Below are 230,686 nucleotides of genomic sequence, written 5' to 3'. Positions count from 1 at the left end.
GGTCAGGGGGTCCGATCCCGGTCCGTCTCCATCCTGCCAGAAGGCCAGATAGCGCGCGAACTGCCCGATCATGCCATTGCGATTCAGAATAGCCGGCAGGGCGCGGTCTTGCGCCACAAAGGCCGGCGACCACTCATACTCGGAGCCTTTGGACATGCCGCCGGCAAAAATGCGCTCGCCTTCTGAATTGTGCGCGCCCGCATAAATGCGTTCGACCGCGCCGACTTCCGCAGGCGTGAGGCAGTTGGTTGCGTCTGATCCCTCACATTGCAAATCAGTCGGTTTCCAGGTGCAGGTGCGCGGATCTTGCAACACGTTGTCGACCACACCATCGTTGGCATCGCAGGCGGCCATGACCGCATCGCGGATCAGCGGCAACTTATCGGGCGTGAGAATGGGCGTATTGTTTTGATCTAAGTTGGCGCGGCCCGACCACACCAGATGCAACATGCCATCGCCGATTTCATTGAGCACCGGGGCACCCGCGATGATGCCATCGAAGTCCCAGGGAAAGCGTTGCGCCTGCACCATGGCCTGGCGTCCGCCGGTAGAGCAGCCTTTGAAGTAGGAATACGCGGGCGCTTTGCCGTAATAAGCTTCGACCAGCACTTTGGCGGCCACCGCCGTGATGTGAGTGGAGCGAAAGCCAAAGTCGATCTCGCCGGGCAGGTTGTTGTAGGCCCAGGTGGCCACAAAGGGCTGACTGACATGGCCCATATTTTGATTGATGACCGCATAGTTGCGAGCCAGGGCATCGTCGGCGGCTACCATGTTGATGATGCCGCATAGGCCGCCGCAGCCTTGCATGAGAAATTTCTCGTTCCAGGTTTGCGTGGGCAGACGCAGTTCAAAATTGATCGACGGGGCAATGGTGCCCTGCACCTGACAGTATTCGGGCAAATCCGCAGCAGCGGGAATGATCGCGGTGCCCGTGATCGCGGTGGCGGCATCAGGGATGCTGGTAAAATCCTGTGCGCGCAAGGCAGCGCAGGAGTCAGAAGATTGGGCACTAGGTTGAGCAACAGCCGGTAGCGCGGTGACACCCAAGACCATCGCCAAAAAGATGCTGAAAAGCTGTCTCATTTGTTCTGACTCTCTTCCAGCGTTTCATTTTTGATTTCGGCGATGCTGACCCGCACACAATTGGGATCAAACACCGCGTAGACATCGGTGGGGCCGCGGCTTTGATCATAAGACGTGCCCGGTGTGACAGATGGAACACCTGCGGCATCTAATTTAGCGCGCAGGGTTTGCAGATCATCGGTGAGCAATAGAAGTGAAGTCGCGCCCGGCAAGGCCGGGGATTGGCATGCGGTTTGTTGTGGCAGACCCGGTGTCCAGAACAAGCCAATGGAGCCCCCCAGTTTAGGACCATAACGCAGCGCAATGACCCGGCCTTCCGTGGCCCCAGGGGCCAGCAACGAGAGCTGGCCGGAGTCTGAGGCCGCCACATCGTACTCAACCGTGAAGCCCAGAAGGTCACGATAGAAATGGAGGGAAGCCTCTGGATCGGCGGTGACAATGGTGGTGCGGCGCACCGGGGTGAGAGTCTGCGAAACCGCCAGACTGGGCAACACGGCAAGACTACAGGCTATTGCCGCGATAAATGTCCGAACCATAACCCGCTCCTCGTTGGTGCGCCTCAGCGTGGCGTATGCGCCCCAAAAAAGTCAATGCATTGGTGCAACCCGTTTCGACCTCAAAACGTTAATGCTTGGTATGAACAAAAAAATGTGTGGTTCTGCGGAGTCTAAGGATATGCGCCATCTCGATATGGATTTAGATGCGGTGACCAGCGCCAAGCCCAACGCCCGTGTTGGCGGCTTGCCCGCGCCGTTGATTGGTGTTGCCAAATATTGGAAGGCCCTGGCCACAGCGCATGCAGAGAAACGGCAAACCCCGCGGTGGGGGGAATTCAAAATGACCGCGCTGGGCGAAGCAGCCCCCTATGTGACCGTTTTGCACAAGTACGACGAGGAGAATTTTGCCTTTGAATTTTGCGGCTCTGCCGTATCCGCGCTGTTTGGCCAAGACCTGACCGGAGAGACCATGACCTTTCAGGACGGCACCCGTGCCGAAGTGAATTGGGCCGCGCGCGTTGCCCCGGTCATGACGGATGGCGGCTGTCACCTGCAGGAAGGGGTGGCCGATCCGCAGTACACTTCGCCCATTGATTTTGTCGCGTTGGACTTGCCGCTCCTGAATCCTGATAACGACGATATTGGGTACATCGTCGGGTGCACCGTCTCGGTGGTGAAACAGGATTCAAATACCGGCTAAGGAGCGGCTGTGAGCCGTCTGGTCTTCGCCTCCCGCAAAGAGCAGACACACAACCGGGCCCATCCCTTCAGGATTAACTCATGTTGAGTTGGGCTGAGGGGGATGGGCCCGGTTTTTCATGTCGGTTCTGATCAACGCCGCTTAGAAGCGGTAGTTCATCTGCACGCCATATTGTGCGCCGGGGGCCGGATAGCCCAAAGCGTTACCAATCGCTGACGTATCTGTCGCAGGGTCGGACGTCGACGTAAAGCGCACCCCGTTTTGGAAGTACTCTTTGTCGAAGATATTCTTACCGTAGACGCCAAGCTGCCAGCTGCCATCGGGGGTGGTGTAAGCAATGCGGGCATCCACCAATGTGATGTCATCCTGACCGACAGCGGCTTCGTTGAACTGAGTGAAGTACACTTGATCGCGGTAGGTGATCTGACCAAACACTTCAACCGTTCCGCCATTGCTGAGATCAACCGTGTAGTTGGCGTTGGCGTTGATAGACCATTCCGGTGCATTGATCAGGCTGTTGCCAGACAGATCCCGAATCCGGGGTGAGCCATCGGTGTTGATGCCCTGGGCCGACAAGAATGTATCGTACTCCGCATCCAACCAAGTGCCCGTGAGGTTGAACTCAAGCTCTTCGGTAACCAGGGTCTTCACTTCAAACTCGACCCCCTTGACCGTTGCTTCCGCCGCATTGGTGGTGAGCGTCAGGCCGTTGATGAAGGTCGATACCTGTAGGTCAGAGTAGTCGTAGTAAAACCCTGAGGCATTCAAACGCACACGATCGGTCAGGTCGGTCTTGGCACCAACTTCGTAGCTCCAGATGAACTCAGGATCGAAAGACGGTGTGCGGTCGAAGGCGTTAAAGCCCCCAGACTTAAACCCACGCGTTGCAGACGCATAGAACAGCATGTCGTCGTTGGGTGTAAACTCCAACACGAAACGCGGAGTCCATGCATTCCAGCTTTCACTGGCTTCACGGGGGGCGCCAAAGTTGCCAACCGGCAGGATCGAATCCAGACCGTCCAGGTCTTGTACGGCCCCAACGCTGGTGACGTCATCTTTGCTTTCGTCCGAGTAACGCACACCGGCGGTGGCCTTCAGGGTGTCAGAAATCTGATAAGACCCTTCCACATAGGCCGCGTAGGCTTCGCCTTCGTCATCATTGGGAATGATGAATGAGAGGCCCAACGGCGCACGCACCAGACCCAACGCACCGTACTTGTTTTCAGTGATGTAGTAGGCACCCGCGATCCACTGGAACGGGCCATCGTCGGTGGAGCTGAGTTGGATTTCCTGAGACAACTGATCGGTGTCGTACTGGAAGTTGGACCGGGTGACATCGATCTCGGTGCCATCGGTATTAAACAGGAAATCGCCCTTAAACTCTTTGTAGGCGCTGATGGACTTCAGTTGAATGCCATCGGTGACCTGCCAATCCAATGTGGCGGTGATGCCACCGGATTCCCAATCATAATAGGTTGGGAGGTCGTTGCGGGTTTGACCGAACTCTTGCGGCAACGCACCAAGGCTTTCGGCCAGACCGAGATTATCACGCGGCACAACGCTGCGGTTGTGGCTGGTAAAGTCGCTCCAATCGGCGACGACCGTGAACGTTACGTCATCATTGGGGTCAAATTCGACGGTGCCGCGCATGGCGAACAGGTTTTGATCGTCGATCTCATCCGCGCCACGGGGGTCAAGATCTTTGGTGAAGCCGTCATCTTCAATAAAACGCGCTGCGAGACGGGTTTTGATGGTGTCGCTGAGGGGCGCACTGACCGCGCCAGCAAATTCATACCGGCCAAAGTTGCCGACGTTGGCTTGGGCATAGCCTTCGACTTCATCAGACGGTTTGCGAGAAATCAGATTGATGGCTCCACCTGTGGCATTGCGACCATAGAGTGTGCCTTGTGGGCCGCGCAGAACTTCGACGCGCTCAACATCCAAAAACTGAGTGAGACCCATCTGGGTGCGAGCGAGGTAAACGCCATCTTGGTTGACGGCAACGCTGGGATCGACCGTGACGCCAAAGATGTTCGTGCCGATACCGCGAATGTAAAGTTGGGCTTCGCCACCCGCCCGGCTGAATTCAAGTGACGGGGTTTGAATGGCGATATCTTGGATTTCGTTGAGGTCAATCCGGTCCAACTCATCGCCGCTGATGGCGGTGATGGAAATGGGAATCTGCTGCAGATTTTGCGACCGCTTTTGCGCGGTGACGACAATTTCTTCAAGCGCCAGTTGCTGCGCCTGTGACGGTGTTGCCGCTGCGAGCGCGACCAGGGCCGTGCTGGCCAATAAATAAGATGTTCGTGTTGAACGAGTCATTGTCTCTCTCCATTTTTGTCATGAACTGTGAGGCGGACCACCCAGTTGCGCGGGACTATACGCAGAGAAGGATTAGATGCACGCTTACGTCTTTGTGTCCGTACAAATTTACGCCAGCTGTGGCATGATCGCCACAGACAGGTTGCGCAAATTGGAATACGGTTCTCTTTCGCGGATAAAAAAGAGAAGAAAGCACAACTGGTTTTCTTGCGCGTATTACGTGTTGTACGGCAGCGGGCCTGAGAATGGCTGTGACAACATAGCCCGGTGCTCTGGCGGCAAACCGCTGGCGACCACATCCGGCACCTGACCCGGCGTAACCCAACGGGCTTCAAAAATCTCAGGGCTGAGTTTTAACTCTTGCGCCGAGTCCGCGCGTCCATACACCACGGTTTCCAAATGGCGTGGTGCGACAAGCTGCGTCGGACCAACATGGTCAACCGTGGCCGTGAGACCGGTTTCTTCTTTTAACTCCCGCAGCGCTGCCGTACTGGCATCCTCGCCAACACCAACGAAGCCTGAGGGAAACCCCCACGGGTAGGATCGCCGGAACACATGGCGCAACACCAGCACCCGGCCTTGCGCGTCTTGATACACGCCGACAGCGCCATGGTTGAATTTGGCGTTGGCGAGAAACAAACCATAGCGCAACAGACCGCCCGGCAACCGGCGAAAGACTGTTGCGAAAAAAGACTTCATGCTCTCTGGTCCTTAACTGGCTTTAGACCCTACTGGAGACTTGTAAGGCCTGCGCCGCCGCCTTAGGTTAAATGACACTTCAACCTAACATGCGTAAACCAAGCACAGATACATCTCAGGGAGCCTCCTCATGCATCGCCATTGCGTTCTTTTTAATCTCAACGACGGATCCGACGAAGAAGCTGTTATTGAATCCATGAAAATCCTCGGCAGCCTGCCGACCGTTGAGGCCATGATGATCGAGCAGAATGCTCTGCCGGTGGGTGAAAAAAGCCCCTACAAATGGATTTTGATTGGCGATTTTAAGGATCAAGCCGCACGGGATGCCTATGAAAAGCACGACACCCATGTGGACGTGATTCGCAATACGTTTTTGCCCAACGTGAAAGACTTCTGCATCTCTGACATTAACGTCTGAGGCCGTAACGTCTGAGTTTGAGGATCCATAAGGCATTCGGGATATGGTGTGTATTCTTGATGGGCTATCTCAGAATGATATTGCCAACGCGCCTTTTCCGTATGTGAGCAAAGTGGGGTGCCTGCCGCCTGACGCCTATCAGCATTTGTATAACACTGCGCCGCAGATGAGATACGACGAGTCCTCCGCCAACAACACCTTAGAATTGTTGGCGATCCCGCAGGCGATGCAAGTCGTGGCACTGGATCAAGCCTGGCACGCGTTTTCTGCGACGCACCTGAGTGCTGAGTTTTATCGCCGCTTAATCGGTCTGTTCCGACCTCATATTGACCACTACTACCCAGGCCTGGAAGATAGAATTGGCTCACCCTTAGAGACCCTGCGTACGGGGTGGCGCATGAGCGGAACTGACTTTCAGGTCGGTTTGGATTGCCAGTTCGGTTTTAATACGCCGGTGCGAGAGCCATCGCGTGTTCGAGCGATTCATGCAGATAAGCCGATCAGACTGATCAGCGGACTTTTGTATATGCGTCATCCGGACGACCGCAGCAGTGGCGGTGATCTGCTGATTTATAAATTCAAAAAGACTCGCCAATACAATGATATTGAATATGTGGCGGTTGAGGATAGCGATGCTGAACATGTTACCACCGTGCCCTACGAGGCCAACCGGCTGATTCTTTTTCTCAACACACCGGACTCATTGCACGGCGTTTCTGTGCGAGGTGTAACGCCGATTGCCCGGCGCTACATTAATTTTGTCGTGGAGCTGAACGTGCCGCTGTTTGATGTGGAGCGTTGCATCGGAACGGAACACAATACAGCGATTGATCAAGTCCTGATGAAGAATTAGCGCGCTTTCAGCGAGAGCTTTTGACGGACACCCAGGCCCCGAACACCAGCTTGGAATGAAAGCGCACGACATCGTCGAAACCAACATCGTGCAGCATGTTGGTCTGTGCGGTATCGGATACGAAATGAAGCGTGTCCTGAACCGTTCCAAAAACAGTTTCCACGCGGTCTGGCATCACTTCGGCCAGATGATCCCGCCAGGCTTGCATGGCCAGCGCGTGCTCGTCTGTCTCCGGATCACCAATGGGATGGGCCATGAGGAACGGCGCGCCTGGGGCAAGACGTTGAGCCACCTCGGCAAACAGCGCGGCTTTTTCCTCCACCGGGACAAACTGCATCATCAGAATGGCGGTGGCGGCCTCAAACGGACCTTGGTCCGCGAGCGTATCCAGGGTGCCGACATGAAAGGCGACGCGATCCGTTAATCCCGCGTCTGCAATGCGCGCGCGGGCCACGTCGATCATCGGTGCGGAGGGTTCTACGGCGACAAAGGTCCAGGTGGGATCAAAGTCCGCCAGGGTCAGAATTTCGGTGCAGGTACCAGCCCCCACAATCAACAGACGCGCATGCTCGTCCAAAGCCAAACCCAATTGCGCCACAACAAGTTCATGAAGGTGGGCATAGTCGGGCACCAAGCGCGGCACAAAGGCATCGTAGCGCACAGACATCTCATCATCGAAGTGCACAGCAGGGTCAATTTTTCGGGGCATGCAAAAACCTTAACGTTTGAACGGAGCGGAATTAAACAGGCGGGAGCCGGTCGGAATAACCGGCCATGGTCATGCGATAGCGAAAATACGCGTCGGGATCGGCGGCGATGGCGCGCAGTGCCGGCACTTCCGCCTCAAGGCGCTCGGGACCAGCGGAGTCTGCATACAATCCGCTTTGGTGATTGTCTTCAAGCTGGGCGTCGGTCAGAGGTTTCACCGCCGCCTCATAGGCTTTGAGTTGCCGGGTCACCAGCGCCGCATCTGCCATGTCAGTGGGGTCGGGGAGATAGTCAAACAATTGCGCGGCGCAGCGAACGCCAAAGTTCATGCCCTGCCCTCGGGTGGGATGAATGGTGTGACAGGCATCGCCCACCAGCACGGTGGTGCCCTTGGCCCAGTCGGCGGTTTCGCGGCGCATGACCGGATAGAACCCGGCCACCTCGGTTTCCAGATCGCCCAGCACCGGGGCGCGCGCAGCCAGCAGGGCTTTGCGTTGGTCTGAGGTCGTCGTCTTCCAGCGCGCGACTTCGTCTTTGGTGATCGACAACCCGACCTTCCATTGTCCGTTCATGCGCGGGATGCGGCTGACCCCGCCGTTGCGGGACAGATAAGAATAGAGTTCATTGCGCGGGTCTTGCAATTCGCCGCGCGGGCCAAATAACACCACAAACATCTTTTCGTAATCGTAGGTTTTGGCGATGTCGAAACCACAGGCGGTGCGCACTTTCGAGGAGCGGCCATCGCAGGCGATGGTCATCTGCGGGCGGATGGTGACCGGCGTGCCACGGGGCGTACCATCGGGCGCTGTGATGTGAACCTCAGTGACGCCGCCGTGCGCGTCTGGCCCTGCTGTGATTTGTCGGGCCGCGACGGGGCGGAACAGGGTGTAGTCATAACGCGCATCATGGAGCGCCAGATCCAACGCCGTGGTGGCGATGAGATCGTGGTTGAGCACAATGTAATACGGGTGCGGCAGCGGCAGATCATCCATGCGGGAGTGCAGGACCAGATCGCCGTTGGGCAGCAACCATTTCGCACCCAGGCGCTTCTCCGCCCCGGCGGCAAAAAACGCCTCAAGAATGTTCCACTCGGCCAGGGTTTCCACCACGCGCGGGCCGAGATGATCGCCACGGGCGGTATCGAGCGGTTGGTTGGACGCTTCCAGCTGCACCACGGAATAGCCCCGCCCCCGCAGACCGGCGGCAATGGTCGCCCCGGCGATGCCCGCGCCGACAATCAGAATATGCGGTGTTAGAACTTTGGACGTACTCATAGGCGCTTCACATACACGCATCGGCGGAAATGGCCAACCACGTATGGGTCATTAAAAACTCCACCCTCACACCCCATCCCATTCTTTCGGGTGATTGCCCGCCAGCCCCTCATACAAATTCAGCATGCGGCTAAACCAGGGGACCAGCACATCATCATCGTCCAGCACTTTCACCGGTGTCATGGCGCGGGGCCAGAGCAGCGCCGCCGTGATGATGTAATCCGGATAATAGGGCGCAGACCCCGACAAAAACGGCTGGTCTTGCAGACAGGCGCGTAGTGGGCTGAGACCGCCGCGAAAGGCGTCCAGCGTGGCCTCGCGGTTTTCGACCATCTGTTCAAGGGTTTGACCAAAACGCTTTTCGCGGCTTTCGCGAAAATAGGGCTGATCGGCGGGATCAAGACGGTCATAAATGTCTTTGATGATCACATGCAGCAGCGGGAAGCTGATGGCGCGCAGGCTCCACTGCTGAAGAAACTGGCTGAAGGTGTAGCCGGAGCCGCTTCTGCCCTCCGGGCCAAACAGCGACGGTGAGTCCGGATAAGTCTCGTCCAGATAATTGGCGATGACCCAGCTGTCACACACCTCTGTGCCACCGTCCTCAATAACGGGTATGGTTTTGTGGCTGCCGTTGCCAACGTTTGAGATATCCGTGAATCGCGTGGGGACGGTTTCATAGCTCAGGCCCTTGTGGGCCAGGGCAAACTGGACGCGCCAGCAATTGGAAGAAAAGCGGCGGCCCTCGGCATCTGCCAAGTCATATAGTTTTATGGTCATATCTTACTCCGTCTAAGCTGACGTTTCTGCTAACACTGAGGGTGGAACATTGCCAGAGCGTCATCGTTCATAATGAATAGAGGAGTTTTGTGCTGTGCGTAGGGTTAATGACGGGTTGAGACAAAGCGCAGGGCGCTTCGTGAGCGCTGCTCTGGCGCTGCTTGTGGGTTTGTCCATATCGCTACTGGCAGACCAAATCTTGCTCACGGCCCCAGCACTGGCGCAAACGGCCTCCGACGAGAACGAAACCGCCATTGCGGTTGGTGATCAGAGCATCAGTGATGATTCGATCAAGGATCGGCTGAGCGCCATCTTCGCGGAAATTGACGGCACAGAAAACATTATCGTGACGGTGGACTCGGGCGTGGTCACCCTGTCTGGCGTTGTTGCTGACCCAGCTTTAGAGCAACAGGCTGTGCGTTTGGCCAATCGTGTGCAAGGAACCGTGACCCTGCGCAATAAGCTTGAGGTGGCCGACGATGTTGGCCAACGCCTGACCCCCGCCGTTGAGCGGCTCAAAACCAGGATCTACGATACAATTGCGTTGCTGCCGTTGTTGGGCGTCGGCCTGATTGTGTTTTTGGTGGTGGTCACCATCGGCGTGCTGGTCGCACGGATGGACCGGCTGTGGGCCAGGCTGACGCCCAACGCTTTTGTCGCCGATCTTGTGAAACAACTGATTACCCTGGTCTTTATCGCCGCAGGCCTGGTGCTGGCCCTGGACCTGATTGGCGCAACCACATTGCTGGGCACGTTGTTGGGGGCCGCCGGGATTATTGGTCTGGCGGTGGGTTTCGCCGTGCGCGATACCATCGAGAACTACATCGCCAGTATTATGCTGAGCGTGCGCCAACCGTTCCGGCCCAACGAACTCATTAAAATCGGTCCGCACACGGGGCATGTGGCGCGGCTGAGCTCCCGCGCGACCATTTTAATTACGCCCGAGGGCAACCACGTTCGTATTCCAAACGCTGTGGTGTTTAAGGCTGAAATCATCAACTATACGCGCAACCCAGAACGGCGCTTCGAGTTTATATTGGGCGTCAACGCCGACGCGGATTTAAAGGCCGCCTTGAGCACGGGCCTCACGGTACTGACGGACATTTCAGAAATTCTGAAGGATCCGGAACCTGATGGTTGGATTGAGTCCGTGGGGGATTCAAATGTGATCCTGTGGTTTGGGGCATGGGTAAATCAAGACACCCAGCATTTCGCACGGACCCGAAGCAAAGCCATCCGGTTAGTGAAAGAAGCCCTGGAAGCCGGTGGCTTTGAATTACCGGAACCCATTTACCGCGTTCGTTTAACGGAAGTTCCAGAGGGGGGCGGCCTCGCATTCGGCAGCACGCCCACTTCACCCGATGCGCAAAAGTCCGAACCCGTGCAGGACTCAAAAGCCGAAGTGGTGACGCCAACCGTTGATCCGGAAGCGGCGCTGGCAGACAACCCCATTATTGACGCCGTTGAAGCGGATCGCGCGGCTGGCGGCGAAGACCTGCTGAAAAACAACGCCCCCGAAGAATAAGGCACGCCTTGCCTTGGATCAGCACTGATCAGCAGTGATCAGCGGCGATCAGCACCAATTTATCCGTCTCCTGGGCTTCTCCTGGGCTTCTCCTGGGCTTCTCCCGCGCTTCCCTTGTACTCTCCCTCATGCCCCCTTATGCTGCCGCCGTTTTTCAAGCAAACCGTGCTGGCGTTTACTTTTGTTGGTTCGGCTTACAGACCCACCGCACGACACGAGAGGCACGGCATGACAACGGCAAAAACAGGCGACAGCGTTACCTTCCATTACACCGGCACCCTTTCGGATGGCACCGAGTTTGACTCCTCCATTGGTGGCGACCCCATGGGCGCCAACCTGGGCGAAGGTCAATTGATTCCCGGCTTTGAGTCGGCGTTGGTCGGCATGGCCGCTGGCGACAGCAAAACCGTGACCCTGCCCGCCGATGAAGCTTACGGCGAACGCAACGCAGACCTGGTGCAGACCTTGGACCGGGAGATGTTTCCGGAGAACGGTGCCCACGTTGATGTGGGACAGACGTACGAAATGATGACACAGTCTGGCCAACCCATGCCCGTGACTGTGACAGCGGTTGAGGACGCCGAAGTAACCATTGATGCCAACCACCCTTTGGCCGGCCAAGACCTGACCTTTGATCTCGAACTTGTAGGAATTGAATAGATATGCGCGTTCGCACCTTTGCTAAAACGGCGGCTTTCGCCCTCAGTCTCTGCATGACTGCAGGGGCGCACGCACCATTTTCTAATGTTGCGCTCGCGCAATCGCCTGAAACAGTTGTGGCTGAACTGAACGGCACGCCCATCACCTTTGCCGACATTGTCGCCTTTCAGCAGGGCATTCCAAATGCGGCTGAGATGGATACGGCCTCGATCCTGCCGCGCCTGATTGAATTTTATATTGATCAAAAACTGATGATGGCTGCGGCCAAGGGTCGTGGGCTGGAAAAAGACCCGCAAGTGCAAGAGCAATTGCAACGCCTTGAAGACGAACTGGTGCGTCAGGCGTACTTGCGCGATGAAATTTCAGACCGGGTGAACGACGCGCGCATTCGCGAAGCCTATGACAAGACCATGGAAACCTATGTGCAAGACGAAGAAGTTCGAGCCCGTCACATTCTGGTTGAAACCCAGGAAGAAGGCGAAGCCATTCTGCGCGATCTGTCAGACGGCGCAACCTTCGAAGACCTGGCCCGTGAACGCTCGACAGGTCCTTCTGGCCCCAATGGTGGCGATCTCGGCTATTTCACCCGGGGCATGATGGTGCCGCCGTTTTCTGAAGCGGCTTACGCCCTACAACCCGGCGAAGTCAGTTCAGCCCCGGTAAAAACTGATTTTGGCTGGCACGTCATTAAAGTGGAAGACCGCCGCATGAAACCACCACCGTCTTTTGAAGAGATGCGGGTAGAAATACGCAACGCATTATCGGACGAAGCCGTAGATGCCATCCTGACGGAACTACGTGGACGCGCCACGATTTCAATTGCACCCATCGCGGAAGCACCGGTCGCACCCGCTCAATAAAAATTTACGTGTGGCAATAAGGGGCCGCGACAATAAGGGGGCGGTTGAACCGCTCCCTTATTTTTTTGCGCTCGTTTCAGACGGGGCGTGGTCGGTTTTGGCTTTGTCGTAATCGAGCCCCAACAGATAGCGCCCGTAGGCCGTCATATTCTGATCCCAATTAACGCTGACCTGGCTGGCCATCACGGAGAGATCGCGCCAGTGGCGTTGCACCGGGTTGGTATCAAAAATCCCGGTCGCGCCCATCACCCGCACCAAACGATAAATCGCGTTGGTACACAACCGCGCCAGATACGCACGGTTACGATTGATCTGCACGTTTTCTTCTGGCGTTAGAGCCCGACGCTCTAGCCCGGCACTATGTAAGGTGTTGGTGATGGCATCAAACATCATGCGCGCGCAATCCAACTCCGCTGAAGATTCCGACAAGCGCTCTTGCACAGTGGGTTGATCGGCCACCGTGATCTTGCTCATCGCACCGACCTTTTTACGGGTTGCCGCCACATAGGCATCAAACGCCCCCTCCGCACAACCAAGCAAAGGCCCAATCATCCAGTTGGTGAAGTAGGGCATAAACGGCACATCAAACAGATAGGCTTCTGGATTTACGTCAGCCCCCGCAGGGTGCATGCCAAAGCATTCGGGCGAGGTAACCACCCATTCGTCAGCGACAAACACGTTCTCGAACCGCAAATCCTTGGAGCCTGTGCCCCGCATCCCCGCCACCTGCCAGGTGTCATCAACTTCGACCGCACTGCGCGGCACAGTGGCGCGAAACACATTGGGCTCCGGCGGGTTGGGGTGATTGTCGCAGCGCCCCGTAACCATCACATAATCAGCATGGTCAATGCCGGAGCCGAACCGCCAGACTCCATTGAGCCGATAGCCGTCTTTTTCTTTGGTGATGGTGCCTGTGGTTTGCGCCGAGGCGGTGGTGATGATTTTGCGCACGCCATCTTTAAACACTTCATCCTGGCAGGCTTTGGGCAAACGCGAGACAATGGCGATGTGTCCCCCCACCACACTGACCAGCCAGCCGGTGGAAGCACAGCCCCGCGCCGCAATGCGAGAGGCATGCACAATCGCTGGCCAATCCAAAGACAAACCGCCATAGCGCTTTGGCGCGAACAACTGCAGCAGCTCGGCGTCGTAAAGCTCGTCGACCGTTTCGCGCGGCAGAACCCGATGGGCTTCTGTGGCTGGCGCGCGTTCGCGAAATCCCTCCACCAACGCTTCGGTGCGCGCGCAAATGTCGTCCAAGCTGGGGGATAGGTCGTGGGCAGCACTATCCGGCATAAGTCCGGGGTCCTTCACTGTGTCTTGTCTATATCCGATATTACCAATGCTGCAGACATTTGCGCTGTGGCTCAAGGGCTTTCCAGGTCTCGAAAGCGTTTGATTCTGGTTAGTCCGTAGTTTGACCATCCGCTTTCTGGTCAGGTTGACCGTCCGTTTTCTGGTCAGGTTGACCGTCATCCGACGCTGCGACCAACGCCTCCTTCGCGGTCTTAAAAGCCGCAATGCCGGCAGGCACACCCAAATACGCCGTACAGTGCAACAACACTTCTTTGATTTCGCCTTCGGTGCAACCGGTGCGCAACGCGCCCTGGACGTGAAGCCCCAGTTCGCGTTGCCGGTCAAGCGCCGCAAGTAGCGCGATATTGAGAAGACTACGGGTTTTGCGTTCCAAACCAGGGCGAGTCCATACCGACCCCCAGGCCCACTCCGTCAGCATATCGTCAAACTCTTGATCGAAGGCCGTCAGGCCATCACGGGTACGCTCGACGTGATCATCGCCAAGCACGGCCCGACGAACGGCGAATCCCTCTTTGAACCGCTCTTCGTCTGTCATGACAGTCCTCCCTGTTGATTGTGTTCAGGCAGCAAAGCGCGTACAGACCTTCAGGTCAAACAGAACGGTCCAGCCCCCAGCCGGGGTCATATTTTAATACCCCGCAGGGGTCATGGGATCTCGCTTAACGAAGGGCGACAGCAGAACGCGGCCTAAGAGTTTTCCTGTTGTCATCCAGGCAATGCGTTTGCCGTGTTTGGTGTTGGCAAGAATGCGCGCCACCAAATCAGACGTGACATCTTCGACCGTATCGCCAATGAGCATCAGAAATTTTTTCTTGCGGCGCTCTTCCTTGGGAAGCGCTTTGGTATCACCCATACCGAGATCGGTCATGACAATACCCGGGTTCAGATAGCCCACCTTAACCGGTGTATCTTTCAGTTCTTTCACGGCACAGCCTGTAAAATAAGTGGTAGCGCGCTTGGTGGTGCCGTACAGGGTCAAACCCGGTCGGGTCATGCCGTCGGAGCCAAAGCCTTCCATATTGTAAATCCAACCGCCGCCGTCTTGGCCGCGCAGGCCAGCACTGGCCACCTGGGTGCCATGCATCACGCCGGTGAGATTGGTTTGCACAATACGGGCAAACTCTTCCGGCGGCAGCTCGGCAATATTTTTGTATTCGTGGATGAGGCCCGCATTATTAATCCAGTAATCTACCCGGCCAAACGCGGACACGCTTTGGTCCCACAGAGCCTGAACCTGACTGAGATCACCAACATCGCAGGGAACACCAATGGCCCGGGCCTCGCCAGACACCTGGGGGGCCAAGGACGCCACAGCTTCATCAACCGCCGCCTGACTGCGCCCGGACACCACAACGCTATGCCCATGCTTTAAGAACTCTCGGGCCAGACCTAAGCCGATGCCCCGTGTGGAACCTGTGATTACTGCAACAGCCATCAGCCTGTTAGTCCTCTCGTTTGGTTTCGCTGGCGTTGGTTTCGTCAGCGCTGGTGACAACCGGTTGCGCGGCGGCCAGGGCGGCGCTGGCAGACTCTTTGTCTGCAGCCAATGCCTCTAAACGTGCGGCCCGCATGGCTTTGATTTCATCGGGCATCATGCCAGGAGATTTCATGCGGACAACAAGGCCGAACGCAAAGATGATAAAGTTCAGAGCCCCAACAAAAATGAAGGGGCCAACCAACATCCACGTATCAAACAAAATCCCACCGACCGACGTCGCTACTAGAATTCCAATAGCCCCGGAGCCGCTGAAGAAGCCGATGATAGCCCCGCGTTCTTTGGCAGGGGCCTCCTGGCCAATCAACGCCTGTGAGGCAAAGAAGGCGCTGATCTGCCCGATGCCGAGCAATCCAAACAACGGATAGTAAATGGGGTTGGTTGGGTCATCGACAAAGAACATGGAGCCATATCCGATAGCGGCAAAGCCCATCCCAAACGTTACGGCTGACACTCGGTTCACGCGATCGATGATCACGCCCATGATCGGCGCCCACACCAAACCAAACACCTGCGCAATGATAAAGATAAGCGCCCCTGCCCGGGTTGCCTCAGCCGGCGACATGCCCTGGGATTGCCCGTAGACGGAGCCCCACAAGTTGGTAAATGCGCCGATAACCACAAGGTCGGACCGCGCCACAAAAGCGGACGCATAGGCCAACGCTATACGCGGATTTTTACCGTTGATGTAACCGCTTTTAAAGAGATCCTTGATGGGCTGCTTCTCTTCCGCTTCCGGTGGCACGCCACCCTTGAGACCCCATTTCAAAATCCACGCAGAGATCAGAAGAACAACGGCCACAGACCAAAACGTATAGAGTCCTTGTTGCTTGGCGGTCATACCCGCATCTTCCAATGCGCCGAACATGATGCGCCCAAACACCACGGCCGTAACAATCACGCCAAGGGCGTTCATCACACCGGTCCAGGCAATCAGTTTGCCACGGGAATACTCACGCGGATAATCCTGCCCAACAATACCAATCATACCCGCCGCGGCGGCGGTGCCAAAACTGTACATCGTCCGGGCGACAAACACATCCGCAACACTGTCGGCATAAGGATACAGGGCATAGCCAAAGGCCATTGCAATCATTCCAAAACAAAACACGGGGCGGCGTCCGACGCGATCGGCCAGCACACCAAAGGGCGCAGCCAGAGCAATGGTGATGGCTTCATTCCAGAAGGACAGCGCACCGGTGATACGGCCTTGCTCATCACTCGACATGCCAAGGTTGGCATTCAGAACAAACGTTTGCCCGGTGTTGATGAAGGTCAGGAAGCCAATGGTAGCGAAGGACGCATACATCAGCGTCCAACCATTTTTGGCGCTGATGCCATCGGCGAGATCAATGCGTACGCCCATGGGACGAATGTAAGCCTGGTGTAGCGTACCGCTCATAAGGTGTTCCCCATTCTCGTTCTCATGCCCGTCCCCGTTTTTACAGACGCTTAGGCGTCTGCCTCAACTGACTTACGCAACATCAGCCCTGGCGCTTTGAGCCGCACCGCAATTGCCCAGATCAACAGAATGACATTGGCAATACCCATCACCACGAACGGGGCCGACGGCGCGATAGAATCAAACAGCCGTCCGCCGACACCCGTTGCGAACAAAATGCCAATCGCGCCACAAAAGCCAAACACGCCGACAATGGACCCACGTTCCCCCTGTGGCGCTTCCTGACCAATCAAGCCTTGAGAGGAAAACAACGCGCTCAGTTGACCCGCACCCAACAACGCAAAGGCCGGCCACATGGCAATATCGAGCGGCGAACTGACCAACGCCATGGAGAGATAGCCAGCCCCGGCGAGAGTCATCGCCACCGCTTGAGCGGTCACGCGATTAAAGCGGTCGATGATCAAACCCATGAAGGGTGCCCATATCACGGCAGCGACCTGCGCGATGACAAACATCAGTGTGCCTTTGGCCAGGGCTTCATCGGTGCTCAGGCCAGCCACTTTGCCCGCCTGCACCGCCCACAGAGTGACAAAGGTCCCGACCACCACCAGATCAGCCCGGGCGGCAAACGCAGAGCCATACGCCAACGCGATGCGCGGGTTGCGGGCTTCTTTAAATCCGGCTGTCACAAGCTGCTTGAGGGGAGTCCGCTCTTCCACGCGGGCGGCAGCCCCACCCTTCAAGCCCAACTGCAAGATCACCGCAGACAACACGCAGATCCCCGCAATAATCCAAAAGGTGTATTGCCCCGCTTCAATAGCGGTGGTGCCAGCGTCGCGGAACATCTTAGGGACGCGGCCAAAGAGTCCTGCAAAAGCCACCAGTCCGAGGCCGTTCAGCACGCCGGAGGCGGCGATCAATTTGCCGCGCGACACTTCCTGGGGATAATCGGCAATGACCGTGCCAATCATGCCCGCCACACAGGCCGTCCCCACGGCATAGATGCAGCGATAGATGGTCAATTCAAAAGCCGATGTGGCGATGGGGTAAAGGGCAAATCCGGCGGCCAGCATCAACGCGCCAAACACAAACACAGGGCGGCGGCCAATGCGGTCTGACAAAATACCAGCGGGGACGACGAGGAGCAGCGCGATCAATTCCTGCGAGAACGCGAGATCGCCGGTGAGCGTGCCCTGCCCGGCTTCCGGAATGGCCAGATGCTCGGTCAGGATGTAAGCCTGCAACACATTGATCAGCGAGATGAACGCAATGCTGACAAAGGACGCATAGAGAAACGCCGCACAATTTAACCGGCTGATGCCCGGTGCAAGCCAGATCGGCCCCAGAGTCTGACAGGTTTTATCCGGCTGCATTGTGTATCCCCAAAAACAAAGAGCGCTCCCGCCCGCCGATAACAACGCTGGAAAGACTCCGGGCCAGAAACGCTAAACGCTACCTTAGCCATGGTGGTGATCGGACGAGGTCTGGATTACACCACCTGTCCACTATGTGGTTAGGCGTGGGCGGGGACCTGAGACCGTCCGCGTTTACCGTGCTTCACTTCATAGGGACAGGCGCATACAAACAGACACTGCGCTTTTCGGCGACCGACCGAGACTAAGGGAGACCAATCATGAGTGATGCAAACAAACACGTTGTTGTGACGGGTTCCACCCGTGGCATCGGCCATGGCCTGGCGCGTGACTTTTTAAAGCGCGGACATTCGGTGATGGTCTCGGGCCGCAGTCAAGCGTCTGTGGATACGGCGGTTGCCGCCTTAAAAGACTTTGCCACTGGCGCGGCTAAGGTTGTTGGGCAACCCTGCGACATTACCGACATCCGCCAGGTGCAAGCTCTATGGGACGCCGCCGTCAGCGCCTTTGGCACGGTGGATATTTGGATCAACAATGCGGGGGCCATCAACGTCAACCGCGACATCGGCGCATTGCAAGCGGACGACATGACCGGCGTGCCGCGCACCAATCTGGTGGGCATGATGTACGGCTGCCGGGTAGCGCTGAACGGTATGACGGCGCAAGGCCATGGCGCGCTGTATACCTTTGAAGGGTTCGGGTCTGACGGGGCCAAAAGCGCCGGCATGAGTGTGTACGGCGCGAGCAAGTTTGGCCTGCGCTACTTCACCAAAAGCCTAATCAAAGAAACCCAGGGCGGCCCTGTGCTGGTGGGCTCCATGAGCCCCGGCATTGTGCTGACCGACATGCTGTTAGAGGCCAAGAATGAAGTCTCGCCCGAGCGCTGGAAGCGAATGCAGTTTATCTACGGCATTCTGGCCGAACGGGTTGAAACGGTGACGCCGATGCTGGTGGAGGGCGTGCTGGCCAACACCAAACACGGTGCGACCATCGCCTTCCTCACACGCGGCAAAGCGCTACTGCGGTTCGCCAAACACTTTTTGATCAAGAAGCGCCCGATGCCGAAAGAACTGGAAGCGCCGGCCTAAAAGCTCTAATGCATTTCCTCGCCGCCGGAGACGTTCATGGCTTCGCCGGTGATGTAAGACGCCTCCTCTGAGGCCAAAAACACGCAAGCATTCGCCGTGTCCGACGTCAGGCCGACCCGGCCCAGGGGAATTTTGGCTTTGCGGAAATCCAACACGCCATCGGTATCGGTGCCCAGCACTTTGCCGCGCCGGTCATTTTGCGCCGCGCCCAGTCCGGTGGTGACGTGATTGGGGCATACGGCATTCACGGTGATGCCATGCTCACCCAACTCAGCGGCAGCGGTGCGGGTCAGACCGATCATGCCGTGCTTGGACGAAGTGTAATGCACCAGCAACGGCGCTGGGCTTTTGGCCGCCTGGCTGGCGATGTTGATGATGCGTCCGCCGTCGCCCTGATTCACAAACTGCAGCGCGGCGTGTTTGGTAAACAGAAATGGTCCGCGCAAATTGACGTCGAGCACGATGTCCCACTCGTCCATCGACATTTCCATCAACGGCTTCATGATGTACCCAATGCCGGCATTGTTGACGACGATGTCCAGCTTGCCAAACTGACTGACCGTGTCCGCAATAGTGCGTTTGATGTCGTCTTCCGAGCGCACATCACACACCATGGTATGAATGGCGCCACCGGTTTCCGCACGCAAGGCGGCGGCAACCTCCTCCATTTCCTCGGACGTGCCGATGTGATTGGCGGGCAGATGATCGCCAGAGGCTTTGCCGATATCTGTGATGACGACGGTTGCGCCTTCTTCAGCAAACCGCCGGGCGATGCCTTCGCCCAACCCTTTTTTGCGGCCTGCGCCGGTGATGATGGCGACTTTGCCTTGTAAACGTCCCACAGTGCTCTCCTGATGGTTTTTATTGGTTCGCGTCTTGCTGTTGACGGGCGTACGCCGCCTGCCCCTCGCGCACAAGGGCATAAATGTCTTCCGCCGTACCGCCAATAGAATCGAGAATTGCCGGGTAGGATCTCTGGGCGTCGACTCGCCACGCCGCCCGCTGTGCTGCGGTAAGACGGTGCAGATTCACACCCAACCCCGGCAGATCGGCCTCCACCTGCGTAATCCACTCACGTACCCGATTGCGGGCCCGCTGGGAGTCCGGATAGGCGGTGCTGACCAGGTTTTGTTGCGCCGGTGTCAGGCTGTTCCAGAAGCCGGCATTCAGCAGAATAGAGCCCGGCTCAATGGCGTGTTCGGTCAACGTAAAGTGCGGGGCCTCACGATATAAACCGGTCATCCAATAATACAGACTGACCGCCTCGCCGCCTTTGATCATACCGGTCTGTAACGCTTGCAGGGTGTCATTGGCCGTCATGTAAACCGCATCCGCCTCAAGGCCCTCGAAGTACACGGAGGACGCCTTGGTGGTTTGCACCCGCATGGGAAAAGATTTCACGTCGCCTGGCGTTAAGAACGGGCGATCGCCGAAGATGTGATTGGAGCCTGCTTCGGTCCAACGCAGCAACACGATGCCCTTTTCTGCGAACATCTCCCGGAAGCGCGGCAAGGCGTATTGGTCCAGCACGAAATCGGTTTCAGCCGTGGAGTTGAAGAGAAACGGCAGCTGCAACACCGCCAGTTCCGGAATCATCGCCGCGCCTGAGCCGATAGGGGAACTGACAAACTGCAGGCGATTACGGCGCAGGGAATTCAAGCGTTCTTCCGAGCTGCCGGTTTCGCCGCGCACCAGGAGTTCCAGATCCAAACCCAAATCGACGTTGGCATCAAAAGCGGCCTGCACCTCTTGCCAATTCAAATCCCACGGCGTGTCCGGAGAGGTAAACGCGCCGATGATCATGGTCTTGCGGTCCCGGTCTTGGGCTTGGGCATGCGCGGGCGCGGGCGCGTGCAGCTGAGTCATCACGCCGGCGCAAAACGCCACAGCAGCGATTAAGGCCACAGAAAAACGGGTGAAGGTCATTGGGGGGCATCCTCTAGGTCAAATCCGGCGGCCAGGTTACTCAGCACTGAAACCTCTTTTTCGTCGTGAAGCGCAAGCAGGCGCGTGTAGAGATGTTCGGCCATCTCCACGGTCAAAGGGTGTGAGGCTGCTGCCGCACAGGTCATAAATTTGGCGCGAAGTTGGTCGGCACTCATGTCGGCACTCATGGGCGTTTCCGAGGCGTGCGATACCCGCTCAGATGGGACCGGTCTGAAGGATATTTCCGTGGTGCGCCAGACCTTACCGAGCGTACCGAGATGCGGTGTGGGATCACCGTCTCTTTCGAACACTTCAAAGTACCCATGAGGCCCATCAAACACATCCACCGGCCCGGTGAGGTAATAGCGCGCCATATCCAGCGCCGTCAGAACATTACGCACGCTAAAACTGATTTGCAGGCTGACCGCCATGCTAGATTCTGTCTGCGCTTGCTGGGTGCCGGACAACTGGCTGTAAACGAGGCCAAAATATTCCGCGGTGGTGGGGCGATCAAAGCCTTCCAGTTTAGCCAAGGCCGCAGCAGCGCCGAGCGCGCCACAAACAGCAGTGCGAGAAAAATATGCGTCTTTGGTGGCGGCCAGCCCCAGTAGTACCGCAACGTCGGCCCCAATATTCACGGCGGTGATAAAATCGGCCCCGGTCACGCGGCCAAAGCGATCTGCGTAATCAAACACGGCGGGTAGGATCACTGACATGGTCGCCACACCCGCAGCCTCATGCAGGCAATCATTATCTAGGCAATGCACCTGATAACCATTGGCCACACCCGCCCCGATGGGAGCCAAAAGCTGATCGGTGCCCCACACTGGTCCGCCGCCGAGACCAAAGTGAGACATTTGCAGTTGCCGGACGATACTGGCCTTGGACTCTGCGCTGCCCGCCATGCCGCAGGCGAGAGTGTCGGCAATGGCCACGTTGGTCGCCGCCACCACCTCAGCAGGCAAACTGGAAAAGGTGGTGCGCGCGATATGATCGAGAATCGCATCACGAGTCGGTGACGGTAAAAGAGAATCAGAGGTCATAGTGTCGCGACCCTAATGGGGCGAAACGTCCTCAGCAAGGCTGAAGAACTCAGACTCTGTTCCAATCATAGCCCGGCACAGCACAGAGGTCTTGGGACAGCAGTTTAAAGTGATACAGTTGACCCAGAGCCAAGGAGGACCACGTGAGCGATCCAAATACAGATCCAACAAAAGGCGGCACTCAATTTGCCCCCTGGGTGCTCCCCGGACTGCAGAAATCCGCCTTCACCAAAGCCTTTGTGGATCGGATTCTGGCCCATCTGAAAGAGCTGGATGACTCGCGCGCCGAAGCGCCGGGCTTTGACACAGTCACGCGGCTGGACCACTGCCTACAAACTGCAACGCTGGCGCATCAGGCGGGCGAAGACGAAGAATATGTGGTGTGTTGTGTGCTGCACGATATCGGCGATTTATTGGCCCCATTTAACCATGGCGAGTTCGCCGCCACCCTGTTAGCGCCGTTCATCAGTGAAAAGAATCACTGGTTGATCGCCAATCATCATGCCTTTCAGGGCTACTATTATTTCGGCAACATCGGCCTGGATAAAAACCTGCGTGATCAATATCGCGACCACCCATGGTTTGAAGACGCGGTGCGCTTTTGCGATGCCTATGACATGCCTGCGTTTGATCCGGATACGGAATTTATGAGCTTGGACGACTTCGAGCCGATGATGCGACGCTTGCTGATGGCCCCCAAAAAATCAATCTGGGTACCGAACCCGCCAGCAGAGTGAAGCAGCAGAACGCGTTTAGGTGTTGATCCGCTCGAAACTGCGCAGGTCGCCGGTTTTGCTAACCGCAAGACCAATCCCGCGCAGTTCCGCCGCACCGGGCAAGGCCGGATCAGCAAAACCAAAGTAGGTCATCCATAACTCATCGCCGCGCACACAAATCTGCGGGTTGGCCACGTTGTAGTCATCCCACGCGCCAGACGCCGCTGCCGTAAACACGGGACCATCAAACTGACGCCGCCAGGACAGACCATCATCGGACACCGCCACCGCAATGGTGCGCTGTTGTTTCTTTTCAGGTCGGCCATCGACGGCCGTGTAAATCATCATCCAGGGCGCGCCCGCCCCTTCGATCCCGGGCAGCACATGACGGGTGATGACACCCATGGAATCGTAATAGCGGGGATCATCGCTCCAGGTCATGGGGCCAAGGTAATCCCAATTTTCTAAATCCTCGGACGCCCAAACACGGGTGATCCAGCCTTTGAACTCTTTATCTTTGATCGTGACCTGCAAAATCGTGCGCTTGCCGAGTTGGTACACATTGGGGAACGCGCCGTAAATTTCGCCGCCATTGCCCACCAGTGCGCCACCGAAGGCGTTGCCGGGACGGCGTTTCCAGGTGAGGCCATCTGCACTGACCGCCAAGCCCGCATGCAGGTTGTAGCCAGGAAATTTATAGGTCGGGTTATCGGTGTCCGGCGTGCCGTCATCGCCGCCATAATACCACATGTGCCACAGACCATCGCGCCACTCAATATCGCCGGTGCCGAGATGCACACTGTCGAACGCTTTAGGATCATCGTTGGGCACCATGACCGCGCCGCCCTTGAGCGGACCGTCAGTGCGCGTCCAATTCAGGCCATCGTCAGACGTGGTCAGTGCGACAGAGCCAGAGCCCAGCGCCGGGGCCATGCCTGCGGGAAAATCGGTGCTGCGACCGTAGTACCAGATGCAGAATTTCTCGAGCACCGGGTTCCAGCGCATCATCGCGCCGCCGACCTTGTAATCGTCGCACCGCCCGGCTGGCCCGGTGTTGAACAGAAATCCTGGTTGTCCGTCGCCGCTCATGACTTATCCTCGCTCAAAACACATTTATTGAGAGGCAACCTTAACCGCCCGGACCATTTCTTCCAATGCCGAGAGAAACCGCGAACGATCCGCCTTGGTAAACCCGGCGTGATGATCTTTGATTTCGCCGGTTTCCCGCAGTTGCGCCTTAAGATCGCGCATGGCCAGCGCCATACCAATACTGTCGGGCGTGAACGGCTTGCCGGAATGGCCGAGCACCGCCGCGCCCTTTTCCAGGCAACGGCTGGCCAGCGGGATATCTCCGGTGATGCAGATATCGTTGGTTTGGATGCGATCAGCGATCCAATCGTCGGCCACATCAGGTCCTTCGGGCACGACCACTTTATTAACCAAGGGACCTTCGGGGCGGCGCATCCAGGCATTGCCCACCACGTGTATGTTGAGCGTGTGCCGTTCCGCCACGCGCAGCACTTCCTCTTTCACCGGGCAGGCATCGGCATCGATGTAGATTTCAGGCACGGGCGATGAATCCGTTACCCCGGAAATTCCGCCACACCAGCCAAGGAGCGTTCCACATCCAACTTAAGCGTCAGTACCCCTTCGCCGCTGTCCTTATCCATCTTCATCAGCACGCCGCCGAAGAAGGACGACACCAGAATGTGTTTCTGATCGACGCTTTCTTTAACAGTGGCCCAGCCACGGCCTTCCAGCGGAAGGGTGCGGACGACTTTGCCGACGTCATCAATGACTTCGATCTTCGGCCCGCGCGTCACCAGCAATAGACCATCGGCGGTGTAGTTGAGGCAGAACACAAACTCGGGCTGATCAGCGGGCAGTTGCACCAAATCATCCATCTGTGTGTGATTGACGATATCGTAGCGCATGATGCGCTTGCAGGTTTCGGTGGTGTAGGTGATGTATTTTTCGCTGGGATGCAGGGTGCAACTGGTGACCCCGAGGTAGCCTGCAAAACTGGTGGACGTTTCCGTCTCGTAGGTGTCGAGCAATGTGCCATCGGGCGCGAACTTATAGACATTGCCATCGCCAATTTTCTCGGACTCGCCGGGCAATAATTTTTGCATCTGGCGGTACTTTTCCGGCACGTCCGACATGGTGCCGGTGATGTGCTCGTATAAAAACAGATTGCCCGCCTTATCAAAGAAGCCACTGGACCAGGGCCGCGCGGGGTAGGACGGGTTGGGCAGGCGTTTGCCGTCTGGCCCGACCTGCACAATCATGTGTTCGCTGGAGTCAAAAGCCCACAGCACGCCATCAGGACCGAACATCAGCCCCTTCACCAAATGAGTGGTATCCGGCACATGCAGAACGGCTTTTTGATGACCCTCTTTATCGAACTGGAAGATGCGGCCATCACCGGCGTGGTCATCATCCGGGTTGTTCAGCAGGGTTGCGCCAAGGAATAAGTCTCCGGCGGCAAAGGGCTGCAAGGAGTCGGACCCGACTTCGGGATTTATGACAAGATCGTTCGGCATAGCGTCCTCATTGATATTTTGCGATTTGTAATAACGGACCACGACCAGCCGTTAGGAGCAAGGGTCCGGTTCAGGAATATAGCGGGCCTCATCAAGGGGCGTGGTTCAACGCGGTGTCCAATACGATCGTGTCCGATGGTTGGTTAGAGTAGAGTTGGTTAGAGTAGAGTTGGTTAGAGTAAGGGTGTTTAGAGTGTGGCGATCTGGTTTTGCCAGCCATTGAGCAAGGGATGGCGCGGGGCTGGGCCGGGATCGCCATCATCCGGTAGATCCAGCGCCAAACGCATGGCCCAGGTCAGGCACAGGTTTGAGGACACGACGGGTTTTTTTGTGCGGTCCATCAACGCAATCACCGCCGATAAACTGGGCATACCGGTGCCGGTGAGCAGAATGGCATCGGCCCCGCTGTAGTCGATGGTTTGTAAAGTGGCCAAGGCATCCTGCGCACGCAGTTCATAAATGGCGCGGGTATCCTCCGACGTGATGGCAATGCGTGTGGTGTTGACCACATCAAACCCCCGGCCCCTCCAATACTCGCGGCTCATGTTGACCGACCATTCCGGATAGGGTGCGCCAATGGCCAGCTTCTTAGCGCCGATATGACGCAACGCCTGCTCAATGGCCAAGCCAGCCGAGATCACCGGGTAACCTTTCAGGTCGGACAAACGCTTCAGTTCCTCATCTTCCTCGTCGCGACCGACAAGATAGGTGGAGGCCGTGCAGGCAAAGCCGAGCACATCGAGCTTGAGGGTGTCGTAGGTGGCGATGGTCTGTTCCAGGCCCGTGAAATATTCGCGGTAACGCTCTTTCGGTTCAGCGCAGGTGCTGGTCAGACGTGACGTCAACAAGGTGGTGTTGGGCGGCAAAAGCAGCCCCACTTCAGGCTCGACAGTTGGGTTAGCCTGCGGCACGGCAATGCCGACCCGGCCCCGGGCACCGTAATCCCTTGCATGGTTCACCATGGCGTTACTCCTCAACCGCATTGAGCGCAACATCACTCGGCGCCATGCCGCTCAACAGGATGTTGATAATTTTGGCATCATCCCAGGCGAAGTCGATCCGCCCCGTGCGATAGACGACCAAATTTGCCGAGGGCACCACATACAGACGCTGACCACCCCGGCCTTCTGCGTACATCACGTCATCGGCCAGAAAGGGGGCCGACACCGGCGCACGGCGGCCGCTGATCTCGCTGACCAGGCGCGTGCCGGTGTAGGGGGAGCCGAGCCAGACGTGAAAGCCAAAATTTGGATTCTGGGCGCTGCCGGTCATCATCCGCGTGACCCACTCTTCCGAGATCACCTGGGCGTCGCCAACGCGGCCCCCGTTGGCGAGCATCACGCCCATGCGCATCCAGTCCATGGGGCGGGTTTGCACGCAGCAGAAAATGCGCGCGGAGCCTCCGTCGTGGTCTAATCGCACCTGAGCAAAGCCAGCGCCGATGGGCGTCCACAAATACGCGCGGACAAACTGAGCATAGGTCATGCCGGTCGCACCGGTGAGCACGGCATGCAGCGCCTGACTGTTGACGTGATTAAAATCGTAGGCTGTACCCGTTTCAAAGGCCAACGGCATCGCGTTGACGGGGCCGTCGAGGTCATCCCCAAAGAACAAGCGTTGACCAGGCGCAAAAGGTGAAGTGCCAAATTCGGCCTGGGCAAGCCCGCTGGTCATCTCCAGCAACTGACCCACCGTAATGTCACGACGCTCGTCTTCCGCCCAGGCGGGAATATAAGTGGACGCGGGCGTGTCTAAGGACGGAATAAAACCTTGGTCGAGGGCAATGGTCGCGACCACACCCAGCAAGCCTTTGTGCATGGATTGGGAATCAACAACGGTGCTGCGGTCATAGCCCTCGCCATAATGTTCCAGATGCAGTTTGCCGTTGTGGGCGACCAGAAAGGCAATGCTATCGAACGCTTCCGCATAGGCCAGGGCTTCGGCCAGCGCTTCTTCCGTAAACACAGGTTCGTCAGTGGTGGGCAGCGGCGGACTCGGCCCGTCCTGAATAATGTCAACGGGGGTATACCACGCGTAATCGGTCAGCACGTTCTCGCCCGGCGGCTGAGAAAACCAACGTATCCAAAACACCCGATCATTAAAGGCCCAGGCAGCCGCTATAATCAGCAGCGCAGCAGCACCAACGCCGAGGCGTCCAGCTAGCGACATATCCATTCTCCCGCATGGTCATTTCTTATTTAGAACAGTAGCATTGGTGCACGGTCTGTCTACAACAGCTGATTGGGAACAGTTCACCATGGCATCACGGCACGTCTTACGCGGTCTCTGTGCGGTATATCTAATGGCATCGGGAGCATTTGTCTCTGAGCCCGCCCTCGCCCAAAATCGCGCCATGCCGCCCGGCACGTTTAGTGAATTGGCACATCCAACCGTGCCAGATTATAGCGACAGGGACTCCTGGGCCGCGTTGCCTGATCGCGAAGATGCCGCAGATGTGTGGCCCAGAAATTCCAGCGTGCCCGAAGCCCAAGCCGATGCCCCGGTTGACGTGTTCTATATCCACCCAACCACCTACCAAGGTGTAGAAAACTGGAACCAAGACCTGAGCATGGACGAGGTTAACACCTGGACCGACATCACGGTCATGGCCCGTCAGGCCAGCGCCTTCAATGGCTGCTGCAAGATCTATGCGCCGCGCTATCGCCAGGCGACAATCATGGCCATGGCCGCACAGGATAACAGTGGAACTCAAGCCTATGACCTGGCTTATCAAGACGTTCTGAAAGCCTGGAAATACTATTTAGACAACTGGAATGACGGTCGCCCGTTTATGATTGTCAGCCACAGCCAGGGCACGTTGCACGCTATTAAGCTGTTGGAAGAAGAAATTGACGGCACGCCATTGGCAGATCGCATGGTCGCAGGATACATCGTCGGCATCGGCATCAATGAAGGCCTATTTGGCCGTAGTCTCAAAACCATTACCCGCTGTACCGGCGCGACGGATACGGGCTGCGTGGCCTCCTGGAATACGTTTGGCCGTGACGGCGACCCCTCGGCCGGTGTGGCCCGCTTAAAGCAGCGCTACCAGGACCGCTTTGGCACGCCTGAGGGCGAAGAGATTGCCTGCTGGAATCCGGTCGGCTGGACGGATTCCAGCACTGACGTTCCCGCCAGCGCCAACTTGGGGTCTTTGCCTGGCAGCCCAGCCGTTGGCGCCCGACCAGACCTGACCACCGGCTATGGCGCACAATGTAAAGACGGGTCGCTGTACACCGACATCCCAACCGGCGAAACCTTTGATCTGGTGATCTTCGATGGCGACAATTTACATATGCACGATTTTGATTTGTTTTATGAAAACATTCGAGTCAACGCTGTAGCCCGTATGATCGCGTATTTTGAAAAATAGCGCAGGAAAAATAAGCGCGTTCTAATCCGCGAAGAACGAGAGGATCGTATCCGCCATACCCTGCAATCCATCCGCACGTTTCACCAAATGCTTTTGCGCGCCGGGCACCCGCGTCGCCGCATCATCCAGATACTTATGCAGCGGATCGAATTCTGACGACATAAACAGACTTGGTGTTTTGACCAGGGGCAAACGCTCGGCAACCTCGTGACGAAACACGGCACGATAACCTTTGTGGTAGGTGGTCAGGGCCTTGAGCACATCAATGACGTGAATGTTTAACTCCGCTGGCGGTGGCATATCATTTTGCATGCGGTGTTCAGGATCGCGCATGAAGTAGGGAAAGTGAATCATCTGATCGCGCAGAAAATGCCACGCCCAGGTGAACTGGGTGCCAAACTCATCGGGCTGCTTTTGCGGGGCATACTGCTCCAATAGCGTCTTGCGAAAATCATCCTCAAATACGCCAAGGCCATCAAAGATGATCTTGCGCACGCGGTCTGGATGATGAAGGACCAACTCGCAGCCGATATGCGCCCCGGTATGACTGCCGAAGTAATCCACTTGATCAATACCCAACGCATCAAGCACGCGGCAAACGCTGTCGGCATAATACCGTACATCGGGTACATCGGGTGCTGCAGGGGCCGAGTCCCCATGGCCCAGCGTATCCGGGGCCACAACATAACGCTGCGCGGCCAGCGCCCCGATCAACGGGGCATAACCCGTGGAAGACCCAGGGCCAGCATGCACGATGTACAGAGGTAACACACCGGGTTGCGCCATCCCGGCATGGCGATAATGGACAAGCCCTTCGTCTATCCGGACAAAAGCGCGGTCAATGGTAACTGTCATAGATGAAATTCGATTCTTATTCAGCAGCCTGTTTGAGTTTCATCTCATTGTCGACTTTTGGGTCGCCGGTGGGAAGACCAAAGATGTATTTGCCGCTGCGTTGCATGCCTGATTCCCAATGCAAAGCGGAGTGTGTCGACATGGTGCGCACGTCACGATAGAGACGCTGCACGGCATTGCGCCCGGTTTGGGCGCTGACCCCCATCATCCGCGACAAACGATCGGCGGAGGAATGGGCCAGCTTTCCGGCCATCACCAGATCACGATAAGCCCGCAGTTTGAATGCTCCGGTGATGTCTTGACCATTCATCCCTCGCGCATGCAGGCGGTCACACAGACCGTCGATCAACATATCCGCCGTTTCGAGTTCCGTCAGGGATTCGGCCACATGCACCTGCACTGCCGGCTGATCAATAATGGACTCGCCCATCATCGCACCGCGCCGGGTCAGGGTTTGGGCAACATATTCATTATAGGCCCCACGGGCGGCCCCAAGAATAGGACCGGCCAGGAGCGTCAGGAAATAGCTGTGAAATTCGACGCCGTACAAATAGTAATCGTGCAATTTCGCACCGGGCGGCGTGTCTGACATTTCTGTCATGGTCAGCGTGCGGTGGGCAGGAATAAACGCGTTCTCGACCTTGATGTCTTTCGACCCTGTGCCTTTCAGACCTTCTGACTGCCAGGTGTCGAGGATTTCAAAATCATCTTTCTTCAGAACGATCCACAAATCATTAAAGCTCGCGGTCGAATTGGGCAGCTTCGCCCCGACTAACATGGCATCAGCGTGATCCACACCGCTGGCAAATTTCCAGCGGCCACTGACCGTAAACCCGCCCTCGGTCGGCGTCGCCTGCCCGCCGCCAGCAAACCCGGTGGAGATAATCGCGTCTGGATATTCGCCCCAAACGTCTTCCTGGGCTTCTTCTTTAAAGCGGCCAAACAGGAACGTATGCGTAAACACAACAGAAGAGACCCAACCGGTTGACCCACAGCCCTGACCGAGCGTGCGTGAGACATCAACATGCGTGCCCCAGGGCATTTCAAAACCACCATAGCGTTTGGGAGTGAACAGCTTGTGAAGGCCCGCAGCGCGCAAATCCGCAATGGTCTCATCAGGCAACCGGCGCAAGTCTTCAGTATCTTGCGCGCGTTCTCGAAGAACCGGTATCAAATCTGCTGCAGCTTTGATCACCTCTTGGCGTGTTGGCACGTCGTTGGACTGCGGACCCGGCATAATAAAACTCCCTCAGCATTTTACTGCGACGAATGATGGGGTTAGCTTAGAAAGTGAAAATGCATTGAGTCCTCACCAAATTGAATCGCATCCACGGGCCGGTCATGGAATACCGGTGTTAAAATAAAGGCCCGCGTTATGCCATGCGGGCTTAAGAAGAGAAAAAGGGAGACCACCACATTATGTCAGCTTCAGCACCAACGGTTCAGCGGGGATACGCGGCAGGGCCATTCGGACAAATCCATTACCGGCGCTGTGGCGAGTCCGCAGAGCAAACGCCGCTGATGTTGCTTCACCCCAGCCCTCTGTCGGGCCTGGTGTGGGATGGGTTCCTGCCCGCTATGGGAACCGACCGCATTGTGGTTGCGCCCGACACACCCGGGTTTGGGGAATCTGCCCCACCTGCAAGGCCGCCGGAAATCGCCGACTATGCCAAAGCCATGGAAGTTTTCGCCGGAGAGATCGGTCTGGGGTCCATCGATATTATGGGCTACCACACGGGCTCATTGACCGCGCTGGAAATGGCGCGGCTATATCCGAATTTGGTGCGCAAAGTCGTGATGATTTCAGCGACTGTGTTCACCGCGAAAGAACGTGACGGATTTCGTGCCAAATACACGCAGCAATCCGTTGATGAAAAAGGCAAAGGTCTTTCGGAACGATGGGAGTTCATCAAAGAATTCTGGCGCGATGAAGCAGACCCGGGCCGTCGCTGGCAAATCTTCCTGGAAGGACAGCGCCATCATGATGTGATGCACTGGGGCCATCGGGCCGCCTTTAACTTCGATATGGAAGCAGCGCTGGAAACCGCAAAAATACCGGTGCTTATTCTGAATCCTGAGGATGATCTGTGGGACTACACCCCACGGGCTGCGCCTTTGCTCAAAAACGGGCGTGTCCATGATCTGCCCGGTTGGACCCATGGCTTTCTGGATTCCCACACAGACGAGGTCGCAAAACTGGTGCGTGATTTTCTTGACTCTTAAAGGATCAACACACCGATGAAACATCGCAGTTATCAAGGCAAAGTTCTTTATCTCACTGATGGTCAAGGCGAGATGGGACGAGAAATGTTTTACGTTACCATTCAGCCCGACGGTTCACGCACCATGCGCGCCACCTGTGAAATGGATGACGACAGATTGCTGCGCGACGCGGTGTTAAGTATCGATGCCGACTGGCACCCAGTGGATGCCTTTGTGCGGCTGACCATCAACGAAAAATTAGTCGGCAGCACATGGTATAATTTCACTCCCCACACGGCTGAATGTGAAGGCGTGACGGCTGAAGACGGGCGCTTCCGGCAGAGCTTTGAGTCCGAGCATCCCATTCGCACCTTCGGGGCGCACCCGGTACATGGCGATGCCTGGGGTTTAGCACGCTGGAAACAGGATAAAGACACAGACCCAAGCAAACTGGGCATGGCCTTTTCATCCTCGCACATGCCCAACGGCGGAACAGGGCCGAAGCTGGAAGTGTCTGACACGGTTACCCGTCATGAATACATCGGCGTCGAAGAAATCACTGTTCCGGCGGGGACTTTTCAGACCGAGCATTTTCAGTTTCTGGTGGCCGATTATCCGCCCATCGACATCTGGGCCATCGGCGACGATTGTGTGCCGGCCAGGTTACGGTGGGACTTGCTCAGTCAGACCTATGAATTGGTCGAACTGAGTGGGAACATCGCGTAAACTGCACCAGAGCAATCAAGAACGTCTGGCAAGCGTACACGCGTATTGATAAGGATCGACTGACATGGCCAACCGGCAAACCCCTCACGATATGCTCCCGAACATTGAGCACGACGAAAACGCGCGGCAAGACTTCGTGTTTAGTTTTCGGCGTCACTTGGCCCGACAGGTCAATCCCGGAACCACCGTCGCCTATGAGAAACGCGTCGAGCCCGCCTTTGAAAAAGCACATGGCCGCAAACCAGTGGACCATGACGAAGTACGCAAAGTGATGGTGGAAGACCCTTACTATCAAATCTGGAGTTGCATGCAACGCAACAGCCAGACGATGATGTGGGATTCGGTGATCGACAGTTGTGAGCGCACTCTGCCGGAGATGATCGAAAAAGCCCGTGGCACCAATGGTCCCTCGACGTTGAAGCTGGCGGGCGATGATTTTGAATTGCCGCGCTACCACACCTCCTACGATATTCACCTTCAGCCAGGTGGCTATCATACCGACAGCGCGGAAGACGATATCGCCGCCGGCATGGTCTATGACACCGGCGTCCCCATTTACGCTATGGGCATGATGGGACCGGAAAACGATGCCACCGGGGAAACTTTGGTCAATTACTACAAAAACACTTACCCTGATCGAACGCCGGAACGGGTGCTTGATCTCGGCTGCGCCATTGGCAACTCAACGGTGCCTTGGGCGAAGGCGTACCCAGACACCGAAGTACACGGCATCGACGTCGCCGCGCCGTGCTTGCGCTACGGCCAGGCCCGGGCCAATGCCATGGGTTACGCGATTCATCTGAGTCAGCAAAACGCCGAGAAGACCGATTTCCCTGACAACCATTTTGACATCATCGTATCGGCGCTTCTATTCCATGAGACCGCACGCCAAGCCGTGACCAACATCATAACTGAGATGCACCGCATTTTAAAACCGGGTGGCGTGATGGTGCATATGGACGCGTTCAATCAAGGCCAGCCTAACGAACCCATTCAAGAGTTTCTCGCCACGTGGGAAGTGTTCAACAACAACGAATATTTCTTAAAGCAACTGCGCAGCATCGACATCATCGATGAATTAGAAGCCTGCGGGTTTGAGCGGGCCAAATGCAGCTTCCAAAAAACCCCTTACATCACCACGACTCATGCGACCGAGGACGGCACCAAGGGCTACATGGCTGGCGGCTTCCGGGACATCAACGTCCTCATCGCAGAGAAATAAGGCTCTCAACAAACCAGGAGCCGTGGAACAGCCAGACAGCATGCCGTGGGGAATGCACATATCCTTCTCAAGCATCACCGTTGCCCTCACCCCAGTTGCCCTCACCCCAGTTGCCCTACCATTGTAACCGACGCCATTTTGATGCTCTATGATCTAACAGCAAAGAAACTGAAGGCAGCGACGCTCACGGACGCTGCGCACTAAGGAAATTCCAACAAATGAACCACCGCCTGTTTATCATAAGTGTGATTTTGATACTGGCTATGAGCTTTCCAGGCGGAAACACGCAAACCGCCAAAGCCGCTGAGACCCTTAGCCTTAAGGTCACACTCGAGCGGCTGGTAAACGGACTAAACGGTGCCTTCGATAGTGGCGCTCAATTGCGGGCTGAACAACTCAGCAACACACCAGCAGAACTTCAGCACCAGCGCGTGCACCGCACCTTCACCCGCATTGACGCTCCGGACGTGGGACAGAATGTGTTTGTGGTGACCCTGCGCAACGGGGGCCCCAACGGACCGATCGATATGGTGGAATTCCAAGTCTGGACCTTGACTATTGATACGCCAAACAATGCCATCAAAATGGCACCCTACCGCTTCAAAGACCCAAAAACCTATGCCCCCATTGGGCGTGATCCAAAAAAGATGAAAGGGCTGAAAGCCTCAGACCTCATTGCGTCTGACGGTGCGGCGGGCTGTATCATCTACTGGCGTGCGGTTGATACGGTTGCGCGAGGACTCTCTGGTAAGCCTTGCCTTGGTGCCCTTTCTCCCACTCGCCCGGTGCTCTCGTGGGAGTGGACCTACATCCTGGGCGACACCACGTTGTGGATGTCATTCGCAGGACGCGACGATAACGACAACATCGTTTTCGGCCGTAAAGACCAACTGCCTTGGCGGCTCGACCGCGTAAGCCGCTGACCCCAAGGCAAATAAGATAGAGTTGAAAAGAGTGGTGGGCGCACGAGGGCTCGAACCTCGGACCCGCTGATTAAGCGACGGGTGGCATTTAAGGCTAGCTAACTGATATTTTTATTAAATCATTGAGCTGTTTTCCGCACAACTACGGCTTAGCTACAGTCAGGCTCATACAAATAGTCAGTGATTAAATCTAGCTTTAGTGTGATGTATGTATATAGAGAGCCTGAAAGAAATCTGGCTATAGGCTCAGATTGGGGAGACGCCGCCAACTTTACAGAACAATTCTTCTGATTTGAGCGTCCTTCCGAAACAACTCACAAAACAGCCAAAAAAGCGACGCTGTGGCACTCATAATCAAAACTTACGCGACAACACAATATTTAGAAAATTTGATTTAGGTAACTGATCCACCATCGCTAAACATTGTATTCTATGTTCCACATTTTTAGCCGCTGTTTCTTAGACCAGCCGCTATGCCGTTAATTGTCAGATGGATACCTTGTGCGACTTGAGAATCCGTATCGCCGGCACGATGTCGGCGTAGCAATTCAACCTGAATATGATGCAGCGGATCGATGTACGGGAATCGATTCCGCAATGAACGCAAGAGTAATGGGTTGCTTTCCAGCAATTCCGACTGCTGAGTAATATCAAGAATCACGGCGCGCGATTCCTCGAACTCCAAGCTGATACGTTCAAAAATGCGCGCGCTCAACTCGCGATCCGCGACAAGTCGCGCATACCGTGACGCGATACCGACATCCGCCTTTGCCATCACCATGTCGGCATTTGAGATCATCGTTTTGAAGAACGGCCATGAACGATACATGCGGCGCAATAGTTTCATACCGCCCTTCGGATTTGCCTGGAGCCATTTTCGGATACCCGTTCCTAGGCCGAACCAACCAGGCAACATTAGGCGGCATTGCGACCAACTAAATACCCACGGAATCGCTCGCAAATCTTCGATCCGGCGCGAACTCTTTCGAGACGCCGGCCGACTGCCAATATTTAGATTAGCGATCTCGCCGACGACCGTCGACTCATGAAAGAAAGCTTCAAAACCCTCGGTCTCGTAAACAAGATGTCGGTATGCGCGAAAGGCATGATTCGACAAATCATCCATCGCAGCGAGAAAATCCGAAGACACGCTTTTGACGCGTTTCGTTCCAACCGTCGCCTCGAACGTCGCCGCTGCGAGAATTTCAAGGTTGCGGCGGCCAACCTCCGGGTTAGAGTATTTTGCCGCGATGACTTCACCTTGCTCGGTGATGCGGATCGCGCCATCGACTGCGCCTTCTGGTTGGGCCAGAATGGCTTGATAACTCGGCCCGCCGCCGCGACCGACCGACCCTCCCCGACCGTGAAACAAACGCAAGCGTACACCGTATCGGCGAAACACTTCGATGAGTGCCAGTTCTGCATTGTAAAGTTCCCACGACGATGTGACGTAACCACCGTCCTTATTGCTGTCTGAGTACCCGAGCATGACTTCCTGGATGTCGCCACGCGATTTAAGCAATTCGCGATACTCGGGAATATCAAACAGCGCGTCCATTATCACTGGGCAACGACGCAGATCATCGATTGTCTCGAAAAGTGGGATAACGTTGAGCGCAAGTTTTTCCTGGCTCGGATCGTGAAGGCCAGCCTCTTTGAGAAGCAGTATGACCTCAAGCACGTCGGAAACGCTGTTAGCCTTCGAAATGATATAATTCGCGATTGCACCATCGCCATAAGCAAGGCGGCTCTCCCGCGCTGCTCGAAGAATACCGAGTTCCGATTTCGTTTCGTCACAATATTCAGCATATGCGGACACGATCGGTCGAGGATTCACGATTTCTTTGCGAAGCACTGCAATCCGTCGTAACTCGTCACAGGCGAGATAGTCGCCTTCGATACGTGCAGCAGCACACAGATCGGCGACAACACGCTCATGCACGTCTGAATTCTGACGCAAATCTATCGAGGCCAAATGAAATCCGAAAACATCAAGCGCGCGACGCAAATCACGAATACGGCCGGAGGCAAGTTCGGGCGCTCCATTTGTTTTCAAAGACGAAACAATGACGTCGAGATCGGCAATCGCCTCGCGTGCAGAATCGTACGGGCGTGCGGAACCTATTTCGTGCCGTTGCGGTTCCAGGTGATCGAGAATTCTCATAGTGGCCGCTAACCGTGCGAACATTCCGCTGATCGCACGTCGATATGGCTCATGGGCACGTTGCGGCGCATGGTCGGGCGAGGATTCTGATAGCTCGAGCAACGAAGACGAGACGCCAACCAAGCGATCATCCAAGGGGAGTTCGCCGCCCAACTGATGAAGTTCGTCCAGATAGTATTTAAGGGCGCAACCGCTCTGTAATTTGAGTGCCGAAAGGAGCGCCTCCGCCGCGACATACGGGTTTCCGTCCCTGTCACCGCCGATCCAACTTCCGATCTTGAGAAACGACGGAAGGACGATACCGCTCCAGTCCTGCTCAGTCTCGAGCAGGTCCTCTAATGCTCCATAAAAGCGCGGCAACTCTCGTAGAAAGGTTTGGTCGAAATACGACAAGCCGTTGATTACTTCGTCGATGACCTTTAGCCGCGTATCACGGAGAATGTGGGTTTGCCACAACGTTGCGATCACACGGCGCAAACCACATCGGTTGGCAGAAAGTTCGTCGGGCGTCAGCCTCGCCCTATCGCGTTCATCCAGCAAACGAGCCAACTCGATTTCTTGGTTGATCGAGCTTCGCCGACGCACCTCTGTCGGGTGGGCGGTCAACACCGGAACGCATAACGCAGAACTGAAGAACCGCGCAATTTGTTTGCGCGACACGCCTGCTGCTTTGGAGCGTGCCAGGGTATAAGCCATCGATCCTTCACGCGGTAGCGCGCCCGCTATAGCATGCGCGCGCGTGCGGCGAATATGGTGCTGATCTTCGGCAATATTCGCCAAGTGCGAGAAGTAGCTAAACGCCCTGATGATTCGATCGGTGGTTTGTAGATCGAGCGAGCGAGTGAGCTTTTCCAACTGGTTTTCGGCAGCGATGTCAGCATCGCGTCGAAATCGAACCGACGTTCGGCGAATACGCTCGATGGTATTGAAAACGGCATCACCTTCATGATCACGAACGACGTCTCCTAGAATACGGCCGAGAAGCCGGATGTCGTATTTCAGGGGCGCATCTTTTCTGTCAGTCATTCGCCTGTCCCTATAAAAAGCCTAGCTTGACTTGTATGCCTGCAGAACGGGTAAGCCTGATTGAGATGAGAGAATATTATAAAGTTCTGCTTTATACTCTGGCTTCGGTATTCAAGACACAACCACTTCAGCCAAGAAAGTTAATATGCAGTCGCCACGTTTTAAAGCTTAATCATGAGCAGGCATTAGCTGAATGGCGCGACTTGAAGCGATAGGGGAGTATTTCTATTGCCGACACGTTAATTGCGATCAAGATTCTAGAGGAGTGAAAATTCAAACCCGAAAGCAAAACATGAAGCATTTTCATCATCGAATAATTGTTCCCTTTAGCCCCTCCACCACATCTAACGCTGAGGTCAGGTTTCCAATGGCAGCGTACTGCCCACCCTGCTGGACAAAGCCAGACACAGCATTAACTTTAGGCCGCATGGACCCTTCTGAAAAATCCTCAGCCTTCATTGCAGATGGCGTAGCATCGCGAATGAGCTGCTGACTTTGTGTGCCCCACTTTTCATAAACACCGTCAACGTCCGTAAGAATGACAAGACCATCGGCACCTACCAGACGCGCTAGGAGGGCCGCTGTTAAATCTTTGTCGATAACCGCCTCCACGCCTACTAGACGACCACGCTCTTCTTCTAGTACTGGCACGCCCCCTCATAGTCAGCGAGTGTTCGGCATACTGCGCGGGCTATATCGTAATGACGCTGCCCAACACCTCCCGGATTCAGCATGACCGAGGATGAGGTCAGCGGGTCGATTGCCGGATAAAGACCTGCGCTCACTCGCTTTCGAGACAAAACGACAGATCCAGATAGGTGTGAAAAGATATGCGCCGCTGCGGGGTCGGTAACGTCATCTGCAGGAACATATACCGCCTGGATCGAGGTAATCGCACCGGATTTGGTAGACGTGATCCGCTCTTCCAGTTCGGCCAACTCAGTGGCTAACGTTGGCTGATATCCAACCCGCGATGGCACTCGGCCAAGCAGTCCGTCTCCGACTGGCGTTTTATCGCTGCGCCAGTGGCATTGGCTGACATTCCAAGGGCCAATCCCTTAACGGAACCAAGGGCCATACCCCGCACTACGCCATCCCCAACAAGCGCCTCGACCTCAATGGAAACGTCACCTACTCGTATCAGTTCATGAACACGGGGCACCCTTCCCTCAAAGCGCATATCTAGGACACCGCCATGTATCGCGACAATTTCGCCAAGTGGGTTAGGGGTCAAGTGACATCTCCCTATGCAGCTAAGCCTCCACCGCTGCTGGCGTTGGCATCTCAGTTAATTCAGACTAAACAATTATAAGTTTATCAGGGCTGCCTCTGATTATATTGACCACGGTCAAATACGACTTTGACAGCCACAGAAGCGCTTACTTAGTGGGTTGAGGATTTGGAGCCGCGCGTTAACTTGGACAACACAGTTAAGATTACCTGACTGTTGTCGATGGACGACTAGGGACGGCTGCAATGACTAAATATGAATGCAACCTAACCCAGGCAAATTGAAATCTTTTTCTGCGGCAGACTCAGATGACTTCACGTGCATCCATTATGCTCGGCTGCGACAAGGCCGTTGACCAGGATATACGCAACATGCGAACTCTCGTTATACTCAAGCTGTATGGCGTTCGTTGGCTGTTTGATCTCTTGCTCCACTATGGCAATGAGTTCTTGAGCACTCGGTGGTATGGGTGTTGCGCAAATGACAGCACCTTCAACAACATGCCGCGTGTAGAAATTTGTTTCGTACATAGCGCTCAGGATAAGGTAAAGCGCCTCTTCATCCTTAGCTTTGAGCTCATAGTATTCATCGAGATCAAACCACTCAGACTCAGACGCTGAGGCCAGTGGCAGACTGGTCAACACAGCCAAAATAATTATAATTAGATTCTTCATAATGCGTCCCTCAATGAATGAATGCGAGACGTACTTTTTACTCGATTGGGCCATTGCGTTATTGACGACAGTCAAAGTGCGCTTGACGCGCAAAGCCTTAACGAAGTTCTTCGGCTCAAACACCGAACGGATAAGTGTCTGGCATTCCTTGTATTTGACCTGCTGGCAACGGAGATATCGCACTCGTCCGGTCAATCCAGATGTATTGGTCAAACTGCCGGGTTAGATTGGCTTCAAAGTAATGGCGCGCCAATTCCGTCTCTGGGCGATAGATCACGTAGATCGCCCGTTCTAGTCGAGGCTTGCTGAGCTCAGCCAATAGCTTCGGGGCGTCACCCCATCTAAGCGTTAGAAGAAGGCCCGGGTCGCTCGCCTTAAGCTTGATATGCTTTCCAAGCAGAACAGGGGAAATCCGTGGCTTGCCAAATTTTCGGGCAAAAGTCTCCTTCAACCCTTTGATGAGGCTTACCACGGACCCCACAACGGTAGATCATCGCGTCCCCGTATGACTGCCATTCCATTATTCCGAAGAACTTCTAGTCTGGTTCGTCTTGCGGTTAGTGCTCCTTACCGCGCGTTTTCAAGATGCCATAACCACCGAATATTATTTTGACTCCGATCAAGAAAATGTCAGTATTTAATTTTTAGAAGCCCTACCTATGGCGCAAACGCGGTCGTATCGGAGACCGGTTTAAGGTCGCCTTCATTCGTTGTTTGATTGTATGAAGTTTTCTACCTATCAGTCCTGAGCAGGGGGAAACACACCTGAACGAGGAGCGTATTCTCACCTGCCGAGGCGCCTTACACATCTCTGAAACGCGGGTAAATGGTTGTCACGTGAAGCAGCTTTTAGGTTCTGCAATACTTCCTTGACCGTCGGATGACGAACTTGTTTCAGGAGCCGGTCATACATCTCCATGTTCTCCATTTCTCCGTCGAGGGCATCCTGGCAAGCCTGTAATTCCGAAGACGGTGCGGAAACACGTTCTGGCCACCCATCCAACGGCGGTTCCACTCCGAATCTATCAAACAGCCGCAACAGCGCATTAACATGGCGGTTTTCAGCTTCAACGATATTGATGAATGGCCTGATGGGTCCGAATTTTTCAATCACTTTCCGATACGTAGCACGCGCTTTATATTCGTCGATAATCGCCTCGCTCATAGCAAGAATAGTTAGTTCATCAGTTTTTTCTGTGGTCGTCACCCTCAACTCCTCATTAGGCTACGCTTCATCGATGAACTACTGGGTCAAGTAGATACGCTTACCGATGCGCTCAATCACAATGTCCTGTGCGCCTTTCCTTGGCTCCTATTTTTGATGAACATAGATTCCAGGAGCATCCGCAATAGGTTTTAATCCAGCACTCGGGTTGCCCAAATTTGGTAGACTTCCCTTTCCAGATGACTGCTGCGCGAGCCACTCATGCCATGATGGCCACCAAGACCCATCTTGTTCTATTGTTTCTTCCTGCCAAGATTCTGGGGCGACGTACTGCGCGTCTTTTTCCTTGTGACTGATGCGAAAATGGCGCCGCGGATGACCGGGCTCACTGACGATTCCAGCGTTGTGCCCACCCTTGGTTAGAACGAATGTGATGTCTGTATCCGCCATCATGTGAATCTTATAGACTGATCGCCATGGCGCGATATGGTCTGTCTCTGTTCCGACTGCAAAAATCGGAACGCGGATGTCAGAGAAGGCGACTGGGCGACCGCTCACTTTGTAACGCTCTTCCGCAAAATCGTTTTCCAAGAACAGTCTACGCAGGTATTCGCTGTGCATCTTATAGGGCATTCGGGTTGCATCCGCGTTCCAGGCCATAAGATCAGAAAGTTCAGCCCGCTGCCCTAACAGGTAATTGTGAAGTATGTGCGACCAAATAAGATCGTTGGAACGGAGCATTTGGAACGCACCGGCCATTTGCTTCGTGTCCAAGTACCCTTGGTCCCACATCATGGCTTCTAGGAATGTCAGCTGACTGGGATCTATAAAAAGGGTCAATTCACCAGCTTCCGTAAAATCGATTTGCGTCGCCAGAAAAGAGAGCGTATTCAGACGATCCTTCTTATCTCGCGCGAATGCGGCAGCGGCAATTGCGAGCAGCGTACCTCCGAGACAGTACCCAACAGCGTTGATCTTTTGCTTAGGGACAACACTCTCGACGGCAGTCATTGCCTCGCCGATGCCAAGCCGAAGATAATCCTCCATCGACAGACTTCGATCCTCAGCACCAGGATTACGCCACGAAATCATGAAAACCGTGTGCCCTTGTCCTACTAGGTAACGAACCAGTGAGTTACCAGGCGACAAGTCTAATATATAATATTTCATGATCCACGCTGGTACGATCAGGATCGGCTCCGCATATACTTTGTCGGTTTCGGGAGCATACTGAATTAGTTCGATAAGATGATTGCGGTATACAACGTGACCAGGAGTCACAGCCACATCTCGACCAACACGAATCTTCTCACTGCCTACCGGCGGGCGACCTGCGATGAGGCGTTCCCAGTCTTCGACGAAGTTTACTGAACCACGGACAAGGTTCTGACCGCCCTCCCTTGTAGTCGCCTCAATGAGTTCTGGATTCGTCAGCAGAAAGTTAGACGGTGCCATCACATCCAAAATCTGACGGGCAGTAAATGTGACTTCGTTTTCATGGTGTTCATAAACGCCTGGCACCCCAGTGGTCGCGTTATGCCACCATTGCTGCGACATGAGAAACGATTGATAGAGAAGATTATACGGCCACCGTTGCCAACTCTCGCCGGAGAAACGGCGGTCCTGCGGCAATGGCGCTATGCAGGGTGGTGTCTCTTTACTTGCTGCTGCTCGCAACGCATAGGCGCCAAATCGCGCACTTTTACGTAGTGCTTTCTGATAAAGCTGCTGCTGTTTTCCAGGTGCCATTGCCAAATGAATTGCCCAGTCAGCATAGGCGAGAAAAAGGGACGGCGGTGATAGACCTAAAGTTGTCTTAGCGATGGATGCCTGAAGAAGCCGGTCTATACTCGCAGAACCATCCACGTAAGTGCTGTCCGGCTCCTCAGGACACGTCGGCGCAGAAGATGTGGTTTGCTCGTCGGCCTGAAACATATTCGGCAGCCAAGACATATACTGTCCTGGCCAGGATGCCTTTTGAATCTGGCCCAACCAACTAGTATAGATTGATGGCCAAAGCATTGCGGCGTCGCCGTCTTGACCTGAGTTAGATACGGGGGAATTACGTACCCCCGCGGCATCATGATGCTCTGGCTTAGGTTTGCTATTTTTTGACTCAAACTTGAGGACGCTCAAATTGCCACGGCTGCCTGATTTAACCATTTTGCTAGCCTTTATAGCGTTGGCGGGCCATCACTCCTCACCACATCATGCTGCCATTGGTATGGTAAATACGGTCAAGCCCTAGCCTCGCGGTGTCTTGGGATAAACGGCAGGCACGCCGCTGATGAATCTCGCGGCGTGCCTCCGACCTACTTAGCTGATTTGGCAGACGCGAAATCAGCGCCGTTTGGCAGCATTGAAGACCCATTTGCAAAGAACTTCATACCAATGTCGGCCGCTTTTTGCGCTTCAGTGGCGTATTCCTGACCCGCTTCTTGCAACCATTCCTGCTGGGCTTCTGAAATTTCACTCCAATCTTTACACTTTGCAATTTTCTCACCTAATGCAGCATCGCGCTCTAACCTTTCGCACAAAAAGTTCGAGTACTCTTGGGTCAACTTACTTATACTTTCAGCATAATTTTGTGCACCTTTGGCAAGCATACCGAGGAATGCGCCGTTCGCTGATGCAAGCATCGACATCTGTTGGTTCCCTGACTGACTCCAATCAAATGCACCATTCTGTTTCTTTGCCATAATTACCTCCAATGGCTCGGGTTGAATTTATATTTACTGGCTCAACCTAAGCTGACGGGACCGCACCCATATTGACTGGAATCAAACTTATAGCCTTTTGAGAAGACGAATATTTGATAAGCATCTGATTAGCCCAGCGTCACGAAACATTCGCATCAAAACAAGAAACGTCTTGATCGCAATCAAGAGTGCGTCTTTTCCAAACTGCTAAAAAGAGAGGGTTGGTATCGCAGGGTGAAGCTGCGGACTGTTCATGAACCTGGAGTGGCAAATAATGGCAGAAAAATATGGGATCGAAGTCATCAGCCCGCTAGAACTTTTGATCGAGAATGCATTCCAAACCCGAGCAGAATACCATCGAATGATGGAGTATTTTGGACCTGTCGCGCCGCTGGCGAAGCTCACTGAATCACAGCAACGACATGTCTTTAAGTTACTTCAATTGTTTTGGGGACAGGGATATTCCCCTCCACACGATACATTCCTCCACTTCACAAAACCGATCGTGACTCTCAGGCGAGGCATAACAGTCTGCTTAGATCTCGAGCAAAAAAATATTCGTCTCTGTGAAACAGCCCTAAACCAAACCAAAAACGCCTCAGTACAACGCGTTGTATCAAGTATCCTGAGAACGACCAAGGTCCTTCATGAACCATTGCTCTCAGGGCAGTTGCGCCTAAACAGAGACCATACAGATCGCCATCGCCTTCCGGCCACGGGCACCAGTCGTGCGGGTACCGCCACACTTAGGCGCCGGGAATTCTCGGTCTCTCCAGAATCTCTAATCCGTCAAGTCGCCAACTTCTGAAATTTTGGGCGACTCAACTTTGAACAAGTTGGGTTTAACCACGAACCACTATGACAATTAGAAATTTCGACGCCCTTTTTCGCCCACAGTGTGTTGCCGTTCATGGCTCGATCTCATCTGGAAAGGTAGCGTTCGTTTCTTAGTCTGGAGCACTAGCGACAAGCATTCTGGATTGGTCTAGAACAAGATACCGCGATACGATGGGCGGGTATGTTCCGAGTTTATAAGATTCATGAACTATTCTATGCGGTTGAAACATTGGCGCGGGCAGAACCACCAAGCGGCAGGACTCTAGCGTCGTTATCAAAAGACACGATTAGCGCAATAGATTGTGTTGCCGAGCAACTGATCCGAGGACAATCCGATCGACTTCTTTTAAAATTTGCCCGAGCAGTAAAGGCACTACACTAGCGACAAGAGTGACGACCCAACCAACATAACCTGGAGGACTGAGTTGCAATGGCACAGCGAAAACAGGGATGTAAACCGCACCCATGATTAATAGAATACACAAACTGATCGCGCCCCAAACATATGGGTTGCAGGTAACTGGATTAATGATCGGATTGCTGATGCGCCCTCTCATATTAAAGACGTGCCAGAGTTGTGCGTAAGCCAGGGTTAAGAAGGCGATCGTCCTGGCCTGGCCCTCACTCACCTCAGGTTGGCGCAAAGCCCACAAAAAAGCCGCTAGAACTGACGCGGTGATTATCAAGCCGTAAACCGCAATGACAACCCAATGCCCTTTGGTTAACATTTCTTTTTTGGGATCTCTCGGCGGACGTTCCAAAACACGAGAATCTCCCTCACCCGCTCCTAAAGCTAAAGCTGGAAACACATCAGTCACTAGATTTAGAAAGAGTATCTGGAGGGGGAGAAGTGGCAGCGGCATCCCAAACGCAATACCGATCGCAACAATGAGCACTTCACTCAGATTACAAGACAACAGATAAATCACAAATTTTCTAATGTTCGAGTAAATAACGCGACCTTCTCGAATCGCTGCAACGATGGTCGCAAAAGCATCGTCAAGCAAGACAATGTCTGCAGCCTCCTTTGCCACTTGTGTTCCCCTTAAACCCATGGCGACACCAACATCTGCTTTCTTCAGGGCAGGCGCATCATTCACACCATCACCCGTCATGGCTACAATTTCGCCAGCAGCTTGATGCAAACTGATAAGCTCAAGCTTTTGTTTGGGGTCGACTCGCGCAAAAACGCGAGCGCATAGAAGATTTTCCCGTTGATTTTCTGTCAGTGTTTCCTGTGGCGCAATGCCTGTTCCCAGAATCGCGTTCTCACGCGTGTCAGTAAGACCAACAGCTTGAGCAATGGCTGAGCCTGTGACCGGGTTGTCACCCGTTAACATGATCACTTTGATTCCAGCTTTGCGCGCGGCCCTGATAGCTTTTTGAACATCAGGGCGGGGAGGATCTCTCATCGCAACAAGCCCTAAGAAAGTGAGATCTTGATACGGTGCCTCATCCTCACCAGAAACCATACGGTCTGCCAAAGCCAGAACGCGCAAACCTTGCAAGGCAGCGGCATCTATCGCATCGTAAATCACCTTCTCCGCCGTTTTGGACAATAATGTAGCCCCGTCTTTGCCGCACACAGATGTGCAGTGAGACAGGACAGATTCCGGGGCCCCCTTAACGGCTACAAGAACGCCTTCATCCGAACGATGATAAGTCGCCATCATCCTTCGTTCGGGATCAAACGCATCCTCTTTGAGTCTAGGATATTGAGATCGAAAGGCATTTACCGAGAAGCCAGCCTGATTAACAGAGTCAAACAACGCAATTTCCGTCGGATCTCCAATCGCCGGAGTCCGTCCAGTTTTTGCCAGCTCAATGCTTGAACACAATGAACAGGCCCGCATCACACGCTGAACAGCGTCACTATGAACGCCGAATTTGGGCACACCTCCACCTTCCAACGAAAAACGGTTCTCGCCGATGAACAGATCACTGGCTGTCATGTTATTCATAGTGAGGGTGCCTGTTTTATCAGTGAACAGGACTGTTACCGCCCCCAATCCTTCAACAGCAGAGAGCCTTTCCACCAACGCATTGCGTTTGGCCATGCGCAACATTCCTCGCGCCAAAGCCAATGTCGCCACAATGGGAAGTCCTTCAGGGACCGCTGCGACCGCCAAAGCAATGCCCGTCTTTATCATGAGCACCATATCTCGGCCGTCCATCCAGCCAATTGCTGCTACTGCGATGGCGATGACAAGAACGATCCAAACCAATTGTAAGGAAAGACGGTGCAGACGTTTTTCTAGAGGGGTAAGCTCGTCATGCGCCTCATGCGTCAACGTCGCTATGGCCCCAAGCTGGCTCGCCATCCCAGTTGCAACGACAACTGCCGTCGCGTTCCCCCGTGTGACGGATGAGCCCTTAAACACCATGTTTGGTCTTTCGTGCAAAGGTGTATCAGGGGCCAAGCACGCGCACTGTTTCGACACAGGTTCTGACTCACCGGTCAACAGAGATTCATTGCACTCAAGTTGAGAAGACACAATCAGCCGCATGTCCGCTGTCACTACATCTCCGGCCTCCAGAAAAATGATATCGCCCGGAACCAACTCTTCTGCTGGCACGAAGTCTACGCGCGCATTGCGTCTCACTCGGGACAGCGTGACCCCAAGCTTTCTAAGTGCATTGATAGAATTGATTGCATTGAGTTCCGAGAAAAACCCAATCGCTGTATTTACAATGATAACAACGGCGATCGCCGAACCCTCTATGAAATCACCATATAAAAACGACAACAGAGCCGCGGCAGCGAGGAGCGCTGTAAGCAAGCTTTTCAGTTGCCCGACCAAAATAAGCCATGAGCTCTTGCGCTTCACATTGGCGAGCGCATTAGCCCCGTATAATTCATAGCGCTCGGAGGCTTCTGCTGACGATAATCCCGTGTCCGCCTCGGTGCCCAGACGATCCAGAAGATCGTTTAAATCTAGTGCATGAGGGTTATTGGGAATCATTGATCACAGATGCGCTTCGCTCGTAAGAGCGTCCTTCAAATAACTCATAAGTCGCTGACCGAAAACGAGGCGACACAGTCAACTTCAGGTCATACCCGTTATAACCCACAGCTATGACCTGAAGGAAAAAGAAACGGTCGCGCGAGGGGCTGGCGCGACCGTTCCAAACTGAGACAGGCCAAATGTTTGGCGTGCTCAGGGGGGAGCTGCTAGGTCGCCTTTTTGACGGGCACCTTAATGGTCTTTTTTTGAGCCTCTTTGGAAATTGGAATCGCAACTGTCAGAACGCCATTCTCAAACGTTGCTTTGACCTTTGACTGATCGACCCCCTCAGGAAGATTGAAAGACCTTTGAAACGCGCCAAAGGACCGCTCAGTAACGTGATATTTGCCCGTCTCACCCTTCTTCTCTTTTGATGTCTCTTGCCGTTTTTCGCCCGACAGGCAGAGGCAGCCATTCTTGATCTCCAGATCAAAATCGTCCTCTTTTAGTCCCGGCAGCTCAGCCTTCATCTGATAACCATCGTCTGTTTCGATGATGTCAACAGATGGAATAGAAGCTTGTAAGGGCCTATTGTGGAAAAACCATTCATCCTCCCACTGCCCCACCCCAAATCGATTCATCAGGTCGTTCATTTCACTGCGCATCGCCGCAAACGGATGCCGCCAAGGTGAAGGAACAGTGGGCTCAATTTTTTGTATATCTGTCATCATTTCCTCCTAGCCAACCGCGGGTTAGTCCGCGTTTTATAGTTTTATAAATGACCAGCTCTACCAAACTGGATGATACACTTTATCGCTGGCCAATCAGCGCCACGTTGATTCCCGTCAAGAAAATGTCGAATTGGATATGGCAAAAGATTGCTGCAGTCCGCGCCACAACGGCGCTCAAAACATTGTGGAAGCGAAGCTGATGAAGGCCCGTGATAGTCAAAGACTGGACCAAGTAGTAGAGAACGCTCTCGTAGTCAGAGATGCATACCACCGGCTCGTGGAAGACTTCGGTTTCATATACCCGCTGGGGAAGCTCTCAAACTCTCAGCACCTACAAACCAAAGAGCTTCTACAGATGCTTTGGCACCGAGGGCTAAGTGGTGCGCGTGACGTATATAATTGCAGCTTCAAGCTTAGCCGGTCATGGCGGTCAGCAGTGCTGCAATGCATCGACCTTGAAAAGCAGAAGTTAGAGTATTGCAATGAATTTATACTTGCCTCTCAAGACAATGAGCTGAATCGGGCCATAGAAGAGGTGCGTATGGTTGGCAAGCACGTTCACCTGACCATCCTCTACAAAACCCTGCACGCTGAGATCAACGCACCTCAAGTGCAATACTTACTCCCGTGCAGCACGACCCAAACTGGCCACATTGACTTGGATAAACGCGAATTTTCAGCTGTACCAAACAGGTTTTCTGTCGAGGGTACTGGCACCTGATCCATTGGACCTCGGCAAGCGCTCGGCATAAAGTACGCAGAGAGCATTATTGAAAGCCCAATCATGGCAGAAATCGAAACGCATCCACACCATTCCAACACATTCCTTCAGGAGTCCTTAGCGCGCGCGCAGGCGGCTATCGAAGCGACAACGGATGCCATCATCTCGATTGATAAAAACGGATTAATTGAAGCCGCCAACAGGGCAACGGAGCAGCTGTTCGGTTATGCGACGGACGAACTTGTCGGTGAGAATGTCAGCATCCTTATGCCAGAGCCACATCGCAGCCAGCATGATTCTTACATAAAACATTACCTTAAATCTGGGACGCCTAGGGTTATTGGCATTGGCCGTGAGTTATCCGGACAGAAAAAAGACGGGACCATCTTTCCTATGCGGTTGTCGGTGGGGGAATCTGAGGCAAATGGCCGGCCAATTTTCAGTGGCATTATTCACGACATAACCAAGCGCAAGGAGGCTGAAACACGCAGAGACCTGCTCGGCCGCATCGTCGAGCAATCCCTAAACGAAATTTATGTATTCGACGCAAATACGCTGCTCTTCGTCGACGTCAATAAGGGGGCCAGAGAGAACCTCGGGTATTCCATTAAAGAGCTGATCTCAATGAGTCCTCTTCACATTAAGCCCGAGTATACAGAACACGCTTTCCGGCAATTGATTAAACCGATTACGCAAGGCACAGAAAAATCTATCGTCTTTGAAACCATCCATAAACGCAAGGACGGCTCCACGTATGATGTCGAAGTCCATATGCAAGATGTTAATGGATCAAGACCAAAATTGATTGCGGCAATCCTGATTGATATCACAGAACGTAACGCCTTACACGCACAACTCCGTCAGGTTAAAAAGATGGAAACGCTTGGCCAATTAACCGGCGGCGTTGCGCATGACTTCAATAATATTCTGGCCGCCATTATGGGTAGCCTTGAAATTATAGAGGATGAGACCCCAGAAAACAGCACGGCGCGAGAATTCTTAAAGGAAGCTTTAGATGCAACCCAGATGGGCGCGGACCTTACTCGACGGCTGCTCGCGTTTGCCAGGCACCAGCCCCTGGAACCAACAACGCTTAGCCTCAATGCTTTGCTACGGGACATACAGACCATTATACGCCGCACGTTGGGCGGGAACATCGGCGTCGAGTTTCGTCTCAAGCCGGACATCGGTTTGGTGACGATTGATGCTGTTGAATTCGAGAATGCTGTTCTCAACCTGGCCGTTAATGCGCGGGACGCCATGCCGGATGGCGGCCAATTGATGATCGAAACCGATGATGCCGACCTGGATTCTAACTACATCGCAACCCTTGGGGATGTCTCACCTGGAAAATATGTTAGAGTGAGAGTCTCAGATACGGGTCATGGCATGACCCCAGAAATAGTCGACCGGGCATTTGAACCATTCTTCACAACAAAGTTAAAAGAAGACGGCACGGGCCTCGGATTGAGCACGGTCTATGGTTTCGTCAAGCAATCTGGCGGGCATATTGTAATCTACAGCGAGCCTGACTTCGGCACGGTCGTCACTCTGTATTTGCCCGTTACGGAAAGGCACCAGGAAGACACCTCGCCACCAGCGCAGACTGTTCCTATGAATTCTGGCACGGGAACCGTTCTTGTGGTTGATGATAACGCCCGCGTCCGGCGCATTGCCGCACACCAAATAGAGTCGCTGGGCTATAGCGTTATTGAAGCGTCCTCTGGTGAAAACGCGCTTGAGGTTTTCAACTCGGGTCAGGCTATCGACCTGGTCTTTACCGACGTGCTTATGCCAAAGGGAAAATCCGGGCCAGAACTGGCCAACCAGCTGCTGGAACTTGGATATACGGGCAAAATTCTGTTCACGTCTGGGTTCACTGAAGACGCAATCAAATCGGCAGAGCTTGCGACTGGGGAAATACCGCTCCTACAGAAACCATATTCAAAACGCGATCTGGCTGACGCCTTGCACACGGCTTTAGAAAGCTAGTCATTCAAAAACCAACTACTGAGCTCGCCAGCAATCCAAATTGTGTAACCGCACTACCATCACCTACTTTCCATCAGAGACCGACAGAACATATCCCACGCCTCGGACAGACTTGATGTAAGTCGTCTTACCCTTGGTTGGCTCTATCTTACTGCGCAGTCGTCCAACCAACGTATCTATGCTGCGATCATAAGGTGTCCATTTCCGACCTGTGGTGTGATCAAGCAGCTGGTCTCGCGTCATAACGCGATTTGGCTTCTGTGCAAGCGCATGTAGCAGGGAGAACTCCGCGCTTGTTAAATCAACCTCTGAACCATCAGTCTTCATAAGTTGCCGCGATTCCGGGTCCAGTATCCAATCACCGAACCTTATGGAAACAACTTTAGGAAGCTCCGTATCTTTTTTTCCGGCATCAGCTGCGGGGTTCTGTGTTCTACGCAGAACACTTTTTACGCGCGCCAAGAGTTCTCTCAGATTAAAGGGCTTTGGCAGGTAATCGTCAGCGCCCATCTCTAGGCCCACAACACGGTCGACCACGTCGCCTTTTCCAGTGATGATGATCACACCCAAATTGTCACGTTGCGACAGTTCTTTGGATATCATCAGGCCATCTTCGTCGCCAAGGTCAAGGTCGAGCAGCACCAGATCGACCTCTCGTTCGGTCATTACGGTCCTGAGATCTTTGCCGCTGTTGGCTTGAATGACGGTAAACCCTTCTTTGGACAGGTAATGGTCCAAGACTTTGCGAATCCTGGCGTCGTCGTCCGCAACAACAATACTTCCGCCAACGCGCCCCATCACGGACCCCACAACCTTAAGGTTTCGACTAAGAAATACCACACTACCAGAAGTAGAGCTGGGTTAACGACTCCTTTTAGTCGTTTTCATTTTGTCACAAAACATCACGCCTCAGCCATCTTGGTGTTGCAAATGAGGTCTAGTGTTTTTGGTTCAAGATGGCGCAGTGCCATAACTCTCTAGGAACTATAAAAATAAGGGGCGCACTCATGAAAACGCAGACAGGGGCTTACGCCCAATCCAAGACAGACACGTCATCAAAGAAGTACGGCCCAAAGCAGCAAGTTTTTGCGCAAGGCGATGCCGCAACTGGGATTTATGAAGTGATGACCGGTTGTGTAAAACTGATGCGGTGTCTAAGCGACGGGCGCCAGCAAATTATTGGGTTCTTTTTTACAGGTGACGTCATCGGCCTCACGGCTGGTAAAACGTATTCCTACTCTGCTGTCACTGTAACTCCGACAAAAATACGCTTTAACAAGAAGACCGACGTCCTGCGGCGCATGATGCAGGAGGATGCCCTTGGTGAAAACTTGGTTCAGCTTGCTTCAGATGAACTCGCTGCCGCCCATGACCAAATGACATTGTTGGGGTGCAAGCGGCCTTTGGAAAAGGTTGCATCTTTTATTGTTGCGATGTCACGCAAAGCTCCTAATCGCGAGCAAGTCAATCGAGAAGTGTATTTGCCGATGCCTCAGACCGATATGGGCGGATACCTGGGCCTCGCATTAGAAACCGTCAGCAGATCATTTTCCGCACTTAAGCGCCAAGGCGTGATCTCTAGCGTTGATCGGCATTTTTTCCGTATCGACGACTTGGAAGCGCTTCTGGATTACGCAGACACTTCGGCGACCGATTGGGAGAGCGCAAGCACAGCGGTTACAACGCACCAAACCTCAGAACCGCATAGCTTTTGATAACAAATTACCGAGTGTATCAGATTTACCGATAGAGGTGTCAGACGATGAAACACGGTTTCCGTTCTCGAAAGTCGGGTGTGTTCGGGTGGAAGAAACGGTATGGCCTAAAGTCAGATCAGTCTGGGCCGTCGCCATGGATGGTGTGTTTGTGGGTCGCCGTCATATTGATGTTGGGACTCGCTATATATTTCTCCGGGTATATCGGTCCGGCGAACTAATTCAGTTAATAGCCGTATCACTCCTAAGAGAGCGGCGGCACGATAGGAACCGACTTATGACTGCTTTCGCACTTCCAACAGCCATCGCAACCCCAACGGTCTCGGGTCAGATTAGATGCTTGGTCGCCGTTTTTTTTCTTGTTTTCACGGCCATCTCGTTGGCTGGGTGCGCGTCTCAGATAACAGCATGGAGCGACTACGACCCTTCGCGGGATTTCTCGAGCATTAGAACCTATGCCTGGGCCTCTGATGAGCCGTTCTTGCACCCGACATCAGATGAACCACATGCCACACCCCTTAATGACCGAAGAATACGTCGGGCGGTTGAACATGAAATGGCACAGAAAGGCATAACAAAAACATCAACAGAAACCGCTGACATCGTAATTTCCTTTACCGTCGGCACACGAGAAAAAATAAGAACCTCCACTGAGGGAACAGTATGGTATCGAAGCCGCTACTGGCGGCACGACTATATTGTTTTGGATGAGCCTTTGCTTGAAACCTACACGGAAGGCACGCTCGCCATCGATATCTTTGATCGACTATCAAGAGAGCAGGTTTGGCATGGCTGGGCATCCGAGCGGATTCGTGCTGAAGACGATGTTGAGGCCCTTATCAATAAAGCGGTCGCTGAAATCCTTAAGGCCTTCCCTCCATTGACCACCAAAGCCGACACTTGAACGCGTCACACCCTATCCGAAAATCATAAAATAATGCAGCCAGCCTCGGGTACTTGACCACGGTCAAAGTACTCAATCGATCCAGCGGTTAAGTTTTTCATCGTCATGCTGCTAGATTAGGAGGCTCAGAATGGCGCTGTTGAAGACGATTTTAGTTCCGTTAACAGGAGACACGTTAGCGACCCACGTTGTTGACGCCGCATTTCATGTTGCAGCTTTGAATGATGGCCACATCATTGGAACTCACACGGTTGGCGATCCTTTAGTGTATGGTGGGTATCTTGGGCTCGGAATGAGTGGCGCGTACCACGAAGAACTCTACAAGGCTGCCCATAAGGTTACGACCCACTTGCGCGAACAAGCTCAAGCAGCGTTTAACCAAGTCTGTGAAAAACAATCGATTAAAACGGTAGAACGGCCAACATCGGAACCGGGCGTGTCCGGGTTTTGGTTGCCGCTCGCACACACCTATAACGACCCGGTATCAACGGTTGGACGCGTTGTGGACCTCGTCGTTGTCGATCAACCACGGGAGGTTTCTTCTTTCAACGAAACGCAGGCGCTAGAGGCAGCTCTGTTTCATACTGGGAATCCCGTTCTCATGGTTCCAAAAGAGACAGCTCATTTTGAGCCGAAGCATGCGGCTATCGCCTGGAATGGTAGCATCCCAGCATCCAGAGCATTAAGCGCTTCGCTTGATCTCATCAAACATGCAGAAATCGTCTCAATCATCCAAATCGGCGACGTGCCGGAGGGTAAACCAGATGCAAATCTGGCGAGTGCACGTTTGGGCTGGCATGACATTAAATCTGTGATTCACCGCATCGAAGATGACGATAAAGCTGACGGTGTCACATTGCTTAATACATGCAAAGACTTGAGCGCCGATCTTATTGTGATGGGCGCTTATGCCCGCAGCCCACTGCGCGAAGTCGTGTTTGGCGGAATGACCCGTCACGTTATCTCCCACTCGGACATTCCGGTCCTGTTTGCACATTGATGAGCGTTTTCACCCTCAGTCTGAGCTTTACGGTGCATAGATCAGAGCATGGATAAAAAAGCCCAGTTCAATACTTGGTACTTTTTAGCCGTATTGGGAATCATGCTGGTTTTCCAGTACTGGATGGCTTTGCAGACCATTGAGACCGTCCCCTACAGCGAGTTCAGAACACTGCTTCGTAATGGAAACGTCGCTGAAATCGTCATCACCGAAACCTATATCCAAGGAGAATTGAAGTCCCCGCTTGCCGATGGCAGCACTCGCATTCGGACCGTCCGCGTCGATCCCGACTTTGCCGATGACCTCGCTCAATACGACGTCATTTTTACGGGTGCGACTGAGGATACGTGGCTCAGACGCCTAATGTCTTGGGTCTTGCCGACCGCGCTCTTTATTGGCCTATGGGTCTTTCTCATAAGGGGTATGGCTATGCGTTCAGGCATGGGCGGAATGATGGCCGTCGGTCAAAGCAAGGCTAAAGTCTATGTTGAGAAGGATACCAAAGTTACTTTTGAAGACGTCGCAGGCGTCGATGAAGCGAAACAGGAATTAAAGGAAATCGTCGATTTTCTCAAAAACCCAAAAACCTATGGTCGCCTCGGTGCCCGAATGCCAAAGGGTACGATGCTGGTTGGTCCACCGGGGACGGGCAAAACTCTTCTGGCCCGTGCTGTCGCGGGCGAGGCTGGTGTGCCCTTTTTTTCTATAAACGGGTCCGAGTTTGTCGAGATGTTTGTCGGCGTTGGTGCCGCAAGAGTACGAGATTTATTCAACCAAGCTGCGGAAAGCGCACCTTGCATCATCTTTATCGATGAGTTGGATGCGCTCGGTCGGGCCAGAGGCGTCGGCCCAATGTCGGGTGGTCACGATGAGAAAGAGCAAACGCTGAACCAGCTTCTCGTCGAACTGGATGGTTTCGATCCCCGGCAAGGCGTGGTTCTCATCGCCGCGACTAACCGGCCTGAGATATTAGATCCTGCGCTGTTGCGCGCGGGACGGTTTGACAGACAGGTTCTGGTCGACAGACCCGACAAAGAAGGGCGCCTTGCAATCTTAGCCGTTCACACCAAGAAAATATCCTTAGCCTCCAGCGTTGACCTGGAAGCCATTGCCTCTCTCACGGTCGGATTTACCGGTGCCGACCTCGCCAATCTTGCGAACGAAGCTGCTCTGGTTGCAACCCGGCGGGGTGCAGATGACATCATTGAAGAAGACTTTACAGTCGCATTCGAACGCATCGTGGCTGGCCTAGAGAAAAAGAACCGCGTCTTGAACAAGCGAGAGCGCGAGGTCGTCGCACACCACGAAATGGGGCATGCCCTGCTGGCCTTAGCGCTCCAAGGGGGCGAGACCGTTCACAAAGTCTCTATCATTCCGCGTGGCATTGGTGCGCTGGGCTATACACTGCAGCGGCCGACTGAAGAGCGTTACTTGATGGATAAGGCAGAGCTCGAAGCAAAAATGTCGGTGCTTCTCGGAGGCCGGGCAGCCGAGGTTCTTGTATTTGACACCATATCAACTGGTGCCGGAGACGATCTGGTTAAAGCAACAGATATCGCCCGAAGTATGATTATGCAGTATGGCATGGACGCAACCCTTGGGCAGGTCGTCTACGAGCCCAAGCGCATGACATACCTGGACATACCCATAGAGGCTGGCCCCCGCCAATTTAGTGAAGAAACAGCGCGCGAGATTGATTGCGCCGTCAGGCAACTCGTTGAGGAGGCTTATAGAAAAGCAAAAAAATTTCTCTCCGAACACAAAGACATTCTTGAAACGGGGGCAGACCTCCTGCTGGAGCGAGAAACCATTAGTGGTGAAGAGTTGGCGGAAATAGCTAAGGGCCATTTTCTGGTCGAAAATGTGACGGGGCCCTCGTCTGCAAAGACCCGTAGAGCGAATAGAGCATAGGTCGAACCCGAATTTGACGCTGATCAATAAGCGCGATCTGAGTTGTGATCTACTGGTGCATGAAGATGTTGTTCAGCATGGCTAGAACATACAATGTGATTGGCATTTCGGTTCTTCCGCAAGCTGTAAATGTTCAGGAGTATCCAATATGAGCCTTCCTTTCCACGCCACCGCTCTCGCACGCTTAATCCTTACTGTCTTACTTTTCAGCGTTACGCTTACTTGCGTTGCAATCGCGGATGATGGCGAAGAGACACGTGCGCTGCACTTTGCAACTGGTTCAGGGCTCAACTTCTATGCTGGAGACGTTGTTACGGTAACGAACTCTTCAGTCGATGATCTGTTCGCAGCGGGCGGAATCGTTAATCTCTTTGGCGTTTCTGCTCCATCATTAATCGTTGCCGGCGGCTCAGTGTCGCTAAGTGATATATTAGTCGAAGACGTTATTGCCGCTGGCGGCGACGTCGATATTTCTGGGATGGTTACAGACGATCTCATCGTTGCCGGTGGACGCGTTACGTTGCGAAACGGCTCAGAAATTGGCGAAGATGCCATCGTATCCGGTGGCCAGCTTATATTGAATGGCACGATAAGCGGCGATCTTGTAGCCAACGGTGGTGCTGCCGTGATCGGCTCACGCATTGGCGGCGATGTCACAGTGAACGCTGCGTCCATAACAATTCTATCGGGAACTCGGATTGATGGCGACTTTACCTACAGCAGCCGCGAGGAACTTGATCTGCCCGCCGATGTGGTGATCACGGGCACCCTATCTCGGAAGGTATGGCAAGACCACGGCTTCGGATTAGACGAGTCTGTTGGTATAGGGCGGATGATCGCAATGGGACTTGCTCTATGGTTTGCAATCGTCGTGGCCCTGGCGATTTTTGCCAGTGTCGTCGCTACCGTGTTCCCCCAGAGCATGGATAAGTTTTCAGCCCGCGTCAGAGCGAACGTGTTCCAGAACCTTGGTATTGGTTTCGCTGCAATGATCAGCTTTCCAGCCATAAGCGCCATTCTGATGGCCACCTTAATCGGAATCCCGCTCGGCTTGTTTGTTCTCGGTTGCTACGCTCTCATGGTGGCATCCTCATTTGTCATCGCGTGCATGGGGCTGGGCCTCGAAATACGCCGTCTTACAAAACAAAGCGGGACCCCCATCACGACACGGGGGCGCTTAGGATGGGCCTTCGCGGGAGTGTTTACATTCGCACTCATAGGTTTGGTGCCCTTCCTCGGCAACGTCGCTCAAGCCTTAGCCGTAATGGTCGCACTCGGTGCAATACTTAAAACAGCATGGGCAGACCGAAACGCTGAGAGTGTGTGAGGAACGTTAAGGAATTAAACTGTAACGTATGATGACTCGTTGCAATTCATTCCCTGATTAACACAACCAGGCACCTTCTCCGGTTCATAAATTCTTGTTTAGGCGGCGAGGTTTCGGGCCTCAATTTTTACGGTTTAATTTCGCCAGAAAGAGCCAGTAAATATATTGGAGAGTTTTGTGTTTTGATGCCTGGACAAGAGAACGTGGTATTGACCAAAGAAGTCGTAATTGTCCGAGTCAACAATACTTCGATTATCGATCAGTTTTCACTTGATGTGGGCAATTGAGTGAATGAGGTATTAATACCGTTTCCTAAAGACCGAGCCACTGCTGAAAGAGTCTCAAAATCATTCAGTAGTTATTATCTCGGGCTCGAAACCTTGAGATCTAATTTTGAGACTGATCTAGCTTCGATTGGCGCCTCTCACCATATCTTTGGCAAGTAGAATTTACCATTCTCAATGGCCAAACTAATGGTATCGGGGAAGCTATTTCCAGTGCCGAATACTTCCGAAGCGCTCCCGAAATTCCTTTTAGAAACATTTCACATTCGGGATTCTATAGCTAAGACACTCATTTAATTTTAAAAATTGGTGGGCGCACGAGGGCTCGAACCTCGGACCCGCTGATTAAGAGTCAGCTGCTCTGCCAACTGAGCTATGCGCCCCACCTGAGCTATCGGGTCGCGGAGCTAAAACAACACTCCGCCGGAAGTCGCGGTTTATACGGGGTCACTGGCCTTGTGGCAAGCGCTGCAGCCGTGGCGCAGTGTCGTATCTTTCAGCGCCGCCGCCTAACGGCCCGCCTCAACCATCATCATAGCCACCGCGCACACCAATCTGCACATCACGGTGCACATACACGCTCATCAACAGGCCCATACACATCATAATGGTGAGTAACGCCGTCCCCCCGTAGGAAATCAACGGCAGCGGCACACCCACCACAGGGATCAGGCCCATCACCATGGCCACATTAATAAACACGTACAGGAAGAAGGTGGTGATCACGCCAATGGCAACCAAACGGCCAAATTGGTGACGACACCTCAGCGCAATGGCAAAGCCATAAATAAGCACAATGACATAAAGCCCGATTAGGCCAACACCGCCCACCAGGCCAAATTCCTCCGCCAGCATGGTGAAAATAAAATCGGTCTGCTGCTCAGGCAAAAAATTGAGATGGCTTTGCGTACCTTGCAAGAACCCCTTGCCGAATAATCCGCCAGACCCCAAGGCAATTTTAGACTGCAGAATGTGATAGCCCGCACCAAGGGGATCCCGCTCAGGGTTAATAAATGTCAGAATGCGATTTTGTTGGTACTCCGCCAACATGGGCCACGCAATGGGAATGGCCGCCAAGGTTGCAACAATCAGAGTAATGAACTTCCACAGCCGCACCCCCGCCATAAAAAACAAAACCCCAGCGCCCATCACCACCATCAAGGCTGTGCCGAGGTCAGGCTGCCGTAAGATCAACACAACCGGCAGCGCCACAATCACCAACGGCAGCACCAGAAACCTAACCTGTCCCGTATCTTCCAAACTGAGAGAATGGAAGTAACGCGCCAGCGCCAAAACCACGGCAACCTTCATCAATTCTGAAGGCTGCAGATTAATCACCCCCAAATCGATCCAACGCTGCGCCCCACCGCCGATGACACCCCGCACCTCAACAAAAAACAGCAGCACCAAAACAAGCGCATAGAACACGTAGGCATAGCGCATGACCAGGCGGATATCGATCATCGCGATGGTTAGCATCATCACCAAGCCTAGGCCAAAACGCGCCGCCTGCCGGGTTGTCCACGGATCCAGACTGGCGTTGGCGGCGGAATACAGCATGAAAAAGCCAATCGCCGCGATGGCGCAAATCCAAAACACCAGCGACCAACTCATCTGCCACAGCTTCTCGGTCAGGGTCATGTCGCCCCGCCGCAAGCGCGCTGCCAGGAACCCGGTATTGGTCATGGTGTTGCTCCGGGATCCGTCATGCTATCGCTCCGCGATCAATCATGCAGGTGCTCCGGGATCGGTTGTTGCGATCTGCTCTTCATCCCGTCGGGGTCTGCGGGAGGGGTCGAGGCGCAACACTTCGGTCATGATATCGCGCGCAATTGGAGCTGCAACGGCAGAACCACCGCCGCCATGCTCAACAATAACCGACAGAGCATAGCGCGGACTGTCCTCCGGCGCGTAGGCCACAAACAACGCGTGCGTACGCTCGTTCCAGGGAATCTCATCTTTATCGGGCAGGCCGGCATCGCGCTGGGCCATGGTAATGCGCTTGACCTGGGTTGTGCCGGTTTTGCCGCTCATCTGAACACCGTCCACTTTAAGCTTCGAGGCCCGCGCCGTGCCGCGCGGCCCGTTCAGCACTTCAAACATACCGCGCCGGGCCACAGCCAAGTGGGCCGGGTTGATGTTTAAAGACGCAAACTCTGTTGTCGGGCGCTTCATCATGGTTTTACCCGCCATAATTTGGCGCGTCAGCACAGGCTCTACAGCAAGCCCCGTCGCCAGGCGGGCGCTCATAACGGCCAGTTGCATCGGCGTGGTCAAAACCGCGCCTTGCCCAATACCGACGTTGAAGGTTTCGCCCTGATGCCAGGGCTCGCCACGTGTGGCACGCTTCCAAGCTTCGGTGGGAATTAGACCAGGGCGTTCGCCGGGCAGACCGACGTTGGTGGCCTCGCCCAAGCCAAGTCGTCGTGCCATTTCAGCAATGCGATCGACCCCGATCCGCCGCGCGACTTCATAAAAATAGACATCGCAGGATTGGGCAATGGCCTGCACCATATCCATGTTGCCGTGTCCGCGTTTTTCCCAGCAGTGGAAGCGGCGCGACCCTAAATTTGTATGCCCCCTACAATAAACGGTTTGCTCCGGCGTGATCGCCCCTTGCTCCAGGGCGGCCAGCGCCACAATCATCTTAAACGTTGATCCGGGCGAATACTGGCCTGAAATCGCCTTGTTGGTCATTGGTGCACGTGGATCACCAGACAGCGCGTTCCACTCGCGCTGGGTGAGTCCGCGGTTAAACGCATTGGGGTCGAAGCTGGGTGTTGAGGCCATCAGCAGCACTTCGCCGGTATGAATATCCATCACCACGCTGGCAGCACTTTCCGCCCCCAGGCGTTCTGCGGCAAACCGTTGCAGACGCTCATCAAGAGTGAGCACCAAATCTTCTCCGGCCTCACCTTCTTTGCGCTCTAATTCGCGGATGACCCGGCCCAGGGCGTTCACTTCAACCTGGCTGTTCCCGCCGGCGCCACGCAGCGCCAGATCAAATTTTTGTTCCATGCCGGCTTTGCCGATGCGGAACCCAGGCAACTGCAGCAGCGGATCGCCCGTTAAGTCATCTTCATCAACACTGGACACATAGCCCAGCACATGGGCGGCGGTTTGAACTTGCGGGTAATGGCGCGCCAGACCTTCATCGACGATCACCCCAGGCAAGTCTGGTGCATTCACTTGAATACGCGCCATGTCTTCCCAGTTGAGATTTTCACGCACGGTGACGGGTACGAAACTGCGACGACGGCGCACCTCGCGCTGCACCCGATCACGGTCATATTCAGAGAGTTCAATAACATCGGCCAGCGCATCAAGGGTCGCCGCCAAATCTCTAGTTTGCTCAGACACCACCAGCACCCGGAAATTCTGACGGTTCAGCGCCAGTGGCACACCAAACCGATCAACCACCCGGCCACGCGGCGGCGGCAGCAGGCGCAAGTTGATCCGGTTCTCTTCCGCCAGCATCCGGTAACGGTCGGCTTCCACAACTTGCAAGTAATACATGCGCCCGACCAGCGCTGAGATCAGCAGAGCCTGTCCACCACCCAACACCACAGCGCGGCGGTTGAACAAACGAATGCGATCATTATCACGGTTGATAATCATACTTCAGACATCAATCCGGTTTGGGCTTTGGAAAACAACCAGGCAATGAGCGGGTACACGGCGACCGTAACAAGATAGGCCGCAAACATGTCCCCAAAGGGCGTTAATCCGCCAGAGGTGATGAGTCCAATGCAAAGCCACTTAATCAAAAACGCCCCGAAGGCAACAATACCAAAGGCCACCCACGTAATCGCAAAGGGTTTCGCATGGAAGAACTTTTGCTGATTAAACACAATCCACTGGGTTAACAGAAGCGTCAGAGCGCCAACGCCGAGCGGTGCCCCGGTCAACAAATCTTCCAACACGCCGACCGCAAAGCCCAATCCATAGCCAAGCAAATCCGGACGATAGACAGCCCAATAGTAAACCGCGACCAAAGAATACAAAGGCGTTATCTGCGCCAGTCCCGGCACATAGGTTGGCGTAAGACCGAACAGCAAAACGATGACGGTTAAAGCAAATGGCAGAATTGTGCGCGCCCGTGCATCGAGCTTTTGCAGTGGAGTCCGGCGCTGTGAAATCCCGCTCATCTCGAGAGACCCGTCTCCGCGAGAATACCTGTCAAACCAAAATCGAGTATCTCGACATATTGCAGGCGGTCTCGCGAGACAAACGGCTCCACTACGGCGGTTGACTCCTCTACCGCCACCACGCGGCCCACCGGTAAGCCGGGTGGAAATGCCCCAGCATCACCAGAGGTCACAATGCGATCACCAGGCGCAACGCTTGACGTGACCCCAAGGTAAATCAATTTCGGACGAGAACTGTTGTCCCCGGTCAGGATTGCACGGTCGCCAGCTTCTCCAACCCGCACAGGAATGCGAGAGTTAATATCTGTGATCAAAAGAATTCGCGCCGAGCGAAAACCGGCCTGGGTCACGCGACCGACCAGCCCAGCGCCGGTGACGACAGCCTGGCCTTTTGCAACGCCATCGCGGCTCCCTGCTGTGATCAGTATACTTTGCGCAAACGCACCACCCGCATCCGCAATAACCCGGGCAGAGACTGCCCTGGCTTGGGGCTCAGCAACGGTACCCAACAGAGCACGCAATTGTTTATTTTCGTTTTCTAAGCGTTGCGCCACCGCTTGCCATTGCAGCAAATCCTCATTCGCTTCACGCAGTTCCGCATTTTGTGTCCGAATAGCGCCAAGCTCTTGGATGTTGCTGACGACCTGAGAGATGGCCGCCGCCGGCTCTGCCATCACCTTTAGAATAGGGGTCACAGCATCTGACACCGCTGTCCTGGCCCGTTCGACCAGAATGGTATCCGCTTTACCGATGAGCATAAGGGCGAACGTCAGCCCAATCAGGCTGAGAAAGGCGAACCGCTGCGCTAGGTGTTTTAGATTACCTAGCCGGGAAATTTGTCCCGTCGGTTGCTTCACGTCATCCCCTCCGTCGCGCTAGCTTCAACAGCCAGCGATGAATTACACAGCATAACTATGACTAAAAATGTTTAGTACATAGATGTCAAAACACCACGCATCAGCTTCATTTGCTCAAGCGCCATCCCGGTGCCCAGCGCCACACAGTTCAAAGGCTCGTCTGCAATCGATACCGGCAGGCCCGTCGCATGACGCAACACAAAATCAAGATTGGTCAACATGGCCCCGCCGCCCGTGAGCACGATTCCCTTGTCCACAATATCTGCGGCCAATTCAGGAGCTGTGTGTTCCAAAGCGACCTTAACCGCATCGATAATAGCCGTGACGGGCTCGGCCAAAGCTTCAGCGATCTGGCGCTGGCTGATTACGATTTCCTTAGGCACGCCATTCATTAAATCGCGGCCTTTGATTTCGATGGTTTCGCCATCACCAGTTTCCGGCGGACACGCACAGCCAATTTCTTTCTTGATCCGCTCGGCAGAGCTTTCCCCAACCAACAGATTATGGTGACGCCGGATGTAGTTAATGATGGCTTCGTCCATCATATCACCACCGACGCGGACAGAACGTGCATACACGATGCCACCAAGCGACAGCACGGCGACTTCGGTGGTGCCACCACCAATATCAACCACCATCGAGCCCGTTGGCTCCGTCACCGGCAACCCGGCACCGATGGCCGCGGCCATCGGTTCTTCAATAAGGAATACTTTGCGTGCGCCAGCAGCTTCTGCAGATTCCTGAATGGCGCGTCGCTCCACCGCTGTGGAGCCGGACGGCACACAAATCACCACCAGAGGACTGGCCCAACCTTTGCGATTGTGCACTTTGCGGATGAAGTGCTTGATCATTTCCTCGGCGACTTCAAAGTCCGCAATCACGCCATCCCGCAGCGGGCGGATGGCTTGGATTGAGCCCGGTGTGCGGCCCAGCATTTGCTTGGCCTCGTTGCCGACGGCGCGCACAATCTTGCGGCCTTTCTCCTCCTGCAACGCCACGACTGACGGTTCGTTCAGGACGATGCCACGTCCTTTGACGTAGACCAGCGTGTTAGCGGTCCCAAGATCAATCGCCATATCGGCGGACAGCCATCCGAACAAACTCGCGAACATAAACTTTGTCTCTCTATTCCTTGTGGTCAGGTCTCAAAGAGCACCTGACAGTCTTGTTTCTAACGCTTGAAACGCCCAGGCGGCTGCCCTAAAGGCAAACCGCCGGACGCTCCGTGTATCCTCTTAATTCAGACTCGCGTCAACGTGGAGTATACGCCTCATACCGCCACAGCCTCGGGAGCCGTTCTCTCTCGTTTCACCAACAACTTATTGAGTGCGTTCACATAAGCCCGCGCGGAGGCAACCAAAGTGTCCGTATCCGCGCCCTGACCCATCACTGTCTTACCGTCTTCTTCAAGTCTGACCGTGACTTCGGCCTGAGCATCCGTGCCTTCGGTCACCGCATGCACCTGATACAACTGCAGATGCTGCGTATCGAAGGTCAGCGCTTTAATGGCGTTAAACGTGGCATCCACCGGGCCATCGCCTTCGGCTGTCGTCGAGACAATCTCGCCGTCCACTTCCAGCTCCAATTCGGCCGTCTGATGTTTGACCTTAGACCCACAGATTACCTGTAAGGAGATAAACTTAATGCGGTCATTGTCCCGCACCTCATCATCAACGATGGCAATCAGATCCTCGTCGTAGACTTCCTTTTTCTTGTCCGCCAAGTCCTTGAACCGTTTGAACGCCTCGTTCATGGCGTTATCGCCCAGTTCAAAGCCCAGCTCTTTCAACTTCTCACGAAACGCATGACGGCCAGAGTGCTTGCCCATCACCAGATTGGATTTCACCAACCCGACAGACTCAGGCGTCATGATCTCATAGGTTTCGGCGTGCTTCAGAACGCCGTCCTGGTGAATGCCCGACTCATGGGCAAAGGCGTTGGCCCCAACGATGGCTTTGTTGGGCTGCACCGGAAAGCCGGTGATCTGCGAGACCATATGCGAGGCTTTGGTAATTAAGGTCGCATCAATGTTGGTTTCAAACGGCATGTGATCCTTGCGGGTCCGCAAGGCCATGACCACTTCTTCCAAGGCCGCATTGCCAGCGCGCTCACCCAGGCCATTGATGGTGCACTCGACCTGACGCGCTCCGGCTTGCACCGCCGCCAAGGAATTAGCCACCGCCAATCCCAAATCGTTATGACAGTGCACCGAAATCACGGCCTTATCGATGTTGGGCACTCGGTTGAACAACATCGTGATCAGTTTGTTGTATTCGTCGGGCACCGTATAGCCCACGGTATCAGGAATATTAACGGTGGATGCCCCGGCGTCGATGGCCGCTTCCACACAGCGGCACAAAAAATCATGCTCGGTGCGGGAGCCATCTTCCGCCGACCATTCCACATCATCGGTAAACTGGCGGGCAAAGCTGACGCTATCAATCACGGCTTGATAGACCGCCTCGGGCTCCATCTGCAGCTTGTATTTCATATGCAGCGGCGAGGTCGAGATAAAGGTGTGGATGCGCCCACTGTTAGCCGACTTGATGGCGTCGGCGGCCCGTTGGATATCGCCTTTAGCGGCGCGGGCCAGGCTGGCCACCGTTGAGTCTTTGACAACTTCAGCCACGGCTTTGATGGCCTCGAAGTCACCTTGCGAGGCAATGGCAAAGCCAGCCTCAATCACATCGACGCGCATCGCTTCCAGCAGTTTGGCGATGCGCACCTTTTCTTCACGATTCATAGACGCGCCGGGCGATTGCTCGCCGTCACGCAACGTGGTGTCAAAAATAATAACGCGGTCGGTATTCATGTTCATTCTCACGACTTGGGTTTAGGTACGAAGGCTCGTTCGAGCGACAACAGTGCTGCGCTTGATCCCCTGAACATCCCGTCGCTCTGACAGGAATGACGCTCAGGGGCTGTTAAGTCGCAGACCCAGGTCTGTGAGGAGCGGGCCACCAAGAAGAGCCCAAACCCGCGCACGCGCCGACACATCCACCGAAATATCGGCAGAAATGCTTACGTTTTGCGTGTTTGTGACCGTGTTGATCACCTGTTCATCCTTATTCGAAACCGCGCTCACTCTCCATTGAGAACGGTATTACCGGTCCTAAAAAGTACGTTCCACCCACGAAGTCAATAACTTAGCACGAAAAATGGTTAAATTGAGGTGAAGTCCAAAGATTTTGGATAAAAAAAGGGGCCGATCAAACCGGCCCCTTTTTCTTAAACGGTTTTTGCTCGGTCTAATTGCGGTTTTTATCGACAAGCGCCTTGTCGCCACCAATCCAGGGCATCATCGCACGCAGGCGTTGGCCGACCTCTTCGATGCCATGCTCGGCCCAGATGCGACGGGTGGCTTTAAAGCTTGGCTGACCGGCCTGACATTCGCTCATCCAGTCGCGCACAAAACGGCCTTCCTGAATGTCGGTCAGAATCTTTTTCATCTCAGCTTTGGTCTCATCGGTAATCACTCGCGGACCGGAGACATAATCGCCATATTCCGCTGTGTTAGAGACCGAATAGCGCATATCGGCCATGCCGCCTTCATACATCAGGTCAACGATCAACTTGACCTCGTGCAGGCACTCGAAATAGGCCATTTCCGGGGCATACCCGGCTTCCACCAGGGTTTCGTAACCGGCGCGAATGAGATGCGATAATCCGCCGCACAATACTGCCTGCTCGCCGAACAGATCGGTTTCACATTCTTCGCGGAAGCTGGTTTCGATGATCCCGGCCCGGCCGCCGCCGATGGCAGAAGCGTAAGACAACGCGATGTCCATGGCATTGCCCGAGGCATCCTGGGCCACGGCAACCAGACACGGCACACCTGCACCACGATCGTACTCAGCGCGCACCGTGTGGCCTGGACCTTTCGGTGCCACCATAAACACGTCCAGATCCTTGCGCGCTTCGATCAGGCTGAAGTGAATGTTCAAGCCATGGGCAAACGCCAGCGCGCCGCCTTGTTTGAGATTTGGCGCGATATCGCTGCGGTAGATATCACCCTGCAACTCATCAGGCGTCAGCATCATCACCACATCAGCCCACTTAGAGGCTTCAGTTGGCGTGAGAACCTTAAGGCCCGCGCCTTCGGCTTTCTTGCGGCTGCTGGAATCTTCCCGCAACCCAACGGCAATGTCGGCAACACCGGAATCGCGCAGGTTGAGAATGTGGGCATGGCCCTGTGAACCGTAACCAATAACGGCCACTTTCTTGCCTTTGATGATGTTTACATCGGCATCGCGGTCATAATACACGCGCATGATTTTCGTCCTTTCGGGGTCTTGGCGTTTTGCTTAACGCTTTCTTTTGGAAGATGTTGGCGCCTTCTTAACGACGGATTTGCGTTTAGGCGAGGGTTTCTTGGCAACTTTTTTGACCTTTGAGCTGGACGCCACTGTATTGGCAACCAGTCCAGTAGCCCCACGGGCAATGGCCGCAACGCCCGTGCGCGACACTTCGATCAATCCGAGTGGCTTCATCAACGCGATAAAGGCATCCACCTTCTCGGAGCTCCCCACCACTTCAAAGACAAAGGAATCTGGCGCGGAATCGACCACATTACAGCGGAAAATATCGCCGATTCTCAGGGCTTCGACACGATCCTCACCGACGCCGCTCACCTTGACCAAAGCCAGGTCGCGGCCGACCGAGGGGCCTTCATCCGTCAAATCTTTAACCGTATGCACCGGCACCAAACGTCCCAACTGGGCTTTGATCTGCTCCACGATCTGTCGTGTGCCAGATGTCACCAGATTGATGCGCGACAACTGTGCTTCAGGGTCCACCTCTGAAACCGTTAAACTTTCAATGTTATAGCCCCGGCCAGAAAACAAACCGACCACGCGGGCCAACACACCAGCTTCGTTGTCCACCAGCACAGCGATGGTGTGGCGATAAACGACCGTATCTTTCAGCACCGAGACGGGCACTGAGCCTTCATATAAATTGCTGCTCACGGCAGTCACTCCAGTTTTAATTAAGGTCTGGCCAGTTTTAATTAAGGTCTGGGTTAAACCAGCGCCAAACCTGCGCCTGAAATTGCCTTTTCCGGCTCATCCTCAGGCCCGAGAATCATCTGATTATGTGCCGCCCCTGATGGAATCATCGGGAAACAGTTTTCCTTCTGATCCACCGCGACGTCCACAATCACCGGACCATCAATAGCCATCATCTCTTTAATCGTGTCATCCACCTTGGCCGGATCGGTCACCCGCAGCCCCGACAAGCCATAGGCTTCGGCGAGTTTGACGAAGTCCGGCAAGGAGTCTGAATAACTCTCGGAATAGCGGCCCCCATGCAGCAGTTCCTGCCACTGGCGCACCATCCCCATGTATTGGTTGTTGATGATGAACACCTTGACCGGCAAACGATACTGAACAGCAGTCGATAATTCCTGAATATTCATCAGGATCGACGCTTCCCCGGCAATATCAATCACCAGGCCATCCGGATTGCCCAATTGCGCACCAATCGCCGCGGGCAGGCCATAGCCCATGGTGCCAAGCCCGCCTGACGTCAGCCAGCGGTTGGGCTGGTCGAAGCGGTAGAACTGCGCCGCCCACATTTGATGCTGGCCCACTTCTGTGGAGATGAACGTTTTCTTGTGCTTGGTCAGCTCAAAAAGACGTTCAATGGCGTACTGAGGCTTGATGACCTTTCCGGCCTGGGTGTAGTTCAAACAATCCACCGCTTTCCAGCGCTTGATCTCAGCCCACCAGGCTTTCAATGCTTTGGGCTTCGGGCGTTCCTTGCGCGCCTTCCAGGCTTTCAAGATCGCCTTTAGGGCTTCCCCCGCATCGCCGATCACCGGCACGTCCACAATCACACTCTTGTTGATGGAGGATTGGTCGACATCCACATGGATTTTCTTGGACCCCGGCGAGAAGTGCTCAAGGTTGCCCGTCACCCGATCATCAAACCGTGCGCCAATATTGATCATGACATCGCAGTCGTGCATCGCCAGATTGGCTTCGTAGGTGCCATGCATGCCGACCATGCCCAACCAATTGGGGCCAGACGCGGCATAGGACCCAAGGCCCATCAGCGTCGACGTGATCGGAAAACCGGTTTCATTGACCAGCTCCGTCAGCGTCTTGGACGCCGCAGGACCAGCATTGATCACGCCACCGCCCGTATAAAGCAGCGGGCGCTCGGCCTTAACCATCAGATCAACAGCCGCCTCGATGGACGCAGGATCAGGCTTAAAGGCTGGACGATAGGTTTTATGCTTTTCGCGATGAACGCCGCGTGGTGCGGTGCTGTACGCACCGTCCGCCATGACCACGTCTTTTGGCAAATCAACCACCACCGGACCAGGCCGGCCCGAGCGTGCCACATGAAAGGCTTCGTGAATCACCTTGGCCAGGTTGTTCGGATCTTTCACCAGATAGTTATGCTTGGTGCAGGGCCGCGTGATGCCAACCGTATCGGCTTCCTGAAACGCATCGTTGCCAATCAGGTGCGTCGGTACTTGGCCGGTCAAACACACAACGGGAATAGAATCCATCAACGCATCGGTCAGGCCGGTGACGGCGTTGGTCGCCCCCGGACCAGAGGTCACCAGCACCACGCCCACTTTACCGGTCGAGCGGGCATAGCCTTCCGCCGCATGTACGGCACCCTGCTCGTGACGCACCAGAATATGTCTGATTCTGTTCTGCTTAAAAATCTCATCATAGATGGGCAGCACAGCGCCGCCGGGGTAGCCGAACACGACTTCCACACCCTGCTCTTCGAGGGCTTTAAGAATGATGGCCGCGCCCTTCATCTGGCGTCCGTCGAGTGAATCCCGTGGCATCGTAATTCGTTCCCTAGCTTTCGAGGCGCTTAGCCTCACTTTTGAGTCGCGTCGCCTGAAGTGCGAACCACGCCAACATCCCAAAAAAACACAAACCGCCCCGGTGAGGAGGCGGCACTGAGAGGGTTCCTATCAAGGTGTTTTAGCTAGGTCAACACTAAGGAGCGAATTTTTGGAAAGATTTCTTCAAATAATCTTTCTGAATATTGCGTGTTAAGTGTTTCTGACGCACTAAACTGAGTACGAAACCAGGTTGTCTGACGTTTGGCGTAGTTTCGGGTGTGCTGCTGGGCACGGGTCACAGCCTCTTCCCGACTGATCTCACCGTTCAAAAACGCCGCCAGTTCCGGCACACCCAGGGCTTTCATGGCCGGAAGCGACGGATCAAGGCCCCGCCGCTGCAAAGCCTGAACCTCCTCTAGCGCGTCGCGCTCCAGCATGGCCTCAAATCGGCCATCGCAGGCGGCATACAGGTCTTCCCGCGGCGGGCGAAAAAGAACCTTATAAAACTGTGTCTCGCCTAACGGCGGGGCAATGGGTTTGCTCTGCCACACATGCAACGGCGTACCGGTGGCCTCGACCACTTCCCAGGCCCGCAGAATGCGCTGGCGGTCGTTTGGTTTCAGCTGCGCTGCACCTTCCGGGTCTTTCTCTTTCAGGCTGGCGTACAGCGCCTCATTGCCGTCTTCGAGGCGCATCCGCCGCGATGTGTCTTTGACCGCACTTGGAATATCAGGAATGTCCGACAGACCTTCCATGAGGGCTTTCAGATAAAGCCCCGTCCCACCGGCCACGATGGGCAACCGCCCTTCGCCTTGAACCTGTCTGATGATCTCGACCGCCCGCGACAGCCACACGGCCACTGTGCAGGCCACGGCACTATCGAGATACCCATAGAGGTGATGCGGCGCCCGCGCTTCATCATCCGCACTGGGCCGCGCCGTTAAAACATGCAGGTCTTGATAGACCTGCATACTGTCCGCGTTGATAACCGCGCCGTTGAGCTCTTCGGCCACGCGCAGCGCCAAACCCGACTTGCCGCTGGCCGTCGGCCCGGCGAGAACGAGAACTGGCAAAGATGCACTATAGTTTAAATCAGTATTCATAACTGGGCGGTATGCCTGCACGGCTAGACAAGGACAGTCAATGGAACAGAACTCAATTCACGGAAGTTGCTTATGTGGCGCGGTCACCTTTGAAGTTGAACCCGTATTTTCAGGATTCAAATACTGCTTCTGTTCGCGCTGTCGCAAACGGAGCGGCAGTCTTCACGCCGCCAATCTTTTTACCGACATCAAACACTTTCGCTGGCTCTCTGGCGGAGATGCCGTGCAATCTTATTGCCTGCCCGGCAATCAATATCCGGCCAATTGTTTCTGCCAAATCTGTGGCTCACGTGTGCCGCGTGTTTCATCAAAGGGCGTAACCGTGCCAGCAGGTTCCTTAGACGACGACCCTCACACAACACCAGAGCACTGCATTTACTGGGAGTCCCGTGCGGCATGGCTCCCCCTACCCAACACACTTCCTAAACTGCCCGGGTCTTCTAAAAGCGATTCGTCGAATATATAGTTAGTCTAAGACATGGCTCAGCAAACCATCCGCCAGCTTGGGCTCAAACCATGTGGATTTGGGCGGCATGATCTCGCCGGCATCCGCGACCGACATCAAGTCCGCCATGCTGGTGGCGAACAACGCAAACGCCACCGCCATCTCGCCGGAGTCCACGCGCTTTTCCAGCCCCTCCATACCACGAATGCCGCCGACAAAATCTATCCGCTCATCGGTACGCGGGTCGGACACGCCCAACAGCGGCTCGATCAAATTGCCATGCAGCAGGCTGACATCTAACCGGCCCACCGGGTCATTCTCCGGCACATACTCGGGATGCAGATCAAGCTGGTACCACGCCCCATCCAGATACATGCCGAACTGCGTCGGCTTGGTGGGCTTGGCTTGTGCGTCGGCACGGGTGACATCAAAACGCTCGCCAATTTTAGCCAGCAGGCCGTCCACCGAATGGCCGTTGAGGTCTTTGATCACGCGATTGTAGTCGAAGATCCGCATTTCATCATCAGAGTACGCAACGGTCAAAAAGTACTGGGCGCTCTCGGTCTCCGGCTTCAGCTTGGCGACCCGTGAGCCTGCCGCAGAGCGATGGTGCCCATCGGCGATGTACAAGGCGGGCATATTGTTAAAGGCGTCCGTCAGCGCGGCAATGTCGGCGTCATCGTTGATCACCCAAATGGCATGACCGACACCGTCATCCGCCGTCACGTCATAAACCGGCGGCTGTGACGTGACCGCATCCAACACCGCCTTCACCACCGCAGACGATTTATAGGCCAGCAACACCGGGCCGGTTTGGGCGTTCAGCGTCTTAACCTGGTTGACGCGATCATCCTCTTTCTTGGGGCGAGTGTATTCGTGCTTGCGGATATCGTTTGCATCATACGCCGCCGCCGAGGCCACCATGGCCACACCGGTTTGGCTGTGCGCGCCCATGGTCAGGCGATAGGCGTAATAACACGGCTTGTCTTCGCGAATCAGCACCCCCTCGGCGATCAGGCGCTGCAGGTTTTCAGCCCCTTTATCGTAAACCTCCTGGGCATACACATCCGTGCCTGCGGGCAGATCGATCTCGGGCTTTGAAATATGCAGGAAACTGTTGGGGCGGCCTTTTGCTCGCACCCGCGCTTCTTCGGTGTTCAGCACATCATAGGGTGGAGCGGCGACGGCATCGGCCTGCGCAGGAGTCGGACGAAGGGCGGCAAACGGGCGGACAAGTTCAGGCATGAAATCAGGACTCTCTTCAAAATTAAGACCGGCGGGCGCGACTCGCCTTCATTGATAACTCGCCTGGGTTTACCTGCTGGCGTAGCGCCTGCGCAACCGTGAGCGCATGAAATCGTAATTTTTTTACACCCTATCTTTGAGGTCAGGCAGTGGCTCTGGTGAGCGTTTTAGGGTCAGCCACAAACTCAGGGTTGAACCAAAGATTATTTTAGGTGGAAACCGGCAGTAATCCTTGATTTTTGAGCATTCACCGCGCGGCGCACGACCAGATTTTGTTGCATCAAATAACCCTGGCCCCTATTAATTATTAGCGAGTCAAAAATATCATAGAGTTGCAGTGGGGTTTCTTCCCACTCGTTTAAGGTTCATCACCTAAAGGCTGACTGATGGCAAAATCTAAATCTGACATTCTTGATGACTTCCAGGCTTTCATGGGAAAGCACGGCGCAAATTATAAGGAATGGTACGTTTCGACGTCGACCAATCCCAAGATGGAGCTGTTCAAGTACCACAAGTTCAAAACCGGCGATAAAGGCTTGTTCCGCACCGCTGAGTCAGAGATTCGCTCAGCGGAGATCGCAGAGTTCTTCACCGACCTCGGAGCCAAAGGCGATCCCGGCATCAAAGATGACGCGATCTATGTTTATGCCTTCAAGATGGCCAAGCACACCCGGCCTTCAGCGCGCTAACAAAAGCTCAGTTTTCGTAAACGTCAGCGTTCGTAAACATCAGCCACAAACTGGTTGAGCAATCTCACGCCATAACCGGTTCCGCCTTTCGGGGCCAACTTGGTTGGCGCTTCTGCCCAGGTCACACCGGCAATATCGATATGCGCCCACGACGTGCCCTTGCGAATGAACCGCTGCAGGAACTGTGCCGCCGTGGTGGCCCCGGCATACTTGCCGCCGAGGTTTTTCATATCCGCAATCGGGGAGTTGATCTCCTTGTCATACTCAGGCCCGACCGGCATCCGCCACAGGCGTTCTTTGACCGTGTCACCGGACTCGGTCAATTGCGCCGCCAACTCCTCATCATTCGAGAACAACCCCGCATAATGTGGGCCAAGCGCGGCAATAATCGCGCCCGTCAGCGTGGCCAGATCGACGATCGTGTCCGGCTTGTGGTTCTCCTGCACATACCAAAGGGCATCGGCCAGAACCAGACGACCTTCTGCATCGGTATTGAGCACTTCAATGGTTTGACCATCGGCAGAGGTCACCACATCTCCAGGGCGCTGCGCCTTGGCATCCGGCATATTTTCAACCAGTCCCAGAATACCCACCGCATTCACTTTGGCTTTGCGTCCGGCCAGGGCTTTGAATAAGCCGGTGACCACGCCGGCGCCGCCCATATCCCATTTCATGTCCCACATGCCCGCGCCGGGTTTGAGGCTGATGCCGCCGGAATCAAAGCACACTCCTTTGCCGACAAAGGCCACGGTCGGATCGTCCTTGCCCGCGCCGTTCCACTCAAACACGACCATTTGTGGCTCATGGATCGAGCCCTGGGCGACACCAAGCAGCGCGCCCATGCCCATCTTTTCCATTTCTTTGCGACCGATCACTTTGACCTTCAAGCCATCGCCAGCCATATCTTTGGCGCGGGCGGCGAAGGTCACCGGGGTCAAAACATTGGGGGGTTCGCTGACCAGATCACGGGTCATCAGAACCCCTGCGTTGACCGCCTCTTTAATTTTGTAAGCCTCACGCGCTTCTGAAAAATCAGTCAGCGACAGGGACACAGATTTCAGCTTCGGTTTTGAAGAAGCTTTCATTGTGGTGCGGTATTTATCAAAACGGTAGGATTTCAGAACCACACCGGATGCAATCGCAGCAGCCATGTCTACGCTCGAAACCGCAGCCTCTTTCAAATCATCCAAAACGATGGTCGCCCGTGGCTCCCCAGACAGTTCCCCAAACAGACTTGCGCCTGCTTCTTCAAGGGTTTGCGCTGTCATGTCTTTTACCTTGCCGAGACCAATGGCGATCACTTGGGTCAATTTTGAGCGCGGGGGCGCATAGACGGTCACAGTTTTTCCAGACTGGCCTGTGAACTTGGCCGCTTTCATCGCTGCCGATAACGCCCCTCCCGTGGCGCGGTCCACAATCTGCCCTGTCGTGCCGAGTTTCCCACCATCAGCCACGCCAACGGCCACAGCCCCTGAGGCCGGGCGAACCAGTTTTGAGAATGATACTTTCATAGGAGGTCCCTCTTATATTTTATGTTCCCCATACCCTAGGGTCCGGCCTGACCGGGAACAAGGGGGGAGCGTCAGATCGTAAATTTTGTTCCACTAGACAGGCGAAATCCTGCGGGTATGGTGTGCCATAATGGCTTTTTGAGGCCTCAAAATTTACGTTCAGGAGACGGATTTCATGGGTAAGTTCGGAATGGGTCAATCGATCCGCCGTATTGAAGACCATCGCTTTGTCACAGGCACCGGGCAGTACACGGACGACGTCAACCGAGAGAACCAAGCCTGGCTCGCTGTTCTAAGATCGCCCTATGCCCATGCGAAAGTTGGCACCATCGACACCTCTGCCGCGAAAGCCGCCGACGGCGTGCTGGGTGTTTATACCAACGCTGATCTGGACGCCGCCGGGTTTACAGGCATACCCGCAGACACCATTCCTCCTGGCCCCGACGGCAAAGCCCCTGATGCCCCGCACCGTCCCATCCTGGCCAAAGACCGGGTGCGTTATGTGGGTGAGCCCGTCGCCATTGTAGTGGCCGAGACCTTAGCCCTGGCCCGCGATGCCTCTGAACTGATTGAAGTTGAGTACAACGAATTGCCGGTCGCGGCCGACATGACGTCCGCCCTCGCCGACGGGGCGCACCCCCTGTTCGACAGTGTAAAGGGCAACCTTCTGGTCCATTGGTCCATGGGCAACAAAGACGCCACCGAAGCCGCCTTTGCCAAAGCAGACAAAATCATCTCCATAGATTTGGTCAATAATCGCATTGCGCCAACCGCCATCGAACCCCGTGGCGCGCTGGCCGAATACGACAGCACAACAGACCGTTACACCCTCACCACAGGCTCACAGGGCTCGCATAAGCTGCGTCAGTGGATCACGGGTAAGAACGGCAAAGCGGCCACGGGCATTCCAGCTGGAAAACTGCGCGTCATCTGCCCCGATGTGGGCGGTGGCTTCGGCATGAAAAACTTCCTGTTCAATGAACCCTTAGCTGCGTTGTTTGCCACCAAGGCCGTGGGCCGCCCGGTGAAATGGACCGGCGACCGCACCGAGAGCTTCCTCAACGACACCCATGGCCGCGATCAACTCAACCATGCGGATCTTGCCCTCACCAAAGAGGGTAAGTTCCTTGCCATCCGCGTGTCTTCCTTGGGCAATATCGGCGCGTATGTGTCGCAGTTTGGCGCGATGATCCCGACCATGGCCGGATGCGGCATGCTCTGTGGCTGCTACGACCTGGAAGCCGCTCATGTCGACGTGAAGGTCACCATGACCAACACCACCCCCGTAGATGCCTACCGTGGGGCTGGCCGCCCGGAAGCGGCCTATGTCGTGGAACGTTTGGTCGACAAAGCGGCCCGTGAGTTGGGCATTGCCAGCGATGAACTGCGTCGCCGCAACTTCATCAAACCTGAATCCTTTCCGTACAAGACACCACTGGGCATGAACTATGACTCCGGTGAGTATGCGAAGCTGATGGAACTCGCCCAGAAACGCGTTGATTGGGCCGGCTTTGAAACTCGTCGCGCCGAAGCTGCCAACCGCGGCAAGCTGCGTGGCCTTGGCATGAGCTACTACATCGAAGCCTGTGGCGGGGGCCCAACCGAATACGCCCGCTTGTCCGTCGATCAAAATGGCAAGGTGCTGGTGCAAAGCGGCAGCCAGAACAATGGCCAGGGTCAGGAGACGACGTTCTCTCAGCTAGCGGCTGACACCCTTGGCATCGAAATGGATGACGTCGAAATCCGCATGGGCGACACCGATGATGTGCCCCAAGGCATGGGCACGGGCGGCAGCCGCGCGCTGGCCGCAGGCGGCAGCGGCCTGGTGACCACCATCGAAGCGATGATTGAAAACGGCAAAAAAGTTGCTGCCAATCTTTTGGAAGCGGCTGAGGTGGACCTTGAGTTTGCTGATGGGGCGTTCACCATTGCCGGCACCGACCGCTCTGCGTCTTTGGCTGACGTTGCGAAAGCCTCCTTCGACGACTCACTGCGCCCCGACGGTGTTGAACCCGGGCTGGTGACAACGGTGGAAGCCTCGGCCAACGGCGCAACCTTCCCCAACGGTTGCCATCTGTGCGAAATCGAGATCGACCGTGACACCGGTGAGATCGAATTCATCAATTACGTCATCGAGGACGATATTGGTCTGATCCTCAATCCGATGATGTTAGAAGGTCAAATTCTCGGCGGTGCCGGCCAAGGTCTGGGTCAGGCCCTGTATGAAGAGACCGTCTACGACGAGAGCGGGCAATTGGTGAACGGCTCATTCATGGACTACATCATGCCGCGCGCGGATAACGTGCCACCGTTTGACTTTCATTACACCGAGGTGCGCTCCCCCAGCAATCGACTTGGCGTTAAAGGCGCTGGCGAAGCGGGCACCATCGGTGCAACACCGGCTGTCGCTAATGCGGTCATTGATGCGCTCGCCCCGCTGGGCGCGACCGACATCGACATGCCGATGACGCCGCTCAAAATCTGGCAGGCCATTCAGCGCGCCACCGCGAAGGCGGCTTAACAGGTTAGAACACGCACTGTGACTTCTCTTACGCTTAAAGATTTAGAATCCTACGCCGACCAGCTTGAGCCCACCGTTCTTGAAGCCGGTCGTGCCATCATGGCGGTTTACGAAACCGACTTCGACGTCGACACTAAAGAGGATAACTCGCCGGTGACCGCTGCCGATGAAGCGTCGGAAGCCATCATACTGCGTGACCTCGCCCGCATCGCACCCGAGATCCCTGTGGTCGCCGAAGAGCAATGTGCCGCAGAGGGGTTTCCAGAGTTTGAAGGCACCACGTTTTGGTGTGTCGATGCGATGGACGGCACCAAGGAATTCATCAAACGCCGCGGCGACTTTACGGTTAATATTGGCCTTCTTGTTGAGGGTGTTCCCGCGTTGGGCTTGGTTTATGCCCCGGTGCACAAAACCCTGTATCGTGGCGCAATCTGTCCGCATACAGGAAAACGAAGTGCCTTCGTTGTGCGGGACGGTCAACGCTCTGTTCTGGCCGTTCGTGACATTCCAAGCGATGGTCTGACGGTTGTCGGCAGCGCCTCTCATCAAGTTAAAGATGCCATGGACGACTATCTCGCCGGGCAGGATGTGAAAGAAATGATCGCGGTCGGCTCCTCCTTGAAATTCTGTTTGGTCGCAGAGGGCAAGGCCGATGTGTACCCGCGCTTTGGCCCCACCTGCGAGTGGGACATTGCCGCCGGCCACGCGGTTTTGCGGGCCGCCGGAGGCAGCGTGAAAACATTTGACGGTGACGACCTCCCATACAAAAAAGAAGCGGCGAATTATCTCAACGGGACGTTTCTCGCCGCCAGCACACCATGACAATGCATGCGGCAAATGCCGACAGCATCGCCGCCGCCGCACAGCACCTCCGTGCTGGCAAGCTCGTCGCCTTCCCAACGGAAACCGTTTACGGCCTTGGGGCAGATGCGACCAACGACGCCGCCATCGCAAAAATTTACGCGCTGAAGAAACGCCCGGTCTTTAATCCCCTGATCGTTCACATCGCGGCATTTGATTGGCTGGGCACGCTCGCCACAACCGATGACCGCGCCGTTATTTTGGCGAAAGCCTTTTGGCCCGGCCCGCTGACTCTGGTGTTGCCGCGCTCAAAGACCTGCGCAGCCTCAAAACTCGTCAGCCCCAACCTCAAGACCATCGCCGTGCGGCAACCCAACCATCCCATCGCGACGCACTTGCTGAACGCCGTTGAACGACCATTGGCCGCACCAAGTGCAAATCTCTCCGGCCATGTCAGCCCGACGCTCGCCGCACATGTAGAGGCCGATTTCGGCGCAGCCTTAGACATCATCCTCGATGGCGGCCCGTGCCAAACGGGCCTGGAATCAACCGTACTTGATCTCTCCACAGCCACAGCGCGTCTGCTCAGACCGGGGGCCATCAGCGCCGCAGAGATCACCGCGCACATCGGCCCCATCGGCCCCTCCGCTCAAATGACCACAGCTGAGGATCTAAAATCGCCTGGCCAGTTGGAAAAACATTACGCCCCAAGCGTTCCGGTGCGTCTTGAGGCAGACGCCGCCGAGGCCGGTGAAGCGCTCATCGGATTTGGCAGCACCGCCAACGCTGACATCAACCTCAGCGCCGCGGGCGATTTGACCGAAGCCGCCGCAAACCTCTTTCACGCCCTGCGCAACCTGGATGACCCTACGCGCTTTTCCGGCATTGCCGTTGCCCCTATCCCAAAGGCAGGCATTGGTATTGCGATCAACGATCGCTTGCGGCGAGCCGCCCTTGGCCGCTAAAACAGGGGCCGTTAAAACTGCTGTAGACTCTAGAATACGTTCTCCATTCCCGCTTCAACGAAGGCCAACCCCGTGCCCCTTGATCAAACCTTTCTCGACCAAATCGCCGCCATCGTCGGCCCCAGTGGTTGCCTCACTTCTGACTCCGACATCGCACCGTATCTAGAAGAAGAGCGGGGTCTGTTTCAGGGCGCAACCAGCTTGGTCGTGCGCCCCGGCTCAACGGACGAAGTTGCCGCCGTGGTGAAAGTGTGTGCCGAGGCCGGCATCGGCATCGTCCCGCAGGGTGGCAACACAGGATTGTGCGGCGGCGGTGTGCCTGCCGAAAGCGGCGCAGAAATTGTCCTCGCACTGGGCCGCATGAATAAGATCCGCGACATCGACCCCACCAACTTCACCATGACCGTCGAAGCGGGCTGTATTCTGGCCGAGATACAAAACCAGGCCGACGACGTCGACTGTCTGTTCCCCCTCAGCCTGGGCGCGGAAGGCAGCTGTCAGATCGGCGGCAATCTGGCGACCAACGCTGGCGGTATTAACGTGCTGCGCTACGGCAATACCCGCGATTTGGTCCTGGGTTTGGAAGTGGTGCTGCCCGACGGTCGCATCTGGCATGGCCTGCGCGCGCTGGGCAAAGACAACACCGGTTACGCCCTGAAGCATCTGTTTGTCGGCTCTGAGGGGTCATTGGGTATTATCACCGCCGCCGTTCTAAAGCTTTTTCCGAAGCCAAAAGAAACCGAAACTGCCCTCTGTGCCCTCAGCACTTTGGACGACGTGACCAGCTTGCTCAATCGCGCCCGCGCCTTGTCGGGCGATGCCGTGACCGCCTTTGAACTGGTGCCACGTATCGGCCTGGAATTTTGCGCCAAGCATATCGACGGCATTTCCGATCCTCTGAGCGAACCCCATGACTGGTATACCTTGATCGAGTTCTCCACCTCGCGGCCCAATTCTAATGTGCGCGCGGCCTTTGAAGGGTTTTTGGAAGCCGCCTTTGAAGATGGCATTATTGTCGATGCGGTCATTGCTGAAAGTCAGGCCCAGGCCGAAAATCTCTGGCGCATGCGAGAATCCTTACCCGAAGCGCAAAAGCACGAAGGCGGCAGCATCAAGCACGATGTCTCCGTGCCCGTATCGCGCGTGCCGGAGTTCATTTCACGGGGCATGGCTGCGGTGCTAAAAACTTATCCTGGGGCGCGGCCTTGCCCGTTTGGTCATGTCGGCGACGGCAATGTGCATTTTAACGTCTCGCAACCCCTGGACATGGACAAAGACGCCTATCTGGCAGAATGGGAGGCCATGAACCGCATTGTTCACGACCTGGTGGTTGAGATGAATGGCTCGATTTCAGCCGAACACGGCATCGGTCGCCTCAAGGTCGGTGAGATGGAGCACTATAAGGACCCGGTTGAGCTGGATTTAATGAAAACCCTTAAAGCGGCGCTGGACCCCAAACGCACCATGAACCCGGGCAAGGTGGTCAACTAAGCCATTTCCAATCTAGCGGAGTCCGTGACCGCATCTGGCGCCAGCATTTTCCTCTGCGGCACCCTCTCATGCATCGTCGCTGGTGATGCAATAATGATACTGAGATATAAAATCAGCCCATAAACTGGGAACCTTTTGCCAATCATATCGTTCCCTATTGGCAAAGTGCTATATGATTGAAATCATGTACTTAAGGTACACCCCCGTGTACACAAGTTTGAATAGTCACAGCCCTTCCTATAAACTAAGGGTCGCATGCTAATTTCTCGCGTTTCAGGAGCTTAACAATATGTCTTCTACCCGTACGTTGATGGCCACCACAGCCATGATCGCCAGTCTCGCCTTTGGCGGCGCTTTGTTTGGCGGCCAGGCCATGGCAATTGAAGAAGGACCATACGTCGCAGGCGGTATTGGGCTCCACAAGCCACGCACCAACGACGTAACCATCGGTGGAACAGCAACCGAAGTTGATATCAAAAACGGTATCGTCGGTCTTGGTGCCGTCGGCTGGAAATGGGCCGAAGGCTTCAGAACAGAATTTGAGCTGGGTTATCGCGACGCCAATGTCGATACCGTTGGTCCGTTTGCCGCAAGTGGCAGCCAGGATACGATCACCACAATGGGCAATCTGTTGTTTGATATCGATACTGGCACAGATCTCACGGTTTCCATCGGCGCAGGCGTTGGCCTTGCCTGGACCGGGTGGGAAACAGTTTCAACATCAGCAACAGCCCCTGCCTTTTTCGATGGCAATGAGCGCGACTTTGCTTACCAGGGCATCGTCGGTGCATCTTTCCCGATCACAGAGCGTCTCGACTTCACTCTCGATTATCGCTACCTGAACTCGACCGGCCTGGACTACAGCGCAGTCCCCGCTGGCCTCACCGCTCTGGATCATGACAACCGCAGCCATAACATTGTTGTTGGTCTGCGTTTTGCGTTATGGGAACCAAAGCCTGAGCCGACACCGGTTGCACAACCCGCTCCGCCACCACCGGCCCCAGCGCCAGCGCCAGCCCCGATGCCTGAGCCCAAGGGTCCAGAAAAGTTCATCGTGTTCTTTGACTTTGATAAATCCAACCTGACCGGCATTGCCGCGAACATCGTCAACGATGCCGCAGCCTATGCCTCACGTGAGGGCTCTGCCCGCATCACCGCAACCGGCCACGCGGACCGTGCAGGTTCAACCGCCTACAACTTAGGATTGTCAGAACGTCGCGCTCAGGCTGTGAAAGCAGAACTGGTGCGCCGGGGTATTCCGGAAAATGAAATCGTCATCCTGTGGAAAGGTGAATCAGAAAACCTGGTCCCCACCAACGATGGTGTGCGCGAACCGCAAAACCGCCGCGTTGAAATCATCATCGACTAAACACCACACCCCACACGTGCTGGATTTTCCAGCACGTGTTGCGGGCCAGAAACCGTCACTGACTAAAACATGTTACTGGGCGGAATAATTCACTAAAGAAGCTTCAGGGTCGTCAGCAGGTGTTGACGCCTCTGCTGTACAGACCACAGGCTTTTGAACCAAAGGCAACATTGCCGTCCGCGCCACCTGCATCAACGAGCGCTTCGACTCACTCAACAGATCACGAAACAACCGTGCTGACTCCGCACAAAAAGCATCTGAGTCTTTGCTATGCCAGAGTGATGCCGCATTTGCCGCGTGCGTCACATGACTATCAAGCGCCCGTGCACCATTCCCGCCAGCCCGAAAATGCGCCACGAGATTTCGTCCCGAGCGACCGAGGTCGGACTCATACGCCTTCACAAAAGCATTGTAAGAAGTCCGCTGCCCGCAGGCCAAACCTGCAACCGTTAAGCGGCTTTGCAAGTCCCGCACGGTAAACGCGTCCACCGTGGCCGGATTTGCGCAGTTCATATCTGCGGCAAGCGTAGGCGGCGTGACCAGACTGCTGGCCAAAGCAACCGCGCCCAAGAGGCTCATTTTTTGTGCTCGTCTCATGGAATAGGTTCGCCTTCTTCAATCAGATGACCGCGTAACACTTCAGAACATATCTACCTTAGGCGGCGCGGCGAGGGAAGACTAAGGCATATTGCCCTAAAAATGCCACCCTGAAGACACAAAAATCGTCATAAGCTATTGAGCTTTCAAACAAATAACCGCGTCTCCAGTGTTTGCCGGATTGGCCATGCACCCTATACTTCGCGCATCATGACCGGCTTAACCCGCTATATCCTGCGTCACCTCGTTATTGGCACCCTGATCGTCACTGGCGTGCTGGTTTATATTTTGTGGCTGACCCAGTCGCTCGGCTTTATTGAATTGATCATCAACAAAGGACTCTCGATCGGCACGTGGCTGGAGATGACCCTGTTGCTGCTGCCCAATGTCGTCGTCATCATCCTGCCCATCGCGTTATTTCTCGTGGTGCTGTTTATCTACAATAAGATGACCCTGGACCGCGAATTGGTCGTCGCTCAAGCGGCCGGGATCAGCCAATGGGGATTGGCCAAACCTGCTGCCATTATGGCCGTTCTTGCCACGATTGTTGGATACGCCCTCACCTTGCACTATGGCCCCATGTCGATGCGCGCCTTCAAAGAGATTCAATGGACAGCGCGCAGCGATATGTCTCAAGTCATGTTGCGCGAAGGCACGTTCAATCAGGTGGGCAAAGGATTGACGGTGTATGTGCGCGAGCGCGGCCCCACCGGAGAACTACTGGGCATCCTGGTTCACGATCAACGGGACAACGACACCAGCATCACCCTCATGGCCGAAGATGGTGCCGTCATCTCAGGACCGAACGGCCCTCGTGTCAAACTGACCAAGGGCAGTCGCCAGGAAGTCACACCCGGTCGCGGCGATATTTCTCTCCTGTACTTTGACAATTACACGGTCGACTTGGGCCTGATTGAAACCACAGGCGATTCACGCTTTACCGACAACCGCGAACGCACAATCACAGAGCTGTTCACGCTTAGCGAAGAGGATGGCATCAAGCCACGTAATGTCCGGCGTCTCAGGGTCGAAGGCCACCAGCGCCTGACCAATCCGCTGTTCAATCTGTCCCTGACCGCGATTGCCCTGGCGTTCATCTTAACCGGCACCTTTAATCGCCAGGGCCAGGTTAAGCGAATCAGTGTTGCGATTATCTGCGTGGTGCTCGTTGAAGCTGCAAACCTCAGCGCCGCGAGCCTGGCCGCAAAAAACCTTTTGTTCGTACCTTTATTGTATATCGTGGCTTTGGTGCCCCTGATGATTGGCGTTCTTGTTCTCGCACCACATCGTTTACGCGCTTTGTTGCCCTTTTCATTGCGTCCACACCCTGGTTCCGTCTAAAGCCTTCTGCATGATTTTGTTTTCCACCCTTAGGCACCGAATTTCGCAGCCCCCGGCTTTCTGCTCGCGGCTGAGGCAAGCCCTGCTGATTTCGGTCTTTTCTGTTCCGGGACTATCTGTCTCAGTGCTGTCTGCCACCGCAACGTTCATAGCATCCCCGGCGCAAGCGCAGACCCCGGCGCCAGCCCAAAACCAAGACGACGAAACGTTGCTCCTGGCCAATGAAATGCGGTTTGACGAAAACACCAACATCGTGACCGCCATTGGCAACGTTGAAATTGAACGGGATGGCCGCATCCTGCTGGCAGATCAAGTAACCTATGATCAAGATGCCGATCTGGTCACCGCCAAAGGCAACGTCTCCATTGTTGATACCAATGGCACGGTGATGTTCCTCGATGAAGCCCAGATCAGCGGCGATTTAAAAGAAGGCTTCGCCCGGGAAGTCCAGGTGCTTCTGGCCGATAACTCGCGTATGGCCGCACGCCTCATACGGCGCCAGGATGGCAACGTCAATGAATTACGCAATGCGGTGTACACCGCCTGCGACTTGAATTGCGACGGCGAGCCAGTCTGGCAAATCAAGGCCCGCAAAGTCATCCACGATCAGGATGATCAGATGATGACCTACAACGACGCCTGGATCGAACTGTTGGGTGTTCCTGTTTTTTACAGTCCTTACCTCGCCCACCCCGATCCAACCGCTGACCGGAAGTCCGGTCTCCTGGCCCCATCCATTGGCGGCGGCAGCAACTTAGGCTTCTCTTACGCGCAACCCTATTACTGGAGCATTGCACCGGACAAAGACGCAACCCTGACGCCGCTCTACACGTCTTCGGCAGGGCGCGGGGCAACAGGCGAATACCGGCAGCTGTTTTCTGAAGGAGAATTCAGAGTCTTCGGCAGCGTCGTGGCCGATGATGACGACAACCCGAAAGACTTCCGTGGACATCTGAGGGCCCGCGCGCGCTGGGATATTGATGAACGCTGGCGCACCGGGGCTGACGTCCACCTTGCCTCAGACGACACCTATTTAAGGCGCTACGACTTTGACGCTCCAACCTGGCTGACCACCAATGCATTCGCCGAACGCTTCGGCACGCAGTCTTACTTTGCAGTCAATGCCTACCACTTCCAGAGACAACGCCGCACCACCGCTGCCGGCTCAACACCGCTGGTGGCCCCGTTGATCGACTACAGCTTTGTTGGCAAGCCGGTACGCGGTGGCGGCTACTTCACCGCAGATGCCAGCGCCTTAGCCATTTACCGCGACAACGGCAGCGACCAAACCAGACTCTCAACCACCCTGGGCTGGAACGTGCCGTACATCGGCGAGATGGGCGACATGTACACGCTGCGGGCCACCGTGCGCGGCGATGGGTATTACGTCAGAGATGTCACCGACCCGATCACCGGCGGCACATTTACCGGGTTTGAAGGACGGGCGATTCCACAACTGTCAGTGGAGTGGCGTTATCCGCTGGTTAAATCCGGCTCCTTCCTTACGCAAACCCTGGAACCCATTGTCCAGGGCGTGGTCAGCCCCATTGGACAAAATCCCGACACCATTCCCAACGAAGACAGCCGTGACTTCGAGTTTGATGACACCAACCTGTTCTCAGAGCAGCGGTTCTCCGGTTATGATAGGGTCGAAGGCGGCGCGCGAATCAACTATGGTCTGCGATGGTCCGCCTTTGGCGCGACCGGCAAATCATTAGATGTCATGCTGGGCCAAAGCTATCGCTTCCACGAAGATGAAACCTTTGCTTTGGAATCAGGTTTGCGCGACCGGTTCTCAGATTATGTGGGGCGGATCACCTTCCGCCCGGCAAACTATCTCAATCTGTCTTACCGCTTCCGTCTTGATCAAGATGACTTCAGCACGGAACGCAGCGAGGTCAGCGCTGTGGCCGGCAATGATCTGTTCCGGCTTGGCACCAACTATATTTATATCAAGCAAAGCGATCCTTTGACGCCTGAGTTTGGCGATCGCGAAGAACTCTATGCCTTCTTCGACACCCGCCTGTCTAAATTCTGGTCGTTGAGAGGAACCCACCGCGAAGACCTTGGCCCAGGCGGCGGCTCGATCCGCTCCTCCATTGGCATTGAGTACGAAGATGACTGCTTTGTGTTTGGCCTCGACATTGCCGATGACAATACTGAAGACCGCGATTTCCAGAGCGGCTTCTCGGTCATCTTACGCTTCACTCTGAAGACCATCGGCGAGGTCCGGTTGTCTTCCAGCGTGGGTGTCGATCAGTAAGCGTTGTTATGCGGCAGCGGCAAGCTCACCCCGCGCCTGGCGGATGATTTTCACCGACGACTGCAAAAACAACGCGGCCATCGCTGCGGCAACAATCAGATCCGGCCATGGGGAAGCCGTCCAGATCACCAAGCCAGCCGCACAAATCACCGCCACGTTGCCAATGGCGTCGTTGCGCGTACACAGCCAAACGGATTGAACATTGGCATCACCGTTGCGGAACTTCAGAAGAATAAGCGCGCTGATAAGATTGGCTGCCAACGCCAGGCCGCCAATAAGCCCCATCGCTTCGCCATCTGGGCTGCCTTGAATAATCACGCGATACGCAGTTATTGCCAGCACTATCAGGCCCATTGCGCCGAGGCTTACACCTTTGATAAACGCCGTGCGCGCCCGCACGGTCAGGGATTTTCCGACGGCCCACAAACTGATCGCATAGGTGAGTGTATCCCCCAGAAAATCCAGAGCATCAGCCTTAAGGGCCTGCGACATGGCGGCAAAACCGACTGTGGCCTCAATCCCGAACATCGCTCCGTTGATGAGAATAACCGCGATCAGCGCATTGCGGTACGGCACCGAGCTGCCGTCAAATCCAACGTCATCATCGTCACAGCAGCCGCTCATACTCAGCCTCTCATTCTCCTGGCTCTCACAGTAAATACTTAAGCTCTTTAACTTTCTGCGCTGGCCATCAGCAACTGCACCATGCCGTTGAGTTGTGGCACCAGGCGCTGGGCGGCGACCAAGTCATTGCGCTCATACGCCTGATGCAGGCGGTCACTCAAGCTCAGAATTTGGTTAAGGCTTGAGGTGTAGCGCATCTGATTGGGCTTGGGCACATCCTTGTTAAACCGTTTCAGCCCCTCCGCAACCGCGTGCAGTTGATCCGACAAGTCGTGCAGCGCCTCCAAATTTTCTGCCTTCACAGCCGCCTTGATTTCAGCCGCAACCATTTCCAGCTGAGACCAGCCTTCATCCAGGGACATAAAATCAACCTTGTGGTTATGGTTGTGACTGTGCGTGGGTTGCGCCACAGCAGGAGCGGTAAACATCAAAGCCACGAGAAGTGTGATTGCATATTTCATTTTTGTTTTCCTTCTATTCAGCGGGAACGGCGGCCATATGACCGGGTAATCTTTTTGCAACAGCTTTGCGGCCAAAGGTCCAAAACACCAGAGGCCGCAGGGTGAGATCCAAGAGGGTAGACGACAGAAGACCAGAAAAAATAACCACGGCGACCGGATGCAAAATCTCGCGACCTGGTTCGTCCGGCGTCAGCAATATAGGCACCAGCGCCAAAATGGCGGTCAATGCCGTCATCAGCACCGGAATGATTCTTTCCTGGGTGCCACGGGTGATCATCGCCGTGTCAAACGCGGCGCCTTCCTCGCGCATTAAATACAAATAGTGATTGATCATCAAAATACCGTTACGGGCGGCGATGCCGGTCAACGTAATGAAGCCGATCACCGTGGCGATGGACAACACACCGCCGGTCGCCCACACCCCAATCACCGCCCCCACAAACGCCAGTGGCACCGACAACATAACCTGGATGGCAAAGTTGATGCTGCCGAGATGCGCGTAGAGCACCAGGAACATGCCGAGAAACGCCAACCCCGCCAACAGCACGATGGCGTTCAAGGCCGCTGACTGACTCTCATATTCGCCGCCGTACACCACAAAGTACCCGGAGGGAATTTCCACATCCGCGTTGATACGGCCTTGAATGTCTTGCACCACACTCACCAGATCCCGGCCCGCCACATTGGCCTGCACGATGATGCGTCGCTGGCTGTTCTCGCGATTGATGACGTTCGCGCCCAGCGCTTCGTCTATTGAAGCTAACAACTCCAGAGGCACATACCCACCCTCGGCCACTTCAATTGGCAACGCCCGAATAGAGTCTTCCGAAGCGCGCGTTTCATCATCAAAGCGGGCGATCAGATCATAGGTCCGGATGCCGTCAATCACCTGACCCATGGTTCTGCCGTTCAGCGCCAACTCGGTGTAGTCGGCCACATCGGCCACCGTCAGACCCCGGTTGAGAATTTGCTCACGATCGACGCGAATATGCAGTTGCCCCGTCAGCACCTGCTGCTCGACACTGAGATCCACGATGCCTTCTACGGTTTCCACCTCGGCTTCGACCAACCGCGCCAACCGTCGCAACTCGGCCATATCATCGCCAAAAATTTTCAGGGCAATTTGCGCCCGCACCCCTGAGAGGGCGTGATCAATACGATGCGACAGAGGCTGACCAATATTGGTCAGCACACCGGGGATTTGCTCCATCCGGGTACGAATGTCTTCAATGATCTCCTCGCGGGCGCGGTCCGAGGGCTGCAAAAAGAACTCCAGCTCAGACACATTGATGCTCTCCGCGTGCTCATCATTTTCGGCACGGCCAGACCGGCGGCCCACCTTAATGACTTCCGGCACCTCCAACACCAGACGTTCCGCCGTCGCCGCGATGCGATTGGACTCCGCCAATGCGGTTCCCGGCGCCATCACCACCGACACATTCAGCGCACCTTCGTTGAACTCGGGCAGAAAGGCTTGACCAAATTCACTGGTCAACCACACACCAAAGCCCAGCAACACGGCAAACACCGCGAACACCCCATAGCGCAGTGGCAGCAATACTCTCAAAATTTGCGCCTGCACCCACTTGATGCCCCGCACCACCAGGCCGTCTTTTTCCGCGTCCATCTGTTTCATCCGCGGCAGCAGGTAGGCACACAACGCCGGGGTTGCGGTCAGAAAGACGATCAGCGACGCGCCAATAGAGGTCACATACGCGATCCCCAGTGGCGTAAAGATGCGTCCTTCAACGCCCGACAAGGCAAACAGCGGCAGGAACACGAGGATCACAATAAAGGTCGCAAAGATAATCGGATCGCGCACCTCCTGGGTGGCCTCACGCACCACAACCAGCGGATCTTTCGGTTCCCCCTTCTGCCGGTTTTGCCGTAAACGCCGATAGGTGTTTTCCACGCCGACAATGGCATCATCGACCAATTGCCCGATGGCAATGGCGATGCCACCGAGAGTCATGGTGTTGATGGACAGGCCCAGGGCCTGAAATACCATCAGTGTGAGCACCAGCGACAGCGGGATGGCCGTCAAGGTAATCAACGTTGTGCGCACATTCAGCAGAAACAGAAACAGCACGATGGCCACCAAAATCGCGCCATCGCGCAACGCCTCTTCAACGTTTGCCACCGCTGTTTCAATAAACTTACTTTGGCTGAAAATGTCGTCATGCAACGTCACATCCTGAGGCAATGTCTCCTGTATGGCCACCAACTCGGCCTTAATGGCAGACACCAGAGTCACCGTATCTGCGTCGGGCTGTTTCTGGATCGACAAAATCACGCCCGGTGACGCATTAATGGACGCATCCCCGCGCGGCGCCATTGGCCCGCCCAGTTTTACTTCGGCGATTTGACCTATGGTCACCCGCCGCGCGGCGCTGCCGGGAATTGGCACTAGGGTGTTGGCAATTTCATCAACCGTTTGCGCCCGGCCCAGCACTCTGATCAGACCTTCCGTGTAGTCCGTCAGCAAAAAGCCCCCGGTGGCATTGAGATTGGTTTCGTCCAACGCTTCTAAAACCGAAGAGAGTGGCACGCGATGAAACACCAGACGCTCTGGATCAATCAGCACCTGGAACTGCTGTAACTGCCCGCCCACCACAGTGATCTGCGCAATCCCGGGAATGGCCAGCAGCCGTTGGCGAATGTCCCACTCCGCCAGCGTGCGCAGCTCCATGGGACCGGTAACAGTTTCGCCGGTGACAGTTTCGCCGGTGACAGTTTCACTGGTCACCCCAATCGCCATGATGTTGCCCATGATCGAGGTGATCGGCCCCAGCGTTGGATTCACCCGCCCGTAAATTGCCTCGCGGGCCTGGCTGAGTTTTTCCGACACAATTTGCCGCGCCACATAGATGTCCATGTCCCAGTCAAACTCGACCCAGACAATCGACAGGCCAATGGACGAGGCCGAGCGCACCCGCACCACACCATTGGCCCCATACACAGACGCCTCAATGGGCCGGGTCACCAACGTTTCCACCTCTTCCGGGGACAACCCTTGGGACTCCGTAAAGATTGTCACCGTGGGACGATTGAGATCAGGCAACACATCAATCGGCAGGCTTTGCATCGCCAAGCCGCCGTAGACAAAACTGAGGGCGATCACCGCCACCACCAGCAGGCGATGGCGGATCGACAGCGAGATAATAGAATTCAACATCCCCCCGGCCTCAGTGACTGTGGCCGGCGTGGGGATCGGTCGGCAACCCGGCAGAGCCTTCGCCCATGTATTGCAGTTGGTAATGCCCCTGCACCACAACCTCTTCGCCGGGGAACACCCCTTCCAGGATTTCCGTATCCGCGCCGCTGACCAGGCCCTCAATGACTGCGCGGCGTTCAAAGTCATCGCCAATGCGAACAAACACGAAGCGATCTCCCAATCCGCCCAACACCGCCCGGCGGGGAATCACAATACCGGGCGTCGCCTCACCCACCGCCACAGACATCCGGCCCATCATGCCGGGGTAGAGCCTGCCGTCCAGATTATCGATCTCCGCATGCACCGTGAACAAGCCGGTGCCGTCTTCGCGCGCCATATACACCCGCGCCACTTCCGCCACCAAAGGTGTGCCGGGTAACGCATCAAGATACACGGTGGCGGTCTGCCCTGCTTTGATGCGCGTGATATCCGGACTTTCCATCATCGTGCCGTGTAACAGCATGCGTGACAGATCGGAGATTTCAAACAACACAGATGTCGCCTCAACGGTCTGGCCGATCCGCGCCGATTGCGCCGACACCACACCGGAAATAGGCGCAGACAACGTCAACGTGCTCGCCCCGGCAATGATCGGCTCAACCACGACCAAACGCTGGTTTACGGTTACTTGGTCGCCCAGAGTTGCGCGCACGTCGCGAATTTGACCCTCAAAGCGAGGACTCACATTTGCCTGCCGCTCGGGCAGCGCCTCCACAGAACTGATCAGTGTGACCGTTTCTTGCAAGGGGCGAATGTCTGCCGTCGCCGTGGCAATGCCCAGATTAGCCATTTGCACGGCGGTCAGAGTCAGCGGCCCACCAGCCTCGTCTGCATGATCGTGGTCATCGTGATCGTCATGATCGTCATGATCGTCATGATCGTCGTGATCGTCGTGATCGTCGTGATCATGCTGCTCTTGCGCGAACGCCGAGGTCATCACTGGCAGTGTGGCCATAACCAGCACGGCTAACATCAGACTCATCGTTTTGAAGAAAAATTTGGTCATTTAATTCACCTGTTCAATCTTGCCGCCGATGGCCCGCTCCAGGGCGACGCGGGCGTTCAAAGCGTCGATGACGGTTGCAATGGCATCGTCTTCCGCATCCAGCAGCGAGGCCTGAACTTGCCACAATCCCAGCAGGTTCGTTTGCCCCTGGTCGTACATGGCGCGGACGTCTTGATAGGTTTTGCGATAGGCCGGAACAATGCGGGTGTTGTAGGCCGTTGCCCGCGCGTCCAGCAATTCAAGCTGCCGGTACAAGCCCGTCACCAGGGCTTCCCGCGCCCCACCATTCAATCTCGCTAAATCTTGCCGGGCGTCCTGCACAGCAGATTTTGCGCGGGCCACATTGGCCGCGTTGGTGTTCCATAAGGGAATCTCCACGGCGACACCAACACCCCACACCCGGTCGGCGCCGCCGGGATCTATTTCATAATTAGCCCGCGGCGTGATCAATGGCAGGCGGTCTTTCTCGGCGACCGACAACCGCGCTTCGTTGACGGTAATCCGCGCCCGTGCCAAGCGGGCGCCAAAGTCGTTCTGTGCGGCAAACGCAAGAACCTGAGTGAGCGGCGGCAAAGGAGACGGCGCAGCAGCAGACGTCACCAGCGCACGTCCGTCGCCGCCCGTCTCAAAGGCCAGTTGCGCTTCCAACACCGCCCGTTCCGCTGCATGCAGCGTCGCGTCTTCGGCCCGGCGCAGGGCCTCCGGCAAAAACACGTTGAGTTGAACCGTTGGCACATTTTGCTGCTGAGCAATGCGCTCAATCTGATCGGTGATGTCTTTGGCTTCATCCGCCGCCTGACGGGCCATGGCTTCGCGTGACTGGGCCGCCCAATGGGCGAGATACAATTCCGTCACACGGTTGACCAGATCAAACAGTCCGGCTTCTTGTTCAACCGTGGCCGTTTGTCGGATGGCCGCCGCATACAACGGGCGCAGTTTAAAATCAGAGAACCGCAGTGGCTGGCTGATTTCAAACTCAATGCCAGCGCCAGCGCCCTTATCAGAATACCGGGCCAACACGCCAACTTCCGGGTTGGCTTTGGTTTCCACCTCAATCGCATCGGCCAGCCGCAGGGCCAGATCACGATCCAATTGTGCCACCTGCCCACTGTTGTGCAGCGCCTGGGCAATCACATCCGACAACGTCACGGGTGTTTGCGCCAATGCCGGCAGTGCAGCCGTCCCTAAAACACAGGCCACCCCGGTCGCGAGACTCAATCGCCGGACGGTCTGCGCTAAAATATTTTTCCTGGTCATGAACATGACCCCTCTATCTCTCATTCTCATCACACGCGCGGCTCGACGCCACACGCACCAGACCGACATGCACACGCAGGTCAGCTGTTATTAGAATGTCAGGACGAACTGACTGTGATTAGGCGATGGGGGGCTTAAAGGCCGGTGACACGCGCACAGCCGACAGAGCCGTAACGCGATCAGGCAGAGGCAGAGACATCCCCTTCGGGACAGAGAATGCGGCATCAATCATCAGAGCCGCAAAAGCAACATGACAATGATCACAGGTGTAGGGGTCGGCTTCAGCCGCATCATGAGAGATTGATTGCCCACTCTCATCTGCGACACTGGCCATAATACTGTGATCATCGGCGTCACAATGGTGATGGGTTAAATCAATGCCCAAGCCATCCGCCACCGCACTGGTAAGCGGCGGAGAAATCAGCAGGGCTGCCAAAAGACAGAACCACACTGCCCGGATATGCCGTCGAGTTGCCATATTTTGGACCCTACCATCATCTCAAACGTTGATCTAGTGAGTTAGGAAATAGAGCGTTACCGAATCAGACCTCACTAAGACCGGAACACAAAAGCTAAAATAAAAAGGACGACAGATTGCTGACACGCCTCAAAAGACTATTCACAAGAACACCTCCACCCGTCGCGCTTGGCGCGTATCACTCAAATTTTGGCGGTCTTTGGATAGACCGTAAAAACGCATCCCTGGAACTAACACGCCGCGCGCTCATTGAAGAGGTTTTGCCAATTACCCGACAGGCCGTCGCCCATTTTATGTCCAAGGGCTACGCCATCCTCCCTCGCGCGGTCCCCGAGGCCGTTGCCAATGACCTGACAGAGGTGATCACCGCTGCCTATGCCGAAGGGGATTCGCGCCTGCGCTATCACACCGACGGGGCAGAACACCATTTGCTAGAAGCCGGCACGGACCCGAAAGGCAAGAGCCTTGTTGAAGCCCATGCGGTTCTGCCCGAGGTACGCCGGGCGCTCAGCGCCCCAGCAATTTTGGAATTTCTGTCCACGATTTTTGATGAAACGCCTGTCCTCACCCAATCCCTGATCTTTCAAACCGGCTCTGAACAAGGTTTTCATCAGGATCCCGCTTTTGTTGTGTATGACAAACCTTTGTCCATGGCCGCCTGCTGGGTCGCGTTGGAAGACATTAAAGTGGGCTCCGGCGAACTCCGCTATCTGGTGAACAGTCACCGCCTGCCGGATTACGTCTTTTCCAATGGACGGCGGGACTCTCACGGCACATCCCCGGCGGAAGTGGAGTCTTTCCTGGCGTGGTTGATCACCCAGGCGCAACAGCGCGGCTTTAAACAAGAGACTTTTTTGGCCAAAAAAGGCGATGTCCTGATCTGGCACGCAGATCTGGTGCATGGCGACTGTCAGGTCACTGATCACGAGGCCACACGTCGTAGTCTGGTCGGGCATTTTTGCCCCGCGTCCGTTTATCCGCAATACGAGGGCGCCAAAAACCGCCGCCAAGACGGAGACCTGACCTACTCGAATTATATATACAACTTTAACAATCCAGCCGATCCGTCCAATAGAGCGCGCTAAACCGCTGATGCTGAACGCCGAATCCTGGACTCATGTGTCAACCAAGGATGCCCAAACACAGGTTTTCCAGGACAGATATTGCGGACTGGAATGGCTTGGCAGAGGTGAGTATGGTACGCAGCGCAGTGTAAAGCATGGGAACGCCTTTTCCTTAAGGTTTCCCGTAAGACTAAACCTCCAACCCATCTACAGGAGCCCGGGTGCGGAACATGAACCGCCTTCTTGTCAATTCAATCCGTAAAGCGGCAGCCCTAACAGTTGCCAGAGCCGCAGCGCTTAAAGTCGCGCTGCTGGCCGGCCTTTTGGCGTTCGGTGGCCCAACGCCTGTGGCCGCCCAACAAGAAGCCATGAGAATTGCGGCCGTGGTCAACGAAGACGTCATCTCCCTGTTTGACGTTCAGTCCCGCATTCAACTGTTTCTGATCACCTCTGGTATTGAAGACACCATTGAGATCCGCCAACGCCTGCTGCCTCAGGTGATGAATGCCCTGATCGAAGAGAAACTGAAACTTCAGGAAGCCCGGCGCGAGGAAATAGAGGCAACTGAACAGGACGTTCTGGCCGCGGTTCAATTGATTGAACAGAACAATGGCATGCAGCCCGGTGCCTTTAGCGCCATGCTCAACGAGCAGGGCATCGACCCCGGCACATTTTATGCCCAGGTGGAAGCCGATGTGGTGTGGCTGCGCGTGGTGCGTGAAGTCCTGGCCCGCGACATCTCCGTCTCCGAGGAAGAAGTGCAGGCCGTGATCGACCGCCTCATCGCCAATCAGGGCAAACCGGAATATCTGCTGGGCGAAATCTTTCTACCCATCGGGCTTGGTTCCCGGGAAGCCGACGTGCTCGATCTGGCGCAACGCCTTTCTGAACAAGCCCGCACGGGCACCCCGTTTCCGGCCTTAGCCCAACAGTTCTCCCAGAGCCCGACCGCAGCGGTCGGGGGCGACCTCGGCTGGATCACAACCGGTGAACTAGAGCCGGAATTGGACCGGGCCCTGGTGCGGATGAACCCGGGCGAGTTTTCCGATCCTATTCGCACGGTCTCGGGCTTTACCATTCTGGCCCTGCGTGACGAACGCGCCACGGCGGAAGCGTCTCCGCTGATGGCGGCTGTCACCCTCAGCCAAGTGTATCTGCCGACGGTCGGGCGGACGGCGCTCTCAGAACAACGCATCGATCAACTCTCCACAGCCCTGCAAACCCAAGTCTCCAGTTGCGACCAGATGAACAATTGGGCGACCGAAATTGGCGGCCCGGGCTCTGGCCCGGTTGATCTCATCCGCATCGGCGGCTTGCCGGAAGCCGTGCGCGATACGGTCTTAGACTTGCCCACCGGCAGGGTCAGTCCGCCGGTTGACGTCGCCGGGGCAAAGCTGTTCGTCATGATCTGTGAGCGGGAGGAAGATTCAGGATTGCCCTCACCAAACCAAGTCTACAGCCGTTTGGAAAACGAAAAGCTGGACACAATCTCACGTCAGCGATTGCGTGATCTCCGCCGCCAGGCGCTGATCGACGTTCGACTGTAATGTCCGCACCGGCCTCACCGGTTGCGCCCATACAGAGTGCGGCCCTCCCGCCGGCTCTCCCGGCCCCCCTCCCAATCGTAATAACCATGGGGGATCCCGCAGGGATTGGCGGCGACATCGTTCTCAAAGCCTGGGCAGAGCATCGTGAAGCGCTGCCGCCGTTTTTTGTCATTGATGATCCCGGTCGCCTCAGCGCCATTGCCCTTCAGCTCAAACTGGACTGCGCCATCCAAACCATTGCACGCCCGGTAGACGCTCTGGAGCATTTTGCTCGCGCTCTGCCCGTGCTGGCTGTTGACCCACCCCTTGCGACCCCGGCCACGCCCGGTACACCTGACCCTGGCAATACCGCCGCGATCATCGGCGCCATCGATCAAGCCGTGCAGTTGGTGCAAACCGGTCAAGCCTTGGCCATAGTCACCAACCCCATTCACAAAGCCAGTCTTCAAAATGCCGGATTCACCCACCCGGGTCATACGGAATATCTGGGGCATCTGGCCGGACCGGGCTATGACCCGGTGATGATGCTGGCCAGCGCAACGGTTGTGGGTGGACTGCGCGTTGTGCCCGTCACCATTCACATAGCCCATAAAGAGGCTGCGCACGCGCTGACCTCTGAAGCAATCATCAGCAATGGGCTGATCACAGCGCAGGCTTTACGCACGGATTTTGGGATAGAAACCCCACGCTTGGCTGTTGCAGCCCTCAACCCACACGCTGGGGAAGACGGCAAGTTTGGTGATGAAGAACAACGGATTATCGCACCTGCGGTCACAGCTTTGATTGAGCAGGGCCTCAACGCCATTGGCCCATTGCCGGCCGACACCTTATTTCATCGCGATGCCCGGGAGTCCTTCGATGCGGTCCTGTGCATGTATCACGATCAGGCCCTGATCCCCCTCAAGACCCTGGATTTCTATGGCGGCGTCAACGTCACACTGGGTTTGCCGTTTGTCCGCACCTCGCCCGACCACGGCACGGCTTTCGACTTGGCGGGCACCGGCAAAGCGCGCTGCGATAGTTTGGTGGCCGCTATACGTATGGCACAGAAAATTGCAGCACACCGCAGCACCGCAGACAGCAAAGCATAACCAGTGCCGCCACCCTTGCACCCACTCCCACCGTTGCGTGATGTCATCCGGGATCACGATCTGTCGGCCCGCAAAGGGCTCGGCCAGCACTTTCTGTTCGATCTCAACTTAACCGCGCGCATTGCCCGCGTGGCAGGGGATATCACCGAAGGCACCACCATCGAAATTGGCCCCGGTCCCGGCGGCCTGACCCGCGCCCTGCTGGAACAAGGCGCACAGGTGATCGCCATTGAGAAAGACCGCCGCTGCCTGGCCGCGCTGGCAGACGTCGCGGCGGCTTGGCCTGGGAAGTTGGATATTCAGGAACACGACGCACTTAAAGTTCAGGTTGAAACATTGGGGTCTGCTCCCCGGCGCATTGTCGCCAATCTGCCCTACAATATCGGCACCGAACTCCTGGTGCGCTGGCTGACAAAGCCCGAAGCCTTCACCTCGATCACGGTTATGGTTCAAAAAGAAGTGGCTGAGCGCATTGCCGCAGGCCCGGGCTCAAAGACCTATGGGCGATTGTCTATTCTGGCAGGCTGGCGCTGGGCCTCGAAACTGATGTTGGACATACCCCCGCAAGCCTTTGTGCCGCCGCCGCGGGTGGACTCGACCGTGATTCACATCACCCCGTTGTCGCAGCCGGTCGCCGACGCCAACCCGGATACGCTCTCGCGGGTCACCGCCGCCACCTTTGGCCAGCGCCGCAAGATGCTACGCTCCAGCCTTAAAACCCTCGGCAATGCAGAAGCTCTATGTGACGCCGTCGGTCTCGACCCGACGCTGAGGCCCGAGCAAGTGTCTGTGAAAGATTTTTGCGCCCTGGCCCGGGCCGTGGAGGCCACTGAGGCAAAAGCGGAAACGTGATCGCGTCAGGCAGATCCGGTCTTAAGTGCCCTGAGTGAGTGTGTTGAACACCCGACGGATGTAAGCTTGGCTGTCGAAGGTGCGCGCCACCGCGGCCTCTTCGTCTGGCACCCAAGCGTCGACCCCGCCTTCGGGAATCGCCTGACGCTCCACCAAAACCCGTTCCAGGGCATCCAACCGGGCGCGCGTGGCCCCGAGTTCATTGGTGAGAGCAATAATCATATCCCACTGCGCATCTGTCACCGGGTCCCCCATAAAGACAGGGCGGGGGGTGCGAGAGGCGGTACTCTCATCAACGGCGCTTTGCTCAACTTTGGTTTGCTCAACGGTGGTTTGCGAGTTGATGTGCGAAGATGTTGGGTGATGGTTCATTTTACGCCTCCGATGACAGTCCAGTTGCCGGTTCGGCCATAGTCTTCAAACTTGCCAGGAGTCTGAGCGTCTGTGGTCCATGGCACGGCAGAGATAGACCCCGTGAAGACGTCATCAGACGCAAAACCCGCATCGGTCATTTCTTTATGCAAGTTGAGTTGATGTAACTCGCTCCAGAAGGATTCGTTATTGTGGCGTCCGTCCCAGTCGCGCAACACTTGCTCAAACAGAGGCTTACCATCATAGCCGGGTTGTTCGGCGTGAAGGGTCAAGCCACCCGGAGCGGTGTGCGCCCGCGCGGTGCGGAAGATCGCCCGTAGGCCATCCAAGCTGGTTTCATGCAAAACAATGCAGGTATAAACGACGTCCGCTGTGCCGAGATCGTCCGGGAGCTGTTCGATATTGGCCTGAATAAATTTCACGTTGGACACACCCATCGCGGCAGCGCGTGCCGCTGCATAGCGCAACATTGGAGCGCCGGCGTCGAAGGCAATGACTTCAGCCTCTGGAAACGCTTGAGCGACAGCAACCGTGTTCAGTCCAGCGCCACAGCCCAGATCAAAGATGCGTGTGGGTTTCACATCAGGATAGTGGTCTTTCAACCAGGCGCTTAACGCGCGGCCAGCACCGTCAGAGTTGGGACCCGAGCGTCCGGGCACCGTCGAGTACAGACCAGCCTCATACGAGGCCCCCGCGCTTGCATCACCGGGAACACGATCAGTAACGTAACCGCCTGGCATCAAATGGGCATGCACCTCTGTCAGGTACGCAGGCATTTTCAAATCTGGGTCCAATTCAAGATTACCCGCAGACTCTGAGAGCGAAGAACAAACCGCCGCGTGTTCCGTGCGTTGCGGCACGAGGGCGTCGGTCAGCAGTTTTTGCCGTTGCTCCATGGCCCCGCGGCGTAGACGGCTCCACGCGGGATACAGCAATCCCTCTTCCAGCACCTCACGCGCCTCGTCACGGGTTTCCGGAGCACGGCCATGCTTAGCCACAAAATCTTCAACGCCTTTTTTTTCATAGTCGGCCTGCATGCGCGGCACCAGGGCTTGCGACAGGAAATGGTTGAGATGTGCAATACCATCGAGACGGGCGCGATCATCGTGCTGCAAACTGGGCAGAGCGCCATGGCGGCCAATGGTATCCCATGGCTGCGGTAACGTCCCGACATCCACTTGAGCAAGCGGAGGGTTATTATGGCCTGACACGGCCCGAGTTGGGGAAGGGTTAGGGACTGTGGACATGAAATGACTCCCGTAAGAAAAGGACTGAAGTCAACTTAGGGGGTTTCATAATTCAGAAAAATCAGGATTATACTGTTCTATCATCCTTTAATTCCTGATGAAATAATGAGCACCAATCCATGGGCACCAATCTCAGACGCCTCGACCTGACCCAGCTGGACTATCTCCGCCATGTCGAGCGCGCTGGCGGCGTAACTGCCGCCGCCACGGCCTTGAATGTCGCCCCGCAAACCATCAGTGGACAGATTCAGGTGTTAGAACAGCGCCTCGGCCAACCGTTGTTGGAGCGCGTTGGACGCGGCGTACAACTGACCGACGCTGGCCGCATGGTGTTGGAATACGGCGCGGACATGCTGAAGTGTGGCGAAGATCTCCTGCAGGCCCTTGAAGCAACAGACGGCCACGGCCCCGCGCGGTTTGCCGTGGGCGTGGGAGAATTGGTTCCCAAGCTGGTCGTGCGCCGCCTGCTGCGTCCCGTGACTGAGATGACACCCATGCCGCAACTGGTCTGCCGCGAGGGGTCAGAGGATAGTCTGATAAAAGAGTTGGTGGCACGCCGCCTGGATGCCTTGATCTTAAGTAGCGCCACTCCGCCCGACCTCGGGCTAGAGAACATGTTACTGGCTAAATCCGATGTCAGCGCCTATGGCGTGCCAGTCCTGGCCAAACGCTACCGGCAGACGTTTCCAAAATCCTTGCAGGGCGCGCCAATGCTATTACCCACCCAAGGCGTCGATGCGCGCCGATTGGTCGATACCTGGTTTGCCTCCCGCGACATTGTGCCGCATGTCGTAGGCGAGTTCGACGACGCAGCGTTGCGTGAAGTGTTCGGAGCCGCCGGAACCGGGTTGTTCCTCGCGCCGTCACTGGTTGCAGAGGAGTTGAAGGCTTTATATGGCGTCGAACACGTCGGCCTGTTTAAGGATCTGGTCGCACGCTACTTCCTGGTTTCACCGCCCCGTAAACGGCGACTGCCTGCGGAGACAGCTATCCGTTCTGCCTCACACGCGGACGCAAACAATGAGTAACGTCTAAATACAGAGCTGCTGAACGAGGTTCAAAAATTTTCGTTCACCAGTGACGAGTCAGAGGATTCTGATGGAGAGTCAACCGGTTACACGGACTCTCTCAGCCGTACTCGTTTCAAAAATGCGTAACCCTCTGACTCACAAGGAAAAGTACCTTCAAAAACCAACGTGCATGGGCTTGTTCGGTAGGATCAAGCCAACACAAAAAATATCGCGTTGCGAAGATGCGCTCCCTATTGAGGCTCGTCTGCTAAGAAGTCCGCAATCGGCGGCACAATCAAATCCGGCGCTTCCAGGCTTGGGAAATGCCCGGTGAGCGGCAACTCATGAATGGTTTTCGGCGCCTGAGTCATGCGGCTCGTCAGTTCCTCAAGTTGCTGCGGCGGCAGCACCGGATCATTCATCGCCCAGATCACTAGGGTCGGTGTTGTCACGGCCCCCAGATTTCGGTTGGCCTGATCAGGCGAGAAATTGGCGGGGATGAGAGGCCGCGCCAGAGGCTCACGCACCCGCCGGTTTTGGTCATACATCATCGTAATGAGATCATCGCCCAAACGTTCAGGCTGGCCCCACAGGTACGTGTAGTAAGTCTCCCAAAAGCCCCAGGTGCGGAATCTCAACAGGTCATCGCTGATCATCATGGCCCGACGCACGTCAGGGGGGCGCGCACTGCGTGGCACACTCACCGGCGCTGACGGCATATTCATCACCACCAGTTTGCTCACCCGCTCCGGATAATTTGCCGCCACCCGGGTGGCAACGGTGCCGCCACTGGACTGACCAATAAGGTGAAAAGTTCCCTCGACCCCAACATGATCCAGGAGGTCCATCACCATGCCATGCAGCGTGACATCTTCGCCAACCTCATTGGGACCTGCTGCCGCTGTTAGACCCCGACCGGGAAGTTCCATGCGGATCATGCGGTAGCGGTCTTTAAGACCGGCGACGACTCCGTCCCACGTGTGCAACGTACCTTCGGAGCCATGAATGAGCACAATGGGATAGCCCTCACCCTCATCCACATAATGCATGGATAGACCCGCAATATCGACGAACTGAGACTGGGACGTAGCATACATATCCCGCAGTTCTGCAAGGCTGAGGCGCATTTGATCGGAGCGAAACACCGCAAGTGTTGTCAGCGCGGCAACCACAATTGCGCCCAGAATCGCAATCGCTGTCATGAGTCGTAGTCCCATGCTTAATCCCCTCTTACTGCGTCGAATACAGATCTAATACATATGCTGGCCGCCGTTAATCGACATCGTCGACCCGGTTACGAAGTCTGCGTCATCGGCCACCAAAAACAGAACGCCCCGTGCGATATCGTGCGCCTTTCCTAAACGCCCCGCAGGGATACCAGCGATAATTTTCTCAAGAACCGGCTCCGGCACAGACCGCACCATATCTGTATCCACATATCCAGGCGCAATCGCGTTGACTGTAATACCAGCTTTGGCACCCTCTTGCGCTAAGGCTTTGGTAAACCCGTGAATGCCCGATTTAGCCGCAGCGTAGTTGACTTGGCCATACTGCCCGGCCTGTCCGTTGATGGAACCAATGTTAACAATGCGGCCAAATTTACGTTCGCGCATACCCTCAATCACCGAGCGCGACATATTGAAGCAAGATCCGAGGTTGGTGTCGATCACCTGCTGCCACTGGGTGTGATCCATTTTATGCATCGTGCCGTCCCGAGTGATGCCCGCGTTGTTCACCAGGATATCAATCGGCCCAAGATCAGCCGTGATCTTGGCTGCACCTGTTTGGCAGGCCCCAAAATCTGACACGTCCCATTTATAGCAGCGTATGCCCGTTTCTTCCTGGCACAGCTTCGCCGCTTCATCGTTGCCACCATAAGACGCTGCAACTTTATATCCAGCACCCAGAAGCGCCTCTGCGATGGCCCGTCCGATACCCCGTGTTCCGCCCGTCACCAATGCAACGCGTTGTGCCGACATATCCCACTCCTAATATTTCATTTCTATATACGAGGTTATGATAGGACTCATTTGACCCTGTGGTCATAAAATTTTGGCCTTCAGCGTGTTGACTTTCGAGTTTCAGGCTCTTAACACCCGGTTCATTCAATAAAACGCGCAACTGGTCACGTCACGATGCATATGTCTCCTTTCACATCTGTTCGAAAGAACCTCCTGCCCTAAAGTGCCGCGGTCCTTTTTTGGAGCCAGCGTGCACTGCACAACCGCTCCTGACGAAAGACCGACCCGTGACCCACCCTCCTCAGCTTCATTCGCCACCCACCCCGCAGCAAGAACTGCGCGCGACATTGCATCTCGCTCTGCCTTTGGCTGGGGCGCAGCTGGCCCAGATGGGGATGGGCCTGACCGATACCATTATGCTCGGGGCTGTCGGGCGCGACGCCTTAGCTGCCGGCGGACTCGGTGGTTCGGTATTTTTTATGGTCGCAGGCATGTTCCAGAATGTGGTGGCCAGCGTGGCCATCCTGATTTCGCACGCGCGCGGCTCTGGCGACACCAGTCAGATCGATGATATTTTCCGGGCTGGGCTTTTGCTGGCGCTGCTCGGCACGTTGCCGCTCGTCCTCCTGTTGTGGAATATCGAACCCGCGTTGTTGTGGATTGGGGAGCCGCCCAGGCTGGCGGCAGACGTCACCGCGTATCTTCAGATCATCGTGCTCGGCACACCTGCGGCCATGATCATGGCAGCCATGCGCTTTTATTTATCTGCGATGAATCATCCGCGTTTGATCCTCATCGCAGCAGTGATCGGTCTTATCGCCAACGGCTTTTTAAATTACGCCCTGATCTTCGGCACCTGGGGCTTTCCGGAGATGGGCTATCTAGGTGCCAGCACGGCCTCGGTCGTTGTGATGTGGGTTGTTGCCATCGCCACCGCCATCGCTATTCGCCTCACGCCGGCCCTCAAAACCGGGCGCGTGTTTGCTGCGATCAACTGGAACATCTTTGCCGAGTTAAACCGCCTGGGGTGGCCAATTGCCGTCATTTTCAGCACCGAGACCATGTTGTTCATGGTCGCGGCTTTGCTCATGGGCACCTTGGGCACCACGGCCTTGGCCGCCCACCAAGTCACCATCATGATTGCGGCAACCGTATTTATGCTGCCCCTGGCTGTCGGGCAGGCGGCCAACGTCCGTGTTGGGTATCACATGGGCGCGGGGCTGCCTCATGCGGCCTTTCGCGCCGGCAAAACAGCGCTCGGTATTGGGTTAGCGATTACGATCATTTCAGCGACTCTGATCATCCTCTTTCCCCTGGAACTGACCCTGTTGTTCCAATTGGACCCCAATAACGCAGAGGATGCCGTGGTCATCGCGCTCGTGGTCGAACTGCTTGCGATCTGCGCCATCTTTCAGATTTTCGATGGGGCGCAAGCCATCGGAGCAGGTGTGCTGCGCGGCTACAAAGATACCCGCGTGCCTGTTGTCCTGGCGACGATTGGTTACTGGGGGGTTGGTTTTACCACTGGCTGGACGCTCGCCTTCCCTCTGGGTCTCGGTCCTTATGGGCTCTGGTGGGGCCTTGCGACGGGACTCGCCGCCGCTGCCATTCTGCTGTGCGGACGATTCCTGATCATCAGCAAAAGAGCGATCACGGCTCTGCCGTAAAACTATAATGCTTTACCGTAATGCTGCGTTTTATCGCCCAAGGTGACGATCAAAAAAGTCCCAAATGACCTGATGAGCAGTGGCCGCTTCTTCTGTGCCAGGGAACAAAAAGAAGTGGCCATGCCCCAGACCTTCCTGAATAAAGAGCTCTGCACGGGCGCCCGATTTCAGCAGATTGGTGTGGGTTATGACCGCGTTGCTCATGGCAATATCGCGGGTGCCACTCAACATCAAAGTCGGCGGATACTGGCCTAGCACATCGGGATATTCGCCAGGCGTAATGAACAGGGTGTTTTGATCAACACCTTCAAAGTAGTTGCGCGGGCGGGCGTCTAAATCAGCTGCCGAGACCGGGGCAGAAGCGTTCATCAAAGCACTGGTTGTGGCAGAATCACCGCCAAACCAGAATGTACTCATAGCGCCGGAACAAAACACACCAATGGCACCCGGCAATGGCAAGCCTTTATCCAGCAACCAGGGGATCATCTGCGCTGTCAGCGTTCCCCCAGCAGAACACCCATACAGACCAATGTTTTCCGGCTTGGTGGTTTTGAGGACATGGCGATACACCGCTTCCATATCTTCGCTGGCCGCCGGATATCCGTACTCGGGCGCCAGACGATAATCGACAGCAATCACTTTGACTCCGCCATGCCCCGCCAACGGTACAGCTTCCAATTGTCCGCCATAGGCGCTGCCAAACATGAAGCCGCCCATATGGGCATTGATCAGGACGCGGTTCTCATTCTCTGGTGCAATGCCTGAGTCCGGTGTCACGACATACGTGCGCACACCGTCAATCATGGTTTCCTCAACGCTGGACGGAAAGATCTTCAGCCAGGCATCGAGCTGCGCTTTCGACATCTTGTCAGACCGCGCGCGGACCGCATCCAATCCATCGGTCATTGAGGTCGGATCAGACTCGCGCAGGCGACGTGTAAACTCAGTCTTGATATCCTCGCCAAGAAAGCTCGACATGGGCACGCCCGCGATTTCGCCACGGATTGTGCCGTCCTCATCGACCACAGGTCTCATACCCTGCTGAGCTAAAGCAGGTATGCTGACCATCGCGAACAGGGCTGCGACTGACAGTGTCTTAAAAGTGGGCATATCTTGATCTCCGGATGCTGTTTGATGTCAGCTTAACCGTGACCATGACCGAGTACTAGGGACAGAATGCAAGAGGAAGTGGAACGCCGCTTAGGCTCGCTCAACGCACATGGCAATGCCCATGCCGCCGCCAATGCACAGCGTTGTTAGGCCCTTCTTGGCATCACGGCGCTGCATTTCATGCAACAACGTGACCAGGACACGACACCCTGAAGCACCGATGGGATGGCCCAGGGCAATCGCACCACCATTGACGTTGACCTTGTCTGGATCAAAACCAAGATCCCCACATACAGCAAGAGATTGCGCTGCAAACGCCTCGTTGGCTTCAATAAGATCAAGATCATCGACCGTCCAGCCCGCTTTTTCGAGCGCCGCACGAGAGGCCGGAATGGGGCCTGTGCCCATGATCGCCGGATCAACGCCAGCCTGGGCCCACGAGGCGATGCGTGCCAGTGGCTTGAGACCACGCTTTTTCGCTTCATCTGCGGTCATCAACACAACCGCGGCAGCGCCATCGTTAATGCCAGAGGCGTTACCAGCTGTGACGGTGCCATCTTTGGAAAATGCAGGACGCAATTTGCCGAGCGACTCAGCGGTCGCACCAGCGCGCGGATATTCGTCTTTATCGAAAATCTTTTCTTCGCGTTTCACTTTGATGGTGACCGGCACGATTTCGTCTTTGAAACGATTTTCGGCCAGCGCCTTCTCAGCTTTCTGTTGTGAGTGAGCCGCGAATTCATCCTGCGCGTCACGGGTCAGTTGCCATTTCTCGGCAATGTTCTCTGCCGTGGTGCCCATGTGATACCCGTTAAAGGCATCCCAGAGACCATCTTTGATCATGGTATCCGTCAACTGCGTGTCACCCATCTTGGTGCCACTGCGCAAGTACGTGCAATGCACGGAGTTGGACATGCTTTCCTGGCCGCCGGCCACCACGATGGAATTGTCGCCCGCAATAATAGCGCTCGCCCCCAAGGCAACGGCTTTCAGACCCGACCCACAGACTTGGTTGATGGTCATGGCCGGCACTTCTTTCGGCACACCCGCACCAATAGACGCTTGGCGTGCGGGGTTTTGTCCGACACCTGCCGCCAGGACCTGCCCCATGATGACCTCAGACACATCAGCGGCCTCGACTTGAGAGCGAGACAACGCCTCTTTGATCACGATCTCGCCCAGGTCAGAGGCTTGAAGACCTGAAAGACTGCCTGAGAAAGCTCCGATGGGTGTGCGTACAGCCGAAGTGATGACGATGTCTGTCATGATAATCTCCTGTCCAGAATCACGGCGGCAGGAACATGACATTTTGCCGCAGCGCGATATTTTTATTTTTGCGTTGCAGCATTAATAATCCAGTCTGACACCGGATCATAGACCTCTTGTACCGCACGGCGCCCTGTCATCATGCCAATATGCCCCAAGGCCACAGACCGAACAGTGGCCCCCGGAACCAGTGAAGCCAGGGATTCTGCCGATTTTGGCGGCACAATCCGGTCTCTCGCCGGAATCACAGCGAGGGTAGGACACGTTATTTTTTCAGGCGCAACAACGATGCCATCAACCAGCCAACGGCCGAATTTAGGGGCATTTTCGAGATACCAGTCCAATAAACAGGCTTTAGCTACAGGTCCAGCCAGGGGCACGCCATCGTTCAGCCAATCTTCCAGAACCACGAAGCGTTTGGCCTGATCGCTCGCTTGATCCATCTCAGCAAAAGAGCGGAATTTGCGCCCGGTCAGTGTTGGGTCGAGCCCCGCAAACAACGCCTGCAACAGATCAACTGGAGCTTGGCCAAGAGACTGCAATGTCGCCTCTAGCGATGGCTTTGCAAGACTCAGCCAACGCCGGAGACCGTCGCTGTCCTGATGGAAATCCCAAGGGGCCGCCAACAGCACCAAGGCAGAAACCAGGTCAGGGCGCAGAACCGGAGGGGCCGTCGCCAACGTGCCCCCCATACAATAGCCGACCATTGCCGGTGGCTGGCCGTGCGCGCGCTTGAGGTCCTCTAGTACGGGCACGAGCACGTCGGAGATGTAATCGTCTAAGGTTGCATCGGCGCGAAAAACAGAATCGTCAGTCCAATCCAACAGGTAGGGCGTCAAACCCCGTGCTGCCAGATGCCGCATGAAACTGCGGTCTTCAAACAGATCAAGGACATAAGACTTATTGATCAGCGAGGGTACGACAAGCACAGGCGGGCCATCGGTTTGAGTGCCATACCGGAGAACTGGCGCAACTGTGCTCTCTGTCCATTTATGAGGGGGACTCACAACGCGTCGATGCGCATGACTTTGATATGAGGTCACACCAGCGGCAAACTTTGCCATCTGGTCCTGACCAACACGGGTGAGGGCGTCAAGAAAGGCTTTAGGGTCAACCCGCTCTGTCCACGGTTTACTTTGAGCGTTTTGTTGATCCTTTTTTGGGCTCTTTTTTTGCCCCCGGTTTTGAAGTTCGCTTTGATCCTGACTTCCCAGGATTTCGTCCAACGCTTGATTTATCGGGTTCGAGAGCGGCGACTCTTTGCTCCAGGGCGTCAAGCCGGCGAAGCACATCTGCATAACCAGCGCTTCCGCCGTCAGATGAAGAGGCAGAGGTCTTGGCCCCAGCCGCTGCGCCAGTTGCTGAGGCGGCAGCGTTTTGAACAGCCCCTCTAAGGGCGGCGGCATAAGTGTCGACTGCGTCAGGGGTCCATCCTAAGCTTTTGGCTGCGCCTTCAAAAACGGGACGCCACGCTTCCATTACCGACGGATCACCGGAAACCTGAGCAAGTTGGTCCTGCCACAACGAAATATACCGCTTTGCCAGGGCATCCATATCTTCCGTATCCGCCATATACTTACTATATCGCTGACATTCCCCAAGAGCCAGACTTGAGACGTCTGGATTTCTGGAGCCAGACTTGATTTTTGATGAACGCTCTGAAGACCAATAGCAAGTGAGAGAATCGTTAATCGTGCAAAGCACGCTTTGACTCCTAAAGTTGTGCAAAGCACAATAGACTTCAGCAGAGCTGCGCTGAGACGCAGTCTGGTAGACCTATGGAAAGGCACAGTTAATGGCCGACAAGTCCAAAGATGGTGACGTGATCAAGATCAAGAAGTACGCCAATAGGCGGCTCTACAACACCAAGACGTCTAGCTATGTCACACTTGATCACTTGGCCGAGATGATCAAACAAGACGAAGACTTCATAGTGGTCGATGCCAAGACTGGCGAAGATCTGACGCGCTCAGTCTTAACTCAGATTATTGTTGAGCAAGAAGGCAAAGGGCAAAATTTGCTCCCGATTAAATTCCTGCGGCATATCATAGGTTTTTATGGCGACTCTCTTGGTGGCGTTTTACCGCGCTACCTAGAAGAAAGCATGGAGACGTTTTCTCAGAATGAGCAACGCATGCGCGACACCATGCAGCATGCTTTCAAAGGGTTTTTTCCGGTCGAACAATTCGAGGACATGGCCAAACAAAATATGGCGATGTTTGAGAATGCCATGAAGATGATGACTCCTTTTGCGTCACAGGAAACCGGCCAATCCACAGATCAAAAATCGCCCGAAGCAGAGTCACAGAGTGCGGGCAAGCAGGACCGAGACGCCAAATCAGGTGGCAATGTCGATGACCTTAAGGCCCAGCTTGATGCGATGCAGAGCCAAATAGAAGGCCTGATGAGAGACCGAAAATCTTGAGCGAGAGCGCAACCCTCCCTAAACCATGGGTTTAACAGGTCGCAGTTCACTTAACATTTATTTACAAAATGGTTGCAGTAATCAGGCTGCCACCCTCGTAGACTGCGTCAACATCATTACAGGTTTTACATCTTAAAGTTGATGGTAATCTGAAATGGCGTGGTCCCTGAGTTCATCGAGTGGAGTATCTCATGACTGATTCCAACGCAGCCTCAAACGCAACAGTTGTCTCGTTTACGCGCGACCCGGACGAACCCGCAAACAAGGCCAGCGATATCGACAAACACGTGGGCAATCGCATCAGAGAGCGACGTATCATGCTGGGCCTCAGTCAGCAGCAGATGGCAGACATGATTGGCGTGACGTATCAGCAAGCCCATAAATATGAGCGGGGGATCAACCGGATTTCCGCTGGACGCCTGTATGAGATCACACAGGTTTTAGATGTTCCCATTTCCTATTTCTTCGAAGGCATCGAGCAGATGGAAACGCATTCGCCCGCGCCGCGTCAGCGGATGTGCCTTGAACTCGCGCGCAACTTTTCAAGCATTGAAAATGAAAAGCATCAGGAAGCATTGAGCCAACTGGCACGCGCGTTGGCTCCCGTAGCCTAGCACGCACGCCTAAGACCCTAGATCACGCACCACGCGAAACCCAATGGTGTAGCTCCAAAGGGTTTGCGCGTTGGGTTTTCGGGCCGCCGATGTTGCAAGAATAGGCACGTAATACCAATCGCCCCCACGCGTGACGCGGGAGGTGCATTGAGGGCTTTCGACATCAAGCTGTTCTAAAGCTCCGTGATTTTGCGTCCAGCAATCCTCCACCCATTCGGATACATTGCCGCTCATATCGAATAAGCCAAAACCATTTGGCGCGAATTGTGCGACGGGCGCCGACCCTATGCCGCTCCACTTGGTGCCACATTTACGACAATTCGCGTGCCCGGATCCCACCTCGTCTCCCCATGGGAATCGCGTCACCGAGCCACCGCGCGCGGCATATTCCCACTCTTGCTCTGAGGGCAACCGATAAGACTCCCCGGTCTTTTCACTGAGCCATGCGGCATAATCCACCGCGTCCTGCCAGGCGACATTGATGATAGGTCGAGTCCCACGCCCCCAACCATGATCGCTTTTATTGCCCGTGCAGCCCCCTGCCTGCACACAGACCTCGTATTGATCAAACGTAATTTCCGTGGCCGCGATGGCAAACCGATAAGGGATCGCTACATCCTGTTCCGGGCCGTAGGTGTCGCGCTGATCATTGGCCCCAAACACAAATCGACCAGACGGCAGTACCACCATTTCAGGGCAGTCTGCACAATCCTGAATGACTTCGGGAGGCACAGTGGCGCGCGCGTCCGTACTCAGCGCAGACGCATAAAGCAGAAGCGCACTCAAATTGATGATTAAACGGCTGACCATTCCGCCCTCACATCTGCATCAGATTCCTTAGAAAGTGCAGAGCCTTTTTTCTGTCGCGCACATTCAGGCGCAATACGCGACAAAGCCCAAACGGCCATAGCACGCACCAACGGAGACTCGTCGTCACACAGAGGTTCCACACACTTAGTCAGCGAAGCCAAACCACTGTTTCCAATCGCAATCAACACGTTACGAACAAACCTGTGCCGCCCAATGCGTTTGATCGGAGAGCCGGCGAAAACCTGTCGAAAGGCCGCATCATCCAACTGCACCAACTCCGCCAGCCGTGGCGCTTCCAATTCGATCCGAGGGTTAAAAACAGCCGGATCAGCAACTTGGGCAAACTTATTCCACGGACACACAGCGAGACAATCATCACAGCCATAGATACGGTTGCCCATTAAGGATCTTAATTCCAGATCTATGTGGCCTTTGTGTTCAATGGTCAGATAAGAGATGCAGCGGCGCGCATCCAGACGACGCGCATCGATAAAGGCATGCGTTGGGCACACATCCAGACATTTTTGACATGAGCCGCAATGATCTTGCTCTGCATCATCAACAGGAAGCGCCAGCGTGGTGAACAACTCACCCAGAAAAATCCAAGACCCATATGTGCGGGACACAACGTTGGTGTGTTTTCCCTGCCAACCCAACCCTGCAGACTCAGCCAGCGGTTTTTCAAGCACTGGTGCCGTATCCACAAACACCTTCAATTCAGACTCTTGTCTTTGCTCGATCAACCAGCGTGCAAGGGCCTTCAACCGTTTCTTCAATACATCATGATAATCACGACCACGTGCATACACACTGATCGCGCCCCGGTCTGCGCGGTTCAGCAGCTCCAAGGGGTCAGTCTTTGGGCCATAGTTGACAGCGACGGAGATCACGGAGCGCACCTCTGACCACAAAGACTGAGGTGACTGACGGCGTTGCAATGTCTCTGCCATCCACGCCATATCGCCGTGATAACCCGCTGCCACAAAGTCCGACACGGAGGCCGCAATGTCATCTGATAAGTCAGGAGAGCTGACGCGCACATCATCAAAACCGAGCCGCTTGGCCTCAGTCACCAAAGCGGCTTTGAGCGCTGTATTTTGGTTAGAGGGGTTCGATGTCGCCTCTCGCCCAGTCGGCTTTGAAGGCGTCTGCAAATCCGTCGAGGGTGGTGGTGCGGATTGCGTCACGAAGACCTGCCATCAGTTGTTGGTAGAACGCCACATTATGCCAAGTCAGAAGCATCATGCCGAGAATTTCATCGGACTTTATCAGATGATGCAGATAAGCGCGGCTGTATTCTTGGCTGGCCGGGCATGCAACGCTCTCATCCAACGGCCTGGGATCATCTGCATGTCTGGCATTGCGAAGATTAACCGTCCCATAGCGCGTAAAGGCCTGCGCCGTGCGACCTGATCGCGTCGGCAAAACACAATCAAACATATCAATGCCGCGTTGAACGGCCCCAATAATATCCAGCGGTTTGCCAACCCCCATTAGATAGCGGGGCTTATCGGCTGGAAGGTGCGGGGTTGTTGCAGCCGTGACATCGAACATGAGGTCTTGGCCTTCACCCACGGCCAAACCGCCAACCGCATAGCCATCGAAACCGATCCTGCCCAGCGCGGCTGCAGACTCTGCACGCAGATCTGGATAAACACCGCCTTGAACAATGCCGAACAATGCATAACCGGGCCGCTCTTGATAGGCCGCCTTACACCGTTCGGCCCAGCGCATCGACAACGCCATGCTATCTGCGGCCTGTTTTTCTGTCGCCGGAAAAGGCGTGCATTCATCAAGCACCATGGTCACGGTCGAGCCCAATTGATGTTGAATTTCCGTAGCCCGCTCAGGCGTTAGCATATGACGGCTGCCGTCGATATGGGACTGAAAGGCGACGCCGTCTTCGGTCAGCTTGCGCAATTGAGACAGCGACATCACCTGGTAGCCGCCAGAGTCCGTCAAAACAGGACCTTTCCAGCGCATAAAATCGCGCAGACCGCCAAGTCGTTCAATGCGCTCAGCACCGGGTCGCAACATCAAATGATAGGTATTACCCAGAATCATCTGCGCGCCGGTTGATGCCACAGTTTCAACCGTCATCGCCTTAACCGTCGCCGCGGTTCCAACAGGCATAAAAGCCGGTGTCGCAACCAGCCCATGGGCTGTGGTCACATGGCCAGCGCGCGCCTGTCCATCTATCGCTTCAACAGTGAGACCAAAAGTCGGAGTGCTCATGGCGTCCTCGCACGTTCAAGCAGGCAGGCATCGCCATAGGAGTAAAAACGATAGTTAGACTCAACCGCGTGGGCATAGGCTGTGCGCATCCGCTCCAACCCGGAAAAGGCGGACACCAGCATAAATAAGGTAGATTTCGGCAAATGGAAATTGGTCAGCAGCGCATCAACCGCCTTGAACCGATAGCCAGGCACGATGAATATATCCGTATCGCCCATAAAAGGATGGATTACGCCGCGCTCATCGCCTGCGGATTCTAACGTGCGTAAACTTGTGGTTCCGACAGCGACAATGCGACGGCCATCAGTTTTTGCAGCCGTTAATCGGGCCGCAACATCGTCTTTGAGACGCGCCCATTCGTTGTGCATAACGTGATCATCTGTGTTCTCAACCTTAACCGGCTGGAAGGTGCCGATGCCGACATGTAAAGTGAGCAACTCCATTTGCACACCCTTGGCAGCTAAGCGCTCCATCAAGCGCGGCGTAAAATGGAGCCCTGCTGTTGGCGCGGCAACGGCACCTTCTTCGTCAGCAAACATGGTCTGATAATCCGTTGCATCTTGGGCGTCATCATCCCGACCCATATAGGGGGGCAGCGGCAGATGGCCATGCGCCTCTAAAGCCGCGCTTAACGCCTGGCCTGAAAGATTAAAGTTAAGTCTCACAGAACCATCATCGGTACGCCCCAAAACAGAGGCCGAGAATGATTTGGCAAAATTGAGGCGATCTCCCACCTTCAGCTTTTTTGCGGGCCGGGCCAAGGCCAGCCATTCATTGGCAGAGACAGCACGATGCAGGAGCACCTCAATTGGGGTCGTGCCGCGTGTGCCGTAAAGCCGCGCCGGAATTACGCGCGTATCGTTAAAAACGAGGACATCACCCTCATTCAGAATATCTGGCAGATCAAGTACGCTGAGGTCACACAAACGATCCGGCTTGACATGCAGCAAGCGGGCCGCGTCCCGCGGAACTACAGGTCGCGCTGCGATTCTGTCCGTCGGCAGTGTAAAATCAAAATCATCGACGCGCATAGAACCCTGTTGATCAGTAAGCGACATAGGATCGCCATAGTTAGGCTTTAACGGGCGGGTTATAGACTGGACACATGTTGTTTGGAAAGAACGGCTCATAACCGTTAAGATAGATAAGTTTCTCGGAGAGGTGTTGCCTTGGGTTGGCTCTTACAAAAAATCGATATGCTGATTGGCGCAAGTTTAGCGGCTATTGCCGGGATGGGTGCGTCGCAAATCCAAGCATTTATCGATCAATATCTGCAACGACTCGGCGGTCACCTTGACGAAGCTAAATTAAACCTGGATCGCATCGAGACCGGCGTCCGCTATCAAACCATGAGCGACACCGTCCGCCGGGAACTAGAAACAGATGCCAGGTTGCGCGTTTCAGAGCTTCAGTCTGGCTATGACGCCATCACCACTTCTGACGTGATCACCCGTCCATTTACATTTTTCCAACATGCCGATGAGGCCATTATGACGGGAACGTGGACAGATTTTGTTCCGGCCGTTCCCCTAGATATCAATGCCTTTGTGTATATCGGGTTAGGTATCGTCTGCGCCCTGATCATTTATGAGATCGTGAAATTACCACTGGTTCTCATCTTTGGCCAACCTCGGAAACGAAAGTTTAGGAAACGTGGCGCTGCGGTCTAGCCAGGCGCAACTCTTTTTGACCACACGTCCCCTTCAGCTTTCCGTTCTGACAGTGTATTGCAGGGCCCTCATTTCATAACCTGGGATATATACACTTCATGATCGAGCTCCTCACATCGCGCACGCCCAACGGATACAAAGTCTCTGTCGCTCTGGAGGAGCTCGGCCTACCCTATACGGTAACACCGATCGCCTTGAAAGAGTCGGCACAGAAAGAACCGTGGTTCTTAGCCCTCAATCCAAATGGCCGCATTCCTGTCATCATTGACCATGATGAAGAGGACTTCGTCGTGTTTGAGTCGGGCGCGATTCTCATTTACTTGGCCGAGAAAACGGGCCGACTGATGCCGACCGATCAAAAGGGGCGATCCTTAGTGATGCAATGGCTGATGTTTCAGATGGGCGGCATTGGCCCGATGATGGGTCAAGCGAATGTGTTCTTCCGCTATTTTCCGGAAAAAATTCAACCCGCCATAGACCGCTATCAGAAAGAAGGCCGTCGACTCATCGGAGTCTTAAACACTCGCCTCGCTGACAATGAGTGGCTTGCGGGCGACTATTCCATTGCCGATATCGCCAATTGGACCTGGGTGCGCACCCACGAGTGGTCGGGGATCTCAATCGATGGATTAGATCATGTGAAGCGTTGGCACGAAGCAATGGCTGCGCGCCCCGCCTGTCAGCGCGGTGTGGATGTTCCTGAGCAGCTAGAAGTGCTTGCTGAAGCTGACCTTATCAAGACGGGTCAGGGTATGGTGACAACCTGATCACGCTCATGAGGTGATGAACACCCAAAGGATTTAACGGCTGCGGCCCAAAGCGCACTTTGCAGACATATCCGTCAGAACATCAGCAGACATGTTGCGGATGGTGTGTTGCAAGTAGCCGTTAAAACCTTCAGCCAGCTCGACATTAAGATGGACTGGTATAACCCCGAGCGCTTGCTCTGAGTCCAAGCCAGCTAAGATTTCGCCCATCGCGGCCTCGTGTGCCGCCCCGGCGTCGATTTGGGGCGCTGCCCAGCGGCCCAACAATTCGCCTGTTGTCGCATTATAAATATCAAGGTCTGGCCGCGCATTAAGCGCCCCTGAATTATAGATCCGCACAGATGATTGATACTGAACAATACTTGGGCTGTGCACGTTCAGAAGCGTCCGTTCTCCGCCTTGCACGCCGTCAGTGCAGCTTGTCATGTTCGATAAAACACCAGCGGCCTGTTGCCACAAAATGTGTTGCATAGATCCTGCAAAACCAGACTCGACAACAAGATTGTAGTACGTGCGGTCATCTCGAGCGATGAGCACTTCTGACTCTGCCTCAGACTCAAGGCGGCTGACATTGAACTGAAAAGACGCATGCGCCGGAATATCAGGGCTGGTCCAACGGCCAAGCTGGTCACCTGTTTCCGCATCGCGCAATGTGACGCGTGCACGTCCGGGCGTTGCGCTTGCGTTGTGTAACCGAACATAAGACTCGCCGACTGCCGTCGTCCGCGATCCAATGACGTTGTTGAACACTCTTATATTGATCCCCTGCATATCCAGAATTGCTTGGTTGACCTGAATGCGCGGCAGGCTGAAGTTTTGTCCTGACCTACTCACGGCTGTGCCCGTCGCCTTTAAGGCGTCATCAATCGCGTCGACAGAGACATTAGAAACCGCAGAGTTGATAAGCGCATAGGCACCAGCAACATGCGGTGCGGCCATAGATGTCCCGCTCAACGACACAAGGCCACCGGAGGCACGAGCGGCCCGAATAGCAACACCAGGCGCCATTAAATCAACGGAGGGTGTAAAATTAGAGAAAGACGCCACCACTATATTATCATTTGTTGCACCGACGGCGACTGCCGCAGAAATACACGAGGGCGCACTGATCGTAGAGTTTGAGCTTTGATTGCCAGCCGATGAGACCGTGGCCACACCTTTTTCGCGCAACATATCAATGACGACTTTACGCGGGTCTGAATCACACGCACCTGCAAAAGCGCCACCGCCGAGACTCAAATTAACGGCGACAATATTATAGGTATCGACATTCTCGTTGACATAATTGAGCGCATCCAGCACAGCCAGTGAGTCCGTCAATTCGCACGGCGCGGTATCAGGTGCACATTCACTGCTGCTCGTGACCTCTGAAAAAACATCAATTGGCATCAGTTGCGCGCCACGGGCCACGCCAAAGGTTGTACCGTCGTTGCCCACAGCTATTGAGGCGACATGGGTTCCATGGTCACACCGGGACGACCCGAGCGGACAGTTTGACGCCGCGCCTGTGCCAATTTCTGGTGTGTTACCGGAGGGGCATTGCGTAAACGTGTCGTTGCCAAAGGTTGCAGAGAAGCAGGCATCCCCGACCGACTTTCCGGCCAGCATGGGATGACTTGTTGCGATCCCTCCGTCGATCACTGCGACAGTAAATCCTTCGCCTTCGTACCCTCGTGCCCAGGCCCCTTGCACATCAATGGAACTGACTGAAGAGGCCAATGACTGAGATTCTATGGTGCGTTGCGCTTCCGCCTTACGCTCCACCACCACCGGATACACATCCGCGACCTCTTCCATGGCCAGCAGCGCCCCTAGGCCATCACGATCAACTTGAACGCCAACGAATGGTAGGGATGAAAACCCGCGCTGCACAACAAGTTCACGCTTTGCCAAGGCGGGATCAAAGCGCTGACGCATTTGCCTCACGCTGCTGCGTTGCTGCACCACACTTTTGGCCTGATCCCAGTCCGGCTGCTGACCAGCGGCCTTCATGCGCACAATGACGCGCGCCTGACCCTCGGCTTCCAGCTGTTGAATAATCTGATCCAGCTGGGCCTGAGCAGGCTGGGCGATCAAGGCCAGGGCCAGCACAAAACCGACAAGGGCTCTAGAACTCCAAGCTCCCGAACGCATTGCTGCACGGTTAAAAAAGCCGCTGGCCACACAGCCAAGAAAGCCAATGAGCGGGCTTGTAAATTTTCCAGACTTAAGATTCATCAGTCGTACACGCCATTTCAATAAAGCGGTAGCGTCCAACGCAAAATAGCGCGATACGAACTTACGTCGCGCGCCAACCTCAGAACTAACGTGGCCCGGCTCAGTCAACCGGTCCATATGTGATCTTTGTGAATATGACCCAATTACAGGCCCGATGTCCAGCGCTGACCACTTAGCAATACAGATAAATCCTTATAAAACATAAGCTTAAGGCTATTCCTTGTATAATGCTTTTGAGCTTCATGTGGTGATATCGGCTGGTTTGGAGTGGCTATTGAGACTCGACCCCTCATTTACAGAATGTTTGGCGTTGGCCACCGGCTTAAGGCTTTGAGCGCGAACCGATTTGATCGTAGGGAAAAGCGCTTAAATCAATCGGTCCCAAAACAACCCAGAAACAGCTGTACATAACCACCGGTAATAGAATCCAAATCCATATCGACTTGACCTGAGGCATTACAAATCTGATCCACAACACCATGGGCAACGTGAGCATAACCCCTAGAGGAAGAATAGCATTGAACGCGAGTGCTAGAGATAGATCAGTCCCGCCATCTCTATCGCCAATTATCATACTCAGCATTGCCAGACAAAACACAATGGCGATCACTGCCAATCGCCTGACCAACACAGAAGATAAACACTGTCTCAAAGATTTTGATCCGAGCGCGCTGCAAAAACTAAAGGCCAACCCGAGCCATAACATGGCGTAGGGCCGCACGACCCCATCCAACAGGACCGGCATCGACACAAAACCCCAAGCCTTAGGAACGATGTTCTCTATTCCTGGCAAAGAAAAACTCAGCGCAACTCCAAAAAGAACCACCGCGCCAGCAGCAATCATCAGAAATCGTTTTGGCGGTCGCTCAATAGCGACCAAACACAACAGAGCGGCACTCAGATAAAATCCACCGATCGCCAAGAACGGTAACGCAGCGGCAATGCCTCCAATCAGGAGCGGCACGAGAATGTGCGCACCACAGTCAATAACCGTCGCAAGCCAAACACCCAGCAAAAACAATAAAACCAGCATCGCGATAGGAACAAAGAGCCCATACACAAAGGCTGTTGCTGGAAACAGAAGGAAACCCAATGCGGCTGAAGCTCCGACAACCCCATCGCCTGTCCAGGCAGACAACACTTTGTTGATTAGAAAAAGACTAAGAATTGCAGATGCACATGCAATCGTGCGGCTAAAAAATATCGTCTCGCTTTCGAGAGACGGCACGTTGATCGCAAAATAAGACAGATGCGCCAAAAAAATAACAGAGGCCGCAGCACCAATCACAGCGCCCACCCTTGCAGCGGGCGGTGTTAATAAATTGCTCTCCATAGATTGACCTTAGACAGTCATGACGCGTTATAGAAGTTCAAAGATCAGTCAGAGAAAGCCCTGATCAGGACACAGACAATCGTACAAGCCTCTCATCAAGCGCAATTCTAGGATTCAGCAATTTCTAAACTGAAATAGTATAAACGCTCCTAACACCAATCCAAATTGGGCGTTATAGTCTAGGCATTCAATCGCAAACGTGGCCACTATTTTATACTTGCTTACGGGATTCCGACAAAATATGAGCGCTCCAATATTTGCTCCGTGGCCCTTTTATGCGGAAGACGAAATCGCCGCTGTTGCCGCAGTCCTGCGCTCTGGGAAGGTCAATTACAGAACAGGCCCAGAAGGCAAACTGTTTGAAGAGGAATACGCTGCAGCCACCGGCGCCAAACACGCGCTCACCGTGGCCAATGGAACAGCCGCGCTTGAACTTGCCTTAGAAGCACTTGGGATTGGACCCGGAGACGAGGTTGTCGTCCCTGCCAGAACATTCATCGCCACCGCATCCGCTGTTGTGCGCTGCGGTGCAATTCCGGTCGTCGCAGACGTTGATTTACGTTCTCAAACTCTCAATGAAAACTCTATTGCAGCCGTGTTATCAGAGAAATCCAAAGCCATCATTCCGGTCCATTTGGCGGGCTGGCCCGCGGATATGGACTCGATCATCTCGATTGCCAAATCCTCTGGGCTGTATGTTATTGAAGACTGTGCGCAGGCCCACGGCGCGCTCTACAAGGGCCAGGCGGTTGGCACCTTGGGAGACGTTGGTTGTTTTTCATTCTGCCAGGATAAAATTATTACGACTGGCGGCGAAGGCGGCCTCATTCTGACGAATGATAAAAACCTTTATCAACGCATGTGGTCTCTCAGAGACCATGGCTGGAACTACAAGCAAGCGCATACCAAAAGTGCAAACACTGGATTTAGATGGCTTGTAGATTCCTTTGCCACAAATTGGCGCATGACAGAAATGCAGTCCGCCATTGGTCGTATACAGCTGCAGAAACTCGACAAGTGGATTGATGCGCGGCGTAAAAACGCACAGGTCCTAACGGCTGCAATTGCCGACTCTCCGCTGATTGCAGACCTCACGCCGCCAGAGGATGTGCATCATAGTTATTACAAGTACTACGTATTACTAAACAACAGAGCTCTCAAAACCGGCTGGACACGGAATCGCATTCTTAACGATCTGAATGCACAGGGAATCTCAGCAGGCGTAGGGGCCTGCCCTGATATCTCTAACGAACGGGCTTTCTTCAATGACCGCATAAACACCTCTAACGCGCGACCAAACGTGTTAGCGCTTGCAGACCGAACCCTTATACTCCCGGTCCACCCCACACTCACGGAAGACAATATTCACCTTATTGGACAGACTTTAGCGTCAACACTCAACGCGGCGACACGTTAGAACAGAGTCTCAAAAATAGGTTTAATTTGAGGCCGACCCAACGACATCTTCAGGCAAGATAACATCCGCATACCCTGATCCAGCCTTAAGAACACGCTTGCGCGCAAACGCCCTCTCCAACGCAGAAATAAGACCTTTTTGCGAAATAGGCTTAATGACGTACCCATCTACATCAAGAATCATAGCCGTTTTAACAACTTCGGCTTCACCATGACCGGTAAGCATGACGAACCGTATGTTGCGGGAGACACCAGGACTAGTCCCAACACGAATTTTTTGTAAGAGTTCTAAACCTGAAACAGGCTCCATTCCATAATCAGAAATAATGCAATCAATCTTAACGTTATGATCAGAAATAATCTGTTGCGCTTCAATCGCCGATTTGCATTTGTGAACCTTCTTCGCACCAGAACTGACAAGCAGTGCGGATATGAGATTGATGATTGAAACCTCATCGTCCACAACAACAAACGTTAACTCTGAGAGATCTAGTTTTGGTATGGCCAAACTAAAAACTCCTATTCACTTTACAAAAAGTGTAAAAATAATTGTGCAAATAGACATCACCCTATTCGCGGCGATCAAACTCAATGAGTGTCTCGTTAATTGATTGGCGTAGTAAAGGTAATAAATCGCTAATCTGCTGTATATCGTCAGCTGACTCTTCAATTGTTTTTGCTATAGCGCTCACCCGGGCGGCACCGAACTGAGCTGACAACCCTTTTAACGCATGGCCTATTCTCTTATTTTGCTCCAAATTTTTTTCATCAACAAACTGCTCGAGCTCGTACATATATTTTTTCATGCCTTGTTGGAAATTCACTACCATTGGAGCCAAAGTTTGTGGGTCGAGAACTTCAAGTAGAGCATCGAGCATCGTCGAATCAACTAAGGGGTACCTTTGGTACTCGACTCCTATGCCGTTGGCGATATCGGCGGCGTTCTCTTGGGCTACAGCAACAACCTCACCTGCCTGGACTTTATAATTTTGCCCAGTCAACTGAGCCATCTGTGCAAAAAGAAACGGCCAGGTGATGGGCTTCGTTACGATAACATTCGCTCCAGATTTCAGATAACCTTGGCGATGCCCCCGGATGGCATCAGCGGTCAAAGCGATGATCGGACAGGTCGCAATTTTACCCGGCAAAGCCCTGATTTTCTCCATGGCCTCTGGGCCATCCATCACCGGCATCTGCATATCCATCAGGATAATATCGAAATCATTTTCTTGAGCCATGTCTAAGGCTATCGCGCCATTATCAGCCGTCGATACGATGTGCCCTTCGCGCTCTAACATGGTGCGGACCAACATCTGCGTGGTCGGGTTATCCTCCGCAACCAAAATGCTGAGTGGCGCGAGCTTGATATCATCAGAAAGGGAAACTCCAGGTCGATTGGCATCCGCCACAACGTCATCGCCTGCAGTGAACGGGCAGATGAATGTAAACGTGGAACCTTTACCTAACTCTGAGTCGACCCAGATCACCCCGCCCATAGCCTCAACGAGTTGCTTACAGATTGCCAATCCTAAGCCAGTCCCTCCGAATTTTCGTGTTGTATTTGATTCCGCTTGAACAAAAGCATTAAACAAATTGTCTTGATTCTCAGAGGAAATCCCAATCCCAGTGTCAATCACTTGGAAACGCAGATTAAGAGCGCCAGACAAGTTATCGTCTTGATTGACATTAACCGTGACTCCGCCCGCCTCAGTAAATTTATTGGCATTCCCAATCAAATTAAGCAGAACCTGCCGCACACGAGTTGGGTCTCCACGCACGACATCGTCTATACTTTCATCAATGTTTATGTTCAAGGATAGACCTTTGAGAGAGAGCACCGGATCAAACAACTCTCCAACATCTCTCATGAGATCAGACAAACGAAAATCGATTATTTCCAGCTCTAGCTCACCGGCTTCAATTTTTGAAAAATCAAGAATGTCGTTGAGCAATTCCAGCAACGCCGATGCCGAGCGATGCAACGTCTTGAGCATGTCGCGTTGACTGTCATCGACTTGTGTTCTGTTGAGCAAATCGACCATACCCAGAACACCCGTCATCGGCGTTCGCAACTCATGGCTCATCATGGCCAAAAATTGTGACTTAGCGATATTTGCCTCTTCGGCACGCTCCCGCTCTTCTTCCAAACGAATAGCAAGCTCAGACAGTTCCTGCGCTTGGCGCGTTAGGCGGTCTTGCGCGGCTTCCATCTCACGTTCGCGTTCAACACGATCCGTCACATCGCGCGACATGGAAAGCACGCGGGGCCGATTCTCACCTTCCTTTAGAGGTAAGCTCGATGAAGAGGTCTCAAGCCAAATCACTTGCCCGTCTTTACGCCGCAACCGCCACAGCAACGAGCTGCCAGCCTTTTCTTTGCCGCTGTACCGCGCCATCCTGCGCTGATCTATTTTTTCTTTATCATCCTCATAGGTCAACGAACCCGTTGGGCTATTGATCAATTCCTCAGGTGAATAACCGGTAATCGCAAATGCAGAAGGCGAGGCAAACATCAGCGTACCATCTGAATTCCGTATGGTGATGAGATCTTTTGCGTTCTCAGCAACAACACGAAAACGCTCTTCACTCTCGAGTAATGCATTTTCAGCATCTTGCTGATCTGTCACGTCAATAACAGTGATCTGAAATGCCGGCTCTCCGTCCCAATCCACAACGCGGCCAATGGCGTCCGTCCATATCGTGCGACCATGCTTGTCCAGAACAGCTCCACGAATAATCTGTCCATCCAGTGCGCCCGACATGCTCTGTATCCAGAATTCATCTGACTTCACTGAAAACTCAGGAGGCAATATTTCTAGCATTGAGCTGACACGGTCCAGCATCTGAGCACCAGTGTCATACCCAATCATTCGGGCATAAGAATCATTTATGAACAAAGGCTTATAGCGTCGATGAACAACCAGTCCTTGAATCGACCCCTCTATAAGATCTCGAAATTTCTTTTCGCTGCGGGCCACAGCGAGCTCAGCATTCTTTTGTGCCGTAATATCGCGTGAGACACCCCGGTAACCATGCATTTCGCCAGCACTATCCAATACCGGCGTCCCACTGAGCTGCTGCCAAACAGTTGTACCGTCTCGCTTCAGACCTGGCACTTCAAAACCCTTAAACGACTCTTTACCTCGTGTTATTCGGGCGAACTCAACCAGAGCCCGTTTTGCTTGTTTGGGATCCATAAAATCGATTGGTCTACGGCCAAGAACGTCCTTCGCTTCATAGCCAAGCACCAGCGCGACCCGGTCAGAAACAAAGGTAAACACACCGTTCTGATCAAATTCCCAGATGTATTCTCCAGCCGCCGTCGCCACATCTTCAAACATCTTTTTACGCGCTTCGAGTTCAAGCTCAATTCGCTTCCGGTCGGATATATCAATGACGAACCCGATACTGCGAAGGGGGTGGCCCAACTCATCGCGTTGAATCATCGCCTTGAGTTGCACCCAAATGTAATGTCCGTTTGCATGAAGTACTTTGCATTCTGTATCTAAAGTCACGTGTGACTCTTGAAAGGCGCGGACATCCTTTAACAACTGAGGTCGGTCATCCGGGTGTAGAATCTCATCAAAGCTGTTTGTAGTCGGCTTAAAATCTGGATCGGTAATTCCTAGTATTTCCAATAACCGCGGAGACCAGTAAATCTCCTCATAATCCCACCGGCGGTCAAAGTAGCCTGCCCGTGAAGCCTGAATGGCCAGTTCAAGTGTTTCTTCGTTCCGCCTTAACTTCTCTTGTTCTTCGCGCCTTTTGGTTATGTCGGTGACAGTACCAACCATGCGCTCAGCCATACCCTCATCGTTAAATACGGCCCGGCCGCGACTGTGTACCCAGGCGTAGGTTCCGTCGGGCCGGCGCATACGGTATTCAATATCATATGGACTGCCCGTATTAAGATGCGCCTCAAAAGCAGATTTAACAGCGGCTAAATCATTTGGATGGCAAAGCTTGTGATGTAACGATATCGAAGGGTGCCATTGGTCCGGAGGCATACCCAATATTTCTGCAAACCTTGGCGACGTGGTTAGTGCATCTTTATTGAGATCCCAGTCCCAAATGGCCGCATTCGCGGCTTCGATTGCCCGGTCGAGTTGTTCCTCGTTGTATTTAAGTTTCTGCTCCGTCTCAGCGTGATCTTCCCGGTCCTTGGCAGCATGACGCTGTGCTATAAAACCACGCAGCGCCCACCAAACAAGAATGACGAGCAGAACGCACACCCCAACAAAAATATCAAAAATCAGAACGTTCAGTTCAGGATCATCAGCGGCAGTTGCCATGGGCACAATGACGCGATCATGAACAGCCTTAATGCCAACCGCTGATGCGACAAAAACCGCCGCTGCCAAAGCAAGCGCAACTATCACATTTTTGCCGGACCGTTTGCCCGTTGTATTCATGCGCCGCCTTCAACCTCAGAGAGCCGATTCGTGTAACTTTAACAGAGTACGAGGGGAAGTAACGCGTCAGTATAGCCTTAGCGAATCAACCCTGGGTGTAAAAACCTGCGCAGGCATTGGATGACTTAACCTGAAACAACAGCGCGTCTGATTAAATCGCAACCCACAAGAAACAGTAAGAGAAGAACGAGTTTGCGATACCGGTCTTCATCAAGCCGGTCCCTAAGTTTCTGGCCAAGGAAAATCATGAAGGCAATGATGATCGCACCGACCGCACTTATGGCGGCAACCTCTAACGTTAGAACCTCAGCAAAGGCCAAACTTCCATAGAGCGCAAATGAGCCTAAGAAATACATAAGCGCCAAGGCGGAAACAAATTCATCTTTTGGGATGCGCAAAGCCAGGAGATAAACAATCAGTACCGGTCCATAGAGCCCAGAGAGCCCACACAAAACACCGGCCGCGACACCAACAACAGGATTCCACACCTTTTCAGCTCTCGCCTGAAGTGTCAGCTTGATGGGCTGAACCTGGCTAAAAACAAAAATTAACGAGATGAGTCCAAGAATGAGCAGCCCGGTCTGTTGATTAATGCGCACCAACACCTGAACAGCGAACGGTACAATGATCAGCATCGGAATGATGAGCCATAGAAACCGCTTTAGATTTGCGCGCCATACTCCCTTGCGAACAGCTTGCTGAAAATTTGCTGTAAAATTTGGAACTAGAAAAAGCGCAACCGCGACCTGATACGGCAATACAATGACGAAAATGGGCAATGCCATAAAGGGCATACCAAGGCCAAACACACCTTTTGCCAAACCACCAACGGCAAAACCAGCCACCAGAATTAACACCGTGAAGAGGTCGAGATCAGGCATCCTATAGGTGCAAGACCGTGGTCAAGCGCGACCAACTAAAGCGTTTGTTCAAAAAAGGCTAATACACGCTGGAGCGCCAGTTTCGTTGCCTCAGGGTTATATTGCGACCGCCCGGTACAACTGAAGCCGTGATCGGCCTCAGAATAAACAAAGTGCTCCCCTTCCGGCTGTTCGGCCATGACCTTCTCAACGGCGTCCATGGGAAAGGATTGGTCTGTCTCGCCATAATGATACTGCATTGGTACGCGCGGTTTCATCTCAGGGCTATAGTGAATCAACCGCGTTCCGTAGTAGGACACACCGCAATCAACGTCAGCCTTGCAGGCACCAAGAAAGGCCATAGCTCCGCCCCAGCAATACCCAATAACGCCAACCTTACCCGCCGACCTCACGTGATGAGCGGCCGCATTAATGTCTGCAAGCACGGCTTCATCAGAGATCTGTCCGACGATATCGCGCCCCCGACCAAAATCGCTATAAGACAAAATCAAGTTCGGCTCGACGCGATCAAAAAAGGCCGGGCAAATTGCCAAATAGCCCTGCTCTGCGAACGCATCCGTAACTTCCATCATATGGTCATTTACGCCAAAGATTTCTTGAATGATGACCAGGCCGCCCTTTGCCTCACCCTTTGGCTTGGCCACATAAGCATTAAAAGTATGACCATCTTTTGCCGTTAACGTGATCATGGATCCCATCAATGAATTCCCTTAAATCTTGGCTTGTTTTTGTGTGGAGAAAACGACTAGAGCAAACCCGCTGACTCGAGCGCATCGTCCATCGCTTCGACGTCCTCACGCCGTGGCGGCATCAACGGCAAACGACATTCCCCAGACGTAATTAGCCCCATCTTCCACGCCATATACTTGACGCCGATGGGGCTGGTATCAAGGAAAGCCGCCGCATTGAGGTCTGAGAGTTCATCACGCAAGGCCATAGCTTCTGAGAGTTCCCCCTCTTCCGCATGAGTACACAACTGCGAAATTTTCCCAGGCACGACATTTCCAAGCGCCACGATCAAACCACTGGCCACTTTGGGAATACGTTCAAATGCCATCTTGGGGAGCCCCATGAACAGCCGGAATTCATCACCCAAACGGGACGATAACGCACTATCGAAGGCTTCATCCTCAGACGACTGCTTCAACCCGACAATAGATGGTACGTCTTCACACAGGTCTTCCAGCGTATCCAGTTCAAGGGTGGCGCACGTCCGGCTGGGAATTTGATATAACAATATGGGCTTAGACGTGGCGCGCGCAACATAAGACACATACGCCTTCAAGCCACGTTGCGGCGGCTTGGAGAACGGCGGCATCATTATCATCACCGCATCAGCGCCAACCTGCTCGGCGTGTTCCGTAAGCGCCCAGGTGTCGGCCAATGACACACCACCGGTTTGAGCAACAACAGGAACGCGACGGCGCGCAGAGCTGACCGCAATCCGCAGCAGGTTCTGCCGTTCGGTCAATGAGAGCGCCATAGGCTCGCCAGAGGTCCCGCCAACAAGGAGCCCATCAGCGCCGTTACGAATTTGCCAATCTATAAAGCGCGCAAAAGCATCGTAATCCACCGACCACCCATTAAAGGGCGTGATGAGCGGTGTGTACGCGCCGCGTAGGAAATTTCGGCCCAACTTAATCATGACGTTATTATATCAACACTTGAGCCATTCAAAACGTAGGTTTGAGCAGCGCACGCACGATCACTGGCCAGCACCAGCCCCGTGACAATTTGCTCAGACGTGGCAGTTTTAGCCATGGCCAAATGGTTCCCCCTCAAACGTATTCTTTCAGCCTTCTAGCACATTTTGGGAAAAAATAAGGCCCTTTAGCGTCGTCTAACGACCATAGAATCCCAGGAAATGAGATCAAATCACTCCATTTAGGACGAGAATCGAGCCTACAAACTGGGTTGGAACCGCTGGGAACAGGTCGTATCTGACCTTCGTGGTGCGCTTTATTTCAAAGAGCGTACATCCGCCAAATGACCCATGACCGCAGCCGCTGCGGCCATTGCCGGACTGACCAAATGGGTGCGACCGCCCCGGCCTTGCCGACCTTCGAAGTTGCGATTCGATGTTGAGGCGCAGCGCTGGCCTGCTTCAATACGATCAGGATTGATGCCGACGCACATGGAACACCCAGGCTCCCGCCACTCAAATCCAGCGTCCAGCAAAATTTTGTCCAGCCCTTCTTCTTCGGCTTGCTTTTTTACCAAGCCCGATCCAGGCACCACCATGGCGCCAACGCCCGCAGCAACTTTGCGGCCCTTGGCGACAGCAGCCGCGGCCCGCATATCTTCGATGCGGCCATTGGTACACGAACCAATGAACACCCGGTCTACCTTGAGGTCTTGCAGCGCCACCCCAGGCTTCAGTCCCATGTACGCCAGAGAGCGCTCAACCGCCTTACGCTTATCGGGGTCCGCAAAATCGGATGGATCAGGAACATTCGCCGTGATCGGCGCAGAATCTTCAGGGCTCGTGCCCCAGGTCACACGCGGGGCGATATCGGCACCGCGCAGCGTCACTTCATAGTCAAAGATTGCATCAGCATCCGTCACCAACAACCGCCAGTAGGCAACCGCTTTTTCCCAATCGTCACCCTTCGGCGCATAGGGGCGACCCTTAATATAGGCAAAGGTTGTATCGTCCGGGGCCACCATGCCGCTACGCGCGCCAGCTTCAATGGTCAGATTGCACAACGTCATGCGCCCTTCCATCGACAACGCCCGGATGGCTTCACCAGCATATTCAATAGCGCAACCCGTGCCACCCGCCGTGCCAAGCTCGGCAATAATCGCCAACGCCAAATCTTTCGCGGTCACACCAAGAGGCAATGTGCCATCGACCGTCACCCGCATGGTCTTAGCCTTGCGCATAATATGACACTGCGTCGCCAGCACATGCTCAATCTCTGACGTACCAATGCCAAAAGCCAAGGCCCCTAAAGCGCCATGGGTCGATGTATGAGAGTCGCCACAGACCAACGTTGTACCGGGGAGCGTAAAACCCTGCTCTGGCCCCACGATATGCACAATCCCCTGTCGTTGATCTGCCAGCTGGATGTAAGGCACTTCGAACTCGTTGGTGTATTCAATCAACGCCGCCAACTGCGCTCGCGCCTCTGGATCATCTATTTTTTGCAAACGGTCCGGAGTGGTCGGCATGGCATGGTCGGGCATAGCCAAGGACGCCGTGGGCCGATGGACCGATCGCCCCGCATCGCGCAAACCCTGAAAAGCCTGAGGGCTTGAGACCTCTTGGACCAAATGACGGTCAATGTAGATCAGACACTCGCCAGTCTCAGATTGTTCAACAAGATGGGAGTCCCAAATCTTTTCATAAAGCGTTTTAGCCATGTGCGTCCTCTTGATCCGTTCAGGTCTTTTTCTGAGACCTTTTTATTGTGCCGCCGTCGGAATGTCTTGCCTTAGCTTCGGAACGGGGAAAATTTCATCAAAACCGCGGGAACGGCCCGTTTCTGTAACGATGCGCGCATGATGCCGCTTGAGCAACCGTGGCTCTGGCACGCCGCAAGAATGCGCAATGGTGCCAACATCATACAAAACAGATTCGACATAACGGCGCACACGCTCAGCTTTGTCTTTGGGGTCGAGACCCCTCTGCAAGCGTTTGTCATGGGTGGTAATGCCGGTGGGGCAGGTGTTTTTATTGCATTGTAAGGCTTGAATACACCCCAACGCGAACATGAAGCCACGCGCAGATGAGATAAAGTCAGCCCCAGCACAGAGCGCCCAGGCGATCTCTCCTGGATTGATCAACTTCCCACTGGCAATCACTTTGATTCTGTCTCTCAGGCCATATTCGATGAGATGATCCACGAGCGTTGGCAGGCTTTCAGAAATTGGCAAACCCACATAATCCATCAACGCTGGCGGTGCAGCCCCTGTCCCACCATCAGAACTGTCTACGGTGATAAAGTCTGGGGCGGATTCAATTCCACGCGCAAGAATACCCCGGCACAGTTCTTCTAGCCACGCGTACCCACCGATGACGAGTTTAAAACCAACCGGCTTTCCAGTGACGTCGCGGATACGCCCAATCATGTCCAACAGGTCGTCCACGCTATCAATCTCAGGGTGGCGGTTTGGGCTTATAGACGCCTCTCCGATTTTGATGCCACGGATTTCAGCAATCTCTGCAGTGACCTTTGCCCCCGGAAGAATACCCCCCTTCCCTGGCTTGGCCCCCTGGCTCAACTTAAGTTCAAACATCTTCACCTGTTCATGAGCCGCCACAGCTTTCAAACGTTCATCGCTTAAGGCTCCATTTTCATCCTGCACACCATATTTAGCGGTGCCGATTTGGAAGACGATGTCGGCACCCCCTTCAAGATGGTAAGGCGACAAACCACCCTCGCCGGTGTTCATCCAGCATCCGGCCATGCGGGCTCCGTTCGACAGAGCGCGCACAGCTGGCTTAGAAATCGCGCCGTAGCTCATGGCCGAAATATTAAATAAAGAGTTGGTTGCATACGGTTGTTTGCAATAGGGGCCCAAGGTCACGGTTGACGACGCCACAGCATCGGTTTCAAGCGTTGGGTAGGGTGTGTTCACGAAAAAAATATTCCCCGTGGCCCGCGCATCTCTGGTCGATCCAAACGCTTGTGTTGTATCGACGCCTTTTGCGGCCCGGTACACCCAAGACCGCTGCGAGCGGTTAAACGGCATCTCTTCACGGTCCATAGCGAAAAAGTACTGGCGGAAATATTCGCCCAACTCTTCAAACAGGTAACGGAAGCGGCCAATAACAGGATAGTTGCGCCGAATGGCATGTTTGGTCTGCGTCTTGTCAATCACGTACAGGACCAGGATCGACACAAGTCCAAGACCAAACACCAGAACAAAGGTCAGTGCGAAAAGCTCAATGAAAGCAAATGTCGTTGAGGTTGCTATATCTTGCAGCAGTGAATTCATTTTAAATCCCCCTAACCAACTTCGCTCCGCCATTGTCTGGCTGAAGACATTTTTCTAGATTGGTAGCCCCCATGCTACATCTGTATATAAGGAATACCATGCCCCGCACCAGCGTAACAGTCGAGCGTGATGGCCCGTTGGCCCACGTTATCTATGACCGACGTGGCAGCCTCAATGCCTTTGATCAAGACAGCATTTTAGCTCTTACTGAAATCGCGCTTTCGTTTCACACCAACCTTGAAACCCAGGCTGTCGTTTTATCCGGGGCTCCAACCGTTTTTTCCGCAGGGATTGACCTGAAAGATCCAGGCATGTGGGATATCGACTCCAAGACCGATCTGGAAAAGCGGGAGATTTTCTATCGCGGTGTTCGTCTGTGCCAAGCCTGGGAAGATATACCGCAGGTGACGGTAGCCGCCATGGAGGGGTTTGCCATCGGCGCGGGCTGTGCGTTGGCGCTGGCGTGCGACTTTCGCATTTTAGATAAAAATGGATTTCTACACGTGCCCGAAGTCAAGATTGGTCTCAATCTGCAGTGGGGTGCCTTGCCCCGCCTCATCACCCTGGTTGGACCCGCCAAAGCTAAACGTATCTGTTTGTTATGCGAGCAACTGCCGGCTGATCAAGCGTTAGAGTGGGGTCTCGTCGATGACCTAGCTACAACAAGCAAAACGACTGAGCGTGCAAAACAGTGGGCACAAAAAACACTTGCGATGCCTGCGCCAACGGTGCGGATGGTAAAAGAAGCGATTAACGCAACGGCCAACGCCCTGCACAAAACCTCAGCGTATGCAGATGCAGACCAAAGCCAGTTGTCTGGAGCCTTTGCAGAGGCCCGCGCTGCACGCGCCGCTTTTAAGGCCAAATCAAAATCCTGAGTGGCGTGAACAGTCACATCAAAAGGCTGTCGCAGCGCGGAGATACAAAACACGTCCGCGTGGATCATGGACTTTAGAATCAAATCCAACATTGGTGTCCACCGCTGGCGGGTCTTTATCAAAGGCATTGATAACCCCGAGGGTTAACGTTGTCGGGCCAGCTGATAGCTGCCCGGACGAAACCAGTGTGTAGCGCACTTGTCCATCAACCGTGATATGCGAATTAACATCTACGTTGTTCTGGTCGTCAAAGTACCCAGAGATGGTTTTCACATAGGCTGACGCGCCGAGCGACTTACCGGCCCAGTTCAGACCGAGCGTTGTGCGCCAGCGCGGCAAAGACCTTGCAAAGCTTCTAAAGTTTCGGCTGCCCGCGACATCACGCTTGGGGCCGCCCTTAACCTCTTGAATCACGTATTTATTGATGTATGTGAGATCAGCCGTAAGGCTCCATAACTGGTTGCTCTTGCGCTCAACCTGATAGGACAACGACAGGTCCACGCCATCTGTCTCGACGGCCGGAGCATTGATATAGTTGGTATCCACCCGCAAGATCTGACCCGCTTCCCGAATGATTTTTAGATCGAACGGATTAGCATCAATGATGGACTGGGCATTTTCTTTAACGATGATGCTGTCATAGTCGAAGTTCCAATAATCGACGTTTAACGTCAGGCTGGTTAGGGGCGTGAGCGTTGCCCCAAAATTCAGAGTTGTTGCCTGCTCAGGCTCAAGGTTTGCCGAGCCAACGGTCCGCACACCGCGGAACACTTGCGAGTCTGTCACCGGGTCAAAAATATTTTGCAGGACCGTTTGCGATGAGAATTGCTGAAATACACTGGGCGCGCGAAAAGATGTTCCATACGAAAATCTAAACGCCGCTTGCTCAAGCGGTCGCCACGATAGCGCGACCTTAGGGTCCGTCGAGCTCGCACCGCCCTCATACGACTCATGACGCAGCGCCAACTGCATATCCAGATGAGCGGCTAGAGGCACATTCAACTCACCAAACCCGGCAAGAACCGTCCGCTTACCTGAGAAATCTGGTCCGCCGACAAAGAACAAATAATTCTCAGCATTAAACTGATCATCAAGGTCTCCGCTCAACTTTTCACGTCGTATCTGCCCACCCAACGCGACACTAAGAGGACCATGTTCAAGCTCTATCAGGTCACCGCTCACGTGACCATCTAGCGTAAACAGTGAAGTCTGATAGTCGTAAGTGGCAAGCGACAGAAAATCAGTGATGACCGCAGGGTCGTTGTAAGTGGCGTCTCCCGGCTGCGATAAAGCCGCAGATCCGAAAGGATTGAAATACAAGTCGTTGTTGGGTCCACCGCGTCCGTTCAGCGCTTCCTCAAACCGGTCAGCCAGTGCATTTTGAATTTTTACCACATGCTGGTTGGCGCTATAGGTTGCGGCAACGTCCCAATTCCATCCGAAACCAAAAGCCCCGCGTGCGCCGGTCACAGCGCGCCAGGTTTCAGACCGATGCGTCGCCAGGTTCACCGGCGCGTCAGCCCCCAAAGGCCGCCCTAGAAACAGAGTCGGCGTTTGAAAAATATTGCCTGGATTCTCAGCTGGAACCGTTGCCAGATTGAGTATCGGAAAGGAGGGCGAGGTACCGCGCAACACATCCGTATGAGCATAGGCCGCTTCAGCAAAAACTTTCGCGTTTCCCAAATCTAAGGACGCGCTGGCAAAACTGTTCCAGCGGCGCTCACGCGGCACCAGATGGTAATACGGCGCGAAGTCAAAGGTGCAACTGCCTAACCCACTGCCCGGACTCGTTTCTCTTAACGCTCCGCCGCCCTCAACGCACTGTGGATCAATGACGCTTTGCGGATCACTTTGTCCAAAGGGCAGACCAGGAAATGTTGGCGAGGGCTCAAGCAACACGTAAGCGCCTGGTTGACCAAATGAGGAAAAGCCTTTGCCCTGGGTGTACGCCCGTTCAGACGACGGCAGCCAGGAGCGGCGCAGATGACTGACCGCCGCGGACAGTTTTACATCGCCCGACTGCCACCCATAGAGACCCTGCAACGTCAGGTCGGTCTGAGATGACCTGGTTGTTGTCGCAGCGTCACCATCGATCTGCCAGCCCTCGACATCACTACGCGTGATAATATTTACCACACCGGCAACGGCATCGGTGCCATACAAGGCCGTCGCGCCATCTTTGAGAATTTCAATGCGCTCAATAGAGTTCAATGGGGCAATGGTATTGAGGTCAACAAAGACCGACCCATCGTCAGCGATGCCGCCCGAAACGGTTTGACGGCGACCATTGATCAAAACGAGAGTCGAGTTCAAACCAAGACCGCGCAGATTAAAGTTCGACGTGCCCGTCGATAGATTTTGGGTAAACACATCGGCGTTAAACTCAGAGCCACTGTTAAAGGGCAGATACGAGATAACGTCAGCAAGACCTGTCAAACCATAATTTTGCAGATCGTCCGCAGAAACAACCGTCAGAGGCGACCCGGTGTTCAGGGCGTCGCGCTTCACGTAAGAGCCGGTAACCACCACTTCTTCGATCGCAACATCTTGAGCAGCAAGATCTGCTGCTTCACCTGTTGCCGATACAACCAAGATGAAAACACTTAATCCAAACACATGTGAGTTTAAGGTCATAGCTCAACCAGGAATAAATGAGTGGCGTGCAGCACCACGATACACTGGGGGCCTAAACCATCACGCGGCTAAAAACCAGCACGCAATCATGGCACATGTGGGCTACAATTTTCAGCGGTGCGGGTTTGACTGTTTTACAGTGCAGGTTAGAGTTACAGCATGCAAAATGCAGTTTATCAGACCATGCGACACACGGCTGCCAAACTATGGCTGGCCTGTTGTATTGGCTTGTCTGCAACCACCGCACAGGCAGACACTATACGCATTGGAGTTCAGAATCTTCCTGTCGGCCTGGGCTCGCCTTTTGGGTCGTTCAACATTCCCACGGCCTTGCCCTTAAACGCGGTGTTTGATGCCCTGACAACCATTGATGAAAACGGCGACACGCAACCGGCCCTGGCGGTCTCCTGGGGACAAGAGTCAGCAACCACTTGGGTGTTTCAACTGCGCGAGAATGTGACCTTCTCAAACGGCGAACCCTTCAATGCCGATGCGGTCGTCGCGGTTATCGACACCCTCCTGTCCGGACCCGCCGCCAGTTCCTCGTTGGGCACCACGCTCCAACGCATGACCGTGACAGGAGCGATCGCGCGCGACCCGCTCACGATTGCCATCACCACAGAACACGCAGACGTCCTGTTTGCCCAGTACATGCGAGCGCTGCGCATACCCGCGCCGCGCGCGATGGCGGAGATGGGCCTGGACGCCTTCGCCTTGACCCCGGTTGGCACCGGACCTTTTAAGGCCACATCCTGGGGCGAAGGACGCGTGCAGTTTGAAGCCTTTACCGACTCCTGGCGCGCTCCAAAAGAAACAGGTTTGGAAATTATACAGCTCTCGGACGGCGCTGCGCGACGGCAGGGCGTGATTTCTGGCTCTATCGACATCGCCCTCGCGCTTTCGCCCGATGATGCCTATCCGCTAGAGGCCGCCGGTGGACGTCTCTGGATGCGCAAAGAACCCGGCGTCAATTTTCTGGCCTTCGTAACCGTGAAAGAGAGTCCGCTACAGGATGTGCGTGTGCGGCGCGCCCTCAACCACGCCGTCAACAAACAGCGCATGATTGACGTCTTTATGAATGGAACTGTCGCGCCTGCCAGCCAAATCGCGCACACCATGTCCTTCGGATATAACGATGACCTTGAGGCTTACGCCTATGATGTGCCACTGGCCAGACAACTCCTTATTGAAGCGGGCTATCCTGACGGTTTTGACCTGCCAATTCTTTTGGTGCCCGGTGGATCAGCCAATTCACAAGACTGGTATCAGCAAATCGCGTCTGACTTGTCACACATAGGCGTGCGCGTTGAGATCAGGCCCACACGCCTGCCAAATTATCTTGAATACATTTATCAGGGCGGATGGCCGAGTCTGGGGTTCGCCATGTCGACCTATACCTTTGATCCACTCGCCGCCTATCGCATCCGATCCTGTTCGTGGACACACCCTTACCATTGTGACCCTTCCATCATGCCGTTGATTAAAGACGCACAAGACGCGACGACATTGGAAGACCGGCGGCGCTTGACCCAAAACGTCCTAGCGCACGAGCACGCTCATCCGCCAGGTATTTTTCTGTGGCAAAATGTGTCCTTTGAAGGATTAGGTCCGCGTGTCCAAACCTACTGGTCCGGCGCTGATACACTGCCAGTCGAAAATATTATTTTAAGTGACTGAAATGCCGTTTACGGATTCACGACTCGCGGCGCAGGCGACGGTGTTCCAAATCCGATATCGACCCAAGACATCGAGCGCTTTCCTTTGAACCTCGGCTCTTCCTTGTCGCGCTCTTTCACGTGATCCAGCATCTGGCTAAAGGAACAAATTCTGGGGGGCTTGCCTGCATCCACCCCAAGAGGCAACATCACCGTCTCCATGCGAAACGGTAATCCTACTCGGGTGGAAAAGGCCGCGACTTCAACCACACCGCACGGCTGACCAACCAACGCCCGGCAGTTTTCCAGCATCGCTTCCACAACATCTTCTGGGAAGCCTGCGCTGCCAAACAGCGTGTTGGTCTGGTCCCGTCCCCAGCGCTCGACGACGGACGTGCCCATAAAACGAATCAGCAAGCCAGCCTCGGTTACCTCAAGGATCAAAACACCGGGAATGGATTTGGGCTCGGGGTTATTCAAAAACGCGCGCGTATGTGGAATGGCGTCACCCTCACGAAGCTCACGCCACTGGGTATAGAACTCTCGGCAGCTATCAGTAGAAATACCGTGCCTATCGTCCAATCACGCCCTCCTGCCTCATCGTAAAAATATGCCCATGATCATTCCATAATCATCTGACACAAAGGTTTATACTGTAACGAACAGAATCATGTTTCAATATGAGCACGTTCCGGCAGTACTGTCGCCGATGCTTAAAAGGTTTTTTGTGGATATAGATCGTTCTTTTGTACGCCTTGAAGAAGGACTCGTCCACATTCGGAGTTGCGGCGAATCTTCAGATACCCATCTGCCTGTATATGTGGTTCATCCCTCTCCAGCCTCCGCACGCGGTATGGAACCCATCATTAAACTGCTTGCAGAGACGCGCGCCGTCATTGCGCCAGATACGTTAGGCAACGGCGATTCGGCGCCTCCCGCAGAAGATCAGCCCGACATCACCTATTTCGCCGACAGTATTGTGCGCATACTGGACAAACTCGGCCTGGATCAGGTGGATTTTTATGGCAGTCATACGGGTGGACGGACCGGATGCGAAATGGCCGTGCGTCACCCAGATCGTGTGCGACGGGTCGTGATTGATGGCCTGGTAGATTATGATCCGGACTTAAAGCAAAAGATTCTCGAAAACTATGCACCCGCGATCGCCCCAGACGATCATGGCGGCCATCTGCCCTGGGCGTTTCAGTTTGTGCGCGACCAAGCCTATTACTTTCCGTACTTCATGCGTGATGCGAACCACGCCTTGCAAAACCCGGCCCGCACACCGGAACATCTGCACGCACATACCGTGGATGTTTTGAAGGGTCTGGCCACCTATCACAAAGCCTATCTTGCCGCGTTCCGTTATCCAGCGCGTGAACGTGTGCCGCAAATTAAAGTGCCCGCCCTGATCATGGCTGGTGAAGGCGATCCGCCGCATTTAATCTCGGGCACCAAAGAAATGGCCGTACTCTCTGATCTTGCTGAAATGTCTGTTGTTGGCCGCGGCCCAGAGGCTAAAGTTGCCGCCGCGACAGCATTTTTTGACCGCATCTAAACCGCTGCCTTAAAGGAACACGCCCCATGACCACAGCAAAAGAACGCCCCAGCGGCCCAGGATTGATTTTTGGACCCGGCCCCCAAGGATGGTGGGATTCTGAACGCGTCTCTTGCCCAAAGGTCATCCGCGGCGAGGATGGTACCTGGCGCATGTGGTACTACGGACGCGACGAGACCTTTGATCGTAAAATCGGTCTGCCGACGGGTCGTGTTGGCTTAGCCACCTCCACGGATGGCCTTAACTGGGAGCGGATCAAAGGCCCTGGTGTTATGGGCTCCGTGCTCGATCCACACCCTGATCCAAGCCGATTTGATTCAGCCCATGTCGGCGTCAACGATGTCTACAAAGAAGGCGATCTGTATTGGATGTGGTACTTTGGTGGGGATCAGACCGTCAACAATGTACGCGGCTTCGAAATGAAAGGCTTCCCGATGCGCTCGGGCGCAGCCATTTCCCGCGACGGTGTTCACTGGACACGCATCGAAGGTCCTTACAACGGCGCCCTTCTCGACGCCGGCAAGCCCGGCGAGTTCGATGTTTTTATGGCATCCTGGCCACAAATCGTAAAATGGGACGATGGCAGCTGGCGGCTTTACTATCACACTCTTGATCCCAGCCAGGGCTATGTGATGGCCTGGGCAGAGTCTGAAGATGGCCTGCGATTTGAAAAACGCGGACCTTTGTTGGGCGCTGGTCCAAAGGGGCGCTTTGATGATTACGGCCTCGCCACCCGCCACGTCATTAAACTCAAAGATCAATGGTGCCTGTTTTACGAAGGCTGCCAGGATGTCGGCACCGCACCTGAAGTCGATCGCCAGATTGGTGTGGCCGTCTCTGATGATGGATTAAACTGGGAACGTGTCGACGGGCCTCATGAGAACAAGTCGATCATACCTCAGTCACCAAAAGGATCGGGGCTCTGGGATCACCGTCTGGGCTGTCCTTGGGTGGTGCCCATGGACGATGGCAGTCTGCGTATGTACTACATCGGATCCAACGAACGCGATGGCGAAGGTGGTGAGCTCGGCAGCGTGCATCAGATTGGCATGGCCGTCAGCGATGGCGATATCACCAAGTGGGAGCGGTGGACCGCCTAGACCAAGAGCGGTGGACCGCCTGAACCAAACGAGAGCGGTGGACCGCCTAGAGCTTTCTGAGGTCTAAATCTGCGGCCTCGCCAGCCCAGGCATTGAGCAGTAAATCCTCGGTGGCACTGGCAGCCACATCATCCCCCAAAGTTTTGTAGGTCTCTAAAAGACCATACAAGACGAGGCCATTGTTCGGGGCATTGATGAGGCTGGCTTTAAAGACCTTTACAGCATCATCAGTGCGGCCAGCCGCCATGTAGGCTGCGCCGAGAGACTGCCGCACCGGGTAATACCAGTAGGGTGGTTCCATATAATTTACCGTGTCCTGTAAGGAGACACCCGCTTCAAAGTGTTGGATCGCGGCGTTCAAATTCCCATCTGTTTGGGCGATACGGCCTAGGGCAACCTGTTGGGCTATGGAAAGCAACGTCGGCGCTGGCACACCGCCCCGAACGAGGGCTCTAAAATCAGCCTGTTCGTTAAGAGCCGCAATTTCATCCACCTCGTTCAGCGCGAGAGTTGAGTCGCCCGCACGCGCCAAAGACACAGCCCGCGCATAGTGCCACATGGCTTTAACGTAGGGTGATAATTCGCCAGGGTCCGGCAACGCCATAACTTGCTCATGACTGCCATACTGCGCATACGCAAATAGTGAAGACGCCTTAACCGGCTGAACCCAAGGAGCTGTGTTCACCATTTCAATCGGCAGTAACGCATCAAGTTTATCTGCAAATGCCAGAGTCCGAGCGCGATCTCCGGCCATCTGCGCTGAAACCAGCACAAAGTGAATGTTGTGTGGGTAATACCCAAACTCATACATGCCGCCCTTTATCGCCTCAGGACGCTGAAAATACGCTTCATCCACAGCGACGGCTTCTATGTTTGTCTCCAGCGAATCAAGATAGCGCCCAATGCGATAATAAATATGCGACGGCATATGCACGATATGCCCAGCGCCGGGCATTAGACCGTGCATCTGGTCTGCATAGGGTTCCGCCCGTTCTGGTGTCGTAGACGCTTCAACCAGGTGAATATACTGATGAATCGCGCCCGGGTGTTTCGGGTTATAAGACAAAACACCCTCAACCAGTTCGATAGCTGTGCCAACACGACCCGCCGGCGTCCGCCCATCGGCTTCCCAGTACTGCCAGGGTGATTCTGTCATAATGGCATCCGCCGTCAGCAGCGCAATTTCGTGATCTTCAGGGTACGCAGCCTGAACCTCAATCATGGCATCGGCAAACGCCGTATTAAAAGGGCCCGGGCGTTGCGCAGCCCGTTCTCCATATCGCTGTTGCAGCGCGGCGACCAGCGCCTGCTCTCGCGGCGCGGTCGCGCTGACTTTCTTCTGTGCACGCTGAGCCGCCTTTGAGGCTTGTGCGCCAGCTTCCGGCGACATGGCTGCGTTGATGTTGGGACCTAAGGCATAAGCCTCACCCCAATCACACATGGCACACTCTGGGTCTAAGCTCTGCGCGGCCTGAAAAGAGCGCACAGCTTCTGCATGATTGAAGCCGGTGATAAACCGAAGTCCCTGATTGAAATAGGCTTGGGCTTTCTGAGACTCCGTTGTGATCGTAAAGGCAATCGTGCCCAGATCAGAGTACAACGGCGGCAGCACCTCTTCATCCGCGGTCTCGTCTGCAGCGTATGCGTTACTCATAGCGGCAGCTTCAAAAGCTTGCTGTAGCAGTGAAGGGTGCTGCCCCCTTTGAGCGACCGGACCACAAATCGACTGGGCGACTCCAGCCGGGCTGAACAACTCCGCCATTTTATCCGCATCGATGGGGAGCGCTGTCTCTTTGCTCGACTTAAAAGCAAGGCCAGCAGTGATCACACCAGCAAGAGTGATGACACATACGAAGCTCAACATTATGAATTCAGTTTTCAGCACAGAAGCTCTCTTTTTCGAAATTTAGTGCGGTGGTGTTGCAATGCTAGGCACCTAAAGCTGCACAAACATAGGCATTCCAAAACGTTTCACAATACGAAATGCCTTAAGCTTCACGTTTAGTAATAAAGATGGCGGGCTATCCTATAAGCTTCAAAGTTTTGCCTTAATTGCAGCGCATGTTAGGGAAGGTCGAAACGTAGTCACTGCGTTAAGCCATCATTCTGAGGAGATAAAGATGAAATCCCGCAATGCACTTACACTCTCTGCTTTCGCCTTGTCAGTCGGATTGTCAGTCGGATTAGCAACTGCACCAGCACTTGCCGAGTCAGACGGTAAAACGCAACAATGCATCCAACTGCAGGCCATTGATCAAACCCCCGTCATCGACAACAAAACCATTTTGGTCGAAATGAAGGGCAACAAATACAAGCGGATTGATCTGGTTAACCGCTGTAGCGGCTTGAAAATTGAGGGCGGATTCAGCCACTCTACCTCAATCAATCAACTCTGCGTTCAAGATACGCTACGTGTTTTACGTTCTGGTGGAATTTGCATGATCGACCAAATCGTCGACATTACGGAAGAAGAGGCAATCGCCTTGAAGGCGAGAGACTAAGAACCTTGAAGGCGAGAGACTCAAAACAACTAAAGCTGTATTTGGCTATTATCCCTCGCGTGGACCGACTGTAAAGTAAAGCAACGCTGAGGCTTTGCACGTCAGTTCACGCCGGGGAATTCCAGGGGGGTCAAAGCAGTAGCACCCTTCGCTGAAAATATTTCCATCTGAGCCGTCTACTTCTCCCTCGAGAATATAAAATTCTTCAAAACGGGAAAGCGCCTCGCCTTTTTGGCCAGACGACCACCCCGGCTTAGTCCGCAATAGCACTGAGCCTTCATCCGTTGCCGGGTCAAGACTGAGCACAAACCGGTCAAAGGCGCCTTGGGTTTCCCAATCTTCATCGGGCAGTTCAGCGTGATACGCAACAACGCGGCGCGGGGGCGCTTCACTCACGTAATACGGCGACAGGCGCTCTGGCGCTTCAACAAAGTTAAAGTCTAACTCCCGCCCGACACGCGACAGAAACCAGGACTCCTCTGGCACTACGCTTTTAAAGCCATGCACGGTTTCCGGTGGGTGGAAGCAATAAGACTGAGGTGTCAACCAAACCTGACTATCAAAAGACATACGCCCCTTAACAATCAGCAGCTCCTCGGTGGTGTGATGGTAGTGAGCGGCACCCGGCGGATTCATGCCTTCTTCCGGCTCCAGGCGATTCAGCGCCGTTCGCTCTCCTGTTAACGGGTCACGACTCAGAAGTTTAGAATAAATACCCGGCGGACCAGGCTTCATCCACGGCATCGCATAGGTATCAAGAAATGGAACGGGGTCACGCATGGCTCTAGGACTCTCTCATATGTTATTTAGGTCAGTGTGCCCAACCCTGGGCACATCTCAAAGCAACATCGACAGTCTGGTCACAACGTGAAATAGGCACACCATGCTACTCCAAGATAATCATGCCGCTATGAGCGTCGGATTGCAGTAAACGGTTGCGACCTATTTATGACGCGGCCAACGACCGCAACAAATCAAGGGCTTCGTCTACACCGGGGGCATTGATTTCAGTTGGATAGATAAGGTGTACCGGACGCAGAAAAATTGGCGCAGACTTGATGCGATAAAGCTTTTTGTTTGTTAAATGCGTTTGGACAGACGTTTTGGTAAAATACCCCGCACCGCCGAATTGCAGGATGTGCGTTAAGCCCACCGACCCCAAACTCACACGTAATTCCCGTGCCGAAGGCGCTGGATGCATGACCCCGTGCCAGACTTCGAAATCAGGGCCCCAGTCAACAGCCACATAATCTTTCGCTGCTGTACCTTTGTGTCGCGCATGCGTTGCGACAAGAATTAATTCTTCCTCAAGCAGCAATTCGAGATCAAATCCCGGACGTGCCTCTGGGCTATATAGAACAGCAAAATCCAAAAGTCCTTCGGACAACTGGCGCATCAAAGCGTCGGGGCTACCGACTTCTGCCCGTATGGCCACGTCAGGCAGTTTTAAACGAACCTCGCCCATCCATTGTTGCAGGATGCGTTCCCACAAACCATACTGACCACCCACAGAAATAACCGCGCGCGTTTCTGGCGACAGCGCAACATCGTGGCGGGCCTGTTGCAAAACATGCAACAGCTTGGCGGCATGGGGTTGGAACCTGCGCCCCGCAGTGGTCAGCACAACACCAGATTTGCGGCGGATGAACAGTTCCTGGCCAAGGCGATACTCAAGCTCTTTTATACGAGCACTTACCGTAGACTGGGTTACGTTTAGAACATCGGCGGCACGCACGAAACTTCGGGTTTCGATAACCTCAACAAACGTCCTGATCTGCTCAAAGTCCATAAGTCTGACGCCGCCTGAATGCTATGCATTTATATCGAATTTATCGATAATATCTATTCATTAAATTTGTTTGTTAGATGTTTCACGCACTCTTATTGTTCAATGGCTCGATGAATGGTTCATCGGGATTTTTCGGAGATAACCCTCATGGGTGCCATCAAGAAACCAGCTTCAAAGCCATCAGCTCCTGCCGGCAAGGGTGCCAGCACAAGCAAGTCCTCTGCAAAACCTGCATCAGGCAAGAAGTAACATTAACAGATCACGCGATTGATTGCCTCCCCGGCTTTCGGATCGCTTAAAGTCCTACAGTAAATTCGACACCCCTCGTTTTACCAAGGACAGATCTGTGACGCTACCAATAGACCGGTCCGACAGGCCCAAGCCTTCGGGCCGGTTTTTTTGAGACCTCTTTTTTAGATACACTGTTTTTCAGACACACTGCGAATTTGACAAGGCTCACAGCCCTTGGGTGACTATCTCCAACTCGGTTGTCTCAAACTCTAGGCCAATGCCCGGGCCAAAATTCAGTTTCATTTTAAGAAGACCGCAATCCGGATCTGTCACCCAAATCTCCGTGCCACTTAACATGCGGAAGTGATTGGCGGTGACCGTCATGCCATTGGCTAGAGTTAAGTCCTCCGTGCCCATAAATGTATACTCAGAGGTCACAAAGCCCCCAATCATGGTGCCTTGCCGGGTGCCACCCGCCCAGTACACAGAATGCGGCTGCTCCCCCGGCGCATCATAATCATAATCGAGAAAATTCAGGCCATCGCCGGAGTTGGGTCCGGTACCAATAGAGTCCGCGGCATCGAACGCCTCAACATATTCTGTTTTTGGCGCACCGGTTGCACCTTCAAATCCAATATCCGTTGCCGTGACATGTGCCCCAAGGCCCTGCAAGACAACATAGGTAGACCCCAACACCCCAGCGCTCGCGACAGTGCTCATGAAAGCCTCTTTCACGTGATGATCTGCGCCGACGCGAATCATGGCATGCCGCGCTTCATCAAACGTATTGCTGGCCGCGACGACGTGGAGATAACGCTCCCCATTGTTATGCACATACATGGTCCAGCGCTCAACACCGCATGACGTATTGTTTTTATTGGTGTCCACACATTCTGTTTTGCCGCGAATGATTTTCGCGAGACCTGAACCAACATTCTCAGCAGCGCGCGGCGCAGCAACAGCTATTAAACCCAGCCCCGCGAACAGTAGCACTGTCATTATGCTTACAGACTTCAACTCGGAAGAAAACTTCATCACCACACTCCTTTAATCACTACAATGAAGTGTAGCGCAGCTATGAAAAAGCCCGGCAAGAAAAAGCCCGGCACATGGCCGGGCTGTTCCTAAAATAAATTTCGATGGGTCTGTAATTTACGGCCAATGGCTACCATCAGGATTAATCACCTGCGCCGTGTCCGCCGTCATCGGATCAACGTGATCATGTGGATGCTCGAAGTCGTGTGGCACGTGGTTATGGTCCTGGGTCAAAATCCATTTGTACATGGCCGGTTTTTGACGCGCCAAACGGGCGGCGGCGCGCTCGGCATTTTCCTGCGGAGAGGAATACGGATCATGGTGGAAATGGTTGTGTAAATCCCCGTCCGTACGGCCAATCGCCAGAATGCCATGCTCGGACGCAAAGCAGCCGTGATTGATATAGGCCGGACGCCAGAAGTACCCCCCCGTGGGCAGATTACCGAACTGCATCATCCAGGATGTTCCCCAGATATGGTAAGCCTCTTCAGCGCAGTCGTGGTAGCTGATGTTGTCCTGCCAAAAGCCCGGCACCATGCAGTATAAGAAGGTCATGCCATGAGTCTTCTCGTCATAGTGCAGCATCTTCAGCAAACAGCCCGGGGCTGTGGCCGGAAACAACGCATTCCCCGACCAGTCTAAGCCGTCATAAGAATTGACACTGGCGAAGTGTGTTTCATCGCAGTCATCATGATTGGCGTCAGACTCTTGAAAGCTCGGCTGACCATAGTTGTAAAAGATCAAGCACAGCGCGCCCTGCTCAGACGACATTGCGGGCATCGCTTTGCCAGCCGGAACAAAAAGGTAATGCCCTTTCACACAAAGTTGGTCGCCATACTTCAGCGAGCCTTCCTGAATGAAAATTTCCATTTCGTTGTAACAGAAACCGGGCGGTTGCTTGAAACCAGCATCGTACTGCACGGTCATGGTCACAGCGCCGTTATCAGTATCCATACTCAGGGTTTTGTATTGCATCCCATTCGGCATGCCAGACATCGTCATCTTCTTGAAGCCGACGTCACGATCTACAAAGGGTTCAATATGTGGGCGAGCCATAGTGCGTCTCCTAAAATGTAGCGCCGGTTCCGAAAATCGTTTTCAGGCGGCAGCGTATCAAACTATTACCAAACGAATGTACAGTCGTTTCTAGTAAACGACCTGAAGCGGGCGACCGTCGCGGGGGCGAATTTCCTCTTTGGGAATCACGCGGCGATTTTCCGCGTGCCAGTGGAAGCCGCGTGTTTGAACACGGTGCAGAAAATCAGCGACCCATTTTTCGCGCTCAGCGGTCAAATCTTCCATCTCTTTGACGATGGTTTCGTAACGCGCAATTTGCTCTTGCAGTTCTTCTGCGAACCACGCTTTTTCATCAGCCGTCATCTCTGGCCGAAGATTGCCTTTACCTGTCAGGCTTCCAAGTGTCACAGCGTTCCTCCTTCTTTAACTCTCTCTATTCATAGCAAGATTATCTGCACGAATTCCATGGCTTGGAAATATTTTTTCCGGTTTCCACAAAATTTCACGCAAACCCTCTACAAACCCAAAAACACAATCGCCCCACCAGATGCTGCAACTGCACCCCCGGCCAGCGCGTGGCTAAATCGTGCCACGGGGGCAAAGGAAAGCTGTTTCAAACCAAACAGGGCAATGGCGACCACAGTGGTCATGGTGATTAATGTTGCAGTGCCAAAAATAGCAGCAACACCGATCACACCCATCCAACTTTGCTGCGCTGCGGGATACATCAAAATGGGAATCAAGGGCTCGCACGGGCCAAGCACAAAAATAATAAACAGCGCCCAAGGCGTAAGACTGACCTTCGCCGTCGCAGTATGTACGTGCGCATGACTGCCGTGATGATTGTGCTTATGCTTGTGAACATCGCCGTCGCCATGGGTATGGACATGGACATGAGGGCGGTCTTTAAACGCTTTCTTTAGACCCCAAGCTAGATACGTCATGCCAAACGCAATCAGCGCCCAAGCCGCCCAATCGCCGCGCACCGCTTCAATCGTTTCCAGGCTTCCAACCGTCAGTCCGAAGATAATACCAACAGCCCCAAGCGCCATTGATCCCGCCACATGGCCCAATCCGCATAAGCTTGTGATGGTGAGTGCTTTCGCCTTGGACCAGCCGCGGGCCTTGGCCATAACAATGAAAGGAAGATAATGATCCGGGCCCAGCAACGTATGCAAAAAGCCAATCGACGCAGCCGTTGCAATCAGCACAATTAATTCAGGCGTCACCCAGACCATCCCCATAACTTATAATTTTGCTGCTTTCAGCCGTAGCGGCATTTTTGGCATGGCGCAAGAACAACCCTCATTGATTTGGGTCAATTGCAATCGCGCCTCGTAACGTCTTTACCTCAAGCGAGCTTGTCGTAACCGATCAAGCCGAAGCCTGTGACGTGCGTCCGTTAAATAAAACAATCCGCCGAACACCGTAATCAAAACGCCGAGTCCCGTTGCCCCGACTATGAGAAACATAATCAGGATTTGATAGCGCACCGCTTCCGTTGGCGGCACACCCGCTAAGATTTGACCGGTCATCATACCAGGTAATGACACAACCCCCGCCGCGGCCATCGCATTGATCATCGGCATCAAACCCGTGCGAATCGCAGATCGCGCCAGCGGACCACAGGCGACCCAGCGAGTCGCGCCTAAACACAGCTGCGCTTCTATGGCGGCGCGATCACGCGCAACTCCCGTGGTCAGCGTACTGAGACTCAGCGCAATACCCGTCATGGAGTTACCGAGAATCATACCCAACAAGGGAATGGCATACTGCGGATCATACCAAGGGTCGGGGCCGATTTGCGTGGTCAGCGCCAGCACCGTGACCAACGCAGACGAAAAGCTCATGGCGGCGGCACCGAGTCCGTAAGACCAAAATCCCGTCAGACGGCGGTCTTGCCGCGCCGCCACTTCGTAGCCAGCAAAGACGATCATCACCACCGCAATGAGCCCGGTCCACACTGGCGATGACAGATCAAACACGACTGTTAAAATATAACCAACGAGCGTCAACTGAACGATCATACGCAGCGTCGCAACCAGCAGCGTGCGCTCGATCTTCAAGCCAAGCATCAAGGACAACGCACCGTTTGCGACGATCAACAGAGATCCAACCGCAAGGTCGGCTACTGACAGACTAATATAGGTCACGACAAGCCCGCGTCGGACATGCGTTCAACGCGGCCTTGATCAACAACAGCGTGCTGCGCATTCAAGCGTACAATCTGCGCCGGATCATGGGTCACCAGCACCACTGTTGTTCCGGACGATAAGCGATGCTTGATCACGCGCTCGACCAATTCTGTCGCCTCGTCATCCAACGCTGAAGTCGGTTCATCCAGCAGCAAAACCTCTGGGTCTGTTAGCAACGCCCGCACCAGCGCCAAACGTTGTTTTTCGCCGGTCGACAACCGCGCCACCTCCCACGCCAGGCAAGAGGGGTCCAATCCAATATCAGCGAGCAAGGTCGTAACGTCACCGTCGGGCATGTGCGGACCAACAACATCACCCCACCACCCCGACTCCGCTGGGACATAAGCAACCGCGCGACGCCATTCCGGCGCGGTGGCTTGTGACCGCAACACCGTTTCTGTGGCCGCGTCACCTTCATTTAAATCCAGATCAGCGATGGCCCGCAGCAGGATGGATTTTCCCGATCCTGATGGCCCGGTAATGCACAAGCACGCCCCATCCTCCAGTTCCAATTCCACCGGGGCCAATCCAAAAGCTTCGAGGTTATGAAGGCGCAGCACAATATGATCCCTAAGCCACATCGCCCTCAGACAGATCGCCGCCAACGCGGATCACCGCACGCCCGCGGATCTGTCGCGCCTCCAAACGCCGGTGCAAGTCAGCCACGTCTGCCAAGTCTACCTCGTCCGTGATCGGGACGCGCCACGCCCCGGTCGCCACATTTTCGATAATGGTCTTATCGGTCTCACTCCCCGGTGGATCTTCTATGGGCGCAAGATTCATGCCTGTCACACTGATGTTCTTGAAAATCAGCGTTGAAACATCAACCGGCGCGGGCATATCCCCCGCCGTCGCACCGATGTAAACCAACCGTCCCATGGGGGCGAGCACGCCAATGTTATGCGCCGCGTTGGGTCCGCCATTGCCATCGACAATCACATCAACGCCGCGACCGCCTGTGGCCGCCCTCACCTGATCAGCCCAATCGTCTTGGGTATAGTCAAAAACATGATCCGCACCGAAGGTTTGCGCAAATGAAACTTTGTCTGCCCCGCCGGCCAAACCAATCACTGTGCAGCCCGCACCCTTGGCGATTTGCGTCGCCAGAATCCCGATAGGCCCCGCCGCCGAATGCAGCAAACAGGTTTCCCCAGGCTGCAAGCGACCGGCCTTGTACAATGCATGCCAGGCGGTAAACGAACAGCCGCGATACACACAACCGGTTTTAAGATCAATTCGTGCATCCAGCGGCAGCAGCATCGCTGCCTTGGCGATGGAGTATTCCGCATAAGCCCCGAAGTTGGCGCGCGAGATCACACGCTGACCGATCAGACTTTCCTTCACCCCGTCACCAACCGCATCCACAATGCCGGTATGTTCCAGCCCCGGCGTAAACGGAAAGGTGATGGGCATAAACCCAATCTTGCCTGCTCGAGCCATGGCATCGAAAGGGTTCATCCCAACATAGGCGACTTTGAGCCTGGCCTCACCCGCAGCAGGTGTCGGCACCGCGATCTCGCGCAGCTGCATCGCCTCTGGTCCACCAAAGGCATCCAGTTGTATCGCGCGCATGGTTTGTGTCATTTCGCCTTACTCACAATGGTTTCCCTTCAACAAGTTCCATCAACGCCCCCGACCCCGGATTGCGCACCACCGCAGCACGGCATCTGCTGTCGCCTGGAATGTCAATGTCCACGGGATCAGAAAACACTGAGGCCCCCACACCCTCACACGCCTGGAGGGCCTGGCTTAGATCGGACACCAGGAAACTTTGCGCCAGATACCCAATATTCGGTGGCACCTGGGTTTCATCTTTTGTCGGGGCGGTATAATTCAGCGGATGTGAGAGGGCGATTTTACCAAAGGGGTGATCCGCCGATACAAACGTCGCCCGTGTTTTTGCCGCCTCCGGACGGCCCAGAAAATGGTTGGTCTCGGGCTTGTCCAAAACATCATCAATAATAACATGCAGCCCTAGAACGCTCTGATAAAACGCCAGGGCTTTCTCGTGATCAATGATCGAATGAGACGTGGTTGAAACGGGCGTGAATCCCGTTGGCGTTTTTCCTTCAGCTTCGACCTCGCGGCGCAGTTTGCCAATGGAGGTGGAGTCATCACCGGTGAGTTCCACCAGATTGATCGCCAAACCATCCGGGCCATCAAACAACACTTCTACCGGCTGCCCGGCTTGCGCACTGACCTCATAACCCACAGGCTCAGACCAAAACGTATAGCCGTCCGCCTGCAAGGTTTTCGTGGTTGTGCGAATATCGTCCACATAGAAGTTGAGATTCCACAAACCGCGATAGGTCCGATCCCCGGGCTCAGGAATCGTAACACGCTGGTCCGCATCAAACGCGATGGCCAGAACACGACCCACTTTTGACGTGCCCGCCGCAAACATCACAGCTTGCGCTGTTGATCCGGCAGGCAACCCCCAATGGGCTTCAAATCCAGGGCCGGCAAGTTTCGCGACCGCGCTCGCGTCAAGACCAATGCGATCGCCATAGAATGACCGCGCCAGATCAAGAGACGACACGCCGAGCACCGCGACCGACAGCGGACTGCTCATTACTCGGCAACCTCATCAATATCCAAGCCCGATGCTTTGTTCTCCATGGCCAAGGCCGCGACGCCAGCAATAAACAGAGGCGGCACGGTGGCCAGCGCAAAGGCCCATTCCCACCCCAACGGCTCGACCGCAAACGCAACGCCGATGGGGAACAACACATGCCCCAGGTTCATCGCAAAGGTACCGGCAATGGCCGACCCCGTTGCTCGCATATGCGTGGGGAACTGCTCGGTGAGAAACGTGCCCATGACCGCATTTGCACCATAGAAAAATGCCGCCATCAAACTGAACCACAACACATCGCCGGCAAAGGTCGTTGGAATCCAGATCAGGCCGCACATGGCCAGCGCCCCCAGCCACAACCAAATCACGATGGTATTGCGCCGTGTGGTGATAAACTCACCCACCAACGACGATCCGATATAGCCAAGGATGCCAATACCGTAGGCAATCCCAACAATCAGCGTCGCGGTTTCTGCGTCGTATCCGCGCACCTCGTTAAAGAACGACGGGAAGTAAAACGCCGTGCCCGCGTAGGCCCCACCAACCATGAAATAGATGACGGCGCACAGCAACGTACGACGGCGGATCTCAGGCGCGAAGACGGCCTTGATGCGCGCCGACCACGGCTCTGCCACTTGACCGGCATCCGCCCTACGCTTTTCTTGAAAGCGCTGACTCTCAGGCAGAAAACGCGCCAGCAGAATCGCAATTGGCACAACCAGAAGTGCGGGTAGAAAAATCGCCCGCCAGCCGTAATTGGCCATGATGGGTGCCGCAACCATGGCGGCGATGAACCACCCAATGGGATAACCACATTGTAAAAAGCCCGTCATCAGCCCGCGATACCGGGCCGGAGCCGCCTCTGACGTGTACGTCACGACGATTGGGGCGAGGCCGATCGAAACAGCAAAGCCAAGAACACGCAAAATTTCCAAGGTCAGAAAATTCGGCACCCAAAAATGCAACCCCACCAGCAGGGCCGACGTCCCAAGGGTGCCAACGAACACGATCTTGCGGCCATAGCGGTCGGCCAAGACTCCCATAAAAACAGCGAACACTGCGGCAAGCAGAAACGACAGTGATAAAATCCGGCCGATATCTGTCAGGTCTTTATCGAATTCTTCCCGGATACCGGGAATGGCGTAACCAAATAAAGATTGATCGAAGTTGGTCAGGGTCCAGCCGAACAGGCAGACAACAAAAATCACCAAGGGATAACCGCGCACCTGGGCAAAAAACCCATCTTGGCGATCAGCCGTCGCGCTGAGGGCCGCGCCGGTGCCCGCGTGTTCGCTTTCAATTGTCATAGATATCCCCTGCATAAAACAGAGGAGAGTGTGGCTGCGACGTTGTTTGAACGCAAGGCCGTTAGCCTTCGGCTCTGGTGTTCCATCTTCACATGCGACGTCACAGTCTGCTTTGAGCTTTGCGGTGCGCTCATAGCCTACAGTTCACACGATGAGAACCGGGGGGCCTTTACCTAAACAAGAAGGTTGTTATCCAAACAAAAAGCGCCATCCCTTCACTGGTCGACAGGACCAAATGAAAGGAATGGCACCTAATGTCTAATATTCAAAAGCGGCGTTAGCGCTGCGCCTGTTGGGCTTCAATGTCCCGCACCACCGATAAACCACGGCGGTTTTGTGACCAGCACGATTCTCCGGAGGCAACACACACTTGGCGTTCTTTGCCGTAGGAAATGGTTTCAACGCGACCGGCATCAATACCTGAGGAGAGCAGGTATTCTTTGACCGCTTGCGCACGACGCTCACCCAAACCAAGGTTGTATTCGCGTGTGCCACGCTCGTCGGCATGCCCCTCAACCACCAGCAAGGCGCTGGGGTATTGGTTTAGCCAATCTGCCTGACGTTTCAAAGCCGCGACGGCTTTATCGTTTAAGGTTGCTTCGTCATAACCAAAAAGCACAGTGTTGCCGATTACTTCGATAAATTCTTGTGCACTGCCCGGAGCAAAGGGTGCAGCGACCGGAACCATGTCGCGATCTGCGTACGATAACGCACTCTCTGTTACTTCGGGTTTGCTAGCACACGCAGCGAGAGTCATCGCCGCGAGCACAGCATATGAGCCGCGTAGCCAATACTTCATTTCAAAAATATCCGTCCAAGGTCATCCGATGGACTATTCACATCGGCGGGCGGGACTTTCGGTGTTTCACCGGCCATACTCAAACGAATAATTTGATTTTTATCTATCGGCTTTCTCGATTGATCGGTTCTGAAACATCGTCCAGATTGATTGACCCAAGAGCCTATGATTCGGGTTTGAGCCTGCGTGCTCTGCCCCTGCGAGGAGACCATAAGACGTGATATCAATACGCGGCCTGACAGCACAATACCGCATGGGCAAAAATACGGTGACGGCTTTAGATGGCATTGATCTTGAGATCGGCCACGGTCAGGTGTTTGTGCTCTTGGGGCCATCGGGCTGTGGCAAAACCACGCTGCTGCGCTGCCTCGCGGGACTGGAAACGCCGACCGCCGGACACATCGAGATCGACGGCGAGATCTTATCAGACGCAGACTCTGGCACCTTTGTCCCACCAGAAGAACGGCCGCTGGCCATGGTCTTTCAGTCTTATGCTATGTGGCCGCATATGAGCGTATTCGATAATGTGGCCTTCCCCCTCAAAGCCGGACGCCGCCGCCCGCCCGTCAATGAGGTCCCGAAACGGGTGAACGATGTCCTTGGCCTGCTAGGGATTGATCACTTGGCAGACCGTTCGGTCACCACCCTCAGCGGTGGGCAGCAACAGCGGGTGGGTCTGGCCCGCGCCTTAGCCTTACAGCCCCGCGTGCTGCTGATGGACGAACCACTGAGCAACTTGGATTTCCGGCTCCAGGTTGAGCTTCGCGGCCAACTGCGCGCGCTGATGCACGAGCTCAAACTGACTACAGTTCACGTCACCCACAACCAGGCTGAAGCGCTGGAGATGGGCGACCGTATTGCCGTGATGGATGCAGGCCATATTGTACAGATTGGCGATCCGGAAACCATTTACCACCGCCCAGTCGATGAGCACGTCGCCCGGTTTGTCGGCGATATGAATATGATTCCCGGCTCCGTCGTGCGCTGGTCCGACGGCACCGCCCAGGTCAAAACCGAGGCCGGAACCTTTCTCGGGATGACGGCTGAGGGCGTTGTGCTGCCAGACGGGGCACATTGCCTGCTGGGAATCCGCCCAGGCGATGTGGTCGTGCCAGCCCCAGCGGGCGCAGATCCAACCACCTGCCTCTACGTCACGGTGACGGATCGCCGGTTTCAGGGCGACCGCATGGTTTATGGCCTTCAAGCAAGCGGTCTTAAAACAAGCACCATCACGCTCGATGTGTCCACCCATCATTCCGTGCGGTTGGGAATCGGATCAGAGGTCCAGATCCAGTTGCCGCCGGACAGCACCATCGCGGTCAAACCCGCCCCAGATAATCGGACGCACCAAACATGAGTCGCCTCAATCCTCTTTGGTTGGTCTACGGCGGCGCGCTCATCGGCCTCAGTTTTGTTTTGGTGTCTCTGGCCGGCAATGTGGTCGGCAGCTTTACCAGTAACGCACAGTTTAATGACTTCACGACAGACGCTTATGTGCGGCTACTAACCGACCCGGGTTTGCCCGCGACGCTAATGCGCACCCTTGGCCTTGGGTTTGGCTCGATCGCCGTCACCCTCACCTTTGCTTTGCCGTTTGCCTGGTTGCTGGCGCGTACAGATTTCCGCTGGAAAACAGGACTGTTCACTCTGCTCGCCGCAAAGCTGGCCATTCCCGGCTTCATCACGGCGATGGCCTATGTCTGGCTGTTCAACCCCTCCGCTGGGCTAGTCAACGCCATGCTCGGCCAGACCAATTACACCGGCGAAGCCGCCTTTGATGTCTATCAGATTAAATGGTTGTGCATGTTGCAGGGTCTGGTGTTGGTGCCCGGTGCAGCATTTATGTTGATTCCCGCCCTGCGCAATCTGGATGGCAGTTTAGAGGAAGCCGCCCGCACGGCCGGCGTACCGGCCTGGAAAACCTTCCAACATATTGTGTTGCCGCTGTTGGCCCCCGGCGTACTGGCTGTTGCTGTGTTTTACTTCGTTGTCGCCGTTGAGATGTTCGACTTCGTCGCCATCATCGCACCGCCCGGCGACGTGCTGGTGCTGACCATTTACGAGGCCCTCAACGCCGTCGATGGACTCCCTGACTATGGTCTGGCTGGGTCTGCAGGCGTTCTGCTGTTCGTTCTCAGCGCAGGCGCAATTTTGTTTTATGTCCGCTTTCTACGTCAGGCCAAAAAGTATGCCGTCCTCAGCGGCAAGCGGCGTGACCCCGGATTGGTCCGCCTTGGCAAATGGCATGGCGCGGCCTCGGCCTTTGTGTGGCTCTGGGTGTTCCTGACGGTTGGTTTACCTGTGATCACGCTGGTATGGGTCTCACTCGTGCCGTTTATCCAGCCGCCCTCGGCAGGCGCTTTGGAGAACGTGTCCCTCTTCGGGTTTCTCGATGGCTTGTCTTACCTGCGCGAGCCGTTGATCAACACCGGCTTCGTCATGGCGGGCACCATCTTCATGGCCATGACCTTTGCCATCTGCCTGACCTGGGTGGTCACGCGCAGTCGCTCGCGTATCTCACCCTGGGCCGACGCGTTGGTGTTTCTCGCACCCGCCGTCCCGGCCATCGTCACAGCCACCGCCTTTCAGGTGATGGGCATTGCCGTTTATCAGTGGCTGCCCTTGTATGGCACCCTGTGGCTGATCATGGCCGCCATGGGCACACGCATGCTGGCCTACTGCACCCGCACGATGAATTCCGCCGCGCTGCAAATTCACCCCGAGTTGGAAGAAGCCGCCTGGGTGTCCGGTCTCAGCCGCTGGCGCACCTTCCGCGGGTTGTTTCTGCCCCTCATGGCCCCGGCGATTTTCTATGCCGCTCTGATGGTCGGCATGCTTGCCGCCCGCGATCTCACTCTGCCGTTAATCATGAACAGCGCGGGCACGCCCTTGGTCTCGGTCTTGATCTTTGACCTGCAAACCAATGGGGAAACCGCCAGTGCCGCCGCCGTCGCCTTGTATATGATTGTGGTACTGGTCGCCCTGGCCCTGACCGCGCGCAAACTCACCGGCATGGCTGAACCAGGGGCTGAACCGGGCTTAGAACGAACGCGCTGATCAATTATTCGGTTGTAAGTCTGGCCCTGCTGGTGACCCTTGCGTAAACTGCCGAGATGAAAATTTTTATCGTACTCTTTTGGGTGCTTGTCCCGAGCTATGTGTGGGCACAAACCAAAACGTTTCCCCCGGCTGTTCAGGCCCTGATTCCGCAAGCGGAAGCGGAAGGCGACCTCCAGGTCTTCGGAGCCACGCTCAACCCACGACAAGTGCGGGCGTTTTCCCAATCCTTCAATGACTATTACGGCATTGATATCGACCTCACCATGTCCGGCGGTCTGCACTCGGCCAAAGCGTCTGAAGTGGCGCTGGCCCATCGCGCTGGGGTGCCCACCGGCATTGATGTGTTCTGGACCGGCCTGATTGCGGCCATGGCCAAGACCGGCGCATTGATGGAGATTGATTGGATCAACACCTATGGCGCTGATCCGTCCCTGGCCATGGGGCCCTGGGGTCTGCGCACCCACGACGGTCATCAGAGCATGGTCACCGTCAACACCGGGCGCGTCACCGCCGCTGACGCCCCCAGAACCTACTTTGATCTACTCGACCCCAAATGGCGCGGACGCATTACCATGCCACGCTCGCCCTATCCCTGGATGGCCATGAGCTATGCCCTTGGCGAAGACGAAACCGCAAACTTGCTGCAACAGATAATCGCCCAGCAAGAGCCGAAACTCCTCGCCCGCTATGCAGATATCCGCGCCCGCGTGCTCAGTGGTGAATTTCCGGTGGCCATCGGCACCGACATTTTCTCGCTGCAGAAACGCGGCGCACCCGTCGCACATCCAGATATTGATCTGTTGGTGCTGTCGTCTTCGGGTGCGTTTGTATTAGAGGACGCCGAACATCCCGCCGCCGCGAAATTATGGGCGCTGTGGGCTGTCTCAGCTGAAGGCCAGGCCACCTTGGAAGAAGCGCGGAGTTATTCGCTCGCGGAAACACCGGGCACGGCGCTAAACACCTATGCTAAAGGCCGCCGCGTGGTCCATGTGCCGTTTGATTGGCGTTTGGAAAACCATGATCGCTTGTCTGAAAAGTTTTTGGCGATTCTCGAAGGCAATGGTGCGCCCGACGAAGAGTAACGCACCGCTTGCTTCTTAGCTCATACCGGCGACATCACCCTTGATCGACGCCCGCTGTGCGCCGGTGTCATCGCCCAAGGCTTTCAGCACCAGAGTCAGTTGCCGCCAGGACCGCATATTTTTGGGCTTTAAGGCCGTGCGCTCCGACAACAAACCCCGCGCCGTGGTCCACTGTTCCGCCCGGATCGCCGCATCAATGAGAATCTCTGTGAACAGGTCGCGCTGGGCGTTGGAACCGCCGATGAGATGAACATGATCGCGCACGGGCTCCAACTGCGCGACACATCCCGCAAAGTCTTTCGCCTTATAGGCCGCTAAGGCTGCACAGAGGTCGTAGCCAACCGCATTGGCCACATGCGCATAAGTATCATCCTGCGCGTCGCGATAGGCATCAATCGAGCTCACATAGTCCGCTGCCGCGTCTGCCTCCGTTGCCCCTAAAGCCAACGCAAAGTGGGCATCGACAAACGCCAACAGCTTGTCATCAACCCGCCCTTTGGCTTTCTCGCCAAGCACAGCCCAACGATTGCCGACATCCACACCCTCAATATCAAGCCGGGCCAGAATGGAAATATCATTGGTCAGGTCCAGATATTCATCGGACGCCGGATCAAAAATCTCATCATCATAAAGCGCCAACAGTTCCTCGTGTCGCCCCGACTCAAACAGCAGCAAGCCTTTGTGCCAGGCCAGATGATACCGAAAGTTATTCCAGTTCTCGTAACCGCCCTTGGACTCGAGCCAGGCAATGCCGTCCTGCCGACGGCCTTCCATCTCACACACATGGGCGACCGTGTGCACCGCCCAGGCATCGGCTTCGTTGAGGCTGGCCGCCGCACGGCCAAGCGACTCTGCCCGCGCGTAGTCGCCGGTTTCTTCCAACCCGAACGCCCGCATCGACAACATGTAGCCGTAGGTGGGCAGGTCTTCGCGGCCTTCCCAGGCATACCACACCCGTCCGACCGAATTTCTAACGTTCGCCGCATCGCCCATATAAAAGTGGGTGTAATGCAGCATCTTCACGGCCAGCACATCCGTAGGATAATCGCGGATGACCTCTTCCCAGGCCGCCGTCGCCCCCACCAGATCCAAGCCGCACCACGCCTCCAGCGCTTTAACGTGGAGCTGCTCACGGGGCGTTGCCATCGCCGCGCCCCGTTGCGCCGCCTCCAGGGCCTGCTGCGCTTTGGGCACCAACTTGCGCACCCCCATCATGTGCATGAAGTAGCCGCGCAGCACATTGGCCAGCACCATTTCGCTGTCTTGCGCATAGGTGGTTTTCAGCAGATCACCAATGTCTTTGCCAAACCGGAGATATGCCACAAGGGTGCGATCAAAAGCGTCCGCCGCCTCTTGACTGGCGGCGGTGACTTCAAGCCCATTATGATCTCTGATCATAACAACCTAACCTGATCTGTGATCATAAAAAAACCCGATCAATCATCCATCATCGCCTGACCCCATGCGGGTTCCAGCGGCACGTAGGACTCAGGTCCGATATTCAGCGATGAGATATCCATGATGTGCGTCCGCATGCCACGCATGAACCCGGCGGTGGACCGCGCCCAGGCCAGCTTGGTGCCATCGGGCGATAAAGACGGCAGGCCATCAAAGCCCTCGTAGGTGGTGAGGCGGAACGGCTTGCCCCCCGCAAGATCGCCCAGATACACATCCCAGTTGTTCTCGCCACGGATTTTGACAAACACATAATGGCGTCCGTCCGGAGCCGGATACGGTGCCCAATTCATATCTTGGTCAAAGGTATAACGCCGCCAGTCAGAGCCATCATGCTTGATGGTAAACACCGTCATCGGCGTGGGACTGACTTTGCCGTACTCGGATTTGCGCCACGCCCGGAACAGGATGGTTTCATTGTCCGGCATGAAGAACGGCGCGCCCTCTTGCCAGTCTTCCGTAAACGTCACTTGCTGCTCACCTGAACCATCGGGCCGCATTTTCCACAGGTCCATCTGACCGTCAATCATACGACCAAAGACAATCCATTGACCGTTGGGCGACACGGAGACTTCCGCTTCGTAATATTTGTTGTTGGTCAACCGCACCCGGTCAGATCCATCGATGTTGGAACTGTAAAGCTCCGCGCCTTGCGGATATTCATCTTGATCCGACCAGTTGCCCGCGGGCATATCCAAGTTATCGCGGGTGGACGTCCAGACGATGCGTTGTTGATCCGGGAAGAAATACGAGCAGGCATCCTGTCCGCGATCGTTTGCCGCCTGCAAATTCTTACCGTCAATAGAATAGGTGTAGGTCAGATTGCCAGTGGTGCCGAACGGGGATTTTACGGCGCGCGAGTCATTGGTCTGGGCAATCATGTGATAACTGTCCGGCGCAAAGTAGGCTTCCGCCGATACGGGAATATCCGGAATGTCGTAATAGGGGAACGCTTCGTCGTACTTGATTTCAATATCCGGATTGCCCGAGCCAAATGCACCGCTGGCATTTGAACTCATCTGCGATGTGGTGTTGGCCGCACAGCCTGCGAGCACCGCCGCTGCCAGCACTGATCCCATTATCTGAGTTTGCATCTCACACCCCTCCCCAGGGTCCATTGTGGTTCGATACGCTTATGACACCCGAGTAGACTTCCTCTGGCAAGCCCTTTGGGCGTAACATCGTGTAACGCTGCGATAATCAAATGCCTTTATCCACAGGAGCACCCCCCATGGCGCGACTCCAACTCTTAATTGCCCTCCTTGTACTGGCCCCTGTTATCTCAGACATCCCAGTCGCTGCGGCTGAAACCGGCGAAACCTTCTCCGATTGTGAAAACTGCCCCGAGATGGTCACGGTGCCGTCGGGCACGGCGACTCTGGGCTCAGAGCCCTGGAGCGCCAATCGCAAGGGCGGGGACGGACCCATCCGTGAGGTCTCCATCACGTACACGTTGGCCGTCGCCAAAACGGAAACCACCCGGGCGCAATATCGCGCCTTTGTCGACGCCACCGGATATGAAACCACCTATGAAGACGGTCGCGTCGGCTGCAACACCTGGACGCACGACCGCATTCTGGGGTTCGTGCGCGACCACACCTGGGACGCGCCGGGTTACGATCAACGCGAAGATCATCCCGTGGTGTGCGTCAACTGGGCCGACGCCACCGCCTATGCTGCCTGGCTGGCCGAGACCACCGGCAAGCCCTATCGCCTCTTGTCCTCCACCGAGTTTGAATACGCCACACGCGCGGGCACACGCGGACCCTGGTTTTGGGGCACCGCCAACGCCGACGCCTGCACCTATGCCAATGTGGCCGACTCAACCTTCCGCCGGCTGTACGATTACGCGCCCGTGTTTGCCTGTGACGATCAGTTCGAGCGCACCTCACCCGTGGGCACGTTCGAGCCCAACCCCTGGGGCTTGCATGACATGCTCGGCAACGCCTGGGAATGGACCGACGACTGCGTCCATGAGGACATGAGCAAAGCGCCAACCGATGGCCGCGCCTGGCGTGGCGAAGACAACGGCTCCTGCGAACGCCGCGTGCCGCGCGGCGGCTCCTGGGTGTCCGGCACGGATTGGGTGCGCGCTGCCGCACAAGCCGGAGATTGGGCGCTCTATCACAGCCAATTGCTCGGGTTTCGTGTGGCGCTAACGATCAAAGACTAAGCGCTCACAAACCAGTCGCTTTAGACGGGGCGTTTTTTCAGCGGCTTTGTCAGCTCACTGGCCGAGACCATGGTGCCGGCGGCAAACAGACAAGCCAGGATGATGATGGGGACGGGATCATGCAAACTGGCCAGCAGCACCGCCCCACACAAAAACACACCGCCGACGCAGCAGATGCAGACCACCAACAACGTCAGATTTTCCAGCGTCTTGAACAGCAGCGAACTCGCGCGCGCCGGTTTTGCTTTGTAAGCCATGCGTCTCGTCTTCCAGTTCGCTCGAGGCTCGAGCCTTCAATATACGGCTGACGTCTGAAGTCGGACATCAACGCCAGAGCGTTTCTTTGGGTTGCGATAAGTCTGCCGCAAAAAGGTTAAGGGGGTGTTGCGGTCGCAGAAAGCTTGAAAGGTATAGTTTTAACCAGCCTTCACCCCACAACATCCAGCACATAAACGCCGCGCGCGCCGGACTCCACAGCCCCTGCCAGCCTGCTGCGTCCGTTGTCGATGGCGGCCGCCTACATGCGGTGATACTATTTTGAGGGCCGTGCTAAACATAGTGCTGTAGAATCCCCGCACACTGTTTTGAGGACTGAACTTTGGAGAAAGTGAGATTCGTCGTCGCCTCGCGCGCCAGCGAGGCCGACTTCTATGAAAAAACCGCCACCGGGCGATCGCTGCGGCTCTATAACTTTCCCTTTTTGGACGTTCGGCTGTTTCCGGCGAACAGCACGGGTCTTCCGAAGCTCTACAACTCCGTCATTAAAGACTGCGTAAACGATCCCTGCACGCTGATTTTCGCCCACGACGATTTGCACATCCTCGATTTCTATTGGGTCAATCAGATCGCGACCGCCCTGAAGCGCTTTCAAATCGTCGGTGTTGCCGGCAACACGCGCCGCCTGCCGCGCCAACCGAGTTGGGCCTTCATCGACACCACAGGCACGTGGGACTCCCAGGAGCATCTCAGCGGTATCGTCGGCCACGGCACGAGCTTTCCACCGGAGAATCTGAGTATCTTTGGCCCCGTCGGCCAGCCCGTAAAATTGCTGGACGGCCTGCTCCTGGCCGCCGAGAGTAGCACCTTTACCGCCAATGGATTACGCTTTGACGAACGCTTCGATTTCCATTTCTACGACATAGACCTCTGCCGCCAGGCTGAACAGAAAAACATCACCTGCGGCACCTGGCCCCTGTCCTTGATCCATGAAAGCGCGGGAAACTATGCATCGCAAGCCTGGAAAGACGCCTACGCCACCTATCTCGCCAAGTGGGGCGAATGATGGAGCAAACGCCGGTTCACGAGCAACACAACCCCGACCTGCTCAAAATAATTCCTGCAAACGCCAAGCGATTGATTGAGGTCGGCTGCAGTTCCGGTGCCCTGGCGCGTGAATTCAAAAAAACATCACCTGCGTGCGATTATCTGGGCCTAGAAATAGAGCCCGCCTACGCCGCCCTTGCGCGCCGGTCTTGTGACCGCTGCCTTAACCTGAATCTGGAAGAGTCCGGCGATGATTTCTGGTCTACCGTCGCGGACCGTGACTGCTGGATTTTCGGCGATGTTCTCGAACACTTCAAAGACCCCTGGGCCGTCTTAAGTAAAATACGCGCCGTCATCCCGCCAAACGGCGTTGTCGTCGCCTGTGTTCCTAACACCCAACATTGGTCCGTCCAGGTAAAACTCAGCGTCGGTGCTTTTGAGTATGAAAATGCCGGACTGATGGACAAAACCCACTTGCGTTGGTTCACGCGACAGACGTTGCTGAAACTTTTTACCGAGACGGGGTTCGCCGTTACCGAAGGCTTCCCGCGCACCTTCGATGAACCCCAGCGCGACAAATTCCTCCCCCTCATCGCGCAAATGGCCGAAGCCGCGGGCGGCGATGCAAAGATAGCGGTCGCCGACGCTCTACCTCTACAATATGTCGTAAAGGCTGTCCCTAAGTAGCTGCGAAATCATCGTCTTGCGGGCACTGTTGTTTGATAATCCTGCGACGCCTTGGGTGAGCAGCCGCAAATTGATCACACCTATAAACCCCAGGTGTTTCACGCCTCTTAGCTTTAGGTGTTTCACACCTCTTAGCTTTAGGTGTTTCACACCTCTAAACCACCGGTCATCACACCTCATGAACTCTAGGTGTTTCACACCTCAAAATTCAGAAATTTTTGCCCGAGCAGACGGCCAAAGGTGATCGCCGGCGTCACCAAGCTGCCGTTGGTAAAAGCCTTACCCGAGGTCACGCCAGCGCCGAGCACTTCCCCTGCGGCATAAAGATTGGGCACAGGTGTTCCATTGGGCCGCATCACGCGGAGCCGCCCATCAACGGTCAGTCCGGCCGACGACACAACCGTCCATCCGGTCATGATCACAGCATAGAACGGCCCCTTGGAAATTTTTGACGGGCGGTGCACACGGCCAAACGGATCAGGCGCACCGCTGTCAATGGCGTCATTAAACTGATCAACCGACTTGCGCAGACCTTGTGGGTTGACCCCTGCCTTCACCCCCAGAGCATCAATGCTGTCGGCCTTAAAGAACATGGAGTGGGTTTCAAACCCGTCCATCATTTGATCAAGAGTCCAGCGGCCCACAAACGGTGTGCTGGTTGTCATCATTTCGTGATCGGCAATGACCCACATGCGCAGTCCGGGCTGCTTGCCCAGGGCTTGCTCGCGATAATCCAATCCCGGGTAATCCTCGCGCACAAAACGATCACCATGAACGTTGACGTAAATTTCGCGCGGCGGTCGCCGTGCAGGGTTGCCACTAAAGTAGGCTTCAAACTGGGTTGGATAAATATTGTCTGCCATCAGGCCGCCAAAAATACTGGCGAACTTATCTTGTCCGCGCACATAGCCGCCCGCGCCTTGTCCCAGCAGAATGCCTTGCCCCTGACTATAGGGATAGGCAATGTCACGGGTGAGCGGCACGCCGTGCATGTCTTGGAACATACGCGGGTTGGCGGCAAAGCCACCGGAGGAAATCAGCACATGCTGGCCATAATGGTCTTGCAGGTTGCCCGTATCATCTTCAGTCACCACGCCAAGCACAGCCCCCGTGGCATCTTGGATCAGATCGACAGCCCCGGTGCTCATCATTAAATCAATGCGCCCCGACTCAACCCCCTTGAGCAAGGCAGGCTCCATGGCCTTGAAGATCGACACACCTTCTTCCGCGCCCCACATGTAACGGGCTTTGGAAAAGGGCTCATGGCCGCCGCCCGTGGTGGGGTGATCCTCCATCACGCGATAGCCATTCTGCGCCAGCCAGTTCACCGACTCTCCAGCATTGTCGACAAACAGCCGCGTCAGCACCGGGTCTGCGGTGTTGCGGTTGATGCGCATGTTGTCGGCATAATGTTCGTCTGGGGAGTCCTGGATGCCCTTGGCCTCCTGAAAAACGGTGCCCGCTGCAGCGATCTGACCGTTGGAGCGATCAAGCGTGCCGCCCAGAATAGGCGCTTTGTCGATGACCAGCACCCGCGTCCCACGTTCCGCCGCAAAAATCGCCGCCGGCATGCCAGCCGTGCCGCCGCCAATGACAATCAATCCATATTTGTCTGCCGCCTCGGCCCGTCGCCACGCAGGCAGCACGCTGGCCGCGAGACCCGCTGTCGCGCCCAGCAACAAATGACGCTTACTGATCGGTTTGATCTTGAATCGCTGGCTCATGGTCCGGTCCTTCCTGAAGAGGTGCGTGTGTCTGCCATCGATGAGTTAGGAGCACTTTGATAATGAATACAATACACGCAACACACCCAAAATGCCGATAGAGGTCAAGAGCCGGTCCAACCCCGTGTTTTATCCCGATACATCCAGCACTTAATAGCCGCGATTTTATGCTGGAAGCGCCGCCTTCGAAATCCTGGGACAAACCAAATCTGTCGAGCATCGAATGCTATGCCCGGACTGAAGAGCCCGCGCCGATGACGGCAGGGACCTGAGCGGCAGCCATGGCCTAGCGGCAGTGACCTATGGTCACACCGCACAGTCTGACCTAAATCAGATATCCGCTGGTGGCTATTTGCAGACATAAAGAGGTATCTTTGACTCACCATCTTTGTGAACCAACGCGTTTGTCCCTAATTGATCCCTAAAGGAGTGACACTTATGCGCACTGCAAATTTCGTCCGATACACATTGATCGCCTGCACCGCAGGCTCCGCCCTTCTGCTCGCCGGAGCCGCCCTTGCTCAACCCGCGAACCCGACCCCCTTTCAGCAACGTGTCATCGAAGCCATGGAAGGCGACATCCGGACGGAAAAAGATCGCGCCCGGGATGCCAATCGCCAGCCAGCCGAGGTGCTCGAATTTTTCCGCATGCGTGAGGACATGAGAGTCCTTGAGGTCTTACCTGGGGGCGGTTGGTACACGAAAATTCTTGGCCCGGTGCTGAAAGACAAAGGCAAACTTTACGTCACGCATCCGCCAGGGCTTTATCAAGACATATTCCAGCCGACGCGTGAGCTTGCCGGACTCGAGGGCGTCGAAGAAATCGACTGGAACGGATACCCAAGTCCGACGGGCGGATTCTTCGACCCGTCAGGGGAATGGGATGTTGAGCCTGTCGATCTTGTCCTGACATTTCGCAACTATCACAATTTTTCACCTGACGATCGTATGGCTGTGAATAAATCCTCCTACGATGCGCTGAAGCCTGGCGGCTACTACGGCATCGTCGACCACACGCGCCGGCATATGGAGCCAGGCAATGAGGAGAACGGCAGACGGATCGACCCGGTGCTGAATATCAAGGAAGTCTTGGACGCTGGGTTCATCTTCGTCGATTTCTCCGACGTGCTTGCCCGACCGCAAGACGCGCTCACACTTGAAGTCGCAAATCCAGCCGTAACTGGGCAGTCGGACCGCTACACGCTGCTCTTTCAGAAGCCGGAGTAAAACGCCTGACGTAAGGGAAACACAGGCTGCCAGGGGCAGTGGTTTTGCACTGCCACGCCCTGGCAAAAGCCCCGTTTCCGATCATTCTAAATGCACTTTACGAAGGCAGCGCGTTCGCCGGACTCCATCGCGCCTTCTAAACCACGGGTGGATTGCGAGGTGTGCTCCCCGGCGAAGTGAATGCCGCCCGTGGGCTGGATCACATTCTCTTTTTATTTAGTAATCATACCGGGCCGTAAATACTTGGTAGTAAGGCAGGCTCCTTCATACCGCTTCCTCGATAGACACCAGCTTTCCGCGCTCTTCTTGAAGCTCATGCCAGTGCTCGCGGGCAGAGCCAATGGGTTTGATACCCGGGGTGGGGCGCCCATCCTTTCCGTCATCCATCTTCTTCCAGTGCCCCCGGAACCCATCGACTGTTAGTTCGATGACTGTTCCAGATGGCATAACAAGAAGCTTTTCTTTCAAGGACTCATTGCCATGAATGTGTTTGGGCCAAAGCGAGTGATCGCGTACTTCAACGAGGCTCATAGATTATCTCCTAAGGCACCCCATTATACGGGGCATGACCCCCATATACCCATATACACCCCCATGAAGAAAAGCCTAGGCGCTGTGCTAGGCAACTCCATTCTGGCGTTATTAAGACAGCACCTGCAAACCGTGCTTCTGCACGATGGTGAGTAACTTGAGCGCCATACCACTGGGACGCTTCGCGCCCGTCTCCCACTTCTCGACCGTGCTTTCGCTGGTGTTGAGATAACGGGCAAATACGGGCTGACTCACATGGTTGGCTTCGCGAAGCTGCTTGATCTGCTCAGGTTTGATTTCGGAAGGTACTGTCAGGCAGCTTTCATCAAAGTTGCGCATCGTCGCCTTGTCGATGGCACCGGCTTTGCGGAGCGCGGAGGCCGATGTGTGAATCGCCTCAAAGGCATCACTTTTATATTTAGCTTTGGTCGCCATTACAAATCTCCACCCTTACAAATCTCTATGATGTCACCGTCCGCAAGCAACAGCGCGATCTGGTTCTCGCTCAGCCTTGCGTAACTTTTGGCCAGCGACCGAAACGCGGTAAGTTCATTATCTTCAATATTTGCCCGGTCTTTCTTGGCGAACAAATATTCATACATCCAATGCCGTCCAGCTTTGGCGAGAATGAGGGCGCGATGCCGGTTCTTGTTGAGACGTTTTTTGAACACGCCGCCGCCAAGGGTATCGCACTGGCCTTTCATCACCTGCGCGATGGCCTTGCAGAGTTCATCATCCTTGATGCGCGCTTTTGAGGCCGCCTTGGCAAACCAAGCCGTTTTGAACACACGTGTTATCTTAACAGAGGCTGCGCTCATAGAATAATTATCTAGCACTCAGTGCTATATTTGTCAAGCTTGAGAGTCACTGAATCCGCGAGTTCTGCGCCTCAGCCAGCCCTACCCCAGCACATCGAGCACTTCGAACGCCGCGCGTTCGCCGGACTCCATCGCGCCTTCCAAGCCACGGGTAGATTGCGAGGTGTGTTCGCCCGCAAAGTGAATGCTGCCGGTGGGCTGGATCATCTTCTCTTTGTATTTGGCAATCATGCCGGGTCGCCAATAGGCGTACATGCCCCCGGCATAGGGGTCGTTGCTCCACGACCACGAGCGGCGCACCCGCACCTTGCCCTTGGCGGCGGGCCGGGCGGCCACCAGATCGGCAATCAGCCGCGCCTCGGCTTGGTCTTGCGGCAGCCGGTTGAGGAACGACGCCAGACGCCCGGTGGCGAACACATATTGGCCGACCACGTTTTGACTGCCCGCTTCGCCGTTTTCGGTTTGCGGGCCCATGCGCCCCGGGGTGGTGTCCATCCACATGCCAGCCGGCAGGCCATCGTCTTCCCAATAGGGGGCGTCGACCTCCAGGAAGGCATGGAAGCACGCGCCATAGGGCATGGTTTGAATGGCCTCCGCCTGCACCCCGGTGATCACCGGATCAAACGCCACAAATTTCAGGGCCGAGAACGGCAGCGTGACAACAGCGCGTTTGCCGGTGAACACGCGGCCATCGTCCGCCACCACTTCAACCCCGGCCCCACCCGTGCGGATCCCGGCCACCGGCGTGTTGCGGTGAATCGCCCCGGTTAGGGCCGCCGCCATGGCGTTGACCAAACTGGAATTGCCGCCCTCGATGTTCCAGAAGTTGGGGGCCTCGGCCTCAAACTGCGAGCGGGCGAAATTCCACACATGCATCATGTGCACCGCCGACAGATCATCGATGCTGTGGCCATAGCCTGGGTTGGTGTCCATGCCCAAACGAATTTCCGCCTCGCTGTGGCCGTTGGCCAGCATCAGATCACGCAACGAGCGGTCTTGCGCAGCGATCTCTGGCTCCCACCAGGACTCCAAATCGCCAAACAGTTTGTACTTATCAATCATGCGAAACCGATAGGCCGCCGGGGTGAGCGCGCGGGCCTCGCCCTGAAACGGATTCAGCGGATGATCGGCCCAGTCTTCGTTGAGGATGTTGATGCCCTTAATATGAATATGCGTGCCGAAGCCGCTGCTGGTTGCGGGCGTGCGCTTGACGCCCAGGCGATCACAAAAATCGAGGAAACGGGCATACATCGCCCCCACCGACGAGCCGCCGGCTTCCGGATTGCCGGGCAGGTCGGTCATGGTGTAGCAGCGCCCGCCGATGCGGTCTTTCGCCTCGACGATGGTGGTGGAATAGCCTTCGCTTTCCAACCAGCTCGCCGCCGTGAGACCCGCCAACCCAGCGCCGACGATCACCACATCGGCCGTATCTGCGGCCAACGCGCGGCGTGATCCGAGACCCGCCGCCCCCGTTGCCATACCCGTTGTCAGGGTTCCCGCAAGGGCCGTGCCCGCCAGCAGGCCCAGGCTGGAGCGTCTTGAAAGTGTGGGATGTGCCGTCATGGTGTTCGTCTCCGCAGGGGTCAAAAGCGTCGATTTAAGCCGGAAGTAACACTCTATCGCATCTGACTCATAATGTTATGCATGGGCTCGTTCCAAGGGGGTGCGCCGAAGCGGTTCCATGGGCTCGTTCCACCGATCATACGTGCATAGGCTCGTTTGAACGGAACCAGTCGTGCATGGGCTCGTTTCGAGCATGAGGCTGAGCCTCGTTTCGAGCATGAGGGGCAATGACAAAAAATGTCAGCCTCCAGACTCGATTTCCTGCACATTGATGCGGGTTCCATCCGGCGTATACACCGTGCCCTCATAGCCCACCACGCTGGTCATCTGACCCGATAAGCGAGACGGCTTTGAGGCGATTTGCGCGCCCATCTGTTCCAGCTTTTCGAAGGTCGCAAAAATGTCGGGCACCTTGACCACCAGCAGAGACTCGCCGGCCCGGGGACGTTGCGCGCCCTCGCGTTCCAGGGGCACAAATTCATTACCGCTTGAGCCCAGCAGGCCGATCATCGGGCCTTCCCCGCCAACCGGGTCCATCATCACAAAGTGCGCACGATTGCCCTCGTCCAGGTTGAGCGATCCAGCGGTTTCTGCGCCGCCGAATTCTGTGTCTTCAAAGCTCACTTGATAGCCCATGGCTTCGGACCAAAAGGCCTTCGACAGTTCAACGTCAGACGTGAATAAGGTCATGCGACGAATCGAACCTCCTTCGCTGACCTCACTTTTGGGGCCTAAATCGCGGGCGACACGAAAGCCAAATTGCGTGTTGCGCTTATCAATCGGGTCTCGGCCCGGCCAGGCAATGCGATTGCGTTCTGGCGCTGACAACCAACCGCCACCGCGCGTAGTGTGCATGTCGCAGCCCGGTGACCAGGTCCAGGCTGAGCCGTCGCGCGGACGCCCAATGTGTGTTGCCGCCCAGCAGTCTTCCGTCCACTCCCAGACGTTGCCGATCATATCGTACAGACCAAACGCATTGGGCTTGAACTGCCCCACCGGGGCCAAGTCCGCATAGCCGTCGCGGCAGGTCGCCGGGAACCAGGGAAACGGATACTCCTCGGCCCCATCCAGATCAAAGGTGTTGGCCCAGGCGCAGGCTTCACCGGAACTCTCACCCCAGAACCGCGAGGTTGTTGTGCCGGCCCGCGCCGCATATTCCCACTCGGCCTCCGTCAGCAGCCGGTAGCGTTTGCCTGTGGTTTTGGTCAGCCACTCTGTGTAGGCCTTGGCATCGTTCCACGACACACACCCCACCGGATGTTCGTCTTTGACCCGCTTCGGCTGACGCCGGTCTTTCCAACTGGCGGTGTCATCGTCATTAAACCCAATGGTATCGCTCCACACCCGGCATTCTTCCGTGACCTGATGCCCGGTCGCCTCGACAAAGGTTTTGAACTGGCCATGGGTGACTTCATAGCGTCCGGCTGCGAACTGGTAATCAATCGTGATTTTGACCTGCGGCCCTTCCCCTCTGGTCAGGTCGACCTCGCGATCACTGATCGGGGTGCCCATCATGAATGAGCCACTGGGAATCACCACCAACTCCGGGCAATCCTCACAGTCTTGAATGACCGTTCCCGGCGCTTGTGCCTGAACCGCAGCTGAAAGCAGCCCCGCTGCCAGAACGTAAAACATGCGCATCATAATGTGACCCCTCCGTTTAATTTTTTGAGCTTAATTCTATGAGCCCAACTCTCTGACCACTCTAAACCCTAAATCATTGCCGCGGCCATCAACACTGCCGCTGGCGCGCCGCGCCGGGCGTACATTTGTCGGGCGACTGTACCAACCGCCCCCACGCACCACACGACGCTCGCAGCCACCGTCCCAGACCCAGGCGCTGCTGTCACGCGGGCGGCCCCAGTAGCTGGCGGTGTAGCAATCCTGCACCCGCTCCCACAGATTGCCCATCATATCGTACAGGCCATAGGCGCTTTTCTCAAAAGAGGCGACAGGCGACACATCGGTATAGCCATCGCTACAGCGGGCATAGGGCCAAGCGAAGGTGTAGTGCTTTTGAGACTCCACATCGTAGGCGTTGGCGTGCTCACAGGTCAGGGAAATCGACACCCCCTCAAAAGAGTTGTTTGCCCCCCAGGGCCGGGGCGCGGTGCTGCCCGCCCGGGCGGCGTATTCCCATTCGGCTTCGGTCGGCAGGCGATAGACCTGTCCCGTCATCTGTGACAGCCAGTCGGCATAGGCCACACTGGCCGCGTAATCGATACACGACACCGGATGCGTGTCTTTGGCCCGTATCGGCTGGACCGGTTTGCGCCAACTGGCCTCCGGATCATCGATGCTGCCACCGCCGTCGCCAATCACCTGACAGCCTTTGCCTGCTTCATATCCGGTGGCTTTGACAAAGGCTTCAAACTGACCAATGGTGACTTCCGTCTCGCCAATGGCATAAGCCTGCGGCACTGTAATTGTGATCGGTGGTCCTTCGCCCGACTCTACATTGACTTCATAGGCCCCGACTGGCGTTCCCATCTCAAACTGCCCCGCCGGAATAACCACCACGCGCGGGCAATCTTCGCAGTCTTGCAATACCGCGCCAGCATCTTGCGCTTGCGCACTCAAAGACAACAGAAAAACAGCAAGTCCATAGGCGTACTTCATGGCGCACCTCGCTCAGCGGGCGTTAAATCCCGCGCCACACGAAAACCACCGAAGTCAAACCGGTGTGTGGCATTGGCATCCCCATGATACCCAGGCCGGATGCGGGCGACAGAGGTCATCCATCCCCCACCCCGCTGAATGATGCGTTCACAGCCGCCTTGCCAGACCCAGGCGCGGCCGTCTTTGGGCCGCCCGATGTGCGATTTGGTGGCGCAGTCTTCGGCAAATTCCCACACATTGCCCAGCATGTCGTAAAGACCAAACGCATTCGGCTTGAGCGACCCCACTGGGGCCACGCCCGCAAAACCATCGCGGCAGGCCATGTGCGTCCAGGCCAGAGGATAACGCTCCAGACTGTCCAGATCATAGGCATTGACCCAGGCGCAGCCCTGATGGGGATTGTTGCCCCAAGGGTAAAGACCATCCGACCCGGCCCGCGCGGCGTATTCCCACTCCGCTTCTGTCGGCAGGCGATAGAGTTGCCCAGAGCGCTCGGCCAGCCAGACCACATAGGCTTTGGCATCCTGCCATGACACACAGCTGACCGGATGATCCGGCTTCGGGTTAGAGGGCACACCCGGGCGCCGCCATGTGCGGTTGGGGTCGTCGTCATAGCGCTGAAGTTTGTCGTTCCAGACCCGGCAGAGCACCGTGGGCTCAAAACCTGTGTCTTCTGCAAAGGCCGCAAACTCACGATTTGTGACTTCGGTACGCCCCAGCGCATAGTCATTGGGGATCGTCATGTGCACTGGCGGCTGTTCACCGGTTTCATTGTCCACCGGCACACCCAGCGGGGTCCCCATGCGAAATTCACCAGCTGGGACAATCACCAAGTCGGGACAAAATTCACAATCTTTCAGAACGTCGCCAGGCTCGGCCACAGCCACTGCTGACTGAGCAACAACAGCTATAACAACAGTATAAAATAGCTTCACCCAAGCCCTCCCGACTCACACAGCTTATCCTGTGCCATGGAAAGAGTTTAGGGAAGAGTCCTGTTTTTTGAAGGTCCGTTAAGCGACGCTAAACCCTGAACTGGGCAAGGGCAGTCGACGAATCCGCTGCCCTGTGGCAGCATAAATCGCGTTGGCCACCGCAGGCGCTGTTGCCGGCACAGCCGCTTCCCCCGCGCCACCGACCAGCTGGTCAGATTCGATTAACGCGACTTCCACCTCAGGCATATTCGCCAAGCGCACCGCGTCGTAATCATGGAAGTTGGATTGCACAACCACACCCTTTTCCAGTGTGATCTCACCAAACAGGGCAGCCGTTAAGGCATAGGTGATGCCGCTCTCCATCTGATGCACCACATTAGACGGATCAAGGGCAAAGCCGCAGTCATAGGCACACCAGACTTTGACCACACGCAAATCACCAGACGACACATCCACCTCGGCCACTTGCGCATTGACCGAACCAAAACCAGGGCAGAACGCGATGCCAAGACCACGGCCTGACGGCATATCACGGCCCCAGCCTGCCATCTCGGCCACCTTATTCAGCACAGCCAGTTCGCGCGGCTTATCGACAATCAAATCCCGGCGGAATTCATAGGGGTCCTTGCCAGCCATAACAGCCAGTTCGTCCATGGCGCTTTCCGAGAAAAAGCCGTTTTGGGACGACGCCACACCGCGCCAGAATCCAACCGGAACGGTTGGCTTGTATTCAACGTAATCAATCAGCTTGTTGTCAATCGCATACGATCCGCCCACAGCCCCGCCAACAGAGGTTGGGTCAGGAAAATTGCGCGGACGGTTTTGGAACTGTAAAATGGACTGGCCCGCCAAGCGGCTGTGCATAGCAATCAATTTGCCATCGTCATCAAGCGCGGCCCTCACACGGGCGACATAGGCCGCACGATAGAAGTCGTGCTGAATATCTTGCTCGCGGGTCCAGATCAGGCTGACCGGACGACCCGGCACGGCCATCGCGGCCTGCACAGACTGTACGGCGAAATCCACTTCCCACTTCCGGCCAAAGCCGCCACCGGCAAATGTATTTTGCAGATGGACATTTTCAATGGCGAAGCCGGTGACTTTGGCCGCAGCTTCACGCGCCGCATCTTGTTGCTGGTGCGGCGACCACATCTTGCACTCTGATTCGGTGACTAAGGCGGTTGACGCCATCGGCTCCATACAGGCATGGGCCAAGAATGGCACTTCATACTCGGCCTCAAAGGATTTTTCTGCGGCTTCAATTGTTGCAGGTGCATCACCTGTTGCGCCAAAGAAGGGCCGCGCTTCATCGTCCAGCGACGCACGCATTTCTGCCCACAAGTCTTGAGAATTGATGGCGTCGCCGCCCTTAAAATCCCAATCGACAACCATGGACTCGGCGGCTGTTTTAGCCTGCCAGAAGGTTTCGCCGATCACCGCCAAGCCGCCGTCCACTTCCGTGACCGCGACCACACCCGGGCGCTTCGCGATCTCTTCTCTGTTGTCGCTGAGGATTTCACCACCATAAACAGGTGATGTACGCAAGGCCGCATACAGCTTGCCTGGAAGATCAACATCGGCACCGTAAACAGCCGAGCCATCAACTTTGGCCGGTGTATCTTTGCGACGCACCTCTTTGCCCAACAGCTTAAAATCTGCACGGTCTTTAAGAACGGGCTCTTCAACCGGCGTGAGCTTGGCGGCCGCCTCTGCCACGGCTCCAAAGGTCAGTGTCCGGCCTGATTCACCATGGGTAATAACACCGTCACTCACTGACAAACTCTCAGGCGGCACATTCAATTCTTTTGCAGCAGCGCGCACCAGCATCTCACGGGCGGCGGCACCCATTTTCCGGAGTGTCTCGTAATAGCCCATGACAGCATCCGAGCCACCCGTGGACTGACGACCGTCTTTGGCGGGGTTGCCATAGGCCGGATTGGCTGTGGCAAGACGCACTTCAACCAGATCCCAGTTGGCGTCCATTTCCTCGGCAACCACTTTGGGCAGCGTCGTGTACACGCCCTGACCGATCTCCACCCCTGGCACCACAATAGAAACCCGCTCGTCCGGCATCACCTGCACGAAGGCGTTCAGTTCAGCCGTCTCGCCCTTTGCCACCGCCGCGTGGGACTGTGGCAGCCGAGTGCCCAGCATCAGCCCGCCAGCAACGGCAGACATTACAAAGAAAGTGCGGCGGCTTAAGCTTGAGTTGGATGGAATCGAGCGAGAAGAATGGTGGGTCATATTCGGCCTCTCTAAGCGGGCAAAAAGCGTTCGTATTGGTAAATGTAGGTTTAGCATAAGCGCACCCCAAGACCAAAGCTGACGAATCGGCATTCGCCCGGTATTCGGACGGCGATCATATCAAAGCAGGCGACCTGCTCAGAATGGGATTGATATTGGTCATTCTACGGCGGTCACATCAGGTACTATGGTTTTGACCACATCAAATTGTTAAGATACGCCATATTTTGAGGCTAAAAGAGGATTTCTCTCATGATGGATTATAAGCTGCGTCAACAGGGACGCGCCAAGCTCGACTTTTTGTCCGCCTTTGGGCCTTCCATCGGTCCACTGATGCAGCAGCAGCAAGCGGCGTTAGACAAAGCCAAACTCAATGATGAGACCTTGGACGAAGATATTGATACCCGCGCCAAGCAGATTGAAGGGGTGTTGGACAATGTGTCGGCCTTTCGCGCCAGCAATCTCGTCGGTGAATGGCATGGCGATCACTACACTGAAACAGCAGCAGCGGCCTTTGATGAGATTAAAGCTGAGCTTGATCCGTCCTTTAAAGAATTGGCACAGGGCGGCACAACACTGATAGCAAACCCTGACCTAGAGGTGCCCGAGTACTGGCTGTACCCCATTCACCGCACCACTGGTGGCTGGGATGGACACAGGCATATGGGTTTTATCCACGGCGAGTTGATCCATCGCTACCTTGTTGGCAAATCGGCCAAGCCGCCTGCAGCAGGCAGTGCACCAACGGACATTTATACCGACCGCAAGAATTTTGCTGAGCAAGCCCCCCGTCGGGATTATGAGCATGTGGTCGAAATCGGATGCTCATCTGGCCCCTACACGACGAAGCTGGCAGAAGTTTTCCCGGATGCGAAAATTACGGCCATGGATATTTCCTTGTCACAACTTGAGCAGGCCCAGCGTAATGGCAACAAGCTCGGCCATAGCTGGAGTTTGGTTCAAGCAGACGGCCAAGATACGGGCTTGGATGATGAGAGTTGCGATTTGTTCACCTCTTACATCATTCTTCATGAACTGCCGGTCAAAGTGATTGAGGGCATTCTGCGCGAAGGGTTCCGCACTTTGAAATCCGGTGGCGATCTGCTGTTTGGCGACGTCGCGCCTTACAACGCGCTGAATAAAATCGCGTCCTGGCGGACGGACTTTATGGCCCGTTATGGCGGAGAACCCTATTGGCGCGGATCTTCAACTATGGACATGGTTGGTCTGATGAAAGACATCGGGTTCGTGGATGTTCGCTATGAAGGCATGGCCCCAAATAACTATCCGTGGGTGACCTACGGACGGAAGCCGTAGATTATTATGTCAGACGTCAAACTTCATCCGACCACCAAACAGGCCCGCCGGCGTGATTCGCTAAAGCCTGACGATATCAACAAAGTTGGCCATGCCATTCTCACCCTCGCCCAAGAGCTTTGGGCTGTGAAAGACCGGCAAATGGTAACAGAGCAAGTGCTTAAAGCGCGGAATATAGATATCGCGGAAGCGATTGATACCTTCCAACCTGATCCCGAAATGGAGGCAAAGCTGGCCGCCAGCCGACAGGCTTTAGTAAAGAAAATCATCACTGATCTGACCGGGGATTACGGTCCACTCGACTCGTAATTAACGCTCTCAGAATGCAACAGCTTAACGGCGCTCTCCATGTGAGCGCCGTTTTTGTTTTCAACAAAGCAATGCAGGTGCATGCGACTTAACAGCACAAATGCGTTGGCGAATTGCCAGACGGGGTTGATCTTCTCTCCCACATTCGTACGCGACAATTTGCAGGTGGCCTGAGAACGCCTCTAGTAGCTCTCCCGGCCGTAATAGGAAGTCTGGGTTTCGTGGTCGACCCAATGTTTCATTACCTTGGCCAAAAGTTTCGACCAGAACAACACCGCCCGGTGCGAGGCTTTCAATCAGGTTTTGAAAGTGGGGCCGGTGCAGGTAATTGGCAACGACGATTCCAGCAAACACCTCAGATTCAAAAGGCCAGCCATCGCCCTCAAGATCATGCGGCAAACTGTCAAAACCGGGCCGACCCTCCAGCCACATCAGCCCTTTAACATCAATATCAACAGCTGTGACGGCGTGGCCGCGCTCTAGGAAAAAATTGGAATGGCGACCATGGCCAGCCGCCACATCTAAGACAGAGCCACCCTGCCGGACGAGGTGCGCGAATCGTGACACCCAAGGGGACGGCGGAATATCGGTATCAGCAGGACGATCGAAACTTTGCATGACTTAATTTACCTACATCCCTCAGCAGAATAATTCTCCGCATCGACTCTCACTACCCGTCGAAGGTAGCATGGCGGGAACCGGGGAGGATCATTCTATGTTTCGTTCGCACATCTTGGGGCTTTCACTCGCTGCAGCACTGGCCATTCTGCCCTCAGTACTATCTGCACAAGACGCGCGCGCCCTGCACGACCGCATAATCACCTTTGATGCCGAAATGGATATCCCCTTTGAGTTCATGGAAGAAGGCAACGATGTTGGCGAGGAAACCAGCATGCAGGTCGATTTGCCCAAGATGGACCGTGGCGGCCTAGACGGTGCCTTGTTCGTCAATTGGGTGCTGCAAGGTGAGCGCACACCATCGGCCTATGCCAAAGCCCGGGAAGATGCGGAACGCAAATTCGCGGCCATAGAGAAAATGGTGCAAACTTATCCAGCAAGAATCGGTCTGGCCCGCAGTGCTGACGAGGCCGAACAGTTGGTTGCCGAGGGCAAACACTTTGCCGTCATGGGGATGGTCAATGCTTGGCCGCTCGGTCCAGACCTTACGTGGTTGCCCGAGTTGTATAGGCGGGGGCTGCGAAACATTACGCTAAACCACGCAGGACATAATCAATTCTCTGATTCCTCACGGCCGCGTGCACAACTCGGAGACGGCAAGCAGGAGCATGTCGGACTGTCCCAACTCGGTCGTAGCTTGATTATGGCCATGAATGACCTGGGCATCATTGTTGATGTGTCTCAGGTCACGCCGCAGACGGTGTTTCAAGCAGCTGAATTGTCACGCGCGCCCATCATTGCGTCACATTCGGGCGTCAAAAACATCATAGACACGGCGCGCAATCTCACAGACCCGGAGATGATCGCTATTAAAGAGACTGGAGGTGCCGTCGGGATCGTTGCCTTTTCAAGCTATTTGCGACCCGGATTGCCAGGACAACGTGAAGCCTTCAGCGCGATCATGAGCGAGTACGGCACAACCAATCTGGCAGAAATCACGGCCAGTTTTCCGGCAGAAAAAGTAGAGTCCTTCAAGGTGGATTTCGCGGCCTACGAAAAGAATTTCCCCCCCGCAACTGTTGCGCAATATGTCGATTCCATTGCTTATGCGGTCGAGCTGTTGGGCATTGACCATGTCATGATCAGTTCCGATATGGAGCATGGCGGCGGTGTGCGCGGCTGGATGAATGCCGGTGAAGCAGATGGTGTGACCAAAGAATTGGTCGCACGCGGCTACACCGAAGATCAAATTGCAAAACTCTGGTGGGGTAATTTTGCCAGGGTTTGGCGCACCGTAGACAATGCAGCCGTTCGTTAAGCCAATTTGACGCGATGCAGCAAAAGGCATAATAACAAACAAATATCAGGCGTTTTGCGCCCGTTTTCCCAGTTGATCTTTGGTGGAGCAAAGCGGTGACCAAGCCAGCGGCATCCGATACCCCGACCCTTACACTCGCAGCTGAGTTTCCAGCCGCAGATCCCGACGCATGGATGACCCTGGTCGAGAAATCGCTGGGAGGAAAGCCCTATGAGAAGCTCACCACCAAGAGCTATGACGGTCTCGACATCAAACCGCTGTACACTGCGGCCACCTCAAGCGCAGCGCCGCGATTAAAACATACGGTATCTGATCTGACGCAAACCGGATGGGACATTCGCTGCCTATCCGCGCATCCCGACCCCGTTGAAGCCAATCGACAGATTCTTAATGACCTGCAAAAAGGTGCAACCTCCATCATCTTGAAGTTGGATCCGACCGGGCGCAGCGGAACCATTGTCAAATCTCGGGCCGATCTGGAACTTCTGTTAGAAGGTGTGTTCCTAGACCTCGCACCAGTGGTGCTTGATCCAGGTGGCCCTTCTTTGCCGCCAGCCGCTTACCTGATGGATGTATTGGCCCGCAAAGATGTCGCCGCAGAGTCCTTTGCCGGAAATTTCGGGGCCGACCCCTTAAGCACCCTGGCCGCTGTGGGCAAAGTCATCGTTCCTATCGACACCCTTTTGGGGCGCATGGCGGACCTCGCCGCGTATACAGCCAAGACCTATCCCAACGCCAAGGCGTTGAATATTACAACAACCGTTTATCACTCGGCGGGATGCTCGGAGGCGCAGGAGTTGGCAATTGCGATGGCCACCGCAGTTGACTACCTGCGGCACATCACGCAAGCCGGTGTGAGCATTGATGACGCCTGCAAACAAGTGGCCTTCACCTTAACCTGTGATACGGATGTCTTTCTGACCATTGCAAAGTTTCGCGCCGCGCGGCAATTGTGGGCGCGGATTGCAGAGGTTTGTGGCGGCAAAGACGCGTCTTTCAATGCCCCGCTTTACGCCATCACAGCACCCCGGATGATGAGCCGCAGAGACCCCTGGGTGAATATGCTGCGCGGCACGGCAGCCTGTTTTGCGGCCGGCGCTGGCGGCGCCGATGCCATAACGGTGCTGCCCTTTGAACATGCCGTTGGCCTGCCAACACCCCTTGGTAGACGCATCGCACGCAACAGTCAGATTGTTCTTCAGGAAGAATCGTCCATCAGCCGCGTCGCCGACCCGGCGGGCGGGTCCTGGCTGGCGGAGTCTCTAACCCATGAGCTTGCCGAAAAAGCCTGGGCTCTGTTCCAAGAAATTGAAGGGACCGGTGGCCTCACTGAGGCTCTGGTCAGCGGACGATTGGCTGAGAAAATCGCCAAAACAGAAGTCGCGCGCGCACGCAACATCGCCACCCGTAAAGACGCACTGACCGGTATCAGCGAGTTTCCCAACATTGCGGAAAAGCCGGTTGCAATAGATACCCCTGACGTGGACAGCATTTTAAAAACTGCTGAGCAGCGTGCCGCGGCGGCAACGGGTAAAGCGGGTCAATTACCAGAATACGGCAATGGCGTTCTGATGGAAGCCCTGGTGAAAGCCGCCTCGGGTGCTGCCTCTGCGGCAACGATTGGCGCAGCCCTGAAAGGCACGCCCACAGAGATCACACCACTGCCTCAGCACAGGCTCGCAGAAGACTACGAACACTTGCGCGATGCCAGCGATGCGCACAAAGACGCACATGGCAAACGACCGCAGGTTTTTCTGGCCAACATAGGCAAAGTCGCTGACTTCACAGCGCGCGCCTCGTTTGCAACGAACTTGTTTGAAGCGGGCGGTGTTGAGGCTCTGCCAGGCCCCGGAGGATTAGAGCCCGCCGCTATCGAAAAAGATTTCGCAGCGTCAACAGCCAAAGCGGCCGTTATATGCTCGACCGATGCGCTTTATGAAAACACTGTGGCCGACGTGGCAAAACGTCTAAAGGCTGCGGGGGCGCAAGCCGTCTACCTCGCTGGTCGTGGCGGAGACCACGAAGCCGCATGGCGCGAAGCCGGCGTGGATGATTTCGTCTTCATGGGCTGCGATGTTCTAACTGTTTTGAATGAGACTCATCAACGCCTGGGAGTTTCCGCATGAACCAGATCCCAAATTTTGCCGATGTGCCTTTAGAGGACATGTCTGTGGACTCTGACAGCACAGCGCCAGAAACCACCAAACAGTCGGCCAGTTCACTCTGGACCACCCCAGAAGGGATTGATGTGAAGTCTAGTTACGGCGCTGAAGACCTCGCAGGCTTAGACTTTCTCGATACCTTACCTGGCGTAAAACCATTTCTGCGTGGCCCCTACCCGACAATGTATGCGAGCCGTCCCTGGACCATACGTCAATATGCCGGTTTTTCGACGGCGGAAGACTCCAATGCGTTTTATCGCCGCAATCTGGCTGCGGGGCAAAAAGGCTTATCGGTGGCGTTCGATTTAGCAACACACCGTGGTTATGATTCCGATCATCCGCGCGTGGTTGGAGATGTCGGGATGGCGGGTGTGGCCATCGATTCCATTTTGGATATGCGCCAATTGTTCGACGGCATTCCGCTGGACCAGATGTCTGTATCCATGACCATGAACGGTGCGGTCCTTCCGATTATGGCTCTGTATATCGTGGCCGCCGAAGAACAGGGCGTTAAACCTGAGCAACTCTCGGGCACCATTCAGAATGATATTCTGAAAGAATTCATGGTCCGGAACACATACATCTTCCCACCCGAACCCAGTATGCGGATTATCTCCGACATTTTCTCATACACATCTGAAAAGATGCCGAAGTATAATTCCATTTCCATCTCGGGCTATCATATGCAGGAAGCCGGAGCGACTGCAGACCTGGAGCTTGCCTACACACTGGCAGACGGCGTTGAATATGCGCGCGCAGGACAAGCCGCTGGCCTTAATATTGATGCCTTTGCACCCCGCCTGTCGTTCTTTTGGGCGATCGGGATGAACTTCTTTATGGAAGTCGCGAAGATGCGCGCGGCCCGTTTGTTATGGGCCAAGCTAATCAAGCCCTTTGACCCAAAAAGTGATAAATCGCTTTGCCTGCGCACCCACTGCCAAACCTCTGGGTGGTCTTTGACCGCACAAGACGTTTACAACAACGTCACCCGCACCTGCATTGAAGCCATGGCCGCAACTCATGGTCATACCCAGTCGCTGCATACCAATGCGTTGGATGAAGCCTTGGCTTTGCCGACGGATTTTTCGGCCCGGATCGCTCGCAACACCCAATTGTTTATCCAGCAGGAAACGGGGACGTGCCGGACCGTCGATCCCTGGGGCGGCAGTCATTATGTTGAACGCCTGACCTATGACCTTGCCGCGCGCGCTTGGGAACACATTCAAGAGGTTGAGGAACTGGGTGGGATGGCCAAGGCCATTCAAGCTGGCATCCCTAAGTTACGCATCGAAGAAGCCGCTGCACGCACCCAGGCCCGGATCGACTCTGGTCGTCAAACTGTAGTCGGCGTTAACAAATACCGCCTGGATGAGACAGAAAACATTGATGTCTTAAAGGTTGATAACGCGGCAGTGCGCACATCTCAGCTTGATAAACTAAAACGGCTTAAGGCAGATCGCGACAATGCGGCCTGCCAAGCGGCCCTCGCGGCCTTGACCGAGGCCGCAAAGCACGGCAACGGTAATTTATTAGCTCTGGCCGTGGATGCAGCGCGGGCAAAAGCAACCGTCGGAGAGATTACAACCGCGCTTGAAGACGTTTATGGTCGTCACGTGGCAGAGATCAAATCAATCTCGGGAGTGTATCGTAAAGAAGTGGGCGACTCTGATGAAACCGTATCGCGCGTAGCTGCCATGGTTGATGCCTTCGAAGAGAATGAAGGCCGCAGACCACGCATCCTCATTGCGAAAATGGGCCAAGACGGCCATGACCGGGGTCAGAAAGTAATTGCTACGGCCTTTGCTGATCTGGGCTTTGATGTGGACATTGGACCTCTGTTCCAAACGCCAGAAGAAGCCGCTCGCCAAGCCGTTGAAAACGATGTTCATATTATCGGCGCAAGCTCTTTGGCCGCTGGCCACCTGACTTTGGTACCCGCCCTAAAAGCTGAGCTGACCAAGCTTGGGCGCGGAGACATCATGATCGTTGCAGGCGGGGTTATTCCGCCTCAGGATTATGAGGCCCTCACTAAAGCTGGCGCTGCAGCAATCTTTCCGCCGGGGACCATTATCAGTGAAGCTGCGATTGGTTTGCTGAAAAAACTCGGCCAGGCTTTGGGCCACACCTCAGCCGCCGCTGAGTAGAGCGATTTTATGGCGCCACCCAACGTAACGCCTTATGCTCCAACGCCACCTCCGGGGCGGCCGCAATTGTCTATAGAGGATTACGCTGAGGGTGTTCTGTCTGGTGAACGCGCGAAACTGGCGCAAGCCATTACGCTCATCGAAAGCCGCAAACCGGATCATCAGACTCAAGCCCAAGATCTACTTCTGAAAGTCACACCGTATACTGGAAAGTCCGTGCGCGTTGGTATCTCCGGAGTCCCTGGCGCAGGAAAGAGCACCTTTATAGATACCCTTGGCAGCAATCTCACCGCGGCGGGGCATAAAGTGGCGGTGCTGGCCGTTGACCCCACATCGGCCAGGACTGGTGGATCAATTCTGGGCGATAAAACTCGTATGGCCAAATTGGCCACTAACGACCAAGCCTTCATTCGCCCTTCCCCAACGTCTGGCACGCTGGGTGGTGTGACGCGTACCACGCGGGAAACCATTTTGCTCTGTGAAGCTGCGGGCTTTGATGTGGTGCTGGTTGAAACCGTTGGTGTGGGTCAGTCCGAAGTAGCCGTTTCAGAGATGGTCGACTTTTTTATGGTACTGTTGGTGGCTGGGGCAGGAGATGAACTTCAAGGCATAAAAAAAGGCGTCCTGGAAATCGCTGACATGATCGCTTTGAACAAAGCTGACGGCGAAAATGAAAACAGGGCAAAAGCTTCAGCCGCAGAATATCAGCATGCGTTGCGCATCATCACTCCCAAAGACAAAAACTGGATTCCGCCCGTGGTTACCATTAGCGCTCTCCACAACACCGGCATTGAATATCTTTGGGACAGAGTCACCCGGCGTCATAAAGCTCTCTCGGAAAGTGGCGGTCTTGCGACCCTGCGCCAAGAGCAGCAAGTCAGATGGATGTGGGCGATGCTTGAAGACCGGCTGATTTCCAAACTTAAATCTCATGCGGATATTAAGACTATGGTGCCAGACCTTCAGGCTGCCGTTAAAGACGGCACGCTCACGCCGACCTTGGCTGTCGATAAGATGTTAAAAGCATTCGGGGTTTAAGACGTGACGTCATCCGTCGAGTGTTCAGACTGTTACATCCTTACCATTCAATGCCCAGATACGATTGGGATTGTAGCTGCGGTATCGACGTTTCTTGCAGATCATAACGCCTTCATTACAGAGAGCGCGCACTACGGAGACCCAGACACAGGACGCTTTTTTATGCGAACGGTCTTCCGGTCTGGGTCTAGCGATGCTTTGTCGCAAAGCAAGCTCTCTGAAGGATTTGGTGACCTTGCGCAGCATTTTGATATGCGCTGGGCCTTGGTCGATTCGTCTAAAAAAATGAAAGCCGTGATCGCCGTTTCAAAATTTGGCCACTGCCTGAATAATGTTCTGCACCGGGTTCAAATTGGAGCGATTCCCATTGAGGTGACCGCCGTGGTTTCAAACCATGAAACCTTCCGTAATCTGGTCGAGTGGCACGAAATACCGTTCCACTATCTGCCCGTGACCAAAGACACAAAACAGAACCAGGAAGCTAAAATTCTGGACGTTATAAACAGCACTCACGCAGAACTGTTTGTCTTAGCGCGGTATATGCAGGTTCTATCGACAGATCTCTGCACAAAATTAGATGGCCGCGTGATCAACATCCACCACTCGTTTTTACCGGGCTTCAAAGGCGCGCGGCCTTATCATCAGGCGCACAAGCGTGGTGTTAAGATTATCGGAGCCACGGCACACTATGTAACCCCAGACCTGGACGAAGGCCCCATTATTGAGCAGGCGGTCGAACGTGTGGACCACACGTTAACGCCAGAAGATTTGGTTTTACTCGGTCAAGATATCGAAAGTACCGTACTCTCTCGTGCCGTGCGATGGCATGCAGAACGCCGCGTGCTGCTGAATGGCAGCAAAACAGTGGTCTTTCGTTAGGTGTGGCATTTGGTTGGACGGGCCAGGTATTGTGGCAACTGATTTTATAGTGAAGGAGCGTCTGATGCGCGCATTGATCTTAGCCTTTTTTTTGTCGCTCATGGGCTCAACGGGCCTCACTGCTGAAACCACTGACGACCTCATTGCCCGGGCCAGAGCAATTCACGAGCGAGTGATCACCGTCGACACCCACGTGGACATTCCTCCGAATTTTGCCACACCGGCCTATGACCCCATGAAGCCAGGCCCACGCGGCCAACAAGTGCATATCCCCACCATGATTGAGGGTGGTCTAGATGCGACGTTCATTATCGTATTTGTGGGGCAAGGACCGCGGACGGATGCAGGGTATGCAAAAGCGCTCTCTGATGCCTTCCTCAAATTTGCAGCGATCCACCGTCTGACCAGCGACATGTATCCCGATCAAATCCAACTGGCGCGGAGCGCTGAGGATGTGCGGCGCATTGATGCCGCAGGTAAGAAAGTCGCGCTGATTGGAATCGAAAACGGTTACCCAATGGGCAAGGACATAAGATTACTTAATCAGTTTTACGATTATGGGGCCCGCTACTTTGGTTTGCTTCATAACGGACACAATGACCTCGGGGACTCTGCCGTCCCAAGCCGGCGTCTCGGGGAAACCGACGAAGAGCATGGCGGACTCACTGATCTGGGCCTCCAAGTTGTGAGGCGTTTAAATGAACTCGGCATCATGGCGGACGTATCTCATGCTTCAAAACAAACTACATTAGACATTATCGCTGAGTCGAAAGCACCGGTTATTGCCTCTCATTCCAGTTTGAAGGGTGTTTACGACCATCCCCGCAACATGAGCGACGAAGAACTTTTGGCCATCGCCAACTCTAATGGCGTTGTTCAAGTGGTTGCGTTCGATAGTTATTTGCGCGCTGTTCCACGAGGCAAGCAAGACGCAACGGCAAAGCTATGGGAGGACATGGGGATAAAGTCTTTTGGAGATTTTCGCCGCTTAAGCGAGGACGACCTGAAAGTCTACGACGCCCGCATGGCTGAGATCGAACTGGAGTTTCCCAAAGCAGGAGTCAAAGACTTAGCGGATCATATTGACTATGCGGTTGGAAAAGTTGGCATTAAACATGTGGGAATCGCCTCAGACTTCAACGGCGGCGGCGGCATCGCAGGTTGGTCAGACGCTTCTGAAACTTTCAACGTCACGTTAGAGCTGGTCAAACGCGGGTATACGGAAGAGCAAATCAGGCTCCTGTGGGGGGATAATCTTCTCAGGGTTCTGGCGGACGTCGAAGCCTACGCGAAAAGCCTTTGAGCCGGATTGGAAAGGCGTGTGCCATCTGGTTTGCCAGACTTACATCCGCCCTGATTCTAATTTTGAATATGTCCCCACCCACTGAAGCGGAAGAAACACTGCGCTTCGAGGAAGACACCTTCGTTGCACGTGATGGCGCTCGCTTACCCTATTCAGTCTGGGGGCCTAGAACCTCGCCCGATAAAATTGTGATCGCGGCTCATAGCTTTGGTGAGTTCCGCGATGCGTTCGCGCTTATTGGTCAACATCTAGCGCAACGCAATATTGCCCTTTGGGCCTACGATCAACGTGGCTTTGGATCGGCACCCAAACGCGGCATTTGGGCCGGGAAAGACGTCATGGTTAAAGACTTTCAAGATTTTGCACTGGCCGCACACAACGTCGCGGGGCCAGAGACACCAATAATCCTGCTCGGCGAAAGCATGGGGGCCGCTGTGATCATATCAGCCTTGGCAGATACAAACACTCTACAGGCTAATGCGCTTATTCTTTCGGGACCAGGTGTCCGCGAAGACCGGCCCTTTCGATATGGGTACAATGTTGCCCTCTGGCTCGCTGATAAAATTTGGCCGAGCTATGCTGTGGATGTCCCGCGTATCTATGACGACCGGCTGGCCGAACATCATGCCCGGCGATGGGCGGAAGACGAAAAGATCATCGATAAGGTTCGCATTGACACCTACTACGGACTCATTCGCTTGAGTGATGCCGCCTCAAACAGAGCTTCTGCAGCGCTACCCCCAACCTTGGTACTTTTCGGCACAGAAGATAGTCAGATCCATCCCAAATCTGTGTGCGCACTTATGTCACGATTAGAAAACAAAGGGACGCTTCGTATTTTCGAAGACAAACCTCATTTGATGTTTCAGATTAAGCAGCAAGAAGACGTGCTGTCACTGATCGATCAATGGATTGATAAACCCGGCGAAGGCATTGCTTCTGACTCAGCAACTTTTTGTGCATCAACGACACGTTCGTGAAGCCTAAACGTACCCCGCTGACAATTGGTCAAGAGGTGATGATCGCCTGGAGCCGCATCTACACGACTACGGCAATGAGCCTGGCAACCATGCTCCGGGACGACGGCCCATCAAAAATCGAAACATTTTCTTATGGTGATCATGCGGATGAGCAATTGGATGTCATGACACCCATAGACGGCATCACAAAAACAGCCGTGTTATTTATACACGGCGGTGGCTGGACCATGGGGCACAAAGAGTTTTATCGCGCCGACCTTAATCCCATCTGCAAAGCCGGACACTGTGTGATCAATGTGGAATACCCGAAAGCACCAGACCATCCACATCCCCACATCCTCAAGTCCATCTTCAAAGCTTTGCGCTGGTGCAAACATCATCAAGATATAGATCAACTCCACCTGATTGGAGACTCCGCTGGCGGTAACCTTGCAATAATGTCCGGGCTTTTTTGGGCGAATCCAAAACTCCAGAAGGTGTTCGGTGACGACGATTTGAAAGATGATCAGCTAAGCCGGGACATACCGGATGTTATCTCTGTCTCAAGTTTGTATGGCATTCTTGATCGACAAAGCTGTCGAGATGAGATGTTCGCCGGCGGCGAAGCCATGCTGGCCGCATATGGTGGACAAGCCGTCTTGGCGGAAACCGTAGATATTGATCACGCAATAACGCCAATGGATGTATCATTCGACCAGCACCCTCGGTGCTTTTTAGCCGTAGGAAGTGATGATGTGTTGTTGCAATCCTCTAGGGATTATCATCAGCGCCTTTTGAAGGCCGGACATGACGTGGCCCTTAAGGTTTACAAGGGTGCAACACACGGTTTTCTCAGCTGGCCTCAAAACGGTCAGCGGGACGAACTTATACGCAACATCGTGACGTTTTTAAAAAGTGCCGAGCCTGGTTAATCGGCAAGTTGAATTTCATGATAGTTGATATGGCCGTGATCCTGCCGATAGCCATTTACGTGAGGAGAGGTTGCGGCGAATTCTGGAGATTCATACAAAAATATAGCGGGCGCCGTATCCCGTGTATAAGCCATCACTTCATACCGTAAGGCCAGAGCACGATCCGGATCCCACTCAACCAAAGCTTCTTCAATTTTGGGCTGTATAGCCTGGTCACAATGCCAGGGTGTGGAACGACGGCAGGAATGCATCAGCATTGGCCGCATGGCATCAAAAATAGGCCAGGCGGGCCAAATAAGCGCATGCCCGCCCGCACCGCCATGGTTTGGATCTCTCAAAACAGTCTGTAAAAAAGCCGCCGCTGGTAGTTGACGGATTTCCATAGTGACGCCGACGCGCGCCAAGTCTGAAGCTACCAACTGGAACACCAGGTCCCCTGAACCCAGACCTGTTTGAGTCAGAAACTCAAACACAAATCCATCCTCATACCCAGCTTCTGCGAGAAGCGATCGCGCTTTTTCTGGGTCATAGGGATAAGGTTTGAGCTCAGGATTATAACCATAAGCCTGGTGGGACACGCCCTGGGTCGCGGGCGAGGTCAAATCCCCAAACAAGCTGGCAATAATCCCCTCTTTATTGACGGCATAATTCAGTGCCTGCCGGACACGGACGTCTGCCAAAGGTCCGCCATGCGCTGTAATAAACGTCACAGCCGCAACTGAGGCATCGAGCCACTCCTCAAGTACGAAACCAGCAGCTTCGACTGCTAGACGTTCATCCGGTCCGAGCGCGGTCGCAATATCGACACGCCCAGAAAGGAGTGCTTGAACACGGCCTGAAATGCTCGGCAGCGCGACAATTTCCAGCCGGTCCACATACGGCGCCCGCCACGAGCCCGCATAGGCCTCCATTGTGACCGTGGTTGCGCCCCAGTCATCGACAATAAACGGCCCGGTTCCAACCGGATCGTCCGCATATCCTTGGCGGCCCAGGGCGGCAAACCGCTCCGGCTCTACCATAACCATCGCACCCATATAATTGGGCAAATTGGGAACTGGGATATTCGTGATTATGTCCGCCGTTAGACGATCAATAACCCGCACATCTTGCAGAAAAGGTACATCACCACGCACACCATCTCGCATGGATGCATCGCTGGTCAGCCACCGCACCGCCGTCTCGATTGACGCGCTGGTGAGCGGTGTTCCGTTGGAAAAAGACACGCCATCACGCAGCGTGAAACGCCATGTCATTTCATCGATGTTTTCCCAAGCCACCGCCAGCCAAGGAGAGAGCTGTCCCTCACGATCGAATTTTACCAGACCATCGTAGATCGCTCCGGTCGTAAATATGGTCGGCCGCGCCGTCGTCGCAAAGGCATGACCCAAGAAAGGCGGTAAGGCATGGACCGCAACACGAAGTGTTTTTTCAGCCTGCACCGGGCTCGTAAAGCCCACCATGACAGCCGCCGAAAGAATCAGGACGCGCTTAATCCACGAGTTCGATAACGTCATATCCAACAAACCCAAATACATCGCCATAATTTCGAACGCGGGCGCTTAACCCCACAAAAGATGGTGATTCGTGTAAATACAAAACAGCGGCTTGTTCATGATAGTGGGCCATGACCTGTTGCCGCAACTCAATTGCCTTGTCCTGATCCCATTCAATCAACGCCTGCTCAATGACCGGTTGAATAGTCTCATTACAATAGCCGGGAGACGGCCAGAGACAGGAGTGAAACGACATCGCACGCATAGAATCCATCGTTGGAAACAGAGCGATAGGAAGCGTGAAAGCGTCAGCGATGTCCCCCAAGCGAATCAACTCACTGAGATACAATGTGGACGGCACAACATCGAAAACCATCTCGACACCGATACTTCTAAGATCACTGGCAACCTGCTGATACACACTGGCCTGACCTGGACCTGACAATGAGGTGCGCAATTTGAAACTAAAGCCGTTTGGATACCCAGCCTCTGCCAGCAACGCCCGTGCTCGCTCTGGATCATAGGGAAACAATGGCAAATTAGGATTGTAGCCAAAAGATGTTTTGGTCGCTGGCTGATTGGCGGGCTCCGTTGAACCCGCCATAAGAACATCAATGATGAGATCACGGTTGACGGCCATGTTGAGGGCGCGGCGAACGCGAACATCCTTGAACGGTGCATCCCCCAAAGTATTGAGAGTCACATTTGCGATTTGTCCAGAGCTGAAGGTCACAAACGACCCGCCTGCGGCAGCGATCATTTTCGCTTCATCAGGGCCGAGCGCCACGGCCACATCCACACGACCAGACAACACGGCCTGCACACGTGTTGTGCTGTCAGGTAAGGCAATTATCTCAACGCCAGCCAACTTCGGTGGACGCCATGTTGTTGGGTTGGCCTCCATATGCACACTATTTGGCTGCCATGCGCTGATGAGAAACGGGCCGGTCACAACAGGGTTTAGCGCATATGTTTCTGGCCCCAGGTCTGTAAAAGCACCCGGCTCGGTCATTAAAAGAGTCGCCGCATAGCGATCAAACGTTGGGACGGGAACCTTAGTCAGAATATCAACGGTATGCTCATCTATGATCTCGGTCCCAGCCAGCCACGGCATATCTCGGCGCACACTTTCCAACGGCGATTCTTTTCCCGTCAGATACCCAACCACATGAACCACCGCCGAAGAATCAAAGGGCACGCCATTGGAAAACACTACGTCTTTGCGCAGGTAAAAACGCCAGCGTGTTTCGCTGATAGGTTCCCACCTCTCAGCCAACCAAGGAGACACATTGCCAAGATGGTCAAGCCTAGTCAGACCATCGAATAACGCGGACGTGGTCGTGATAGAGGGTGTCGCTGTGGTGCGATACGGACTACCGAATCCTGGCGGTAGAATATTGACCGCAAGTCGCAGCGTATTGTTTGAACTTCGCTCTTCAGCTAAAGAAACATTACCTGGTACGCACCACCAAAGTGTTACTAGAGCGCATAAATACGCTAAATAAGATGCGAGTATCACAGGTTTTTCTTTCATACACTCCAAGCTGCCCTAGTCACGCTTACATGACGAGTAGAGACTTCGCCCTATGACCGCCGCCCGGTCACCTAAGCACAGAATATCTGCACGGCACTCTTGCGGATCACCAGTCTGCAGCGTACCAAAGATTCAACACGAGACTGAACATAAGGAGCACACATATGTCGGATCAAAAAAACCCGAAAAGGAACCTCAACGAGGGACTCGATTATGTGAAAGACCTACCTGGTTTTGATAAAGGTCATCCGCACTACTTTCGCGACCCGATGATTGACCATTTGCTTGAAATTTGCATGCAGTTGGCTGGAGAGATCTGGGTCAATCGCGACCGCCAAACCGTCATTGAGCATTTACTGGCGACCAAAGGCAAAGTCACGCCCGAGATGATCGAGCAGTTCAAACCTGACGATGAAATGAAAGAAAACTTGAAAAGCGCCCGTCAACGCTTCACGCAACGCATCTTCTCCAGCCTCTACGATGGCATAGAGGACCCTGGTCAAGCCGGGTTCATGTCAGGTGTGATTAAAGACAAAGCTTAAGAGGATGCGACTGACCTGAATTAAGCTTCAGTATTTCGTATAGAATTACCAACTATAGAAATTGAAATGCATTTTAGTGGTAGCAGTCTGCTTTTAGCTCCGGTGGTGGATAAAATAGAACAAATCACCTTATTATCGTAACAGTCTGGTCAAACGATGAGGCTGATAGGCTTAACGATTTTAGCAAAGGTAATGGAGGGAACCACCTCCCACCATTATTTCTAAATCGCACCGCACAGAGCAGTTTGCTGTCAAATACCTACATCAATCTTGAATCTCGAGTGGCCAAAAAATTGGAATGATGAAAGTCGCAGCAACCCAAAGCAGGACATTTAATGGCAAGCCGACTTTGATAAAGTCAGAAAATCGATACCCACCAGCATTGTAAACAAACGTGTTGGTTTGATAGCCGATTGGCGTCGCAAAACTCGCACTTGCAGCGAACATTACAGCGACAGCAAACGGTCGTGGATCCACTCCCAACTCATTGGCTAAGCCTACAGCTATCGGGGTAAGCAAAATCGCTGTCGCATTATTACTCATAATTTCTGTCAACAACGATGTAATTATGTAGATGGCCGATAGCACCGCAATTGGCCCAAACACGCCAACGAGTGATGCCAAGTTATCGACAACAAAGCTGGCGGCTCCTGTTTTTTCCATCGCAATGCCGAGCGCCAGCATTCCAAAAATGAGCATTAAAATGTTCCAGTGAATTGAGTTGTAGGCTTCATCAGAATCAAGACATCCAAGAACTACCACTGAAGTGGCAGCCATAAGTGCAAGCGCCGCGATCGGCAAAATTTCAAAAGCGGCAAGCACCATCACTAGGAAGACCGCCAATATTGCAATTGGCGCTTTGTCTCGCCGAAGTGGCCGCTCACTCGGGTGTGAGAGGTTTATCAGCTCGCGATAATCGAAAAGTTGACGAAGGTTTTTTGCTGGCCCCTCTAGCAAGAGAGTGTCACCCATCTGCAATTGGACGCGGTCAAAGTTTCCTGAAAGACCTGTGCCTTGTCGATGAATTGCCAAAATGTATGAGCCGTACAGTCGGCGAAGATTCAGATCAGACACACGCCTTCCTTGAAATTTCGACTGAGGTCCAACAATACCCTCCATGATCACGGTCTCGCGTGTAACCATAGGTTCAATGGCATGTGCCTCGCGCCCACCGAAAGCAACATCACCTACTTCTCGCAGACCAAGCATATCTCCCACTTTACTTCTTAAGACCACACGATCTCCCGCCATCAGAAATATGTCGGTCAATTTATTACGCATTGAGGCATCGCCCCTGATTAAATCAATGACGCGTAAGCCACGATGTTCTGTGAAACCGGCCGCCGACAACTGGAGCCCTACGAGGGGTGACCCAAGTGGGATGAGTACGTCTGCAAGAAAATGTCGGTCCGAAGAAGAGGGCAACAGACTAGCAAGTGTCTCTCGATCGGGAAGTAGCCACTTACCCACCAACAGAAGGTACAAGATACCGATGCCGCCAAGGATCGCACCTGCTGCGGTGATCTCAAACATGCCAAACGGCTTCAGGCCATAGTCCTGTGCAACACCGTTCACTAAAATATTCGTAGACGTTCCGATGAGTGTTGTAGTGCCTCCAAATATGCTGGCAAACGAGAGCGGTATTAGTAGTTTTGAAGGGGTAAGGTTTAGGGCTCGAGCCAAGCTAATAACAACTGGGGTCAGAATCACTACAACCGGAGTATTATTAATAAAAGCAGATACGACCATCACGCTGATCATCATTAAAGCGAGCGCAAGAGTTGGGGAACTGGCAGCAGACTTCGTGATATAGCGACCGAGGCCATCAATGACGCCTGTGCGTTCCAGTCCGGCGCTTAGAACGAACATCGCGGCAATCGTAAGTGGCGCGCTATTGCTGAACACACTCAGCACATCACTGGTATTTAAAATACCCGTTGCCAATAATAATCCAACCGCAGTCAATGCCACGACATCGGGCGGCAGGCGTTCCCTTATGAAACCGAAAAAAACAAGGGCAATAAGAACCAGCACAAACCCTATTTGGAATAACTCCCAGTCCACAATTGCCCCCTTAAATCCATACTTCTTTGTCAAACGGTTGTTCGCCGCGACCCAGATGTGAAATCTTCGTCGAATAACCCGGCAAAGAGACACGTTCGAGGCTTATCTAATTTAAGCAACGACTCGCATCACATAGACCGCGCTGGTGCCGAATATCCAAATAGAAGTGGATGGATTTAAGTAAATTCAATCCGCATGGACGAAAATTCTCTATTCCTCATAACTAATATGAGAAATCTTCTGTTTTACGTTTGAGGAAAATAAATATTTGAAGGTGAAGTATTTATATTGCTCGCAATCCCCCCAAAGAAACTGGGACGCAATTGGCGGGATAGCTAGAAAGATGGATATGACAATCAACAACCGTACAAATTATAGATATTGTTGATTTTATTGAAGAAAATGGCGGAGGGAGTGGGATTCGAACCCACGATACGGTTTCCCGCATACACACTTTCCAGGCGTGCGCCTTCAACCACTCGGCCACCCCTCCTGCACAGAAGGCGCGGAACCTAGCGCAGGTGCTGCAGTCTGGCAACGCTTCTATATTTAGGTTTTTATTGAAACAACCCTAAAAAGGCTTGTTATTAGAGTAGGTTGGACTCTATATTTAACATTAAAGGGTAACTAAACGACTCAGGGACTTATAGCACCAATGTTTATTGGGCGCGCACTCGGCTGGACGATGGTTCTTGCTGCCATTCTTATGGCATCTGGCGAGGCTGTTATGGCTATCGGCAGCGGCAACTACCAAGGGCTCGCCACATCTGACATTTTAGCCCTGCTTTGGGGGCAGACCCCTGATTTTCTTGAATCCGGCCTCACGGGCGATATTTGGCGCTTTTTAGGTGCCCTGGTGATGGCAATGCCAGCCTGGGCTATTTTAGGCCCGATCGGCGTTATTCTTGCCCACATGTTCAGACGTCGCCCTCCTCCGGGCCGACTGTTCCGCACAGCCTACTAGCGGCTTCGTTCAGCCCTTAGGGCTCGGGCATTTTCAAAGCTTCAATAAAAGCTGTTTGTGGAATCGCGACGCGTCCAAATTGGCGCATCTTTTTCTTCCCCTCTTTCTGCTTATCGAGCAGTTTCTTCTTTCGTGAGATATCTCCGCCATAGCACTTCGCGGTTACATCTTTGCGCATCGCGCTGATGGTTTCACGCGCAATAACTTTTCCGCCAATAGCCGCTTGCACAGGAATCTTAAACATGTGGCGCGGGATGAGGTCTTTCAGGCGGGCACAAATTTGTCGGCCACGCGCCTCTGATTGCGATCTATGAGCGATAAACGACAACGCGTCGACAGGCTCAGCGTTCACCAGAATACTGATGCGTACAAGATCGCTTTCAACGTAATCATCCATTTCGTAGTCGAAGCTAGCATAGCCTTTCGAGATAGACTTTAGGCGATCATAGAAATCAAACACAATTTCATTCAGCGGCAAACGGTACACAGCCATCGCTCGTGAACCAACATAAGTGAGGTCCATTTGCTCGCCGCGACGCTCGGTGCACAACTGTAAGACAGGGCCGAGAAATTCATCTGGTACCAGAATCGTTGCCTTAACCCAAGGCTCCTCCATGGCTATAATCTTGGTAACGTCCGGCATGTCGGCAGGATTGTGCAATTCCAACGTTGTGTCTGTGGTCGTATGAATGCGATACACAACACTCGGAGCCGTTGTGATCAGTTCTAATCCAAATTCACGATACAATCTTTCTTGAACGATCTCCATATGGAGCAGGCCCAAGAATCCGCATCTAAAGCCAAACCCTAAGGCGGCAGAACTTTCAGCCTGGTACTCGAAACTTGCATCGTTGAGATGAAGCTTGCCAAGACTATCACGCAAATCTTCATAGTCAGACGCATCAACTGGAAACAATCCACAGAACACAACAGTGGTCGATGGTCTAAAGCCGTCTAAGGGCGTTGCTGTCTGGCGTTTTTCCTCAGTAATCGTATCGCCGACCTGGCAATCTGAAACAGACTTGATGCTGGCATTGATAAAGCCGATTTCACCTGGACCCAACGCAGGTAAATCTTGCCTTTTCGGCGTAAAAGCACCCACGCCATCAAGTTCATAGGTTGCGCCATTCGACATCATGCGCACCTTCATGCCCTTGCGCATTGTACCTTCGACAATACGAACCAGAATGATGACACCAAGATAACTGTCGTACCAAGAGTCGACCAAAAGCGCTTTTAGGGGGGCCGCAGGATCACCAACAGGCGCAGGTAGCCGGGTGATGATATTCTCAAGCACTTCCGGGATACCAACACCTGTTTTGGCGGACACCTCTATAGCATTTGAGGCATCAAGTCCGATGACGTCTTCAATCTGTTGACGTACGCGATCTGGCTCAGCCGCCGGCAAATCAATTTTGTTGAGAACCGGGATAATTTCATGATTGGCATCTAAAGCCTGATAGACGTTTGCCAGCGTTTGAGCTTCAACGCCCTGAGACGCATCGACAATCAACAAAGACCCTTCACAGGCCCGTAAAGACCGACTGACTTCATAAGCGAAGTCAACGTGTCCTGGTGTGTCCACCAAGTTGAGTTGATAGGTCACGCCATCTTTGGCTTTGTAATTCAACCGGACCGTCTGGGCTTTGATGGTGATGCCGCGTTCACGTTCCAAGTCCATGTTATCCAGGACTTGCTCTTTCATTTCACGGTTCGTCAGCCCACCACAGTGCTGGATCAGACGGTCAGCCAACGTCGACTTACCGTGATCAATATGAGCAATGATGGCGAAATTTCTTATATGCGCGGTGTCGGTCATGGGGGCGCGGCGGCTCTCCTTAACTTCGCAACTGACCGCCGACAGCTTTCTCAACTGCGGCAACGATTTTAGAACTTACGGATTCAATTTCAGCATCTGTTAGCGTTGATGTTGCAGGCTCTAACCGGACCGACAATGCGATCGACTTTTTCCCAGACTCAACCTTATCGCCTGAATACACGTCAAACAGCTCGACGTCTGCAATTAAAGCCTTATCAGCCCCACGCACGGCGCGAACAACATCCCCAACAGGCACATCATGACCCAACAAAAATGCGAAATCACGATCTACAGGTTGAAACTGTGACGGCGTGAATTTGGTTCTGGCGGGTCCTGTTTTGCGCTTCGGTTTCGGAATACGCTCTAAATACACCTCAAACCCAACCATTGGACCATCCACATCCATACTCTTTAAGGTAAGAGGATGCAGCGCACCAAACTCTGCCAATACCGTTGGACCTAAGCAGAGCGTGCCAGATTGACCCGGATGATACCATTCTGGTGCCACAAAAGATTCAGCGTTTCCAATCTGCAGGCGCTCAACCGGAGCCCCAGCAACTTTAAGCGCCGCGATTGCATCTGCCTTGGCATCAAAAACGGATACATTCCTTGCTTTGACATCCCAGTGGCGCGGACCTGTGCGGCCAGCCCGAAGTCCACACGCAACAAGCGTCTGCTCCCCCGGAGCGCCCCCATGAAACTGCGGACCTAATTCGAACAACGCAATATCAGGAAGTGCACGCGCAGCATTGCGACCTGCAGCCGCGATAAGATTTGGCAGCAAAGATGACCGCATCACACCGAGATCAGAACTAATAGGGTTCTGAAGTGCGACCGCTGGGGTGCTTCCGGCAAACAGCTCAGCCTGCGCGACAGACAAAAACGACCAGGTCGTCGTCTCTGACAAGCCACGCCCAGCAAGTGCGCGCCGCACCGCGCGGGCAATGCGTTGGTCGGCGTTGAACGCTGTTTTGATCACTGTCGGACGTGGCAAAGGCACGACAGGGATATTGTCGTAACCATGAATACGCAGCACTTCTTCAATCAGATCATGCTCACCCTCAACATCACGCCGCCATGTTGGAGCCGTCACCGACCACTCATCATCGGAGGCGGCATTAATCTTGAAACCTAAGCCCTCGAGAATTCCTCGAATGACTTCACTATCTAGGCTCACTCCGCCTAACAGGCGAACACGAGTCGGCCTGAAGGGCACGACGGATCCAATGGGGGGCTCAACGCCTCCGACAACGACATGCGACGCTTCACCGCCGCAGATTTCCATGATCAATCGCGTCGCAATCTCTGCACCGTCCGCAGATGTGGCAGGATCAACACCGCGTTCGAAGCAGTACCGGGCATCGGAGACGATGCCTAAAGCACGGCCTGTGTTTGCGATCGTGATGGGGTCAAAGAAAGCTGACTCGAGGAAAATTTCAGTTGTCTGCTCTGTGCAACTCGACGCTTCGCCGCCGATAACTCCGGCGATGGCCTGAGGCCCTTTATCATCTGCAATAACCATCATGGAGCTATTGAGATCATAAACATTGCCATTGAGCGCTTGAATGGACTCGCCGTCTACGGCTAAGCGCGGACCAACGTCACCCTTAAGCTTAGCGGTATCAAAGGCATGCAGTGGGCGGCCAAGGTCTATGGTCAGATACTGGGTCACATCAACAATGGCAGAGACGGGACGTAAGCCAACTGCTGTCAACCTCGCTTTGAGCCACTCTGGACTTTCTTGGTTTTTCAGGCCGCGGATCGTGCGTCCCACAAAATGCGGACACAGATGCGTGGCTGACTCAGACAAACCCATCGCCACATCTGTCGCACTTTCGAACGTACCCTGAACGGACTCTATGTTGACAGGCTTCAGTGTACCCAAACCGGCTGCGGCCAAATCCCGCGCAACACCGCGTACGCCGAGGGCATCAACACGGTTTGGCGTGAGTGCTATATCTATCACTGGCTCGAGAGCTAAAGCCTCGGCAGCTGGCGCACCAACAACACTGCTTTCTGGCAACTCAATGATGCCGTCATGATCTTCGCCGAGCTTAAGCTCACGCGCAGAGCACATCATGCCCTGGCTTTCGACACCACGAATTTTACCTGGTTTAAGTACATCGCCACTGGAAGGAATAACGTCGCCAGCACGCGCCAAAACACCTTTTAGCCCAGCACGCGCATTTGGAGCACCGCAGACAACCTGGAAAACCTCGTCTCCGGTAGACACTTTACATAACTTGAGGCGATCGGCATCCGGATGCTTCTCAGCACTGAGAATTTCAGCCACAACAAAGGGGGCAAGCCCAGCTGTTGGATCATCAATCCCTTCAACTTCAAGGCCGATCGCCGTCAGCTTGTCAGCAATGGTAGCTAGGTCCGCATCCGTCTCCAGATGATCCTTCAACCATGAGAGGGTGAATTTCATCGGCTCAATCCCCCTGCCAAGGTCGGGACATCCAGAGCAGAAAAACCGTAATGGCGAAGCCACCGCAAGTCAGTGTCAAAGAACATGCGCAAATCCGGAATGCCGTACTTCAGCATGGCAACACGCTCAACGCCGAGACCAAAAGCAAAACCTTGATACTCGTCAGGGTCTAAACCACAGGCTTTTAAGACATTGGGGTGAACCATGCCACAGCCGAGAATTTCCAGCCAATCTGCACCGGCACCGATTTTCAATTCGCCGTTGGCCCGTGAACAACCGATATCCATTTCCGCCGAGGGCTCGGTGAACGGAAAGTAAGACGGCCTGAATCGAACCGGCAGGTCTTCAAGCTCGAAATATCCAGTGACAAATTCGATCAAACAACTCTTCAGATGCCCCATGTGAACCGCCTTGTCGATGACCAATCCTTCGATTTGGTGGAACATCGGCGTGTGCGTAATATCATAATCGCACCGGTACGTCCGGCCAGGGGCCAGAATGCGAATGGGCGGTTTCGTGGTTTGCATGGTTCGCACTTGCACCGGGGAAGTGTGGGTGCGAAGCAAATGACGTGTACCATCTTCTTTGCGTGGTAAGAAAAACGTGTCGTGCATTTCACGCGCGGGGTGATCCGGCGGAAAGTTCAACGCCGTGAAATTATGAAAATCGTCTTCAATATCCGGCCCTTCAGCCACCTCGAACCCCATAGGCGCAAAGAGTTCTACGATTTCTTCTATGGTCTGACTTATGGGGTGAAGCAGCCCCTCTGCTTCGGGGGCAACAGGCAGTGAAACATCAAGTATTTCAGAGGCCAATTGTGCAGAAATCGCAACAGATTCAAGAGTGGTTTTTCTGCCATCAATAGCCGCAGCGACATCGTTTTTGAGGACATTTAGAGCCTGGCCAGCAGCCTTTCGCGCTTTGGGCTCCATGCCGCCTAAGTCTTTCATCATGGCCGTAACACGGCCTTTCTTGCCCAAGGCACTGACGCGCACGCCATCTAGGGCTGCAAGATCTGCCGCACCGGCGACCTCAGCTAAAAGCTCCTCTCGAAGCTGCTCAAGTTGATCCATTTTTACTGCCTCGCTCCAATCACTGGAGGTCCATACCAAATAAGGGGGCCGACCCTCTGGCGGCCCCCTCAAAGAGACAAAGCTCTTATGGGGTAACCCGGCGCACTATGAGCGCCAGCGTGGCCTTATGCGAGTGCCGACTGAGCCTGTTTAACCAGGCTTGCGAAGGTCTCTGGCTCACGGACTACGATATCAGCGAGAACCTTACGGTCGAGCTCAACACCGGATTTCCGGAGCCCATCCATAAATCGTGAATAGGTCATTCCATGCTCGCGGACACCAGCGTTGATGCGCTGAATCCAGAGAGATCTGAAATTCCGCTTCTTAACCCGGCGGTCGCGATAGGCATATTGAAGGCCTTTCTCGACTTTCTGCTTAGCGATGCGGAAATTCTTAGAATTACGCCCACGATAGCCTTTGGCGGCCGACAGGACTTTTTTATGACGGGCGTGAGTGGTCACACCCCGTTTAACACGTGACATGGCTGACCTCCGTTACGACGGTGTGCCGTAGGGCAGAAACTTCTTCACAATCCTGGCGTCAGAATCCGCCAAGAGGAAAGAACCTCTCGCCTTACGTTTCATTTTCTGTGATTTGGACCCTAAGCAGTGACGCTTATAGGCAAAGTTACCTTTAAGCTTGCCAGATCCAGTCGTACGGAAGCGCCGCTTTACGGAGCTTTTCGTCTTCATTTTGGGCATTTTTGGTCCCTCGAGTTTAGAGTTCTTAAGATAACGGATGGGCATGCCCAGGCACTCGAAGTGCCTCTTGCCGGACCGTCCTTGGCCTTTATTCAAAGGCCTCCATAAGGCCGAAACCTTACAGAAGTCGCGCGTTATACAGGTTGAAATTCGGATTTGCAAGCAATCCCGGGGCTAGAAACCCCGGAAAAGCGAAGGAAAAAGCGGTCACACCTAACGCGGCGCAACCACCATAACCATCTGACGACCTTCCATTTTCGGCTCTTGCTCGACTTTTGCAATTTCGTCCGTGTCCGTTTTCACACGTTTAAGAACTTCGGCACCCAACTCTTGATGGGCCATTTCACGTCCCCGGAATCGCAAGGTGACTTTAACTTTATCTCCGTCATCCAGAAAGCGACGCATATTACGCATTTTCACATCATAGTCGTGATCATCAATATTTGGCCGAAGTTTGATTTCTTTGATGTCGATTACTTTTTGCTTCTTCTTGGCCTCATTTTTCTTCTTCTGGGCCTCGAATTTATACTTGCCGTAATCGAGAATTTTGCACACCGGTGGATCAGCATTGGGTGAGATTTCGACCAAATCCAGGCCAGCTTCGTCTGCTAAGGCCATAGCTTCTGTTTTCGTCACAACACCAACGTTATCGCCGTCAGCGCCAATCAAACGCACTTTTGGTACATCGATATCTTCGTTGACGCGCGGTCCCCCCTTGGACGGCGGCGTCGTCATCATGGGTCTAGCTATGGATGAGTCTCCTCTTTCAGTTGTCAGTAATCTTTAGCGACGGCCTTGAGTGTCATTATCAGCCGGTCAAAAAACCAATCCGATGTCACAAGGTATTCAACCGCCCTGGCACTTAATTATGCACCAGGCATCGCCGCTTCGTTCGAGAGTGTATCCGCTGCCTCTGTAAGGGCAAGGATTTCTTGAGTTTTTCCGCCCAACCGGCGCAATGCGACGGCTTGGCTTTCCGCCTCTTTCTGGCCCACAACAGCAATCACCGGCACTTTCGCCTGCGAGTGTTCGCGCACTTTATAGTTAATTTTCTCGTTTCGAAGGTCAATATTCACGCGGAGTCCTTTGGATTCCAATACTTCTGCAACCTGGCGGGCATAATCATCGCCATCAGACGTAATCGTCGCGACAACCACCTGCACCGGCGCAAGCCAGAGCGGCAGCTTGCCCGCATAGCTCTCGATGAGAATTCCGATAAAACGCTCCAAACTGCCCAGAATCGCGCGATGAAGCATCACAGGCCGATGCTTCTCGCCATCTTGGCCAACATATGTGGCATCGAGTCGCTCGGGCAAAACGAAATCGAGCTGAATTGTGCCGCACTGCCAAGTCCGTCCAATGGCATCTTTCAGATGGAATTCCAGTTTGGGGCCATAAAATGCCCCCTCGCCAGGCGTAATTTCATAATCAAGATTTGCAGCCTGTACCGCAGTTTCTAAGGCAGCCTCGGCCCGGTCCCAGGTCTCATCTTTACCGGCGCGCACATCAGGGCGCGTTGCCAACTTCACTTCGATCTGGTCAAAGCCGAGATCATGGTAGACCGACTCAAGCAGTGCACAAAACGCAGTCGTTTCTTCAGTGACCTGGTCTTCGCGACAGAAAATGTGGGCATCGTCCTGTGTCATTTGGCGGACGCGCATGAGGCCATGCAAGGCTCCGTGCGGTTCATTGCGATGACAGCATCCGAACTCTGCCATGCGCAGCGGGAGGTCACGATAACTGCGAATACCGTTCTTATAGATCTGCACGTGAGCCGGGCAGTTCATAGGCTTAATGGCCATCAGCTTAGCATCGCCTGAAACGATCGGGGCATCATCCTCTGTACTTGGAATTTCATCCGGCACCACGAACATGTTTTCCCGAAACTTCGACCAGTGCCCTGATTGTTCCCAGAATCGTGAATCCAAGAGTTGTGGTGTTTTCACCTCAACATAGCCGGCACGGTCCAAGCGTCGGCGGATATATGCCTCAAGGGCCAGCCAAATCGTATAACCCTTAGGATGCCAGAACACTGAGCCCTGGGCTTCTTCCTGCAAATGAAACAGGTTCATTTCGCGACCAATTTTGCGGTGATCCCGCTTCTCTGCTTCTTCAAGCATAAGAAGATGTGCTTTGAGCTGCTTCTCGTTGGCCCAACAGGTGCCATAAATACGTTGCAGCATTTCGTTGCGATGATCACCGCGCCAATAGGCGCCGGCTAACTTCATCAGCTTGAAGGCTTTACCAAGCTTACCCGTCGATGGCAGGTGTGGCCCGCGACAGAGGTCGAGCCAATTCCCTTGTTTGTAGATGCTTACTACTTCCCCTTCCGGTAAGCCTTGAATAATCTCGGCTTTATAAGTCTCTCCGGCATCATTGAAATATTTTATCGCATCATCACGTTCCCAAACTTCACGCACGATTTCTTCATTGCGATCAACGATCTCCTGCATCCGCTTTTCGATGAGTTCAAGGTCATCCAGGGTGAATGGTTTTTCCCGTGCAAAATCATAAAAGAAACCGTTCTCGATAACGGGGCCAATGGTGACTTGTGTATCGGGGAACAGTTCCTGCACGGCTTCGGCCATCACGTGGGCGGCATCGTGACGCAGCAGTTCAAGCCCGTCATCGTCTTTGGCCGTGACCAGGGCGACATCGGAATCTGTTGTGATCGTGGTTGCCAAATCTGTAAGTTCGCCATTAACGCGCATAGCCAGCGCCGCTTTCGCGAGGCCGGGGCCAATGTCCGCGGCCAAGTCAGCCCCGGAAACAGCTTCAGAAAAGGTCCTCACACTGCCGTCCGGCAGGGTTATGGCAACCATGATTTTCCCTTTACGTTGATTGATATAGAAAGCGGGCGCAATCTAAGAGGATAGGCCACTAAGTCAAGCAACCGCTTCACTTGAGAGCCGCTGCATTACCTCAGCTGCAGTGATCGCGGTCAGGTCATGACGCCGCAATATCGTCACATCTGGTCCCTGGTGCCCAGAGAGAGCAGCATCAGACCCTGGATCATATAAAACGATACTGCGGCAGCCAGACGCGGCAATCAGATGCATCAAACCATTGTCATTGCCCACAGCGGCCAGAGCGGCCCACGCCAAGAAAACCACCTCCACATATGAGGCCTGACCAGACAGATCCACGGCATCGGGAACCCGTTCAGCAAGGGCCTCGGCATAGCTTGGCATAGCAGACTCACTGATAAGTACAGCCCGATGTCCCCGCGCTGTCACAAGTTCTGCAAATTCGACACACCTTGCGGGGGACCATTGCGCGTTTTCTTCGCCGCCAGGGTCAATTGCGATCAAGACAAACGGGTCACTTAAAGAAACTGGCAATGAAAATGTACCGACTGCGCGGGATACCCAGGCCAAACTGACTGGGGGGCGATCTTCAATGCCAGCGTCACTCAACTGATCCATATGGCGTTCGCTGATGTGCATCGCCAATCGTTTTGGATTCGTATGTGGAATCGCGCAGCCTTTAGCAACACCGCACCATGGGACGGGAGAGTCGCGTGCGAAACGTTGCCGCCACGTCCGCGATGCTCGAAACAGGCGGTTGGTAGCTCGCGAGCAGTCTAAGTCATAGACCATCTGCCATGTCCTCTCATTCAATAACACGCGAAAATAGGCACGAGTGGTTGGCATCACCCTCACCGTGTCGAAAAAGGGTGCTGGCGTTGCAAAATCAATCACGGCTTGATCAGTCACCAGAGTGATTTCGGCTTGGTCATGATGCATACGAATCGCGGCGAAGGCTTGCAGAGCCATTACAAAAGCGCCGATACCGCCCGTCTTGATGATGAGAATATTGTGTTCTGACCGCTCAGTTTTTTCTGATGTCATGACACGCCCTAGGGTGAAACTTCGTCATGTGCGGCAACCACATCTTCATAGATTTGCAAGGTCGCTTTGGTCATACCTGAGCGATCAAAGTGTTCTGCCACATGCGCTCGCGCCTGATGCGCCAATCCCGCACGTTGATCCGGAGCAACAGCAAGGGCGTGTTCCAAGGCACCCGCCAATGATGGCGCATCGCCTGGTGTGAACAACCACCCCGTAACACCTGGCACGAGAATTTCTGGCGCAGCCCCATGATCCGGCGCAACAACTGGACGCCCCATGGCTTGTCCTTCGGCAACCACACGCCCAAATGCTTCCGGCCGCGTCGACGCCGACACAACGACATCTGTCACCATATAGGCTGCCACAATATCGCGGCAGTCCTCAATGATTTGGACGTGACCGTCCAGACCTGTCGCCTTGAGTTTGGCGTCTAGCCGGTCCCTGAAAAAAGACGAGTCGGAGGATGGGCCAACCATCAGACAGCGCAGATTTGGATGCAGGCGACCAACACGAGAGAGATAGGCGAGGGCGTCAACCAGCAACGCCTGGCCTTTCCAACTTGTGAGACGACCAGGCAGCATGATCACTGGTCCATCGTCGGGCAAGCGCCACTCGGTCGCCAGCTTGACCATGCGAGCGGAGGATACACTTTGGGGGTCAAAGGCAGTCAAATCGACGCCACGGGGAATGATCCTGATCCCCACCGGGTCAAGGTTGTAATGTTTCTGGATATGGTCACTGATGAAGTTTGAGACCGCAATCACTGGTCTGCCGCGGGTCATAACCTGATTATAAAGTTTTTTCAGACCAAACATGCCTAGGCCGTAGACACCATGAAATGTGGTCACAAATGGAACACCTGCGGCTTCAGCGGCATAAAAGGCACTCCAGGCCGGAGCCCGCGACCGCGCATGAGCCACTGAAACTGAATAACGCCGCATCAGATCAGAAAGCAGGTCGATATTGCGTCGCATATGAAACGGCGATTTAGTCGCCAGAGGTAGAGTCACGTGCTCGGCCCCAACACGTTCCAATTCTCTGACATTGGGACCACCTTGAGACGCAACAACAGCATGCCAGCCCGACGCCACTAAGGCCTCAGCGATATCTATGGTGCCGCGCTCGACGCCGCCGGTGCCCATTGCTGGTAAAATCTGGAGGCACACTTTGGTTGTGTGGTTAGACATAAATTCGGTGGTACTGTTCTTCTGAGTGATGCGGTACGAACCGCAGGATATCGACAGACTCTTAAAGGAAGAACGCCGAATACCAATGAGTGGATCAGAAATAATTCAATCAGCTAGTTTAACACGCTCCGATGGCGCGACAATCGCCTTTGACCAAATTCGCGGAGAAGGGCCTGGGGTTATTTTTCTCCATGGATTAAAATCAGACCGAGGCGGCACCAAAGCGGTTCACCTCATGCAGCATTGCCAATCCAAAAATATCCCGTTCTTAACCTTTGATATGTTTGGCCATGGCGAGTCATCTGGGGATTTTGTTCAGGGATCAATTACCCGCTGGACTGAAGATGCCTTGGCCATGCTTGATGAGCTCACCACAGGACCTCAAATTCTTGTGGGTTCAAGCATGGGCGGCTGGGTCATGCTTAAAACAGCATTAGCCCGAACAAACCGCGTTGCGGGGCTCATTGGAATTGCAGCGGCCCCAGACTTTACGGAAAATTTAATGTGGGCGTCGCTGACACAGGACCAACGCGAAGCCTTTTTAGAAACGGGCCGCCACGCTTTGCCGACGTCATATGAAGATGAACCCTACGACATTGGCATTAAACTCATCGAAGATGGGCGCGGCGCCCTTCTGCTCAAGTCTCCCATTGCATTTGCAGGTCCCGTAAGGCTTTTGCACGGCCTAGAGGATAGCGATGTCCCCTGGCAGACGGCTGTTAAAACCTCAGAGCAACTCACAAGCAACGACGTAACATTAACGCTGGTCAAAGACGGCTTGCATAATCTGTCTCGCCCACAAGACTTAGACCTTTTAACCTCAACACTTGACGGCCTGATCGCCAAAGTAGGTTCGTTATGAAATCTCCAGACTCAAATGTGCAACGCGCGTTAGACGCGTTGAACGACGCTCTGGAACGTGACCCACGCGCGCTGACGTTATTGGTCAATGCCCGTGTGACCTGCAACGAAAAACTGACCAAACATAAATCCGTTCAGACCCGGGCTCATAATGGCGAATACAAGCTTGGTGTTCTGGGGCTCATCAATGGCATTATCGGGTACAAACATGGCGGGATTGGAGCCGAGGGAGAGATTGATACTCGAACAGGTTTGTTTCGGCGTGTGCGGCGCTTTGTGCACACCAAAGCGGGGCTTAATGTTCGGCCATAGCCCCGTTTTATACGTCTGGCTTACTATTGTTTTCGCAATAAGCGCCGATGCGGCCCACGCAGAGATCAGCACGGCCATTCTGGCTGACAATCAAGAAGATACCTATGAAAGGTGTATTGCCCTCGCTCAGGGTGATGCTGAAGTTGGGCTGGATATGGCTCTGCGATGGAGTGGATTGGAGGGGGGAGATCCGGCCAGACACTGCAAAGCTGTTGCCCTGCGCGCGCTTGGGGATTTTGAGGCCGCCGCCGCACAACTTGAAATGCTGGCAGAGACCCCCGAAGCCACCGCCCCGGTGAAAGCAGGTTTGTATACTCAAGCCGCACGGGCCTGGATGGACGCTGCTGTATATGACCGTGGTCGTGATCTCTTCAGCAAAGCCATTGCACTCAACCCAAATGACCCAACGCTGCGATTTGACAGAGCATTATCCAACGCTGCTCTGGCTGATTTTTGGTCCGCGATTGATGATCTGAATTACCTGCTTGATGTGGAGCCGGACAATAAAGAAGCCCTTACATTGCGGGGCGGGGCTTATCGTCGCCTTGATATTCCAGACCTCGCCTCTGACGATATCGAGCGTGCTTTGGCCCTCGACGAAACGTATACAGACGCGCTTCTGGAGCGGGGGCTATTGGCCCGTGCGAACGGGGACACAGACGCGGCCCGACAGGCGTGGATTCAAGTTCTACAAATTGCGCCGGACTCTGCTGTCGCAGATGCCGTGCGCACCCACCTACAAGACATGGACCTCCGCCCAGATCCTTAAAAATTTCAAACCTTTAAAAATCTAAGTCGGCGTAAACCGGTGCTGGCGTAATACCGGGGAAATGGTCCATCAGGAGCGGACGGAAGCTTGGCCGTGACTTGAGCCGGACATACCATTCCTTGGCCAGGGGGTGATCTGACCACGGCACATCACCAGAATAATCAATCAGCGAGATATGAGCTCCGGCAGCAAGGTCGGCCAGCGTCAGCGTATCGCCCGCAAGCCAACTACGTCGGTCAGTCAGCCAAGCAATATACTCTAAATGAGCGTGAATATTCTCGCGTCCAGCGCGCATGGACCGGGAATCCGGCGCATCTCCACGGGTCACCCTTTTGGTGAGTTTCTCCCCAGCGAGAAACTGTGTGACCTCAGTGTTAAATTTGACTTCAAACCACTCGACAAGACGGCGCGTTTCGGCCCGGCCCTTTGCGTTTGCGCCCAACAGAGGTATTTCAGGGTACACATCTTCAAGGTATTCGGCGATCACACGGCCTCCAGCTAACACAAGGCCGTCATCTTCAACCAATATCGGAACTTCGCCAGCAGGATTAAGAACCAGAAGTTCGTCTCGTCGCATCCAATAGAGTTCTTCCTGATGATCAACGTCGAGGTGCTTTTCATTCAGCGCCATACGGATAAGGCGAGATGAGGTGCAAAGAGGATGATGATACAGAACGCGCATGGGGATTGTTTAGGCGATTCCTAACCGCTCGGCTAGCTCTAGAACTTTACTCTGAAATGATATCCGCATGTGTCACTTTAAGGTCTAGCGCAGCGGCCAGCAGGGCCTGTGTATAAAGCTGCTGGGGGGAGTCAAAAATGTCAACTGCCGCTCCGCTCTCAACGACCCGCCCCGCCTTCATGACCAGTATTTGATCAGACAAGGCCCGCACAACTCTAAGGTCGTGACTGATAAATATATAAGCGAGACCATGCCGATCTTGAAGATCGTGAAGCAGATCAACCATTTGGGCTTGTACTGACACATCAAGAGCACTTGTCGGTTCATCGAGAATCAGGAGACGCGGCTGCAACACCAACGCCCGCGCCAGCGCAACGCGCTGTCTTTGCCCACCCGAGAACTCATGGGGGTAACGATCGAGACTGCCGGGGTCGAGGCCAACTTCGACAAGCGCTTGGGCAACCCTGTCCCGGCGCGCGGTGCGGTCGGGCTCCATATTGTGGACAACCAAGCCTTCTTCAATGATTTGACCGATTGATAACCTGGGACTCAAAGAGCCGTAAGGATCCTGAAACACGATCTGCATTTGCCGGCGCAGGGGTCGAACATCCTTCCGACCAAGGTCATCAATCCGATGACCTTCGAACTTTATTTCCCCGGCACTCTCAATGAGTCTGAGTAGAGCAAGGCCAAGTGTTGTCTTACCTGATCCGCTTTCTCCGACCACACCCAGCGTTTGACCCCGGGCTAATGAAAACGTAATTCCATCAACCGCTTTGACATGCCCGACCGTGCGGCGGATGACGCCTTTTTTGATGGGAAACCAGACCTTGAGATCTGTTGCGGAAATCACGTCTTCTGACGGGCCGTCTTTTTGCGGTGCTCCCATGCGCGGCTGCGAGGCGAGAAGTTTTTGCGTGTATGGATGCGTGGCATTTTCAAAAATGGATGCGACGCTACCTTGCTCGACAATCTCCCCGTCCTTCATCACACACACCCGGTCCGCAATGCGGCGCACAATCGAGAGATCGTGAGTAATAAATAACACAGCCATGCCAAGACGAGACTGAAGGTTCTCAAGCAGTTCAAGAATCTGAGCCTGAATGGTAACGTCCAGAGCCGTTGTTGGCTCGTCGGCGATCAGGATGTCGGGCTCTAAAGCCAGCGCCATGGCGATCATCACCCGCTGCCGCTGCCCGCCGGACAATTCATGCGGTAGGGCAGTCAATCGGTCTGCAGCATCTGACAACCCAACCATTTCAAGCAGCTCTAGAACGCGGGTGCGGATTGCTCCCGGTGCCATCCCCTTATGGATTTGCAGAACTTCTCCGACTTGTTTTTCAATGGAGTGAAGCGGGTTCAAAGAGCTCATAGGCTCTTGGAAGATCATCCCGACCGTATTGCCGCGGATGGTACGCAGTTTATTCTCTGGCGCACCAATCACAGACAAGCCCGAGACGTCTATGCGACCAGCTGGATAATGGGCAGACGGAGGAAGAAGCTGGAGTGTCGAAAGCGCGGTCACAGACTTACCGGACCCACTTTCCCCCACCAAAGCCAACGTTTCACCGCGATGAAGCGTGAATGAGACACCTTTCACCGCCTGCACGGCACTGTCGCCATGACCAAAGGTGACGTGCAGATCATCAACAGTTAAAACGGCGGATTGTTGGCTTTGCGATATGCCAGAGTTAAGCGGGGCGGTCACGACACGCCTCGCCGCGGATCAAACGCATCACGCACGGCTTCGCCTATAAAGACGAGCAAGGTCAGCATGCCAGCAAGCGTGAAGAAGGCGGTTAAGCCCAGCCAGGGGGCTTGCAGGTTTTCTTTGCCCTGACGCAGAACTTCGCCAAGAGACGCAGAGCCAGGAGGTAAACCAAGTCCCAGAAAGTCCAACGACGTTAGGGCAATTACAGACCCAGACAAAACAAACGGCAGGAATGTTACTGTCGCCACCATGGCGTTCGGCAAGACGTGCTTCACCATGATTTTGGCATCCCCCATGCCCAGGGCTTTGGCCGCACGGACATAATCAAAATTCCGCGCCCGCAGAAACTCCGCTCTGACCACGGCAACCAAAGCCGTCCAGCTGAACAGGAGAAGAATGATGAGAAGGGTCCAAAACCCCGGAACAACGAAAGACGACACAATAATCAGAATAAAGAGCTGCGGCAGGCCATTCCAAATTTCGATGACGCGCTGGAAAACAAGATCCAGCCAACCGCCAAAATAGCCCTGAACCGCGCCAGCCGCGACGCCAATCACAGACGAAATAAGCGTTAAGGTAAGCCCGAAGAACAAGGACAGGCGGAAGCCATACAGAACACGGGCGAAAACATCTCGGCCTTGGCCGTCTGTGCCCAACCAGTTTTCAGACGTGGGAGGAGATGGGGCCGGCACAGCAAGGTTAAAATTGATGGTGTCATAACTGAATCTGACAGGCGGCCACACCGCCCAGCCACCTTCAGCAATAAGATTGACGAGATAGGGGTCGCGATAATCCGCGGATGTTTCAAAATCTCCGCCAAAATCTGTTTCTGCATAATCAAACAGAACCGGATAATACAAATCACCCTTATGAGACACTAAGATCGGCCTGTCGTTGGCGATAAACTCAGCGAACAAAGAGATAATCATCAACACCATGAGAATCCGGAACGACCCCCAACCACGACCATTGGCCTTAAAATTTTCGATTCGTCTTTGGTTGAGCGGTGAAAGCCATCGCGCTGTTGGAGAATTTGTAACGGTCATGCGGATTGCGCCTCAAAATCGATGCGCGGATCAATCGCGTGATAGGTGAGGTCGCTGATCAAATTCAGGACAAGACCGATTAAACTGAAAACGTACAACGTCCCAAAAACAACTGGATAATCGCGATTGATGATGGCTTCAAAACCAAGCAGCCCCAAACCGTCCAAAGAGAAAATCACTTCAATTAAGACCGAACCGGTAAACAGCATACCCACCAAAGTCGCCGGAAAACCGGCAATCACAATCAACATCGCATTGCGGAAAATATGGCCGTAAAGAATGCCGTTGGGTGACAAACCCTTGGCCCTGGCGGTCAAAACATACTGCTTGTTGATTTCTTCAAGAAATGAGTTTTTCGTCAGCATGGTGAGGGATGCGAAGCCGCCAACAACCATAGCTGTGACCGGCAAGACAAGGTGCCACATATAATCCAGCACCTTGCCAACGGTGCTGAGCTCTTCCCAATTCTCAGAGGTCAGGCCGCGCAACGGAAACCACGCCCAATACTGACCGCCTGCGAACAGGACGATTAAAAGAATGGCAAACAAGAATGACGGCATCGCATAGCCAATAAAAACCGCATAGGACGTGACCGCATCAAACCGGCTGCCGTCTCGCACAGCCTTGGCAATACCCAACGGAATGGACACGAGATAGATGATCAGCGTCGACCACAGACCAAGCGAGATAGACACAGGCAATTTATCGATGATCAGGGTGCTGACCCGTTCAGACCGAAAGTAACTCTCTCCGAGATCGAACGTCGCATAGTTGCCAAGCATGAGGATAAACCGCTCAAGGGGCGGTTTATCGAAGCCGAATTGGCGCTCTATTTGTGCTACTAGGTCGGGCGACAATCCTTGGGCACCTCGATAATTACTGCTTGTCGAAACAGAATCACCTGCAACGCCAGACACCCTGGCTGTAGCACCCACATCAAGACCCTGAAGTTGGGCAAGAACCTGCTCGACCGGGCCGCCGGGTGCAAATTGCACAATTGCAAAATTAAGCGCGATAATTCCAAATAATGTCAACGGAATCAGAGCCAAACGGCGAATGATATAAGCGGTCATTTAGAGTAAATCAGCCTAAAGTTTATTTCTTATTCCGCCGCCGCAAATTGCTCCAAAGTAATAATAGAACACCGGAAACAGCAATTATAATAATCCATATCGTGTTGTTTTTGGACGCCTGATCATTATCTGCATCAGCATTCTCAGCCTCTTGAGGCTCGGGTGCATTGATGATTGTGTCAGCTATATTGGCTTGTTTATCCGCGTCAAACCACCATGTTGAAATCGCAACGCCACGAAGTGGCACAACTTCGGTGTGAGAAAATTTATTCCAATAGGCAACTCGAATATCCGGAGAATGCCAGTTCGGAATGACGTAATGCCCCCATTGAAGAACGCGGTCCAACGCCCGTGTGTGTGCTACGAGGTCTTCTCGACTATTGGCCATAATGAGTTGCTCAATCAACGCATCCACCACCGGATCTTTGATGCCCGCGAAGTTTCGCGACCCTTCTTGATCAGCCGCAGCAGAACTCCAGTATTCTCTTTGCTCGTTCCCCGGTGAGAGAGTTTGCCCCCAAGGAAAAACTATCATGTCAAAGTCAAAAGACTGGATGCGATTCACCCATTGAGATGTATCAACAGTGCGCATAGTTGCCTTGATGCCTAAGCGCTCAAGGTTTTGAAGCATCGGAGCGACAATACGCTCAAACGTTGGCGATCTCAAAAGAACCTCAAACTCGAAAACCTCACCCGCTTGATTGGCGAGCCCGTTATCCGTTTGAGTCCATCCAGCTTCTTTAAGCAAAGCACGGGCCAAAAGCAGATTCTCACGAATATTTCCGCTGCCATCAGTAGTTGGGGGGGAGTACTCCTCAGAAAAAACTTCTTCAGGAAGATCGTTCCGATAAGGCTCAAGAATCTCAAGTTCCCGGCCTTCCGGCAAGCCGGTCGCAGCTAACTCTGAGCTTTGGTAGTAACTGCGTGTACGAGCGTATTGCCCGTAAAAAATAGTTTTGTTTGTCCATGGAAAATCAAAAACATAAGCAAGAGCTTTGCGTACGTTCTTGTCTGCAAACATTGGCCTTCGGGTATTGTAGACAAAGCCTTGCATTCCAGACGGTGTTCGATCAGCAAAGGACTCTTTTACAATTTGGCCAAGTTCGAGAGCGTCACCATCATATCCTATGGCCCAATTGCGAGCGGAGTTCTCGTATCTGAGATCATATTCGCGTGCCAGAAACGCCTGAAAGCCAACAGTCTCATCACGATAGTAATCGAATCGAATGGTATCGAAATTATGCCGGCCAATGTTGACGGGCAGGTTAGCCCCCCAATAATTGTCAACACGCTCGTATTCAATGAAACGGCCCTGCTCATAAGATTTAATGCGATACGGCCCACTGCCTAAAGGTGCTGATAAAGAGTCATTCGCGAAATCTTTATCAGACCAATAAGCCCGAGAAAGAATCGGCATCTCTCCAAGAATCAATGGCAACTCGTTGTTGCCAGCCACTTTAAAAGAGAAGGTGACTTCTCGCTCGCCTGTTTCTTCAACCGCCTCAACATCACCGAAATACGCCCGATAGAGAGGCTCTCCCTCAGCAACGAGAATATCGAAAGAGAAAATAACGTCATCAACAGTGATTTGAGTTCCGTCTTGAAAACGCGCTTCCGGTCTTAACTTAAACTTTACATAAGACCTGTCCTCAGGCACCTCAATGGTCTCGGCGACTAGACCATACATTGTAAACGGCTCGTCGAGACTACCGATCATGAGGCTTTCAAAGGTGACCGGAACAACAGATGGTAAATAGTCGTGCTGATGTAAACGGTACAGACCTGCCGCCGACGTTCCTTTAAGAATAAAAGGGTTGAGTGTATCGAAAGTGGGTGCAGGAGCATCAAGTACGATTGCCCCACCTTTAGGCGCATCAGGGTTTACGTAATCAAAATGCGGAAAATTTTCGCTATATTTTGGTTCACCGTGAATAGCAAAACCGTGCACCGGCTTATTGTACTCTGCGTTTGCTGTTCCTGATGTCAAAACACAACTGAGAGAAAGACAGACCCCTAATAGATATACCCAACTGCAAATAGAGTATTTCACCTTACACAAACTCCTTAGATAAAATCTCAACGGCAGCATCATGGATGCGCTGATCACCAGAGGCCAGTACTTGTCGACCTTCTGTGCCTGTTAAGGCTTTGCCCTGCCAATCCGTCATGACGCCACCTGCACTTTCTATGATCGGCACCATTGCGCCAAATTCGTAAACGCTCAGTTTTTCGCAGGCCATATCGGTCCAACCGCTGGCGACCATACCGTAATGATAACAATCCGTGCCACCAAACCGGCGCAGTTTTACAGCGTTTGTTAAGTTCTCAACACTTTGCAATTCGTCGGCAGAAAAAAAATCAGGCGCCGTAATATAAACGGAGGCATGGTCCAGCGCGGAACATGCACGGACTCGGGCCGGCGATTTGTTTAGCGTGGTTGACTGCCCCGCGCCGCCGACCCAACGATCCTGCAAAATTGGTTGATCAACCAACCCAAGCCACGGAGACCCATTGCGTAACAGCCCCACAATTGTAGTGAAGAGAGGCACGCCATTGATGAAAGAAATCGTGCCGTCGATGGGGTCTAAAGCCCAGACAAACTCTGCGTCAGCGTTTTCAGTGCCGTACTCTTCACCAATAATTCCATGTTCCGGAAAGGTGGTGTTAATTAGCGCACGCATCGCTGCTTCCGCTTCACGATCAGCGCGGGTGACAGGACTTTCGTCGGATTTATCTTCGATTGTTAAAGATGTGCGGAAATACGGGCGCGTTATATTTGCCGCAGTATCGGCAAGCTTATGAGCAAGATCGATATAGATTTGCGCCTGGGCGGACCCCGACATATCGGATGCTGTTACGGTGTCTCTGCAGCGTCTTCAACCGCATCGGTGGTTTCACCGACAGAGTCGGTGGCGTCGTCAACAGCCTCACCTGCGTCGTCGACAGCCTCACCCATATCATCACTCATGGCTTCTGCGGTTTCTTCAATTGCAGGCTCAACAGGGTCCAGCACCACTTCTGGCGGATTCTCTGTGTACTCCATCAGGAAAGCAATCACGTCGGCGCGATCCTCGGGCTTACGCAAACCTGCGAAGGACATCGTTCCTTTAGGCGCCACAGCTTTTGGATTTTCCAGATACGCGTTGAGCATGTCATAGGTCCAGACCTCAACATTTTCCTTTAAGGAGTCTGAAAGCTCAAAACCACCGTGATCGCGAGTCGCAATATTTGCACCGACGATACTGTATAGGTTTGGTCCTGTGCCGTTGCGGTCGCCAGCTTCATAGGTATGTCAGGACTGGCACTTGCGGAAAACCTTGGCCCCGTCATCTACACTGGCCGAGGCTAGCATCGGCTTGATATCAACCAGCATCTCAACTTCTGGCTCACCACCACTGCCCGCGCCAAACCCTTCTGGCACTTCGATCTCATATCCAAAGGTTGAAACCGATTCATCGTCAGGCACCAGAAAGTGACTGGCTTCATTAACGCCAACGGTAAGCCAGATGGCAGCGAAGCCCGCCATCATAGCAGAGTTAGACTTAAACTTGTCGGGTGAAGGTTTTTCGGCCATTTTCTGGTCCCCAGTGGGTAACTTTTGCATTGACTTAAAGGGTTCAGCGCTGAATCTCAACAGCTATCCTTTATTTGAACCTATTATCCCGTTCTAGGAAAAAAAGTGAAGCCTTTCCGTACCTTGGGAGCAATTTGATGCTCGTGACGGTCAACCGAGAATAAGAGTGATTGCGACATGACGATAGACAATGCCTTGGTGATCATTCCCGCTCGATTGGCGTCAACACGCTTACCGAACAAACCCCTCGCCCTTATTGGCAGAGATCCCATGATCGTGCATGTCTGGAGACGCGCAGTAGAAGCCAATATTGGCCCTGTGATCGTTGCTTGCGGTGATGCTGAGATCAGCGAAGCCATAGAAAACGCCGGCGGCATTGCCGTTATGACCGATCCGAACCTACCAAGCGGATCCGATCGAGTTTGGGCGGCAGCCCAAAGCTTCGATGCAGATGCGACCTACTCGCATATTGTGAATGTGCAGGGCGACTTGCCAACTTTAGAACCGCGCCTGATCGCCGCAGCGCAATCCGCCCTCGTCACCGGAAAGGCGGATATTGGGACATTGGTCGCAGAGATGACCGATACTGATGAAATAAATGACCCCAACACGGTGAAAGCCGCTGTGACCTTTCCGCCAGGGCAAACAACCGCCAGCGCATTATATTTCAGCCGTAACCCGGTGCCATGGGGAGAGGGACCGTTTTATCATCACATTGGGCTATACGCCTACACACGTGACGCGTTACAGCGATTCGTCACGCTAGACCCAAGCCCCTTGGAAAAACGTGAACGCCTAGAGCAATTGCGCGCCCTTGAGAACGGAATGCGAATTGCGGCTGGCCTCGTTGACACTGTTCCCTTCGGCGTCGATACTGCCGCCGACCTCGAACGTGCCAGAGACCTTCTGGCTCATTAAATTTTGGTCGCAAAAGCGTTTCTCATGACAACATCCCCTGATCTCACCCGAACCGATCCATCGCAAACCATCGCGTTCCAAGGTGCCCTAGGCGCGAATTCGCACATGGCCTGCCAAGCTGTGTATCCAAACATGACGCCTCTGGCCTGCGCGTCTTTCGAAGACGCCTTTGCAGCTGTCAATGACGGTGCAGCGAAATACGCCATGATTCCAGTCGAGAACTCGGTCATGGGCCGTGTTGCTGACATTCACCACATCTTGCCGCAATCCGGCTTACAGATCGTTGCAGAGCATTTCCAACGCATTAAACATTGTCTGCTGGCGGTCAAAGGCGCGACGCTAGAGGGACTCAAGACCATCGAGAGCCAACTTCCAGCACTGTCCCAATGTCGTGATTTTATTCGTGCCCATGGCTTAGAACAGGTCACAGCGGGAGATACCGCAGGCGCAGCTCGTGATGTCGCCAAACGGGGCGACCCGACCGTTGGGGCGATCGCATCTTCGTTGGCGGCAGAAATTTATGGTCTCGAAATTCTGGCGGAAAACATCGAAGACGCGGAACACAATACGACGCGCTTCATTATAATGGCGCGGGACTCTGATATTCCGCCGCTGTCGGATGAAACCGTGGTGACCTCTTTTGTGTTCAAGGTGCGCAATGTACCGGCCGCCCTTTACAAGGCGCTCGGCGGATTTGCCACCAATGGGGTCAACATGACCAAGTTAGAGAGCTATCTGGTTGATGGTCATTTTACAGCGGCGCAGTTTTATGCGGATGTTGAAGGCCACCCCGACAGCCGGAATTTCAAGCTGGCGATGGAAGACTTGGCCTTCTATTCAAAAGAAGTAACCCTTCTTGGCACTTACCCCGCGCACCCTTATCGCCAAGAGTCTGCCCCCGCCGAAGAGGACTGAGGGCAACTAAGCGTGATGCGCCGGCGCTTGGCCGCGCCAAGTATCAATGAGGAACCGGGCGATGGAATGACGGTTGGGCAGCTTGGGGCCATCCGTTTCATCCCCCATTTCACCATACTGGGCCAGGTCGCTCCGGGTGACCCACCGGATATCGTCCAACTCATCATCATCCGGGTTGAAATCTGTGGTCAGCGCTTTGGCTGAAAACCCAAGCATCAGCGACGACGGAAACGGCCAGGGCTGAGACGCATGGTAGGTGGCGTCCGTCACCTGAATTCCGGTTTCTTCTTTGACCTCACGTATCACACATTCCTCCAGAGATTCTCCAGGCTCCACAAAACCCGCAACGACAGAATACATGCCCTCAGGCCATTTGCTTTGGCGACCGAGCAGACATCGTTCTCCATCCGGATGCTCCACCAGCACAATCACTGCGGCATCCGTCCTTGGAAAGGCGCGGTAGCCACAGCTTTCATCAGAACAACGGCGGATGTGCCCGCCGTCGCAGGATACGGTGGGGGCACCACAGCGACCACAATGCAAATGATTAAGATGCCACAAGGCCATGCCACGGGCATACGCCATAAGGGCCGCCTGATCTGACTCAAGGGCACCAACACGGGGGTGCAGTGGCTCTAGGATACCTAGATTTGTCAAAGACGGTGGTGCTTCATCAGATTGAATCACCACAGCAAACCACGGTGAGTCTTGCGCAGAACCGAGAAATATCCAGTCTGCCTGGTCCCAATCAGCCCGGTCAAAGAGATCGAAGTGCTCGGACGTTACCGCAACCGCACCTTGCCCCTGCTCATCGAACAAGTGATTGCCGTTCCAGATTGGCAAAACGCGGGTGTTCGGGTTCAGACGCAGTTTTTCAACATCAGAGTCTGTCGACCGGAGTGCTGACGCCCGGTCCAGGGCAACACCGGTGTAAGTCAGTCGCCAAACTGAAGAATTGCGTGTCATGAGATTTCTAAACCTAACACTCAGTGTCCACGGTGATACGGGTGGCCCGTCAAAATACAATGGGCACGGAAGATCTGCTCGCTGACGAGAACGCGCATCAACATATGCGGCCAGGTAACCGCGCCAAAGGATAAAACAAGATCTGCCTTTTGGATAACCCGCGCCTCTAAGCCATCGGTCCCACCAATCACAATAGCAACATCGCGTTCCCCCCCATCACGCCATTGGCCAAATCTTTGCGCCAACTTCTCGCTGGTCAGCGTTTTTCCCCGGCTATCGAGACAGATCACTTTGGCGCTTTGCGGCAAAACAGACAGGATACCGTCTGCCTCTTGTTTGGCTTGCGCAATAGCATCGCCCTTGCCCCGCGCTTCAATCTCATGGGTCGTTACAGTCCATGGCGTCTTAGAGACATAGGAGTCAAAAAGCTGTTTTTCTGGTCCGGCACGCATGCGGCCCACCGCAACTATGGCGATATTCATCTTGGTTCACCTTGGCCATCTGCCAATATTGATCCGGCGCGTGACCACTAGACCAAGTCGGCACCTCCGCAGTTTAGGCAGATACCAATTCTGGCACGTCAGGCTCAGACGTATGCGCCCATATCTTTTCGATATTGTAGAAAGCGCGCACCTCGGGTCTGAACAAATGGACGATAATATCACCGGCATCTATCAGAACCCAATCGCACTGGCCCTTGCCTTCTGTTTTAGGCTGTATGCCAACAGATTTGAGCGTCTCGACGACATGCTCAGACATGGCGTTAACCAATCTGGTCGAGCCACCCGATGCTATTATCATTCTGTCGGCGATGGATGTTTTACCAACAAGGTCGATCTCGACAATGTCTAGGGCTTTATCATCCTCAAGGGACGCAACGATATTTTCGACCGTTTTCTCCAGGCCGACCAGAGTACGTGGTGAGTGAATGATCAACTCCCCCTAAAGGCTAGATGCAAGACTGATATTAAAGCTGTTTACCCGCATCACCAAGCCGTATTGCTGTTGACGATGCACTATGCCGCCGTTGCGCCACATACACCCACGTGGAGCGGGTCTTCTGCCACAAAGCCAAGGGCCTTGAGGACCGAAGGCGGCGGTGAGCGAATCGCCGCGCTGCCTGACCAGACAACGCATCATAAGAATACGGCGAACGGTCAAAAACTGCAACGTGAACCATTTGAAAGATTTTTGACCATCGCACCCAGCGCGGAATCTGAACCATATTGTCAGCTCCCATCAGCCAGACGAAGTCGGTTTTAGGAAAACGCTGGCGCAGGAGCGTAAGCGTCTGCCAGGTCAGATTGACACCTAGATGCTGCTCAATACTCGTAACCTGAATCCAGGGCGCTCCGGCAACCGCTCGGGCTTGAGACAAACGTTTTTCCAGCGCCGCCATGCCTTTTGAAGATTTCAGAGGGTTCTGCGGACTCACCAACCACCAGACCTGATCTAGGCCCAGGCGGCGGCGTGCTTCAGCACTAATGTGCAGATGACCGGCATGGGCGGGGTTAAAAGACCCCCCAAGCAAGCCAACGCGCATACGCCGACGATCGCCCCATGGGGAGGGTGAAAACATCAGCTTAGGTGTTCTTAAGACCGGGTCGTGCCATCGCCACGCACTTTATATTTAAAGGTTGTGAGCTGCTCGACGCCGACCGGTCCGCGGGCATGAAGCTTGCCGGTAGCAATACCAATTTCGGCCCCCATGCCAAACTCGCCGCCATCGGCGAATTGTGTTGAGGCGTTGTGCATCACAATCGCGCTGGACAGGCTGTTCATGAACTCTTCGGCAGCGGCGAGGTCTTCCGTGATAATCGCCTCGGTGTGCTCTGAACCATGTTCATTGATGTGCGCAATCGCTTCGTCAATGTCTGCCACAACCCGCACGGATACGATGGCATCCAGATACTCCGTATCCCAATCCTCATCGGCTGCTGCAATGACTTTCTTATTCAAAGCCTGCACGGATTCATCGCCGCGAATTTCACAGCCCGCCTCTAACAGATCCTCCAAAATAGGTGGCAAGAGTGTTGCCGCCACGGCTTTATCGATCAACAAGGTTTCCATAGCGCCGCAAATGCCCGTACGGCGCATCTTCGCGTTGAGGACCACGCGACGCGCCTTTTCTCCGTCAGCGGCTTTGTGAATGTAAGTGTGACAGAGACCAACCAAGTGCTGGAATGTCGGGACTTTGCTCTCGCGCATGACGCGCTCGGTCAAAGACTGGCCGCCGCGCGGCACAATGACGTCAATATAATCTGTCATGGTCAGCATCTTGCCGACCGCAGCGCGGTCCGTGGTGGGCACCATCTGGATGGCGGCGGCAGGAAGACCCGCCTCTTCCAGGCCCTTGTGCAAACACGCCAAGATCGCACTTGAACTGTGATAGCTCTCAGATCCACCACGAAGAATACAAGCGTTGCCAGCTTTCAGGCACAAAGCGCCAGCATCAGCGGTGACGTTGGGACGGGATTCATAAATGACGCCGATCACACCCAAAGGCATCCGCACACGTTCTATCTTTAATCCCGTGGGACGATCCCAGGCGGCAATCACTTCGCCCACAGGGTCTTTCAGTTTTGCAATATCTTCCAAGCCAGCAGCTATGGCTTCGACACGGCTCTCGGTCAGTTCAAGGCGATCCATCAAGGCTGAGGTCAGATCTTTTTTGCGACCGGCGTCCATATCAATTTTATTAGCGGCTAACAGATCTGTCTTGTTTTCGCGCAGGGCTTTTGCGGCCGCTAGGAGGGCCGCATTTTTCTTCTCGGACAGTGTTTTGGCCAACACACGGGAGGCAGCAACAGCCGCCCGGCCAACCCCCTCCATTACTTCTTCAATATTCATGTCTGGTTCAGTTGCTTTTCCGCTTCCGTCCATGACCTTGTCTCCTGTTTAGATTAGAGCCAAGTCTTGGCTCATCAGCTTACCTTAGATTTAGCAATCCATCACGAGATCGTCGCGATGCACCACTTCCGACCGGCCTTTGTAGCCAAGAATCTGCTCAAGCTCGTCTGACCGATGCCCTTTGATACGGCTGACATCCTCCACCCCAAAAGCGGTTAATCCCTTTGCAAGCACAGCGCCCTCCTGGTTGACAATCGTCACCGCATCACCGCGATCAAACGCACCTGTGACCTCAATCACGCCCGCAGGCAGAAGACTTTTACCGGCCTTTAAAGCCGCAACGGCGCCTGCATCTATCACCAGCTTACCTGTGGGATTAAGGGTTCCGGCGATCCACTGCTTCCGTGCGGTGCGCGGCTCTGCCGCACTGACAAACCAGGTGCATTTCGCGCCGCGTTCTAATTCGGTCAGGGGATTGAATACCGTGCCGCGAGCGATGGCCATATGACACCCGGCGCCCATGCAGATCTCAGCCGCTGCGAGCTTCGTCACCATCCCGCCCGTGCCATAACCAGGCTTGGCGGTCCCCGCCATAAGGCGGGTCGCTGCATCTATCGTGGTGATGACAGGCAGATGCTGTGCAGCGGCATCTGTGTTGGGATCCGCCGTATACAAGCCATCCACATCTGACAGCAGAATACAGGCATCCGCACCGATCATGGCCGCAACACGCGCCGCCAAACGATCGTTGTCGCCAAACCGAATTTCCTGAGTCGCCACGGTATCATTTTCGTTGATCACGGGAATTGCACCGAGACTCAACAGTGTGTCTAAGGTGGTGCGCGCATTGAGAAACCGGCGGCGGTCTTCAGTATCATCAATCGTCAACAGCACCTGCGACACGATAAGGTTATAGCGCGTAAAAGACTCTTGATAAGCCTGCATCAGCCGCACCTGACCGGTGGCAGCAGCGGCCTGTTTTTCCTCAAGACGGAGCGTACGGCGGCCCAAATTGAGCGGCCCCCGACCGATGGCAATCGCTCCCGATGTGACCACTACAACCTGTTGTCCACGCGCGCGCATGGCCACAATGTCATCACAGACCGCATCTAGCCATGGACGATGCAGCGTGCCTGTCGCATCATTCACCAGCAAGGCTGAACCAATTTTGATGACAACCCGATGAGATTTGGTGAGATCAGGCGTTTGTGGTGAAGCTGCGTTTACGGAGACCATGCGACCTCGCCTTCCTCCTCCGGGTCGCCCTCTGATGTGGTTCTTCTCGCGGGAATAGTTTCAAACAGAGCGCGCAGAATTTCTATGCGGCCTTGGCCCGAGATCCCGGACAATTCAAATACATGACCAATACCCTCGGCTTTAAGGTCTGCCTTTTTCTCTGCGATCTGTTCTTCGGATAGGGAATCACATTTGTTGAGCGCAACCAGTTCCGTTTTATCATCGAGACCCGCGCCATAGGCTGCAAGCTCGGTACGCACGGTGCGATAAGACGCAACTACATCAGCCTCAGTTCCATCAATAAGATGGAGCAAGGCACGACAGCGTTCGATATGACCGAGAAACCGCGTGCCTAAACCAGACCCCTCATGCGCCCCTTCGATCAAGCCGGGAATATCTGCCAACACCATCTCGCGCCCATCCAGGTAAGCAACCCCCAAGTTGGGGTGCAACGTGGTGAAGGGATAATCCGCAATCTTGGGCCGCGCACTTGTCACGATAGACAGAAAAGTCGACTTGCCCGCGTTCGGTAGTCCGACCAGGCCAACGTCTGCGATCAGTTTAAGGCGCAACCAGACCCAGCGCTCTTCGCCGGGATGACCAGGGTTGGCACGGCGCGGCGCTTGGTTGGTCGAGCTTTTAAAGCGGGCATTGCCCCAGCCGCCGTTGCCGCCGCCAAGCAGCACCAGCTCTTGGTCAGGAGAGGCCATATCCGCCAGAACCGTCTCGCGGTCTTCGGCCAAAATCTCCGTTCCCACAGGCACAGCAATGCGCAAGTCGTCGCCGCCGCGCCCATAGCAATCCCGGCCTTGCCCGTCTTGCCCGACAGGAGCCTTGAAGTGCTGGCGGTAGCGAAAATCGATCAGCGTGTTGAGATTAGGGTCTGTGTAAAAAACGATGTCGCCACCCCGCCCGCCGTCGCCGCCACTCGGGCCACCGTGCTCAATATATTTCTCCCGCCGGAACGCAATACAGCCGTTACCGCCTTTGCCGCTTTTGAGGAAAATTTTAGCTTGGTCGAGAAACTTCATGGTGTGAGTGCCGAGCTGTCATCGCAGTGAACAAAAGAAAAAGGGGAATGGACGTCCATTCCCCTCGCATAACTTTGTTTGGTGACGGAACGCCTCAGAGGGAAACGTTAGCTCGCCGGGTCCACAGACACAAAAGTGCGGCCTTTAAAGCCTTTGCGGAAACTGACCTTACCTTCGGTCAACGCGAAAATGGTATAGTCACGACCCAAGCCAACGTTCTCACCCGGGTGCCACTTGGTGCCGCACTGACGAACGATGATGTTACCGGGAATAACTTTCTCACCACCGAACTTTTTAACGCCAAGGCGCTGGCCTGCTGAATCGCGACCGTTACGGGAACTACCACCAGATTTTTTATGTGCCATGGAAGCGGCCTCCTACTTGTCTGCGTCGGCCGCAGGGGCCTCGGCTGACTCTTCTGTTTTCGCAGCAGCCTTTTTGGCTGGTGTTTTTTTCTTTTCTGCATCACCAATATCAGTGATTTTCACAATGGTCAGATCCTGACGATGACCAGCTGTGCGCTTGTAATCCTTGCGGCGCTTTTTCTTGAACACGATGATTTTGTCGCCACGGGCTTGCTCAACAATCTCACCCTGAACGGCTGCGCCAGCAACGAGGGGCGTCCCCGTTTTGTCGCCAACCATCAGAACCTGGTCGAACGTGACTTTTTCGCCAGCGTCGCCCTTGAGGCGCTCAATGGTGATCACATCATCCTTTGCGACGCGGTACTGTTTCCCGCCTGTCTTGATGACTGCGTGCATAACTCAACCTTCCGAAAAACGAAAACGGCGAGCCAAAGCCCGCGCGATTGGGCGGGAATATACTCACCACCCCCGCAGAGTCAACGCCTTTGGCGCCTGGGGCGGTCTTTTTATCACAGAATTTCAGGCTTTTTCAGGGGTTTAAAGGGGGATGCGCGCCACTCCCATGAAGGTCACGAGCGGGATGAGAAATCATTCTCTAGCAGATTGCAGGTCTGACAACCTTCCTGTAGGGTCCGCCCGCTTTTCGACCTTGAGAGTCGCAGTTCACAGCGGCTGATGAACACTGCGGAGAGGTGCCAGAGTGGTCGAATGGGGCGGTCTCGAAAACCGTTGTGCGCTTGCGTACCGTGGGTTCGAATCCCACCCTCTCCGCCATTTTCAGTGTGCACAAGTATTCTTCGACGGGGGTAATTGTCCGGTCGTGAGACAAAACCCTTTGATCGCACTAACTGTTTTTGCAGGCTCGATCTGGTAGTGCCGAGTAAGTTAAGGCGTATCCAAAAAAGTCTCGGACCAATCTTCCCGTTGCGACCAGTCAGAAGTCACGAACTCTTCATCAATCATCGTGCGCATTATAATACGCCCATCATGAACATATTGAGCGGCACGGGCGCGATAACGACCACAGTCACTCAATTGTACAAGCTCATAACAAATGCTGCCCTTGGCCAGTTGGGGAGTAGCAGAATGAACCGACATATAAAGCAAACAGGTTTGACCGTTAGGGTCTGTCTTATTATCAGCCGCCCATCCAGAAATATCGCGCTCGCTGCCAAATCGAAGCCGTTGGCCATCAAACCAACCCGTTGACTCTATAACTTGGCCTTTACCATCTGCGAAACGGTAGATGTTTGTTTGATGATACATCTCTTGGCTCGGCACATCCGTGCGAAAACGCATCACAACACGGGATTTAAACTCAGTCATTAGCCTACCGTCTGAGCCATAGCGTCGGTAATCCCCCTCCCAAACTCCCTCATTGCGAGCCAGGACGGGCAGTTTGATTTTTAGGTCTGCAACAGTGTTACTCATCGATCAACTCTATGTCATGAAAAGACGTGTAGCCAAAAGGCGCTCTATATTTGGCTACGCGGCGGCCAACAGCATCAAAACGCGCCCGCTCGTGCAGATACAATCCAATGGGCTCATCGTATGTGATACGTAATAATTCCTGCACCAGACTACGCCTTGTGTCTCGGTCAAATTCACCCAGGGCCCGTTCGATAATATCAGTCTGCTGAGGGTCACAAACCCAAGGCTTAAGCCACAAACAGGAATGGAATTGAAAACCGATCATTGGATCTAACGCCGGCAATGAGCCGTAATTCATTCCGAAGGCTTCGCCGGTCCACGTTCCCTGATACAGACCTTGTATATAACGGCTGAAAGTCATGGTATTGATGTTCATCTCTACCCCAACCTTGGCCAAATCAGCGGCAACCTGCTGCCACACCAAAGCGTCTGTGGGCTGAGGTGTCACAACGTCTGCTGTAAATGAAAACCCGTCCGGGAAGCCAGCCTCTGCAAGTAGCATACGAGCCCGATCTGGATCAAAACGGTAACCTTCAAGATCGTTATTATACCCAAAAGTCAGACGAGACGCCGCCTGAGTTGCAGGTTCAGTTTCCCCTGCAAAGATGACATCTGCAATCAGCTTACGATTGACCGCATAAGTCATGGCTTGACGAACACGGGGATCAGAAAACACTGTGTCTTTGACGAGGATATAGGACAAGCCCATAACTCCGCCCTGGAGATGAGAGACCACGCGACCTCCAGCAGCTTCCACAAACGAGATGTCCTCTGGTCCCATGAATAATGCAATATCAATTGCATCTGTTTGCAAAGCCGCCAAGCGAGACGACGGCTCAGGTACGACTAAAATGTCTAAGGATGGAGTTGGCCCAGGTCGCCATGCGTGTGTGTTTGCGCTTAGTTCTATGCTTTGCGCGGACCAGTCCTTCACCAAATAGGGTCCAGTTCCGATTGGCAGACGGGCGAACTCTTCGGCCCCAATTGAACGCCAATAGTCGGGCTCAACCATTAACAGCGCGGCAAAGCGTGCAGGTAACATTAGATCAGGCGATCTTGTGCGCACCCGCAACAATGTTGGCGATATTGCTTCTACTGCGCTAATCTTATTGACCTCTCGGATCATCGACCACTTGGCAGCTTCAGGTGTTGAAAGAATTTCAAACACCTGCACCACGGTATCGGCTGTAAATGGTTTTCCGTTAGCGAAGCGCACACCTTGGCGTAACTTAAATTCCCAGGTAAGAGCATCTATAGCTTCCCAGGATGTTGCCAAGGATGGTCGCAATTCACCGCTCTCGTGAAGCTCTGCCAACCCGTCAAACATCGACATATAGATATCGACACCGGGGATGCTACCTGTAGTAAACGGATTGCCAAGCCCGGGCGGCAGCGCAGGCACAGCAAGCTTCAAGCCGCTTTGGGCCGCACCCTTATTGATTACTGTTGCACAGCTTACAAAAAGTGCCAGCGTAAAACAGAGAAACTTGACGAGCCTCATAAACGACCGTCGTCCCTTAGCCTTCGCATCTGTGCAAGTGTGCTATAAGGTGTTCCATCCATTCCAAACGGATCCTCCAGAAACCCGGGATGAAGTTGTCTAATTCGACTGCTCAGGTCATCAGGTAATCCATCAACATCTGCCGTCTTTAGCCCGGTTCCAGACCATAGCATATGGCCGGGCCGATCTCCCATAAACATCCATTGAATCCAAGGCACGTCGGCGACAAACGTCAATTGCGCCGGAACAAAATGATTTGACAGGTCCAGTATGTCTTTAGCTCTGGCCCGGTAAGTTGCAAGGTCAACTGACTTACGGCTCCTCCCACCCGATGAGGCATCCGGGAACTCTGTATTACGTGCAGCAGTCATGAATTCATTTCGTCGCCATTCTGTTGTCCAGAGGTCATCGCCTCCCTGTTCGAGGCCTGGGCAATGACGACTTTCCCGAAGCGGAGTTTTGCCCGTGCCATAGGGCGCGGTGCCCTCTAAGTAGAAGCGGAACGCAAACACGGGCGAGACATACCCGATCATCGGATTATCAACTCCGGTATAGGGGTTTTTGAATCGCATTCCGACGTCGCCACTTTTTAGGTCGGTAAAGTGGCATGACTCTCTTTGCCGAAACACATATCCGCCATCGTCATCTAGCTTGTAGGTCATCCAAAGCACAGACTGGAAACCGAATAGAGGTTCAATGGCCTCCTCAGTCGGACGTCCAAAAACAGTGCCCCCGAACCATAACCAGCAGCCTCCATCTTCCCGCCCTCGTAGGCGGACCATGGCCCTTAGGGAGTCTGCAGGGTTATTTATATCAAGGTGTGTCATTGGCTCAGTCTTTATCATGTGATTGGGCTCATTCCTGACGGGTATTATAAATTTCCTGGATTTAACGCCAATTCAGGATGGAGATTTAAAACAGCGAATGCTGAGCGCGAATTTGCAAACCAAATTGCAAACGAACTCTTGGATCTCTAAAGCGAGTGTCTTTGGCCGATTTGAATATAATGGCCATGACGCCTGGAACAGCAGCCTGCGTGACGATGCCATTCACGGAGCAATTTTGCACCATGTCAGGAGCGACGCCCCTAAAAAAACCTAAGAGTTGCCTGGGCGAACCTGAATGACGCGACCGTCTGCGCTGTCGGTTAACAGGTAGAGATACCCATCCGGCCCGGTGCGCACTTCGCGGAAGCGCTCTTGAACCTCCGCAAACAGCGTTTCCTGATCCCGCACTTCACCGTTTTCCATGTCCAAGCGCCGTACCGTCATGTTTGCCAAGGCCGCTATAAATATATCGCCTTGCCACGCTGGGAACGCGTCACCGTCATAGAGTGTCATGCCGCCCGGAGCGATGGAGGGCACCCAATACTCTACTGGCATTTCCATGCCTGGAAGTTCCTGATACGGAGAGATGCGCGCACCGGAATAATCCAACCCATAAGTTGCGGCCGGCCAGCCATAATTTTTACCCGGGTCAATGAGGTTCAACTCATCGCCGCCCATGGGGCCGTGTTCATGCAGGTAAACCCGACCTGAAACCGGGTCGACCAACAAGCCTTGCTGATTGCGGTGTCCGTAGCTCCAAATCTCCGGGCGTGCACCCGCTGTGCCCAGGAAAGGATTGTCGTCAGGAATGGTGCCATCAGCATTGATCCGCAGCAGCTTGCCGAAATGATTGTCCAGCACCTGCGCCCGCTCGCGGTGAATGAAGTCATCACCGGATGTGATCAAGAGTGTGCCGTCCGGCAAAAAGGCGAGGCGCGCGCCATAGTGTACGGGAGTCTCTTTCATCGGTTCCGAGCCAAACACGACCTCGAGATTAGAAAGCGCACCATTCTCATACTGTGCGCGGGCGACACGCAGTTGGTTGGACCCCGTATCGCCATGGGCATAAGACAGGTACACCAACTTGTTTTGGACAAAGTCAGGGTGGAGACGGATGTCCATCAGCCCCCCTTGGCCCGCAGCAAGAATGTCAGGCAGGCCACTCACGGGATCAGGCAGCAGATCTCCGCCACGAATAATCCGCAACCGTCCCTCCCGCTCGGTCACCAAAATGTCGCCATCAGGAAGGAAAGCCAGGCTCCAGGGAAAGGCAAGACCTTCAGCCACGGTGTGCAGCGTGTAGTCGGCGGCACGGCTCGTGGCCAGAGAAACGCTGAGCCCAGCAGAACACATCACGGCAAACACAACCGCTTTCAGGGAGACTCGAATCATCATGTTGTTTCCTGCGTTGAATAGGTTGCGAAGACCCAACCACCAACGGCACCGGCGGCGGCCTGGGTGATCAAACCCATAGGGGTTTGGGCGAAGGCGAACATAGAGGCGCCAAAGACAAAATAGGACGATCCTAAGAATGTCAGAATCGCTGCGGCCCCGGCCACGGTGTAAATGACGGTGCGAAACCGGGGCATAAAATACGACAACGCCGCGGCGACAAGGAAAGCGATAAACAGGCCGGTCGCGATGACCATGCCGTAGGAAAATCCGAAGGCCGGGCTTGGCACAAAGCCAAAGTTAACAACGTCATACCAGGTGGTGGCGAGCCGGTCAGACAAAGGAATATCGACACCGATGCCAGTTAAAGCAGCGAGGACAAATTGCGTCCCGATGAGGCAAGCGACAACCGTCGCCAAAACAACAGCGGCAAAGAACGCGATAATATGTCGAAGAATGCGTTGAAAAGTCATAATTGGACTCCTTAAGACCTTATTTCCAGCCTTTCAATGGTGAGGGGCTGGGGAGGGCGAGCTGGATCAGGACATGTAATGACTCACGCTGACGCATTCCTATTATATAGTGAGGCAAGACGGAAGCAGGGAGGAACAGCTATGGATTTCGCGATTTCGAGAAGAACCGCTGCGGGCCTTTTGACCGGTGCGGCAACTGGCGGCGGCTTGATCCAGTCGGCTCCTGCCGAAACGCACCACAGCATCCCGAACGAAATCACCCAATGGACACAAGACGACAAAGTCATGGCATTGGCCAAGCAACAGGGGCGGACTGACGAGGGGCGTGTCATCTGGCGCTTCCAGGGGGTCATCAACGGGTTTAAAGCGCCGGACTCACCGACTCCCCTCGTGCGTTACAGCGGTTGCGAACAACAGTGGTGGGAGCCGCAGGGTGACGGAACGTTCGTTCGGTATTCGTCGCTGCTCACGTATTTCCGCGATCTCGAGAGCGGCAAGATCATTCGATCATTCACCAACCCCATGACGGATGTGACCGTCGACATCAAGGAGAACTGGAGCCGCCAACCAGAAGGCCAGGAAGTCTCCAAGCGTGGGATCGTCAACCCGCTCCTTGATAAGGCATTTCCCGATTTCTATGCGACGAGTTCGGTCGACGACTTCAGGATCCGGCTGATCGATGGCACCGTTTCGTTCTGGGAAACGGTGCAGACGCCTCAGGAGTTGGCGCGTGGTCCGTACAGCCAGGACAAATCCTTCTATGCGTCGTTCGATGAAATCGCCAATCCGAACATCACGTCGGCAAGAACGCGCGGCGGTGCCTATATCTTGATGCCGTCGTTCGCCAACATCGGCATGATCGACCCAAGCCAGGGCCAGGTGCTCTGGCATGTTGAGTTCTACAAGGTCGACAGCCTGGACGATGTTGAGAGCGACTATCTGGATGCCGCCTACGCCGACTATGGCGACGACTTCGAGACCAATCCGAAGTTCGACGAGGCCCCCTCGAAACTCGGGGCGCGGCTCAAGGAAATGGGATATCTCTAGGCGACGAGCGAAGAACACCAGCACCTGAGCGAAATCAGCAAAACGACAGGAAAGTGGTCTGTCGCTGAAATAGTGCCACTGTCAGCGAAATAAGGGCCAGGAGCAAACAACCTGATTGAATACAGCACGAGACGTGGAACTAAATGTTCTTCTTTCTCCGCGGTTTGGAGAAACTAATTTCACCAAACGCATTTTTATTGGTGAGCCCCCTTTTATGAGCAACGCAAGCCCTTGCTGTTTGCGCTCTTTAGGATTAATCCGCCGCTAATTCTCTAAGTTGCTTTCCTCCAAACCATTCAGAGCGACATGTCCCAGCTCGGGATTTGTAACCGCTGATCATTGAGATCCGGACACTACAGTTATGAAGTACATTTACGCCCTTCGCTTGCTCCTTGTTTCTATGCCGATGTTTATACAATCAGCGCAAGCGACTGATGGTTATTTTATGCATGGTAATGGTGGCAAAGCGAAAGGCATGGCCGGTGTCGCGATTGCCTTCCCGCAGGACGCCATGTCGGTCGTTGCAAATCCCGCCACCGCGTCCGCAGTGGGGCATAATCTAGATATCGGTTTGGATCTATTTGTCCCACGTCGTAGCGCAGAGATTTTAGGAAATGCGTTCAGTGCAGATGAAAAATACAGCGGCAATGGGACCAGCGCCTTCATTTTACCTGAGTTCGGTTATGTACGACCCTTGTCCGATAAATTTGCCTTCGCGTTCACAGTGAACGCGAACGGGGGCATTAACACGAACTACAAGGTCAATCCGTTTGGTCGTTTCGGGGCAACAGGCCCCGCAGAGATGGACCTTAAACAGGCTTTCATTACGCCAACGCTCTCCATGAAAGTTGCACCGAATCATAGTGTTGGCATCTCAATTATTGGGCTGGCTCAAGTTTTTAAAGTTAAGGGCATTACGCCCTTTTCAGGGGCATCATCCAACCCTGTCAAATTCACGAATAACGGGGCAGCATGGTCGACAGGAGCAGGAATGCGCGTTGGCTGGCTGGGACAAATTACGGATCATTTAAAACTAGGTGCCTTTTATCAGTCGAAGGTGTGGGCTACTAAATTTGACAGCTATGCTGGGCTATTCGCAGGGCAAGGCTCCTTTGACGTTCCAGCATCTTGGGGTGGCGGAGTCTCATACGAGATACAGGACGGCCTTAGCGTCGCCTTCGATGTGAAAAGAATCGAATATTCTGGCGTGCCGTCCGTGGGCACACCGCTGACGCCTTTGTTTAGTGGGGTTCCCTTCGGCGCGGACAACGGGCCAGGCTTTGGCTGGCGAGATATTACCGTATTCAAGTCCGGAATTTCCTATGCCTTGAACGAGTCACTCACGTTGCGTGCTGGCTATGGGCGGTCTGGTCAGCCTATTCCGCGTGCGCAAACTTTCTTGAACACAGTTGCGCCAGGTGTTGTGCAAGATCACTTCACTATTGGTGGAACTTGGGGCCTGCGCTCTAACATGGATATCAGCACTCATGTTTTATATGCCCCCAAAGTCACAGTCCGCGGTCAGGGTTCCATTCCTCCCGGCCTGCCATCGCAAGGGGGTTTCGGGGGGGGAGAGGTTAACCTCAGTTTAGCTGAATTCTCTGGTGGCGTGTCGTTTACATACCACTACTAAAGTCGAGAGGTGTTCAGCAGCCTTCAGAATTTGATGATCCAGTTACCCTTAATCCGGATATTTGAAGGGTCTGTTTCTTGCGAACCAAATTGCAAACGAACTACGCATAACGTGACAGCACGAAACGACATGAATCGAGATGATTGCATCAAAAAAGCTAGACAGAACGGTATGTCACTGGACTAACGAGCACGGACTGGCACAGCAAACAACAAACTCGAAAACCGTTGTGCGCTTGCGTACCGTGGGTTCGAATTCTACCCCATCCGCCATTTCATAATGCCTGCATAAGAGCGCAAAGCAACAAACGGCGCTTACTCATCGGCTTGAACCTGAATCACTGTTTCATGGCTCGACCCTTCCTATTGATGGGTGTGTGTGTCTCGTACGAATGCGTCTGGAGCGCCTCAATAATCAACATCAAATACACTAACATACTCAGCAATGCAGATCAGTGACATGCTAGCCTAGGTTTCCTAACCAGGAACCAAGATCACAGGCTTCTTGGAAACCACGTATAAGGACTACAAACATGAAATTCTGCGCCTTGACGATGGATGGTAATGACCGGTCCGTCATGACAAGCATCGAAATCGGCCTCACGCAGGTCAGTGACACGGAGTGGATCTCGGAAAAACAGGACGCAACAGCTTGGTCAATTGCGACACGCCAACCAGGAGAACCATTCGCTGGTGGACCCACCGAAATGCATTTAACCAATTTTCCAAGTCTGGTCTGCTGCATGCAAGGTCATTTGGAAGTCACC

206 protein-coding genes, 3 tRNA genes and 3 pseudogenes (2 of these 212 cut by a window edge) are annotated in these 230,686 nt (G+C 54.4%); 73 read left to right on the top strand and 139 right to left on the bottom strand.

Translation table 11 applies throughout. The features are described from left to right. Positions 1 to 1,083: the 5' portion of a tannase/feruloyl esterase family alpha/beta hydrolase gene (locus RIC29_06160; GenBank protein ID MEQ8734486.1), read on the bottom strand. It extends 525 nt beyond the left edge of the window; 1,083 of the gene's 1,608 nt are visible here — the first part of the coding sequence; the start codon lies at positions 1,081 to 1,083; its stop codon lies beyond the left edge, outside the window. After that, complete coding sequence (locus RIC29_06155) at positions 1,080 to 1,619, bottom strand: VOC family protein (GenBank protein ID MEQ8734485.1); 540 nt, start codon at positions 1,617 to 1,619, stop codon at positions 1,080 to 1,082. The genes RIC29_06160 and RIC29_06155 overlap by 4 nt, the downstream gene beginning before the upstream one ends. A gap of 139 nt (positions 1,620 to 1,758) precedes the next feature. Here RIC29_06155 and RIC29_06150 point away from each other — a divergent pair, with 139 nt between their 5' ends. Beyond that, a complete protein-coding gene (locus RIC29_06150; GenBank protein MEQ8734484.1) occupies positions 1,759 to 2,280 on the top strand; it encodes a PAS domain-containing protein in 522 nt (173 codons plus the stop codon). A 141-nt stretch (positions 2,281 to 2,421) separates the two neighbouring features. Here RIC29_06150 and RIC29_06145 read toward each other — a convergent pair whose 3' ends face one another. After that, a complete protein-coding gene (locus RIC29_06145; protein MEQ8734483.1) occupies positions 2,422 to 4,605 on the bottom strand; it encodes a TonB-dependent receptor in 2,184 nt (727 codons plus the stop codon). A gap of 216 nt (positions 4,606 to 4,821) precedes the next feature. Continuing rightward, the gene (locus RIC29_06140; GenBank protein MEQ8734482.1) at positions 4,822 to 5,304 is read right to left on the bottom strand and encodes an NUDIX hydrolase; all 483 of its coding nucleotides are present in this window, start codon (positions 5,302 to 5,304) and stop codon (positions 4,822 to 4,824) included. A 130-nt stretch (positions 5,305 to 5,434) separates the two neighbouring features. Between RIC29_06140 and RIC29_06135 the strand changes: the two genes are divergently transcribed. After that, positions 5,435 to 5,722 (top strand): Dabb family protein, encoded by a 288-nt coding sequence (locus RIC29_06135; GenBank protein MEQ8734481.1) that lies wholly within the window; start codon positions 5,435 to 5,437, stop codon positions 5,720 to 5,722. A 43-nt stretch (positions 5,723 to 5,765) separates the two neighbouring features. After that, a complete protein-coding gene (locus RIC29_06130) occupies positions 5,766 to 6,575 on the top strand; it encodes a 2OG-Fe(II) oxygenase (protein MEQ8734480.1) in 810 nt (269 codons plus the stop codon). 7 nt (positions 6,576 to 6,582) lie between these two features. On the opposite strand, the gene RIC29_06125 is transcribed toward RIC29_06130, so the two are convergent. The 3 genes from RIC29_06125 to RIC29_06115 form a co-directional block, all read right to left on the bottom strand. Then, complete coding sequence (locus tag RIC29_06125) at positions 6,583 to 7,284, bottom strand: class I SAM-dependent methyltransferase (GenBank protein MEQ8734479.1); 702 nt, start codon at positions 7,282 to 7,284, stop codon at positions 6,583 to 6,585. A 31-nt stretch (positions 7,285 to 7,315) separates the two neighbouring features. Next, complete coding sequence (locus RIC29_06120; GenBank protein MEQ8734478.1) at positions 7,316 to 8,557, bottom strand: NAD(P)/FAD-dependent oxidoreductase; 1,242 nt, start codon at positions 8,555 to 8,557, stop codon at positions 7,316 to 7,318. A 66-nt stretch (positions 8,558 to 8,623) separates the two neighbouring features. Continuing rightward, on the bottom strand, positions 8,624 to 9,334 hold the full coding sequence (locus RIC29_06115; GenBank protein MEQ8734477.1) for a glutathione S-transferase N-terminal domain-containing protein: 711 nt from the start codon (positions 9,332 to 9,334) through the stop codon (positions 8,624 to 8,626). Between the two features lie 94 nt (positions 9,335 to 9,428). On the opposite strand from RIC29_06115, the gene RIC29_06110 reads away from it, so the two are divergent. The 3 genes from RIC29_06110 to RIC29_06100 all read left to right on the top strand — a co-directional run bounded on the left by RIC29_06110 (position 9,429) and on the right by RIC29_06100 (position 12,379). Beyond that, positions 9,429 to 10,859 (top strand): mechanosensitive ion channel, encoded by a 1,431-nt coding sequence (locus tag RIC29_06110; protein MEQ8734476.1) that lies wholly within the window; start codon positions 9,429 to 9,431, stop codon positions 10,857 to 10,859. A gap of 228 nt (positions 10,860 to 11,087) precedes the next feature. Next, positions 11,088 to 11,519 (top strand): peptidylprolyl isomerase, encoded by a 432-nt coding sequence (locus RIC29_06105; protein MEQ8734475.1) that lies wholly within the window; start codon positions 11,088 to 11,090, stop codon positions 11,517 to 11,519. Positions 11,520 to 11,521: 2 nt separating this feature from the next. Further along, positions 11,522 to 12,379 (top strand): peptidylprolyl isomerase, encoded by an 858-nt coding sequence (locus RIC29_06100; protein MEQ8734474.1) that lies wholly within the window; start codon positions 11,522 to 11,524, stop codon positions 12,377 to 12,379. A 57-nt stretch (positions 12,380 to 12,436) separates the two neighbouring features. Here RIC29_06100 and RIC29_06095 read toward each other — a convergent pair whose 3' ends face one another. From RIC29_06095 to RIC29_06075, 5 genes are all read right to left on the bottom strand, one after another. Further along, positions 12,437 to 13,675 carry an acyl-CoA dehydrogenase family protein gene (locus tag RIC29_06095; protein MEQ8734473.1) on the bottom strand — a complete coding sequence of 413 codons (1,239 nt, stop codon included), beginning with the start codon at positions 13,673 to 13,675 and terminating at the stop codon, positions 12,437 to 12,439. A gap of 109 nt (positions 13,676 to 13,784) precedes the next feature. Then, positions 13,785 to 14,231, bottom strand: coding sequence for a carboxymuconolactone decarboxylase family protein (locus RIC29_06090; protein ID MEQ8734472.1), 447 nt, complete (start codon positions 14,229 to 14,231; stop codon positions 13,785 to 13,787). A 93-nt stretch (positions 14,232 to 14,324) separates the two neighbouring features. Beyond that, on the bottom strand, positions 14,325 to 15,131 hold the full coding sequence (locus RIC29_06085) for an SDR family oxidoreductase (protein MEQ8734471.1): 807 nt from the start codon (positions 15,129 to 15,131) through the stop codon (positions 14,325 to 14,327). Between the two features lie 7 nt (positions 15,132 to 15,138). Then, positions 15,139 to 16,593: an MFS transporter gene (locus RIC29_06080; protein MEQ8734470.1), complete on the bottom strand. Its 1,455-nt coding sequence runs from the start codon at positions 16,591 to 16,593 to the stop codon at positions 15,139 to 15,141. Between the two features lie 50 nt (positions 16,594 to 16,643). Next, entirely contained in the window at positions 16,644 to 17,966 is a 1,323-nt protein-coding gene (locus RIC29_06075) for an MFS transporter (GenBank protein MEQ8734469.1), read from the bottom strand. A gap of 260 nt (positions 17,967 to 18,226) precedes the next feature. On the opposite strand from RIC29_06075, the gene RIC29_06070 reads away from it, so the two are divergent. Next, positions 18,227 to 19,054, top strand: a complete 828-nt coding sequence (locus tag RIC29_06070) for an SDR family oxidoreductase (GenBank protein MEQ8734468.1) — start codon at positions 18,227 to 18,229, stop codon at positions 19,052 to 19,054. Positions 19,055 to 19,059: 5 nt separating this feature from the next. Here RIC29_06070 and RIC29_06065 read toward each other — a convergent pair whose 3' ends face one another. Genes RIC29_06065 through RIC29_06055 form a run of 3 tightly spaced genes read right to left on the bottom strand, consistent with a single transcriptional unit; the run spans position 19,060 to position 22,023 of the window. Beyond that, positions 19,060 to 19,896 (bottom strand): SDR family oxidoreductase, encoded by an 837-nt coding sequence (locus RIC29_06065; GenBank protein ID MEQ8734467.1) that lies wholly within the window; start codon positions 19,894 to 19,896, stop codon positions 19,060 to 19,062. Positions 19,897 to 19,915: 19 nt separating this feature from the next. Continuing rightward, positions 19,916 to 20,980: a TRAP transporter substrate-binding protein DctP gene (dctP, locus tag RIC29_06060; protein MEQ8734466.1), complete on the bottom strand. Its 1,065-nt coding sequence runs from the start codon at positions 20,978 to 20,980 to the stop codon at positions 19,916 to 19,918. Further along, on the bottom strand, positions 20,977 to 22,023 hold the full coding sequence (locus tag RIC29_06055; protein MEQ8734465.1) for an MmgE/PrpD family protein: 1,047 nt from the start codon (positions 22,021 to 22,023) through the stop codon (positions 20,977 to 20,979). The genes dctP and RIC29_06055 overlap by 4 nt, the downstream gene beginning before the upstream one ends. A 143-nt stretch (positions 22,024 to 22,166) precedes the next feature. Between RIC29_06055 and RIC29_06050 the strand changes: the two genes are divergently transcribed. Continuing rightward, positions 22,167 to 22,760, top strand: a complete 594-nt coding sequence (locus RIC29_06050; protein ID MEQ8734464.1) for an HD domain-containing protein — start codon at positions 22,167 to 22,169, stop codon at positions 22,758 to 22,760. 15 nt (positions 22,761 to 22,775) lie between these two features. Here RIC29_06050 and RIC29_06045 read toward each other — a convergent pair whose 3' ends face one another. From RIC29_06045 to RIC29_06025, 5 genes are all read right to left on the bottom strand, one after another. Further along, positions 22,776 to 23,828 carry a hypothetical protein gene (locus tag RIC29_06045; protein ID MEQ8734463.1) on the bottom strand — a complete coding sequence of 351 codons (1,053 nt, stop codon included), beginning with the start codon at positions 23,826 to 23,828 and terminating at the stop codon, positions 22,776 to 22,778. A gap of 24 nt (positions 23,829 to 23,852) precedes the next feature. Then, positions 23,853 to 24,308 carry a YaiI/YqxD family protein gene (locus tag RIC29_06040; GenBank protein ID MEQ8734462.1) on the bottom strand — a complete coding sequence of 152 codons (456 nt, stop codon included), beginning with the start codon at positions 24,306 to 24,308 and terminating at the stop codon, positions 23,853 to 23,855. Between the two features lie 14 nt (positions 24,309 to 24,322). Then, on the bottom strand, positions 24,323 to 25,282 hold the full coding sequence (locus RIC29_06035) for a hypothetical protein (GenBank protein ID MEQ8734461.1): 960 nt from the start codon (positions 25,280 to 25,282) through the stop codon (positions 24,323 to 24,325). Between the two features lie 188 nt (positions 25,283 to 25,470). Beyond that, the gene (locus RIC29_06030) at positions 25,471 to 26,244 is read right to left on the bottom strand and encodes a hypothetical protein (protein MEQ8734460.1); all 774 of its coding nucleotides are present in this window, start codon (positions 26,242 to 26,244) and stop codon (positions 25,471 to 25,473) included. Positions 26,245 to 26,248: 4 nt separating this feature from the next. Next, positions 26,249 to 27,451: a serine hydrolase gene (locus RIC29_06025; protein MEQ8734459.1), complete on the bottom strand. Its 1,203-nt coding sequence runs from the start codon at positions 27,449 to 27,451 to the stop codon at positions 26,249 to 26,251. Between the two features lie 88 nt (positions 27,452 to 27,539). On the opposite strand from RIC29_06025, the gene RIC29_06020 reads away from it, so the two are divergent. Then, complete coding sequence (locus tag RIC29_06020; GenBank protein ID MEQ8734458.1) at positions 27,540 to 28,655, top strand: DUF3089 domain-containing protein; 1,116 nt, start codon at positions 27,540 to 27,542, stop codon at positions 28,653 to 28,655. 21 nt (positions 28,656 to 28,676) lie between these two features. Here RIC29_06020 and RIC29_06015 read toward each other — a convergent pair whose 3' ends face one another. Further along, the gene (locus RIC29_06015; GenBank protein ID MEQ8734457.1) at positions 28,677 to 29,510 is read right to left on the bottom strand and encodes an alpha/beta hydrolase; all 834 of its coding nucleotides are present in this window, start codon (positions 29,508 to 29,510) and stop codon (positions 28,677 to 28,679) included. Between the two features lie 16 nt (positions 29,511 to 29,526). After that, complete coding sequence (locus RIC29_06010) at positions 29,527 to 30,747, bottom strand: acyl-CoA dehydrogenase family protein (GenBank protein MEQ8734456.1); 1,221 nt, start codon at positions 30,745 to 30,747, stop codon at positions 29,527 to 29,529. Between the two features lie 182 nt (positions 30,748 to 30,929). Between RIC29_06010 and RIC29_06005 the strand changes: the two genes are divergently transcribed. The 4 genes from RIC29_06005 to RIC29_05990 all read left to right on the top strand — a co-directional run bounded on the left by RIC29_06005 (position 30,930) and on the right by RIC29_05990 (position 34,583). Then, complete coding sequence (locus RIC29_06005; GenBank protein MEQ8734455.1) at positions 30,930 to 31,733, top strand: alpha/beta hydrolase; 804 nt, start codon at positions 30,930 to 30,932, stop codon at positions 31,731 to 31,733. A gap of 15 nt (positions 31,734 to 31,748) precedes the next feature. Next, positions 31,749 to 32,438: a hypothetical protein gene (locus RIC29_06000; protein ID MEQ8734454.1), complete on the top strand. Its 690-nt coding sequence runs from the start codon at positions 31,749 to 31,751 to the stop codon at positions 32,436 to 32,438. A gap of 64 nt (positions 32,439 to 32,502) precedes the next feature. After that, the gene (locus RIC29_05995; protein MEQ8734453.1) at positions 32,503 to 33,660 is read left to right on the top strand and encodes a class I SAM-dependent methyltransferase; all 1,158 of its coding nucleotides are present in this window, start codon (positions 32,503 to 32,505) and stop codon (positions 33,658 to 33,660) included. 218 nt (positions 33,661 to 33,878) lie between these two features. Continuing rightward, on the top strand, positions 33,879 to 34,583 hold the full coding sequence (locus tag RIC29_05990) for a CpcT/CpeT family chromophore lyase (protein ID MEQ8734452.1): 705 nt from the start codon (positions 33,879 to 33,881) through the stop codon (positions 34,581 to 34,583). A gap of 445 nt (positions 34,584 to 35,028) precedes the next feature. Here the strand turns inward: RIC29_05990 and ppc are convergent, their stop codons facing one another. The 11 genes and pseudogenes from ppc to RIC29_05935 form a co-directional block, all read right to left on the bottom strand. Beyond that, positions 35,029 to 37,773, bottom strand: a complete 2,745-nt coding sequence (ppc, locus tag RIC29_05985) for a phosphoenolpyruvate carboxylase (protein ID MEQ8734451.1) — start codon at positions 37,771 to 37,773, stop codon at positions 35,029 to 35,031. Positions 37,774 to 38,079: 306 nt separating this feature from the next. Next, complete coding sequence (locus RIC29_05980; GenBank protein ID MEQ8734450.1) at positions 38,080 to 38,424, bottom strand: hypothetical protein; 345 nt, start codon at positions 38,422 to 38,424, stop codon at positions 38,080 to 38,082. Positions 38,425 to 38,462: 38 nt separating this feature from the next. Further along, positions 38,463 to 38,765: pseudogene (locus tag RIC29_05975) on the bottom strand (F0F1 ATP synthase subunit beta). Then, positions 38,720 to 39,007: a hypothetical protein gene (locus RIC29_05970; GenBank protein ID MEQ8734449.1), complete on the bottom strand. Its 288-nt coding sequence runs from the start codon at positions 39,005 to 39,007 to the stop codon at positions 38,720 to 38,722. The pseudogene RIC29_05975 and the gene RIC29_05970 overlap by 46 nt, the downstream one beginning before the upstream one ends. A gap of 311 nt (positions 39,008 to 39,318) precedes the next feature. Then, complete coding sequence (locus tag RIC29_05965) at positions 39,319 to 39,678, bottom strand: hypothetical protein (protein ID MEQ8734448.1); 360 nt, start codon at positions 39,676 to 39,678, stop codon at positions 39,319 to 39,321. Between the two features lie 115 nt (positions 39,679 to 39,793). After that, positions 39,794 to 40,159, bottom strand: coding sequence for an erythromycin esterase family protein (locus tag RIC29_05960; protein ID MEQ8734447.1), 366 nt, complete (start codon positions 40,157 to 40,159; stop codon positions 39,794 to 39,796). 303 nt (positions 40,160 to 40,462) lie between these two features. After that, positions 40,463 to 40,885 (bottom strand): DUF2202 domain-containing protein, encoded by a 423-nt coding sequence (locus RIC29_05955; GenBank protein MEQ8734446.1) that lies wholly within the window; start codon positions 40,883 to 40,885, stop codon positions 40,463 to 40,465. Between the two features lie 105 nt (positions 40,886 to 40,990). Then, on the bottom strand, positions 40,991 to 42,796 hold the full coding sequence (locus RIC29_05950) for an alpha/beta fold hydrolase (GenBank protein MEQ8734445.1): 1,806 nt from the start codon (positions 42,794 to 42,796) through the stop codon (positions 40,991 to 40,993). Positions 42,797 to 43,155: 359 nt separating this feature from the next. Further along, entirely contained in the window at positions 43,156 to 43,542 is a 387-nt protein-coding gene (locus tag RIC29_05945) for a phasin family protein (protein MEQ8734444.1), read from the bottom strand. A gap of 1,124 nt (positions 43,543 to 44,666) precedes the next feature. Next, a complete protein-coding gene (locus RIC29_05940) occupies positions 44,667 to 47,342 on the bottom strand; it encodes a cation-transporting P-type ATPase (protein ID MEQ8734443.1) in 2,676 nt (891 codons plus the stop codon). Positions 47,343 to 47,551: 209 nt separating this feature from the next. Then, positions 47,552 to 48,052 carry an Hsp20/alpha crystallin family protein gene (locus RIC29_05935; GenBank protein MEQ8734442.1) on the bottom strand — a complete coding sequence of 167 codons (501 nt, stop codon included), beginning with the start codon at positions 48,050 to 48,052 and terminating at the stop codon, positions 47,552 to 47,554. Positions 48,053 to 48,410: 358 nt separating this feature from the next. Between RIC29_05935 and RIC29_05930 the strand changes: the two genes are divergently transcribed. Both RIC29_05930 and RIC29_05925 read left to right on the top strand, forming a co-directional pair. Then, positions 48,411 to 48,776 (top strand): hypothetical protein, encoded by a 366-nt coding sequence (locus RIC29_05930; GenBank protein ID MEQ8734441.1) that lies wholly within the window; start codon positions 48,411 to 48,413, stop codon positions 48,774 to 48,776. Between the two features lie 63 nt (positions 48,777 to 48,839). Continuing rightward, complete coding sequence (locus RIC29_05925) at positions 48,840 to 50,768, top strand: PAS domain S-box protein (GenBank protein MEQ8734440.1); 1,929 nt, start codon at positions 48,840 to 48,842, stop codon at positions 50,766 to 50,768. A gap of 63 nt (positions 50,769 to 50,831) precedes the next feature. Here RIC29_05925 and RIC29_05920 read toward each other — a convergent pair whose 3' ends face one another. Continuing rightward, a complete protein-coding gene (locus RIC29_05920) occupies positions 50,832 to 51,566 on the bottom strand; it encodes a response regulator (protein ID MEQ8734439.1) in 735 nt (244 codons plus the stop codon). A 209-nt stretch (positions 51,567 to 51,775) separates the two neighbouring features. Between RIC29_05920 and RIC29_05915 the strand changes: the two genes are divergently transcribed. From RIC29_05915 to RIC29_05895, 5 genes are all read left to right on the top strand, one after another. Continuing rightward, on the top strand, positions 51,776 to 52,483 hold the full coding sequence (locus tag RIC29_05915) for a helix-turn-helix domain-containing protein (protein MEQ8734438.1): 708 nt from the start codon (positions 51,776 to 51,778) through the stop codon (positions 52,481 to 52,483). Between the two features lie 277 nt (positions 52,484 to 52,760). Then, a complete protein-coding gene (locus RIC29_05910; protein ID MEQ8734437.1) occupies positions 52,761 to 53,387 on the top strand; it encodes a DUF4136 domain-containing protein in 627 nt (208 codons plus the stop codon). A gap of 130 nt (positions 53,388 to 53,517) precedes the next feature. After that, positions 53,518 to 54,387: a universal stress protein gene (locus RIC29_05905; GenBank protein ID MEQ8734436.1), complete on the top strand. Its 870-nt coding sequence runs from the start codon at positions 53,518 to 53,520 to the stop codon at positions 54,385 to 54,387. A 48-nt stretch (positions 54,388 to 54,435) separates the two neighbouring features. Further along, positions 54,436 to 56,298: an ATP-dependent zinc metalloprotease FtsH gene (gene ftsH, locus RIC29_05900; GenBank protein ID MEQ8734435.1), complete on the top strand. Its 1,863-nt coding sequence runs from the start codon at positions 54,436 to 54,438 to the stop codon at positions 56,296 to 56,298. Positions 56,299 to 56,446: 148 nt separating this feature from the next. Continuing rightward, positions 56,447 to 57,625: a polymer-forming cytoskeletal protein gene (locus RIC29_05895; GenBank protein ID MEQ8734434.1), complete on the top strand. Its 1,179-nt coding sequence runs from the start codon at positions 56,447 to 56,449 to the stop codon at positions 57,623 to 57,625. A 591-nt stretch (positions 57,626 to 58,216) separates the two neighbouring features. On the opposite strand, the gene RIC29_05890 is transcribed toward RIC29_05895, so the two are convergent. The 11 genes and pseudogenes from RIC29_05890 to miaA all read right to left on the bottom strand — a co-directional run bounded on the left by RIC29_05890 (position 58,217) and on the right by miaA (position 70,828). Beyond that, positions 58,217 to 58,292 (bottom strand) — tRNA-Lys (locus tag RIC29_05890). 139 nt (positions 58,293 to 58,431) lie between these two features. Beyond that, the gene (gene rodA, locus RIC29_05885; protein ID MEQ8734433.1) at positions 58,432 to 59,595 is read right to left on the bottom strand and encodes a rod shape-determining protein RodA; all 1,164 of its coding nucleotides are present in this window, start codon (positions 59,593 to 59,595) and stop codon (positions 58,432 to 58,434) included. 42 nt (positions 59,596 to 59,637) lie between these two features. After that, on the bottom strand, positions 59,638 to 61,527 hold the full coding sequence (gene mrdA, locus RIC29_05880; GenBank protein MEQ8734432.1) for a penicillin-binding protein 2: 1,890 nt from the start codon (positions 61,525 to 61,527) through the stop codon (positions 59,638 to 59,640). Beyond that, on the bottom strand, positions 61,524 to 62,057 hold the full coding sequence (mreD, locus tag RIC29_05875) for a rod shape-determining protein MreD (GenBank protein ID MEQ8734431.1): 534 nt from the start codon (positions 62,055 to 62,057) through the stop codon (positions 61,524 to 61,526). Before mreD ends, mrdA begins: the two co-directional genes overlap by 4 nt. Then, positions 62,054 to 62,914: a rod shape-determining protein MreC gene (mreC, locus tag RIC29_05870; protein MEQ8734430.1), complete on the bottom strand. Its 861-nt coding sequence runs from the start codon at positions 62,912 to 62,914 to the stop codon at positions 62,054 to 62,056. Before mreC ends, mreD begins: the two co-directional genes overlap by 4 nt. A gap of 71 nt (positions 62,915 to 62,985) precedes the next feature. Next, on the bottom strand, positions 62,986 to 64,026 hold the full coding sequence (locus RIC29_05865; protein MEQ8734429.1) for a rod shape-determining protein: 1,041 nt from the start codon (positions 64,024 to 64,026) through the stop codon (positions 62,986 to 62,988). Positions 64,027 to 64,184: 158 nt separating this feature from the next. Further along, positions 64,185 to 65,726, bottom strand: coding sequence for a 2-isopropylmalate synthase (locus tag RIC29_05860; protein MEQ8734428.1), 1,542 nt, complete (start codon positions 65,724 to 65,726; stop codon positions 64,185 to 64,187). Between the two features lie 436 nt (positions 65,727 to 66,162). After that, positions 66,163 to 67,185, bottom strand: a complete 1,023-nt coding sequence (ilvC, locus tag RIC29_05855) for a ketol-acid reductoisomerase (protein MEQ8734427.1) — start codon at positions 67,183 to 67,185, stop codon at positions 66,163 to 66,165. Between the two features lie 147 nt (positions 67,186 to 67,332). Then, positions 67,333 to 67,839 (bottom strand): annotated as a pseudogene (gene ilvN / locus RIC29_05850) (acetolactate synthase small subunit). A gap of 95 nt (positions 67,840 to 67,934) precedes the next feature. Then, entirely contained in the window at positions 67,935 to 69,722 is a 1,788-nt protein-coding gene (locus tag RIC29_05845; protein ID MEQ8734426.1) for an acetolactate synthase 3 large subunit, read from the bottom strand. Between the two features lie 146 nt (positions 69,723 to 69,868). Further along, entirely contained in the window at positions 69,869 to 70,828 is a 960-nt protein-coding gene (gene miaA / locus RIC29_05840) for a tRNA (adenosine(37)-N6)-dimethylallyltransferase MiaA (protein MEQ8734425.1), read from the bottom strand. 40 nt (positions 70,829 to 70,868) lie between these two features. On the opposite strand from miaA, the gene RIC29_05835 reads away from it, so the two are divergent. Continuing rightward, positions 70,869 to 71,294, top strand: a complete 426-nt coding sequence (locus RIC29_05835) for a GFA family protein (protein MEQ8734424.1) — start codon at positions 70,869 to 70,871, stop codon at positions 71,292 to 71,294. Here the strand turns inward: RIC29_05835 and RIC29_05830 are convergent, their stop codons facing one another. Beyond that, positions 71,295 to 72,518 carry a DUF1015 family protein gene (locus RIC29_05830; GenBank protein ID MEQ8734423.1) on the bottom strand — a complete coding sequence of 408 codons (1,224 nt, stop codon included), beginning with the start codon at positions 72,516 to 72,518 and terminating at the stop codon, positions 71,295 to 71,297. A 386-nt stretch (positions 72,519 to 72,904) separates the two neighbouring features. Here RIC29_05830 and RIC29_05825 point away from each other — a divergent pair, with 386 nt between their 5' ends. Beyond that, a complete protein-coding gene (locus RIC29_05825; protein ID MEQ8734422.1) occupies positions 72,905 to 73,207 on the top strand; it encodes a hypothetical protein in 303 nt (100 codons plus the stop codon). A gap of 23 nt (positions 73,208 to 73,230) precedes the next feature. On the opposite strand, the gene RIC29_05820 is transcribed toward RIC29_05825, so the two are convergent. Beyond that, positions 73,231 to 74,718, bottom strand: a complete 1,488-nt coding sequence (locus tag RIC29_05820; protein ID MEQ8734421.1) for a leucyl aminopeptidase — start codon at positions 74,716 to 74,718, stop codon at positions 73,231 to 73,233. A 175-nt stretch (positions 74,719 to 74,893) separates the two neighbouring features. Between RIC29_05820 and RIC29_05815 the strand changes: the two genes are divergently transcribed. The 5 genes from RIC29_05815 (at position 74,894) to RIC29_05795 (ending at position 81,865) form a co-directional block, all read left to right on the top strand. Continuing rightward, complete coding sequence (locus RIC29_05815) at positions 74,894 to 77,239, top strand: xanthine dehydrogenase family protein molybdopterin-binding subunit (protein ID MEQ8734420.1); 2,346 nt, start codon at positions 74,894 to 74,896, stop codon at positions 77,237 to 77,239. An 18-nt stretch (positions 77,240 to 77,257) separates the two neighbouring features. Next, positions 77,258 to 78,061, top strand: coding sequence for a 3'(2'),5'-bisphosphate nucleotidase CysQ (gene cysQ, locus RIC29_05810; GenBank protein ID MEQ8734419.1), 804 nt, complete (start codon positions 77,258 to 77,260; stop codon positions 78,059 to 78,061). Further along, the gene (locus tag RIC29_05805) at positions 78,058 to 79,005 is read left to right on the top strand and encodes an L-threonylcarbamoyladenylate synthase (protein ID MEQ8734418.1); all 948 of its coding nucleotides are present in this window, start codon (positions 78,058 to 78,060) and stop codon (positions 79,003 to 79,005) included. The genes cysQ and RIC29_05805 overlap by 4 nt, the downstream gene beginning before the upstream one ends. A 72-nt stretch (positions 79,006 to 79,077) precedes the next feature. Then, positions 79,078 to 80,496, top strand: a complete 1,419-nt coding sequence (locus RIC29_05800; GenBank protein ID MEQ8734417.1) for an FAD-binding oxidoreductase — start codon at positions 79,078 to 79,080, stop codon at positions 80,494 to 80,496. A 289-nt stretch (positions 80,497 to 80,785) separates the two neighbouring features. Next, a complete protein-coding gene (locus RIC29_05795) occupies positions 80,786 to 81,865 on the top strand; it encodes an OmpA family protein (protein ID MEQ8734416.1) in 1,080 nt (359 codons plus the stop codon). A 72-nt stretch (positions 81,866 to 81,937) separates the two neighbouring features. Here the strand turns inward: RIC29_05795 and RIC29_05790 are convergent, their stop codons facing one another. Next, on the bottom strand, positions 81,938 to 82,462 hold the full coding sequence (locus tag RIC29_05790) for a hypothetical protein (GenBank protein MEQ8734415.1): 525 nt from the start codon (positions 82,460 to 82,462) through the stop codon (positions 81,938 to 81,940). 210 nt (positions 82,463 to 82,672) lie between these two features. Between RIC29_05790 and lptF the strand changes: the two genes are divergently transcribed. Together lptF and RIC29_05780 are read left to right on the top strand one after the other, a co-directional pair. Further along, positions 82,673 to 83,803, top strand: coding sequence for an LPS export ABC transporter permease LptF (lptF, locus tag RIC29_05785; protein ID MEQ8734414.1), 1,131 nt, complete (start codon positions 82,673 to 82,675; stop codon positions 83,801 to 83,803). Between the two features lie 124 nt (positions 83,804 to 83,927). Beyond that, on the top strand, positions 83,928 to 86,066 hold the full coding sequence (locus RIC29_05780) for an LPS-assembly protein LptD (protein ID MEQ8734413.1): 2,139 nt from the start codon (positions 83,928 to 83,930) through the stop codon (positions 86,064 to 86,066). A gap of 6 nt (positions 86,067 to 86,072) precedes the next feature. Here RIC29_05780 and RIC29_05775 read toward each other — a convergent pair whose 3' ends face one another. From RIC29_05775 to RIC29_05750, 6 genes are all read right to left on the bottom strand, one after another. Continuing rightward, entirely contained in the window at positions 86,073 to 86,690 is a 618-nt protein-coding gene (locus tag RIC29_05775) for a cation transporter (protein ID MEQ8734412.1), read from the bottom strand. 47 nt (positions 86,691 to 86,737) lie between these two features. Beyond that, positions 86,738 to 87,151 carry a hypothetical protein gene (locus RIC29_05770; GenBank protein ID MEQ8734411.1) on the bottom strand — a complete coding sequence of 138 codons (414 nt, stop codon included), beginning with the start codon at positions 87,149 to 87,151 and terminating at the stop codon, positions 86,738 to 86,740. A 13-nt stretch (positions 87,152 to 87,164) separates the two neighbouring features. Beyond that, entirely contained in the window at positions 87,165 to 90,326 is a 3,162-nt protein-coding gene (locus tag RIC29_05765; protein ID MEQ8734410.1) for an efflux RND transporter permease subunit, read from the bottom strand. Between the two features lie 10 nt (positions 90,327 to 90,336). Further along, complete coding sequence (locus RIC29_05760) at positions 90,337 to 91,371, bottom strand: efflux RND transporter periplasmic adaptor subunit (GenBank protein ID MEQ8734409.1); 1,035 nt, start codon at positions 91,369 to 91,371, stop codon at positions 90,337 to 90,339. Beyond that, positions 91,372 to 92,628 (bottom strand): TolC family protein, encoded by a 1,257-nt coding sequence (locus tag RIC29_05755; protein MEQ8734408.1) that lies wholly within the window; start codon positions 92,626 to 92,628, stop codon positions 91,372 to 91,374. A 118-nt stretch (positions 92,629 to 92,746) separates the two neighbouring features. Then, the gene (locus RIC29_05750) at positions 92,747 to 93,106 is read right to left on the bottom strand and encodes a hypothetical protein (protein ID MEQ8734407.1); all 360 of its coding nucleotides are present in this window, start codon (positions 93,104 to 93,106) and stop codon (positions 92,747 to 92,749) included. Between the two features lie 116 nt (positions 93,107 to 93,222). On the opposite strand from RIC29_05750, the gene RIC29_05745 reads away from it, so the two are divergent. From RIC29_05745 to rsmA, 4 genes are all read left to right on the top strand, one after another. Beyond that, the gene (locus tag RIC29_05745; GenBank protein MEQ8734406.1) at positions 93,223 to 94,191 is read left to right on the top strand and encodes a phytanoyl-CoA dioxygenase family protein; all 969 of its coding nucleotides are present in this window, start codon (positions 93,223 to 93,225) and stop codon (positions 94,189 to 94,191) included. 209 nt (positions 94,192 to 94,400) lie between these two features. Next, complete coding sequence (locus tag RIC29_05740; GenBank protein MEQ8734405.1) at positions 94,401 to 95,717, top strand: peptidylprolyl isomerase; 1,317 nt, start codon at positions 94,401 to 94,403, stop codon at positions 95,715 to 95,717. Beyond that, positions 95,717 to 96,808: a 4-hydroxythreonine-4-phosphate dehydrogenase PdxA gene (gene pdxA / locus RIC29_05735; GenBank protein MEQ8734404.1), complete on the top strand. Its 1,092-nt coding sequence runs from the start codon at positions 95,717 to 95,719 to the stop codon at positions 96,806 to 96,808. Before RIC29_05740 ends, pdxA begins: the two co-directional genes overlap by 1 nt. Positions 96,809 to 96,811: 3 nt before the next feature. Then, positions 96,812 to 97,660, top strand: a complete 849-nt coding sequence (rsmA, locus tag RIC29_05730; GenBank protein MEQ8734403.1) for a 16S rRNA (adenine(1518)-N(6)/adenine(1519)-N(6))-dimethyltransferase RsmA — start codon at positions 96,812 to 96,814, stop codon at positions 97,658 to 97,660. 21 nt (positions 97,661 to 97,681) lie between these two features. Here the strand turns inward: rsmA and RIC29_05725 are convergent, their stop codons facing one another. Next, positions 97,682 to 98,032, bottom strand: coding sequence for a hypothetical protein (locus RIC29_05725; GenBank protein ID MEQ8734402.1), 351 nt, complete (start codon positions 98,030 to 98,032; stop codon positions 97,682 to 97,684). Continuing rightward, complete coding sequence (locus tag RIC29_05720) at positions 98,029 to 99,279, bottom strand: class I SAM-dependent methyltransferase (protein ID MEQ8734401.1); 1,251 nt, start codon at positions 99,277 to 99,279, stop codon at positions 98,029 to 98,031. Before RIC29_05720 ends, RIC29_05725 begins: the two co-directional genes overlap by 4 nt. Positions 99,280 to 99,398: 119 nt before the next feature. Here RIC29_05720 and RIC29_05715 point away from each other — a divergent pair, with 119 nt between their 5' ends. Then, positions 99,399 to 100,307, top strand: coding sequence for a LysR family transcriptional regulator (locus RIC29_05715; GenBank protein MEQ8734400.1), 909 nt, complete (start codon positions 99,399 to 99,401; stop codon positions 100,305 to 100,307). A gap of 233 nt (positions 100,308 to 100,540) precedes the next feature. Here the strand turns inward: RIC29_05715 and RIC29_05710 are convergent, their stop codons facing one another. Both RIC29_05710 and phbB read right to left on the bottom strand, forming a co-directional pair. Beyond that, on the bottom strand, positions 100,541 to 101,506 hold the full coding sequence (locus tag RIC29_05710) for an alpha/beta hydrolase (GenBank protein ID MEQ8734399.1): 966 nt from the start codon (positions 101,504 to 101,506) through the stop codon (positions 100,541 to 100,543). A 33-nt stretch (positions 101,507 to 101,539) separates the two neighbouring features. After that, entirely contained in the window at positions 101,540 to 102,268 is a 729-nt protein-coding gene (phbB, locus tag RIC29_05705) for an acetoacetyl-CoA reductase (GenBank protein MEQ8734398.1), read from the bottom strand. Positions 102,269 to 102,537: 269 nt separating this feature from the next. Here phbB and RIC29_05700 point away from each other — a divergent pair, with 269 nt between their 5' ends. Then, positions 102,538 to 103,917, top strand: a complete 1,380-nt coding sequence (locus RIC29_05700) for an MATE family efflux transporter (protein MEQ8734397.1) — start codon at positions 102,538 to 102,540, stop codon at positions 103,915 to 103,917. A 30-nt stretch (positions 103,918 to 103,947) separates the two neighbouring features. Here the strand turns inward: RIC29_05700 and RIC29_05695 are convergent, their stop codons facing one another. From RIC29_05695 to RIC29_05680, 4 genes are all read right to left on the bottom strand, one after another. Further along, positions 103,948 to 105,027, bottom strand: coding sequence for an alpha/beta hydrolase (locus RIC29_05695; GenBank protein MEQ8734396.1), 1,080 nt, complete (start codon positions 105,025 to 105,027; stop codon positions 103,948 to 103,950). Between the two features lie 90 nt (positions 105,028 to 105,117). Further along, on the bottom strand, positions 105,118 to 106,293 hold the full coding sequence (locus RIC29_05690; GenBank protein MEQ8734395.1) for an acetyl-CoA C-acetyltransferase: 1,176 nt from the start codon (positions 106,291 to 106,293) through the stop codon (positions 105,118 to 105,120). A 62-nt stretch (positions 106,294 to 106,355) separates the two neighbouring features. Next, entirely contained in the window at positions 106,356 to 107,357 is a 1,002-nt protein-coding gene (locus tag RIC29_05685; GenBank protein ID MEQ8734394.1) for an alpha/beta fold hydrolase, read from the bottom strand. Between the two features lie 67 nt (positions 107,358 to 107,424). After that, a complete protein-coding gene (locus RIC29_05680) occupies positions 107,425 to 107,997 on the bottom strand; it encodes a hypothetical protein (protein ID MEQ8734393.1) in 573 nt (190 codons plus the stop codon). A 91-nt stretch (positions 107,998 to 108,088) separates the two neighbouring features. Between RIC29_05680 and phaR the strand changes: the two genes are divergently transcribed. Together phaR and RIC29_05670 are read left to right on the top strand one after the other, a co-directional pair. After that, complete coding sequence (gene phaR, locus RIC29_05675) at positions 108,089 to 108,718, top strand: polyhydroxyalkanoate synthesis repressor PhaR (GenBank protein ID MEQ8734392.1); 630 nt, start codon at positions 108,089 to 108,091, stop codon at positions 108,716 to 108,718. Between the two features lie 191 nt (positions 108,719 to 108,909). Beyond that, positions 108,910 to 109,332, top strand: coding sequence for a helix-turn-helix transcriptional regulator (locus RIC29_05670; GenBank protein MEQ8734391.1), 423 nt, complete (start codon positions 108,910 to 108,912; stop codon positions 109,330 to 109,332). Positions 109,333 to 109,341: 9 nt separating this feature from the next. Here RIC29_05670 and RIC29_05665 read toward each other — a convergent pair whose 3' ends face one another. Genes RIC29_05665 through queA form a run of 4 tightly spaced genes read right to left on the bottom strand, consistent with a single transcriptional unit; the run spans position 109,342 to position 113,408 of the window. Continuing rightward, positions 109,342 to 110,142, bottom strand: coding sequence for an SUMF1/EgtB/PvdO family nonheme iron enzyme (locus tag RIC29_05665; GenBank protein MEQ8734390.1), 801 nt, complete (start codon positions 110,140 to 110,142; stop codon positions 109,342 to 109,344). After that, a complete protein-coding gene (gene queG / locus RIC29_05660) occupies positions 110,127 to 111,218 on the bottom strand; it encodes a tRNA epoxyqueuosine(34) reductase QueG (GenBank protein ID MEQ8734389.1) in 1,092 nt (363 codons plus the stop codon). Before queG ends, RIC29_05665 begins: the two co-directional genes overlap by 16 nt. Before the next feature lie 25 nt (positions 111,219 to 111,243). Beyond that, positions 111,244 to 112,377: a tRNA guanosine(34) transglycosylase Tgt gene (gene tgt, locus RIC29_05655; protein ID MEQ8734388.1), complete on the bottom strand. Its 1,134-nt coding sequence runs from the start codon at positions 112,375 to 112,377 to the stop codon at positions 111,244 to 111,246. Continuing rightward, entirely contained in the window at positions 112,374 to 113,408 is a 1,035-nt protein-coding gene (gene queA / locus RIC29_05650; protein ID MEQ8734387.1) for a tRNA preQ1(34) S-adenosylmethionine ribosyltransferase-isomerase QueA, read from the bottom strand. Before queA ends, tgt begins: the two co-directional genes overlap by 4 nt. A 138-nt stretch (positions 113,409 to 113,546) precedes the next feature. Here queA and RIC29_05645 point away from each other — a divergent pair, with 138 nt between their 5' ends. Further along, complete coding sequence (locus RIC29_05645) at positions 113,547 to 114,047, top strand: DUF2937 family protein (GenBank protein MEQ8734386.1); 501 nt, start codon at positions 113,547 to 113,549, stop codon at positions 114,045 to 114,047. A 98-nt stretch (positions 114,048 to 114,145) separates the two neighbouring features. Then, positions 114,146 to 114,814 (top strand): glutathione S-transferase family protein, encoded by a 669-nt coding sequence (locus tag RIC29_05640; protein ID MEQ8734385.1) that lies wholly within the window; start codon positions 114,146 to 114,148, stop codon positions 114,812 to 114,814. A 33-nt stretch (positions 114,815 to 114,847) separates the two neighbouring features. Here the strand turns inward: RIC29_05640 and RIC29_05635 are convergent, their stop codons facing one another. Both RIC29_05635 and RIC29_05630 read right to left on the bottom strand, forming a co-directional pair. After that, positions 114,848 to 117,148, bottom strand: a complete 2,301-nt coding sequence (locus RIC29_05635) for a S8 family serine peptidase (protein ID MEQ8734384.1) — start codon at positions 117,146 to 117,148, stop codon at positions 114,848 to 114,850. Between the two features lie 205 nt (positions 117,149 to 117,353). Next, positions 117,354 to 118,364 carry a hypothetical protein gene (locus RIC29_05630; protein MEQ8734383.1) on the bottom strand — a complete coding sequence of 337 codons (1,011 nt, stop codon included), beginning with the start codon at positions 118,362 to 118,364 and terminating at the stop codon, positions 117,354 to 117,356. Positions 118,365 to 118,605: 241 nt separating this feature from the next. On the opposite strand from RIC29_05630, the gene RIC29_05625 reads away from it, so the two are divergent. Then, positions 118,606 to 119,781: a DegT/DnrJ/EryC1/StrS family aminotransferase gene (locus tag RIC29_05625; GenBank protein ID MEQ8734382.1), complete on the top strand. Its 1,176-nt coding sequence runs from the start codon at positions 118,606 to 118,608 to the stop codon at positions 119,779 to 119,781. Between the two features lie 21 nt (positions 119,782 to 119,802). Here the strand turns inward: RIC29_05625 and RIC29_05620 are convergent, their stop codons facing one another. The 7 genes from RIC29_05620 to RIC29_05590 form a co-directional block, all read right to left on the bottom strand. Then, positions 119,803 to 120,288, bottom strand: a complete 486-nt coding sequence (locus RIC29_05620) for a response regulator (GenBank protein ID MEQ8734381.1) — start codon at positions 120,286 to 120,288, stop codon at positions 119,803 to 119,805. Positions 120,289 to 120,349: 61 nt separating this feature from the next. Beyond that, positions 120,350 to 124,192, bottom strand: coding sequence for a PAS domain S-box protein (locus tag RIC29_05615; protein ID MEQ8734380.1), 3,843 nt, complete (start codon positions 124,190 to 124,192; stop codon positions 120,350 to 120,352). Positions 124,193 to 124,317: 125 nt separating this feature from the next. Beyond that, positions 124,318 to 125,073, bottom strand: a complete 756-nt coding sequence (locus RIC29_05610; GenBank protein ID MEQ8734379.1) for a sulfite exporter TauE/SafE family protein — start codon at positions 125,071 to 125,073, stop codon at positions 124,318 to 124,320. Between the two features lie 35 nt (positions 125,074 to 125,108). Then, a complete protein-coding gene (locus RIC29_05605) occupies positions 125,109 to 125,771 on the bottom strand; it encodes a dienelactone hydrolase family protein (protein MEQ8734378.1) in 663 nt (220 codons plus the stop codon). A 47-nt stretch (positions 125,772 to 125,818) separates the two neighbouring features. After that, entirely contained in the window at positions 125,819 to 126,718 is a 900-nt protein-coding gene (gene dapA, locus RIC29_05600; GenBank protein ID MEQ8734377.1) for a 4-hydroxy-tetrahydrodipicolinate synthase, read from the bottom strand. Between the two features lie 314 nt (positions 126,719 to 127,032). Continuing rightward, positions 127,033 to 128,436 (bottom strand): 3-isopropylmalate dehydratase large subunit, encoded by a 1,404-nt coding sequence (gene leuC, locus RIC29_05595; protein ID MEQ8734376.1) that lies wholly within the window; start codon positions 128,434 to 128,436, stop codon positions 127,033 to 127,035. A 42-nt stretch (positions 128,437 to 128,478) separates the two neighbouring features. Further along, complete coding sequence (locus RIC29_05590) at positions 128,479 to 130,014, bottom strand: FMN-binding glutamate synthase family protein (protein ID MEQ8734375.1); 1,536 nt, start codon at positions 130,012 to 130,014, stop codon at positions 128,479 to 128,481. Between the two features lie 98 nt (positions 130,015 to 130,112). Between RIC29_05590 and RIC29_05585 the strand changes: the two genes are divergently transcribed. Then, complete coding sequence (locus RIC29_05585) at positions 130,113 to 130,892, top strand: enoyl-CoA hydratase/isomerase family protein (GenBank protein MEQ8734374.1); 780 nt, start codon at positions 130,113 to 130,115, stop codon at positions 130,890 to 130,892. Positions 130,893 to 130,910: 18 nt separating this feature from the next. Here the strand turns inward: RIC29_05585 and RIC29_05580 are convergent, their stop codons facing one another. Continuing rightward, a complete protein-coding gene (locus tag RIC29_05580) occupies positions 130,911 to 133,526 on the bottom strand; it encodes a TonB-dependent receptor (GenBank protein ID MEQ8734373.1) in 2,616 nt (871 codons plus the stop codon). Positions 133,527 to 133,685: 159 nt separating this feature from the next. Here RIC29_05580 and RIC29_05575 point away from each other — a divergent pair, with 159 nt between their 5' ends. Then, the gene (locus RIC29_05575; protein MEQ8734372.1) at positions 133,686 to 135,203 is read left to right on the top strand and encodes an ABC transporter substrate-binding protein; all 1,518 of its coding nucleotides are present in this window, start codon (positions 133,686 to 133,688) and stop codon (positions 135,201 to 135,203) included. Between the two features lie 8 nt (positions 135,204 to 135,211). Here RIC29_05575 and RIC29_05570 read toward each other — a convergent pair whose 3' ends face one another. Next, positions 135,212 to 135,763, bottom strand: coding sequence for a PAS domain-containing protein (locus RIC29_05570; GenBank protein ID MEQ8734371.1), 552 nt, complete (start codon positions 135,761 to 135,763; stop codon positions 135,212 to 135,214). A gap of 145 nt (positions 135,764 to 135,908) precedes the next feature. Between RIC29_05570 and RIC29_05565 the strand changes: the two genes are divergently transcribed. Both RIC29_05565 and RIC29_05560 read left to right on the top strand, forming a co-directional pair. Further along, a complete protein-coding gene (locus tag RIC29_05565) occupies positions 135,909 to 136,739 on the top strand; it encodes an alpha/beta fold hydrolase (GenBank protein ID MEQ8734370.1) in 831 nt (276 codons plus the stop codon). Between the two features lie 26 nt (positions 136,740 to 136,765). Further along, complete coding sequence (locus tag RIC29_05560) at positions 136,766 to 137,839, top strand: hypothetical protein (protein ID MEQ8734369.1); 1,074 nt, start codon at positions 136,766 to 136,768, stop codon at positions 137,837 to 137,839. Positions 137,840 to 137,885: 46 nt separating this feature from the next. Here RIC29_05560 and RIC29_05555 read toward each other — a convergent pair whose 3' ends face one another. Then, the gene (locus RIC29_05555; protein MEQ8734368.1) at positions 137,886 to 139,724 is read right to left on the bottom strand and encodes a hypothetical protein; all 1,839 of its coding nucleotides are present in this window, start codon (positions 139,722 to 139,724) and stop codon (positions 137,886 to 137,888) included. Between the two features lie 235 nt (positions 139,725 to 139,959). Here RIC29_05555 and RIC29_05550 point away from each other — a divergent pair, with 235 nt between their 5' ends. After that, positions 139,960 to 140,340: a hypothetical protein gene (locus RIC29_05550; protein MEQ8734367.1), complete on the top strand. Its 381-nt coding sequence runs from the start codon at positions 139,960 to 139,962 to the stop codon at positions 140,338 to 140,340. Between the two features lie 48 nt (positions 140,341 to 140,388). Here the strand turns inward: RIC29_05550 and RIC29_05545 are convergent, their stop codons facing one another. From RIC29_05545 to pal, 12 genes are all read right to left on the bottom strand, one after another. Continuing rightward, positions 140,389 to 141,120 carry a hypothetical protein gene (locus tag RIC29_05545; GenBank protein ID MEQ8734366.1) on the bottom strand — a complete coding sequence of 244 codons (732 nt, stop codon included), beginning with the start codon at positions 141,118 to 141,120 and terminating at the stop codon, positions 140,389 to 140,391. Positions 141,121 to 141,286: 166 nt separating this feature from the next. Beyond that, complete coding sequence (locus RIC29_05540) at positions 141,287 to 142,129, bottom strand: LysR family transcriptional regulator (GenBank protein ID MEQ8734365.1); 843 nt, start codon at positions 142,127 to 142,129, stop codon at positions 141,287 to 141,289. 456 nt (positions 142,130 to 142,585) lie between these two features. Further along, the gene (locus tag RIC29_05535; protein ID MEQ8734364.1) at positions 142,586 to 143,395 is read right to left on the bottom strand and encodes a hypothetical protein; all 810 of its coding nucleotides are present in this window, start codon (positions 143,393 to 143,395) and stop codon (positions 142,586 to 142,588) included. 117 nt (positions 143,396 to 143,512) lie between these two features. Beyond that, a complete protein-coding gene (locus RIC29_05530) occupies positions 143,513 to 144,451 on the bottom strand; it encodes a DUF4437 domain-containing protein (protein MEQ8734363.1) in 939 nt (312 codons plus the stop codon). A 90-nt stretch (positions 144,452 to 144,541) separates the two neighbouring features. Further along, positions 144,542 to 144,820, bottom strand: a complete 279-nt coding sequence (locus RIC29_05525; protein MEQ8734362.1) for a hypothetical protein — start codon at positions 144,818 to 144,820, stop codon at positions 144,542 to 144,544. Positions 144,821 to 144,927: 107 nt separating this feature from the next. Next, positions 144,928 to 145,641: a sulfite exporter TauE/SafE family protein gene (locus RIC29_05520; protein ID MEQ8734361.1), complete on the bottom strand. Its 714-nt coding sequence runs from the start codon at positions 145,639 to 145,641 to the stop codon at positions 144,928 to 144,930. Positions 145,642 to 145,758: 117 nt separating this feature from the next. Continuing rightward, positions 145,759 to 146,565 (bottom strand): iron export ABC transporter permease subunit FetB, encoded by an 807-nt coding sequence (fetB, locus tag RIC29_05515; GenBank protein MEQ8734360.1) that lies wholly within the window; start codon positions 146,563 to 146,565, stop codon positions 145,759 to 145,761. Further along, complete coding sequence (locus RIC29_05510; GenBank protein MEQ8734359.1) at positions 146,562 to 147,167, bottom strand: ABC transporter ATP-binding protein; 606 nt, start codon at positions 147,165 to 147,167, stop codon at positions 146,562 to 146,564. Before RIC29_05510 ends, fetB begins: the two co-directional genes overlap by 4 nt. A 10-nt stretch (positions 147,168 to 147,177) precedes the next feature. Next, positions 147,178 to 148,179: a zinc-binding dehydrogenase gene (locus RIC29_05505; protein MEQ8734358.1), complete on the bottom strand. Its 1,002-nt coding sequence runs from the start codon at positions 148,177 to 148,179 to the stop codon at positions 147,178 to 147,180. Between the two features lie 22 nt (positions 148,180 to 148,201). Beyond that, entirely contained in the window at positions 148,202 to 149,179 is a 978-nt protein-coding gene (locus tag RIC29_05500) for a hypothetical protein (GenBank protein MEQ8734357.1), read from the bottom strand. Next, on the bottom strand, positions 149,179 to 150,489 hold the full coding sequence (locus RIC29_05495) for an MFS transporter (protein ID MEQ8734356.1): 1,311 nt from the start codon (positions 150,487 to 150,489) through the stop codon (positions 149,179 to 149,181). Before RIC29_05495 ends, RIC29_05500 begins: the two co-directional genes overlap by 1 nt. 277 nt (positions 150,490 to 150,766) lie before the next feature. Further along, positions 150,767 to 151,288 (bottom strand): peptidoglycan-associated lipoprotein Pal, encoded by a 522-nt coding sequence (gene pal, locus RIC29_05490; GenBank protein ID MEQ8734355.1) that lies wholly within the window; start codon positions 151,286 to 151,288, stop codon positions 150,767 to 150,769. Between the two features lie 217 nt (positions 151,289 to 151,505). Between pal and RIC29_05485 the strand changes: the two genes are divergently transcribed. Genes RIC29_05485 through RIC29_05475 form a run of 3 tightly spaced genes read left to right on the top strand, consistent with a single transcriptional unit; the run spans position 151,506 to position 155,430 of the window. Further along, positions 151,506 to 152,645: an ABC transporter ATP-binding protein gene (locus RIC29_05485; GenBank protein MEQ8734354.1), complete on the top strand. Its 1,140-nt coding sequence runs from the start codon at positions 151,506 to 151,508 to the stop codon at positions 152,643 to 152,645. Then, positions 152,642 to 154,345, top strand: coding sequence for an iron ABC transporter permease (locus RIC29_05480; GenBank protein MEQ8734353.1), 1,704 nt, complete (start codon positions 152,642 to 152,644; stop codon positions 154,343 to 154,345). Before RIC29_05485 ends, RIC29_05480 begins: the two co-directional genes overlap by 4 nt. Positions 154,346 to 154,401: 56 nt before the next feature. Then, entirely contained in the window at positions 154,402 to 155,430 is a 1,029-nt protein-coding gene (locus tag RIC29_05475) for an ABC transporter substrate-binding protein (protein ID MEQ8734352.1), read from the top strand. A 15-nt stretch (positions 155,431 to 155,445) separates the two neighbouring features. On the opposite strand, the gene RIC29_05470 is transcribed toward RIC29_05475, so the two are convergent. Then, positions 155,446 to 156,828, bottom strand: coding sequence for a tetratricopeptide repeat protein (locus RIC29_05470; protein MEQ8734351.1), 1,383 nt, complete (start codon positions 156,826 to 156,828; stop codon positions 155,446 to 155,448). 38 nt (positions 156,829 to 156,866) lie between these two features. Then, a complete protein-coding gene (locus tag RIC29_05465; GenBank protein ID MEQ8734350.1) occupies positions 156,867 to 157,979 on the bottom strand; it encodes a hypothetical protein in 1,113 nt (370 codons plus the stop codon). A 137-nt stretch (positions 157,980 to 158,116) separates the two neighbouring features. Between RIC29_05465 and RIC29_05460 the strand changes: the two genes are divergently transcribed. Then, positions 158,117 to 159,058: an SUMF1/EgtB/PvdO family nonheme iron enzyme gene (locus RIC29_05460; GenBank protein MEQ8734349.1), complete on the top strand. Its 942-nt coding sequence runs from the start codon at positions 158,117 to 158,119 to the stop codon at positions 159,056 to 159,058. Between the two features lie 20 nt (positions 159,059 to 159,078). On the opposite strand, the gene RIC29_05455 is transcribed toward RIC29_05460, so the two are convergent. Further along, entirely contained in the window at positions 159,079 to 159,315 is a 237-nt protein-coding gene (locus RIC29_05455; GenBank protein ID MEQ8734348.1) for a hypothetical protein, read from the bottom strand. A gap of 350 nt (positions 159,316 to 159,665) precedes the next feature. Here RIC29_05455 and RIC29_05450 point away from each other — a divergent pair, with 350 nt between their 5' ends. Both RIC29_05450 and RIC29_05445 read left to right on the top strand, forming a co-directional pair. Beyond that, positions 159,666 to 160,340 (top strand): glycosyltransferase, encoded by a 675-nt coding sequence (locus tag RIC29_05450; protein ID MEQ8734347.1) that lies wholly within the window; start codon positions 159,666 to 159,668, stop codon positions 160,338 to 160,340. Then, positions 160,337 to 161,008, top strand: coding sequence for a class I SAM-dependent methyltransferase (locus RIC29_05445; GenBank protein ID MEQ8734346.1), 672 nt, complete (start codon positions 160,337 to 160,339; stop codon positions 161,006 to 161,008). Before RIC29_05450 ends, RIC29_05445 begins: the two co-directional genes overlap by 4 nt. Positions 161,009 to 161,202: 194 nt before the next feature. On the opposite strand, the gene RIC29_05440 is transcribed toward RIC29_05445, so the two are convergent. After that, entirely contained in the window at positions 161,203 to 162,732 is a 1,530-nt protein-coding gene (locus RIC29_05440; protein MEQ8734345.1) for an FAD-dependent oxidoreductase, read from the bottom strand. 438 nt (positions 162,733 to 163,170) lie between these two features. On the opposite strand from RIC29_05440, the gene RIC29_05435 reads away from it, so the two are divergent. Beyond that, a complete protein-coding gene (locus RIC29_05435) occupies positions 163,171 to 163,959 on the top strand; it encodes a hypothetical protein (GenBank protein ID MEQ8734344.1) in 789 nt (262 codons plus the stop codon). A gap of 86 nt (positions 163,960 to 164,045) precedes the next feature. Here RIC29_05435 and RIC29_05430 read toward each other — a convergent pair whose 3' ends face one another. The 9 genes from RIC29_05430 to RIC29_05390 form a co-directional block, all read right to left on the bottom strand. Further along, on the bottom strand, positions 164,046 to 164,162 hold the full coding sequence (locus tag RIC29_05430) for an FAD-dependent oxidoreductase (protein MEQ8734343.1): 117 nt from the start codon (positions 164,160 to 164,162) through the stop codon (positions 164,046 to 164,048). Between the two features lie 61 nt (positions 164,163 to 164,223). Next, positions 164,224 to 164,490, bottom strand: a complete 267-nt coding sequence (locus tag RIC29_05425) for a hypothetical protein (GenBank protein MEQ8734342.1) — start codon at positions 164,488 to 164,490, stop codon at positions 164,224 to 164,226. Positions 164,491 to 164,601: 111 nt separating this feature from the next. Beyond that, positions 164,602 to 164,925, bottom strand: a complete 324-nt coding sequence (locus RIC29_05420; protein ID MEQ8734341.1) for a DNA-binding transcriptional regulator — start codon at positions 164,923 to 164,925, stop codon at positions 164,602 to 164,604. Beyond that, positions 164,925 to 165,308: a type II toxin-antitoxin system RelE/ParE family toxin gene (locus RIC29_05415; protein MEQ8734340.1), complete on the bottom strand. Its 384-nt coding sequence runs from the start codon at positions 165,306 to 165,308 to the stop codon at positions 164,925 to 164,927. Before RIC29_05415 ends, RIC29_05420 begins: the two co-directional genes overlap by 1 nt. An 81-nt stretch (positions 165,309 to 165,389) precedes the next feature. Beyond that, complete coding sequence (locus RIC29_05410; protein ID MEQ8734339.1) at positions 165,390 to 166,871, bottom strand: FAD-dependent oxidoreductase; 1,482 nt, start codon at positions 166,869 to 166,871, stop codon at positions 165,390 to 165,392. Between the two features lie 240 nt (positions 166,872 to 167,111). Continuing rightward, positions 167,112 to 168,515: an SUMF1/EgtB/PvdO family nonheme iron enzyme gene (locus RIC29_05405; protein MEQ8734338.1), complete on the bottom strand. Its 1,404-nt coding sequence runs from the start codon at positions 168,513 to 168,515 to the stop codon at positions 167,112 to 167,114. A 36-nt stretch (positions 168,516 to 168,551) separates the two neighbouring features. After that, positions 168,552 to 169,490 (bottom strand): formylglycine-generating enzyme family protein, encoded by a 939-nt coding sequence (locus tag RIC29_05400; protein ID MEQ8734337.1) that lies wholly within the window; start codon positions 169,488 to 169,490, stop codon positions 168,552 to 168,554. Beyond that, on the bottom strand, positions 169,487 to 170,425 hold the full coding sequence (locus RIC29_05395) for a formylglycine-generating enzyme family protein (protein MEQ8734336.1): 939 nt from the start codon (positions 170,423 to 170,425) through the stop codon (positions 169,487 to 169,489). Before RIC29_05395 ends, RIC29_05400 begins: the two co-directional genes overlap by 4 nt. Positions 170,426 to 170,503: 78 nt before the next feature. Then, positions 170,504 to 172,669, bottom strand: a complete 2,166-nt coding sequence (locus RIC29_05390; protein ID MEQ8734335.1) for a molybdopterin-dependent oxidoreductase — start codon at positions 172,667 to 172,669, stop codon at positions 170,504 to 170,506. Between the two features lie 252 nt (positions 172,670 to 172,921). Here RIC29_05390 and RIC29_05385 point away from each other — a divergent pair, with 252 nt between their 5' ends. Both RIC29_05385 and RIC29_05380 read left to right on the top strand, forming a co-directional pair. Beyond that, a complete protein-coding gene (locus RIC29_05385) occupies positions 172,922 to 173,986 on the top strand; it encodes a class I SAM-dependent methyltransferase (protein ID MEQ8734334.1) in 1,065 nt (354 codons plus the stop codon). Between the two features lie 6 nt (positions 173,987 to 173,992). Beyond that, positions 173,993 to 174,295, top strand: a complete 303-nt coding sequence (locus tag RIC29_05380) for a hypothetical protein (protein ID MEQ8734333.1) — start codon at positions 173,993 to 173,995, stop codon at positions 174,293 to 174,295. A 60-nt stretch (positions 174,296 to 174,355) separates the two neighbouring features. Here the strand turns inward: RIC29_05380 and RIC29_05375 are convergent, their stop codons facing one another. Further along, positions 174,356 to 174,913, bottom strand: coding sequence for an SAM-dependent methyltransferase (locus RIC29_05375; protein ID MEQ8734332.1), 558 nt, complete (start codon positions 174,911 to 174,913; stop codon positions 174,356 to 174,358). A gap of 97 nt (positions 174,914 to 175,010) precedes the next feature. Here RIC29_05375 and RIC29_05370 point away from each other — a divergent pair, with 97 nt between their 5' ends. From RIC29_05370 to RIC29_05335, 8 genes are all read left to right on the top strand, one after another. Further along, positions 175,011 to 176,231 carry a membrane dipeptidase gene (locus tag RIC29_05370; protein MEQ8734331.1) on the top strand — a complete coding sequence of 407 codons (1,221 nt, stop codon included), beginning with the start codon at positions 175,011 to 175,013 and terminating at the stop codon, positions 176,229 to 176,231. Positions 176,232 to 176,326: 95 nt separating this feature from the next. Then, positions 176,327 to 178,357 carry a methylmalonyl-CoA mutase family protein gene (locus RIC29_05365; protein ID MEQ8734330.1) on the top strand — a complete coding sequence of 677 codons (2,031 nt, stop codon included), beginning with the start codon at positions 176,327 to 176,329 and terminating at the stop codon, positions 178,355 to 178,357. Continuing rightward, positions 178,354 to 180,537: a methylmalonyl-CoA mutase gene (gene scpA, locus RIC29_05360; GenBank protein MEQ8734329.1), complete on the top strand. Its 2,184-nt coding sequence runs from the start codon at positions 178,354 to 178,356 to the stop codon at positions 180,535 to 180,537. Before RIC29_05365 ends, scpA begins: the two co-directional genes overlap by 4 nt. 9 nt (positions 180,538 to 180,546) lie before the next feature. Then, positions 180,547 to 181,575 carry a methylmalonyl Co-A mutase-associated GTPase MeaB gene (gene meaB, locus RIC29_05355; GenBank protein ID MEQ8734328.1) on the top strand — a complete coding sequence of 343 codons (1,029 nt, stop codon included), beginning with the start codon at positions 180,547 to 180,549 and terminating at the stop codon, positions 181,573 to 181,575. 3 nt (positions 181,576 to 181,578) lie between these two features. Next, a complete protein-coding gene (gene purU / locus RIC29_05350) occupies positions 181,579 to 182,454 on the top strand; it encodes a formyltetrahydrofolate deformylase (protein MEQ8734327.1) in 876 nt (291 codons plus the stop codon). A 64-nt stretch (positions 182,455 to 182,518) separates the two neighbouring features. After that, the gene (locus tag RIC29_05345) at positions 182,519 to 183,757 is read left to right on the top strand and encodes a dipeptidase (protein ID MEQ8734326.1); all 1,239 of its coding nucleotides are present in this window, start codon (positions 182,519 to 182,521) and stop codon (positions 183,755 to 183,757) included. A gap of 68 nt (positions 183,758 to 183,825) precedes the next feature. Further along, on the top strand, positions 183,826 to 184,737 hold the full coding sequence (locus tag RIC29_05340) for an alpha/beta fold hydrolase (GenBank protein MEQ8734325.1): 912 nt from the start codon (positions 183,826 to 183,828) through the stop codon (positions 184,735 to 184,737). After that, a complete protein-coding gene (locus RIC29_05335) occupies positions 184,734 to 185,648 on the top strand; it encodes an alpha/beta hydrolase (GenBank protein MEQ8734324.1) in 915 nt (304 codons plus the stop codon). The genes RIC29_05340 and RIC29_05335 overlap by 4 nt, the downstream gene beginning before the upstream one ends. Here RIC29_05335 and RIC29_05330 read toward each other — a convergent pair. Both RIC29_05330 and RIC29_05325 read right to left on the bottom strand, forming a co-directional pair. Then, a complete protein-coding gene (locus RIC29_05330; GenBank protein MEQ8734323.1) occupies positions 185,645 to 187,162 on the bottom strand; it encodes an ABC transporter substrate-binding protein in 1,518 nt (505 codons plus the stop codon). The genes RIC29_05335 and RIC29_05330 overlap by 4 nt on opposite strands. After that, positions 187,137 to 188,660 carry an ABC transporter substrate-binding protein gene (locus tag RIC29_05325; protein MEQ8734322.1) on the bottom strand — a complete coding sequence of 508 codons (1,524 nt, stop codon included), beginning with the start codon at positions 188,658 to 188,660 and terminating at the stop codon, positions 187,137 to 187,139. The genes RIC29_05330 and RIC29_05325 overlap by 26 nt, the downstream gene beginning before the upstream one ends. Before the next feature lie 179 nt (positions 188,661 to 188,839). Here RIC29_05325 and RIC29_05320 point away from each other — a divergent pair, with 179 nt between their 5' ends. Further along, entirely contained in the window at positions 188,840 to 189,217 is a 378-nt protein-coding gene (locus RIC29_05320; protein MEQ8734321.1) for a hypothetical protein, read from the top strand. Positions 189,218 to 189,481: 264 nt separating this feature from the next. Here RIC29_05320 and RIC29_05315 read toward each other — a convergent pair whose 3' ends face one another. Then, positions 189,482 to 191,314: an SLC13 family permease gene (locus RIC29_05315; protein ID MEQ8734320.1), complete on the bottom strand. Its 1,833-nt coding sequence runs from the start codon at positions 191,312 to 191,314 to the stop codon at positions 189,482 to 189,484. A gap of 370 nt (positions 191,315 to 191,684) precedes the next feature. After that, positions 191,685 to 191,774, bottom strand: a tRNA-Ser gene (locus RIC29_05310). Positions 191,775 to 191,936: 162 nt separating this feature from the next. Here RIC29_05310 and RIC29_05305 point away from each other — a divergent pair. Next, complete coding sequence (locus RIC29_05305) at positions 191,937 to 192,245, top strand: hypothetical protein (protein ID MEQ8734319.1); 309 nt, start codon at positions 191,937 to 191,939, stop codon at positions 192,243 to 192,245. A gap of 16 nt (positions 192,246 to 192,261) precedes the next feature. On the opposite strand, the gene lepA is transcribed toward RIC29_05305, so the two are convergent. The 9 genes from lepA to RIC29_05260 all read right to left on the bottom strand — a co-directional run bounded on the left by lepA (position 192,262) and on the right by RIC29_05260 (position 203,307). After that, positions 192,262 to 194,064 carry a translation elongation factor 4 gene (gene lepA / locus RIC29_05300; GenBank protein ID MEQ8734318.1) on the bottom strand — a complete coding sequence of 601 codons (1,803 nt, stop codon included), beginning with the start codon at positions 194,062 to 194,064 and terminating at the stop codon, positions 192,262 to 192,264. Between the two features lie 19 nt (positions 194,065 to 194,083). After that, positions 194,084 to 196,495, bottom strand: a complete 2,412-nt coding sequence (gene pheT, locus RIC29_05295; GenBank protein ID MEQ8734317.1) for a phenylalanine--tRNA ligase subunit beta — start codon at positions 196,493 to 196,495, stop codon at positions 194,084 to 194,086. Then, a complete protein-coding gene (gene pheS / locus RIC29_05290) occupies positions 196,492 to 197,568 on the bottom strand; it encodes a phenylalanine--tRNA ligase subunit alpha (GenBank protein ID MEQ8734316.1) in 1,077 nt (358 codons plus the stop codon). The genes pheT and pheS overlap by 4 nt, the downstream gene beginning before the upstream one ends. A 125-nt stretch (positions 197,569 to 197,693) precedes the next feature. Beyond that, positions 197,694 to 198,050, bottom strand: coding sequence for a 50S ribosomal protein L20 (gene rplT, locus RIC29_05285; protein ID MEQ8734315.1), 357 nt, complete (start codon positions 198,048 to 198,050; stop codon positions 197,694 to 197,696). A gap of 12 nt (positions 198,051 to 198,062) precedes the next feature. Further along, complete coding sequence (gene rpmI / locus RIC29_05280) at positions 198,063 to 198,269, bottom strand: 50S ribosomal protein L35 (GenBank protein ID MEQ8734314.1); 207 nt, start codon at positions 198,267 to 198,269, stop codon at positions 198,063 to 198,065. Between the two features lie 213 nt (positions 198,270 to 198,482). Next, positions 198,483 to 199,004: a translation initiation factor IF-3 gene (gene infC / locus RIC29_05275; GenBank protein MEQ8734313.1), complete on the bottom strand. Its 522-nt coding sequence runs from the start codon at positions 199,002 to 199,004 to the stop codon at positions 198,483 to 198,485. Positions 199,005 to 199,135: 131 nt separating this feature from the next. Next, a complete protein-coding gene (thrS, locus tag RIC29_05270; GenBank protein MEQ8734312.1) occupies positions 199,136 to 201,091 on the bottom strand; it encodes a threonine--tRNA ligase in 1,956 nt (651 codons plus the stop codon). Between the two features lie 63 nt (positions 201,092 to 201,154). Then, positions 201,155 to 202,120: a glycosyltransferase family 9 protein gene (locus RIC29_05265; GenBank protein MEQ8734311.1), complete on the bottom strand. Its 966-nt coding sequence runs from the start codon at positions 202,118 to 202,120 to the stop codon at positions 201,155 to 201,157. Positions 202,121 to 202,128: 8 nt separating this feature from the next. Further along, entirely contained in the window at positions 202,129 to 203,307 is a 1,179-nt protein-coding gene (locus RIC29_05260; protein ID MEQ8734310.1) for a glycosyltransferase family 4 protein, read from the bottom strand. A gap of 85 nt (positions 203,308 to 203,392) precedes the next feature. On the opposite strand from RIC29_05260, the gene RIC29_05255 reads away from it, so the two are divergent. From RIC29_05255 to RIC29_05245, 3 genes are read left to right on the top strand one after another with little or no spacing between them, the layout of a single operon-like run. Continuing rightward, the gene (locus RIC29_05255; GenBank protein ID MEQ8734309.1) at positions 203,393 to 204,169 is read left to right on the top strand and encodes an alpha/beta hydrolase; all 777 of its coding nucleotides are present in this window, start codon (positions 203,393 to 203,395) and stop codon (positions 204,167 to 204,169) included. Next, entirely contained in the window at positions 204,166 to 204,480 is a 315-nt protein-coding gene (locus RIC29_05250) for a hypothetical protein (protein ID MEQ8734308.1), read from the top strand. The genes RIC29_05255 and RIC29_05250 overlap by 4 nt, the downstream gene beginning before the upstream one ends. Then, positions 204,467 to 205,249, top strand: a complete 783-nt coding sequence (locus RIC29_05245) for a hypothetical protein (GenBank protein MEQ8734307.1) — start codon at positions 204,467 to 204,469, stop codon at positions 205,247 to 205,249. The genes RIC29_05250 and RIC29_05245 overlap by 14 nt, the downstream gene beginning before the upstream one ends. A gap of 13 nt (positions 205,250 to 205,262) precedes the next feature. Here the strand turns inward: RIC29_05245 and RIC29_05240 are convergent, their stop codons facing one another. The 8 genes from RIC29_05240 to RIC29_05205 all read right to left on the bottom strand — a co-directional run bounded on the left by RIC29_05240 (position 205,263) and on the right by RIC29_05205 (position 213,335). Further along, complete coding sequence (locus RIC29_05240; protein MEQ8734306.1) at positions 205,263 to 205,931, bottom strand: glutathione S-transferase family protein; 669 nt, start codon at positions 205,929 to 205,931, stop codon at positions 205,263 to 205,265. Between the two features lie 46 nt (positions 205,932 to 205,977). Continuing rightward, on the bottom strand, positions 205,978 to 207,639 hold the full coding sequence (locus RIC29_05235; protein MEQ8734305.1) for an ABC transporter ATP-binding protein: 1,662 nt from the start codon (positions 207,637 to 207,639) through the stop codon (positions 205,978 to 205,980). Next, positions 207,636 to 208,688: an ABC transporter permease gene (locus RIC29_05230; GenBank protein MEQ8734304.1), complete on the bottom strand. Its 1,053-nt coding sequence runs from the start codon at positions 208,686 to 208,688 to the stop codon at positions 207,636 to 207,638. The genes RIC29_05235 and RIC29_05230 overlap by 4 nt, the downstream gene beginning before the upstream one ends. After that, positions 208,685 to 209,761, bottom strand: coding sequence for a microcin C ABC transporter permease YejB (locus RIC29_05225; GenBank protein ID MEQ8734303.1), 1,077 nt, complete (start codon positions 209,759 to 209,761; stop codon positions 208,685 to 208,687). Before RIC29_05225 ends, RIC29_05230 begins: the two co-directional genes overlap by 4 nt. Before the next feature lie 22 nt (positions 209,762 to 209,783). After that, on the bottom strand, positions 209,784 to 211,811 hold the full coding sequence (locus RIC29_05220) for an extracellular solute-binding protein (protein ID MEQ8734302.1): 2,028 nt from the start codon (positions 211,809 to 211,811) through the stop codon (positions 209,784 to 209,786). A gap of 1 nt (position 211,812) precedes the next feature. Continuing rightward, positions 211,813 to 212,604, bottom strand: a complete 792-nt coding sequence (hisN, locus tag RIC29_05215; protein ID MEQ8734301.1) for a histidinol-phosphatase — start codon at positions 212,602 to 212,604, stop codon at positions 211,813 to 211,815. A gap of 11 nt (positions 212,605 to 212,615) precedes the next feature. After that, positions 212,616 to 212,912 (bottom strand): hypothetical protein, encoded by a 297-nt coding sequence (locus RIC29_05210; protein MEQ8734300.1) that lies wholly within the window; start codon positions 212,910 to 212,912, stop codon positions 212,616 to 212,618. A gap of 141 nt (positions 212,913 to 213,053) precedes the next feature. Continuing rightward, entirely contained in the window at positions 213,054 to 213,335 is a 282-nt protein-coding gene (locus RIC29_05205; GenBank protein MEQ8734299.1) for a hypothetical protein, read from the bottom strand. 177 nt (positions 213,336 to 213,512) lie between these two features. Between RIC29_05205 and RIC29_05200 the strand changes: the two genes are divergently transcribed. After that, complete coding sequence (locus RIC29_05200; protein MEQ8734298.1) at positions 213,513 to 214,253, top strand: 3-deoxy-manno-octulosonate cytidylyltransferase; 741 nt, start codon at positions 213,513 to 213,515, stop codon at positions 214,251 to 214,253. Positions 214,254 to 214,277: 24 nt separating this feature from the next. Continuing rightward, positions 214,278 to 215,168, top strand: a complete 891-nt coding sequence (locus tag RIC29_05195) for a prephenate dehydratase (GenBank protein ID MEQ8734297.1) — start codon at positions 214,278 to 214,280, stop codon at positions 215,166 to 215,168. Positions 215,169 to 215,174: 6 nt separating this feature from the next. Here the strand turns inward: RIC29_05195 and nudC are convergent, their stop codons facing one another. From nudC to rplU, 9 genes and pseudogenes are all read right to left on the bottom strand, one after another. Continuing rightward, positions 215,175 to 216,134 carry an NAD(+) diphosphatase gene (nudC, locus tag RIC29_05190; GenBank protein ID MEQ8734296.1) on the bottom strand — a complete coding sequence of 320 codons (960 nt, stop codon included), beginning with the start codon at positions 216,132 to 216,134 and terminating at the stop codon, positions 215,175 to 215,177. 20 nt (positions 216,135 to 216,154) lie between these two features. Continuing rightward, entirely contained in the window at positions 216,155 to 216,616 is a 462-nt protein-coding gene (gene rlmH, locus RIC29_05185; GenBank protein ID MEQ8734295.1) for a 23S rRNA (pseudouridine(1915)-N(3))-methyltransferase RlmH, read from the bottom strand. A gap of 73 nt (positions 216,617 to 216,689) precedes the next feature. Then, entirely contained in the window at positions 216,690 to 217,067 is a 378-nt protein-coding gene (gene rsfS, locus RIC29_05180) for a ribosome silencing factor (GenBank protein ID MEQ8734294.1), read from the bottom strand. A gap of 34 nt (positions 217,068 to 217,101) precedes the next feature. After that, positions 217,102 to 217,713 (bottom strand): nicotinate-nucleotide adenylyltransferase, encoded by a 612-nt coding sequence (locus tag RIC29_05175; protein ID MEQ8734293.1) that lies wholly within the window; start codon positions 217,711 to 217,713, stop codon positions 217,102 to 217,104. A 14-nt stretch (positions 217,714 to 217,727) separates the two neighbouring features. After that, positions 217,728 to 219,017 (bottom strand): glutamate-5-semialdehyde dehydrogenase, encoded by a 1,290-nt coding sequence (locus RIC29_05170; protein MEQ8734292.1) that lies wholly within the window; start codon positions 219,015 to 219,017, stop codon positions 217,728 to 217,730. Between the two features lie 57 nt (positions 219,018 to 219,074). Continuing rightward, entirely contained in the window at positions 219,075 to 220,220 is a 1,146-nt protein-coding gene (gene proB / locus RIC29_05165; GenBank protein ID MEQ8734291.1) for a glutamate 5-kinase, read from the bottom strand. Further along, positions 220,208 to 221,251 (bottom strand): GTPase ObgE, encoded by a 1,044-nt coding sequence (gene obgE / locus RIC29_05160; GenBank protein ID MEQ8734290.1) that lies wholly within the window; start codon positions 221,249 to 221,251, stop codon positions 220,208 to 220,210. Before obgE ends, proB begins: the two co-directional genes overlap by 13 nt. A 107-nt stretch (positions 221,252 to 221,358) precedes the next feature. After that, complete coding sequence (rpmA, locus tag RIC29_05155; GenBank protein MEQ8734289.1) at positions 221,359 to 221,616, bottom strand: 50S ribosomal protein L27; 258 nt, start codon at positions 221,614 to 221,616, stop codon at positions 221,359 to 221,361. Between the two features lie 105 nt (positions 221,617 to 221,721). Further along, positions 221,722 to 222,012: pseudogene (gene rplU / locus RIC29_05150) on the bottom strand (50S ribosomal protein L21). A 290-nt stretch (positions 222,013 to 222,302) separates the two neighbouring features. Here rplU and RIC29_05145 point away from each other — a divergent pair. Further along, a tRNA-Ser gene (locus RIC29_05145) sits at positions 222,303 to 222,390 on the top strand. Positions 222,391 to 222,501: 111 nt separating this feature from the next. Here the strand turns inward: RIC29_05145 and RIC29_05140 are convergent. The 5 genes from RIC29_05140 to RIC29_05120 form a co-directional block, all read right to left on the bottom strand. Further along, positions 222,502 to 223,047 (bottom strand): hypothetical protein, encoded by a 546-nt coding sequence (locus tag RIC29_05140; GenBank protein ID MEQ8734288.1) that lies wholly within the window; start codon positions 223,045 to 223,047, stop codon positions 222,502 to 222,504. Further along, entirely contained in the window at positions 223,040 to 224,548 is a 1,509-nt protein-coding gene (locus tag RIC29_05135) for an ABC transporter substrate-binding protein (protein ID MEQ8734287.1), read from the bottom strand. The genes RIC29_05140 and RIC29_05135 overlap by 8 nt, the downstream gene beginning before the upstream one ends. After that, entirely contained in the window at positions 224,545 to 225,375 is an 831-nt protein-coding gene (locus RIC29_05130; GenBank protein ID MEQ8734286.1) for a DUF1838 family protein, read from the bottom strand. The genes RIC29_05135 and RIC29_05130 overlap by 4 nt, the downstream gene beginning before the upstream one ends. A 270-nt stretch (positions 225,376 to 225,645) precedes the next feature. Then, a complete protein-coding gene (locus RIC29_05125; protein ID MEQ8734285.1) occupies positions 225,646 to 226,770 on the bottom strand; it encodes a PQQ-dependent sugar dehydrogenase in 1,125 nt (374 codons plus the stop codon). Then, positions 226,767 to 227,240, bottom strand: coding sequence for a hypothetical protein (locus tag RIC29_05120; protein MEQ8734284.1), 474 nt, complete (start codon positions 227,238 to 227,240; stop codon positions 226,767 to 226,769). The genes RIC29_05125 and RIC29_05120 overlap by 4 nt, the downstream gene beginning before the upstream one ends. A 141-nt stretch (positions 227,241 to 227,381) precedes the next feature. Here RIC29_05120 and RIC29_05115 point away from each other — a divergent pair, with 141 nt between their 5' ends. From RIC29_05115 to RIC29_05105, 3 genes are all read left to right on the top strand, one after another. Further along, the gene (locus RIC29_05115; GenBank protein ID MEQ8734283.1) at positions 227,382 to 228,287 is read left to right on the top strand and encodes a hypothetical protein; all 906 of its coding nucleotides are present in this window, start codon (positions 227,382 to 227,384) and stop codon (positions 228,285 to 228,287) included. A 361-nt stretch (positions 228,288 to 228,648) separates the two neighbouring features. Next, entirely contained in the window at positions 228,649 to 229,920 is a 1,272-nt protein-coding gene (locus tag RIC29_05110; protein MEQ8734282.1) for an outer membrane protein transport protein, read from the top strand. A 532-nt stretch (positions 229,921 to 230,452) separates the two neighbouring features. Next, on the top strand, positions 230,453 to 230,686 hold the 5' portion of the coding sequence (locus RIC29_05105; GenBank protein ID MEQ8734281.1) for a hypothetical protein. It continues 153 nt past the right edge of the window; 234 of the gene's 387 nt are visible here — the first part of the coding sequence; the start codon lies at positions 230,453 to 230,455; the stop codon falls past the right edge of the window.

This window comes from Rhodospirillaceae bacterium (assembly GCA_040219235.1).
In the GTDB taxonomy this organism is placed as follows: domain Bacteria; phylum Pseudomonadota; class Alphaproteobacteria; order Rhodospirillales; family Rhodospirillaceae; genus WLXB01.
Note: the sequence above shows the minus strand (reverse complement) of the source record. Positions and strands in the feature narration are given on the sequence as shown.

What these genes read in the sequence shown, in the direction of transcription:
- RIC29_06075 (MEQ8734469.1), bottom strand. Translation starts at nt 17,966, where the DNA reads ATGCAGCCGGATAAAACCTGTCAGACTCTGGGGCCGATCTGGCTTGCA.
- RIC29_05240 (MEQ8734306.1), bottom strand. Translation starts at nt 205,931, where the DNA reads ATGCGCGTTCTGTATCATCATCCTCTTTGCACCTCATCTCGCCTTATC.
- RIC29_06005 (MEQ8734455.1), top strand. Translation starts at nt 30,930, where the DNA reads ATGTCAGCTTCAGCACCAACGGTTCAGCGGGGATACGCGGCAGGGCCA.
- RIC29_05750 (MEQ8734407.1), bottom strand. Translation starts at nt 93,106, where the DNA reads ATGGCAACTCGACGGCATATCCGGGCAGTGTGGTTCTGTCTTTTGGCA.
- RIC29_05720 (MEQ8734401.1), bottom strand. Translation starts at nt 99,279, where the DNA reads ATGTCCACAGTCCCTAACCCTTCCCCAACTCGGGCCGTGTCAGGCCAT.
- RIC29_05765 (MEQ8734410.1), bottom strand. Translation starts at nt 90,326, where the DNA reads ATGTTGAATTCTATTATCTCGCTGTCGATCCGCCATCGCCTGCTGGTG.
- RIC29_06080 (MEQ8734470.1), bottom strand. Translation starts at nt 16,593, where the DNA reads ATGAGCGGTACGCTACACCAGGCTTACATTCGTCCCATGGGCGTACGC.
- lepA (MEQ8734318.1), bottom strand. Translation starts at nt 194,064, where the DNA reads ATGACCGACACCGCGCATATAAGAAATTTCGCCATCATTGCTCATATT.
- RIC29_05710 (MEQ8734399.1), bottom strand. Translation starts at nt 101,506, where the DNA reads ATGGGACTACGACTCATGACAGCGATTGCGATTCTGGGCGCAATTGTG.
- RIC29_05225 (MEQ8734303.1), bottom strand. Translation starts at nt 209,761, where the DNA reads ATGACCGCTTATATCATTCGCCGTTTGGCTCTGATTCCGTTGACATTA.
- ppc (MEQ8734451.1), bottom strand. Translation starts at nt 37,773, where the DNA reads ATGACTGACAGAAAAGATGCGCCCCTGAAATACGACATCCGGCTTCTC.
- pdxA (MEQ8734404.1), top strand. Translation starts at nt 95,717, where the DNA reads ATGTCCGCACCGGCCTCACCGGTTGCGCCCATACAGAGTGCGGCCCTC.
- RIC29_05580 (MEQ8734373.1), bottom strand. Translation starts at nt 133,526, where the DNA reads ATGACCTTAAACTCACATGTGTTTGGATTAAGTGTTTTCATCTTGGTT.
- RIC29_05140 (MEQ8734288.1), bottom strand. Translation starts at nt 223,047, where the DNA reads ATGAGTAACACTGTTGCAGACCTAAAAATCAAACTGCCCGTCCTGGCT.
- RIC29_05865 (MEQ8734429.1), bottom strand. Translation starts at nt 64,026, where the DNA reads ATGTTCGCGAGTTTGTTCGGATGGCTGTCCGCCGATATGGCGATTGAT.
- RIC29_05630 (MEQ8734383.1), bottom strand. Translation starts at nt 118,364, where the DNA reads ATGGAGAGCAATTTATTAACACCGCCCGCTGCAAGGGTGGGCGCTGTG.
- RIC29_05370 (MEQ8734331.1), top strand. Translation starts at nt 175,011, where the DNA reads ATGTTTCGTTCGCACATCTTGGGGCTTTCACTCGCTGCAGCACTGGCC.
- RIC29_05795 (MEQ8734416.1), top strand. Translation starts at nt 80,786, where the DNA reads ATGTCTTCTACCCGTACGTTGATGGCCACCACAGCCATGATCGCCAGT.
- RIC29_05590 (MEQ8734375.1), bottom strand. Translation starts at nt 130,014, where the DNA reads ATGAATTCACTGCTGCAAGATATAGCAACCTCAACGACATTTGCTTTC.
- RIC29_05690 (MEQ8734395.1), bottom strand. Translation starts at nt 106,293, where the DNA reads ATGACAGACATCGTCATCACTTCGGCTGTACGCACACCCATCGGAGCT.
- RIC29_05845 (MEQ8734426.1), bottom strand. Translation starts at nt 69,722, where the DNA reads ATGCCACGGGATTCACTCGACGGACGCCAGATGAAGGGCGCGGCCATC.
- RIC29_05585 (MEQ8734374.1), top strand. Translation starts at nt 130,113, where the DNA reads ATGCCCCGCACCAGCGTAACAGTCGAGCGTGATGGCCCGTTGGCCCAC.
- RIC29_05465 (MEQ8734350.1), bottom strand. Translation starts at nt 157,979, where the DNA reads ATGCAAACTCAGATAATGGGATCAGTGCTGGCAGCGGCGGTGCTCGCA.
- RIC29_05305 (MEQ8734319.1), top strand. Translation starts at nt 191,937, where the DNA reads ATGTTTATTGGGCGCGCACTCGGCTGGACGATGGTTCTTGCTGCCATT.
- mrdA (MEQ8734432.1), bottom strand. Translation starts at nt 61,527, where the DNA reads ATGATTATCAACCGTGATAATGATCGCATTCGTTTGTTCAACCGCCGC.
- RIC29_05390 (MEQ8734335.1), bottom strand. Translation starts at nt 172,669, where the DNA reads ATGACCCACCATTCTTCTCGCTCGATTCCATCCAACTCAAGCTTAAGC.
- RIC29_05995 (MEQ8734453.1), top strand. Translation starts at nt 32,503, where the DNA reads ATGGCCAACCGGCAAACCCCTCACGATATGCTCCCGAACATTGAGCAC.
- RIC29_06020 (MEQ8734458.1), top strand. Translation starts at nt 27,540, where the DNA reads ATGGCATCACGGCACGTCTTACGCGGTCTCTGTGCGGTATATCTAATG.
- pheT (MEQ8734317.1), bottom strand. Translation starts at nt 196,495, where the DNA reads ATGAAATTCACCCTCTCATGGTTGAAGGATCATCTGGAGACGGATGCG.
- RIC29_06035 (MEQ8734461.1), bottom strand. Translation starts at nt 25,282, where the DNA reads ATGCCGAACGATCTTGTCATAAATCCCGAAGTCGGGTCCGACTCCTTG.
- RIC29_05125 (MEQ8734285.1), bottom strand. Translation starts at nt 226,770, where the DNA reads ATGATGATTCGAGTCTCCCTGAAAGCGGTTGTGTTTGCCGTGATGTGT.
- RIC29_06135 (MEQ8734481.1), top strand. Translation starts at nt 5,435, where the DNA reads ATGCATCGCCATTGCGTTCTTTTTAATCTCAACGACGGATCCGACGAA.
- RIC29_05825 (MEQ8734422.1), top strand. Translation starts at nt 72,905, where the DNA reads ATGGCAAAATCTAAATCTGACATTCTTGATGACTTCCAGGCTTTCATG.
- rpmA (MEQ8734289.1), bottom strand. Translation starts at nt 221,616, where the DNA reads ATGGCACATAAAAAATCTGGTGGTAGTTCCCGTAACGGTCGCGATTCA.
- RIC29_06140 (MEQ8734482.1), bottom strand. Translation starts at nt 5,304, where the DNA reads ATGAAGTCTTTTTTCGCAACAGTCTTTCGCCGGTTGCCGGGCGGTCTG.
- RIC29_05830 (MEQ8734423.1), bottom strand. Translation starts at nt 72,518, where the DNA reads ATGCCTGAACTTGTCCGCCCGTTTGCCGCCCTTCGTCCGACTCCTGCG.
- RIC29_05475 (MEQ8734352.1), top strand. Translation starts at nt 154,402, where the DNA reads ATGAAAATTTTTATCGTACTCTTTTGGGTGCTTGTCCCGAGCTATGTG.
- hisN (MEQ8734301.1), bottom strand. Translation starts at nt 212,604, where the DNA reads ATGTCGGGGTCCGCCCAGGCGCAAATCTATATCGATCTTGCTCATAAG.
- leuC (MEQ8734376.1), bottom strand. Translation starts at nt 128,436, where the DNA reads ATGGCTAAAACGCTTTATGAAAAGATTTGGGACTCCCATCTTGTTGAA.
- RIC29_05440 (MEQ8734345.1), bottom strand. Translation starts at nt 162,732, where the DNA reads ATGAGCCAGCGATTCAAGATCAAACCGATCAGTAAGCGTCATTTGTTG.
- RIC29_05640 (MEQ8734385.1), top strand. Translation starts at nt 114,146, where the DNA reads ATGATCGAGCTCCTCACATCGCGCACGCCCAACGGATACAAAGTCTCT.
- RIC29_06010 (MEQ8734456.1), bottom strand. Translation starts at nt 30,747, where the DNA reads ATGCCGGGTCCGCAGTCCAACGACGTGCCAACACGCCAAGAGGTGATC.
- RIC29_06015 (MEQ8734457.1), bottom strand. Translation starts at nt 29,510, where the DNA reads ATGACAGTTACCATTGACCGCGCTTTTGTCCGGATAGACGAAGGGCTT.
- proB (MEQ8734291.1), bottom strand. Translation starts at nt 220,220, where the DNA reads ATGGTCTCCGTAAACGCAGCTTCACCACAAACGCCTGATCTCACCAAA.
- RIC29_05670 (MEQ8734391.1), top strand. Translation starts at nt 108,910, where the DNA reads ATGACTGATTCCAACGCAGCCTCAAACGCAACAGTTGTCTCGTTTACG.
- RIC29_05345 (MEQ8734326.1), top strand. Translation starts at nt 182,519, where the DNA reads ATGCGCGCATTGATCTTAGCCTTTTTTTTGTCGCTCATGGGCTCAACG.
- pheS (MEQ8734316.1), bottom strand. Translation starts at nt 197,568, where the DNA reads ATGGATCAACTTGAGCAGCTTCGAGAGGAGCTTTTAGCTGAGGTCGCC.
- RIC29_05905 (MEQ8734436.1), top strand. Translation starts at nt 53,518, where the DNA reads ATGGCGCTGTTGAAGACGATTTTAGTTCCGTTAACAGGAGACACGTTA.
- RIC29_05950 (MEQ8734445.1), bottom strand. Translation starts at nt 42,796, where the DNA reads ATGTCTTGGCTGCCGAATATGTTTCAGGCCGACGAGCAAACCACATCT.
- miaA (MEQ8734425.1), bottom strand. Translation starts at nt 70,828, where the DNA reads ATGAATACTGATTTAAACTATAGTGCATCTTTGCCAGTTCTCGTTCTC.
- RIC29_05175 (MEQ8734293.1), bottom strand. Translation starts at nt 217,713, where the DNA reads ATGTTTTCACCCTCCCCATGGGGCGATCGTCGGCGTATGCGCGTTGGC.
- RIC29_05265 (MEQ8734311.1), bottom strand. Translation starts at nt 202,120, where the DNA reads ATGACATCAGAAAAAACTGAGCGGTCAGAACACAATATTCTCATCATC.
- RIC29_05120 (MEQ8734284.1), bottom strand. Translation starts at nt 227,240, where the DNA reads ATGACTTTTCAACGCATTCTTCGACATATTATCGCGTTCTTTGCCGCT.
- RIC29_05375 (MEQ8734332.1), bottom strand. Translation starts at nt 174,913, where the DNA reads ATGCAAAGTTTCGATCGTCCTGCTGATACCGATATTCCGCCGTCCCCT.
- infC (MEQ8734313.1), bottom strand. Translation starts at nt 199,004, where the DNA reads ATGACGACGCCGCCGTCCAAGGGGGGACCGCGCGTCAACGAAGATATC.
- RIC29_05550 (MEQ8734367.1), top strand. Translation starts at nt 139,960, where the DNA reads ATGAAATCCCGCAATGCACTTACACTCTCTGCTTTCGCCTTGTCAGTC.
- dctP (MEQ8734466.1), bottom strand. Translation starts at nt 20,980, where the DNA reads ATGACCTTCACCCGTTTTTCTGTGGCCTTAATCGCTGCTGTGGCGTTT.
- RIC29_05380 (MEQ8734333.1), top strand. Translation starts at nt 173,993, where the DNA reads ATGTCAGACGTCAAACTTCATCCGACCACCAAACAGGCCCGCCGGCGT.
- RIC29_05935 (MEQ8734442.1), bottom strand. Translation starts at nt 48,052, where the DNA reads ATGACAGATATACAAAAAATTGAGCCCACTGTTCCTTCACCTTGGCGG.
- RIC29_05910 (MEQ8734437.1), top strand. Translation starts at nt 52,761, where the DNA reads ATGACTGCTTTCGCACTTCCAACAGCCATCGCAACCCCAACGGTCTCG.
- RIC29_05340 (MEQ8734325.1), top strand. Translation starts at nt 183,826, where the DNA reads ATGTCCCCACCCACTGAAGCGGAAGAAACACTGCGCTTCGAGGAAGAC.
- RIC29_05530 (MEQ8734363.1), bottom strand. Translation starts at nt 144,451, where the DNA reads ATGGCTCGCCCACATATTGAACCCTTTGTAGATCGTGACGTCGGCTTC.
- RIC29_05605 (MEQ8734378.1), bottom strand. Translation starts at nt 125,771, where the DNA reads ATGGGATCCATGATCACGTTAACGGCAAAAGATGGTCATACTTTTAAT.
- RIC29_05775 (MEQ8734412.1), bottom strand. Translation starts at nt 86,690, where the DNA reads ATGAGCGGCTGCTGTGACGATGATGACGTTGGATTTGACGGCAGCTCG.
- ftsH (MEQ8734435.1), top strand. Translation starts at nt 54,436, where the DNA reads ATGGATAAAAAAGCCCAGTTCAATACTTGGTACTTTTTAGCCGTATTG.
- RIC29_06000 (MEQ8734454.1), top strand. Translation starts at nt 31,749, where the DNA reads ATGAAACATCGCAGTTATCAAGGCAAAGTTCTTTATCTCACTGATGGT.
- RIC29_05425 (MEQ8734342.1), bottom strand. Translation starts at nt 164,490, where the DNA reads ATGAGCCTCGTTGAAGTACGCGATCACTCGCTTTGGCCCAAACACATT.
- RIC29_05420 (MEQ8734341.1), bottom strand. Translation starts at nt 164,925, where the DNA reads ATGGCGACCAAAGCTAAATATAAAAGTGATGCCTTTGAGGCGATTCAC.
- RIC29_05685 (MEQ8734394.1), bottom strand. Translation starts at nt 107,357, where the DNA reads ATGGCAAAGTTTGCCGCTGGTGTGACCTCATATCAAAGTCATGCGCAT.
- RIC29_05460 (MEQ8734349.1), top strand. Translation starts at nt 158,117, where the DNA reads ATGGCGCGACTCCAACTCTTAATTGCCCTCCTTGTACTGGCCCCTGTT.
- RIC29_06150 (MEQ8734484.1), top strand. Translation starts at nt 1,759, where the DNA reads ATGCGCCATCTCGATATGGATTTAGATGCGGTGACCAGCGCCAAGCCC.
- phbB (MEQ8734398.1), bottom strand. Translation starts at nt 102,268, where the DNA reads ATGTCGGCACAACGCGTTGCATTGGTGACGGGCGGAACACGGGGTATC.
- RIC29_06105 (MEQ8734475.1), top strand. Translation starts at nt 11,088, where the DNA reads ATGACAACGGCAAAAACAGGCGACAGCGTTACCTTCCATTACACCGGC.
- RIC29_05230 (MEQ8734304.1), bottom strand. Translation starts at nt 208,688, where the DNA reads ATGACCGTTACAAATTCTCCAACAGCGCGATGGCTTTCACCGCTCAAC.
- RIC29_06045 (MEQ8734463.1), bottom strand. Translation starts at nt 23,828, where the DNA reads ATGAGCGGCGACGGACAACCAGGATTTCTGTTCAACACCGGGCCAGCC.
- RIC29_05250 (MEQ8734308.1), top strand. Translation starts at nt 204,166, where the DNA reads ATGAAATCTCCAGACTCAAATGTGCAACGCGCGTTAGACGCGTTGAAC.
- RIC29_05725 (MEQ8734402.1), bottom strand. Translation starts at nt 98,032, where the DNA reads ATGAACCATCACCCAACATCTTCGCACATCAACTCGCAAACCACCGTT.
- rodA (MEQ8734433.1), bottom strand. Translation starts at nt 59,595, where the DNA reads ATGACCAATACCGGGTTCCTGGCAGCGCGCTTGCGGCGGGGCGACATG.
- RIC29_05170 (MEQ8734292.1), bottom strand. Translation starts at nt 219,017, where the DNA reads ATGGACGGAAGCGGAAAAGCAACTGAACCAGACATGAATATTGAAGAA.
- RIC29_05615 (MEQ8734380.1), bottom strand. Translation starts at nt 124,192, where the DNA reads ATGAATACAACGGGCAAACGGTCCGGCAAAAATGTGATAGTTGCGCTT.
- RIC29_05940 (MEQ8734443.1), bottom strand. Translation starts at nt 47,342, where the DNA reads ATGATTCCCAATAACCCTCATGCACTAGATTTAAACGATCTTCTGGAT.
- RIC29_05835 (MEQ8734424.1), top strand. Translation starts at nt 70,869, where the DNA reads ATGGAACAGAACTCAATTCACGGAAGTTGCTTATGTGGCGCGGTCACC.
- RIC29_06125 (MEQ8734479.1), bottom strand. Translation starts at nt 7,284, where the DNA reads ATGCCCCGAAAAATTGACCCTGCTGTGCACTTCGATGATGAGATGTCT.
- RIC29_05135 (MEQ8734287.1), bottom strand. Translation starts at nt 224,548, where the DNA reads ATGAGGCTCGTCAAGTTTCTCTGTTTTACGCTGGCACTTTTTGTAAGC.
- RIC29_05930 (MEQ8734441.1), top strand. Translation starts at nt 48,411, where the DNA reads ATGCTTTGGCACCGAGGGCTAAGTGGTGCGCGTGACGTATATAATTGC.
- RIC29_05400 (MEQ8734337.1), bottom strand. Translation starts at nt 169,490, where the DNA reads ATGAAGTACGCCTATGGACTTGCTGTTTTTCTGTTGTCTTTGAGTGCG.
- RIC29_05625 (MEQ8734382.1), top strand. Translation starts at nt 118,606, where the DNA reads ATGAGCGCTCCAATATTTGCTCCGTGGCCCTTTTATGCGGAAGACGAA.
- meaB (MEQ8734328.1), top strand. Translation starts at nt 180,547, where the DNA reads ATGGCGCCACCCAACGTAACGCCTTATGCTCCAACGCCACCTCCGGGG.
- rplT (MEQ8734315.1), bottom strand. Translation starts at nt 198,050, where the DNA reads ATGTCACGTGTTAAACGGGGTGTGACCACTCACGCCCGTCATAAAAAA.
- RIC29_05495 (MEQ8734356.1), bottom strand. Translation starts at nt 150,489, where the DNA reads ATGACAATTGAAAGCGAACACGCGGGCACCGGCGCGGCCCTCAGCGCG.
- RIC29_05695 (MEQ8734396.1), bottom strand. Translation starts at nt 105,027, where the DNA reads ATGCCCACTTTTAAGACACTGTCAGTCGCAGCCCTGTTCGCGATGGTC.
- RIC29_06090 (MEQ8734472.1), bottom strand. Translation starts at nt 14,231, where the DNA reads ATGACAGACGAAGAGCGGTTCAAAGAGGGATTCGCCGTTCGTCGGGCC.
- RIC29_05610 (MEQ8734379.1), bottom strand. Translation starts at nt 125,073, where the DNA reads ATGCCTGATCTCGACCTCTTCACGGTGTTAATTCTGGTGGCTGGTTTT.
- RIC29_05895 (MEQ8734434.1), top strand. Translation starts at nt 56,447, where the DNA reads ATGAGCCTTCCTTTCCACGCCACCGCTCTCGCACGCTTAATCCTTACT.
- mreD (MEQ8734431.1), bottom strand. Translation starts at nt 62,057, where the DNA reads ATGAGCGGGATTTCACAGCGCCGGACTCCACTGCAAAAGCTCGATGCA.
- RIC29_05740 (MEQ8734405.1), top strand. Translation starts at nt 94,401, where the DNA reads ATGAACCGCCTTCTTGTCAATTCAATCCGTAAAGCGGCAGCCCTAACA.
- scpA (MEQ8734329.1), top strand. Translation starts at nt 178,354, where the DNA reads ATGAACCAGATCCCAAATTTTGCCGATGTGCCTTTAGAGGACATGTCT.
- thrS (MEQ8734312.1), bottom strand. Translation starts at nt 201,091, where the DNA reads ATGGTTGCCATAACCCTGCCGGACGGCAGTGTGAGGACCTTTTCTGAA.
- ilvC (MEQ8734427.1), bottom strand. Translation starts at nt 67,185, where the DNA reads ATGCGCGTGTATTATGACCGCGATGCCGATGTAAACATCATCAAAGGC.
- RIC29_06030 (MEQ8734460.1), bottom strand. Translation starts at nt 26,244, where the DNA reads ATGGTGAACCATGCAAGGGATTACGGTGCCCGGGGCCGGGTCGGCATT.
- RIC29_05445 (MEQ8734346.1), top strand. Translation starts at nt 160,337, where the DNA reads ATGATGGAGCAAACGCCGGTTCACGAGCAACACAACCCCGACCTGCTC.
- RIC29_05915 (MEQ8734438.1), top strand. Translation starts at nt 51,776, where the DNA reads ATGAAAACGCAGACAGGGGCTTACGCCCAATCCAAGACAGACACGTCA.
- queA (MEQ8734387.1), bottom strand. Translation starts at nt 113,408, where the DNA reads ATGCGCGTCGATGATTTTGATTTTACACTGCCGACGGACAGAATCGCA.
- RIC29_05965 (MEQ8734448.1), bottom strand. Translation starts at nt 39,678, where the DNA reads ATGAAGAATCTAATTATAATTATTTTGGCTGTGTTGACCAGTCTGCCA.
- RIC29_05635 (MEQ8734384.1), bottom strand. Translation starts at nt 117,148, where the DNA reads ATGGACCGGTTGACTGAGCCGGGCCACGTTAGTTCTGAGGTTGGCGCG.
- RIC29_05205 (MEQ8734299.1), bottom strand. Translation starts at nt 213,335, where the DNA reads ATGGCCGAAAAACCTTCACCCGACAAGTTTAAGTCTAACTCTGCTATG.
- RIC29_05665 (MEQ8734390.1), bottom strand. Translation starts at nt 110,142, where the DNA reads ATGGTCAGCCGTTTAATCATCAATTTGAGTGCGCTTCTGCTTTATGCG.
- RIC29_05505 (MEQ8734358.1), bottom strand. Translation starts at nt 148,179, where the DNA reads ATGCGCGCGATACAACTGGATGCCTTTGGTGGACCAGAGGCGATGCAG.
- RIC29_06085 (MEQ8734471.1), bottom strand. Translation starts at nt 15,131, where the DNA reads ATGGCTGTTGCAGTAATCACAGGTTCCACACGGGGCATCGGCTTAGGT.
- RIC29_05470 (MEQ8734351.1), bottom strand. Translation starts at nt 156,828, where the DNA reads ATGATCAGAGATCATAATGGGCTTGAAGTCACCGCCGCCAGTCAAGAG.
- RIC29_05435 (MEQ8734344.1), top strand. Translation starts at nt 163,171, where the DNA reads ATGCGCACTGCAAATTTCGTCCGATACACATTGATCGCCTGCACCGCA.
- RIC29_05330 (MEQ8734323.1), bottom strand. Translation starts at nt 187,162, where the DNA reads ATGACGTTATCGAACTCGTGGATTAAGCGCGTCCTGATTCTTTCGGCG.
- RIC29_05255 (MEQ8734309.1), top strand. Translation starts at nt 203,393, where the DNA reads ATGAGTGGATCAGAAATAATTCAATCAGCTAGTTTAACACGCTCCGAT.
- RIC29_06115 (MEQ8734477.1), bottom strand. Translation starts at nt 9,334, where the DNA reads ATGACCATAAAACTATATGACTTGGCAGATGCCGAGGGCCGCCGCTTT.
- RIC29_05540 (MEQ8734365.1), bottom strand. Translation starts at nt 142,129, where the DNA reads ATGGACTTTGAGCAGATCAGGACGTTTGTTGAGGTTATCGAAACCCGA.
- RIC29_05210 (MEQ8734300.1), bottom strand. Translation starts at nt 212,912, where the DNA reads ATGCTCAACGCGTATCTGGAAAATCCAAAAGCTGTGGCGCCTAAAGGA.
- RIC29_05410 (MEQ8734339.1), bottom strand. Translation starts at nt 166,871, where the DNA reads ATGACGGCACATCCCACACTTTCAAGACGCTCCAGCCTGGGCCTGCTG.
- RIC29_05805 (MEQ8734418.1), top strand. Translation starts at nt 78,058, where the DNA reads ATGACAATGCATGCGGCAAATGCCGACAGCATCGCCGCCGCCGCACAG.
- RIC29_06095 (MEQ8734473.1), bottom strand. Translation starts at nt 13,675, where the DNA reads ATGCCGGATAGTGCTGCCCACGACCTATCCCCCAGCTTGGACGACATT.
- RIC29_05945 (MEQ8734444.1), bottom strand. Translation starts at nt 43,542, where the DNA reads ATGGCAAAGAAACAGAATGGTGCATTTGATTGGAGTCAGTCAGGGAAC.
- RIC29_05260 (MEQ8734310.1), bottom strand. Translation starts at nt 203,307, where the DNA reads ATGTCTAACCACACAACCAAAGTGTGCCTCCAGATTTTACCAGCAATG.
- RIC29_05815 (MEQ8734420.1), top strand. Translation starts at nt 74,894, where the DNA reads ATGGGTAAGTTCGGAATGGGTCAATCGATCCGCCGTATTGAAGACCAT.
- RIC29_05415 (MEQ8734340.1), bottom strand. Translation starts at nt 165,308, where the DNA reads ATGAGCGCAGCCTCTGTTAAGATAACACGTGTGTTCAAAACGGCTTGG.
- RIC29_05195 (MEQ8734297.1), top strand. Translation starts at nt 214,278, where the DNA reads ATGACAACATCCCCTGATCTCACCCGAACCGATCCATCGCAAACCATC.
- RIC29_06100 (MEQ8734474.1), top strand. Translation starts at nt 11,522, where the DNA reads ATGCGCGTTCGCACCTTTGCTAAAACGGCGGCTTTCGCCCTCAGTCTC.
- obgE (MEQ8734290.1), bottom strand. Translation starts at nt 221,251, where the DNA reads ATGAAGTTTCTCGACCAAGCTAAAATTTTCCTCAAAAGCGGCAAAGGC.
- RIC29_05115 (MEQ8734283.1), top strand. Translation starts at nt 227,382, where the DNA reads ATGGATTTCGCGATTTCGAGAAGAACCGCTGCGGGCCTTTTGACCGGT.
- RIC29_05130 (MEQ8734286.1), bottom strand. Translation starts at nt 225,375, where the DNA reads ATGACACACCTTGATATAAATAACCCTGCAGACTCCCTAAGGGCCATG.
- RIC29_05110 (MEQ8734282.1), top strand. Translation starts at nt 228,649, where the DNA reads ATGAAGTACATTTACGCCCTTCGCTTGCTCCTTGTTTCTATGCCGATG.
- RIC29_05920 (MEQ8734439.1), bottom strand. Translation starts at nt 51,566, where the DNA reads ATGGGGCGCGTTGGCGGAAGTATTGTTGTTGCGGACGACGACGCCAGG.
- RIC29_05770 (MEQ8734411.1), bottom strand. Translation starts at nt 87,151, where the DNA reads ATGAAATATGCAATCACACTTCTCGTGGCTTTGATGTTTACCGCTCCT.
- RIC29_05860 (MEQ8734428.1), bottom strand. Translation starts at nt 65,726, where the DNA reads ATGAATACCGACCGCGTTATTATTTTTGACACCACGTTGCGTGACGGC.
- RIC29_05455 (MEQ8734348.1), bottom strand. Translation starts at nt 159,315, where the DNA reads ATGGCTTACAAAGCAAAACCGGCGCGCGCGAGTTCGCTGCTGTTCAAG.
- RIC29_06145 (MEQ8734483.1), bottom strand. Translation starts at nt 4,605, where the DNA reads ATGACTCGTTCAACACGAACATCTTATTTATTGGCCAGCACGGCCCTG.
- RIC29_05385 (MEQ8734334.1), top strand. Translation starts at nt 172,922, where the DNA reads ATGATGGATTATAAGCTGCGTCAACAGGGACGCGCCAAGCTCGACTTT.
- RIC29_06055 (MEQ8734465.1), bottom strand. Translation starts at nt 22,023, where the DNA reads ATGACCTCTGATTCTCTTTTACCGTCACCGACTCGTGATGCGATTCTC.
- nudC (MEQ8734296.1), bottom strand. Translation starts at nt 216,134, where the DNA reads ATGACACGCAATTCTTCAGTTTGGCGACTGACTTACACCGGTGTTGCC.
- RIC29_05405 (MEQ8734338.1), bottom strand. Translation starts at nt 168,515, where the DNA reads ATGATGCGCATGTTTTACGTTCTGGCAGCGGGGCTGCTTTCAGCTGCG.
- dapA (MEQ8734377.1), bottom strand. Translation starts at nt 126,718, where the DNA reads ATGATTAAGTTGGGCCGAAATTTCCTACGCGGCGCGTACACACCGCTC.
- RIC29_05245 (MEQ8734307.1), top strand. Translation starts at nt 204,467, where the DNA reads ATGTTCGGCCATAGCCCCGTTTTATACGTCTGGCTTACTATTGTTTTC.
- RIC29_05990 (MEQ8734452.1), top strand. Translation starts at nt 33,879, where the DNA reads ATGAACCACCGCCTGTTTATCATAAGTGTGATTTTGATACTGGCTATG.
- rlmH (MEQ8734295.1), bottom strand. Translation starts at nt 216,616, where the DNA reads ATGAATATCGCCATAGTTGCGGTGGGCCGCATGCGTGCCGGACCAGAA.
- RIC29_05790 (MEQ8734415.1), bottom strand. Translation starts at nt 82,462, where the DNA reads ATGAGACGAGCACAAAAAATGAGCCTCTTGGGCGCGGTTGCTTTGGCC.
- RIC29_05320 (MEQ8734321.1), top strand. Translation starts at nt 188,840, where the DNA reads ATGTCGGATCAAAAAAACCCGAAAAGGAACCTCAACGAGGGACTCGAT.
- RIC29_06130 (MEQ8734480.1), top strand. Translation starts at nt 5,766, where the DNA reads ATGGTGTGTATTCTTGATGGGCTATCTCAGAATGATATTGCCAACGCG.
- RIC29_05575 (MEQ8734372.1), top strand. Translation starts at nt 133,686, where the DNA reads ATGCAAAATGCAGTTTATCAGACCATGCGACACACGGCTGCCAAACTA.
- RIC29_06120 (MEQ8734478.1), bottom strand. Translation starts at nt 8,557, where the DNA reads ATGAGTACGTCCAAAGTTCTAACACCGCATATTCTGATTGTCGGCGCG.
- RIC29_06070 (MEQ8734468.1), top strand. Translation starts at nt 18,227, where the DNA reads ATGAGTGATGCAAACAAACACGTTGTTGTGACGGGTTCCACCCGTGGC.
- RIC29_05715 (MEQ8734400.1), top strand. Translation starts at nt 99,399, where the DNA reads ATGGGCACCAATCTCAGACGCCTCGACCTGACCCAGCTGGACTATCTC.
- pal (MEQ8734355.1), bottom strand. Translation starts at nt 151,288, where the DNA reads ATGAAGTATTGGCTACGCGGCTCATATGCTGTGCTCGCGGCGATGACT.
- RIC29_05500 (MEQ8734357.1), bottom strand. Translation starts at nt 149,179, where the DNA reads ATGAGCAGTCCGCTGTCGGTCGCGGTGCTCGGCGTGTCGTCTCTTGAT.
- rpmI (MEQ8734314.1), bottom strand. Translation starts at nt 198,269, where the DNA reads ATGCCCAAAATGAAGACGAAAAGCTCCGTAAAGCGGCGCTTCCGTACG.
- RIC29_05755 (MEQ8734408.1), bottom strand. Translation starts at nt 92,628, where the DNA reads ATGACCAGGAAAAATATTTTAGCGCAGACCGTCCGGCGATTGAGTCTC.
- RIC29_05545 (MEQ8734366.1), bottom strand. Translation starts at nt 141,120, where the DNA reads ATGCGTGACCCCGTTCCATTTCTTGATACCTATGCGATGCCGTGGATG.
- lptF (MEQ8734414.1), top strand. Translation starts at nt 82,673, where the DNA reads ATGACCGGCTTAACCCGCTATATCCTGCGTCACCTCGTTATTGGCACC.
- RIC29_05820 (MEQ8734421.1), bottom strand. Translation starts at nt 74,718, where the DNA reads ATGAAAGTATCATTCTCAAAACTGGTTCGCCCGGCCTCAGGGGCTGTG.
- RIC29_05560 (MEQ8734369.1), top strand. Translation starts at nt 136,766, where the DNA reads ATGACCACAGCAAAAGAACGCCCCAGCGGCCCAGGATTGATTTTTGGA.
- RIC29_05760 (MEQ8734409.1), bottom strand. Translation starts at nt 91,371, where the DNA reads ATGACCAAATTTTTCTTCAAAACGATGAGTCTGATGTTAGCCGTGCTG.
- RIC29_06025 (MEQ8734459.1), bottom strand. Translation starts at nt 27,451, where the DNA reads ATGTCGCTAGCTGGACGCCTCGGCGTTGGTGCTGCTGCGCTGCTGATT.
- RIC29_05925 (MEQ8734440.1), top strand. Translation starts at nt 48,840, where the DNA reads ATGGCAGAAATCGAAACGCATCCACACCATTCCAACACATTCCTTCAG.
- RIC29_05200 (MEQ8734298.1), top strand. Translation starts at nt 213,513, where the DNA reads ATGACGATAGACAATGCCTTGGTGATCATTCCCGCTCGATTGGCGTCA.
- phaR (MEQ8734392.1), top strand. Translation starts at nt 108,089, where the DNA reads ATGGCCGACAAGTCCAAAGATGGTGACGTGATCAAGATCAAGAAGTAC.
- RIC29_06155 (MEQ8734485.1), bottom strand. Translation starts at nt 1,619, where the DNA reads ATGGTTCGGACATTTATCGCGGCAATAGCCTGTAGTCTTGCCGTGTTG.
- RIC29_05480 (MEQ8734353.1), top strand. Translation starts at nt 152,642, where the DNA reads ATGAGTCGCCTCAATCCTCTTTGGTTGGTCTACGGCGGCGCGCTCATC.
- tgt (MEQ8734388.1), bottom strand. Translation starts at nt 112,377, where the DNA reads ATGAGCACTCCGACTTTTGGTCTCACTGTTGAAGCGATAGATGGACAG.
- RIC29_05535 (MEQ8734364.1), bottom strand. Translation starts at nt 143,395, where the DNA reads ATGAAGTTTTCTTCCGAGTTGAAGTCTGTAAGCATAATGACAGTGCTA.